This is a genomic window from Pseudonocardia benzenivorans CB1190, from assembly GCF_000196675.2.
Lineage (GTDB): Bacteria > Actinomycetota > Actinomycetes > Mycobacteriales > Pseudonocardiaceae > Pseudonocardia > Pseudonocardia benzenivorans.
Genome location: NC_015312.1, coordinates 3939876 through 4169624, shown reverse-complemented (window position 1 = coordinate 4169624; position 229749 = coordinate 3939876). Strand labels below are relative to the sequence as shown.

Below are 229749 nucleotides of genomic sequence, written 5' to 3'. Positions count from 1 at the left end.
TCGTCGGTGACGTCGAGCTCGACGAAGTGCGCTCCGTCGATGTCGGCCGCGGTCTTCTGGCCGACGTCGGCGAGCACGTCGGCGAGCATCACCGTCGCCCCCGCGGCCGCCAGCGCCCGGGCCATGCCCTCACCGAGGCCGCGGGCCCCGCCCGTCACCAGTGCCCGGCGACCCGTCAGGTCGATCCCACCCATCGAACCTCCTCGTCCGGCCGCGCCGGTCGGGTCCCACGCGGCAAAGGTGATGCGGAGCACAACCCTGGAAGATCCTTGGACGACTGTCAAGATTCGTGGGAGACCGTCGCCCTACCGGTATCGTCGGGGCGGAGGAACGGTCCCGACCAGGGTGGATGCAGCACGTGACCGAGGCGGTCGAGCGGCCCGCGCGCATCTCGCGGCGGAGGGCCGACAAGGTCGAGGAGCGGCGTCGGGAGCTTGCCGACGCCGCTCTGCTGACCCTGTCCGAGCTCGGCTACGCCAGGACGAGCCTGCGCGAGATCGCGCAGAACTCCGAGTTCTCCCACGGCGTCCTGCACTACTACTTCCGCGACAAGGTGGACCTCATCACCTACTGCGTGCGCCGCTACAAGGCGGTGTGCGTGCAGCGCTACGACGACGTCGTCGCCACCGCCACGACCGCGCCCGCGCTGGCCGACGAGTTCGCCGCCGCGATGGCCGCGACGCTCGTGGCCGACGGGCTCATGCACCGCCTCTGGTACGACCTGCGGTCGCAGTCGCTGTTCGAGGCGTCGTTCCGCGACGACGTCGCCGCCATCGACGCGAGCCTCGAGCGGATGATCGAGCGGATCGTCGCGCGGTATGCGCAGCTGTCCGGCCGGCCGCCCGTCTGCGGCACCGGGGCGGCCTACGCGATGTTCGACGGACTGTTCCAGCAGGCGCTGTGGCGCCACCTCGCGGGCGACCCGCAGGCTCCCGACACCCTGCGGGCCGACGTCGTGCAGATGCTGGCGGTCGTCACCGGCACGGCGTGAGGTCGTGAGCGGCGATGGTCGCTCCGGCGACCCCCGCCACTCCCCGATCAACGACGCAGCAGCCGCAGCACGGCGGGCGGGCGGCCGCCGAAGCCCTCGGCCTCCAGCGCGGCGACCAGGATCCGCGGCAGGTCCCGGACGGCGGGGAACGCGACGTAGCGCGGCACCCAGCGCGGGCGGAACTTGTCGTTGAACCGGTAGAGGCTGTCGATCTGCCACCACCGCGACGCGAGCCGCAGCAGCTTCGCCCATGTCCGCGCGATCGGACCCGCGCCGATCCGCTCGCCGCGCTCCAGCGCGGCCCGGAACACCGCGAAGTTCAACGACACCCGCCGCACGCCCAGGCCCTCGGCCGCGGCCATCAGCTCGGCGATCATCAGCTCGTTGAGCCCGTTCTCCGAGGTCGGGTCGCGGCGCATGAGGTCGAGCGACAAGCCGTCGGAGCCCCAGGGGACGAACTGCAGCAGCCCGCGGGTCCGTCCGTCGAGCTCGGCGACGACCAGCACGCCGCGGGGATCGCGGACGTCCGCGACCCGGGACAGCGCCATCGAGTAGCCGCGCTCGACCGCGTCGCCGCGCCACCGCGACGCGTGGGTCCGCAGCGCGGTGCGCTCGTCGTCGTCGAGCTCGTCGAGCCGGCGGACCCGGACGGTGTACCCGGCGCGGGTGAGCCGGGCGGCCGCCTGCCGGATGCCCCGCATCGCGCGGCCCTCCAACGTGAAGCCAGCGACGTCGAGGACGGCCTCGTCGCCGAACTCGAGGACGTCGAGGCCGACGCGGGCCCACGCCGTCGCGCCCAGTTCGGAGCAGCCCAGCACCGCGGGCACCCAGCCGTAGGAGGTGCACTCGCCGAGGAACATCTCGATGGCTCCCGGCCAGGCCTCGTGGTCGCCGACGGGGTCACCCGAGGCCAGCGCCACCCCGGCCAGTACCCGGTAGGAGACCGCCGATTTTCCCGTCGGGGAGAAGACGACGGTCTTGTCCTCGCGCAGCGCGAAGTAGCCGAGCGAGTCGCGGCCGCCCTGCTTGTCGAGCAGTGCCCGCAGCCGGGCCTGGTCGTCGTCGGACAGCTGCGGCTCGGGCTCGGGGGAGCGCAGCAGGTGGTAGCCCGCGACGAGCACCGCGGCCACGCCGAACGACAGTCCCACGGCGCTGGTCAGGTCGTCGAGCCAGCCGGCCCGGAACTGCACCGGCCCCGACACCCCGACCAGCGACAGGGCCGCGTGGCCTGCCAGCTGCCACCACGGCGGCGCCCCGTCGAGGCGCCTGGGGTTGAGCGCCAGCAGCACCCACACGAGCACGAACCCGGCGACCGGGAGCTGCACGAGGACCAGCGCACCCCGGGTGAGCCCACCCGGGTCGGGCCGGGCGACGAACCGGTGGCGGGTGGCCACGAGGGCGACCAGCAGGGCGAGGGTCAGCCCGGCGGCGACGTAGCCGTGTCCGGTGGACAGCCCGTGCAGCACGTTGACGACGGTCAGCACCGCGCTGACGGCGATCGCGAGCGCCCAGGCCCGCCGCTTGCGCCGGCGCAGTCCCGCGGCCAGCAGCCAGAGCCCGACGGCCGCGACCAGCGAGATGACCGTCCCGGCCAGCCCGACGGCGGGCGGGAGGCCGAGCGAGGCGCGCAGCGAGGCCATGATGGCGCGCCGCGGCGCCGGGAACACCGAGGCGACGACCGTCACCAGCGCGACGACGCGCGCCGCCCACACGACGGCCCTGACGGCGGCGGCCTCGGTGAGCCGCAACCGCCTTGCCGCGGGGTCGGGCCGGACCGGCCCACGCCCGCCCGGCCCGCCGTGGGTCCGGGTGGCTCCCGCGAGGCCGTCAGAACGGGACATCGTCGGCTCCTGCCCGGTCCACAAGGGGTCCGGGGAGATGCTCCCCGAGCCAGCCGACGACGGCGCCGGGACCGTCCGCCGCGTCACGCAGAACGTAGTCCGTGACCTGTGCCGCCGGGGCCGGCGACGCGACCCGGTCGATGCCCCCGGTGTCCCCGGCGGCGGTCGTGACGGCGAGGAGCGCGGGCGGGGCGTCCGTCGTGCGCAGCGGGCCGATGTCGCAGGCCGGGCCGGCGGCCGCCGCGTAGGCGCCCGGCCGGGCAAGTGCCATCGCGAGCGGGCAGGCGGGGGAGCCGACCGGCGCGGCCAGCGCCCAGCCCGCCCGGTCGTCGCGGACGGCGAGCCCGGACCCGGACCGGGTGGCCCACGCGCGCAGGTCGGCCGCGTCGGCGACACCGGTGGCGAGCACGACGACCGGCGCGATGCGGTGCTGCGCGATCGCCCGGTCGACCTCGGTGACGAGCGGGTCGCCCGCGGCGAGCGGCCCGAGCCACTCGACGACGGGGAAACGCATCCCCGCCGACCCGGGGGAGGTCGCGGCCGAGGGCAGGTAGACCGTCAGCGGGGTGCCGCCGGGGCCCGCGACGGTGCGTACCGCGCCAGGGGTCAGGACCTCGGTCCGCGCCGCGCCGGGACCGGGAGCCGGCGGCCCGGAGGAGCCGGTCAGCGCGCCGAGGGTGGGGTAGAAGCTGCCGCTGCTGTTGGCGACGGCCGCGCCGGCCAGCACGATCAGCACCGTCGCGGCCAGCACGGAGATCGTCCGGCCGACCCGGAGGTGGCGCCGCCACCGGACGACGACCAGCACCCACGCCACGACGGCGAGGACCCCCGTACCGACGACGAACCACGGCGACGTGAGACGCACCGCCGAGGCATCGAGCGTGAGCACCGGGAGAACATGTCACGGCGCCGCAACCGGGCCGTCACCGGGCCGGATCGGGCGGTTCGCGCGTTTGGTCAGCTCGCGAGCGCCGACATCGACTTCCACGTGTTCCAGTCGATGGCCCAGTCGTAGACGTCGCCGTCGGCGGCCGACAGGTCGACGCCGCTGCCCGTGACCTCGACCGGGTCGCCGTACATCGCCGTGTCGTAGTAGGTCTTGGCGTTGGCCGTGGAGAGGTTGATACAGCCGTGCGTGACGTTGCGGCTGCCCTGGGCGCCGACCGACGCCGGGTTGGCGTGGATGAACTCGCCGTTGTTGGAGATCCGGACGGCCCACTTCTCCGGGACGTTCTGGTAGCCGTAGGCCAGGTTCGTCATCAGCACCTGGGGCGACTTCGTCATGACGATGTGGACGCCGCTGCGGGTGTTGCGGTTCGGGTCGCTGCTCAGCCCGTAGGACGCGGGCAGGTCCATCACCTGCTGCCCGTCCCGGACGACGATCATCCGGTGGCTGTTGACGTCGGCCTTGACGATCTGGCTGCGCCCGATGGTGAACGAGCTGGTCAGGTCGGCCGCGCCGTAGCCCGCGCTGCCCATGTCGACCCCGTAGACCGACGCGGTCATCTGCACCTGGGTGCCCGCGGGCCAGTACTCCTTGGGCCGCCAGTGCACCCGGGAGCCCAGCTGGTCGTCGGGCAGCCAGGCCCAGGCGCCCTCGACGGGCACCGACGTGGTGACCTTCAGGTTCTTCTCGACGGCGGCCTTCGCGGCCGCGTCGAGGTCGCGGTTGAAGTGCACCTCGATGGGCGCACCGACGCCGACGGTCTGCCCGTCGCCGATGTTGGTCGTGGCCTTCACCGTGCGCTTCGGGGTGACAGTGGTGAAGCTGCCGCCCAACGCGGTCGCGGTGCCGTCGGGGGCGACGGCGGTGCCCGACCACGTGTAGGTCCCGCCGTAGCCGAGCGGGGCGCTCGCCGTCCACTGCTTGCCGTCGGGGGAGAGCGTGCCGGCGACGGCGACACCCTTCGCGTTGGTCAGTGCCACGTCGCGCAGGGTCCCGGAGCCGCCGTCGGCCTTGATCTCCGCGGTCGGGTTGACGTCGGTGGCGCCCGCGGTCGGCGACACCGAGGCGGCGACGACCGGCGCGTTCTGCTGTGCCTGCTGCTGGGCGTGCGTGGCCCGCGCGGCGGCGGTCGCGCAGCCGCCGACGAGCGCCGTCGCGAGCACCGCGGCCAGCAGGGCCGTCACCCGTGGCGCCGTCCGACGCAGGCGCCCGCCCCGCGCCTGCGTCGCTCGGTCCCGCGGCCGCGCCGCCGGTCCCACCGCATTCCCCACACGCTCGGCCACGGCCGATCCCCCTCGTCACATCCGTGCTCGCCCGGTCGGGGCGCGGCGCCTCACCCCGCCGCGCGCCGCCGACAGGGCGGTCCGCCGGTCATGATCCCAGGCCGCAGCCGCCGGAACGCCCAGTTCAGGTTGCGTTTCGGTAGCGCTGCGGAGATCACTCCGATGGTCGTATCGATACGTGCCCGAAGCGGCGTTACCGCCGGGTTCGGTGATCACTCGTCCGGGGCCTGTGGTGCTCCGAACGGGTTGTGTGACACCGGCCCCGGACGGTTCCGTGTCACCGGTACGGCCGTCATGATGGGCGCCGCGGGCGTGTCCATCCCGGACGCGCGCCGCCGGACGGCCGGGCCCGGCAGCCGGCGACCGTTCGGACCCGCGACGCCGGCCGGGACGGGAGGTCGCCGTGGGCGAGCGCGTCCGGGCCTCGGCGGTCCGGCTCTGCACACTGCCGCTGCCGGCCCACCTCGCCCGGCTGAGCGTCTTCGACGTCGTGCGCCGACTCGCCCGGCGCGAGCGCGTCACGGCGTGGTCGGGTGCGTGGTCGCGCGGCGCGCTGGTGACCTGCGACCCGGTGCGGACGGGCGAGGGCGACCCGTTCGCGGTGCTCGCCGACGTGCCCGAGGTCGTGGGGCCGGCCGGGCCGCCCGGTGCGGTGGGCGGCGGCTGGTTCGGTCACCTGCCGTTCCCAGCGAGCCGGTCCCGGCTCGCCGCGTCCCTCGCCTGGTACCGCGACGTGCTGCGCCACGACGGCTCCCGCTGGTGGTACGAGGCGCTGCTGGACGTCGCCGGCGACTTCGACGAGGCCGCCGCCCGGGCCCGGCGCGACGCGCTCGCCGCCGACCTCGCCGTGGACCCCGGACGCACCGACGTGCGGCTCGACGTCACCGCCGTCCCCGACCCGGCCGGGCACGTCGCCGCCGTCGAGCACTGCGTGCAGGCCATCCGCCGCGGCGAGATCTACCAGGCCAACATCGCGACCCGCCTCGACCTGCGGCTGTACGGGTCACCCGCCGAGGCGTGGGCGCGCCTCGGCGAGGCGCTCCGGCCGGCGCGGGCCGGCTTCGTCGCCGATCCGCACTGCGCGGCCGTCGGTGCGAGCCCCGAGGTCTTCCTGCACCGTGCGGGTCCGACCGTGCGCACGGAGCCGATCAAGGGCACCCGGCCGCGGACCGGGACCGGCTCCGACGAGCGGGAGCGTGCCGTCCTCGCCGCGTCGGCAAAGGACGCCGCCGAGAACGTCATGATCGTCGACCTGATGCGCAACGACCTCTCGCGCGTGTGCGCGACGGGCACGGTCACGGTGCCGCGGCTGCTCGCGGTCGAGCCGCACCCGGGGGTCTGGCACCTGGTCTCGGAGGTCCGCGGCGCCCTCGCCCCGGGTTCCGACGACGCCGCGCTGCTGGCCGCCACGTTCCCGCCCGGTTCGGTCACCGGCGCGCCGAAGATCCGCGCGGTCGAGGTGATCGAGGCGCTGGAGCCGGTGTCGCGCGGGCTGTTCACCGGCGCAATGGGCTACAGCGGCCCGCTCGCCGGCCTGGAGCTGGCCGTCACGATCCGCACGCTCGAGGTCTTCGCCGACGGCACCGCGCACCTCGGCGTCGGCGGCGGGGTCACGGTGGACTCGAGCCCGATCGAGGAGTGGCGGGAGTGCCTGACCAAGGCCGCACCGCTGCTCGCGGTCCTCGGCGGGCGGCTCCCGTCGGGCCCCGGCGTTCCGTCGGCGGGCGCCGCGCCGGACGCCGACCCGGCGCGTGGGGTCTTCGAGACGTTCCTGGTCGTCGACGGCCGGCCGCGCCGGCTCGCCGACCATCTCCGCAGGCTGCAGCGCTCCTACTGGGAGCTCTACGGCGTCGCGCTGCGCGCCGACGTGCCCGCCGCCGTCCGCGCCGCGGTCGCCGACACCCCCGGCCACCTGCGGGTCCGGGTCGACGCGCGGCCCGACGACCCGGGCCGGGTCGACGTCGTCGTCACGCCGTGGCCTGCGCCCGTGCCGCCCGCCGACCAGCCCGGGGTGACGCTCGTGCCCGTCCGGGACTCCGCGGGCCGCCCGCACAAGCTCGCGGACCGGGACCGGTTCGACGCGCTCGAGGCCGACGTGCCCGCGGGGACGTCGCCGCTGCTCGTCGGGACCGACGGCGCCGTCCTGGAGACGACGCGCGCGTGCGTGGCCGTCGTCCGCGGCGGCCGGCTCGTCACCCCGCCGCTCGACGGCCGGTTGCTCCCCGGCACCGCCCGGCAGGCGCTGCTCGACGCCCTCGACGGGATGCGGCTGCCCTACGACCTGGTGCCCGTCGGGATCGACGAGCTCGCGGCCGCCGACGGCATGCTCGTCTGCAACGCGCTGCGCGGCGTGCAGTGGGTCCGGTCCGTGGCGGGGACGGGGGCGCGCTGGGAGCGACCGGACCCGCTCGTCGTCGCGCTGGGGGAGGCTCTCGCCGCGGACGAGCCCGGTGTCGACGCAGCGCGCCCGGGTGGGCACGGGGTGGCGCCGACGGACCGGGTTCGCCCGCACGGGTAGTTTCGTGACGGACGGGCCGGTCGCGGGAGTGCGCGGGCGGGCGACGAGCGACCGGCGAGGGGACGATGAGCGGCGTGACAAGCGAGCTGGGGGCGGCCCCGCTCGACCGTACGCTCGCCGAGCCGCTGTGGTCGCAGCTGCTGGGTGACCTGCGGCGCCGGTTGCGGGGCGGCGCGTTCGCCGACGCGTTCCCCGGCGAGCTCGCGCTGGTCGCCGAGTACGGGGTCAGCAGGCACACCGTCCGGGAGGCGCTGCGCAGGCTGCGCGACGAGGGCACCGTCGTCGCGGCGCGGGGCCGTGCGCCGCGGCTGGCCGATCCCGTCGAGATCGAGCAGCCCCTCGGCGCGCTCTACAGCCTCTTCGCCTCTGTCGAGGCCACCGGCCTGCGGCAGCGCAGCGTCGTGCGGACCCTCGACGTGCGGGCCGACGGCGTCGTCGCCACCCGGCTCGGGCTGGAGGAGTCGACGCCGCTGGTCTACCTGGAGCGGCTGCGGCTCGCGGGCTCGTCGCCACTGGCCGTCGACCGGGTGTGGCTGCCCGAGTCGCTGGCCGCCCCGCTGCTCGACGTCGACTTCACCCACACCGCGCTCTACGACGAGTACGCCGAGCGCTGCGGGGTGCGCCTCTCGGGCGGCGAGGAGCACATCCGGGCGGTGGTGCCGGTGGAGTCCGAACGCGAGCTGCTCGGCATCCCCACGGGCATCGCCGCGTTCTCGATCGAGCGCCTCGGCAAGGTGGGGCTGCGCGGCGTCGAGTGGCGCCACACCCTCGTGCGCGGCGACCGGTTCGCGGTGACGGCCCAGTTCTCCGCGCGCAGCGGCTACCGGTTCGGCCCGGCCGACGGTTCGTGAGCGGCTCACCGGCCATGCCACGGCCGGCAACGTCATTCCCGACTCAGGTGACCACCGCGCCGCGGAGCCGGTCCCTCGCAAGGCCCCGTGCGAGCTCCTCCAGCAGCGGACCCGCGTCGGCGATGCACCGCGCGACGTCGGGTTCGAGGTCGGTGAGCGCGTAGGCCTGCTCGATCCCGGCCGCGCGCAGCCGGGCCGCGGTCAGCGCGCTGTGCCCGGTCACGGCGACGACGGGCACCCCGGCGGCACGGGCCACGGCGGCCACGCCGGCCGGGGCCTTCCCGGCGAGCGTCTGCTCGTCGAGCGCGCCCTCCCCGGTGACGACGAGATCGGCCCCGGCGAGGTGCTCGTCGAACCGCAGCAGGTCGAGCACGAGGTCGATGCCCGGGCGCAGCGCCGCCCCGAGCACCGCCCGTGCCGCGAAGGCCACCCCGCCCGCCGCGCCGGCGCCCGGGTCGTCGCGGTGGTCGGTGCCCGTCGCGTCGGCGACCAGGCCGGCCCAGTGGCCCAGTGCGGCGTCGAGCGTCGCGACGTCGGCCGGGGTCGCGCCCTTCTGCGGCCCGTACACCGCCGCGGCACCGCGAGGCCCGCACAGCGGGTTGTCGACGTCGCAGGCCACCACGAGGTCCGTCACGGCGAGCCGGGGGTCGAGCCCGGTCAGGTCGAGCGACGTGGCCCCGGCGAGCGCGGCCCCGCCGAGTGGCACCGGGCGGCCCGTCGCGTCGCGCACCACGGCGCCCAGCGCGGTGAGCAGCCCGGCGCCGCCGTCGGTTCCGGCACTGCCGCCGATGGCCACGACGATCTGCCGGCAGCCGGCCGCGAGCGCCGCCCCGATCACCTCACCGAGCCCGATGCTGCTCGCGCCCAACGGGTCCGGCCGTCCGCCGGGGAGCCGGACGAGCCCGCAGACTGCGGCCAGCTCGACGATCGCGACGTCGCCGCGACGCGCCCACCGGGTCTGCACGGGCTCGCCGGTCGGACCCGACGCCGTGGCGGGCACGGCGTGGAAGCCCGCCGCGAGGGCCACGTCGACGGTGCCGTCGCCGCCGTCGGCCACCGGGAGGGCGACGACGTCGACCTCCGGCGCGACCGCCTGCAGCCCTGCCCCGACGCGCTCGGCCACCTGGACGGCGGTCAGCGAGCCCTTGAACTTGTCGGGGGCGACGACGACCCGCATCAGACCGCCCGGGCGAGGATCGACGTCGGCGCGTCGGCCGGGTCCGAGGTGGCACCGCCGAACTCGTTCACGGCGTCGAGCGCCGTGCCCATCGCGATGTCGGTGACCCGCTCGAGGACGACCTCGACGACCACGGGGACCTTGTGCTCGGCCGCGAGCCGGCGTGCCTCGACGAGCGCGGGCGCGATGGCGTCCGGCTCGACGACCCGGATCGCCTTGCAGCCCAGGCCCTCGGCGACCTTGACGTGGTCGACGCCGTAGCCCTTGAGCCCGGGTGCGGCGTCGTCGTCGGCGTTGATGTTGTCGAAGGAGAGCTGGACGCAGAAGTCCATGTCGAAGTTGCGCTGCGCCTGCCGGATCAGGCCCAGGTAGGCGTTGTTCACCAGGACGTGGACGTAGGGCAGGTTGAACTGCGCCCCGACCGCCAGCTCCTCGATCATGAACTGGAAGTCGTAGTCGCCGGAGATCGCGACGACCTCCTGCGTAGGGTCGGCCGCGACGACGCCCAGGGCCGCGGGCACGGTCCACCCCAGCGGGCCGGCCTGGCCGGCGTTGATCCAGTGCCGCGGCCTGTAGACGTGCAGCAGCTGTGCGGCGGCGATCTGGGAGAGGCCGATCGTCGTGACGTAGCGGGTGTCGCGGCCGAAGACCCGGTTCATCTCCTCGTAGACCCGGTGCGGCTTGATCGGCACCTGGTCGTAGTGCGTGGTGCGCAGCATCGTCGCCTTGCGTCCGGCGCACTCGCCCGCCCACCCGGACCGGTCGGGCAGCGTGCCGTCCGACGCACGCTCGCGTGCGGCCTCGACGAGCAGCGCCAGCGCCGCGCGGGCGTCGGACGCGATGCCGAGGTCGGGGGCGAACACACGGCCGATCTGGGTCGGCTCGATGTCGATGTGGGTGAACGTGCGGCCGGCGGTGTAGGTGTCGAGGTCGCCGGTGTGCCGGTTGGCCCACCGGTTGCCGATGCCCAGCACGTGGTCGGACGCCAGCAGGGTCGCGTTGCCGTAGCGGTGCGACGTCTGGATGCCCGCCATGCCGGCCATCAGCGGGTGGTCGTCGGGGATCGCGCCCCAGCCCATCAGCGTCGGGATGACGGGCGTGCCGGTGAGCTCGGCGAACTCGACGAGCAGGTCGGCGGCGTCGGCGTTGAGGACGCCGCCGCCCGCGACGATCACCGGGCGCTGCGCCGTGCACAGCAGGTCCAGCGCCCTGTCGATCTGTGCCCGCGACGCCACCGGCCGGTAGGAGGGCAGCGGTTCGTAGGCGTCGATGTCGAACTCGATCTCGGCGAGCTGGACGTCGATCGGCAGGTCGATGAGGACCGGACCGGGCCGCCCGGAGCGCATCAGGTGGAACGCCTGCGCGAAGGTCCCGGGGACCTGGGCCGGCTCGAGGACCGTCACCGCCATCTTGGTGAGCGGCCGGGCGATCGAGGCGATGTCGACGGCCTGGAAGTCCTCCTTGTGCAGCTTCGCGACCGGTGCCTGCCCGGTGATGCACAGGATCGGGATCGAGTCCGCGGCCGCCGAGTACAGCCCGGTGATCATGTCGGTGCCGGCGGGCCCGGAGGTGCCGACGCAGACGCCGATGTTGCCCGGCGCCGCGCGGGTGTAGCCCTCGGCCATGTGCGCGGCCCCCTCGACGTGGCGGGCCAGGGTGTGCCGCAGCCCCCCGTCGGCACGCACCGCCGAGTAGAACGGGTTGATCGCCGCGCCGGGCAGCCCGAACAGGTCGGTGATGCCTTCGCGGCGCAGGATCGCGACCGCCGCGTCGACCGTCCTCATACGAGGCATGACAGGTCCTCTCGTGGGTCGGGTCAGGAACCGGAGCGGCCGGAGAGCTGCTCGACGGTGGTGAACAGGGCGGAGTGGTCGAGGCCGCCGTGGCCCTGCGCGTTCAGCGCCGCGACCAGCTGGGCGACGTGCGCGCCCAGCGGGATCACCACGCCGGCCGCCCGCGCGGCGTCGGTCACGATCTTCATGTCCTTGTGGTGCAACGCGATCCGGAAGCCGGGCGTGAAGTCCCGGTTCAGCATGTTGCCCGCCTTGCGCTGCAGGACGGTACTGCCGGCCAGGCCCCCACCCAGTACCGTCACGCCCGCCTCGGTGTCGACGCCGTGGGCCTCCAGGAACACGATCGCCTCGGCGAGCAGCTGGATGTTCCCGGCGACGATGAGCTGGTTGGCGGCCTTCACGGTCTGGCCGGCGCCCGCCGGTCCCACGTGCACGATGGTCGCCCCGACGGCGTCGAACACGGGCTGTGCCGCGGCGAACGCCTCGGCGTCGCCGCCGACCATGATCGACAGCACGCCCTCGACCGCGCCCGCCTCGCCGCCGGAGACGGGGGCGTCCAGGACGCGCAGGCCGCGCTCGGCGCCCTGCGCGGCGAGCCGGCGCGAGACGTCGGGAAGGATCGTCGAGAAGTCGATGACGAGCGTGCCCTCGGCGGCGTTGTCGAACACGCCGTCGGGGCCCGCGAGGACCGCCTCGACGTCGGGGGAGTCGGGGACCATGACGGCGACGACGTCGGCGCCCTTGACCGCCTCGGCGATGCTGCCCGCCCCGCGGCCCCCCGCGGCGACGAGCGCCTCGATCGGCGCCGGGGAGCGGTTGTAGCCGACGACGTCGAAGCCGGCCGCGACGAGGTTGGCCGACATCGGGCGGCCCATGATGCCCAGGCCGATGAACGCGACGGTGGTGGTGCTCATTCTGGTGTCACTCCGGAGGTATCGCGGACAGGGAGGTCAGGCGGCGCCGCGCCGGGCGCGCGGCAGCCAGTGCAGGCTCTCGGCGGTGTCGCCGGTCGACGGCTTGTACTCCAGCGCGACCCAGCCGTCGTAGCCCTTGTCCTGCAGGGTCTGCAGCCGGCCCATGAGGTCCAGCTCGCCGGAGCCGGGCTCGCCGCGGCCGGGTACGTCGGCGATCTGCACGTGGGCGATCACGTCGAAGTGCCGGGTGATGGCCTCGTCGAGGTCGTCGCCGTTGGCCCCCAGGTGGAACAGGTCGAACAGGAAGCCGACGTTCGGGGCACCCGCGGCGCGCACCCGGTCGACGACCGCGACGGCGTCGGCGGCGGTGCGCAGCGGGTAGGGTTTGGGCCCGCTGATCGGCTCGACGAGCACGGTGGCGCCCGCGGCCGCGACCGCCTCGGCGGCGAGGACGAGGTTCTCGGTGGCGAGCTCGTCCTGCTCCTGCGGGCTGACGCCGTCGGCACGGTTGCCGTACAGCGCGTTGAGGCCGCGGACGCCGAGGCGCCCGGCGATCGATGCCGCGACGGCGAGGTTCGCCCGGAACTCGGGCGAGCGCGCCGGGAGCGACAGCACGCCGCAGTCCGGGCCCGCGAGGTCGCCCGCGAAGAAGTTGAGCCCGACGAGCGCGACCCCGGCGTCGGAGATCGCGGTGACGAACGCCTCCACCTCGGCGTCGGCGGGCACGGCCTCGGCGAACGGCCACCAGAACTCGACCGCGTCGAACCCGGCGGCCTTCGCGGCGGCCGGCCGCTCGAGCAGCGGGAGCTCGGCGAACAGCAGCGAGCAGTTGGGCAGGTAGCGCATCGCGGGGCGGTTCACGGGGACGCCGCTCCTTCCAATTTCGTATCGTGGAAGTCAACTTCTGTTCTGCGAGAACTGTAAAGTGAGCGGGGACACCTGTCAAACACTCGACCTGCGTGGACGGCGGCCGACCGACGGATGCCGGGCGGGTGACGTCCCGCCTGAGCAGGGCCTGGGCAGCACGGAGCAGCCGGCGGCCGGCGGGCTGCGCCCGGGGTGCGGCGGGTCCGGCCGCGGCGAAGGGGCGCGCTCGGCCTCGCGCGGCGTCCGGGTCGGCCGGACCGGCGGGTAGGATTCCGGATGGCGGAAGACGATGTGCGCTTCCGGCCGGTTCGCGCATCGACACGGGAGCGGCGAGATGCCCAAGCAGTCCCCAGCGGGTCCGGAGCCCGGCGCGGACCCTGCGCCCGAGCGGGGGAGCGGCCGCGTCCAGTCCGTGGAGCGCACCTTCGAGCTGCTGGAGGCGATGAGCGACCTCGGTGGGACGGCAGGCCTGTCCCAGCTCGCGGCCCGTCTCGCGCTCCCGCTGCCGACGATCCACCGGCTCGTCCGCACCCTCGTCGACCTCGGCTACGTGCGCCAGCAGCCGTCGCGGGAGTACGCGCTCGGGCCGCGCCTGATGCGCCTGGGGGAGCACGCCTCGCAGCTGCTGGGCACCTGGGCGATGCCCTACCTGCGCGAACTGGTCGACGAGATCGGCGAGAGCGCCAACCTCGCGATGCTCGACGGCGACCACGTCGTCTACACCGCGCAGGTCCCGGGCGTGCACGCGATGCGGATGTTCACCGAGGTCGGCCGCCGGGCGCAGGTGCACTGCACGGCCGTCGGCAAGGCCATGCTGGCGCTCATGCCGCCCGAGCAGGCCGACATGATCGTCGCCGGGTCGGTGATGCACCCGCAGACGGGGCACACGATCATCACGCCCGACGGGTTCCGCGCCGAGCTCGACCGGGTGCGCGAGGCGGGCTACGCCGTCGACAACGAGGAACAGGAGATCGGCGTCCGGTGCGTCGCGGTCGCCGTCCCGGGCCGCGCGCCCCGGGCGGCCGTCTCGATCTCGGGCCCGTCGCCGCGGATGTCCGACGCCCTGATCCAGCAGGCGGTCCCGCTGCTGCGCAGGGCCGCCGAGGGGGTCGCCGGTGAGCTGGAGCCGTTGCGCCCGGGAACGGCGCAGGCGGGCTGACGGCGGGTCGCGTCCGGCTCGACGGAGCTGACGGGTCGTCGAGCCGCGCCGAACGACGACGGCCCCGGGACCGCGGTCCCGGGGCCGTTCGCTCTTGAGGGTGGTCGTGAGTTCGTCGTGCGGCGCGACGACTGGGGACGACGCTCCACGCCGTGGGTCGTGAGTGGCGATGTACCGCGGTAGCGACCATCGCCACGCACAGGTCAGTCGCCCTGCTGGGCCGCCTGCTCGGCCTGCTGCTGCGCGACGGCCTCGCGCACCTTCTCCATGTCGACGTCGCGGACCTTGCCGATGAGGTCCTCGAACGCCGGACCGGGCAGCGCACCCGGCTGCGCGTAGACGACGACGCCGTCGCGCACCGCCATCACCGTCGGGATCGACGAGATCCCGAAGGCCTGCGCCAGCTCGGTCTGGTCCTCGGTGTCGACCTTCGCGAACGTGATGTCGGTGTGCCGCTCGGAGGCTTCCTCGAAGACCGGTCCGAACTGACGGCACGGCCCGCACCACGACGCCCAGAAGTCGACGAACACGGTTCCGGGTCCGCCGACGACGTCGTCGAAGTTCTCGGTGGTCAGCTCAACGGTCGCCATGGTGGGGTCAACGGGTCGTGGGCGTGGTCTGTTCCCTCGCCGGTCGTCCGGTCCGTTCCGACGGCCCCGGCGTGGGGTGCTGCACGGCCGACCTGATCGCCCGCTCGAGGCGCGCGACGGCGACGCCGTACTCGGGCTCGAGCCAGTAGTCGCTGTGGATGCGCAGGTGCGGGTCGGCGAGGGCGGACGCGTCGACGGCCGGGTCGTGGACCGGCCCGCCGATCGGGTCGGTGTCGCGGTACAGGTTGCGCCAGCGCCGGTCGAGCGTGTCGACCAGCGCCGCCGTCGCTCCCGTGTCGAAGTAGCCGGGGAAGAACTCGCCGTAGAGGTGATGCCACGGCGAGCCGAACGTCAGCAGCGCGACCGGGGTCCGCGGGTTCGCGGCGAGCAGCGCGGTGCCCGCGATCACCGATCCCTGGCTGTGCGCCGCCACGACGAACACCTCGCCGGGCTCGACGTCCTCGATGCGGTCGGTCAGGCCCGTGACGGCGCGGTCGGAGTAGGTGGGCGGCGCGAGCGGATGGAACCACCGCGGCCAGAACGTGCCGACGTCCCACAGCACCCCGACGCCGCGCCGTGCGGCGACGCTGCGCACCGCGGCGTACATCCGCCGCAGCACCAGCGCCGTCGGCAGCAGGATCGCGACGACGAGCGAGAACTCGGCGAAGGTGCTCGGTGGCAGCGGCACCCCGAGGACCTGCCACGATCGGCCGGACCGCAGCGCCCAGACCACCACCGCGGCCACGGCGACGACCGCGACCGCGACGCCGATCGCGACCGGCGTCCGCACGTGGCGGTGCCGCAGCGCCGCGGCGAGCAGGCCGAGCGTGAGCAGGATCAGCGTGCCGACGACCGTCGCCGACACCGCGACCGGGACCGCGCTCACCGGGGGGAGCCCGCCGCGGGCCAGCGCGACGGCGATCCCGGCGACGGTGGCCAGCGAGCCGAGCGCGCCGAGCAGCGCCGTCAGCCACGAGCCGCGGACGGTCAACGAGCGCAACGCGACCGCGGCCGGGGGTCGACGGCCGTCGGCCCGCGGGACGAGCCGCAGCGCGAGCCAGCACAGCGCGACGACCAGACCGACGGCCGCGAGGATCGAGGTGAACACGATGGCCATCCAGCCGACGGTGTCGCCGACGACCACGCACGGGCCCACACTGCACGTCGACCCGGCGAGCCGGGCCACCTGCTCGGCGATGCCCGCCCCCAGCGCGGCCCCGATCGCGGCGGCGAGCAGCAGGATCGACGGGGCGTTGGCCCGCCGCAGGTCCCGGCGCCGCGGCGGGGTTCCCGGCGCCGGGACCACCCTGCCCTGGACCACGCCGACCAGCGCCGCGACGACGAGTACGGCGAGGCTGAGCCACAGCGCGGAACCGCGCAGCGCCGGGAGGAACGGGTGTGCCCCGACCCAGGCCGTGTCGACCCCGCCGGTGGCGACGGCGGCCAGCGCGAGTGCCGCCGCGGCGGGCGGCCACGTGCCGTGCCGCACGAGGGCCGCGGGCGGCAGCCCGTGCCCCCGCAGCGCCCGCGGAGGACCGGCCGGGTCGGCCGAGCCCGGCGCCTCGCCGTCCGCGAGGCTGATCCAGCAGGTCAGGACGGCGACGGCGGCCAGCGTCGCGACCGCGCACCACAGCCCCGCCGTCCGCCACGTCGTCCAGCCACCGGCGCTCGGCCAGCAGCCGGCGAGCGCCACGGCGCCCAGCGCGGCCGACAGGTGCAGCCGGCGCAGCCCGACGTTGATGCCCGGGCTGTTCCACATGGGAGGCTGGTCGTGGTGCAGCGACGCCCGGCCGGCCGGGTCGGTCCACACCGCCCAGGGATCGACGTGCCTGCGCGTCGGCCGGGTCCGGATCCGGCTGAGCCAGACGACCGCGAGCAGCACACCGGCCGTCACCGCGAACCCGGCGCCGACGGTCCAGCCGGGCCATCCGGCGTGCCGGACCAGCCACTGGTAGGTGACGAGATCGGCCACGACCAGCTGGGTCCAGAACGCGAAGATCGTCGTGACCAGCAGCGCCGCGAGCCGCACGAGCAGCACGCACCAGCGGATCCGGACGCCGCGCGCGGGACGTTCGCGGTCCGCGTGGTCGCCGGTGCCGGTCGGCGGGCCGCCGTCCGGGCTCGCCAGCAGCGCCCAGCCGGCGAGGTTCGCCAGCATGAACGGCAGCAGCACCAGATAGAACGCCTGGTACCAGCGGCCCGACGTCAGCGATCCCCACGACCACGCCCGCAGCTGCGGCCGGGCGGGCGGTTGGCGCCACTCGGTGATCGCGCCGTCGTCGTCGTCCGGCGGCTGCTCCGCGCGATCGGTCCGCACGGCGGGGACGAGCTGGAGCATGAGCTCCGGCGGGGTTCCCGCGACGCCGTGGACGCGCAGCTCCACAGGGGGGTCGCGGTCGTCGTGCGCGGCGGCGGGACCGGGCGCGTCGACGGGCGGTTCGGCGTCCACCGGCGCGAGGATTCCACGCACGGTCCACGTCGGACACCGCCGCGCCGGTGGCACGCGGTCGGCGGTGCGCGGGGTGGCGCCGAGTCGGCGGAGCGCGGGGTGGGGCCGAACCGGCGGACCGCGCGGTGGCGCCGGTCGGTCGTGGCGGAGTGGCGTCTGGTCGGCGCTGCGCGCGGTGGCGTCCGGTCGGGGCGGATCGCGCGGGGTAGCGCGCCGGGTCAGCGTTGCGGCGGTGGCGCCGGGGGGCGTCCCGCGCGCCGACGGCTGGCGGCGTAGACCGCGGCCTCGGTCCGGCGGGCGAAGCCGAGCTTGTGCAGCAGCGACGACACGTAGTTCTTGACGGTCTTCTCCGCGAGGAACAGCTCCGCCCCGATCTGCCGGTTGGTCAGGCCCGTCGCGATGAGGTCGAGGATCCGGCGTTCCTGTGGCGAGAGGGACTCGTAGCGCGGGTCCTCGGGCGTCCGCAGCCGTTCGAGCGCCCGGGCCGCGGTCTCCGGGTCGATGAGGCTGCCGCCCGCGGCGGCGGTGCGGACGGCCCCGACGAGGTTGGTCCCGGCCACGTCCTTCAGCAGATAGCCGGCCGCGCCCGCGACGATCGCGCCGAACAGCGCCTGGTCGTCGCTGTAGGAGGTGAGCATCAGGCACGCGGGCGGGGGGTCGAGCATCGACCGGACCTCGCGGCAGACGCTGATGCCCTCGCCGTCGGGCAGCCGCACGTCGAGGATCGCGACGTCCGGGTGCGCCGCGGGGATGCGCGCCAGCGCCTCCGTGGCCGACGCGGCCTCACCGACCACATCCATGTCGGGTTCGGCGTCGAGCAGGTGCGCGACGCCGCGCCGGACAATCTCGTGGTCGTCGACCAGGAACACGGAGATGCCCACCACGACCTCCTCGTCGAGCGGACACTGAACGTACCGAGGAACGGGCCGGACGGCATCGTCCGGCACCGTCCGATTCAGCAGTGTCGGCGGGCGTCGGGTGTCGAGGTGGGTCCGCGGCCGACCGCAGGACCCGCGGGGAGGGGATGTCGTGCGGGTGCTGATCGCCGCGCCGGGGTCGCGAGGGGACGTCGTGGGATTCGTCGGGCTGGGGCGCCGGCTGGCCTCCGCGGGCCACGAGGTCACCGTCGCCGCGAACCCGGAGTTCGAGCAGACCGTGCGTGTGGGCGGTGTCGCGTTCCGCCGCCTGGCGGGCGACGCGCGCACGATCGCGGACCTCGGCACCGGCCCGCGGAGCTCGCTGCGGTTCCTCGCCGAGCAGGCCGAGGCGATGACGACGTACCTCTGCGGCGCGGCCGACGACCTCGTCGAGGCGGCCGCGCACGCCGACGTCCTGCTGGTCACCATGACGGCACAGTTCGGTGTCGACGTCGCCGAGGGCCACGCCATCCCGAGTGCGGGGCTGTTCAGCCGGCCGGTCGAGCCGACCCGGGCGTTCCCGCCGGTCCTGTTCCACACCGCGCGGTCGCTCGGCCCGGCCGGGAACCTGGTGGCGGGCGAGCTCGCGCGGCTGTCGACGACGCCGTTCCACCGGGCGAGTGCGCACGTCCGCGCGGTGATGGGCCTGCCCCGGCGGTCGCCCGTCGCGTCGCTGCGCCGGTTGCGCGTGACCCGGTGGCCGGTGTGGCACGGGTGGAGCCCGCACGTGCTGCCGCGCCCGGTGGACTGGCGGCCCGGGCTCGAGGTCGTCGGCTACTGGTACCCGTACGTCCCCGACTCCTGGGAGCCGCCCGCCGATCTCGCCGCGTTCCTGCAGGCCGGGCCCGCGCCGGTCTACGTCGGGTTCGGGTCCGTGGGCCCGGGACAGGGGGAACGGCTGTCGTCGATCCTCGCGGAGGCGTTGCGGCGCAGCGGAACCCGCGCGGTCGTGGGCCGGGGGTGGGCGCGTCTCGAGGTCGCGGGGGACGACGTCCTCGTCGTCGACGACGTGCCGCATTCCTGGCTCTTCCCGCGGACGGCGGCCGTGGTGCCGAGGCGCTCGCCTGCCGGATCACCACGGCCGTGACCCGGCCCGAGATGCGCCGGGCGGCGGCCAGGCTCGCCGAGCGCATCGCCGGGGACGACGGCGCCGGCGCGGTCGTCGCGGCCCTGGAACGGCTGGGCCGCGGCGACCGCGCGCGGGTCGGGCTCGGCTGAGCGTGCGTCAGCGCTCGAAGACGCCCAGGTCGAACGCGCCGCCCTTGGGTCGGGCGATGCCCGCAGCGTCGACGGCCACCGCGAGGGTGCCCACGCCCGCGTTGATCGCGGGGGAGCCCGCCTGCAGGTGGAAGTCACCGGCCGCGGCGTCGACGAACTTCGGGTCGCCCGTCGTCAGGTTGTGGTCGACGGTGAAGCCGCCGGTGCCGCCACTGATCGGCGAGGGGTTGCCGGTCAGGATGTTGTTGCGGATGACGTTCGTGCCGCTGAACCCGCTGGTGCTGAACACGATCCCGGCCCGCTTGTTGGCGTAGGCCACGTTGTTGGTGATGTGGATGTCCGACATCGTGCCGCCGCCCTCCTTCCACAACCCGATCCCGCCGCCGGCGTTGCCGGTCAGGACGTTGTTGTAGACGTCGACGCGGGCCAACTTCTTCGTCGGCGAGTACGACTCGACGGCGATCAGGATCCCGGGCTTGCTGGAGTTCGTCGCGCCGGTCACGACGTTGTCGAAGATCTTCACGTCGTGCACGGAGTCGGCGTAGATGTTCGGTCCGCGGTTGTTGTAGACGCGGTTGCCGTGCACCTGGGCGTTGCGGGTCTCGTACTTGACGTCGATGCCCTCCTCGCCGTTGTCGTGCACCTGGTTGTTCTTGATGTCGACCGTGTCGTAGTTGACGAGGCTGACGGCCTCGTTCGACGCCGACGTCCCGGCCTGGTTGGTGTGGTGCACGTTGTTGCCGTCGATGACGGCGTTGGCGCCGTTGAGCAGCACGAGCCCGCCGTTGCGAGTGTTGGACACCTCGGTCTGCGAGATCTGGATGTTCGACGCGTTGGTGCCGTAGATGCCGTGCGTCGGGGAGTTCGTGATCGTCAGCCCGGAGATCCGGATGTAGGAGCGCCCGTCGAGGCTGACGAGCCCGTTGCCGCTCTTGAGGCTGTTGCGGCCGTCGACGACGACCTTGGCACCGGCCTTGCTGCGCAACGTGATCCAGCCGGTGGAGGTGCCGCTGGTGGGGAACTTCAACGCCTCGGGGTAGGTCCCGGCCGACACCTCGACGGTGTCGCCGGGCTTGGCGGCGTTGAGCGCCGACTGGATCGTCTTGTACGACGATCCGCCTCCGACGCTGAGCGTCTGCGGCGCCGCGGAGGCGACGCCGTGGATGGCGAAGCCGGCTCCGATCGCGAGCACGGCCGCGGCGACGAACGTCTGCCGGCGACGGGCGCGCGACCATCGTCGGCGCACAGGGGTAGCCACTCGGTGTGAGGTCATTTCCTTCAATCCGCTTTCAGTCGCGTGGGGGAGCGGGACTGCGCGGGTATCTTCGGCCACTCGTGACCATTGCGTTACCGAGCGTCTCGCCGAGATCGTGACGAACGGGGTGCATGTGGGTGGTCGTGGCAGCGAGAGGCCTCGAGGTTGGCCGACGAACGGGTGAAGAACGGCGCGATCCGCGCAGGTCGCCGTTTGTGCCTGCACCACCCGGATGCCGAGGCGGTTCACCGTGACGGTCGCCAACCGAACGGCCCACCGGACGTCGCCGGCCGTCGGCCGCGCTCGGGAACAGCACCGCCGAGCGCCGGCTCCGGCACGGCTCGGCCGCACGGCGGGACCCTCGTCCGGAGGTGCCGAGGGCCGGGGCTCTGCCGCGGGCGCAGCGGTGTCCGTGGTCTGCGCGGCGCCACGGGCCGAGCGCGGCACCGGACCGAGCGGCGCTGCGGGCCGGGCGTTGCGGTGCCGAGGGCCGAGGGCCGGGGGCCGAGGGCCGAGCCTCGGCGGGCCGAGCGGTGCCGCGCTCGTTCCCGCGCCGGGCCGACGAGCGCTCACGGTCGCTGCGGTGCGCGAGCCACCCGGCCGGGCGGACGAGGTGCGGGCGCCGCGGGCAGGGCGGGCCGGACGGCGCGATCTGGTTCGTGGTGCCCCCGGTGCGACTCGAACGCACACTGGGCGGATTTTGAGTCCGCTGCCTCTGCCGATTGGGCTACGGGGGCCTGACCGCACGACCGTCCGCCGGGGCGCCGGCGGGGGTCCGGCGACGTGTCTCCGCCCACGAAACGGAGATCGTCGTCCGGGTCACGAGCTTATCCCGGTAGCCTTGCCCCTTCTCAGTCGCCCCAACCGTTCGAAGGAGAGACCCCGGTGGCTCAGCAGGTTTCCGAGGACGACGCCGCCGAGGCGGCCGGACCCGCCCCGGGCTGGCGAGTGCTCGTGGCCGAGGACGAGGCGCTCATCCGTCTCGATCTCACCGAGATGCTCACCGAGGAGGGCTACCAGATCGCGGGTGAGGCGGGCGACGGCGAGGCGGCGGTCGAGCTGGCCCGCAGCCTCGGGCCCGACCTGGTGATCATGGACATCAAGATGCCCAAGAAGGACGGTATCGAGGCGGCGGGCACCATCGTCGAGGAGCGCATCGCTCCCGTCGTGATGCTCACCGCGTTCAGCCAGCGCGACCTCATCGAGCGGGCGCGCGACGCGGGCGCGATGGCCTACCTGGTCAAGCCGTTCGCCCGGCACGAGCTGGTACCGGCGATCGAGCTGGCCGTCTCCCGGTTCGCCGAGAAGAAGGCGCTGGAGGACGAGGTCGCGACGCTGTCGGACCGGTTGGAGACCCGCAAGGTCGTCGACCGGGCGAAGGGCCTGCTCATGAGCAAGCAGAACATGAGCGAGCCCGAGGCGTTCCGCTGGATCCAGCGCACCGCGATGGACCGGCGCACGACGATGAAGGCGGTCGCCGAGGCAGTGGTCGAGGGCCTCGCCGAAGCGCGCTGACCCGTACCCCGTGGCGACGACGACGCCCCGGCGGCCCACCAGGAGCCGCCGGGGCGTCGTGCGTCACGGCCTCAGGCCACGCCGAGGTAGGCCTCCTTGATCGCCGGGTCGGCGAGCAGCTCCGCGCCCGTCCCGGCCTTCACGATCCGTCCGGTCTCGATCACGTACGCGCGGTCGGCGCGGCTGAGCGCCTGCTGGGCGTTCTGCTCGACGAGCAGGACCGTGGTGCCCTGCTCGTTGATCTCGGTGATGATCCGGAAGATCTGGGCGATGAACTGCGGCGCCAAGCCCATCGACGGCTCGTCGAGCAGCAGCAGCCGGGGCTTGGCCATCAGCGCGCGGCCGATGGCGAGCATCTGCTGCTCACCGCCGGACAGGGTGCCCCCGGCCTGGGTGCGCCGCTCCGCGAGCCGCGGGAACAGCGAGAAGACCCGGTCGAGGTCGGCGCCCAACGACTTGCGGTCCTTGCGCGTGTAGGCGCCCATGTCGAGGTTCTCGAGCACCGTCATGCCCGGGAACACGCCGCGGCCCTCGGGGGACTGGGAGATGCCACGCACGACGCGCAGGTCGGCGCGTAGCGACTTGATGTCGTCGCCGTCGAAGAGCAGCTTGCCCGACGAGACGGGACGGATCCCGGAGATCACGCGCATGGTCGTCGTCTTGCCGGCGCCGTTGGCCCCGATCAGCGTGACGACCTCGCCCTCCTCGACGGTCAGGGTGATGCCGTCGAGGGCCTGGATCCGGCCGTAGTGGGCGCAGACGTCGTTCAGCTCAAGCAGTGGCATCGTCGGGCACCCCCAGGTAGGCGGCGATCACGGCCGGGTTCTCCCGGATCTCGGAGGGCAGCCCCTCGGCGATCTTGCGCCCGAACTCGAGCACGACGATCCGGTCGGTGACGCCCATGACCAGCCGCATGTCGTGCTCGATGAGCAGGACCGTGTAGCCGTCGTCGCGAATCTTGCGGATCAACCCCATGAGGTTGTCCTTCTCGGCGGGGTTGAACCCGGCGGCCGGCTCGTCGAGACACAGCAGCTTGGGCTCGGTCGCCAGCGCCCGCGCGATCTCCAGCCGCCGCTGGTCGCCGTAGGGCAGGTTGCGCGCCTTGTCGGCGGCCCTGTGCGCGATGCCGACGAACTCCAGCAGGGCCATGGCCCGGTCGATCGCCTGCCGCTCCTCGCGGTGGTGGCGGGGGAGCCGCAGCAGCGCACCGACGACGCTCGTGCGGTGCCGGGCGTCCGCCCCGACGACGACGTTCTCCAGCGCGGTCATCTCGCCGAAGAGGCGGATGTTCTGGAACGTGCGCGCGATGCCCAGGCGCGTGATCTGGTGCCGTGACCGGCGCCCGAGGGGCTGGCCCTCGAGCCGGACCTGACCCGACGTGGGCCGGTAGACGCCGGTGAGTGCGTTGAAGCACGTCGTCTTGCCGGCACCGTTGGGCCCGATGAGCCCGAGGATCTCGCCGCGCTTCAGGTCGAAGGACACCGCGTCGAGCGCCACGAGGCCGCCGAAGCGCATCGTGACCGCGTCCATGCTCAGCAGGGTGTCGCCGACCTCGACGGCGATGTCGCGGTCGGGCGCGACCACCTCCGCGACCTCGGCCTCGCGCTCGGCGAGCTCCTCCGCCGTCATGTGGGCGAGCTGCTCGACGATGCTGCCCTCGCCGTCGGGGACGAGGCCCGGGCCCTCGGCGGCGAGGTGCTCGGTGTGCTCGTCGGCCCGCTGGACGGCCTCCTCGCGGGTCTGCTCGTCGAGCTCGACGCCGCCCTCGGTGTGCGCGGCGGTGCCCGCGGGGGTCGCGTCGGCGGCGTGCCTGCCGATCCGCTCCGTGCCGGAGGCCCGCTCGGTGCCGGGATCCGGGGCGGCGGGGTCGCGCCGGTCGTCGCCTGTCGGCTCGGTCATGAGATCCGGTCCCCCTCGCCCTTCAGCGAGCTGTCCGAACTGAGTTGCTCGGGTTTGCCGACGATCCGCAGGTACGCCTGCCGCCCGTAGGCGAGCAGCCGCTGGCGGGCGCCGAGCAGACCCTGCGGCCGGAAGATCATCAGCACGATGAGCGCGACGCCGAAGATCAGGTACTTGTACGCCGCGAGCTCGACGAACCTGTTCGGGATGTAGGACACGACGAACGCACCCAGGATGACGCCGACCTTGTTGCCCGACCCGCCGAGGACGACGGCCGCGAGGAACAGCACCGACGTCGGCACGTCGAACTTCTGGTTGTTGACGAAGCCGATCTGCCCGGCGAACAGCGCGCCGGACAGCCCGCCGATGGCCGCACCGATCACGAATGCCCACAGCTTGAAGCGGATCGTGGCCACGCCCATGATCTCGGCGGCGTCCTCGTCCTCGCGGATGGCGACCCACGCCCGGCCGACGCGGCTGCGCTCCAGGTTTCCGACGAGGAACAGGACGATGATCGTGATCGTGACGCACAGCCAGTACCAGGGTGTGCCGTTGGAGACGGCGAAGATCGCGTTGCCCTCGGAGTTGGTGCCCGGCGGGTGGCCGACGCTCTGGAAGCCGACCTGGCCCTTGAGGGGCTCGACGATCGTCGCGAGGAGCCGGACGATCTCACCGAACCCGAGCGTGACGATCGCCAGGTAGTCCCCGCGTAGCCGCAGCGTGGGCGCGCCGAGGATGAGGCCGAACACCATCGTCACGGCCATCGCCAGCGGCAGCGTCCACAGGTACGGGATGTGCCACAGCACGGAGTCCGGGCTGGTCAGCAGCGCCGCGACGTAGGAGCCGATCGCGAAGAAGCCGACGTAGCCCAGGTCGAGCAGGCCCGCCTGGCCGACGACGACGTTGAGCCCGATCGCGATGAGCGCGAACCGCGCGACGTCGAACAGCGCGAGCGGGAAGTTGGTCCCCGGCTCGGTGGTGAGCAGCGGCGGGTTGAGCAGCGGGAGCGCGTAGATCAGCACGACCACCGGGACGAGCCACGCCCACTGCTGCGGCCGCGGCAGGCTGTTCCACTGGTCGCCCAGCCCGAAGAACCAGCCGCGGCCCGTGGTGGGGGTGGCCTCGCTCGCGGTGCCGGTCTTCGGCGAGGTCGAAGAGGTCGTCATACCCGCGCCCTCCCGAGGGACTCGCCGAGGATGCCCGTCGGGCGGATCATCAGGATGCCCACCAGTACGACGAACGCGACGACGTCGGTCCACTGGGCGTTGCCCAGCAGCGTCTGACCGTAGTTGCCGATGACGCCGAGCAACAGGCCGCCGAGCAGGGCCCCGCGGATGTTCCCGATGCCGCCGAGGACGGCCGCGGCGAAGGCCTTGATGCCGAGGATGAAGCCGCCGTTGAACTGGACGCCCGCGGGCACCTTCATGACGTAGAACAGCGCCGCGGCGCCGGCGAGGATGCCTCCGATGAGGAAGGTCAGCACGATGACCCGTTCCTTGTTGACGCCCATCAGCGTCGCGGTGTCGGGGTCCTGGGCGACGGCGCGCAGGCCGCGCCCGAGCCGGGTCCGGTTCACGAACATGTCCGTGATGATCATCAGCACGATGGCGGCGCCGAAGATGACGAGCTGCTGGCTGTCGATGGTCGCGCCGAAGATCTCGAAGACCGGCTTCGGCCGGAACATGATCACGGCCGGCTCGGGGTTGGCGCCACGCCAGGCGAAGAGCGCGTACTGGATGGCGAACGACGCACCGATCGCGGTGATGAGGAACGCCAGCCGCGGCGCGTTGCGACGGCGCAACGGCCGGTAGGCCACCCGTTCGAGGGCGACCGCCACGAGCCCGGAGACGAGCATGGCGACGAGCATCGCGAGGACGAGGTCGCCGACCAGGGCGGCGACGCTCAGGTTCGGTGCCGACGGGCCGAAGCCCAGCGCGGAGAGCACGAAGAACACCGCGTAGGCGCCGACGATGAAGACCTCGGAGTGCGCGAAGTTGATCAGCTGCAGCACGCCGTAGACCATCGTGTAGCCCATCGCGACCAGCGCGTAGATCGAGCCGTACGCGAGCCCGTCGATGGTGTTGCTCCAGAACTGGCTCACGAAGGCCTCGACATCGAACTGGATCCAGTCGGGGCCTTGGGCGAGCACGATTGTCGAGATCACGGGCACACGTCCCTCATGTGCGACGGGCATGCCCGCCGACGACCCGTGAGGTCATCGGCGGGCATGCCCGAGAGTGTCGTACTGATGTGATGGCCGTGTCAGCCGATCGTTCCGATGTAGACGATCTTGCCGTTGTCGACCTTGTAGCCGTAGACGGCGGTGGTCGCGAGCTCGCCGGTCGAGTCCCACTTGAAGTGCTTGCTGAACCCGTCGGCGTCGTAGTTCTTGACGTAGTCCTTCAGCGCCGCCCGGTCCTTGATGCCGGAGTCGATGCCGCGCAGCAGGATCGTCGTCGAGTCGTAGCCCTCGAGCGAGTACGTGCCGGGGGCGGACCCGCCGCTCACGCCCTGGTAGGCGCTGGCGAAGTCGGGCAGCAGCTCACCCGGGACGCAGGGGCAGGTGAAGAACGCGTTGTTCGACGCGTCGCCCGCCTGCTGGATGAACTTGTCGTCCTTGACGCCGTCGGGGCCGACGAACTTGCCGGTGAAGCCCTTGGTGACCAGCTGCTGGTCGAGCGGGGCGCCCTCGGCGTAGTAGCCGGAGTAGAAGACCGCGTCCGGCTTGGCCGCGATCACCTTGCTGGCGACGGCCGAGAAGTCCTTCTGACCCGTGGTGACCTTGTCCTGGCAGTCGGCCGCGACGGCACCGAGCGCCTGGTTGGTCGCGTTGGCCAGGCCGATGCCGTAGTCGGAGTCGTCCTGGATGACGCAGACCTTCTTGGCGCCGAGCTTGCCGGTGATGAACTTCGCGGCGGCCGGGCCCTGCACGTTGTCGTTGCCCAGGGCGCGGAAGAACGTCGTCCAGCCGTTCTGCGTGAGCGTCGGGTTGGTCGCCGACGGTGTCAGGTGCACCAGGCCGGCCTGCTCGAAGATCGCGCCGGTCGCCTTCGACTCACCCGAGAACGGCAGCCCGACGACGCCGATGATGTCGGAGTCGCTCGTGACCTGGGTGACGATGCCGGGCGCCTTGCCCGGGTCGCCCTCGGTGTCGAACTTCTTCAGGGTCACCTGGCAGTTCGGGTTCGCCTGGTTGTGCTGGTTGATGGCGAGCTGGACGCCGTTGAGGATGTTGATGCCCAGCTGCGCGTTGCCGCCGGACTGCGCACCGGCGAACGCGATGCTCACGCCGCTGCAGGTCGCCTGGCCGTTGCCGGCAGGCTTCTGCGCGTCCGGCGGCACGGGCAGGGTCGTCACCGCCGGGATGTCGGCACTGGCGGACGCGGCGCCGGAGTCGGTGCTCGCCCCCTGGTTGGCAGCACAGCCCGCGAGCACGACGGCAAGAACCGCCCCGCTCGCGACCGCTGCGATGCGCCTTGCTCTAGCCACGTTGACCTCCTCGCACCTGCACCCCCCGGGCGTCAGGCTGGCCTCGGCCCCGCCACGAACGGGCGAGGCATAGGCGCGAAAGCTAGTCCCGCCCCCTGCGAGCTGGACAGTTCGCGCCGGACTGTTGTGTCCAAGTCGTGATCGGGACTCGGGCGACGGCCGTTACCTCCGTCCGGCGGGGATCAAGCGGTCGGACCCGATCGTCCGGAGGGGCCCGGATCGGGCCGGGTGTCGCGGTGCAGACACGTCAGCCGGGCGGTCGCGACACGGCTGCCCGAATCGTCCGTGATCACGATCTCCGAGGTGGAGGTGCTGCGGCCGACGTGCAGCGGTCGCGCGGTGCCGGTGACCCACCCGCTCGTCGCGGACCGGTGGTGGGTGCACGCGAGCTCGAGGCCGACGGGGAAGCGGTCCGGCAGGGCGTGCAGCGCCGACAGTGTCGACCCCAGCGTCTCGGCCAGTACGCCGTTCGCGCCCCCGTGCAGGAGGCCGAACGGCTGTTTGTTGCCGGCGACGGGCATCCGCCCGACGACCTCCTCCAGCGACAGCGACACGAGCTCGATGCCCATCCGGGTGGAGAGCAGCTCGGCGGCGTCGATGCTCGGCAGCGCGGCGAGCTCCGCGGGATCGATCGGCACGGCGGGACCCTACGCGGGGGGTGCCGCCGTCGTGATCACCGCGGTCGCCGCGCCGGTCGCCGCGCCGGGGGAGTCGTGGTCGCGGCCGGCTCGTCGGCGTCGGCGGCGCCGCGACGGAGCCGCCCTCCCCGTCCACCCGGACGTCGACGAGGGCGTCGGCGTTGGCGCGCAGGCCGCCGGGCCGGGGCGGGCACCTGCGCGTGCGATGCCGCCCGGCGTGCGGGCGATCTCCGACGACGTCGGCGGATCCGTTGCCGCACAACAGCTCGCGCCGGGCACGCCAACGCGTGGCCTACCGCCACGTCACGTCGGGCACGTCGGTCATGCCGCCGATCCCGGCAGAGACCCCGACGGGCCCCGCCCGGTCAACCGCCGGGACGGTGCGTCACGAAGATCGCGGTGCCGGGGAAGAGCCTGCCGCGCAACGGGGACCACTGTCCCCACACGCGCTCGTGGCCCTCGGGCCACTCGGGCTCGACGATGTCGTCGAGCACCAGCCCGGCCGCGACGATGTCCCGCACCCGGTCGCCGATCGTGCGGTGGTGCTCGACGTAGGTGGCCGCCCCGGCGTCGTCGACCTCCAGGTAGGGGGTGCGGTCGAAGTACGACTGCCCGACGGTGAGGCCGTCGGGGCCGGGATCGTCGGGGAACACCCAGCGCATCGGGTGGTTGACCGCGAACACCCAGCGCCCTCCCGGCCGCAGCACCCGCGCCACCTCCTGCATCACCCGGCGCGGGTCGGCGACGAACGGGACCGCGCCGTAGGCCGAGCACGCGAGGTCGAACGAGGCGTCGGCGAACGGCAGCCGCTCGGCCCCGGCCTGGACGAGGGGGACCGGGACACCGGTCGCCTCGCCCGCGGCGCGGGCGTGCCGCAGCATCGCGCCGGACAGGTCGAGTGCGACGGGCCGAGCGCCCTGTGTCGCGAGCCACCGCGAGCACGGCGCCGACCCGCACCCGACCTCGAGGACCCGGCGTCCGGCGACGTCGCCGAGCAGCCGGGCGTCGGCCTCCCGCAGCGCCTCCGGGGACCACACGAAGTCGACGTCGCCGATGTCGGCGCGGTGTTCGGCGAGGTAGTCGTCGGCGTCGGCGTCCCACCACGCCCGGCTCGCCCGCTGCGACTCCGCCGAACCGACGCCGCGCCGCGCGATCCCGGCGGTGCCGAGCAGTGCCTCGGCCGAGGCGCCCGGCGCGCGGGGCGTGGCCGCACTCACGTCCTGTTCACCGTCGCTCACGGGGCGTCACCGGCGGATGCCTGGCTCGCGGGTACCGGCAGTAGTGTCCGCACGGGCACATCGTCCCAGCTAGTCAGGCCTCGTCCGGGGGGACCCGCATTGCCCCGATATCCGGGCGCCGCGTAGCATGAACCACACACCGTGGTCAACGCGGCGGACACCGCAGGGCCCTTGCCCGGGTACCGCCCGCCGCGGCGTCAGCACCATCGAGCATGATCTGCGAGACCCATCGACGATCCAAAGGGTGACAGCTACAACGTCACAGCTACACACCGACAACCAGGTCATCAGGACCACGCCGCAATCCAGCACCGGAGCAACCCACTACATGTCCACCGACACCACCGCCGCCCCGACCACGCCGCAGGTCGCCGTCAACGACATCGGGTCGGAGGAGGACTTCCTCGCCGCCATCGACCAGACGATCAAGTACTTCAACGATGGCGACATCGTCGAGGGCACCATCGTCAAGGTCGACCGTGACGAGGTCCTTCTCGACATCGGCTACAAGACCGAGGGCGTCATCCCCTCGCGGGAGCTGTCGATCAAGCACGACGTCGACCCCGCAGAGGTCGTCGAGGTCGGCGAGTTCGTCGAGGCCCTCGTTCTCCAGAAGGAGGACAAGGAGGGCCGTCTGATCCTGTCCAAGAAGCGCGCACAGTACGAGCGCGCCTGGGGCACGATCGAGGCCCTCAAGGAGGCCGACGAGCCGGTCGAGGGCACGGTCATCGAGGTCGTCAAGGGCGGCCTGATCCTGGACATCGGGCTCCGGGGCTTCCTGCCGGCCTCGCTGGTCGAGATGCGCCGCGTGCGCGACCTGCAGCCCTACGTCGGCCGCAAGATCGAGGCCAAGATCATCGAGCTGGACAAGAACCGCAACAACGTGGTCCTGTCCCGCCGGGCGTGGCTCGAGCAGACCCAGTCCGAGGTCCGCAGCGAGTTCCTCAACCAGCTGGCCCGCGGCCAGGTGCGCAAGGGTGTCGTCTCCTCGGTCGTCAACTTCGGTGCGTTCGTCGACCTCGGCGGCGTCGACGGTCTGGTGCACGTCTCCGAGCTGTCCTGGAAGCACATCGACCACCCCTCCGAGGTCGTCGAGGTCGGCCAGGAGGTCACCGTCGAGGTCCTCGACGTCGACCTCGACCGCGAGCGGGTCTCGCTGTCGCTCAAGGCGACGCAGGAGGACCCGTGGCGCCTGTACGCCCGGACCCACGCGATCGGCCAGATCGTCCCGGGCAAGGTCACCAAGCTGGTCCCCTTCGGCGCGTTCGTCCGCGTCGAGGAGGGCATCGAGGGCCTGGTCCACATCTCGGAGCTGGCCGAGCGCCACGTCGAGATCCCGGAGCAGGTCGTCCAGGTCGGCGACGACGCCATGGTCAAGGTCATCGACATCGACCTCGACCGGCGCCGCATCTCGCTGTCGCTCAAGCAGGCCAACGAGGGCATGACGGTCGACACCGAGTTCGACCCGACCCGCTACGGCATGGCCGCCGAGTACGACGACCAGGGCAACTACATCTACCCCGAGGGTTTCGACGTCGACTCCGGCGAGTGGCGCGAGGGCTTCGAGTCGCAGCGTGAGGCCTGGGAGAAGGAGTACGCCGAGGCGCACGCGCGGTACGAGCAGCACATCGCGCAGATCAAGAAGACCGCGGAGGCCGACGCCGAGGCGGCGGCCGACGGCGGCGGCACCAACTACTCCTCGCAGGGTGGGGAGCCGGCCGAGTCCGGCGGCTCGCTGGCCAGCGACGAGCAGCTCGCCGCGCTGCGGGAGAAGCTCTCCGGCGGAGCGTGATCGTCGGTCGCCCGGCGGGTCTCCCGCCCGGTGACCGTCCGACGACCAGCCGAACGGCCCCGGTGACCTCACGGTCGCCGGGGCCGTTCGTCGTCGTGCGTGGCGGTGATCGCGGTGGCCCGTCTGCCGTGCGGCCGTGGGGTAGCGCCCGATCGTCGCAACCTCCTGCGGGACAGAATGTTCGCCAACGAAAGATCCGGTCACGATTGGGCGGCTATCGACGATCGGCCGGGCGCGTCTGGTGCGTTGATCTTGGAATGCTCCTAACGTCACCCGGGTGCGTGACACACAGCGTCGGCAACTGATCACTGCGGGCGCCGTGTTCCTGGGTTCGGTCCTCCTGGTGGGTGTGACGGGCTGCGCACGTGGACCGTCCGGGCCGGACACGTTGCCCGTGCCCACGTTCGCCACGTCCGCCTCGGCGACCGCCGGGACCGACGGCGCGGCGAAGAAGACCGGCCTGCCCGACGACTGCTCCGTCCTCATGTCGCCCGACGACCTCGGCGCGCTCTTCGCGCAGCCCGTCGGGACCGTCGTCGTGAACACGATCCGCGGGGTCCCGGCCCCGTCCGTGGGCCGCACCGAGCGGATCGCCTGCACCTACAGCAACTCCGACGTCCGCACCGGCAACGCGCTGACCAAGCTCGTCGACGTCAACATCGGCCGCTTCACCGACGAGAACGCCGCCCGCAGCCAGTGGCAGCTCAACTCCGACCTGGAGCGGGGCGGTGCCACCTCGTCGGACCTCACGATCGGCGACGCGACCGCGGTGCTCGTCTCCCGCCCCACCGGCACCACGCTGCTGGTGTGCTACCGGCTCGACACCCTCACGTTCGTCCTGCCGCCCGAGCAGGGTGGCGGCCGTCCCCCGCAGGACGTCCTCGTCGATCTGGCCAAGCGCATGATCCCGACGCTCGTCGCGACGATGCCGCCCGTCACGACGGCGCCGCCGGCCGACGTGCCCCAGCCGCCCGCCACCACGGCCTCCGTCGCGCGTGACACCGCCGCGGGAGCCCGCCACCGGTGATCGGTAACGTGGCCGGGTGCTGAGTGTCGGGCTGACCGGCGGGATCGGATCGGGGAAGTCGACGGTCGCGAGCCGGCTCGTCGCGCTGGGCGCCGTGCTGGTCGACGCGGACCGGATCGCGCGCGAGGTCGTCGCCGCCGGGTCGGAGGGCCTGGCGCGCATCGTCGAGGCGTTCGGGCCGGAGGTCGTCGGCGCCGACGGCGAGCTCGACCGACCCCGGATGGCCGCGGTCGTCTTCGCCGACCCGGCCGCCCGCGACCGGCTCAACGCCATCGTGCACCCGCTCGTGCGGGCCGGCTCGGCGGCGCAGGTCGCGGCCGCGCCGTCGGACGCGATCGTCGTCCAGGACGTGCCGCTGCTCGTCGAGGGCGGAATGGGCGCGGGTTTCGCGCTGGTCGTCGTCGTGCACGCCGACGAGGAGGTCCGTGTCGAGCGCCTCGTCGGCAGCCGCGGCATGGCGGAGGACGACGCGCGGGCCCGCATCCGCGCGCAGGCGGGCGACGCGCAGCGTCGGGCTGCGGCGGACGTGCTCCTCGACAACTCCGGTAGCGCCGCGGACCTGCACGCCCGGGTCGACGCGCTCTGGACCGGACGGCTCGTCCCGTTCCGCGACAACCTGGTCGCCGGCCGTCCGGCGGTCGGTGCCGCCGGCGCCGCCGGCGACGAGGACGACGCCGCCGCGGCCGCGCGGCTCCTCGCCCGGGTCCGGGCGGCGGTGGGGGAGAGCGGCGACGTCGAGCCTGCGGTGTCGCCGGCGGGCGACGGCGTCGTCGAGCTGCGGGTCAGGCTCACCGACCCCGCGGCACCCGCCCTCGCCGAGGCGTTCGCGCGTCGCGGGTTCGTGCCCGACGGCGACGGCGGCTGGGCCTCCGCCGATCCCGGACTGCCTGCCCGGGTGCGCACGTCCGGGCGCGCCGGATGACCCGCGCCGGTGGGGGGCGTCGGTCCGGCGGTCGCTCCCCGGATACGATGGCCCGGCTTTCCGGCCGTTGTAACAGGATCGAGACCACGGTCGATGCAGGAGTGTCGGAACGCGCCGGCTCCCCCGTCGTGCGTGCGGTCCGATGCCCAGACGAAAGGGATGACCAAGGTCGTGAGCGCCCTCGTGGAGCATCGCTCTGACCCCGGGGATCCTTCGCGGCGTCCCGCAACGGACCCGGGCGGCCCCGAACCCGACGGCGTCGACGACGCCACCCGATTCACACCCGCGGCGCAGGACCGGGGCGGTGACGCCGGCCCCGGGGCCGACGCCTACGGGGCCGACGGATACGGCTACGGCACCGACGACGCCTACGGGTACGGCACCGACGAGTACGGCGACAACGGGTACGGCTCCGGCGACGGGTACGACCCGGCCGACGCCGAGCAGGAGACGTCGTACGCCCCGGTCGGGCAGCAGCGCGCCGAGTTCGGGCGCCACCTCGAGGCGCACTACCCGCGGTTGGTCGCGCAGCTCTACGCGATCACGCTCGACGCCGGGCAGGCGCACGACCTCGTCCAGGAGGCCTACGCGCGCGCCTGGCGCAAGTGGGGTGAGCTCGTCGGTCGCGGCGACCCCGCCGACTGGGTGCGCCGCGTCGCGGTGTCGACGTCGATGCGCAGCTGGAGCGCGCTGGTCGGGCGGGTGGCCCGCCGCAGGCGGCCGCCGGAGATCGAGACCATGGCGCCCAGGGCCGCGTCGCTCGTCGGTGCGCTGCACCGGATCTCGCCCGCCGAACGGCGCGCCGTGGTGCTGCACCACATGGTCGGCATGCCGGTGCAGGAGATCGCCGAGATCGAACACAGGCCCGCACGCAGGATCGAGGCGCGGCTGACCCGCGCCCGACTGGCCGTCACCGAGGACATGGGCGACGTGTTCCTCGACATCCTCGGTGCACACGCAGGGGAGACGCCGTGACCGACCCGCTCCGCGTCGTCACCGAGGAGTTCCGCCGCCTCGACGACGAGCTCGCCGCCGGGGTGACCCTCCCGTCGGTCGACGACGTCATCCGCCGCGCCGGCCGGCTCAACCGGGCCAGCACCGCCGCCGCGGCCGCCGTCATCACGGTCGGCGCGCTCGGCGGGATCACCGCCGTCGCGCAGGCGTCGCAGCCCGACTCGGTCCCCGCGCCCGGCGGGCCGCTGCCGGCGGGTGCGGTGCTCGCGCCGCCCGGCGCGGCGACCTCGGCCCCGCCGACGACCACGACGACGACCACGAAGGCGCCGACCCGGGTGGCACCGCGGACCACGACCAAGGTCGTGCCCCGGACCGCGACGGTGAAGCCGACGACGGTCGCGCCCCCGGTCACGACGACCGTGGCTCCGCCGGTGACGACCACCGCGGCCCCGCCGACGACCCGCCGATCGACCGCGACCGCGACCCGCCCAGTGACGAATCCCCTCGAGGGCGCTGCCGACTCGCCTACGAGCTAGGGTCCGCGTCAGTCCCAGCTGAGCGTGATGCCCTCCGTCGCGAGCCACGCCCCGAGGTCGTGGCCGTGCGCCGCGAGGGCGGCGACCGTCGTGTAGGCGCGCCGCATCCCGTACTCGGCGAGCGCGGGCGTGAGGACCCCTGTGGCCACGGCGTCGACGAACTCGTCCACGTCGATCACCTCCGACGACCGCCCCGAGCGCACGACGACGTCGAGGTAGAGGTCGGTCATCGTCCAGCGCCCGCCGGCCCGGTCGATGCGCGCGATGTCGAGGTAGAAGTCCTGGTCGCGGACATGGCCCGGGGCCCAGTCCCAGACCGCCACGGCGATCCCCAGGTCGGGCAGCAGCCACTGCCGGATCCAGGTCGCGCTCGGGCGGTTGACGACCGCGCGGCTCATGTACAGCCCGAACGGCTCCTCGCGGTACTTGTGGACCTCCCGCACGATGCCCTTGGTGTCGGTGTTGACGGCGGCGTCGACGTCGAAGGTCTGGGTCTTCGGCGGGTGCACGGGCCGATCCTCCCAGAGCCGCGCGCCGCCGCCGCCCGTCGCGCACGGGAAATCGTCGGTGTGGGCTCGTAGTCTGGATCCGTGGCATTCGCGACAGAGGTCCCCGGCAGCGCCGCCGACAAGCACATCCGGCAGGGCATGCCGGTGGCGCACTCCGAGCACCGCCCGGTCGGCGACATCCCGCGCACCGGCGGGCGCTTCGAGGTGGTCAGCGAGTACGAGCCCGCGGGCGACCAGCCCGCGGCGATCGACGAGCTGGAGCGCCGGCTGCGGGCGGGTGAGCAGGACGTGGTGCTGCTCGGCGCCACCGGCACCGGCAAGTCGGCCACCACGGCATGGCTGATCGAGCGCGTCCAGCGGCCCACGCTGGTGATGGCGCCGAACAAGACGTTGGCCGCGCAGCTGGCCAACGAGCTGCGGGAGATGTTGCCGCACAACGCCGTCGAGTACTTCGTCTCCTACTACGACTACTACCAGCCCGAGGCGTACATCGCGCAGACCGACACCTACATCGAGAAGGACTCGTCGATCAACTCCGACGTGGAGCGGCTGCGGCACTCCGCGACGCAGAACCTGCTGTCGCGCCGTGACGTCGTGGTGGTCGCGTCGGTGTCGTGCATCTACGGCCTGGGCACCCCGCAGTCCTACCTCGACCGCTCGGTGCAGCTCGACGTCGGCTCCGAGGTGGAGCGCGACGCGCTGCTGCGCGCACTGGTCGACGTGCAGTACACGCGCAACGACATGGCGTTCGCCCGCGGCACGTTCCGGGTGCGGGGCGACACGGTCGAGATCATCCCGGCGTACGAGGAGCTCGCGATCCGCATCGAGTTCTTCGGCGACGAGATCGAGGCGCTGTACTACCTGCACCCGTTGACGGGCGACGTCATCCGCCAGGTCGACACGGTCCGCATCTTCCCGGCCACGCACTACGTCGCGGGCCCGGAGCGGATGGAGCGCGCCGTTCGCGACATCGAGGCCGAGCTCGAGGAGCGGCTCGCCGAGCTGGAGCGCCAGGGCAAGATGCTCGAGGCCCAGCGGCTGCGGATGCGCACCCAGTACGACATCGAGATGATCCGGCAGGTCGGCTTCTGCTCGGGCATCGAGAACTACTCCCGGCACATCGACGGCCGGGCCGCGGGGTCGGCACCCGCGACGCTGCTCGACTACTTCCCGGACGACTTCCTGCTCGTGATCGACGAGTCGCACGTGACGGTGCCGCAGATCGGCGGCATGTACGAGGGCGACATGTCCCGCAAGCGCAACCTGGTCGAGTTCGGCTTCCGGCTCCCGTCGGCCGTCGACAACCGGCCGCTGACCTGGGAGGAGTTCGCCGACCGGATCGGCCAGACCGTCTACCTGTCGGCCACCCCGGGCGCCTACGAGCTCTCCCGCACGGGCGGGGAGTTCGTCGAGCAGGTGATCCGGCCGACCGGCCTGGTCGACCCCGAGGTCGTCGTCAAGCCGACCAAGGGTCAGATCGACGACCTGGTCCACGAGATCCGGCTGCGCACCGAGCGCGACGAGCGCGTCCTGGTCACGACGCTGACCAAGAAGATGGCCGAGGACCTCACCGACTACCTGCTGGAGCTGGGCATCCGGGTGCGGTACCTGCACTCGGAGGTCGACACGCTGCGCCGCGTCGAGCTGCTCCGCCAGCTGCGCACCGGCGAGTACGACGTGCTGGTCGGGATCAACCTCCTGCGCGAGGGGCTCGACCTGCCGGAGGTGTCGCTGGTCGCGATCCTCGACGCCGACAAGGAGGGCTTCCTGCGGTCGGGCACGTCGCTGATCCAGACGATCGGGCGTGCGGCCCGCAACGTGTCGGGCCAGGTGCACATGTACGCCGACACGGTCACGGAGTCGATGCAGCACGCCATCGACGAGACCGACCGCCGGCGCGCCAAGCAGATCGCCTACAACACGGAGAAGGGGATCGACCCGCAGCCGCTGCGCAAGAAGATCGCCGACATCCTCGACCAGGTGTACCGCGAGGCCGAGGACGGCGAGGTCCCGGTCGGCGGCTCGGGGCGCAACCAGTCCCGGGGCAAGCGGGCGGCGGGTGAGCCCGGCCGCGCGACGGCGTCGGCGAGCTCGGGGATCGTCGCGGGCCGCGACACCAAGAGCATGCCGCGGGCCGAACTGGCCGACCTCATCCAGCAGATGAGCGACCAGATGCTCGCCGCGGCGCGCGACCTGCAGTTCGAGCTGGCCGCGCGGCTGCGCGACGAGATCGCCGACCTGAAGAAGGAGATGCGGGGGATGGACGCGGCCGGCATCCGCTGACTCCCGCCGCGGGCGGCGTGGCGCGTCGCTCGACGGGTACTCCGGTGACGGGGCGCGGCGCGTTGCTCGCCCCGTGCGACCGGGCGCCGACGCGCTTGGCTACCGTGAGGCGTGACCAGCACTGCGTTACCGGCCGGAGGACCCGTGTGACCGTCTCGAGCATGCCGACGGCCGCGGCTGCCCTCACCAGGGTGCTGCGCACGCGTCTGACGGTTCCGAGGTCGACCTTCGTCGTCACGGTGCCGATGCTCGCGGTGGCGCTGACGGCGCTGCTGCTGCACACGCACGGCTACCACATCGACCTCGAGGTCTACCGGATCGGCGTCGACACCTGGCTGGCCGGCGGGGACATGTACGGGCCGCTGCCGCCCACGGTCAGCGGCCTCGCGCTGCCGTTCATCTACCCGCCGTTCGCGGCGATGGTGCTGACGTCGCTGGCGCTCGTGCCCTGGACCGTCGCGTGGGTGTCGCTGTTCGTCGTGTCGTTCGCGAGCCTGGCGGTGACGCTCTACGTCGTCGCGCTGCGGGCGTGGCCCGCCGGCGGCCGCAGCGGTGCGCTCGCGGCGGCCTCGCTGGCGGTGCCCCTCGCGCTCTGGATCGAACCCGTCCTGCAGACGTTCGAGTTCGGCCAGGTCAACATCGTGCTGATGGCGCTGGTCGCGGTCGACTGCCTCACGGTGCGCACCCGATGGCCCCGGGGGCTGCTCGTCGGCATCGCGGCGGCCATCAAGCTGACCCCCGCGGCGTTCGTGCTGTTCTTCCTGCTGCGCCGCGACTACCGGTCGGCCGCGGTGGCCGCGGTGACCGCGGCCGCCGCGACGGGGCTGGGTTTCCTCGTCGACCCCGCGGCGTCGGCGCGCTACTGGTTCGGCGGCCCGGCCTCCGGCGTGAGCGGGTCGGTCTTCTACACCAACGAGACCATCCAGGCGGTGCTGGCGCGGATGGGCGTCAGCGGGTTCGCGCTCACCGCGATCTGGGCGCTCGCGTCGCTGGTCCTGCTCGTGCTGGTGGTGCCGGTGATCCGGCGGGCCGACCGGCCGCTCGCGCTCGTCGTGACCGGTGCGTTCGCGCTGCTCGTGTCGCCGACGTCGTGGTCGCACCACTGGGTCTGGATCGCGCCGGCGCTCGTCGTGACGATCGCCCACGCCCTGCGTGGTCGCTCCGCGGGCTGGGCCGCGGTGTCGGCGGTCCTGCTGGTGGCCTTCTACGTCGCACCGTTCCGGTTCCTCCCGCACGACGACGGGCGCGAGCTGCACTGGAACGGCTGGGAGCAGCTGGCCGGGGCGTCGTACGTGATCGTCGCGGTGGTGCTGCTGGCCGTCGGCTGGTGGCACTACGGTCCGCGACGCGAGCGCGCGACCGTCGCCGGGCCGGCGGCCGAGGACTGACCGTGGACCATCCCGAGCTCGTCGCCTACGCCCTGGCCAAGCCTGGTGCCAGCGAGGACGAGCCGTGGGAGGGCGACCTCGTCGCCAAGGTCGGCGGGAAGATCTTCGCGTTCCTCGGCGGGGGCGGTCTCGGCGTGAAGTGCGGGCGCGACGCCGACGAGGCCGCCGAGCTGCGCGAGCGCTACCCGGAGGCGGTGACGATCATGGCCTACATCGGGCGCCACGGCTGGAACTCGATCGACCTCGACGCGGCGGCGGGCGCGATCCCCGACGACGAGCTCCGCGAGCTTGTCGACGCCAGCTACGACGCGGTCGTCGCGAAGCTGCCGCGGTCGAAGCGGCCGGTCTGACCGCCGCTGCGCGCCCGGGTCGTCCCGATACGGCCGGATCCTGCCGAGGCTCCGGAACTGTCGGACCCCGGGGCCAGGATGGGCCCATGGCCATCGGAGTGCAGATCACATTCGACGCCCGCGATCCCGCCCGGCTCGCGGAGTTCTGGGCGCTCGCGCTCGGCTACGTCGTGCAGCCGCCACCGCCCGGTTTCGACGACTGGCCGTCGTTCCTGGTGACGATCGGGATCCCGGAGGAGCAGCACGACCGCGCGTCCGCGCTCGTCGACCCCGACGGTGCCGGGCCGCGCCTGTTCTTCCAGAAGGTGCCCGAGGACAAGACGGCGAAGAACCGCGTGCATCTCGACGTGAACGTCGGGGCCGGCGCCGAGGACCGCAAGGCTGCTGCGGCCGCGCACCGCGCGACGCTGGAGCGGGCCGGCGCGACCTTCCTGCGCGAGGTCGACGAGCCCGCCGGCTGGTGCCTGGTGATGCGCGACCCGGAGGGCAACGAGTTCTGCCTGCAGTGAGGCCCGGGCGCTCACGCCGGTTCCGCGAGCCGGGCGTGGGCGTCGGCCGGGTCGATCGGGAGGTCGGCCGCGTCGGTCTCCCAGAACACGAAGCGTGAGTCCGCCATGGCCGCGGCGTGGCGACGCATCACCGAGCGGTGCGGCTCGGCGCGGACGAGCCCGTCGACGGCCTCGCGGCTCGTCCATGCCGAGAGCGTCGCGAACTCGCGACGCAGCGGATGCGCGACGAGCGACATGCCGACCGCTCCCGGTGTGCGCGCGACCTGGGCCCGGACCCGCATCGCGTCGCGCAGGAAGGGGACGACGTGGCGGAACCCGCGCACCCGGAAACGCGACGCCATGACGACGACCGGTCCGGTGTGCGAGGCGGCGGCGGGGTAGCGGGTCCAGCGCAGGGTGGGCACGGTGTCTCTCCTCGGTGTCGAAGGCGGGGGTGACGGGTAGGCCGTGGCAGGCGGGCCCGTGACGGGTCGGCCGGTCGCGGTCGCTCGCCCGCGGTCGTTCGGTCGTGGTCGCGAGTCCCGCGGTGGCAGGTCGGTGCGGTTCAGTGCGTCGCCGGGTCTGGCTGAGGCGGGTCGGGTCGGTCGGGACAGTCGGGTCGGCCAGGACGGGCCGGTCAGGACGCGGCGACGGCCGCGCAGCAGCCGACGTAGAGCACCTGCATCGCGGTGCGCGGCACGAGCGGGGTGACGGATCGGCCGCCGAGCGAGCCGCCGGTGCGTGCGGCGTGGACGTTGGCCGGGAACATCGCGACGAGCAGCACGGCCAGGCAGCCGGCCGCGAGGTGGTGGGTCGCCGGGAGGGCCAGCCCGGCGGCCCCGGCGATCTCCAGGACGCCGGTGACCGTCACCAGCAGGCCGGGGCGCCGAAGCCCCGGCGGGACCATCGCGACGAGCTCGTGGCGGCGCGGGGCCAGGAAGTGCGCGCTCGCGGTGAGCAGGAACATCGCGGCGAGCGCTCCGCGTAGCGCCGGCAGCCATCCGTCGAGCGCGGCGACCCCCAGCAGGCCGAGTACGCGCAGTACCGCGAACGCGCCGACGAGCGTGATCAAGGACGCCATCGGGAACCTCCGTCTGAATGTTGACACTGACAAGATGCGCGTCGACGGCCATCTTGTCAATGCCTAGATTCCCGCTAGGCTGCGCAGGTGACCGATCGCCCGTACCACCACGGCAACCTCCGCCGGGCGCTGCTCGACGCATCCGCCCAGCTCGTCGGGGAGCGCGGACCGGCCGCGTTGAGCCTGCGCGAGGTCGCCCGCCGGGCCGGCGTGTCGCACGCGGCACCAGCACACCACTTCACCGACAGGCGCGGTCTGCTCACCGCCCTCGCCGCCGAGGGCTGGGGGCTGCTCGCCGCTCGCCTCGAGGACACGCGCGCGGCCGGCGCCGAGTTCGCGGAGCTCGGCGTGAGCTACGTCCTGTTCGCGACGGAGCACCCCGCCCACTTCGCGGTCATGCGGACACCCGGTCTCCTCGACGACGCGGATCCCGATCTCCTCGCCGCGCGCGACCGGGCGAACGCCCTGCTCTACGCCGGGGCCGGCGTCCCGGAGAGCGACCGTGGACTCGCGGCGTCGGCGGGTGGCCGGGGTCGGGTGCTCGCGGCGTGGTCGCTCGTCCACGGGCTGGCGGTGCTGATGCAGGAAGGGCTCGTCGTGCCGGGCCCGGGGGAGGACGTCGCCGCGGTGGCGCGTGCGGTCACGGCGCAGCTCCGCGACGCCTGACGCCCGGCCGATCCGCGGGCGCGCCGAGGGGGCCGGGTCGCCGCTCGAACGGCAGTGGTTGCGCGCCGGTCGTCAGCCGCGGGCGACGACCGCGGCGGCCTCGGCGCACAGCGCGTCGAGGACGGTGGCCACGGCAGGGCGGGCGGCCGTCGCCGCGCGGGCGACGGCCTCGACGGTCCGCGCCGCACGCACCCCGCGCAGCGGACGCCGGGCGAGCCTGCGGCCGCCGCGGTCGTCGGTCGAGTACCGCGGCAGCAGGGCGATGCCCAGGCCGGCCGCGACGAGCTCCTCGGTGACGGCGAAGTCGTTGATGCGGTGGACGACGCGCGGCTGCACCCCGGTCCTCAGGGCGATGGTGCGCAGCACGTCGTCCACCGGCCAGCCGACGCTCACGCTGATCCAGTCCTCGCCGGTGAGGTCGGCCAGCCGCAGGCCGCGGCGGCGCGCCAGCCGGTGCCCGGGCGGCAGGACGACGTCGAGCGGTTCGCGCATCAGGGGCACGCTCACCCACCGCCGGGCGTCGCGGGTCGGCGGCGGGTTGAGCTCGTCGTGGTGGCTGACGACGACGTCCACACCCGCGGTGAGGGCGGGCACGTCGCCCGGGGGCGGGTCGGCGACGTCGGCCCGGATCCGGATCGGGCCGTCGGCGAAGCGCCGCAGCAGGCCCGGCAGGAGCATCCGCGCCCCGGACGGGAAGAACGTCAGCGAGACCGCCCCCGCAGGCTCGGAGTGCAGCGCGTCGACCGCCGCCTGTGCCCGCGCCATCGCCGCCAGCACCTCCTCCGCGCGCTCGACGAGCACGAGACCCGCCTCGGTGAGCCGCAACCCCCGGCCCGCCGGCTCGGTCACCGGGCTGCCGATCTCCTCGGCGAGTGCCTTGAGCTGCTGCGATATCGCCGACGGCGTGTAGGACAGGGCGGCGGCGACCGCCGTGACGCTGCCGCGGTCGGCGAGCTCGCGGAGGACACGCAGGCGCTGGACGTCCATGAAGCAATTCTGAACGATCTGTTCAGTTCTTTTCGATCGACTTCCCTGATTCGCCGGGTGACGGTGGACGGGTGACTCCCCGCGACCGTCTGCTCGCCGTGCTCGTCGCCGTCATCTGGGGCGTGAACTTCCTGGCCATCCACATCGGACTGGGGCACTTCCCGCCGCTGCTCCTGGCCTGCCTGCGGTTCGCCGTCATCGCGCTGCCGACGGTGCTCTTCGTGCCGCGCCCGGCCGTGCCGCTGCGCTGGTTGCTGGGCTACGGCATCGGGTTCGGGACGCTGCAGTTCGTGTTCTTGTTCGTCGCGATGGACGTCGGGATGCCGACGGGGCTCGCGTCGCTGGTGCTGCAGGCGTCGGGCCCCTTGACGGTCGTGCTCGCCGTGCTGCTGCTGCGGGAGCGGCCGAGCCGGCGACAGGTGATCGGCATCGTGGCCGCCCTCGTGGGCCTGGTGGCGATCGCGGTGGCGCAGGCGCAGTCCGCCGCGCTGCTGCCCGTCGTGCTGACGTTGCTCGGCGCCTTGGGGTGGGCGTTCGGCAACCTCTCGAGCCGCCTCGCGGCGCCGCCCGAGCCGATGCACCTGACGTTGTGGATGTGCGTCGTCCCGCCGGTGCCGCTCCTGGCGCTGTCGCTGCTCGTGGAGGGCCCGGCTGCCGACCTCGCCGCGCTGCGGACGTCGTTCACACCGTCGGGCTGGGCGGGGATCGGCGCGATCGGCTATCTCGCGCTGGTCGCCACCGTCGTCGGCTCCGGGATCTGGACGGTCCTGCTGCGCCGGTACCCGGCGGGCGTCGTGGCGCCCTACTCGATGCTGGTCCCGGTGGTCGGCATCTCGTCGGCGGCGCTCCTGCTGGGGGAGCGGCCCGGGATCGTGGAGCTCGTCGCGGGGGTGGTCGTCGTCGCCGGGGTGCTGCTCGGCTCGGCGCGCCCGCGCCCGTCGGACGGAACGGTCCCGCAGCCCGCACGCGGGCGGACGGCGCTGTCGCGCAACTGAGCCGCGCGACACGGACGCTCGCGCCGCCGGGACGGGGCCGGGGGCGACGCGACGAGGACGACGGGAGGGCAGGGACGACGGGAGGGCGGGAACGACGGAGGGCGGCGACCCCTGCAGGGTCGCCGCCCTCCGGCCGGGCGCGGGTCGGGTCAGGCGCCGGATGCGTACCGGTCGATCAGCTGGCCGAGGCGGGGCAGGGCCTCCTCGACGTTCTTCTTGCCGTTCGGACGCAGCTTCGCGTAGACCTTCTTGGCCGCGTCGCTGCTCGTGACCTGGGCACGCTCGTCGGTGACACCCAGAAGAGCGTCGGCCGCCGCGTCGGAGCGGGCGGTGAGGAAGGCGCCGAAGTCGTTGCCACCGGTCGCCCGGTACTCGCCGTAGAACGGCTCGAGGGCGTCGGCGAACTCGGGGAGCATGCGGTTCATCGCCGACTCGACGATGCCGGGCTTGATCTTCTTCACCGCGGTGTAACCGGTCTTGATGACCGCGCCGGACACGCCGTTCTTGTCGGAAACCTCGGCGTCGACCAGCAGCTGCAGGTCGTTGATCACCGCGGGACGGCGGGCGGGGTTCAGCAGGATCTCTTCAAGCGTCTGGGCCACGGCCTGACGGTCCTTTCGGTCATTCTCGGGGGTATCGGACCGCGCCGTCGGGGCGTCGCGATCTCGACGCGGGGACGCTACTACAAGATCAACTAGCGCCTGAAACTCGGAGGGTGGTCGCCCGGAGGGATGACCCTCAGCTGGTGATGTCCTTGCGCTGGAAGCGCCACACCGCGAGCGCACCGAACACCGCGGCGAAGCAGAGCGAGGAGAACACCCCGCGCGTCATGTCGCCCCAGTCGACCTGGCCGGCGAGCAGGTCGGACCAGGCGTTGACGTAGTGCGTCGGCAGGTAGTCGCGCAGGTTCTCCAGCGCGGTGATCTGGTCGAGGATCTGCGAGACGATCGATGTCATGACGGCGCCGCCGACGGCGCCCAGCGGCGCGTCGGTGCTCACGGAGAGCAGCAGCGCGAGCGCGGCGACCCAGCTCATGCTGAGCGCCAGGTAGAGCGCGCCCAGCAGGACCCGCCCGACCGCGGTCCAGAACTCGAGCGACTCCCCGGTGGGTGCGACGAGGTCGCCGGTGCCGTAGGCCAGCGCGCCGACGACGAGCGACACGACCGGCAACAGCAGCAGTGCGCCGAGCGAGAGCATCCCGGCGACGATCGCCTTCTGCCGCAACAGCCGGGCCCGGGGGATCGGTGCGGCCAGCAGGTAGCGCAGGCTCGACCAACTGGCCTCCGACGCCACCGTGTCGCCGAAGAACAGCGCCACCACGACGACGAGCAGGAAGCTCGCCGACGCGAACAGCGCGAACACGGCGAAGTTCGCGGCGCCGTCCTTCGCGAGGTCGACGAGGTTGACCGACGCGCCGGGCGGGCCGTCGGCGGCCAGGCTGAACGCGATCCACAGGATGATCGGCAGGAGCACGACGAGCGCGAACGCGACCTGCGTGCGGCGGCGCCGCAGCTGGCGGGTCAGCTCGACGCGGATCGGCATCGTCCGGCGGACGTCGTAGGGCTCGGTCGGCACGGGGGCCTCGAACCCGGCGACGCGGCCGCGGTGCGTGGACGCCTCGGCGGTGTCGACTGCGCCGGCCCGCGTCGGACGTCCGGCGGTGTCGACTGCGCCGGTCCGCGTCGGACGTCCGGCGGTGTCGACTGCGCCGGCCCGCGTCGGGGGGGTGCCGGGACCGGCCGGGTCGGGGGTGTTCACCGGGTCGCTCACGGGGTCGCGTCCTCTCCGACGAGCTGCAGGAAGGCGTCCTCGAGCCGGCGCCGCGGTCCGGCGGACTGCACGCCCACCCCGGCCGTGACCAGCGCCTGCACCGCCTCGGCCCGCGGGGTGCCGTTCAGCTCGGCGTGCACGAGCGTCCCGTCGACGGCGACCTCGCGCACCCCGGCCAGCCCGCCCAGCACCGCGGCGGCCCGGTCGGGCTCGTCGACGGTGAAGCTGGCCGCCCCGCCGCCCGCGATGATGTCGGCGACGGTGCCGTCGGCCACGACGAGTCCCTTGTGCATGACGACGACGTGCGTGCAGGTCTGCTCGACCTCGGCCAGCAGGTGGCTGGACACGAGGACGGTGCGGCCGTCGGCGGCGTACCGGCGCAGGACCTCGCGCATCGCGTGGATCTGGGGCGGGTCGAGCCCGTTGGTGGGCTCGTCGAGCAGCAGCAGCTCCGGCAGCCCGAGCATCGCCTGGGCGATCGCCAGGCGCTGCCGCATGCCCTGGCTGTAGGCGCCGACGCGGCGGTCGACCGACGAGCCGAGCCCGGCGATGGCGAGGGCCTCCTCGACGTGCGCGTCCGCGGGCGGGCGGCCCGTCGCGGCCCAGTAGAGCCGCAGGTTGTCCGCACCCGACAGGTGCGGCAGGAACCCGGGCCCCTCGACGAAGGCGCCGATCCGGGCCAGCACGGGCGCACCCGGGCCGATCGGCTCGCCGAACGCGCGCATCGTGCCCGCCGACGGCCGGATCAGGCCCATCAGCATGCGCAGGACGGTCGTCTTCCCGGCCCCGTTGGGACCCAGCAGCCCGAGCACCATGCCGGGCTTCACGTCGAACGACACGTCGCGGACTGCGGTGAACCCGCCGCGGTAGGTCTTGGCGAGGCCGCGGATCTCCAGCGGCGGTGCGTCGGGGTCCGGGGCGGGCGCGAGCAGCCGGCGCCGCCGCCACCGCGCGACCAGCCATGCTAGCAGTGCGCCGGCGAGGATCACGCCGATGCCGACGAGGTAGCCGAACGGGACGGTGTTCTCGGTGACGGCGCGGCCGGGGACGGACGGCACGCTGACGGTGGGGTCGGCGCCGAGCCCGATCCGCCACACCGCGGGGTCGTTCGCCGGGGCGTAGGCCTGGTCGGTGGTGCTGACGCCGACCACGAGCCGGTCGCCCGCCTGCAGCGGAGCGACGACGGCGGGCAGGGTGAGCGTCACCGTCGCGGGCGAGCCGTCGGCGGGCACGGGGACCCGCATGGGCGCGACCGACGAGCCGAGCAGCACCCGCCTGCCGTCGGGGGACAGCGTCGAGATCCGCCCGAACAGCACCGCCTCGTCCCCCGCAGGCTGCCCCGGTTCCCGCGACACCGTGACCGTGACGCGCGACGACCCGGCGAGGGTCGTGGGCGCGGCGAGCGGGTCGCTGCGGAACTCGGCCGACTGGCCCGGCAGGTTCGCGGTGAACGCCGAGAGCCTGCCGGCGAGGCTGCCGATCGAGCCGCCGAGCCCGGGCAGCGACGTGATCGCCGCCGGGTTGCCCCCGGCCGGGTTCACGACGTCCTGCGGCGACCCGCGCAGCGGCAGGTGCTGCGCGGCCACCGGCGGGTTGCCCGCCAGCCCGGGGTAGGTGTCGGCGACGATCGTGCGGCCGGTGGGCGTCGTGCTGCCTGCGCGGATGCCGCTCTGCACGGCGTAGGCGAAGCCCGAGGTCGGGGCGGGCCCGCTGCGCATCAGGTAGTGGTCGAACCACTGCGCGATGTCGTCGCGCACGGACTGGCCCGGGGCGCCGCCGTCGTGCCCGCCCGCGTACCAGACGACGCGGACCGTGCCGCCCGCCGCGGCGATCTGGCGGGCGTTGGCGTCGGCCTGGTCCAGACCGAAGAGCGTGTCCTGCTCGCCCTGGACGAGCAGCGTCGGGGCGGTGATGCGGTCGGTGACCGAGGCGGGCGAGGAGCGGTACAGCAGCTGGGCCGTCGCGGGGGAGATGCGGCCGGTCGTCGCGGCCTCGGTGTAGGCGGCGCACACCTGCGCGGTGAACCGCCCGCAGGTCAGCGGCGTCCCGTCCGGAGCGGCGGACGCGACGCCGGGCGCGGCCGTGCCCTGGACCGCGCCCGCGCCACCCTGGCCCGGAGCATCCTCACGCGAGGAGCCCTGGCCCCCTGAGCCCTGACTCCCTGAGCCCTGACCCGACGAGCCCTGGTCGCTCGAGCCCGTGTTCCCCCCGCCCAGCACCGACGCCGCCTGCGAGCCCGCGGCCCCGGCCGGGCTCGCGCCCGCGGAGAAGAAGATCCCGGCCCAGCCGCGTTTGAAGACGCCGTCGTCGCCGAACGTGCGCGCCGCGGGCGTGTCGGCAGGCGGCGGGGTCCCGCCCGCGGCGTCGGGGAAGAGTGCTTGACCCAGGTCGTTGTAGGTGATGACGGGCGCGATGGCGTCGATGCGCTTGTCGTAGCCCGCGAGCAGCAGCGACAGGGCGCCGCCGTAGGACCCGCCGGTGACGCCGACGCGGGGGTCTCCCGGCCCGTCGAGCAGCACCTCGGGACGCTGCGCGAGCCAGTCGACGAGCCGCCGGGCGTCGGCGACCTCGTAGTCGGGTGAGTCGAGCGCGATCTGGCCGCCGCTGGCCCCGAACCCCCGCGCCGACCAGGTCAGGACGACATAGCCACGGGCGGCGAGATCACGGGCGTCGGCGTCGACCGACGCCTTGCTGCCGCCGAACCCGTGCGCCACGAGCACCGCGGGGGCGGGCGTGCGCGCGGGCAGGTACAGGGTCGTGTCCAGACCGACGGGCGCCGCGACGCCGGGACCCCCGCTCACCTCGATGCGTTGTTCGACGGTGCGGACGTCCGAGCTGGCCGCGTTGCCACGGCCGGCGGTGACCAGTGCGACGACCGCACCGACCACCACGACGACCACGACGGCAACGAGCGCACGCAGGCGTGCGCTCCGGAGGGGTCGGGACACACGACGACGTTATGCGGTCCGGTGTCGGGTACCGGTGAGTGGTCCTCAGCGCTCTCTCAGTGCCGGCCGGTGCCGGGGGCGCCGGTCAGCGCACGTCCTGGGCGTGCTCGACCTTCGGGTCGCCCGCGAAGAACGGGCCGATGAGCTCTCGCCAGCGCGGGAACCGCTCGGACTCGCGGAAGCCGACGGTGTGCGCCTCGACGCTCTGCCACTCGACCAGCAGCACGAAACGACTGGGCGACTCGATGCTGCGCGTCATCCGCGCGGACACGAACCCCGGTGTTGCCGCGATCAGCTCCCGGGCCTCGAGGTAGGCAGCGGCGAACTGCTCCTCGGTCCCGGGGCGGATGTCGAAGTCGGCGATCTCGAGCACCATGGCGATCATCCTCGCCCATCGGCGGGGCGCCGGTCACGTCCTGTGACGACCCAATCGCCGAACGTCTGTGGGCCCCGTCACGTCCGGGTCGTCCCGGAGGTGCCCTCGAGGTGGTGCAGCACGACGTCGCCGAGCCGCCCGTCGTCGATCGTCGCGGTCATCCAGGTGTGGGTCGGCTGCCGCCTGCGGTCGGTCGGCGAGCCGGGGTTGAGCAGCCGCATCCCGGCGGGCGTCGTCGAGTCCCACGGGATGTGGCTGTGCCCGAAGACGAGCACGTCGGTGTCGGGGAACAGCCGGTCCATCCGCCGTTCGCGGCCGGCCGCCTGGCCCGTCTCGTGGACGACGGCCAGCCGCACGCCGCCGAGCTCGACGCGGGCGACCTCCGGCAGCCGGGCGCGCAGGGCGGGGCCGTCGTTGTTGCCGTGGACGCCGACGAGCCGCGCGGCGCGCGCCGCGAGCTCGTCGAGCACCTCCACGCCGACCCAGTCGCCCGCGTGGATCACGACGTCGGCCTCCCCGACCGCCGCCAGGACCGCGGCGGGCAGCTCCCGCCCGCGGCCCGGGACGTGGGTGTCGCTGACGATCAGCAGCCGGATCGGGCCGTCGACGCTCAGTGCACGCCCAGCAGGTCGACGACGAAGATCAGCGTCTCGCCGCCCTTGATGACGCCACCGGCGCCGGCGTCGCCGTAGCCCATGTGCGGCGGGATCTCGAGCCGCCGGCGACCGCCCACCTTCATCCCCTGCACGCCCTGGTCCCAGCCGGCGATGACGCGGCCCTCGCCCAGCGGGAAGTCCAGCGGCATGCGGCGGTCCCAGGAGGCGTCGAACTGCTCGCCGGTGGAGTGGGCGACCCCGACGTAGTGCACGCTGACGAACGAACCCGCCTTGGCCTCGGCACCGTCGCCGACCGTGATGTCGGTGACCCGCAGGTCGGTGGGGGCGTCGCCGTCGATCGGCTCGACCTCGGGCTTCTGCAGCGTCACGAGGAACTCCTTCTCGGTCACGAGGAGCACCGGCCGGACCGGTGCCGTGCGGCCCACCACCCTGCCAGACGGCGCGGGCGCGCAGCCCTGCGGTCGCGTCACGCGTTCGTGCGGCACAGACTGGGGCCGTGTCGCAGCCCGGTCCCGACAGCGACGGGCAGTCCTACGAACCCGACCCGAAGCGCTGGCGCGCACTGACCGTCACGCTCGTCGCCGGCTTCATGGGTCTGCTCGACGTCAGCATCGTGTCGGTCGCGCTGCCGTCGATGCAGCACGGTCTGGGCACGAGCCCGGCGCAGGTGCAGTGGGTCGTGTCCGGCTACGCCCTCGCGTTCGGCCTCGCGCTCGTCCCCGCGGGCAGGCTGGGCGACGCCTACGGCAGGCGTCGCATGTTCCTGATCGCGCTGACGGGGTTCGTGCTGTGCAGCGCGCTGGCCGGGGCCGCGCCGACACCGCTCCTGCTGGTGGTCGCGCGGCTCGCGCAGGGACTCGCGGCAGGCGCGCTGGCACCGCAGAACTCCGGGCTCATCCAGGACCTGTTCCGGGACGGCGAACGCGGTCGCGCGTTCGGCTTCTTCGGCGCGACGGTCGGCATCTCGACGGCCGTCGGGCCGATCGTCGGCGGGATCATCCTGGCGCTGGCGGGCGAGCAGACCGGCTGGCGCTGGATCTTCTACGTCAACGTGCCCATCGGGATCGTGGCGCTCGTCCTCGCCGCCCGGCTCATCCCGCCGACCCCGTCGCGCGGGCGCCGCCAGCACATCGACCACGTCGGCGTGCTGCTGCTCGGCGGAGCGGTGCTGGCGGTGCTGCTGCCGCTCGTGGAGGCCGGGTCGGGCGGGGTGGCCCGGCTGTGGTGGCTGTTCCCGGTCGGGGCCGCCCTGGGCACCGTGTTCGTGATCTGGGAACGGCGCGAGCTGCGCCGCGAGCGGCCGCCGCTGATCGACCTGCGGCTGCTGTCGGACACCCCGGGCTACGCGTCGGGCGCCGGGCTGGGACTCGTCTACTTCGTGGGGTTCAGCGGGATCTGGCTGGTGTTCGCGCTGTTCTTCCAGACCGGGCTGGGCTACACCCCGCTGCAGTCGGGGCTCGCGGTGACACCCTTCGCCGTCGGCTCCGCGTTCTCCGCCGTGCTCGCGGGGCGGGTCGTGGAGCGCTTCGGCAGGCGGCTCACCGTCGCGGGGCTGCTCACGGTCGCGACGGGGCTCGCGATCACGACCATCCTGCTCACGACGGTGCCGGCGCACGTGGCGGGGTTCGTCATCATCCCGTCGATGCTGCTCGGCGGGATCGGGGGCGGGCTCGTCATCTCCCCGAACGTGACGATGACACTGCGCTGTGTCCCGGTCCGGATGGCCGGCTCGGCGGGCGGCGCGCTGCAGACCGGGCAGCGCATCGGCGCCGCGATCGGCACCGCCGCGCTCACGGGCATCTTCTACGCCGTGCGCGGGCAGGACCCGACCCGGCTGCGGGGCGCGGTCGGGGTCGCGCTCGGGACGGCCGTCGTCATGGTGCTGGTCGCGTTGGCGATCGCGGTCGCCGAGCTGCGGGCGGGGCGACGTGCGGTGTCCGAGGGCCTCCCCGAGGCCGCACACCAGCACCAGTAGCTCACACGGGCGGCGCGGGCACCCCCAGCGCGTCGCGCAGGAACTCCACCTGCAGGAGCAGCAGGTTCTCCGCGACGACCTCCTGCGGCGTCATGTGCGTGACCCCCGACAGCGGCAGCACGCTGTGCGGGCGCCCCGCCGCCAGCAGCGCCGACGACAGCCGCAGCGTGTGCGCGGCGACGACGTTGTCGTCGGCCAGGCCGTGGACCAGCAGCAACGGCCGGTGCGGCGTGCGGGCCGCCGCGGCGTCGGCGAACAGCGACGAGCGGGCGTAGGCGTCCGGGTTGCCGTCGGGCGTGCCGAGGTAGCGCTCGGTGTAGTGGGTGTCGTACAGCGCCCAGTCGGTGACGGGCGCGCCCGCGACGGCGGCGTGGAAGACGTCGGGTCGGCGCAGCACGGCCAGCGCGGCGAGGTACCCGCCGAACGACCATCCCCGGATGCCGACGCGGTCGAGGTCGAGGTCCGGGTGGCGCGTCGCGAGGTCCTGCAGGGCCTCGACCTGGTCGTCGAGGACCGGCTGGGCGAGATCGCCGTGCACGGCCCGCTCGAACGCCGGGCCGCGGCCCGGGGTGCCGCGCCCGTCGACGACGACGACCGCGAACCCCTGCTCGGCGAACCACTGGCTGGTCAGATGCGCGTTGCGCGCCGCGACGACGCGCTGCGCGTGCGGCCCGCCGTAGGGGTCCATCAGCACCGGGAGCGGAGTTCCCGGCTCCCACCACGACGGCAGCAGCAGGGCCGTCGAGAGGCCGCGGGCGCCCGCCGTCGTGATCTCCAGCCGCGGGTCGAGCCCGGCCGGGTCGGCGAACGACGTGATCGTGCGCGTCGCGCCGGTCGGCAGCGTCGCCGTCGTCGTGGTGCCCTCCGAGTCCAGGCTCGCGCGGCTGACCAGCAGGGTGCCGCCGACGAGACGCCCGGTGTGGACGCCGCGCTCCGGCGTCACGGCCCTGACCCCGTCGGCGCGCGACCACGTCCACAACCGGGTCGCGGTCGGGTCCTCGTCGAACGCGCTGAACAGCATCGTGTCGCCGTCGACGTCGAGGAGGGCCCTGACCTGCAGCGACTTCGGAGTGACCGGCTCGCCGCCGACGCACAGCCGGTTCGCGCCGTCGGCGACGCCCGCCGTGACGAGGGCGTCGCCCAGGTACGTCGGGACTCCGGGGACGATGTCGACCCAGTCCTCGTCGTCGATCGCCGCGACCTCCGACGTCGCGCCGGTCCCGGTGTCGACCCGCAGCACCCGCAGCGCGCGCTGGTCGCGCGACTGCACCGTCAGCAGCAGGTCGTGGCTGGTCCACGACACGTCCACGACGTACTCGTAGGTCGCCGCGTCCCAGGTGACGGGCACCCGGAGGCCGTCGAGCGCGACCAGGTGCAGGGTGACCTCGGCGTTCGCGGTGCCCGCGGCCGGGTAGGCGACGGGGACGGGCTCGCGGTCGGGGTTCGCGGGGTCCGCGATGTGCCAGCGCGTGACGGGCGCGTCGTCGACGCGGGCGGCGAGCAGGCGCTCCCCGTCGGGGGCCCACCAGAAGCCGCGCATGCGGCCCATCTCCTCGGCGGCCACGAAGTCGGCGAGGCCCCACGTCGCGTCCTCGTCGTCCGGGCGGACGAGCAGCGACGTGAGTCGGGGCACGAGATCGTGCACGTACAGCGCCCCGCCGGCGACGAACGCCACTCGCCTGCCCTGCGGGTCGGGCCGCGGGTCGACGACGCCCGGCGGGGTGTCGATCAGCCTGGGCGACAGGCCCGACGCGAACTCGGCGACGTAGAGCCTGCCCGACAGCGCGAACGCCGCCATCGTCACCGGCCGGTCGGTGGCGTAGGCGACGATGCCGCCCGCCTGCTCGCGCAGCCGCTCCCGCCGCGCCCGCTCCTGCGGCGGCAGATCCTCCTCGTTGCCCGCGGCCTCGAGTGCGCGGGGGTCGGCGACCAGCCGCTCCTCGCCGCTGTCCAGGTCGAGGCTCCACAGACAGGTGACGGGGTCGGTGCCGCCGCGGCTGCGAAGGAAGGCCACCCGCCCGCCGTCGGGGGACACCACGGCGCCGCGCGGGGCGCCGAGCGTGAACCGCCGGGTGCGGGCCTGCCTGCGGGGGAAGCTGTCGGTCACGGTGGGTCAGTCTGCCGCCCGCTCGCCGACGGCACCGTGCCGCCACCCCCACGCCGCCGACCGTTGGGCGGCCTCCCCCGGGTGGGTGCGTGTCGTGACGGCCGTCACAGCGTTGGCGGGTGTGCAGTGGGTAGCAGGTTCCCGATCGAGGGGAGTGGTCATCGATGATCAACCTGTACCTGTCCGGGCGGTCCCTCGCCGCGGCCCGGTCGGTGGACCCGGAGGTGTCGCCCGCGGCGGTGCACGCCGCCGTGGAGGTGGCGATCGTCGAGCAGCTCCGCGAGGTCGCCGGCTGGTCGGCGGAGGAGATCCGTCGGTGGGCGGACCGCATCGCCTGCGGCGACTGACCCGCGCCGACCGCCCCGGGAGCGACCGGGCCGGCCCCTCAGCTCACGCAGGGCACCGTCGCGCCGGTGATCGGCCGGACGGTCGTGGTGGGTGCGCCCGTGGTGGGGGCCCCGGTGGTCGGGGCCCGGGTCGTCATGGCCGGGCCGGTCGGGGTGGTCGTCCGTGCTGTCGACGGCGTGGCGGTCGACGTGGCGGTCGGCGTGGCGGTCGACGGGGTGGCGCCGGCGGACGTGCCGGTCGTCGGCGGCACGGGCAGGCCGTCGAGGGTGGAGCGGACGAACGAGCGGACCGTCGCGGGATCGATCTGCACGGCGACGCCGTCGCCCGGGGTGTAGAGGTCGGAGCGCACCGTCGGGATCGTGTGGAACTCGACGTTCGACGCCGACACCCGACGCACCTGGTCGACGAGCTGGTCGAGGTCCCAGCCCTGGTCGAGCACGACGTAGCGGCCGACGATGCCCAGCAGCCGCTGCACGGTCGCGGGGTCGGCCAGCCGCCCGCCGCCGAGCAGGGTGTGGGCCAGGCCGGCCATGTAGGCCTGCTGACGGGTGATCCGGTCGAGGTCGCCCGCGGCCAGCCCGTGACGCTGGCGGACGAACGCCAGTGCCTCCGCGCCGTCGAGGGTCTGCGGGCCGGCGGGCAGCACGGCGCCGGAGTAGCGCGCGTCGTCGACGGGTTCGGTGAGACACACCGGGACGCCGCCGATGGCGTCGGTGAGCTCGACGAAGCCGGCCAGGTTGATCTCGGCGTAGTGGTCGACGACGATGCCGGTGAGCTGCGAGACCGTCGCGACGAGCTCCTTGCGACCGGCCTCCTGGGCCTGGCGCTGCAGGGCGGCGCCGGTGACCCCCTGGGCCTCCAGGGTCCGCTTGGCGTCGGTGACCGCCCGGCCGTACGCCGAGTTGATCTTGTGGGTGCCGTAGTCGCCGGCGAGCTTCACGTAGGAGTCGCGCGGGAACGACACCGCGACGACGGGCTTCGCCGGGTCTGCCGGGATGCGCAGCAGCATGATCGTGTCCGTGTTGAGCTGGCCGTCGTCCGGGCCCGCGTGCATCCGGTCGAGGACGTCCTGCGGCAGCGGGCGGCCCTGCGCGTCGGTCCGGCTGTCGACGCCGACGAGCAGGGCCGTGATCGTCCGGGACGGGCTCCCGCTCGCCGTGGTGCCGTCCGAGAGCACGTCGCTGGTGACGATCGAGCCCGCGAGCGCGCGGAACGTCGACCAGCCGTACCCCGCCGCCGTCAGTACGACGACGGAGACCACCGTGACCAGCACCTTGCCGGCCAGTCCCCACCGTCGCCGCGCGCCGCCTGCCCGCCGCACCCGAATCCTGCCCCTCGCCACGTGTCCGAGACCCCGACGTGTCCCGACGCGGCGACGCTGAACGGGGGCGTCGCGCGGTCGATGTGGACACTCTATGGATGCGGCGCCCGGGTCCGCATGTTCGAACGGGCGAGTGGACGTGACGTACGGCACCGTCGATCACGCAGGGTCAACCGTCGATCTCTGCGCGCGAGCATCCGGTGCGGCTGTGCCACCGCGCGCTCTCGGCGGCCGGGGGCTACTCGGCGGCGTGCGCCACACAGTGGACAGGAAGCCCACGCGGAACCGGCGGAACCCGGAACCCGGAACCCGGCCGTCTCGGGACCGCCCCCGTCGGCGTGCGGCCGCCGCGCCACGCCGACCACGGCGTCTTGATCGCCAGCAGTAGCAGGTACGCCGTGGCGACCCGGCGCAGGATGGTGAACAGGGTGTGCGAGCGGGCGGTCAGCGCGGCGCGACGGTCCGGTGGAGGATGCCCAGCGTCGCCTTGAGCGCCGACTCGGAGATCACCGGGAAGATGTCGCGTGCCCGCCAGACCGGGTCGATGCCGGACCAGTCGTAGTAGGAGACGACGCGGGTGCCGCCCTCGGTCGGCTCGAGCCGGTAGCCGTAGACGTGCCCGATCGGCGGGCGCACGACCCCGACGATCGTCCAGGAGATCTCCCGGTCGGGCTCGAACGTGCCGATCGTGACCGTGACGTCGTACTGCCCGAGCGGCACGTCGCCGAGCGCCTCCCGGTCCATGTGGACGACGAACGTGTCGCCCGACGCCGTGACGCGCTCGCCGGACGCGCCCATGAGCATCCCCGAGGAGTCGATCGCGACGTGGCCGCGCGGGTCGGTGAGCACCGCGAAGATCGCCGACGGCTCGGCCGGGATCGTCCGCGCGACCTCGATGCGTTCACGGGTGCCGTCCTGGACATCGCCCTGCGTCATGCGCCCATCGTCGCACCCGGCCGATCTCCGGTCGCGCGCGTCGCGCGGGCCTCCGGTCGACGAGACCTCGTCGCCGCCCGGTTGTCGGGCGCCGCTACCAGCCGCGGGCCTTCCACTCCGGCAGGCTCGGGCGCTCGCGGCCGAGCGTCGAGTCGTCGCCGTGGCCCGGGTAGAACCACGTCTCGTCGGGCAGCGGACCGAAGACCCGGTCCTCCAGGTCGCCCACGAGCGAGCCGAAGTCCTCGGCCGACCACGTCTTGCCCGGGCCACCGGGGAACAGCGAGTCGCCGGTGAACAGGTGGGGTCCGTCGGCGCCGCGGTAGAGCAGCGCGATCGAGCCGGGTGTGTGCCCGCGCAGGTGGATGACCTCGAGCTCGATCTCGCCGAACGCGATCGTGTCGCCGTCCTCGACGACCTCGTCCATCGGGATCGGCAGCGACGGCGCGTCGAGCGGATGGGCGATCTGGCGCGTCTGGAACATGCCCGCGACGGCCCCGAGCGCCTGCCAGTGGTCGTCGTGCCGGTGCGTCGTGACGAGGTGGCGGAGCTCCGGCCGGTCGGGCCCGCTGCCCACGAGATCGGCGATCCGCTCCGGTTCGTTCGCCGCGTCGATCAGCAGCGCCTCGTGCGTGGCCGTGCAGACCAGCAGGTAGGCGTTGTTGTCCATGGGGCCGACCGAGACCTTGGAGATCGTCAGCGGGCCGAGGTCGCGGCGGATGGCCGCGCCGCCGGGGTCGGTGTGACCGGTGTACTCGTCGAGGACGTCCACGGCGGAAACCTTAGCGGCGGTGACCTCGGCGTCGACGTCCGCGGCGGCGACCCGGCAGGCCGACTCGGCGGGTGACCTCGGCCGGGTGGCATCGGCGGGGTGACATCGGCGGGGTGACAGCGACCGGGTGACAGCGACCGGGTGACGACGGCGGGGGTGACAGCGGCGGGGTGACAGCGGCGGGCGCCCCGCCGCGCGGGCCGTCGAACATGTGTGCGACTCTGGTCGGGCTCCCGGTCCGGTGGGACGTCCCACGGATGATCCGCGGCGGCCGGGGCGTTGGACACGACGACACCGCGGCCCGTGTCGGCGGCCCGCGCGCGCACGGCTCGGCGCGCGCCGCGGACCACCCACCGGACGGCCGCCGGGCGAGCGGTTCCTGTCGGACCCCCCGCCTAGCATGGGCGGGGATGTCGACGGGTCCGGTGAACGAGATCCGGGTATCAGGGTCCAGGAGCCGTCGGGAGGGGCACACCGTGGCGGATCGTCTCGTCGTGCGAGGCGCGCGCGAGCACAACCTGCGCGGGGTCGATCTCGACATCCCGCGCGACAGCCTCGTGGTGTTCACGGGCCTGTCCGGCTCGGGGAAGTCGAGCCTGGCGTTCGACACGATCTTCGCCGAGGGCCAGCGGCGCTATGTCGAGTCGCTGTCGGCGTACGCCCGGCAGTTCCTCGGCCAGATGGACAAGCCCGACGTCGACTTCATCGAGGGGCTCTCCCCGGCGGTGTCGATCGACCAGAAGTCGACGAACCGCAACCCCCGCTCGACGGTGGGCACGATCACCGAGGTCTACGACTACCTGCGGCTGCTCTACGCGCGCGCGGGCGTCCCGCACTGCCCGGTGTGCGGGCACGTCATCGAGAAGCAGACGCCGCAGCAGATCGTCGACCAGGTCCTCGCCATGACGGAGGGCACCCGCTTCCAGGTGCTGGCGCCCGTCGTGCGCACCCGCAAGGGCGAGTTCGTCGACCTGTTCACCACCCTGCAGGCGCAGGGCTACTCGCGGGTGCTCGTCGACGGCACGGTGCACCCGTTGTCCGACCCGCCGAAGCTCAAGAAGCAGGAGAAGCACGACATCGCGGTGGTCGTCGACCGGCTGGTCGTGCGGCCGTCGTCGAAGCAGCGGCTCACCGACTCGGTCGAGACGGCGCTGCGCCTGGCCGACGGGCTCGTCGTGCTCGAGTTCGTCGACCTGGAGGCCGGCGACCCGCAGCGGGAGCGCCGCTTCTCCGAACGGATGGCGTGCCCCAACGGCCACCCGCTGGGCCTCGACGAGCTCGAGCCCCGCACGTTCTCCTTCAACTCGCCCTACGGCGCGTGCCCGACCTGCAGCGGCATCGGCACGAGGAAGGAGGTCGACCCCGAGCTCGTCGTCCCCGACCCCGAGAAGAGCCTGGCCGACGGCGCGATCGCGCCCTGGGCGGGCGGGCACACCTCGGAGTACTTCGGGCGGCTGCTGGGCGGGCTCGCCGGCACCATCGGGTTCCGGATGGACACCCCGTGGCGCAAGCTCGACGACGCGGCCCGCAAGGCCGTCCTGCACGGCACCGACGACCAGGTCCACGTCCGCTACCGCAACCGGTACGGCCGGGAGCGCAGCTACTACGCGAACTTCGAGGGCGTCATCCCGTTCCTGGAGCGCCGGCTCGACCAGACGGAGTCGGAGTCGCAGCGCGAGCGCTACGAGGGCTACATGCGCGACGTGCCCTGCCCCGCCTGCAAGGGCGCGCGGCTCAAGCCCGAGGTCCTCGCCGTCACGCTCGAGCACCGCGACCAGGGCGATCGGTCGATCGCCGAGGTCTCGGCGATGTCGGTGGCCGAGTGCTCGGCGTTCCTCGACGGGATGGTCCTCGACGCGCGCCAGGCGATGATCGCCGGCCGGGTCCTCAAGGAGGTGCAGGCGCGGCTCGGCTTCCTGCTCGACGTCGGGCTCGACTACCTCTCGCTCGACCGCGCCGCCGGCACGCTCTCCGGCGGCGAGGCGCAGCGGATCCGGCTCGCGACGCAGATCGGGTCCGGCCTGGTCGGCGTGCTCTACGTGCTCGACGAGCCGTCGATCGGCCTGCACCAGCGCGACAACCGCCGGCTGATCGACACGCTGACCCGGCTGCGCGACCTCGGCAACACCCTGATCGTCGTCGAGCACGACGAGGACACGATCCGCGCGGCCGACTGGGCCGTCGACATCGGACCGGGCGCGGGCGAGCACGGCGGCCACATCGTCCACAGCGGATCGGTCGCAGGCCTCGAGTCGCACGACACGTCGCTGACCGGCGCCTACCTGTCGGGTCGCCGGAGCATCCCGGTGCCGGCCCGGCGCCGCCCGCTCGACCGCAAGCGGACGCTCACGGTCGTCGGCGCCCGGGAGCACAACCTGCGGGGGATCGACGTCGAGATCCCGCTCGGCGGGCTCGTCGCCGTCACCGGTGTCTCCGGGTCGGGCAAGTCCACCCTGGTCAACGACATCCTCGCGACCGTGCTCGCGAACCGGCTCAACGGTGCCCGCCAGGTGCCCGGCCGGCACACCCGGATCAACGGGGTCGAGGAGCTCGACAAGCTCGTCCGGGTCGACCAGTCGCCGATCGGACGCACCCCGCGCTCCAACCCCGCCACCTACACCGGCGTGTGGGACAAGATCCGCACGCTGTTCGCGTCGACGACCGAGGCCAAGGTGCGCGGCTACCAGGCCGGGCGGTTCTCCTTCAACGTCAAGGGCGGCCGCTGCGAGGCGTGCTCCGGCGACGGCACGATCAAGATCGAGATGAACTTCCTGCCCGACGTGTACGTGCCCTGCGAGGTCTGCCACGGCGCCCGGTACAACCGGGAGACCCTCGAGGTCCACTACAAGGGCAAGACGGTCGCCGACGTCCTCGACATGCCGATCGAGGAGGCCGCCGAGTTCTTCGAGCCGATCTCCTCGATCAGCCGTTACCTGAAGACGCTGGTCGACGTGGGTCTCGGCTACGTCCGGCTGGGCCAGCCCGCGCCGACGTTGTCGGGCGGTGAGGCGCAGCGCGTCAAGCTCGCGAGCGAGCTGCAGAAGCGGTCCAACGGCCGGACCATCTACATCCTCGACGAGCCGACGACCGGCCTGCACTTCGAGGACATCCGCAAGCTGCTGCTGGTGATCAACGGACTGGTCGACAAGGGCAACTCGGTCGTCGTCATCGAGCACAACCTCGACGTCATCAAGACCGCGGACTGGGTCGTCGACATGGGCCCCGAGGGCGGCTCGGGCGGTGGCACGGTCGTCGCGGAGGGAACGCCGGAGCAGGTCGCGGCCGTCGAGGGGAGCTACACCGGGCAGTTCCTGCGCGGTCTGGTGACGCCCGAGGTGCCGAAGAAGGTCCGCAGGCCCGCCCGCCGGAAGGCCGCGGCGGCGAGCTGACCGGCCGCCGCACCGGCCGTGACCGATCGGTGCGGCAGGTCGTGCGGACTCGTCGGGGGACGAGCCGGTAGAGGCGGAAGAAGTCGTCGTCGACGTCGAGCACGTCGTCGTCGGCGAATCCGGCCTCGGACGCGTAGCGGCGCAGCGTGTCGGGCCGCATCACGGTTCCGGTGGCCGCGGTCCGTGGATGGCACATGCCGTCGGGCAGTTTCCGGGTGGGGCCCCCGATCGACCGGCTCGTCGACCTCGTGCGGGTCGAGGCCGCGCCGGGCGACCCGGCGGCCGCGGTGCCCACGCTCGTCGCGCGGCTGCGCCGGGCGCTCGCGACTCCACCTCCCGGACCTGCGCCGCGCCCGTCTCGCCGCAGGTGGACGACTCGACGACGCCGCCGCGATCGCGCTCGCCCGTCGTCCGGCCAGGGGTGCGGGGTCGGTGTCGGGGTCGGTGTCGCCCGGGGCCTCGGACCCGGCACCGACCCCGGGTGACCCGGTGGGAGGGGGCGTGTACCCTTCGGAATGCGACCACCCTGTCGCGCGTTGACTTTTTCGCGCTGTTCGCAGCGCGGATCAGCAACACCGTGTCAGGGCGATCAAGTGGAGCCCCGCTCCCACCCGCAGTCACCCCAGGTGGCCGGGTCCAGGTCCGATGCCGAGGCGGCGCATGCCGTCCGCCTCGTCGTCGAATCCCGGGTCTCTCTTGTCGTCGCCGAGCACACGACGTCTATACGAGGAGACCCCATCAGCACAGAGACGCGCATCAACGACCGCATCCGAGTTCCCGAGGTCCGGCTCGTCGGGCCGAACGGCGAACAGGTCGGCATCGTGCGTATCGAGGACGCCCTGCGGCTGGCGCAGGAGGCCGAGCTCGACCTCGTCGAGGTCGCGGCCCAGGCCCGGCCGCCCGTCTGCAAGCTCATGGACTTCGGCAAGTTCAAGTACGAGAGCGCGCAGAAGGCCCGCGAGTCCCGCCGCAACCAGCAGCTCACGGTGATCAAGGAGCAGAAGCTCCGGCCGAAGATCGACACCCACGACTACGAGACCAAGAAGCGCAACGTCGTGCGCTTCCTCGAGGGTGGGAACAAGGTCAAGGTGACGATCATGTTCCGCGGCCGCGAGCAGTCCCGCCCCGAGCTGGGGTTCCGGCTGCTGCAGCGACTGGCCGAGGACGTCGTGGACCTGGGGGTCGTCGAGGCCGCGCCGAAGCAGGACGGCCGCAACATGACGATGGTGATCGCTCCGCTCAAGAAGCCGGCCAAGCGCCCGGCCCACGCCGACAACGCGGCGGCCGACGGCGCGGGTGCCGACGCTGCGGGCGACGCCGCCCCGGCCGACGAGTCGCAGGCCTGACCGGCCCGCTCCGCCGACCACCGCACGCCCCCACCGACGTCCCCGGACGTCACACGTGAACGGATCAGCCATGCCCAAGAACAAGACCCACAGCGGTATCTCGAAGCGGATCAAGGTGACCGGCAGCGGCAAGCTCCGCCGGCAGCAGACGGGTCTGCGCCACCGGCTCGAGGTCAAGTCGAGCAAGGAGACCCGCGACCTGTCGGGCACCGTGCCCGTGGCCAAGGCCGACGTGAAGCGCGTCAAGAAGCTGCTCGGGCGCTGAGCCACCGACCCCGCTGACCCCGGCCGACGCCGGCGACCACGCTCGCCCGGACCGGCCGACCGAGAGACAGGACCACACCCATGGCACGCGTGAAGCGCGCGGTCAACGCCCAGAAGAAGCGCCGCACCACCCTCGAGGCGGCGAGCGGATACCGGGGCCAGCGTTCCCGCCTGTACCGCAAGGCGAAGGAGCAGATGCTCCACTCGCTGAACTACGCCTACCGGGACCGTCGCGCCAAGAAGGGCGAGTTCCGGCAGCTGTGGATCACCCGCATCAACGCGGGCGCCCGCGCCAACGGCATGACCTACAACCGCTTCATCCAGGGCCTCAAGGCCGCGGGTGTCGAGGTCGACCGCAAGAACCTGTCGGAGCTCGCGATCAGCGACCCGGCCGCCTTCACCGCTCTGGTCGAGCTGGCCAGGGCCAACGTCCCGGCCCAGGGCGCGCAGGACGGCAACGCCGCCTGAGCGAGCCCGTGCTCGGAACAGAACGCACCCCGCGCGTCGCGGCAGCCCGGAAGCTGCTGCGGCGCGCGGGTCGTGAACGGGCCGGTCGCTTCCTCGTCGAGGGCGCCCAGGCCGTCCGCGAGGCGCTGGCCGCGCCGCAGGCCGTCCACGAGCTGTTCGTGACCACCGACGCCGCGCAGCGCCATCCCGAGCTCGTCGCCGCCGCCCGTACTGCGGGGGCCCGCGTCGTCGACGTCACCGACGGCGCCGCCGCGAGCCTGTCCGACACCGTCACCCCGCAGGGCCTCGTCGCGGTCTGCGACCTGCTCGACGTTCCGCTCCCGCAGGCGCTGGGTGCTGCGCCGCAGCTGGTGGCCGTGCTCGTCGGTGTCGCCGACCCGGGCAACGTCGGCACCGTGGTCCGGTGCGCCGACGCCGCGGGCGCCGACGCCGTGCTGCTCGCGGGCGACACCGTCGACCCGCACAACGGGAAGGCCGTCCGCGCCTCGACCGGCAGCGTCTTCCATCTGCCGCTCGCCCGTGACCGCGACGCGGGCGCGGTGCTCGCCGCGTGCCGTGCCGCCGGGCTCGTCCTGCTGGCCGCCGACGCGCACGGTGAGCTGGACCTGCACGACCCCGCGGCGGACGCCGTACTGGGCGGCCGGGTCGCCTGGGTGTTCGGCAACGAGGCCCACGGCGTCCCCGACGAGGTGCTCGCCGCCGCCGACCACCGGGTGTCGGTCCCGATCCACGGCCGCGCCGAGAGCCTCAACCTGGCTACCGCCGCCGCGATCTGCCTCTACGGCTCGGTCGCAGCCAGGACCCGGCGGCAGGGTGCGGATCCGGCGGGGATGCGCAGGTCGGGCTGAGGGCCCGACGGCCCCGCGCCTAGGATCGGCGCCACCATGAGTGACAGCACGCAGGAGAAGGCCCCGGCCGGGGACGGCACGGCCGCCGGCCCGCTCGACGCCGCCACCCTCGACGCCGCGGCGGACGCCGCGATCGCCGCCTTCGCCGCGGCCCCCGACCTGGCCGCGCTCGCGGCCGTGCGGCCGGCGCACCTGGGCGACAAGGCGCCGCTGCTGCTGGCCCGTCGCGAGCTGGGTTCGCTGCCGGGACCCCAGCGGGCCGAGGCGGGCAAGCGGGTCAACGCGGCGCGGGTCCGCGTGCAGGAGGCGTTCGACGCCCGGCGCGAGGTCCTGGTCGCCGAGCGCGACGCGCGGGTCCTCGTCGAGGAGTCCGTCGACGTCACGCTGCCGTGGGACCGCACACCGCGGGGCGCCCGGCACCCGATCACCCAGATCGCCGAGCAGATCGGCGACGTGTTCGTCGCGATGGGCTGGGAGATCGCCGAGGGCCCGGAGGTCGAGGCGTCCTGGCTCAACTTCGACGCCCTGAACTTCGGCAAGGACCACCCCGCCCGCACCATGCAGGACACGTTCTACCTGCGTGAGGACCACGAGACCGGGAAGGTCGACACCGCGTCCTCGACGCTGGTGCTGCGCACCCACACCTCCCCGGTGCAGGTCCGCGCGCTGCTGGAGCGGGAGCTGCCCGTCTACGTCGTGTGCCCGGGGCGGACGTTCCGCACCGACGAGCTCGACGCCACCCACACGCCCGTGTTCCACCAGGTCGAGGGCCTCGCCGTCGACAAGGGGATCACGATGGCCCACCTCAAGGGCACGCTCGACGCGTTCGCCCGCGCGATGTTCGGCGCGGACTCGCGGACGCGGCTGCGCCCGTCGTACTTCCCCTTCACCGAGCCGTCGGCCGAGGTCGACGTCTGGTTCCCGGAGAAGAAGGGCGGCGCCGGCTGGGTCGAGTGGGGCGGCTGCGGCATGGTGAACCCCAACGTCCTGCTCTCGGCCGGTGTCGACCCCGAGGTGTACTCCGGGTTCGCGTTCGGCATGGGGCTGGAACGGACGCTGCAGTTCCGCAACGGCCTGCCCGACATGCGTGACATGGTCGAGGGCGACGTCCGTTTCAGCCGGGCCTTCGGGGTCTGACCCCGCCACCCCCGCGAACACCACCGCAGAATCCTGGAGAACTCGTGCGCGTCCCCGTGTCCTGGCTGGCCGACCACGTCGAGGGCGACCTGCCCGCCGACGCCGACGAGATCGGCGAGGCGTTCGTGCGGGTCGGCCTCGAGATCGAGGACGTCCACCGCGCCGAGGAGATCACCGGACCGCTCGTCGTCGGCCGGGTCCTGGAGATCACCGAGCTCACCGAGTTCAAGAAGCCGATCCGCTACTGCCGGGTCGACGTGGGCGACGAGCACAACGACCCGGCGGGCGAGGACCCGGCGGGCGGGACGGGCGGTGGCTCGCGCGGCATCGTGTGCGGCGCCCGCAACTTCGTCGTCGGTGACCTGGTCGTCGTCGCGCTGCCGGGCAGCGTCCTGCCCGGCGGGTTCGCCATCGCCGCGCGCAAGACGTACGGGCACGTCTCCGACGGGATGATCGCCTCGGCCCGCGAGCTGGGCATCGGGTCCGACCACGCCGGCATCCTCGTGCTGCCCGAGGGCACCGCCGTCCCCGGCGACGACGCCCGCCCGGTCCTGGGCATCGACGACCCGGTGATCGAGCTGAACGTGACGCCCGACCGCGGGTACTGCTTCTCGGTCCGCGGCCTGGCCCGCGAGCTGGCCGCGTCGTTGGGGCGCGACTTCACCGATCCGGCCGCGCGCGTCGCGGTGCCCGCCGAGGCGGCCGAGTCCTGGCCGGTGCGGCTCGACGACGCCGAGGGCTGCCCGCGCTTCGTCGCCCGCCGCGTCACCGGGGTCGACCCGAACGCGCCCAGCCCGTGGTGGCTGCGCCGCCGGTTGCTGGCGGCGGGGATGCGCCCGATCTCGCTGACCGTCGACGTCACCAACTACGTGATGATCGAGCTCGGCCAGCCGTTGCACGCCTACGACGCGTCGCGGCTGCAGGGCCCGATCGTGGTGCGCAGGGCCCGGGCCGGGGAGAAGCTGCGCACGCTCGACGACGCCGAGCGCGCGCTCGACCCCGACGACCTGCTCATCACCGACGACTCGGGCCCGATCGGCCTGGCGGGCGTCATGGGCGGCGCGAGCACCGAGATCCCGGAGACGCACGAGCCGGGCGCGACGATCGACGTGCTCATCGAGGCCGCGCACTTCGACCCGGCGACGATCGCGCGCGGCGCGCGCCGGCACAAGCTGCCCAGCGAGGCCTCGCGGCGTTTCGAGCGGGCCGTCGACGCGCAGCTGCCGCCCGTCGCGGCCGAGCGCGCCGCGCAGCTGCTCGTGGAGCACGGCGGCGGCACGATCGTCGCCGGCCGCACCGACGTCGGCGCGGCGCCGGTGCCCGCCCCGGTGCGCATGGCGCTGGACCTGCCCGACCGCACCGCGGGTGTGGCGTACGCCCGCGGCGCGACCGTGCAGCGGCTGACCCAGATCGGCGCGACCGTCGAGCTGGAGACGGGCCCCGACGGCAAGGGCGTCGTCGTCGCCACGCCGCCGTCGTGGCGGCCCGACCTCGCGATGGCGGCCGACCTCGTCGAGGAGGTGCTGCGGCTCGAGGGCCTCGACGTCATCCCGTCGGTGCTCCCGTCGGCCCCCGCGGGCCGCGGCCTGACCGCGGCGCAGCGACGCCGCCGCGCGGTGTCGCGGGCGTTGGCGGAGGCGGGCTACGTCGAGGTGCTGCCGTTCCCGTTCGTCGGCGATGCCGTGTGGGACGCGTTCGGGCTGGCCGCCGACGACGTGCGCCGGCGCACCGTCACGGTCGTCAACCCGCTCGACGCCGAGCGCGGCTCGCTGGCGACGACGCTGCTGCCGGGCCTGCTGGACGCCGTGGTGCGCAACCGGTCCCGTGGCCTCGACGACGTCGCGCTGTTCCACGTCGGGCAGGTCGTGCTGCCGCACGCGCAGCCCGTCGCGATGCCCGAGCCCGGAGTCCGGGTGCGGCCGAGCGCCGCCGAGTACGCCCAGATCGACGCCGCGCTGCCCGCCCAGCCGCAGCACGTCGCCGTCGTCCTCGCCGGTGAGCGCGAGCCGCGCGGCTGGTGGGGCCCGGGCCGCGAGGCCGGCTGGGCCGACGCGGTCGAGGCCGCGCGGCTGGTCGGCCGGGTCGCGGGCGTCGAGCTGCGCGTGACCAAGGGCGAGCTCGCCCCGTTCCATCCGGGGCGCACCGCGGTGCTGCGCGTCGGCGACTTCCCGGTCGGTCACGCCGGCGAGCTGCACCCCAAGGTCGTCGAGGCACTGGGGCTGCCGCCGCGGACGTGCGCGATGGAGCTCGATCTCGACCTGGTCCCGCTGACCGACCCGCGGCCGGTCCCGCGCGTGTCGCCGTACCCGCCGGTCGCCGTCGACGTCGCGCTGGTGACCCCCGACGACGTGCCGGTGGCCGACGTCGCCGACGCGCTGGAGGAGGGTGGCGGCGAGCTGCTCGAGGAGGTCCGGCTCTTCGACGTCTACAGCGGTGCGCAGGTGGGGGAGGGCCGGCGCTCGCTGGCGTTCTCGCTGCGTTTCCGGGCCGACGACCGGACGCTGACCAGCGAGGAGGCCAACGCCGCACGCGACGCGGCGGTGGCGCTCGCCGGCAGCCGCACGGGCGCGGAGCTGCGGGGCTGACGGGGCCGGTCGAGCGGCTCCACCGGGCGCCGTCCTCCTCGGCCTGGCCGCGGAAGGGGACAGGACGCCGCAGTCGCGCGGGACGCGCGGTGCGGCCGTCGGGCCGGTTCGGACGGATGTCAGAGGCGCTTGAGCGCCTCCCGCCGGGACAGCGGCGACAGCTGCGGGTGCGCGTCGACGAACGCGCGCACCCAGCCCGGGTCGGTGCGGGCATGCTGGCGCAGCGCCCAGCCGATGCCCTTGCGCAGGAAGAAGTCCCGGTCGTCGATGCTGGCCTCGATCGCGTCGGTGAGGAGGTCGAGGTCGGTGTCGCCCTTGGCCTGCAGCTGGCAGATGATCGAGGTGCGGCGCAGCCACGGGTCGGGGTCGGTCGACCAGGCCCGCACCACGGGGGTCAGCTCGGCGGGATGGGCGCGCAGGAGCGCTCCCACGCGCCGCGACGCGATCTCGTCGACGTGGTCCCACCACGCCCCGGTGACGATCCAGTGCCGCAGCCGCGGCACCCAGGAGACGTCGACGAGCCGCGCGTAGCGGCGGTGCCCGACCAGCCCCGACGCGAGGTAGCGCTCCTCGCGCCGGGTCGCCCCGTCCCACAGCGCGTCGGCCGCGGCCCCGACCTCCCCACCGCCCGGTCCGCTCCCGTCGAGGGGATGCTCGTCGAGGAGCCGGCGCAGGAGCGTCTCGCGCGCCGGGGCGGGGACGCCGTGGAACGGCATCTCCGATTTCATGTAGCGCTGCATGGCGGCGGCCGCGACGGGATCGCCGAGCTGCGCCAGCCCGGTGCGGACGGCCTCGACCAGCGCGGCCGCGGCAGCGGCGAGCGGGGCCGGGACGGCCGGGGTGGGGGTGGCGGTGACGGGCGCGTCGGTCACGTGGCGCACACTACGGCCGCGCACCGACGAAACGCGTTGCATCTGAATTCGTCGACGTGCATACTCATGCACATGATCAGGGCAGCGGTGGCGGGCGCGAGCGGGTACGCGGGAGGCGAGCTGCTCCGGCTGCTGCTCGCCCATCCCGACGTGGAGATCGGGACGGTGAGCGCGGGCGGGAACGCCGGGACCCGGTTGGGGGAGCTGCAGCCGCACCTGCTCCCGCTGGCCGACCGGGTGCTCGCCGAGACGACCGTCGAGAACCTCGCGGGGCACGACGTCGTCTTCCTCGCGCTGCCGCACGGGCACTCCGCCGAGATCGCCGCCCAGCTGGGCGAGGACGTGCTCGTCGTCGACTGCGGGGCCGACCACCGGCTCGCCGACGCGGACGACTGGGAGAAGTGGTACGGCGGCCCGCACTCCCCGAACTGGCCCTACGGGCTGCCCGAGCTGCCCGGCGGGCGCGACGCGCTGCGCGGCACCAGGCGCGTCGCCGTTCCCGGCTGCTACCCGACGGTCTCCAGCCTCGCGCTGGCCCCGGCGCTGGTGGCGGGTCTCGTCGAGCGCGAGGTCGTCATCACGGCGGTGTCCGGGACGTCGGGCGCGGGCAAGTCGCCCAAGCCGCACCTGCTCGGCTCCGAGGTGATGGGGTCGCTGTCGGTCTACGGCGTCGGCGGCGCGCACCGGCACACCCCCGAGATCGCCCAGAACCTCTCGCATGCGACGGGCGGCCCCGTGGCCGTGAGCTTCACCCCGGTGCTCGCCCCGCTCCCGCGTGGCATCCTCGCCTCCTGCTCGGCCGCGCTCGCCGCCGACGTCGACCCGGCCGGCGCCGCCGACGCCGCCCGCGCGGTCTACGAGAAGGCCTACGCCGACGAGCCGTTCGTGCACCTGCTGCCCGTGGGCCAGTGGCCCACGACGGGCGCCGTGCTGGGGTCGAACGCCGTCACCCTGCAGGTCGCCGTCGACGTCGCGGCGCGGCGGCTGGTCGTCGCCGCCGTGGTCGACAACCTGGCCAAGGGCACCGCGGGCGCGGCCGTGCAGTGCATGAACATCGCGCTCGGCCTGCCCGAGACGGCCGGGCTGCCGCTCACCGGCGTCGCTCCCTGATCAGTACGCTCCCCGAAGGACTTCCGACATGACCGTCACCACCCCGCGCGGGTTCCGGGCCGCGGGCGTCGCCGCCGGGCTCAAGGCCTCCGGCGCGCTCGACCTCGCGCTCGTCGTCAACGACGGGCCCGAGCACCACGCGGCAGGTGTCTTCACCCGCAACAAGGTCAAGGCCGCGCCCGTCCTCTGGTCCCAGCAGGTACTCACCACCGGCACACTCACCGCTGTCGTCCTCAACTCCGGCGGGGCCAACGCCTGCACCGGTCCCGAGGGCTTCCAGGTCGCCCACGCGACGGCCGAGAAGGCCGCCGAGCTGCTGGACTGCGGCGCGATCGACGTCGCCGTCTGCTCGACCGGGCTGATCGGCAAGCAACTGCCGCGCGAGGTCGTCCTCGCCGGCGTGGAGAAGGCCTCGGCAGCGCTCGACACGTCGGGCGACGCGGCGCTCGCGGCCGCCACCGCGATCATGACGACCGACACCGTCGCCAAGCAGGCCGTGCACGTCGACCCCGCGGGGTGGAGCGTCGGCGGCCTCACGAAGGGCGCCGGGATGATCGCGCCGTCGATGGCGACGATGCTCTCGGTCGTCACCACCGACGCCGTCGTCGACCCGGACTCGCTGGAGGAGGTGCTGCGGGCCGCGGTCCGCGTCAGCTTCGACCGGCTCGACGTCGACGGGTCGATGTCGACCAACGACACCGTCCTGCTGCTCGCCTCCGGCGCGTCCGGGGTGCGGGCCGACGCGCAGGCGCTGACCGCGGCCGTCACCGCGGTCTGCCGCGACCTGGCCCGGCAGATGCAGGCCGACGCCGAGGGCGTCACCAAGCGGATCGTCGTGCGGGTCACCGGCGCGCGGACCGAGGACGAGGCCGTCGTCGTCGCCCGGACGGTCGCGCGCGACTCGCTGGTCAAGACCGCGCTGTTCGGGTCCGACGGCAACTGGGGCCGGGTCGCGGCCGCCGTCGGCTACTCCGACGCGCACGTCGACCCCGACCGCATCGACATCACGATCAACGGTGTCCGGCTGTGCACGGGCGGCGTCGCGGCGGGCGGGCGCACCGACGCCGACCTGTCCGGCCCGGACATCGTCGTCGACATCGCCCTGGGACTGGGCGACGGCGCCGGGGAGATCCTCACCACCGACCTCTCGCACGCCTACGTGGAGGAGAACAGTGCCTACCCCTCCTGAACCGGGCGCCGCCGCCGCGCGGCTCAAGCGCGCCGGTGAGAAGGCGGGCGTGCTCGCCGAGGCGCTGCCGTGGCTGCAGCGCTTCCACGACAAGATCGTCGTCGTCAAGTACGGCGGCAACGCGATGATCGACGACGAGCTCAAGCAGGCCTTCGCCCAGGACATGGTGTTCCTGCGGCTGGCCGGCATCCACCCGGTCGTCGTGCACGGCGGCGGCCCGCAGATCAGCGCGATGCTCGACCGCCTCGGGCTGCCGGGGGAGTTCCGCGGCGGCCTGCGGGTCACCACGCCCGAGACCGTGGACGTCGTGCGCATGGTGCTCGTCGGCCAGGTCGGGCGCGAGCTCGTCGGGCTGATCAACCAGCACGGGCCGTACGCCGTCGGGCTGTCCGGCGAGGACGCGGGGATGTTCACCGCGGAGAAGCGCACGGCGCTCGTCGGCGGCGAACCGGTCGACATCGGGCTGGTCGGCGACGTCGTCGCGGTCAACCCCGACGCGGTGCTCGACATCGTCGCCGCCGGGCGCATCCCGGTCGTCGCCGGCGTGGCACCCGACGTCGACGGGCAGGTCTACAACATCAACGCCGACAGCGCCGCCGCGGCGCTCGCCGGCGCCCTCGACGCCGCGAAGCTCGTGGTGCTCACCGACGTCGAGGGGCTCTACGCGAACTACCCCGACCCCGACTCGATCATCAGCGAGCTCACCGCCGACCAGCTGGAGCCGATGCTCCCGACGCTGGAGAGCGGCATGGCGCCGAAGATGGAGGCCTGCCTGCGGGCGGTGCGCGACGGGGTCGGCCAGGCACACGTGATCGACGGGCGGGTACCGCACTCGGTGCTGCTCGAGGTGTTCACGTCCGAGGGAGTCGGAACGATGGTGATCCCATGACCGAGACAGGATCGACGCGGACCTACGCCGACAGGTGGCAGGCCGCGATGATGAACAACTACGGCACCCCGCCGCTCGCGCTGGTGCGCGGCCAGGGCGCCGAGGTCTGGGACGCCGACGGCCGACGCTACCTCGACCTGCTGGGCGGCATCGCCGTCAACGCGCTCGGGCACGCCCACCCGGCCGTCGTGGAGGCGGTCACCCGCCAGGTCTCGACGCTGGGCCACACGTCGAACCTCTACGTCAACGAGCCGGCGCTCGCGCTGGCGGAGAAGCTCCTGGAGCTGCTCGGCGTCCCCGGTGCGCGCGTGCTGTTCGGCAACTCGGGGGCCGAGGCCAACGAGGCCGCGTTCAAGATCGCGCGGCGCACCGGCCGGCCGAACATCATCGCCGCGGAGAACGCGTTCCACGGCCGCACGATGGGCGCGCTCGCACTCACCGGACAGCCGGCGAAGCGGGCGCCGTTCGAGCCGATGCCGGCCGGCGTCTCGCACATCCCGTACGGCGACGTCGACGCGCTCGACCAGGCCGTCGACCCCGACACCGCCGCGGTCGTGCTCGAACCGATCATGGGTGAGGCCGGGGTGATCATCCCGCCGGAGGGCTACCTGCGGGCCGCCCGCGAGATCACGGCCGAGCGGGGGGCGTTGCTGGTCCTCGACGAGGTGCAGACCGGTATCGGCCGCACCGGTGCCTGGTTCGCCCACCAGCCCCTGGGCGTCGTCCCCGACGTCGTGACCCTCGCGAAGGGGCTCGGCGGCGGGCTGCCGATCGGCGCCTGCATCGGCATCGGCGCGGCAGGTGAGCTGCTCGAACCCGGTCACCACGGCACGACGTTCGGCGGCAACCCGATCAGCTGCGCCGCCGCGCTCACGGTGCTGTCGACGATCGAGTCCGACGGCCTGCTCGACCACGTGACGCGCGTCGGCAAGGAGATCGTCACCGGCGTCGAGGGCCTCGGCCACCCGCTGGTCGACCACGTCGACGCCGCCGGCCTGCTCGTGGGCATCGCGCTGACCGCGCCGGTCTCGGCCGATGTGGCCAACGGGGCGCGCGACGCGGGCTTCCTCGTCAACAACGCCGTGCCCGACCGCGTCCGGCTCGCCCCGCCGCTGGTCCTCACCGAGTCCCAGGCGGGCGAGTTCCTGGCGGCACTCCCCGGAATCCTCGACGGAGCGGCACCGTGATCCGCCACCTCCTGCGCGACGACGACCTCACCCCCGACGAACAGCGGGAGGTCCTCGACCTCGCCGACGCCATGAAGGCCGACCGGTTCGCCCACACGCCGCTCGCGGGGCCGCGGTCGGTCGCGGTGATCTTCGACAAGTCCTCGACCCGGACCAGGGTGTCGTTCGAGGTCGGCATCGCCGAGCTCGGTGGCAACCCCCTGATCATGGACGCCGGGTCGAGCCAGCTCGGCCGCGGCGAGACGATCTCCGACACGGCCCGGGTGCTGTCGCGCTACGTCGACGCGATCGTGTGGCGCACCGGCGCGCAGACCCGCGTCGACGAGATGGCCGCCGCGGCGACCGTGCCGGTGGTCAACGCGCTGACCGACGAGTTCCACCCCTGCCAGGTGCTGGCCGACCTGCAGACGATCCGCGAGCGCAAGGGCAGGCTCGCGGGGCTCACGCTGACCTACTTCGGCGACGGCGCCAACAACATGGCCCACTCGCTGCTGCTCGGCGGCGCGACGGCCGGGCTGCACGTGCGCATCTGCGCGCCGCAGGGCTTCGCCCCGCACCCGCAGTTCCTCGCCGACGCCAAGGCCCGCGCGGCCGAGACCGGCGGCGGCGTCGACGTCGTCGCCGACCCGCAGGCCGCGGCCGACGGTGCCGACGTCCTGGTCACCGACACGTGGGTGTCGATGGGCCAGGAGAACGACGGCCTCGACCGGACCGCGCCGTTCCGCGCGATGCAGCTCAACGCGGACCTGGTCGCCCGCGGCGCCGCCGACGCGATCGTGCTGCACTGCCTGCCCGCGCACCGCGGCGACGAGATCACCGACGACGTGATCGACGGTCCGGCGTCGGCCGTGTGGGACGAGGCCGAGAACCGGCTGCACGCGCAGAAGGCCCTGCTCACGTGGCTGTTGCAGCGGTCGGGGTCGGAGCGGTCCCGACGATGACCGTTGCGCGCAGCGGCGCCGCGTCCCGGGCGACGCGGCAGGCGAGGATCGTCGAGCTGATCGCCTCCCGGGCGGTGCGCAGCCAGGGGGAGCTGCTCGCGCTGCTGGCCGATGCCGGGATCGAGACGACCCAGGCCACCCTGTCGCGCGACCTCGACGAGCTCGGTGCGGTCAAGGTGCGCGGCGCCGACGGCGGCACGGCGGCCTACGTCATCCCGGAGGACGGCAGCCCCGTCCGCGGGGTCGAGGGCGGCACCGCCCGGCTGTCGCGATTGCTGGGGGAGCTGCTCGTCTCCGCCGACCACAGTGGCAACCTTGCCGTGCTGCGCACCCCACCCGGCGCGGCGCACTACCTGGCCAGCGCGCTCGACCGGGCCGCCCTGCACGACGTCGTCGGCACCGTCGCCGGCGACGACACCCTGATGGTGGTGGCGCGCGAGCCGCTCACCGGCGCACAGCTCGTCGCCCGCCTGCGCGACCTCTGAACCTCGACCAAGGAGCACCCAACCCGTGAGCAAGGTCCTGACCTCACTCCCCGCGGGCGAGCGCATCGGCATCGCCTTCTCCGGGGGCCTCGACACGTCCGTGGCGGTGGCCTGGATGCGCGACAAGGGCGGGATCCCCTGCACCTACACCGCCGACCTCGGCCAGTACGACGAGCTCGACATTTCCGGCGTGCCGGCCCGCGCGAAGCAGTACGGCGCCGAGATCGCCCGCGCCGTCGACATCAAGCCGCAGCTCGTCGCCGAGGGCCTCGCCGCGCTCGCGTGCGGGGCGTTCCACATCCGCAGCGGCGGCCGCACGTACTTCAACACCACGCCGCTGGGCCGTGCCGTCACCGGGACGCTGCTGGTCCGCGCGATGCAGGCCGACGACGTCAACATCTGGGGCGACGGCTCGACCTTCAAGGGCAACGACATCGAGCGGTTCTACCGCTACGGCCTGCTGGCCAACCCCGAGCTGCGCATCTACAAGCCGTGGCTCGACGCCGACTTCGTCGAGGAGCTCGGCGGGCGCGACGAGATGAGCCGCTGGCTCACCGCCCACGGCCTGCCCTACCGCGACTCCGCCGAGAAGGCCTACTCCACCGACGCCAACATCTGGGGCGCGACGCACGAGGCCAAGACCCTCGAGCACCTCGACGTGTCGCTGGAGACCGTCGAGCCGATCATGGGCGTCAAGTTCTGGGACCCGTCGGTCGAGATCGGCACCGAGGACGTCTCGATCACCTTCGAGGCCGGCTACCCGGTCGCGATCAACGGCAAGCGGTTCGCCGACGACGTCGCGCTCGTCCTGGAGGCCAACGCGATCGGCGGCCGGCACGGCCTGGGCATGTCCGACCAGATCGAGAACCGGATCATCGAGGCCAAGTCGCGCGGCATCTACGAGGCGCCGGGTATGGCGCTGCTGTTCATCGCCTACGAGCGGCTGGTCAACGCGATCCACAACGAGGACACCGTCGCGAACTACCACAACGAGGGCCGCAAGCTGGGCCGGCTGCTCTACGAGGGCCGCTGGCTCGACCCGCAGGCCCTGATGGTCCGCGAGTCGGTGCAGCGCTGGATCGCGTCGCTGGTCACCGGCACCGTCACGCTGCGGCTGCGCCGCGGCGACGACTACTCGATCCTCGACACCCGGGGTGAGGGCTTCTCCTACCACCCGGAGCGGCTGTCGATGGAGCGCGTCGAGAACGCCGCGTTCGGCCCGACCGACCGGATCGGCCAGCTCACCATGCGCAACCTCGACATCGCCGACTCCCGGGCGAAGCTGGAGGCCTACGCAGGCCAGCCGCTGGAGCAGGGGACGGTGCTCGTCGAGCACGGCACGCTGTTCGGGGAGCTGCCCGCGGGCGGTTTCGACTCGATCGCCGCCGCCGACGAGGACGTCGAGCCCGACGCCGAGCGGCCGCTCGACGAGGCCGCGCTCGAAGCCGGGAACGACTGATGGCGCTGTGGGGCGGGCGGTTCGAGGGCGGGCCCGCCGACGCACTGGCCGCGCTGAGCAAGTCCACGCAGTTCGACTGGCGGCTCGCGCCCTACGACCTGCGGGCGTCGATGGCGCACGCGCGGGTGCTGCACGCCGCGGACCTGCTCACCGACGACGAGCTCGCCGGCATGCTCGACGCGCTGGCCAAGCTCGCCTCCGACGTCGAGACCGGGGTGTTCGGCCCCGCCCCCGACGACGAGGACGTGCACTCCGCGCTGGAGCGCGGCCTCATCGAGCGGGCCGGACCCGACCTGGGCGGCAAGCTCCGTGCGGGTCGCTCCCGCAACGACCAGGTCGCGACGCTGTTCCGGATGTGGCTGCGCGACGCCGCCCGCCGCGTCGGCGCGGGCGTGCTCGACGTCGTCGACGCGCTCGTCGAGCAGGCCACGGCGCACGCCGACGCCCCGATGCCCGGGCGCACCCATCTGCAGCACGCCCAGCCCGTGCTGCTCGGCCACCACCTCGCCGCGCACGCCCACGCGCTGCTGCGCGACGTCGACCGGCTGCGCGACTGGGACCGGCGCACCGCGGTGTCGCCCTACGGGTCCGGTGCGCTCGCGGGCTCGTCGCTGGGGCTCGACCCCGAGGCCGTCGCCGAAGAGCTGGGTTTCGACGGGAGTGCCGCGAACTCCATCGACGGCACCGCCGCCCGCGACTTCGCCGCCGAGGCGGCGTTCGTGCTGGCCATGATCGGCGTGGACCTGTCCCGGATCGCCGAGGAGGTCATCGTCTGGGCGACGGCGGAGTTCTCCTACGTCACGCTCGACGACGCGTTCTCCACCGGCAGCTCGATCATGCCGCAGAAGAAGAACCCCGACGTCGCGGAGCTGGCGCGCGGCAAGGCGGGCCGGCTGATCGGGAACCTCTCCGGGCTGCTGGCCACGCTCAAGGGCCTGCCGCTGGCCTACAACCGCGACCTGCAGGAGGACAAGGAACCGCTGTTCGACTCGGTCGAGCAGCTCGACCTGTTGCTGCCCGCGGTCGCCGGCATGGTCTCGACGCTGGTCTTCCACACCGACCGGCTGGCGGAGCTGGCCCCCGCGGGCTTCACGCTGGCGACCGACGTCGCCGAGTGGCTCGTCCGGCAGGGGGTGCCCTTCCGCGTCGCGCACGAGGCGGCCGGGGGCTGCGTCCGCGCCGCCGAGGCCCGCGGCGTCGGGCTCGAGGACCTCACCGACGACGAGCTCGCCGGTGTCCATCCGGCGCTCACCCCGCAGGTCCGCGAGGTCCTGACGGTTGCCGGGTCGATCGCGTCCCGCGACGCCCGCGGCGGCACCGCGGGCCCGCGCGTCGCCGAGCAGCTCGACGGCCTACGCACCGCCGTCGCCGCAGCGCGGGAGTGGCTGTAGCGGCGGGCGGGCAGACCTCGGCCCTGCGCGCACGACACCGCGCCGCGTCAGGGACCGTACCGCTCGTCGGTCCGGGGCGGCGGCCGTCGCCACAGGCACTGGACGAGGGCGAGCACGATCACGGCGGCCACGACCGCGAACACCACGTCCCAGCCCACCACCCCGGTGGCGGCCAGTACGACGAGGACGGCCACCGGCAGCCCGAGCGGGAGGACCGACGTCGCGGCGTTCATCGGCGCGCCGCCCTGGCCTGCTCGACGTAGTCGGCGAGGTCGCGCCACGACGCCGCGACCTCGGCCGGCTGGCCCGACATCGCCGCCGGGTCCTCGCGCCACGCCCGGCGTACCCCACCCCCGCTCGGCGCCCCGCCGCTGCCCGGGGTCGCGCCGCCCGCGGTGTCGTGCGGGCGCTGCCCGTCGCGCCTGCCGCCGACGAGCGCCGACAGCTCGTCGAGACGGGTGGCGATCCGGCGCATCCGTGGGTCGTCGGTCGGGACGCCGTCACGTCGCAGGGCGTCGGCCTCCCGGTAGAGTTGGGGCCACTCGACCTCCAGCAGGTACGGCAACGCCGGTCCGGCCTGCGCGGCGCCCTCGGCGAGCGCGGCGCGTTCCTCGTCGTCGAGATGACGGTCGAGCAGTGCCTGCACGCCCGGCCGGGCGTCGCGCATGAGCGTCAGCAGCTCGCGGGGGTCACCGAGGTGCGTCCCGGCGCCCGCCCGTTCGCGGACGTCCGCGACCCGGGCGCGCAGCCGTCCGAGCTGCTCGATGGTCGCGTCGAGCTGCGCCAGCTGGTCGGTGAGCAGCCGCGGCGCGTCGACGGGCGCCGCGAGACACGTCCGGATCGACTCCAACGGCAGCCCGAGATCGCGCAGTACGAGGATCACGTACAGCCGCGCCAGGTCGTCCGCGGTGTAGGCCCGGTGCCCGCCGTCGCTCCGCAGCGTCGGGCTGAGCAGCCCGATCTCGTCCCAGTGATGGAGCGTGCGCACCGTCAGCCCGCTCGTCTCGGCGACCGCGCCGACCTTCCAGGTCCCGTCCATGACGCGATCATGCGACCTCACGCCGCGTGAGGTGCAAGCCCGACGTAGCATCCGCCGCGTGCCGGACCCGCTCGTGAGTCGTGCCGAGCTCGCCGCCGACGTCCTCCAGGTCGCCCCCCGCCTGCTCGGCACGGTGCTCGAGGCCGACACGCCCGACGGCCCGGTCGCCGTCCGCGTCGTCGAGGTCGAGGCCTACCGCGCCGCCGACGATCCCGCGTCGCACAGCTACCGGGGCCGGACCCCGCGCAACGCCGTGATGTTCGGTCCGGCGGGCCACCTGTACGTCTACTTCGTGTACGGGATGCACTTCTGCGCCAACGTGTCCTGCCTCCCGGACGGCGAGGCGGGCGCGGTGCTGCTGCGCGCGGGTGAGGTGCTCTCCGACCTGGGGGTGGCGCGCCTGCGGCGCCCGACCGCCCGCCGGGACGACGACCTCGCCCGCGGCCCCGCCCGGCTCGCGTCGCTGCTCGGGCTGCGGCGCGAGCACAACGGCATCGACGTCACCGACGCCGCGTCGCCGGTGCGGCTGCGCGTGGGGGAGCGGGTCCCGGACAGCCGGATCGCGACGGGACCCCGCGTCGGCGTCGCGGCCGCGGCGGCGTTGCCGTGGCGGTTCTGGGACGCCGCGTCCCCCGCGGTCAGCGCATACCGGCCGGGCCGGGAGCGGCACCGGATCGCGCCTGGACGCAAGCGATAGGGCAGCCTGCGTGCACGCGCGGTACGCCCGTTCGTCGTCCTCGCCTCCCTGGTCGCGCTGCTGGCCGTCGCTGCTGTGTGGGGGACGTGATCCGTCGACGGGCTCGGCCGCGCCGTCCGGGTCCGCGGGCGGCGCCGCGTTCCCCGCGACCGTCAGCCACACGTTCGATACGACGACCGCTCCGGCCGCTCCGCAGCGTGCCGTGTCGCTCGGCTGCACCGACCAGGACGCGATCCTCGCGCCGGGGGTCGTGCCCGTCGCGATCCGCGAGTTCACCGGCAACCGGCCGCCGGCGACGTGGCCGTGGGCGCAGCCCGGACTCGCCCGCCGGACGCCGACCGTGCCGCCGGTCGGTGACGTGTCCACGGAGTCGGTCGCCGCACCGGGCCGGACCTGATCGCCGGCATCTCGGCGGGCCGCGCCCAGGAGCGGTACGGCATTTACTCCACGATCGCGCCGACGGTCGCCGCCCCGCCCAGGTTCGTCGACCACGGCACGCCGTGGCAGGACGCCACCAGGCTGACCGGACTGGCGCTGGGCAGGTCGACCGAGGCCGAGAAGCCGGTCGCCGACCTCGAGGCGCGGCTCGCGCGGGCCAGGCAGCAGTACCCGGCGCTGCAGGAGCTGCGGGTGTGCTTCCTCGAGGCGCTCGGCCTGACGACCGCCCGCCGGGTTCGACCTGCTCGCCGGCAACCGGTTCTGCGCCCGGATCAGCACCGAACAGCTGGGCACGCTCGACCAGGCCGACCTCCTCGTCCTGATCACGGCGTCCGCGCAGGAGCGGGCGGCGTGCGGGCGCTCCCCGGCTACGCCGACCTGACGGCGGTGAAGCAGAACCGGACCGTCGCGTCGACGACCGGCAGTCCGCCGCGCTGTCGTCCAGCAGCGTGCTGGGCCGCCCGGCGGTGCTCGGCACCCTGCCCGGCCGGCTCGCGAGCACGGTCGGCGGACCGTCCGACGTCCCGCCTGCGCGCCCGGTGTCCACCCGGCCACCGGGCGCGTCGCGTTGTCCGGCACGACGAACCCGTTGTGCCGCAGGGCATGCGGGCACCGAACGGCCGGGCACCGACCCGCGGCGCGTCGCCGTGCCGCCGCACGCCGCTCGCGGCGGCCCGGGCGCACCGGGCGGACGAGGTGCGCGGCGATCACCCGGGGGACCGGACGCGGCGGCCGGGGCACGGGCCGGTCTCCCTCGGCGCCCTCGTGCCGGATTCGAGGCATCGCACACCGCGTGAGCTGGGAGAACAACGAAAAGGGACCCCCCTGCAGAAGGCCTCGTGGGGTCGTGTAACTTTCTCCAGGTCGCCACGGCGGGCAGCACGACAGACCGGGACGGTTCTCCGGACCAGAGTCAGCCCGACAGACGGCGACCACCTCCGGCAGGACGAACACTTCGGTGTAGGCCTGACGGGCGTGGGCCGAGCGGGTTGACTCCGCACTCTGGACCACGTAACATAAGAGAGTTGCTCCGGACCCGGTCCGCATGGCAGCATGACAGACAAGCCCCGGACGTCGCTCGCAAGGCGATCATGGTGTGCGGGTGTCTTTTGAGAACTCAACAGTGTGTCGAGCTTGTTTTTCGGATTGGCGGTTTGTGCCAGTTTGTTTTGCGCTCACTTTCGGGACCCCCGTTTCGGGGTGGGCGTGTGTTTGTTTTGTCAGGGTTTTTGTTGGAGAGTTTGATCCTGGCTCAGGACGAACGCTGGCGGCGTGCTTAACACATGCAAGTCGAGCGGTAAGGCCTTTCGGGGTACACGAGCGGCGAACGGGTGAGTAACACGTGGGTGACCTGCCCTCCACTCTGGGATAAGCCTGGGAAACTGGGTCTAATACCGGATATGACCACGGATCGCATGGTGTGTGGTGGAAAGTTTTTTCGGTGGGGGATGGGCCCGCGGCCTATCAGCTTGTTGGTGGGGTGATGGCCTACCAAGGCGACGACGGGTAGCCGGCCTGAGAGGGCGACCGGCCACACTGGGACTGAGACACGGCCCAGACTCCTACGGGAGGCAGCAGTGGGGAATATTGCGCAATGGGCGGAAGCCTGACGCAGCGACGCCGCGTGGGGGATGACGGCCTTCGGGTTGTAAACCTCTTTCGCCAGGGACGAAGCGTGAGTGACGGTACCTGGATAAGAAGCACCGGCCAACTACGTGCCAGCAGCCGCGGTAACACGTAGGGTGCGAGCGTTGTCCGGAATTATTGGGCGTAAAGAGCTCGTAGGCGGTCTGTCGCGTCGGTCGTGAAAACCTGCAGCTTAACTGTGGGCTTGCGGTCGATACGGGCATGACTGGAGTTCGGCAGGGGAGACTGGAATTCCTGGTGTAGCGGTGAAATGCGCAGATATCAGGAGGAACACCGGTGGCGAAGGCGGGTCTCTGGGCCGATACTGACGCTGAGGAGCGAAAGCGTGGGGAGCGAACAGGATTAGATACCCTGGTAGTCCACGCCGTAAACGTTGGGCGCTAGGTGTGGGGGCCATTCCACGGTCTCTGTGCCGCAGCTAACGCATTAAGCGCCCCGCCTGGGGAGTACGGCCGCAAGGCTAAAACTCAAAGGAATTGACGGGGGCCCGCACAAGCGGCGGAGCATGTGGATTAATTCGATGCAACGCGAAGAACCTTACCTGGGTTTGACATGCACCAGACATCCCTAGAGATAGGGCTTCCCTTGTGGTTGGTGTGCAGGTGGTGCATGGCTGTCGTCAGCTCGTGTCGTGAGATGTTGGGTTAAGTCCCGCAACGAGCGCAACCCTCGTTCCATGTTGCCAGCGGGTTATGCCGGGGACTCATGGGAGACTGCCGGGGTCAACTCGGAGGAAGGTGGGGATGACGTCAAGTCATCATGCCCCTTATGTCCAGGGCTTCACACATGCTACAATGGCAAGTACAGAGGGCTGCGAGACCGTGAGGTGGAGCGAATCCCTTAAAGCTTGTCTCAGTTCGGATCGGGGTCTGCAACTCGACCCCGTGAAGTTGGAGTCGCTAGTAATCGCAGATCAGCAACGCTGCGGTGAATACGTTCCCGGGCCTTGTACACACCGCCCGTCACGTCACGAAAGTTGGTAACACCCGAAGCCGACGGCCTAACCCCTTGTGGGAGGGAGTTGTCGAAGGTGGGACTGGCGATTGGGACGAAGTCGTAACAAGGTAGCCGTACCGGAAGGTGCGGCTGGATCACCTCCTTTCTAAGGAGCTCACCGTGTGGTGAGGTGACCAGGCCGAGTGTGTGGACTGTGTGTCCGCGTGTTGAGGGTTGGTTCTCCTTTCATCTGATTCCGCACCGTGAACAGCGCGCCGGCTCCTGGTTTGGGGGTTGGGTGTGTGGTGTGGCTGGGTGGAACATTTTCTGCTGATTCGATGGCTTTCCCCGGGTTTTCTGGGGGGGTTCGGCACACTGTTGGGTCCTGAGGAGACACTCGGGCCGCCGTTGTGGTGGTTGGGGTTGTTTTTTCTGGTCCGCTCCTGGGCGTGGTTCCCTAACGCATCCCTGGTGCTCGGTGCTGTGGTGCTGGGTGTTGCTCTGACGTGGTCGGGGTGTGGGTGTGGTGGGTTCTTGGTTTCGGGGTGTGGTTGTGTGTTGAGTGTTGCATAGTGGATGCGAGCATCTTGTTGTGGTCAAGTGTGTAAGGGCACACGGTGGATGCCTGGGCATCAGGAGCCGATGAAGGACGTGGGAGGCCGCGATAGTCCTCGGGGAGCTGTCAACCGAGCTGTGATCCGAGGGTGTCCGAATGGGGAAACCCGGCACCCGTCATGGGGTGTCACTTGTATCTGAATTCATAGGGTGCAAGGGGGAACGTGGGGAAGTGAAACATCTCAGTACCCACAGGAAGAGAAAACAATTGTGATTCCGTGAGTAGTGGCGAGCGAAAGCGGATGAGGCTAAACCGTGTTCGTGTGATACCCGGCAGGGGTTGCGGATGCGGTGTTGTGGGATGTGGTCGTCGTGGTTCTGCCGGACTGCGGATCGTGGTGTCTGTGTGTTAGTGGAAGACTTCTGGGAAGGGTCGCCGTAGTGGGTGAGAGCCCCGTACGCGAAAACATGCAGCCTGTGATGGACCGTATTCCCGAGTAGCAGCGAGCTCGTGGAATTTGCTGTGAATCTGGCGGGACCACCCGCTAAGCCTAAATACTCCCTGGTGACCGATAGCGGACTAGTACCGTGAGGGAAAGGTGAAAAGTACCCCGGGAGGGGAGTGAAAGAGTACCTGAAACCGTGTGCCTACAAGCCGTCAGAGCCGTGCTGCGATCTTTGGGTTGTGGTGGTGATGGCGTGCCTTTTGAAGAATGAGCCTGCGAGTTATGCTTCGTGGCGAGGTTAACCCGTGTGGGGTAGCCGTAGCGAAAGCGAGTCTGAATAGGGCGTGTAGTCGCGGGGTGTAGACCCGAAGCGGAGTGATCTACCCATGGCCAGGGTGAAGCTACGGTAAGACGTGGTGGAGGCCCGAACCCACCAGGGTTGAAAACCTGGGGGATGAGCTGTGGGTAGGGGTGAAAGGCCAATCAAACTCCGTGATAGCTGGTTCTCCCCGAAATGCATTTAGGTGCAGCGTCGCGTGGTGGGTACCGGAGGTAGAGCACTGGATGGCCTAGGGGGCCGACAAGCTTACTGAAGTCAACCAAACTCCGAATGCCGGTATTTCTAGCGTGGCAGTGAGACTGCGGGGGATAAGCTTCGTAGTCGAGAGGGAAACAGCCCAGATCACCGGCTAAGGCCCCTAAGCGTGTGCTAAGTGGGAAAGGATGTGGGATCGCCCAGACAACCAGGAGGTTGGCTTAGAAGCAGCCACCCTTGAAAGAGTGCGTAATAGCTCACTGGTCAAGTGGTCCTGCGCCGACAATGTAGCGGGGCTCAAGCGCACCGCCGAAGCCGTGGCATTCCAGCTTTGATCCGCCGGCCTGTCGGGGTTTGTCCCTGGTGGGTGGTGTAGTCGTTGGGATGGGTAGGGGAGCGTCGTGCATCCGGTGAAGCCTCCGAGTGATCGAGGGGTGGAGGGTGTGCGAGTGAGAATGCAGGCATGAGTAGCGAATGCAGAGTGAGAACCTCTGCCGCCGAATGACCAAGGGTTCCTGGGCCAGGTTAATCCGCCCAGGGTGAGCCGGGACCTAAGGCGAGGCCGTCAGGCGTAGTCGATGGACAACGGGTTGATATTCCCGTGCCCGTGATGGTGCGTCCGTGTCGAGGCCGGTGATGCTGACCATCCGAACCTCTTTCTGTCCCTTCGGGGATGGTTGTGGGGGGAGCGTGGGACCCGATCCGGTAGTAGGCAAGCGATGGGGTGACGCAGGAGGGTAGTCCCGCCAGGCGTTGGTTGTCCTGGTGCAAGCCTGTAGCCCGACATCCAGGTAAATCCGGGTGTCTGACTTTGATGTCGTGGGTGAGAGGTGATGCGTAGCCGATTGAGGCGAAGTAGGGTGATCCCATGCTGCCGAGAAAAGCCTCTAGCGAGTGCTGTTGCGGCCCGTACCCTAAACCGACACAGGTGGTCAGGTAGAGAATACCGAGGCGATCGAGTGAACTCTGGTTAAGGAACTCGGCAAAATACCCCCGTAACTTCGGGAGAAGGGGGGCCGGAGGCTCTGAAGCTCCTTGCGGGCTAGGGGCAGCCGGTCGCAGAGACCAGGCCCAAGCGACTGTTTACTAAAAACACAGGTCCGTGCGAAGTCGCAAGACGATGTATACGGACTGACGCCTGCCCGGTGCTGGAACGTTAAGAGGACCTGTTAGTCCCTTCGGGGGCGAAGCGGAGAATTTAAGCGCCAGTAAACGGCGGTGGTAACTATAACCATCCTAAGGTAGCGAAATTCCTTGTCGGGTAAGTTCCGACCTGCACGAATGGCGTAACGACTTGGGCGCTGTCTCGACCAGAGACTCGGCGAAATTGCACTACGAGTAAAGATGCTCGTTACGCGCGGCAGGACGGAAAGACCCCGGGACCTTTACTACAGCTTGGTATTGGTGCTCGGTTCGGCTTGTGTAGGATAGGTGGGAGACTGTGAAGTGGCCACGCCAGTGGTTGTGGAGTCGTTGTTGAAATACCACTCTGGTCGAATTGGGTGTCTTAACCTCGGGCCATGATCTGGTTCAGGGACAGTGCCTGGTGGGTAGTTTAACTGGGGCGGTTGCCTCCTAAAGGGTAACGGAGGCGCCCAAAGGTTCCCTCAGCCTGGTTGGCAATCAGGTGTTGAGTGTAAGTGCACAAGGGAGCTTGACTGTGAGACCGACGGGTCGAGCAGGGACGAAAGTCGGGACTAGTGATCCGGCACCTCCTGGTGGAAGGGGTGTCGCTCAACGGATAAAAGGTACCCCGGGGATAACAGGCTGATCTTGCCCAAGAGTCCATATCGACGGCATGGTTTGGCACCTCGATGTCGGCTCGTCGCATCCTGGGGCTGGAGTAGGTCCCAAGGGTTGGGCTGTTCGCCCATTAAAGCGGTACGCGAGCTGGGTTTAGAACGTCGTGAGACAGTTCGGTCCCTATCCGCCGCGCGCGTAGGAGACTTGAGGAAGGCTGTCCCTAGTACGAGAGGACCGGGACGGACGAACCTCTGGTGTGCCAGTTGTCCCGCCAGGGGCATGGCTGGTTGGCTATGTTCGGAAGGGATAACCGCTGAAGGCATCTAAGCGGGAAGCTCGTTCCAAGATGAGGTCTCCCACCACCTTGCGTGGTTAAGGCCCCCAGCAGACTACTGGGTTGATAGGCCAGAGATGGAAGCCCTGTGAGGGGTGGAGTTGACTGGTACTAATAGGCCGAGGGCTTGCCACAACGTGTTGTTCGCATCCACTGTGTGACCCTGAGCACACAACTCCCCTGATTGTGGGGTGGGTTGGTGTTCTGTCTCGGGTCTCTGCCCTGTTGTTTGGGGGTGGGGGTCGGGTTTTTGTTTGGATAGTGTTGTCGGTGGTCATGGCGGAGGGGAAACGCCCGGTCCCATCCCGAACCCGGAAGCTAAGCCCTCCAGCGCCGATGGTACTGCACTCGCCAGGGTGTGGGAGAGTAGGTCACTGCCGGCATCAAACATGTGGTACGAAGTGGGCCCCAGCCGTCACGGCTGGGGCCCACTTTTGTATTCTGGACCCATGAGTATCGCGGATGGTTCCGACGATAACCGTCCGCGACGCGATCGTCGTGACGGAAATCGTCAGGGTTCGGGTCGGCCCGCCGGAAATGGCGGACGGGCTAGCAGAAATGATCAGGGCGAGCGGCGCGACCGTTCTCGCGACAGCGGCCGTGTCGGTTCCGGCTGGACTGCGCGCGAAGGTGATCGCCGCGGGGACGATCGGCCGCGCCGCCAGGACGGCGACCGGTCCGGGCGCGACGACGCCCGTGGGTCCCGCCCGAACCGCGACGACAGGTCCCGCGGCGGCTACCGGGGGTCCGACCGCCCGCGTGCCGATGGTGACCGACGGTCGCGGGACGACCGGGGCCCTCGCCCTGGCAGCGGCCAGGGCCGGGACGACCGGCGCGGCGGTGGCTACCGGTCCGACCGGCGCAGCGATGACCGGCGCAGCGATGACCGGCGTGGCGATGACCGCGGCGGCCGTCGGGACGACTCCGGCCGCGGCGGGCCGGGCGGCCGGTGGCAGGACAAGCGCGAGAACGGTTTCCGGCAGGTCCGCAGCGGCGGCGGCACGGATCGGCGACCCCACGGCCGTGGCGATGCCCGTGACGACCGGTCGGGCGGCGGCTGGCGCCGTGAGGGTGACGACCGCCGGCGCGACGACCGGGGACGTGACGACCGTGCCGGCTCGTCGCGCTACGGCGACGACCGCGGCAGCTCCCGCGGGTACACCGCCCGGCGCGACGACCGGGGCGGCTCCGCCGGGTACGCCGGGCGGCGCGACGACCGCCGTGGCGCGGACCGCCCCTACGGCAGCAGCGAGCGGCGGTCCCAGGACCGTGGGCGCGACGCGGAGCGCGAGGGCCGGCCTCGCTGGGAGGACCGGCGCCCCACCGGCGACCGCTCCCGCGACGACCGGTCCCGCGGCCGGCGCTGGGACGAGCGGGGCGGGGACGATCGCTCCGGTGGCGCCCGGCGCCACGACCGCCCCGGGACGGACCGCCTCGCTGCCGACCGTGCCCCGTACGACCGCTACCGGGACGACCGCCGCAGTGACGACCGCCGCAGTGACGACCGCCGCAGTGACGACCGCCGCAGTGACGACCGCCGCAGTGACGACCGGGACAGGGACGACCGTCGCGGGGACGGCGGCCGTCGTGAGAACCGGTACGGCGACAACAGGTTCCGCAGCGACCGCAGCCGCGACGACCGGCCGGCCGGCGGCCGCGGGTATCGCCGCGACGACCGGCCGGGTCGTGAGGACCGGCCCCGGCGCGACGACCGGGTGACCCGCGACGACCGCAGCGGCTGGGACGACCGCAGCTCGCGGGACGACCGCAGCTCCCGGGACGACCGCGGGGACCGGGCCGGCGGCTGGCGTCGCGACGACGCCGCCGGCGAGAGCGCCCCTGACACGTCGGGTGGCTGGAGCGACGACCGTCGTGAGGATGCTCCGACGCCGCGGCGGCGCGGGCCACTCGGTGGAGCCGACTTCGCACGCCGTGACGCCGGCTCGGCGCCGTCGGGACCCGACGCCGCCGACGAGGCCGGCCCGGCCGCGCCGACGTCGGGTTCCGGCATCGGCGACGCCGCGGCGGCCCACGACCGCGCTGAGGGCGACGAGCCGTCGGCAGCGGCGGAAGGCGGGGCCGGTGACGACCGTGACCGCGGGCCTGCGCGCCGGCCGGCCGGTCGGCAGTACGCCGACCGTACGCGGTCCGACCGGCGCGAACCGCGCGGCTCCTGGGACCGGGACCGGCCGCGTCGCGACGACGACCGCCGCGGGCCCGGCCGCGGCCGTGACGACCGCAGGGACGACCGTCGGGACGCACGGCGCGACGACCGCGACGATGCCGAGCGGCACGTGCGCGCACCCGTCCTCGACGACGCCATCGCGGCGTCCGACCTGGACTCCGAGGTCCGTCGCGACCTGCGCGGCCTGCAGAAGGAGACGGCCGAGACCGTGGCGCGCCACCTGGTTGCGGCGGGCTCCCTCGTCGACGACGACCCGCAGCTGGCGCTGGAGCACGCGCGGTACGCGCGGCGCCGGGCGTCGCGCATCGCGGTGGTGCGGGAGGCGTCGGGCATCGTCGCCTACCACGCGGGGGAGTGGACCGAGGCGCTCGGTGAGCTGCGCGCGGCCCGTCGGATGGGGGGCGGCCCCGGGCACCTGGCGCTGATGGCCGACATCGAGCGGGCCCTCGGCCGTCCCGAGCGGGCACTCGAGCTGACTCGCGGTCCCGAGGTCGCCGACCTCGCGCCCGCCGACCGCATCGAGCTGCTGATCGTCGCGGCCGGTGCGCGCCGCGACCTCGGTGAGCTCGACGCCGCGATCGTCGGGCTGCAGGTGCCCGATCTCGACCCGGTCCGGCGTGACCCGTGGAGCGCGCGGCTGTTCTACGCCTACGCCGACAACCTGCTCGCCGCGGGCCGTGAGGCCGACGCCGTGCAGTGGTTCGTGCACGCCCACGACGCCGACGTCGAGGGCGAGACCGACGCCGCCGCCCGCATCGCCGAGCTCACCGGCGAGGAGCTCGAGTCCGCCGACGACATCACGTTCGGCGAGGAGGAGTACCCCCTCGACGACCTCTCCGCGGGGGAGGCCGACGTGAGCACCGCCGTCGAGGATGTCGTCGACCCGGGTTCTCCCGACCCGGGCCCTCCCGACCCCGCCGGGTCCGACCCCGATGCGTCGGACCCGGACGCTCTCGACCCGGAACCGGTCGTGGACCAGGGTGGGAGTGACGACGAGACGTCCACCGGCTCCGGGCCCGTCCCGGCCGAGGACGCGGCGACGACAGGAGACACCGACGTGAACGAGGCAGCCACCGGCCCGGACATCGACGCCGAACGCCCCGACGCGCGATGACCGACCAGCGGAGCCTGCTCAAGCTGCACGACGTGCTGCTCGTCGACCTCGACGGCACCCTCTACGCGGGCCACGACGCCATCCCGCACGCCGTCGACGCGGTCGTCGACGCCGCGGCGCGTGGTGTGCGGACGGCGTACGTCACCAACAACGCGTCGCGACGGCCGTCGGAGGTCGCGGCGCACCTCGGCGAGCTGGGCTTCCCGGCCACGACCGACGACGTCATGACCAGCTCCCAGGCGGGTGCGGCGCTGCTGGCCGAGCAGGTCGACCCGGGTGCCGCGGTCCTCGTCCTGGGGACGGACGCGCTGGCCGAGGAGTGCGCGCTCGTCGGACTGAAGCCCGTCCGCGAAGCCCCCGGTGCGGTGGCCGTCATCCAGGGGCACAACCCCGACACGGGCTGGCGGAACCTGGCCGAGGCGTCGGTCGTGCTGCGCGCCGGCGGGATCTGGGTCGCGACGAACACCGACCTCACCCTGCCCACCCCGCGCGGCCCGCTCCCGGGCAACGGTGCGATGGTCACGGCCCTGAAGGTCGCGACGGGTCTGGAACCGCAGGTCGCGGGCAAGCCGGGACTGCGGCTGGTCCGCGAGGCGGTCGAACGCAGCGGCGCGCGCGCCGGGCTCGTCGTCGGCGACCGGCTCGACACCGACATCGAGGGCGGTCACGCGGCCTCGCTGCCGACGCTGCTGGTGCTCACCGGGATCAGCGGGCCGTCCGATGTCCTCGCCGCCGTGCCCCAGCAGCGGCCCGCCTACGTCGCCGCGAACCTCACCGCGCTGCCGCGACCGGCGGTCGAGCTCGCGACGGACGCCGTGCGGCCGGGCTGGTACGTCGAGGCCGCGCCGGACGGCGGCGTGCTGCTCGCGGGCGACGGCGACGGCTCCCCCGAGCCGGGGCTCGACGCACTCCGCTCGCTCTGCGCGGTGCACTGGGCGCGCGGCGGCGGCCCGTACACGCTGCGCACCGACGGCGACGCCGCCGCGGGGGTCGCGACGGAACTCGGCCTCGTCACGCGCGACGCGCAGGACGTCGGCGCCGCGACGGGCGCGTGAGGTCCGCCTCGTCCCGAGCGACCTCGTCGGCGGGCCGGTCCGCCGTCCCGGGCGGACCGGCTACCGTGGCGGCATCCGACGCCGTCCCGGGAGCCAGACCATGACAGACCCGTCACCGGATCGCCCGGCACCCCGAGCGGTGCCGCTGCCCGGTGATCCCCGTCCGGGCCCGCCGCCCTCCGCGCCGGCGGGTGCGCGGCCGGTCGAGGCCGTGCGCGCGTCGGTCGAGCGGGCGGTGGCCGGGCTCGACGCGGTCGCCGGTCGGCCGGTGGCCGAGCACGTCGCGGCTTTCGAGGCCGTGCACGCCGCGCTCGGCGAGGCGCTCGCCGCGGGCGGCCCGTCGGGCGACCAGCCCGACGGGCGGTGACGGACGTGGCCGTCCGGGCCCGGCTCGACGCCGAGCTGGTCCGCCGCGGCCTCGCCCGGTCGCGGGCGCAGGCGGCGGAGATGATCGAGCAGGGCCGCGTCGTCGTGCGCGGCGTTCCGGCCGGCAAGGCCGCGACGCAGATCGACCGGGACACCCCCGTCGTCGTCGCGGAGACCCCCGGGCGCGAGTGGGCCTCCCGGGGCGCGGCGAAGCTGCTCGGCGCCCTCGACGCGTTCGAGGTCGACGTGACGGGCCTGCGCTGTCTCGACGCGGGCGCCTCGACCGGCGGGTTCACCGACGTGCTCCTCGACCGCGGCGCGGCGAGCGTCGTCGCCGTGGACGTCGGCTACGGCCAGCTCGTCTGGCGGCTGCGCAGCGACGAGCGGGTGCAGGTCCACGACCGCACCAACGTCCGCGCGCTCACGCCCGACGACATCGGCGGTCCTGCGGCGTTGACCGTCGCCGACCTGTCGTTCATCTCACTGCGCACCGTGCTGCCGGCGCTCGTCGCGTGCACCGAGCCGGGCGGGACGCTGCTGCCGATGGTCAAGCCGCAGTTCGAGGTGGGCAGGTCCCGGCTGGGGTCGGGCGGGGTCGTGCGCGACCCGGCGCTGCGGCTCGCGGCGCTGACCGAGGTCGCGGGCGCGGCGCGGGAGGCCGGGTTGCGGGTGCTCGGCGCGGTCGCGAGCCCGCTGCCGGGCCCGTCGGGCAACGTCGAGTACTTCCTGCGGCTGGAGTCGGGGCCCGGGGACGCCGACGCGGGCGACGACGTGCTGGCCCGTGCGGTCGCGGAGGGCCCCCGGTGACGCAGCCGCGGGAGATCCTCGTCGTCCTGCACACCGGGCGGCCGAAGACGCGCCGCACGGCGGCGGCGGTCGCGAAGCGGCTCGCGGCCGAGGGCGTGCGCATCCGCATGCTGGAGGCCGAGCGCAAGCGCGTCGACCTCGACCTGCCGCCCGGGTTCGAGCCGGTCGTCGTGCCCGAGGAACCGGGCCGGGCGGTCGGCTCGGAGATGGTGCTGGTGCTGGGCGGCGACGGGACGCTGCTGCGCGGTGCCGCGCTGGCCCGCGCGTGCGGGGTGCCGCTGCTCGGGGTGAACCTCGGCCACGTCGGTTTCCTCGCCGAGGTCGAGGAGGACTCGCTCGACGCGGCGGTGGACGCGATCGTCGCGCGCGAGTACAGCGTCGAGGAACGCATGACGGTCGACGTGGTCGCCCGCGTCAACGGCACCGAGCTGGGCCGCACGTGGGCGCTCAACGAGGCGTGCGTGGAGAAGGCGAGCCGCGAGCGGATCCTCGACGTGACGCTGGAGGTCGACGCCCGCCCGGTGTCGAGCTTCGGCTGCGACGGCGTCATCTGCGCGACGCCGACCGGCTCGACGGCGTACGCGTTCTCCGCGGGCGGGCCCGTCGTGTGGCCGCTGGTCGAGGCCCTGCTGCTGGTGCCCAGCAACGCGCACGCGCTGTTCGCGCGGCCGATGGTGGTCGCGCCGGACTCCCACCTCGCGATCGAGGTCCATCCCGACGGGCCGGCCGCGATCCTCGACTGCGACGGCAGGCGCACGATCCCGCTGCCGCCCGGCGCCCGGGTGGAGATCGGGCGCGGCGCGCAGCCCGTCCGGCTGGTGCGGCTCGACGGGCGGCCGTTCGCCGACCGGCTCGTCCGCAAGTTCGACCTGCCCGTCCGGGGGTGGCGAGGTCAGCGCCGTCCCGACGCGGACGACCGCCCCGACGCGGCGGACGAAGGCTGAGCCGCCGGTCGCCGCAGGCCGGGGGGCCTGTGGATGGCGGCGGGCGCGATGTCGGTCCGGCGCCGTACGCTTCGGCGCATGCTGGCCGAGATGAGGATCCAGGGCCTCGGCGTGATCGACGACGCCACCCTGGAGCTCGACCCGGGGCTGACGGTCCTGACCGGTGAGACCGGCGCGGGCAAGACGATGGTGGTCACGGGGCTGTCGCTGCTGGGCGGCGGCCGGGCCGAGGCCTCGCGGGTGTCGGAGGGGGCCCGGCGGGCGGTCGTGGAGGGCAGGTTCCTCGCCCGGGCGCAGGCCCTCGCCCTGGCCGAGGAGGTCGGCGCGGACGTCGACGACGGTGAGCTGATCGCGGTGCGCACGGTGTCGGCCGACGGCCGGTCCCGTGCCCATCTGGGGGGCCGTTCCGTCCCCGTCGGGGTGCTGGGCCGGCTCGCCGAGGCGTCGCTGGCCGTGCACGGCCAGAACGACCAGCTGCGCCTGCTGCGCCCGGCCGACCAGCGGGCGTTGCTCGACCGCTACGCCGGCGACGCGGTCGCGGCGCCGCTGCAGGCCTACCGCGCGGTGCGCGCGGAGTGGCAGAAGGTGTGCGCGGAGCTCGTCGAGCGCCGCGACGGTGCCCGCAGGCTGGCCCAGGAGGCGGACCTGCTGCGGCACGGGCTGGCGGAGATCGAGGCCGTCGCGCCCCGGCCCGCGGAGGACCGTGAGCTGGTCGAGCAGGCTCGGCGGCTCGCCGCGGCCGACGACCTGCGCGAGGCCGCCACGGGCGCGCGGGTGGCCCTCGCCGGTGCCGACGACGCGGCCGCCGCGATGGACGCGCCCGGCGCCGCCGGGCTCGTCGGGGAGGCGCGCCACCGGCTGGCCGGCTCGGAGGACCCGGAGCTCGCGGCGCTCGACGCCCGCCTCGGCGAGGCGCTCGCCGTGCTCGACGACGTCGCCGCGGAGCTGACCGGTTACCTCGACCGGCTCGACGCCGATCCCGAACGGCTCGCCGCCGTGCTCTCGCGGCAGGCCGAGCTCCGGGCGCTGACCCGCAAGTACGCCGCCGACACCGACGGTGTCCTCGCCTGGGCCGACGAGGCCAGGGCGCGGCTGCAGAACCTCGACACCTCCGACGAGGCGCTGGCCGCACTGGCCGCCCGCCGCGACGAGCTGGCCGTCGAGCTCGCCGGGCACGCCGCCGCGATCACCGCGGCCCGCACCGCGGCCGCCTCCCGGCTCGCGGCCGAGACCACGGCCGAGCTCGCCGGGCTCGCCATGCGCGACGCGGTGCTCGCCGTCGGGGTGGCGCCGCGGACGGCGTCGCCGGAGGCCGTCGAGGCGGGGGAGGCGATCGTCGTCGACGGCACCCCGCTGGTCGCCGGCGGATCGGGCACCGACGAGGTCGAGCTGCGGCTCACCCCGCACGCCGGGTCGGCGCCGCAGCCGCTGCACAAGGGGGCGTCGGGCGGCGAGCTCTCGCGCGTCATGCTCGCGCTGGAGGTCGCGCTCGCCGGCGCCGACCCGGTGCCCACGATGGTGTTCGACGAGGTCGACGCCGGCATCGGCGGGCGCGCGGGCGTGGAGATCGGCCGGCGGCTGGCCCGGCTGGCCACCAGCCACCAGGTGATCGTCGTGACCCACCTGGCCCAGGTCGCCGCGTACGCCGACCGGCACCTGGTGGTGCACAAGGCCGGCGCGGGCGGGGTCACCCGCAGCTCCGTGCGCACCCTCGGCCAGGAGGACCGCGTCGTCGAGCTGGCCCGGATGCTCGCGGGGCTCGACGAGACGTCGTCGGGCCGCGCGCACGCCGAGGAGCTGCTCGCGACGGCGGACGGTGACAAGCGCGCCGCCCGCTCGGCCCCGAAGGGCAGGGGGCGCACGCGCCGCGCGAGCTGACGCTCCCGTCCGCGGACGGCTGCGACCTGCGGCCCGTGCGACGGCGGTGCGCACCGCGCGGCCCCGAACGGGTGGTGATCTCACGGGGCGTCCCCGGCGTGCCTGCACGGGATCGTCCGCCCCGGATGTCACAGTGCGTGCATGAAGCTGTCCGGCCTGCTGAACCGCTCGCGACCCGAGCTGCCAGGGCTCGCCGCGACCGCCCGCGTCGACCGTCGGACCGACGCCCTGCTGCGCCGCCTGCGCCCGGGCGACATCGCGGTGATCGACCAGATCGACATCGACCGGGCCACGGCCGACGCGCTGGTCGCGGCCGAGGTCGCGGCCGTCGTGAACGCGTCGCCGTCGATCTCCGGGCGGTTCCCGAACCTGGGTCCCGAGGTGATCGTCGGGGCCGGGATCGTGCTGGTCGACGGCGTCGGCGAGGACGTCCTGCGCACCGCGAAGGACGGCAGCAGGCTCCGGCTGCACGAGGGCGTCCTCTACTCCGGCGAGACCGAGATCGCCCGCGGTGTCGAGCAGGACGCCGACTCGGTCGCCGACGCGCTCGTCGAGGCCAAGTCGGGGCTGACCCACCAGCTCGAGGCGTTCGCCGCCAACACCACGGAGTTCATGCGCCAGGAGCGCGCCCTGCTGCTCGACGGGCACGGGGTCCCGGAGGTCGAGGTCGAGCTCGCGGGCCGGCAGGTCCTCGTCGTGGGCACCGGGTTCGACCACACGAAGGAGCTGGCCCGGCTCAAGGACTACATCCGCGAGTACCAGCCGGTGCTGCTCGGGGTCGGCGCGGGCGCCGACGCGCTGCTCGCCGCCGGGCACCGCCCGCACCTCATCGTCGGCGATCCCGCCGAGGTGTCGACGGACGCGCTGACCAGCGGCGCCGACGTCGTCGTGCCGGCGTACGCCGACGGGCACGCCCCTGGCCTGCACCGGGTGCAGGACCTCGGCGCGAGCGCGGTGACGTTCCCGAGCACGGCCAACCCCGAGGACCTCGCGCTGCTGCTGGCCCACCACCGCGGCGCGTCGATGGTCGTGACCGTCGGCCTCTCGGCGAGCATGGCCGAGTTCCTCGACCGCGGCCGGTCGGGCAGCAACGCCTCGACGTTCCTGACCCGGCTGCAGCTGGGCGGCACCCTCGTCGACGGCCGGATGATCGCGGCGCTCTACCGCAGCCGCATCTCGGTCGGGGCGATCGTGCTCATGATCGTGGCCGCCGCGGTCGCGGTCGTCGCCGCGCTGCTCGTGTCCCGGGCGGGCGACGCGGTGTTCGACGCGATCGTGCAGGCCTGGCACACCGTCGTCGGATGGTTCAAGGACGTGTTCGGGTGATCTCCCTGCGGTACCACGCGGTGTCCATCGCCGCGGTCTTCCTCGCGCTCGCCGTCGGGGTCTTCCTCGGCTCGAGCGGGCTCTCCGACCGCGTGCTGTCGGCCGTCTCGGCCACCCGCGACGACCTGTCGACGCAGGTCGACCAGCTCACCACCCAGCGCGACGCGTTGCTCGCCGAGCAGGCCTCCGCCGACCAGTTCGCGGCGCGGATCGGGCCGTCGGTCGTCAAGGGGCTGCTCACCGGCCGGTCCGTCGCGGTGGTCACGGTCGGGGCGACGGCTGCCGACCGTGACGCCGTCGCGTCGCTGATCGGCCAGGCGGGCGGCACGACGACGGGGACGCTCGCCCTGACCGACGCCGTCACCGACCCCGGCCGGGCCGACCAGCTGCGTGAGCTGACGGCCCAGCTGCTCCCGACGGGCGCGCAGCTGCCCGCCGCGTCGGACCCGGGGAGCCTCGCGGGCGGACTGCTCGCCGCGGTGCTCGCGCTGCGCGACGGGAAGCCGCAGGCCACGGCGGACCAGGCGCAGGCCGTGGTCTCGGGCCTCACCACTGCCGGGTTCGTCACGGCGGGCCCGGCGCCCGCGCCGGCCGACCTGGTGCTGGTCGTCACCGGGTCGACGTTCCAGGGCCCGGACGCGGGTGACGCCGCCGCGGTCCCGGCCCGGCTGGCGACCGAGCTCGACCGCGACTCGGCGGGCGCGGTGCTCGTCGGACGGCAGGGGTCCGCCGCCGCGACGGGGGCGGTCGGGGTCGCGCGCGCCGACCGCACCGCCACGGCGGGCCTGTCGACCGTCGACGACGTCGACACCGGTTCCGGCCGGATCGCGACGGTGCTCGCGCTGCGCGAGCAGCTCGACGGCAAGGCCGGCAGCTACGGCTCGGGGCCGAAGGCCGACGCGACGGTCCCGGCCTGACCGTCGGAGACCCCGGGTGCCCTCGGACCGCTGTGCCCCCGGGGCGCTGTACCCCGGACGGCCGTGCCGAGAGCGCTGTGCCCCGGACGGGTGACGACCGACCGGCGGGGCGCCCGCAGCGGATCCGGACCTTCCGGGTAGGCTGAAGTTCCGTGCAGCCACGCGCCACACGCCATCTGTTCGTCACCGGAGGGGTCGCTTCCTCGCTCGGGAAGGGGCTCACCGCCTCCAGCCTCGGTCAACTGCTGACCGCCCGCGGACTGCGGGTGACCATGCAGAAGCTCGATCCCTACCTCAACGTCGATCCCGGGACGATGAACCCGTTCCAGCACGGCGAGGTGTTCGTCACCGAGGACGGCGCCGAGACCGACCTCGACATCGGCCACTACGAGCGCTTCCTCGACCGCGACCTGCACGGTCGCGCCAACGTCACGACCGGGCAGGTCTACTCCGAGGTCATCGCCAAGGAGCGGCGTGGCGAGTACCTGGGCGACACGGTCCAGGTCATCCCCCACATCACCAACGAGATCAAGGACCGCATCCTCGCGATGGCGGCGCCGGACGCCGACGGGATCGTGCCCGACGTCGTCATCACCGAGGTGGGCGGCACGATCGGCGACATCGAGTCGCTGCCGTTCGTCGAGGCCGCTCGTCAGGTCCGCCACGAGGTCGGCCGGGACAACTGCTTCTTCCTGCACGTCTCGCTGGTGCCCTACCTGGCGCCGTCGGGCGAGCTGAAGACCAAGCCGACCCAGCACTCGGTCGCGGCGCTGCGCAACATCGGTATCCAGCCCGACGCGCTGGTGCTGCGCGCGGACCGGGAGATCCCGGACGCGATGAAACGCAAGATCTCGCTGATGTGCGACGTCGAGCTCGACGGTGTCGCCGCGGCGCCCGACGCGCCGTCGATCTACGACATCCCCAAGGTGCTGCACCGCGAGGGGCTCGACGCCTACGTCGTGCGGCGGCTGGGACTGCCGTTCCGCGACGTCGACTGGACGGTGTGGGGCGACCTGCTCGACCGCGTCCACCATCCACGGGAGACGGCGCGGATCGCGCTCGTCGGCAAGTACGTCGACCTGCCCGACGCGTACCTGTCGGTGACGGAGGCGCTGCGGGCGGGCGGGTTCGCGCACCGCGCGCGGGTCGAAATCCGGTGGGTGCAGTCGGACCTGTGCGAGACCCCGGCGGGCGCGGCGGCCGCGCTCGAGGGTGTCGACGGGGTGCTCGTGCCCGGCGGCTTCGGCATCCGCGGGATCGAGGGCAAGCTCGGCGCCGTCACCCACGCCCGCACCCGCGGCATCCCGACGCTGGGGCTGTGCCTCGGCCTGCAGTGCATGGTGATCGAGACCGCCCGCAACGTCGCCGGCCTCGAGGGCGCCAGCTCGACGGAGTTCGACCCCGCCACGGCCCACCCGGTCATCTCGACGATGGCCGAGCAGGTCGACGTCGTCGCCGGGGAGCGCGACATGGGCGGCACGATGCGCCTGGGCGCCTACCCGGCGACGCTGGTCGACGGCGGGATCGTCGCGAAGGCGTACGGGACGACGGAGGTCTCCGAGCGCCACCGGCACCGCTTCGAGGTCAACAACGCCTACCGCGACCGGCTCGCCGAGGCGGGCCTGCGGTTCGGTACCTCGCCCGACGGCACGCTGGTGGAGTTCGTCGAGCTGCCGGCCGAGGTGCACCCGTTCTTCGTCGGCACCCAGGCCCACCCCGAGCTCAAGAGCCGCCCGACCCGGCCGCACCCGCTGTTCGCCGCGTTCGTGCGCGCCGCACTGGGCTACCGGGCGGCGGAGCGGCTGCCGGTCGACGTGCACGGCGACGACGCCACGCCGGAGCGCCCGGCCCCGCAGGAGGCCGTCACCGTCGACGCGGACGCCTCGGCGAACGGTTCCGTCGCCGCGGTGCGCCCGTGACCGACCGGCACGAGTTCGCCGTCGAGTCGTCCGCCGACGTCTACGAGGGCCGGGTCATGGCCCTGCGCACCGACCGGGTCGTCATGCCCGGCGGGCGGGTCGCGACCCGGGAGATCATGGAGCACCCGGGCGCGGTCGCGATCGCCGCGCTCGACGACGAGGACCGGATCGTGCTGATCCTGCAGTACCGGCACGCCGTCGGACGGCGGCTGTGGGAGCTGCCGGCCGGGCTGCTCGACGTCGCCGGGGAGGACCCGGCGGTGACGGCGCGCCGCGAGCTCCACGAGGAGGCGGGCCTCGAGGCACGCGAGTGGTCGGTGCTCGTCGACACGGTGCCCTCGCCCGGGTTCTCCGACGAGGCCGTCCGTGTCTACCTGGCCCGCGGGCTCACCGACGTGGGCCGACCCGCGGGGGAGGACGACGAGGAGGCCGACCTGCAGGTGCACCGGGTGCCGCTCGACGAGGCGCTCGCGATGGTGCTCGACGGCACGATCGTCAACGGTGCGACGGTGGCCGGGGTGCTCGCCGTGCACGCGCTGTCGGGACGGGCCGGCAGACCCGTCGACGCGCCGTGGGTCGACCGGCCGCGGCGGTTCGCCGCGCGCCTCGCCGCCCGCGCCGCCGACTGACCGCGCCGCCGACCGACCGACCGCGCCGCCGACCGCGCCGCCGACCGCGCCGCCGACCGAGCACGCGGCGGGGGAAGGCGCCGCTCGACGGCGAAACGCCGCAGGTCGGGCACACTGCGCATCCGATCACGCGGATCCGCACGGAGCGGGGTGTGAGGAACACCCGTCGGCCCGGCCGGGAGCCCGTGCCGGGCATAGGCTCCCGGCCATGGCTGGTATGCGCTTCGGCATGTTCGTTCCCCAGGGCTGGCGGCTCGATCTCGTCGGCATCGAACCCGCCCGGCAGTGGGACGTGATGAAGGGCCTCGCGCAGCACGCGGACGCCGGTCCGTGGGAGTCGGTCTGGGTCTACGACCACTTCCACACCGTCCCCGTTCCCACCGACGAGGCCACCCACGAGGCCTGGACGCTGATGTCGGCGTTCGGCGCGGTCACCGAGCGGGTCCGGCTCGGTCAGATGTGTACGTGCATGGCCTACCGCAACCCGGTGTACCTGGCGAAGGTCGCGGCGACGGTCGACATCGTCTCCGGGGGGCGCGTCGAGATGGGCATCGGCGCGGGCTGGTACGAGCACGAGTGGCGGGCCTACGGCTACGGCTTCCCGGGCGCGGCCGAGCGGCTGCGGATGCTCGACGAGGGCGTGCAGATCTTCCGGCAGGCCTGGACCGACGGCGTGGTGAACTTCGCGGGCCGGCAGTACACCGTCGACGGGGCCCGGGTGTTCCCGACGCCGCTGCAGGACGGCGGGATCCCGCTGTGGATCGCCGGTGGCGGTGAGAAGGTCACGCTCAAGATCGCGGCGCGCTACGCGGCGTACACGAACTTCGACGGCACGCCCGACGGCTTCACCCGCAAGTCCGAGCTGCTCGCGGAGCACTGCCGCGAGGTCGGCACCGACTTCGACGCGATCGTCCGCTCGGCGAACTACAACGTCGCGATCGGCCGTGACGAGGCCGAGGTCGCGGAGCGGCTGCGGCGGATGCACGACCGCGTCAGCCGGATCGCCGGCTCGGAGCAGGCCGACCGGCAGCTCGGTGCGGTCAAGGGGATGCCCGCGTGCGGGACCGTCGAGCAGGTCGTCGAGAACCTGCAGGACCTGCAGAAGCGCGGGCTGGCCTACGGGATCTTCTACTTCCCCGAGGCGGCCTGGGACCGGTCGGGGATCGAGCTGTTCGAGCGCGAGGTCATCCCCGCCCTCTCCTGACGTCCGTCCCGACCGCCGCCCGGCGTGACGGCGGGGCTCGGCGTGGTGCCGCCGCGCCCGGGCCCCCGCACGGCACGATGGACCGTGGGGGTGGCGCCGGTGGCAGTGGCGACGGACCGCGTCGAGCGCGCGGTGGACGCGTTCATGGCGCATCTGGCCGTCGAGCGGGGGAGCTCGCCGAACACGCTGCGCGCGTACGGCAACGACCTGCGCCGCTACGTCGCGCACCTGCGCGAGCGCGGCGTCGACGACCTCGCCGCCGTGCAGGAGGCGGACGTGTCCGGTTTCGTCGCGGCGCTGCGCAGCGGCCCGGCGCCGCTCGCCGCGTCGTCGGCGGCGCGGGCGCTCGCGGCGGTCCGCGGCCTGCACCGTTTCGCGGCCCGCGACGGGCTGGTCGACGACGACGTCTCCCGCGCGGTCACCCCACCCGCGACGGCCCGCAGGCTCCCGCGCACGCTGACCGTCGACGAGGTGGAACAGCTGCTCGCGGGCTGCATCGGCGACGGCCCGACGGGGCTGCGCGACCGGGCGCTGCTGGAGCTGCTCTACTCGACGGGCGCCCGGATCTCCGAGGCCGTGGGGATCGACGTCGACGACCTCGACGCCGAATCGCGGACCGTGCTGCTGCACGGCAAGGGCGGCAAGCAGCGCGTCGTCCCGGTGGGCCGGCCCGCGCTGGCCGCGGTCGACGCCTGGCTGGTCCGCGGCAGACCCGCGCTGGCCTCCCGCGGCCGCGGCTCGCCCGCCCTGCTGCTCAACGCCCGCGGCGCCCGGCTGTCGCGGCAGAGCGCCTGGCACGTGCTGCGCGGCGCGGCCGAGGTCGCCGGCGTGCGGGCCGAGGTCTCCCCGCACACGCTGCGGCACTGCTTCGCGACGCACCTGCTGTCCGGGGGCGCCGACGTCCGCGTGGTGCAGGAGCTGCTCGGGCACGCCTCCGTCGCGACGACGCAGATCTACACCCACGTCACCGTCGACACGCTGCGCGAGGTCTACGCGACGGCGCATCCGCGGGCCCGGGGTTGACCGCGCCCGCTATCGTGCCTCGATGAGCCGCACCCGCGCGCGCGTCCTGGCGGTCCCGTTGCTCGCCGCGCTGGTCGCGGTGGTCGCGGCGTGCGGCGGTGTGCAGGTGACGGGCGTGGGGTCGGCCCAGGACGGCTCGTCGCAGGGCACGGCGGCGACCGCCACCGCGGCCGACGGGACGCGTCAGGAGACCACGAGCCGGCGCCACGACGTCGCGATCGACCGCGTCGAGATCGACTCCGACTCCGGCGACCTCCAGGTGAAGGCGGGCGCGGACGGCTCGGCCACCGTCGACCAGACCCTGCGCTGGACCGGTGACGCGAAGCCGACGGTCACCGAGAGCGTCGACGGCACCGTCCTGCGCATCACCGCCCGGTGTCCGGGCCGCGGCACGGACCGTTGCGAGGCCGCGTTCGTCGTGACGGTGCCGAAGGCGGCTGCGGCGAAGGCCGAGCTGGGGGCGGGCGAGCTGCGGGTGACCGGGCTCGCGGGCGACCAGGACCTCACGGCGAACGCGGGCGGCGTCACGGCGGACGGCCTCACGGCCGGGCAGGTCGGGGCACGGAGCAGGGCCGGTGCGGTCGAGCTCACGTTCGCCGCGCCACCGCGCAGCGTCGACGCGGAGTCGACGGCGGGCGCGGTCACGGTGCGCGTCCCGGGCGGGCCGTACGCCGTCAGCGCGGACACCACGGCGGGCAGCACCGACGTCGACGTCCCCACCGACGCGTCGGCGCCCTCGCGGATCACGGCGTCGAGCACGGCGGGCGACGTGACGGTCACCGGCGCCTGACCCGCGGTGACGACGGGCGACCCCCTGGCAGTTCGACTCGGCCGGACGGCGTAGCGTTGCCGATCGCCTCGCCCGGCTACGGCGAGCCGCGTTGCCGCACGTCGCACGGGTTCCTACCCTGCGGCCAGGACCACCCCCGGTAGGGGCGCCCACGAGGAGACCGGAGCCCGCATGGACACACCGCGGCCCTTCGAACCCCGACGTGACCCCCACGACGACGAGGACTACGACGCCGACGACACGGTCGGCGTCGACGCGGCCGGAGGCGCGACACCCGCGCCGGGTCGCGTCGGAGGGAGACACCGCTTGAGTGCGCCCGTACCGGAGCCGCTGACCGAGCACGGACCCGCCCGGGTGATCGCGGTCGCCAACCAGAAGGGCGGCGTCGGCAAGACGACGTCGACGATCAACCTCGGCGCCGCGCTGGCCGAGTACGGGCGCCGGGTGCTGCTCGTCGACTTCGACCCGCAGGGCGCGCTGTCGGTCGGGCTGGGTGTGCAGCCGCACCAGCTGGAGACGACGATCTACAACCTCCTCATGGACCGCGGGGTCGAGGCCGACGACGTGATCCTGGAGACGGGCGTCGAGGGCATGGACCTGCTGCCCAGCAACATCGACCTGTCGGCGGCGGAGGTCCAGCTCGTCACCGAGGTCGGCCGCGAGCAGGCACTGGGCCGGGCGCTCAAGCGCGTGCTGGACCGCTACGACATCGTCCTGATCGACTGCCAGCCCTCGCTCGGCCTGCTCACGATCAACGCGTTGGCCTGCGCCGACGCGGTGCTCATCCCGCTGGCCTGCGAGTTCTTCAGCCTGCGCGGCGTCGCGCTGCTGATGGACACGATCGAGAAGGTCACCGACCGGCTGAACCCGGACCTGACACTGCTCGGCGTGCTCGCGACGATGTTCGACCCGCGCACCCTGCACACCCGCGAGGTGCACCAGCGCGTGGTGGAGGCGTTCGGGGACAAGGTGTTCGACGCCGTCATCAACCGCACGATCCGGTTCCCGGAGACGACGGTCGCCGGCGAGCCGATCACGACGTGGGCGCCGACGTCGAACGGTGCCGAGGCCTACCGGCTGCTGGCCCGCGAGGTCCTCGCCCGGTGACGCTGGTCGAGAACGACCCGCTGCCGCCACCCGAGCGGCCCGCCCGGTTCCGGGTGCGTCTCGACAACTTCGAGGGCCCGTTCGACCTGCTGCTGCAGCTGATCGGCAAGCACGAGCTCGACATCACCGAGATGGCCCTGCACCGGGTCACCGACGACTTCATCGCGCACCTCAAGGAGATGGGGGAGAGCAAGGGCGGGGTCGACCTCGACGAGACCACCGAGTTCCTCGTCGTCGCGGCCACGCTGCTCGACCTGAAGGCCGCGCGGCTGCTGCCGGGCGGCGACGTCGAGGACGTCGAGGACCTGGCCCTGCTGGAGGCCCGCGACCTGCTCTTCGCGCGGCTGCTGCAGTACCGGGCGTACAAGCAGGTGGCGGCGATGTTCGTCGAGCTGGAGTCGACCGCGCTGCGCCGCTTCCCGCGGTCGGTCGCGCTGGAGGAACGGTTCTCGGCGCTGCTGCCCGAGGTGCTGCTCGGCGTCGACCCCGACGCGTTCGCCGAGCTCGCCGCGTCGGTGTTCCGGCCGAAGCCGCCGCCGACGGTCGGTGTCGACCACCTGCACGCCCCGCAGGTGTCGGTGCCCGAGCACGCCGCGCTGCTGCGGGAGTGGCTGGCGACCATGGGGACGGCGTCGTTCGCCGAGCTCACCGCCGACTGCGTCGGGCCGCTGGAGGTGGTCGCCCGCTTCCTCGCGGTGCTGGAGCTGTACCGTGAACGCAGCGTGTGGCTGGACCAGCCGGAGGCGTTCGGCGAGCTGACCGTCCGCTGGATCGCCGCCGAGTCCGGCGACGAGGCGGGCCCTCCGCCGGACGCACCGTCAGCCGACCCCGAAGACGAGCCGTGAGCCAGTTCGACCAACGCACCACCGCAGGCGACCCGACCGCCGGCGCCGACGTGCACGGCCGCGACGGGCACGGCCCCATCGAGCACGGGGCCGACCCGGTCGATGCCGCGCGCACGGACACCGGCCCGGTCGAACCGGAACCGGTCGACCTCGACGCGGTCGACCCCGGCGCGCAGACGGCGGCCGGCCCCCAGCCGGACCGTCCCGGCGACCTGCCGGTACTCGAGTCCGACGCGGACCTCGACGCCGCGCTCGAGGCGCTGCTGCTCGTCGTCGACGACCCGACCGAGGCCGACGTGCTGGCCGCCGCGGTCGGCGAGCCCGTCGGCCGCGTCCGGGCGGCACTCGAGCGGCTGTCGGGCGTGTACGCCGCCGCCGGACGGGGGATCGACCTGCGCCATGTCGGGGGTGGTTGGCGGTTCTACACCCGCGACCGGCACGCCCCGTTCGTCGAGCGGCTGCTGCTCGACGGCCAGCGCGCCCGGCTGACCAGGGCCGCCCTGGAGACGCTCGCGATCGTCGCCTACCGTCAGCCCGTCACGCGGGCCCGGGTCGCGGCGGTCCGCGGCGTCAACTGCGACGGGGTGCTGCGTACCCTGCTGACCCGCGGCCTCGTCGAGGAGGCGGGCGTCGACCCGCACACCCAGGGCACGCTGTTCCGCACCACCGAGCTCTTCCTGGAGCGGCTCGGCCTCGGCTCGCTGCACGACCTGCCCCCGCTCGCCCCGCTGCTCCCGGACGTCGACAGCATCGACGCGATCGAGGAGCCGTGAGCCAGCCCGACGTCCACCGGCACCTCCGAGACCCCGAAGACGAGATCAACCAGACGTGAGTGTGATGACTACCCAGAATTCCGACGGTGTCCGCCTGCAGAAGGTGCTCGCCCAGGCGGGCGTCGCGTCCCGGCGGGCCGCCGAGGAGCTGATCGCCGCGGGCCGGGTCAGCGTGGACGGCGAGATCGTGCGCGAGATGGGCCGCCGCGTCGACCCGGACACGGCCGTCGTGCACGTCGACGGGTCGCGGATCGTCCTGCGCGACGATCTCGTGTACCTCGCCCTGAACAAGCCGCGCGGCATGCTCTCGACGATGTCCGACGACCGCGGCCGCGAGTGCGTCGGCGACCTCGTCGCCGACCGCGCCGAGCTGCTCAACCAGGCCGGACGGCTGTTCCACGTCGGCCGCCTCGACGCCGACACCGAGGGCCTGCTGCTGCTGACCAACGACGGTGAGCTCGGTCACCGGCTGATGCACCCGTCGTTCGAGGTGCAGAAGACCTATGTCGCCGAGGTCGCCGGCCAGGTCGCGCGCGACGTCGGGAAGCGGCTGCGGACCGGTGTCGAGCTGGAGGACGGCCCGGTCGTCGTGCACTCGTTCCGCCTGGTCGACTCCTCCGGCGGGCGGTCGATGGTGGAGATCGTCCTGCACGAGGGGCGCAAGCACGTCGTCCGGCGGCTGATGGACGAGGTCGGGTACCCCGTGCTGCGGCTGGTGCGCACCGCCATCGGCGACGTCCGGCTCGGCGACCAGCGGCCCGGCAAGCTGCGCCCGCTGAACCAGGCGGAGGTCGGGGCCCTCTACCGCGCGGTGGGTCTCTGACGGGCGTCCCGGCCACGGGGGCATAGGGTGCCGGACATGGCTGTACGTGCGGTGCGGGGCGCCATCCAGGTCGATTCGGACTCCAGGGACGACATCCTCGAGGGCTCGGCGGAGCTGGTGAAGGCGGTTCTCGACCGCAACGGCCTGGCGTCCGACGACATCATCTCGATCGTCTTCACCGCGACGCCGGACCTCACCGCGGAGTTCCCGGCCTATGCCGCCCGGCTGCTCGGGCTGACCGACGTCCCGCTGATGTGCGCGACGGAGATCGCCGTGCCGGGGGCGATGCCGCGGGTGCTGCGGCTGCTGGCACACGTCGAGACCCCGCGCTCACGTGCGGACCTGCGGCACGTCTACCTGCGCGGCGCGGCCGCGCTGCGCACGGACCTGCCGCAGTAGCAGGTCCCGCAGCAGGAGGTCCCCCGGGCGGTCGCGTCCGGCGCACTCGTCCCCGGGGGTGATGCGGGGGCAGGGGCGAAGCGGGCGCACGGCACAATGGTCGGCGGCCCGCGACAGCCGCCGGGCCCGGCCGGTCGAGCGGCGGGTGGGACCGTGCCCCGGTGGGCAGGTCCGGGGAGGAGTCGGTGCGGTGACCGGTCCGGGCACGCTGCGCGGCGTCGTGGCGATGGACGGCCCGTCGGGCACCGGCAAGTCGACGGTGTCGCGCAGGCTGGCGGCGGCGTGCGGCGCGGCCTATCTCGACACGGGCGCGACCTACCGCGCCGCGACGTTGGCGGTCCTGCGCGCAGGGCTCGACGAGTCCGCCCCGGCGGCAGAGCTCGTCGCCGCGGCCACCGCGGCCCGGATCGAGTCGGGCACCGACCCTGCCGGCCCCACGATCCGGCTCGACGGCGACGACGTGGCGGCCGAGATCCGCGGCCCCGCCGTGACGGGCCTGGTGAGCGCGGTGTCGGCGTTGTCGGAGGTCCGGACGCAGCTCGTCAAGGAGCAGCAGGCGGTCATCGCCGCGGCGCTGACGGAGCCGGGCGGGATTGTCGTCGAGGGACGTGACATCGGCACCGTCGTCGCCCCCGACGCCCCGCTCAAGGTCTACCTGACGGCGTCCGACGAGGTCCGGGCGGCGCGCCGCGGGCGCCAGGACGCCCGCGCCGGCCGCGGGGTGGACTCCGCCGTCACGCTCGCCGACGTGCGCCGCCGCGACCGGCTGGACTCGACGCGCGCGGTGTCGCCGCTGCACCGGGCGCCGGACGCGCTGCTCGTCGACACCGACGAGCTGTCCGTCGAGGCCGTGCTCGAGGAACTGCTCCGGCTGGTGTCGGAGCGCGGACTGCTGACGTGAGCGCGTCCGCCCCCGCCCGGCGTGCACCGGATCTCCCCGCGGGCGCGTGGCCGCGCCTGACCGACGTCGCCCGCTGGATCGGCACCTGGTGTTTCCGGCCCGCGTTCCGGGTGCACGTGCACCATCGTGAGCGGGTCCCGGCCACCGGGCCGGTCGTGCTCGTCGCGAACCACAGCTCGATGCTCGACGGTCCGCTGCTGTTCGGACTACTCGGGCGCCGTGCGGTGTTCCTGGTGAAGCAGGAGATGTTCCGCGGCCCGCTCGGCGCGGTCCTGCCGCGGATCGGTCAGCTGGCCGTACGCCGCGGCGAGGCCGACCGGCGGTCGTTGACGGCGGCACTGGGCGTGCTGCGCGGCGGGGGGATGATCGGGGTGTTCCCCGAGGGCACCCGCGGCAGCGGCGAGGTGGCCGCCGCCCAGCAGGGCGCGGCGTGGCTGGCGCGGTCGGCGGGCGCGGTGGTGCTGCCGGTCGTGTGCCGGGGCACCTACCGCCCGCCGGGTGCCGCCCGACGGTGGCGGCCGCGGGTGGACCTGTTGGTCGGTGAGCCGATGGCGCCACCGGCCGGAAAGGGCCGCGCCGAGCTGGCGGCGGCCACCGAGACGATCCGGGCCTCGCTCGCCGCGCTGGTGGCGGAGCTCGACGAGGTACGGAGCACCACGTGAACGAGACAGGGACCGACCGGGGCGACCGCGCCGCGATGGCTGCGCTGGGCATCGACCCCGACGACTTCGTCGCCGCCGACGACGAGCAGTGGGCCGACGCCGGGACCGACGAACCGGGCGGAGCGGCGCCGACGCCGACGCTCGCCGTCGTCGGGCGACCGAACGTCGGCAAGTCGACGCTGGTCAACAGGCTGATCGGGCGGCGCGAGGCGGTCGTGCAGGACGTCCCCGGGGTGACCCGCGACCGCATCTCCTACGACGCGCTGTGGAACGGCCGCCGGTTCACCCTCGTCGACACCGGCGGCTGGGAACCCGACGCCACCGGCCTGCAGGGCGCGGTGGCCGCGCAGGCCGAGCTCGCGATGCGCACGGCCGACGCGGTGATGCTCGTCGTCGACGCGTCCGTCGGCGCGACGGCCACCGACGAGGCCGTCGCGCGTGTGCTGCGCCGCTCCGACCGGCCGGTCATCCTCGTCGCGACGAAGGTCGACGACGACCGGCTGACCTCCGACACCGCCGCGCTGTGGCGGCTCGGGCTGGGGGAGCCGCACCCGGTCTCGGGCCTGCACGGGCGCGGCTCGGGCGACCTGCTCGACGCGGTCCTCGACCTGCTGCCCGAGACCCCGCGCGACGACGTCGGCGCCGGCTCCGGCGGTCCGCGGCGGGTGGCGCTCGTCGGCAAGCCGAACGTCGGCAAGTCGAGCCTGCTCAACAAGGTGTCGGGCGAGCTGCGCTCGGTGGTGCACGACGTCGCCGGCACGACCGTCGACCCCGTCGACTCCCTGGTCGAGCTCGACGGCGAGATCTGGCGCTTCGTCGACACCGCCGGACTGCGCAAGCGAGTCCGGACGGCCAGCGGCACGGAGTTCTACGCGAGCCTGCGCACGCAGTCGGCGATCGAGGCGGCCGAGGTGGCGGTCGTGCTGATCGACGCGAGCGAGCCGATCGCCGAGCAGGACCAGCGCGTCATCGGCATGGTCGAGGAGGCCGGCCGGGCGCTCGTGCTGGTGTTCAACAAGTGGGACCTCGTCGACGAGGACCGGCGGCTGGCCATGAAGCGCGAGCTCGAGCGCGACCTCGTGCGGGTGCGCTGGGCCGAGCGGGTCAACGTGTCGGCGCTGACCGGGCGGTCCGTCGCCAAGATCGCGCCGGCGCTGCGGACGGCGCTCGCGTCGTGGGACCAGCGGATCCCCACGGGCCGGCTCAACGGCTGGCTGGCCGACGTCATCGCCGCGACGCCGCCGCCGGTGCGTGGCGGAAAGCAGCCCAAGGTCCTGTTCGCGACCCAGGCCCAGACCCGGCCGCCGACGTTCGTGCTGTTCACGACGGGCTTCCTGGAGGCGGGCTACCGGCGCTTCCTGGAGCGCAGGCTGCGCGAGGAGTTCGGGTTCACCGGCTCGCCGGTGCGGCTGTCGGTGCGCGTGCGGGAGAAGCGGCAGAACCGCCGCTCGCGCTGAGCGTGCCGCTCAGCCGAGCCGGTCGGCCAGCCGTTGCAGCAGGTCCCGGACGGTGGCGGCCTCCTCGCCCAGCGCGGCGACGACCTCGCGCTCGGTGTCGGCGACCGGGCCGGCCAGCCGCCCGTGGAGGGCGCGGCCGGCGTCGGTCAGCAGGACGAGCACGCGGCGCCGGTCGGCCTCGTCGACGCGCCGGTGCACGAGCGCGGCGTCGACGAGCCGGTCGACGATCTTCGTCAGCGTCGGCGCGGGCACGCCGACGTGCGCGGCGATCACGTTCATCGGATGACCCGCGCCGTCGGCGAGCAGGTCGAGCGCCCGCCACTGGTCGACGGTCACCGCGCCCGCGAGTGCCGCCTCGATCCGTGCCGTCACCGCCCGGTCGAGGCGGTGCAGGAGCCGGCCGAGCGCGAGGGCGTGGTGGGCATCGCGAGCCGCCACGACGTGCTCCCTCCGGTTTCCTGCGCGTTCGGGTCGATCGCCGCGACAGCGCTGTCAGTGTGAACAGTACACGTCGCAACTGTGTCGGGCGAAAGTATCCCTCGCGCCCGGCGATGCCCGCCGCCGCGCTCTGGTGTCCCGGCGTCCGGCACGGAACGCTGGGGGTGCACGCCGCGAACGCGGGCGCACGGGGGAGGTGGTCGGGTGGTGTCGCTGGTCCGCCGGCGTCCGCCGCTCGACGTGGCTCTCGTCGTGCCGCGCAGTGGGCCCGCGGGCATCTTCGGGCCGTCCTGCGAGGCGTGCGGGACGCTGGCCGCCGACGAGCTGAACGACGCCGGCGGAGTGCTCGGGCGCGAGGTGCGGCTGCGCCTCGTCGACGGCGGGCAACGACCGTCGCTGGTGGCCGCGCAGGTCGGGGCCCTGCTCGACGCCGGCGACGTCCAGGCCGTGACGGGCTGGCACATCTCGGCCGTCCGTCAGGAGGTCGCGCCTGTCGTCGCGGGGCGCGCGCCGTACGTCTACACGCCGCTCTACGAGGGCGGGGAGCGCACGCCCGGGCTCTTCCTCACGGGCGAGACGCCCGACCGGCAGGTCCTGCCCGCCCTGCACTGGCTGGTGCGGGAGCTCGGCGTGCGCCGCTGGTGCATCGTCGGCGACGACTACGTGTGGCCGCGGGCGTCGGCCCGGACGACGCGCGCGTACGTGCGCTCGGCACCCGACGTCGAGATCGTCGACGAGATGTACGTGCCGCTCGGGACCGAGGACTTCGCGCCCGTGCTCGACCGCGTCGACCGCAGCGGCGCGACCGGCGTACTGATGTTCCTGGTCGGGGCCGACGCCGTCCGGTTCAACCGGGCCTTCGCGGCCACCGGGCTCGACGCGCACTGCGTGCGGCTCTCCCCGTTGATGGAGGAGAACATGCTGCTCGGCACGGGCCCCGAGGGCACCGCGGGCCTGTACGCCGCCGCCGGGTTCTTCGAGGCGCTGCCGAGCGCGGCCGGGCTCGACTTCTCGCGCCGCTACGCGGCGCGGTTCGGCGTCGCGGCGCCCATGCTGAACGCGCCGGGGGAGTCCTGCTACGAGGGGCTCGTCCTGCTTGCCCGGCTCGCGGCGGCGGCGGGCGAGCTGTCGACGCCCGCGCTCGAGGCAGCCGGTCGCTCGCTGGTGTACGAGAGTCCGCGGGGGGTGGTGGCGCTGGCGGACAACCATCTGCTGCAGAGTGTCCACCTCGCTCGGGCCGACGGCCTCGATTTCGACGTTCTCGCCCGGCTGGCCGACGCACCGGCTTGACCGACAGTTGCTGTTGGAATAGTTTCTCAGGACATTATTCTGAGGAGCCGGCCTTCGGGGAGGTCCCGTGCCCACCTACTCCTACCGCTGCCCGGTGTGCGGCCCGTTCGACCTGGTCCGGTCGATGGCCGAGGTCACCGCCGCCGAACCCTGCCCGGACTGCGGCCGCGACGGCGGCCGGATCTGGGGAGCCCCGGCGTTGCGCGGCATGGACTCCGGGCTGCGACGGGCCCTCGACGACGGGGAGCGCAGTGCCGACCGGCCCGACGTGGTCAGCGCGGTGCCCGGCCGCTCCCGGCGGGCGACCCCCGTCACCCGCGACCCCCGGCACGCCATGCTGCCGCGGCCCTGAGCGGTGCGGTTTCGCCGCACCGTGTCCTGCACGACCCTCCCGCTCGTCCAGAACAGCCCGTCCGAGATCGAGTGAGGTGTGCTCATGCCCGATGTGGTGTTCACCGTCGACCAGGCACGATCCATGCGCGACCAGGCCGTACCCGGCCACAACCGCTGGCATCCCGACATCCCGCCCGCCGTCACCGTCCGGCCCGGCTCCTCGATCCGCGTCGAGTGCCGCGAATGGACCGACGGCCAGATCGGCAACAACGACTCCGCCAACGACGTCCGCGACGTCGACCTGTCCGGCGCGCACATGCTCTCCGGGCCGATCGCGATCGAGGGCGCCGAACCCGGCGACCTGCTCGTCGTCGACATCCTCGACCTCGGCCCGGTCCCCCAGGAGATCGGCGACGCCCCCGGCCAGGGCTGGGGCTACACCGGCATCTTCTCCAAGGCCAACGGCGGCGGGTTCCTCACCGACCACTTCCCCGACGCCTACAAGGCCATCTGGGACTTCTCCGGCCAGGCCGCCACCTCCCGCCACATCCCCGGGGTGAAGTTCACCGGCATCACCCACCCCGGCCTGTTCGGCACCGCCCCCTCACCGGAGCTGCTGGCCCGCTGGAACGCCCGCGAACGCGCCCTGATCGCCACCGACCCCGACCGCGTCCCCCCGCTCGCGCTGCCGCCACTGGAGGAATCCGTCCTCGGCGGCACCGCCACCGGCGACGCGCTCGCCGCGATCGGCCGCGACGGCGCCCGCACCGTCCCGCCCCGGGAGAACGGCGGCAACCACGACATCAAGAACTTCACCCGCGGCAGCCGGGTGTTCTACCCCGTGCACGTGCCCGGCGCCCTGTTCTCCGGCGGTGACCTGCACTTCTCCCAGGGCGACGGGGAGATCACCTTCTGCGGCGCGATCGAGATGGGCGGCTTCATCGACTTCCACGTCGACCTGATCAAGGGCGGGATGGCGACCTACGGGGTCACGACCAACCCGATCCTGATGCCGGGCAACGTCGAGCCCCGCTACTCGGAGTTCCTCACCTTCATCGGGATCAGCGTCGACCACGGCAGCGACACCAACCACTACAACGACGCCACCCTGGCCTACGAGAACGCCTGCATGAACGCGATCCGCTACCTGGAGAAGTTCGGCTACAGCGGCCCCCAGGCCTACCTGCTGCTCGGCGCCGCCCCGATCGAGGGCCGCGTCTCCGGCGTGGTCGACATCCCCAACGCCTGCTGCTCGCTCTACCTGCCCACCGCGATCTTCGACCACGACATCCGCCCGTCCGCGTCCGGACCGGTCCGGGCCGACCGCGGCTCCTGCGCGGTCTCGTCATGACCGCCGACCGCGGACCCGACGCGCCGTACGAGATCTTCGAGATCCCCGACTTCACGCTCGTCTGCGGCCAGACGCTGCGGCCCGCCCGCATCGCCTACCGCACCTACGGCACGCTCAACGCCGACAAGAGCAACGCCGTCGTCTACCCGACGTGGTACTCGGGGCGGCACTGGGACAACGAGTGGCTCATCGGCAACGGCGCCGACGGCATGGCGCTGGACCCGTCGAAGTGGTTCATCATCGTGCCGAACATGCTCGGCAACGGGCTGTCGTCCTCGCCGTCGAACACGCCACCGCCCTTCGACCGGGCGCGGTTCCCGCGGATCACCGTGCGCGACAACGTCGAGTCGCAGTACCGCCTCGTCACCGAGAAGTTCGGCATCGAGAAGGTGGCGCTCGTCCTCGGCTGGTCGATGGGCGCGGGCCAGACCTACCAGTGGGCCGTGGAGCACCCGGAGATGGTGCAGCGCATGCTGCCGTTCTGCGGCTCGCCGCGCACCGCCCCGCACAACAAGGTCTTCCTCGACTCGCTGCGCGCCGCGATGACAGCCTCGGTCGGCTTCGACGGCGGCTGGTACCCGCCGGACCGCTGGCCCGTGGGCGGGCTGCGCGCCTTCGCCCGGATCTACGCCGGCTGGGGGTTCTCCCAGGCCTTCTACTGGGACGAGGTGTGGCGCGAGCTGGGCCACACCTCGCTGGAGGACTTCGTCGTCGGCTTCTGGGAGGGCTTCTTCCTCGACGGCCGCGACCCCAACAACCTCCTGACGATGCTCGACACCTGGTGGAGCGGCGACGTCGGCCTGACGCCGGGGTTCGCCTCGACCGAGGAGGCGCTGGCCTCGATCAAGGCCCGCGCGATCGTCATGCCCGCGGAGAAGGACCTCTACTTCCCGCCGGAGGACGAGGCGTGGGCGGTGTCGCAGATGACCGGCTGCACCGTGGAGCACCGCGTCATCCCGGGCGTGTGGGGGCACTTCGCCGGCGGCGGAGCGAACCCGGTCGACACGAAGTTCATCGACCGCGCCGTCGCCGAGCTCCTGGCAGCGGACCCGGGCATCTGAGTCGCTCGTCGGCGCGCGGGTTCTGCGGTCGTCGCGACGTCCGCAGCCCGCGCGACGGCCCGGACCAGCGCGTCCTGACCGGGAAGTCCGCGCGGTGGCGTCGGGGACCCGGGGCGGTGGCGGGGGCCGGAAGGCCTGTGCGCTAAGCTCATCGAGCCCTCAACGGGGCGGCTCGGGACGTGGCGCAGCTTGGTAGCGCACTTGACTGGGGGTCAAGGGGTCGCAGGTTCAAATCCTGTCGTCCCGACGGGTCGCAAAGGCCGGTGTCCATCCGTGGATGCCGGCCTTTTGTCATTCCGACCTGCGCGGGCGCCCAGCAGTGGTGCTCCTGCCGGGGTCCGCGGCGCATCCACCGCAACGCCGGTCTCAGGGCCGCGCCACCGCGACCAACGCGGGGGCGGGAAAGGTGACGCGCCCGGACGCGTCGGCGAACTCGCGCAGGCGGACACGTGCGTGCGCACTGAGCTCGGCGAACTGGTCGTCGTCGATCATGTCCCGCAAGGTCCAGGCGTGGACGTCGGTGGCGACCCACGCATCGATGGACGGGAACTGCGCCCGACCCTCGAGCCGACGCACGGCGACGTGCTCGAAGCCGGTCGACATGATGTCGTGCAGGGCCGCAGGCGTTCCGATGCCGAACGGCGCGGCGAGCGCTCGGGCGATCTCCGTGCCGAACAGGTCGTCGACCAACTGGACCATCGCCGCGTACCCGGAGGTCTCCGAGAGCCCGGCCCAGGTCACGACGCAGACGCTGCCGCCGGAACGGGCCACCCGCGCCATCTCGCCGACGGCGGCCTGCCGGTCGGAGAAGAACATCAGCCCGAACCGGCAGCACACCCGGTCGACGCCGTCGTCGGGCAACGGCAGTGACTCGGCGCGGCCCGGGACCCACGAGACCCCGGGCTCCGCACGCGACGCGACCGAGAGCATGCCCTCGTTCATGTCGACGCCGCAGACGGACCCGGTCGGGCCGACGCGCCGCTTCGCCGCACGGGCCAGCACGCCCGTCCCGCAGGCGAGGTCGAGGACGTCGTCGCCGTCGGCGACCTCGGCGAGGTCGAGGACCTGGCTCGGCCACTGGTCGAACAGCGCCGGCACGAAGAACCGCTCGTAGAGCTCCGCCGCCTCGGCCGACACCTGACCTGTCATCGCCCTGCTCATGGCCTCAGCGTCGGGCATCGTGGCCGGCCGCCGAAGGCCTGAAATCGAACTCGACACGCCTCCCGGCCCCGCGCACCATTGGTCGGTGCGCACGTACGGCCAGTACTGCCCACTGGCGCGGGCATCGGAGATCCTGGCGTCACGCTGGACACCGCTGGTGATCCGCAACCTCATGTTCGGAGCGGACACGTTCTCCGCCATCGCCTCCGGCGTCCCGCAGATGTCGCGGTCGATGCTGGTGACGCGCCTGGACGAGCTGGAACGCGCCGGGGTGATCAGCGCCGTCCCGAAACCCCGCGGTCGAGGTCGTCGCTACCTGCTCACGGAAGCCGGTCGAGACCTCGCCACCGTCGTCACGGCGTTGTCGGAATGGGGGGAGCGTTGGGTCGAGATCGGCCCCGCGCACACCGACCCCGGGTTCGCGCTCTGGGCCTGGTGCCGGGTGCAGCTCGACCGCGCCGCGCTGCCCACCGGGCGCGTCGTCGTCGCGTTCGTCTTCCGCGATCAGCCACGCGGCAACCAACACTTCTGGCTGCTCGTCGAGAACCACTCCGCCGAGGTCTGCTACACCGACCCCGGCGGCGAGCCGGCCCTGTTCGTCGATGCGGAGTCCGCAGCGTTCGTCGACTGGCACCGCGGCCGGCTGTCGTGGGACCAGGCACGTCGTTCGGGGCGGATCGAGGTCCACGGCGACCGCAGGATCGCCGCGCAGCTGCCCACCTGGAACCGCTACGAGCCGGAGGTCATGACCCACACTCAGCCCACGACCGGCAGGCGGTGCGGGTCCTCCACGGAAGGCGCCTCGCACCCGCCGCCGGGTGTGCGCTCACGGCGTCCTCGTGTAGCGCAGGTACACGGTGCCGCACGCGAAGACCCGCTGCTCGACCAGCTGTAGCCGCAGGTCGGCGCCGAGCGGGAAGTACGGTGTGCCGCCGCCGGTGACGACGGGCAGCACCCGCACGCGGAACTCGTCGATCAGCTCCAGCATCGACCCGGCCAGCCCGGCGCCGCCGATCCCCAGGTCGCCGTCGGTCTCCTTCTTGAGCCGCACCACCTCGTCGACGGCGTCGGCGCGGCGCACCAGCCGGCACCCGGGCGCGACCGACTGCAGCGTGTCCGAGAAGACGATCCGCGGCGTCGCGGCGTACAGGCGGGCGAACTCGGCCTCCACCTCGCCGCCGTCGGCCCGCTCCGGCGCCGTCCAGAACTCCTCCATGACGTCGTAGAGGCCGCGCCCGAACAGGAACGCGGCCGTCTCGCGGGTCTGCTCGTTGGCGAACCGGTGCACCTCCTCGGTCGGGTTGGTGAACGCGATGCTGCCGTTCGGGTCCTCGACGTAGCCGTCGAGGGAGACGCTCATCGTGTAGCTGAGGGTGCCCATGGCGAGGTAGACCGTCCGGCCCGGCCGAACTCATCTGCTCCGTCGTCTCTGTCCTGTCGTCTCTGTCCCGTCGTCGGTGCACCGGACCGGGTCAGGCCCGGGCGACCCCGGCGATCTGGGTGTTGAACGGCACGAAGGGCGAGTGGATCCGGTACGGCTCGACGTCGACGTGAACGAACCCGGCGGCGCGCACCGTCGCCGCCAGGTCCCGTTCGCACGAGCACCCCTCGAACGTCCAGGCCCAGGGCCGGCGCAGGACGCGCTGCAGCCACCGGGTGGTGGTCCCGGGCCGCGCCACCACGTGCTCGACGAACCGGAAGGTGCCGCCGGGGCGCAGGACGCGCCGGACCTCGGCGAGGACCCGGGCGGGGTCGGCGACGCTGCAGAGCACGAGCGAGGAGATCACGCAGTCGGCGCTCCCGTCGGGCAGGCCGGTGTCCTCGGCCACCCGTTCCCGCAGGTCGAGGTCCACCCCGTGGCGTGCGGCGGCGGCCCGCAGCCGCGGGTGCATCGGGACGTTGGGCTCGACGGCGACGAGCGTCGTGCCCGGCGCGAGGTGGCGGAGGTTGGCGCCCACCCCGGGGCCGAGCTCGACGACCGTCCGCGGGAGGTCGGCGAACACCCGCCGCTTGTGGTCGCGCAGTTTCCGTTCGATGTAGGGGCCCATGACGGCGAAGAAGGCCGCGTTGAAGGCCCCGCGGGCGGGGTGCACCACGAAGCCGCCGGCCGGCCGGGCCGGCGCCGGACTGCCCGGACGCGAGGTCGGCAGCGGGGCCTGGGTCGGGCTCGTCGCCCGGTCGTCGCTGGTCACGGGTTCACTGTGCGGCCCCCGCGGCGCGCCGTCAGGCGTGGAAGTACCCCACTTTCAGTCGAGGTCGCGCCGCGCGCCGTACCAGGCGGCGATCTGGGCGCGGGACCGGAACCCCAGGCGCAGCCGGATCCGTTCGACGTGGCCCTCGGCCGAGCGTTCGTCGATCCCGAGGTGGGCGGCGATCTCACGGTTGGTGCAGCCCCGGCTCACCAGCTCGGCCACCTCGCGCTGGCGCCTCGTCAGCCCGTCGGCGCCGCGGCGGGCGACGGGCAGCCCGAGGAACCGGCGGACGACCGCCACCAGCTCGTGGCGGTCACCGACGTAGGGCAGGTGCGACCGGCCGGGCAGCAGCACCAGCCGGGCACCGTCGACGGCCGCGGCCAGCGCCTCGGCCTGGGCGACGGGTGCGGCGCGGTCGCCGGTGCGGTGCACCACCAGGGTCGGCGTCCGGACGCGTCCGGCGAGGTCGGTGACGTCGAGGTCGTAGCTGAGCGCGAGGAGCGCCCGCGCGGTCGCCGCCGTCGAGCAGGCGCGCTGGTACCGGGCGGTCCCAGCCCTGGTCACGGGGTCGGCGTCGGGGGCGAAGATGTCGGTCAGCACGTCGGAGCCCAGCCCCCAGTGCGACTCGACGAGCCCGAGTACGTGGTCGCGCACCGCGGGCGGGGACAGGTCGTGGCCGCGCAGCCAGCCCCCGTAGAGCACCAGCCGCCGGACGGTCCCGGGATGCGTCGCCGCCCACGCGACGGCCACCGGCGCCCCCATCGACGTGCCGATCAGGTCGAACGGTCCGTCGAGCGTCGCGGTGACCGCAGCCAGCTGTTCGAGCTCGAACTCCAGTGACGCCGGCCGGTCCACGGCCGCGGTCAGGCCACATCCGGCGCGGTCGTAGCGCACGAGCCGGCAGCCCTGCGCCAGCGCCTCGTAGAAGGCCCGTTCGGCCGGGTGCTCCCAGGCGAGCTCCAGGTGGGTGAGCCAGCCCATGACGTAGACGACGGGCGGCCCGGCGCCGACGGTGGCGTAGGCCACGGCGGTGCCGTCGGACGACACCGCCCGGCCGAGCCGCTGCTGCACGCCTCGATTGTCGCCCACGGCGGGCGTCGGCTCAGCCGCCCGACGTGGCGCTCCCGTCGTCGCCTCCCTCGCCGGGAGGTGGGGCGAGCCGGAGCCGGACGAGGCGGTAGCCGATGCCGACGGCGAACACCGCCACCCCGCCGACGACGGCCTGCCAGGGCAGCGTCACGACGAGCACGGCGCAGCCGAGCGCGCCCGCGAGCTGCAGTGGCCGGCCGTAGCGGCGGTGCTCACCGGTCTGGGTGCGCGCGGCGAGGTTCGCGACCAGGTAGTAGACGAGCACCCCGAACGAGGAGAAGCCGATCACGCCGCGCAGGTCGACCGTGCAGACCAACACGACGACGGCACCGGCCACCGCGAGCTCCGCGCGGTGCGGCACCTGGTGGCGGGCCGACACGGCGGCCAGCGGCCGGGGCAGGTCACCCTCGCGGGCCATCGCCAGCGACGTGCGCCCGAGGCCCGCGATCAACGCCAGCAGCGCCCCGAGTGCCGCGGCGGCACCACCGGCGGCGACGACGGGCACCGCCCGGTCCCAGCCGGCGGCCCGCACGACGTCGGCGAGCGGGGCCGCCGACGACGCGAGCCGGGCCGGCCCCAGCGCGAGCAGCGCCGCGCTGCCGACGACGAGGTACAGCGCGACGGCCAGGCCCAGCGCGAGCAGGACCGCGCGCGGGATCGTCGTGCGCGGGTGGCGGACCTCCTCGCCGAGGGTGGCGATGCGGGCGTAGCCGGCGAAGGCGAAGAACAGCAGCCCGGCCGACTGCAGCACGCCGTAGGCCCCGACGGCGACACCGGGGCCGTAGGCCCCGACGGCGACACCGGGGCCGGGTCCCGGCGCGGGGTGCCGGGTCGCGGCCAGGAACCCGGCGGCGACGACGAGCCCGAGGACGGCGACCGCGACGATGACGAGGACGCGGGTCAGCGCGGCGGTACGGGTGATGCCGAGCAGGTTGACGGCGGCCAGCGCGAGCACGGCCGCGACCGCGACGGGGCGCTGCCAGAACGGCGGTACGAGGTAGGCCGCGAACGTCAGCGCCATCGCGGCGCAGCTCGCGGTCTTGCCGACGACGAACCCCCAGCCGGCGAGGAAACCCCACCACGGGCCGAGCCGCGCCCGCCCGTAGGCGTAGGTGCCGCCCGAGGTCGGGTACTGGGCGGCGAGCTGTGCCGACGCGGTGGCGTTGCAGTAGGCGACCAGGCCGGCGATGCCGAGGCCCAGCAGCAGCCACGGCCCGGCCACGGCGGCGGCCGGGGCGAAGACGGCGAACACCCCGGCGCCGATCATCGAGCCGAGGCCGATCACGACGGCGTCGGTCGTCGTGAGCCGGCGGGCCAGCGGCGAGGCGGTCACGCCCGCGGCGCCCGTCGCCTCAGCCGGCGGGGCCCGGCCCGGCGGCGTGGCCGCCGCCCGCCAGGATCGCGGTGGCGCCGCCCTTGTCCGTCAACGGGTCGGCGTGCCGGTGCACCAGGCCCCACACCCCGTCCACCCGCTCGTAGACCTGCGTGACCCGTAGGACGACGGGCGCGTCCGTGTCGCGTCCGGCGACCTGCTGGCGGCCGCGCTCGAGGCACACCGTGAAGCCGAGGTCGCCGCTGCACCCGGCCGACAGCACCTCCTCCTCGACGTAGCCCGTCACGAACCCGGCGGCCACCCACTCCAGGCGCGGACCGACCTCGTCCCAGCCCGCCTCGTACGCGCCGAGCCCGCCGAAGATGCTGACCCGGTCCTGGTGGTGCCAGCAGGCCTTGTACGGCTCGGGATCACCGTTCACGAAGTCGTTGACGGCGCGGCGGACCCGCTCCAGGGCCGCACGGAAGTCCTCGTCGAGCTCCACCGTGTTCCTCCCGCCACTCGCGCCGGGGATCATCGTGACCACGCGGGGACGCGTTGTCCAGCAACGTCTCACCACGGGGGGACCGGCCGGTCGGGCGGCTACCCGGGCGGGCCGCCGAGCTGCGCGACGACCGGGGCCCAGCGCGCGACGTCGTCGGGCCCGGCGAGGTCGGGTGGGGCGACGAAGACCGTGCACACCCCGGCCTCGGCGAGCGCGCGGTAGCGCGCCACGTGCCGGGCGGCCGTCCCGGCGTGGTGGCGGCCGGCGAACGTCACGGCGTCCGTGCGGCCGCGCAGGCGCTCGACGAGCGTCGCGACGTGCTCGCGGTCCTCGCCGAGGACGGGCACGTCGAGGACCGTGACGTGTTTCTGCGGCCCCGCCGCGGCGACCTCGTCGACGCGCGCGACCGGCACGTTGCAGGCGTCCCCGACCGTCGCGGCCAGCCGCAGCATCCGGCGCCCCGTCCCGCCGACGACGATCGGCAGCGGCCCCACGGCACGCGGGTAGCAGGTCGTCTCCGGCAGCCCGGCGGCCGGCCGGGTGCCCGACGCCCACAGCGCGCGCATCGTCGCGACCGCGTGCTCCAGCGCGTCGACGCGGTCGCGCGGCGGGGGGAACGAGAGCCCGAAACCCGCGTGCTCCCGGCCCCACCACCCCGCGCCGAGCCCGCAGAACGCGCGGCCGCCGCTGAGCGTGTCGAGCGTCGCGAAGGCCTTGGCGAGGATGCCGGGGGCGCGGAACGTCACCGGTGACACGAGCGTCCCGAGGTGCAGGGACGTCGTCGCGCCCGCGAGCAGGCCCAGCGTCACCAGCGGCTCGGGGATCGCCTCGAACGGCCGTCCGACCTGCGGGATCTGGATGAGGTGGTCCATGAGTGCGAGCCCGGCGAACCCGGCGTCCTCGGCCGCGGCGGCGACGGACGTCAGCCACGACGCGGGGTCGTCGCCCCAGGGGAAGCGCGAGACCTGCAGGACGAACGACAGCCGTCCCGGCTCGGCGAACAGCGGTGTCCCGGCGGCGTGCTCGGCGACGGGCGCCTGCGGCCCGTCGGGCGCCGGACCGCCGTCGTCCCGGACGACGAGGTCCCAGCCCTCACCCGCGATCTCCGCCGACACCCCCGGCATCCGGCGCAGCTGCGACGTCAGCGCGGGCGCGGGTACGGGCCGGTCGCGCCCGCGGTTGCGGGCGCGGCACACCGCGGCCGGGGTGTCGAAGACCGCCGCCACGCACGGCAGCCCGACGGCGCGACCGGCCGCGAGCCAGGCCCGGCGGCGGCGCGCGTCGAGCCCGAGGGTGTCGACGACCGTCGTCAGCCCGCGGCGCAGCCGGGCCGCCACGACGGCCTCCAGGACGGTGAACGCGTCGTCGGTGGCGTCGAGGTCGGCCGGGCCGGAGCCGACGCGGCCGCGCAGCGCGTCGGAGGAGACGATCTCCGCGTCGCGGTAGCGGGCCGCGGCCCACGCCGACTTCCCGGCACCGGCCGGCCCGACGAGCACCACCAGCGCCGGATCGGGCAGCTCCACGCGGGGAGTATGCCGGTGGCCGCGCGGATCGGGGCGTCCGTGCGCACGGGCCTGAGCGACCGCTGAGAGCCGGGTGCGCGCCGCTGGCATGCTGAGGAGGTGCGCGCCCGGCCCCCGGGCCGGGGGAGGACACAAGTGGTGACCACGGCCGGCGAGACGAACGCGACGGACGAACCGGCGGCCCGCCCCCGCCGCGGTGGCCCACCCGGCGGGCTGCTGGTGCCGCTGGTCGTCGTGCCGCTGTTGCTGTTCGGCGTCCCGCCGTGGACGGTCGTGCTCGGCGGGCAGAGCTGGCCGGCCTGGGTCGTCGTCGCGGGGGTCGTGCTGGCCGTCCTCGCCCTCGCGGGGCTGCCCGTGCTGATGGCGGTCGGCCACGGTCGCCGGCACGTCGACGCCGCGGCGCGGGTCGGTGACACGCTGCTCGGCGTCGCCTGGCTGCTGTTCACCTGCAGTGTGCTGGGGTTGCTGCTGGAGCTCGTGCTCCTGGTCATCGGTGTCCCGGACCCGCTGCGCTCACGGGTCGTGGCGGGCGTCGTCGTGGGCGGCTGGCTGCTGCTCGTCGCGTACGGGCTGACCGAGGCGCTGCGGGTGCCCCGGGTCCGCACGCGGGAGGTGGCGCTCGAACGCCTCGGCCCGGGCCTGGACGGCATGCGTGTCGTCGTGCTGGCCGACACCCACTTCGGGCCGCTCGACCGCACCCGCTGGTCGACCCGGGTGGCGGCCGTCGTCGCGGGGCTGGCGCCCGACCTGCTGGTCCACGCCGGGGACATCGCCGACGGCGACGTCGCCGATCGCGGCGGCCAGGTGCGGCCCGTAGGGGAGCTGCAGGCCAGGCTGGGCCGGTTCTCCATCGTCGGCAACCACGAGCACTTCTCCGGTGCCGCGCAATGGGTCGAGCACATGCGCGGGCTCGGCTGGCAGCCGCTGGTCAACGAGCACCGGCTCGTCGAGCGGGGTGGTGACCGGCTCGTCGTCGCCGGCATCGACGACCCGACCGGCACCGGCCGCGAGCTCTCCGGTGGCCCCGACCTCGCCGGCGCCCTCGCGGGCGCGGACCCGGACCTGCCCGTCCTGCTGCTCGCCCACCAGCCCCGCCAGGTCCGCGACGCCGTCGCCGCGGGCGTCGACCTGCAGATCTCCGGGCACACCCACGGCGGCCAGATCTGGCCCTTCCACCTGATCGTCCGGCTGGAGCAGGGCGCGCTGGCCGGGCTCAGCAGCCACGGCCCGCGCACCCGGCTCTACACCAGCCGCGGCTCCGGGTTCTGGGGCCCGCCGCTGCGGGTCTTCGCGCCCAGCGAGATCACCGTCCTGGTGCTGCGGGCCACCGGCTGAGCCGGACGCGTCCGGGACCGGCTCAGAACCGGACGGGCAGCCGGTGCAGGCCGTGGATCAGGGAGCTCTCCCGCCAGGCCAGCGACGCCGGCTCGGCCGCGAGCTCGATGTCGGGGAACCGGTCGAGCAGCGTTCGGAAGGCGATCTCGCCCTCCAGCCGCGCCAGCGGCGCGCCCAGGCAGTGGTGGATGCCGTAGCCGAAGGCGACGTGGCCCGAGGTGTCGCGCGTGACGTCGAGCTCGTCCGGGCGCTCGAACCGGCCGGGGTCGCGGTTGGCACCGATCAGCGAGACGAGGACGAGCTCGCCCTCCGGGATGGTCACCCCGCCGATCTCGACCGGCGCGCTGGTGTGGCGCATCGTCGCGAGGTTGACCGGGCCGTCGAAGCGCAGGAACTCCTCGACCGCGTTGGGCACGAGCGACGGGTCGGCGCGCAGCGCGGCGAGCTGGTCGGGACGGCGCAGCAGCGCGAGCATCCCGTTGCCGATGAGGTTGACGGTGGTCTCGTGGCCGGCCACCAGCAGCAGGAACGCCATCGAGATGACCTCGATGTGCGAGAGCCGGTCGCCGTCCTCGGAGGCGGCGACGATCGCGGAAAGCATGTCCTCGCCCGGCTGGGCCGTCTTCTGCGCGACGAGCTCCGCGAGGAACTGCGCCATCGCCTGCGCGGCGGCGGACCGCTCCTCGGGCTCGCCCGCGGACAGCAGCGTGTTCGACCAGGTGCGGAACTCGTCGCGACGGTCCTGCGGGACGCCCAGCAGCTCGCAGATGACGGTCATCGGCAGCGGGAACGCGAACTCGTCGAGCAGGTCGACCTCGGGCCCGTGCGCGGTCATGGAGTCGGCCAGCTCGGTGGCGATCTCGGTGATCCGGGGCCGCATCTGCGCGATGGCCCGCACCGTGAACGCCCGGTTCACCAGCTTGCGCAGGCGCGTGTGGTCGGGCGGGTCGCTGTTGAGCATGTGCTCGACGAGCGAGTTCGCGAACTCGGCCATCCGCACCGTCGGCGCCGTGTGCCGTCCGATCAGGTCCTGGAAGCGACGGCCGTTCTTGGCCAGCCGGGCGTCGTTGAGCGCGGGGCGGACGTCGGCGTAGCGCGTCACCAGCCAGACGACCAGCCCGGGCGGAGCGACGATCCTGGTCACCGGCGCTTCCACGCGCAGCCGCCGGTAGAGCGCGTCCGGGTCGGCGAAGAAGTCGTCGTCCAGCGGAATCGGGTCGGTGTTCCCCACGGTTCGGGTCATGGCTCGGTCCCCCTCCCGGCGGCCCCCCGCCGCCGTCGGCCCTTCCGACGCTAGCGCCGTCCCGGCCGGGGACGCTGAGCGTTCGCTGAAGATCGTCCACGGTGCGTCCCGGCTGTCCGGTTCGTCGCGGCCGGCGTGGCACGGCTCACGTGCCCGACGGTGATCGGCTGGTGGGCTCGGGCGCCCTCGACCATCATCGGCGCGTGACGTCACCGGTGATCGTCGAACTCGCCCTCAACGGCCCCACGCCGCGCAGCGTGAACCGGCACGTGCCGCGCTCGCCCGCGGAGATCACGGCCGTGGCGCTGGAGGGCATCGAGCTGGGCGCGTCGATCGTCCACAACCACAACGACGACCCCATGTTCACCGCCGACGGCGTGCACGCCGTCGAGCCCTACGTCCGGGCGTGGACCCCGATCCTCGACCGGTACCCCGACGTGCTGCTCTACCCGACGATGGGCGCCGCGGCCCGGGGCATCCCCGTCGAGCGGCGCTGGGCGCACGTCGAGGAGCTGGCCCGGCGGCGGATGGGGATGACGCTGGTCGACCCCGGGTCGGTGAACCTGGGCCTGACCTCCGACGGCGTGCTCGACCCCGTCGCCGCCGCCGAGCCCTACGCCAACCCGCACGCCGACACCGACCACATGATCACCCGGACCGCCGCGTTGGGGGCGGCACCGAGCATCTCGATCTTCGAGCCCGGCTACCTGCGGACGGTGCTGACCTGGCACCGCACCGGTCGGTTGCCCGCGGGCGCGATCGTCAAGCTGTACTTCGGGGGGCGGCTTGAGTTCGGGCTGCCCCCGACGCCCACGGCGCTGGAGGCCTACCTGGAACTGCTGGCGCCGTCGGGGTTGCCGTGGTCGGTGGCGGTACTGGGTGGCGACGTCGTCGGGTGCGGGTTGGCCGAGCTGGCCGTGCGCCGCGGTGGGCACGTCCGGGTGGGCCTGGAGGACCACGCGGGGCCGGGCGAGCCGAGCAACGCCGACCTGCTGCGGGCGCTCGGGGAGCTGTTGGCCGACATGGGCCGGGTACCCGCGTCGATCGCCGAGACGCGCGCGATCCTCGGCGTCCCCGCGACCGCCTGAGCGACGCGCCGCCGCGGGGCCCGAGGTCCGAAGCCTCACCCCGCCGCGCCGGAGACGGCCCGTCCGGAGCAACGATCACCGGGGCCCCGGCCACTACCGTGGACGGATGGTCCTGCGCGCCAGGGAGATCATGACCAGCCGCGTCGTCACGGTCCGGGCCGACGCGCCCGTGACGCTCGCCGAGCAGCGGCTCGCGGAGTTCAGGTTCAGCGCCCTGCCGGTCGTCGACGAGCGCAACCGGCTGGTGGGGATGGTCAGCGTCGTCGACCTGCTGCGCCACCGGGAACAGAACCCCGGCGACGCGCGGACGCCCGTCGAGTCGGTCATGACCCGCGACATCGTCCACATGTCGCCGAACGCGGGCGTCGGCATCGTCGCCCACCGCATGCGCACCTACGGCGAGCTGCGGGTCATCCCCATCGTCGACCGCGGCGTCCTGGTCGGCGTCGTCACGCGCAGCGACCTGATCCGGCCCCGTCCCACGGGCGGACCGATCCGCCGCGCGGTCCGCCGGTTCCTGGAACGTCGGTCCGAGGAGAACCGCCCGTCGCACACCTACCGGGCGCCCGCCCGGCCGCCGCGCTCCCTCCCGGACGACGCCCCCGTCCGCGCCGCCATGACCACGGGCGACCTGGTCACCATCACCGAGGACCGGCCGACGGAGGAGGCCGCGGCGCTGCTCACCGGGCGGCGGCTGACCTCGATCCCGGTCGTGACGGCGGGGGACCGGCTCGTCGGGGTCATCAGCGAGGCCGACCTGCTGCGCGACCCGCTCGACGGGCGCCGCACCGGCTCGCCGCGCACGGTCGGCGGTGCGATGACCCGCGACCCCGTCGTGGTCGGTCCCGACGACGAGCTCGCCCGCGCCCGCGCGCTGATGGCCGAGCGGGGCTTCCGGATCCTGCCGGTCGTCCAGGCGGGACGGCTGGTCGGCGTCCTGAGCAGGCGCGACCTGCTCTGACCGTGGGAGGGGCGACTACGCGACCACCTGCGGCAGGTGCCAGCCGAACGCGGCGCTGACCAGCCGCAACGCCAGGCAGGCGGCGGCGCCCACCACCATCGCCGCCGCTCGCGGCATCCCGGACCGCCGCGCGACGACGACCACGAACGCGCCGAGGGCCGCGGCGAGCGCGTAGATGTCGGTGCGCAGCACGGTGGGGACCTCGCGCAGCAGCAGGTCGCGCAGCACGCCGCCGCCGACCCCGGTGATCGTCCCCAGCAGCACGGCCAGTACGCCGCCGACCCGGCGGTCGAGCGCCTTCGTGGCCCCCACGACGCAGAACAGCGCGAGGCCGGCGGCGTCGAGCGCGACGAGCACCGGCGCGGGGACGGCCCGCACGCCCGCGTACAGGACGACCACGATCGTCGCGCCGGTGGCGATGACCGCCGGATAGGCGACCGAGCGCAGCGCGGCGGGCGGGACGTCGCCGAGCAGCAGGTCGCGCAGGATGCCGCCGCCGACGGCCGTCGCGAAGGCGACGACGAGCACCCCGAACAGGTCGAGCCCCGCGGCGGCGGCCTGCGCGCCGCCCTCGACGGCGAACAGCATGGTCGCGGCGAGATCGGCCGTGGTCAGCATGCCGGCGGGGCGGACGCGCACACGCCACCCTAGAACCGCACGTCACCCTGGAACCGCTCGGACACACCGCTGCGGCACACTCCAGGCAACGCGTCCGGACCCGGGCGCGCCCCGTCGCGAGGAAGGTCACCGCAGCCGGCCATGGACTTCTACTCCGCGTACCGGCACGGCTTCCTGCGCGTCGCCGCCTGCACCCTGCGCACCGTCATCGCCGATCCGGCCGCGAACGCCGCGAGCGTCCTGGAGACGGCCCGGGCGCTGCACGACGACGGCGTCGGCATGGCGCTCTTCCCCGAGCTGACGTTGTCGGGGTACTCGATCGAGGACGTCCTGCTGCAGGACACCCTGCTCGACGCGGTCGAACGGGCGCTGGCCGACATCGTCGCCGGCTCGGCCGACCTGCTGCCGGTCCTCGTCGTCGGGGCACCGCTGCGGTACCGCCACCGCATCCACAACTGCGCGGTCGTCATCCACCGCGGGCGGGTGCTGGGGGTGGCGCCGAAGTCCTACCTGCCGACGTATCGGGAGTTCTACGAGCGCCGCCAGGTCGCGCCGGGCGACGACATCGCAGGGACGCTCCGCCTCGCCGGTGCCGACGTCCCGTTCGGGCCCGATCTCCTGTTCGCCGCGGCCGACGTGCCCGGGTTCGTCCTGCACGTCGAGATCTGCGAGGACATGTGGGTGCCCGTGCCGCCCAGCGCCGAGGCGGCCCTCGCCGGTGCGACGGTGCTCGCGAACCTCTCCGGCAGCCCCATCACCGTCGGTCGCGCCGACGACCGGGCGTTGCTGTGCCGCTCGGCGTCGTCGCGGTGCCTCGCCGCGTACGTCTACGCGGCGGCGGGTGAGGGGGAGTCGAGCACCGACCTCGCCTGGGACGGCCAGACGATGATCTTCGAGAACGGCGTGCTGCTCGCGGAGAGCCCGCGGTTCCCGAGGGGGCCGCGCCAGGCCGTCGCCGACGTCGACCTCGACCTGCTGCGCGCCGAGCGGCTGCGCATGGGCACGTTCGACGACAACCGCCGCCACCACGCCGCACGGCTGGACTCGTTCCGGCGCATCGAGTTCCGGCTCGAGCCGCCGGGCCACGACATCGGCCTGCGCCGGGAGGTCGAGCGCTTCCCGTTCGTGCCCGCCGACCCCGCGCGGCTGGAACAGGATTGCTACGAGGCCTACAACATCCAGGTGTCCGGGCTGGAGCAGCGGCTGCGGGCGATCGGCCAGCCTAAGGTCGTCATCGGCGTCTCCGGCGGGCTCGACTCCACGCACGCGCTGATCGTCGCCGCCCGGGCGATGGACCGGGAGGACCGGCCGCGCAGCGACATCCTGGCGTTCACGCTGCCCGGCTTCGCCACCGGCGAGCGCACGAAGAACAACGCGACCCGGCTGGCAGAGGCGCTCGGCGTCACGTTCGAGACGATCGACATCACCGAGACGGCCCGGCTCATGCTGCGCAACCTCGCGCACCCGTTCTCGTCGGGCGAGCCGGTCTACGACGTCACGTTCGAGAACGTCCAGGCGGGACTGCGCACCGACTACCTGTTCCGGGCCGCCAACCAGCGCAACGGGATCGTCCTCGGCACCGGCGACCTGTCCGAGCTGGCGCTCGGCTGGTCGACCTACGGGGTCGGCGACCAGATGTCGCACTACAACGTCAACGGCGGCGTGCCGAAGACGCTGATCCAGCACCTCATCCGCTGGGTGGTGTCGTCGAAGCAGTTCGACGACGAGGTCGGCGCCGTCCTCACCGACGTCCTCGACACCGAGATCACCCCCGAGCTCGTCCCGGTCGACGACGAGCGTCCGGTGCAGAGCAGCGAGGCGACCGTCGGGCCGTACTCGTTGCAGGACTTCACCCTCTTCCACGTGCTGCGCTGGGGGATGCGCCCGTCGAAGATCGCGTTCCTGGCCTGGCACGCGTGGCACGACGTCGAGGCCGGCGACTGGCCAGCCGGCTTCCCCGAGGCGGACCGGGTCGCGTTCGCCATGTCCGACGTCCGGCGCTGGCTCGAGGTCTTCGCCCAGCGCTACTTCGGGTTCGCGCAGTTCAAGCGGTCGGCGCTGCCCAACGGGCCCAAGGTGTCCGCGGGCGGGTCGCTGTCGCCGCGGGGGGACTGGCGCGCGCCGTCGGACATGTCGGCGCGGATCTGGCTCGACGAGATCCGCCGCGAGGTACCGCCGGCCTGAACCGGGCGCAGGGGCCGCGTGTCCACCGATCGACGGACACGCGGGTCCTCCGGTGCGTCCTCCCGTCGGCCGACGGTGCGGGCGGGTGTTCGGCGGGAGTCTCGATCGGTCGAGGGAGACACCCCGCCGCCGGATCCGAGGAGGTGCCGCCGCCATGACCGCGCCGACCCCTGCGCCGAGCCCCCCGGACCGAGAGCCGCCGTCCGCCACCGGCCGCGCCCGGACACTCGTCGCCGCGGCCGCCGCCGCGCTGGCCGCGGTCGCCGTCACGACCGGCGTCGTCGTCGGCCTCACCGCGGGGGCGCCCGCGACGCAGCCGGCGGCGGCCGCCGCGGCGACCGCGAGCCGTCCCGTCGCACCGGGCGGACACCACGCGGGGCCCGCCGCCCCCGCGACGTCGTCGGCCGCGATCACACTGTGCGGCAGGAGCTCGGCCGGCTGAGTGCTGCGGGGACCTCGACGCCCGAGGCACATGCCGGCACCGCATCCGCCACAGTGGACGGCTCGCCTGTGTGCCCGCCCCGGACCCACCGCACCCTGCCCGGGCCCACCCGCCCTCCCGAGCGCAACCTCACCGTCCGCCGCGGCGCGGATCCGAGCGCTGGGGTTGCGCGCGAAGAGCCCGGGCGCAACCTCACCGTCCGCCGCGGCGCGAATCCGAGCGCCGGGGTTGCGCGCGGAGGGTCGGGCGCAACCTCACCGTCGTCTCGCGGCGGCGAGGCAGCAGTGAGGTTGCGGCCGGGGTCGGGTCGGGTCGGCGGGACATGACGTGGGCACAACGACGAGGCTGCCGCGTTGCGATTGTCAACAATCTCGTTGGCAATATTGATGAGCAAAGCTATGCTGCTCGGCGGTCACGGGATGCTCCGACACAGCTGATCACAGCGCCGGAATCGTGCGCTGTCACACGGTTTGCGACGCGCGGTGCACTCCGCGGTATCGACACTCGATGAGGAGTTGAGCGTGGTGCGGCTGCGATCCCGACTGTCCCGACGTGGCGGAGTGCTGGTTCTCGCACTGTGCGCAGCGCTCGCGGCCGCGTGCGGCGCGGCGGACAACGGCGGGGTCGGCGGCAACAAGCCGATCGTCGCGGTGAACCCCTATGGCGCGAACCTCGCCGCGGAGGGGGTGCCCAAGCGCGGCGGCACCCTCACCATCGGTGAGGACCGCGAGATCGTCTCCTTCGACCCGACGGTGCAGAACGCCAACCCCGCCGCCGCGGCGGTCTACGACTCGCTGATGAAGGTCGAGCCCGACGGCACCGTCGCGCCCTTCCTCGCCGAGTCCATGACCACCGCGGACGGCGGGCGGACGTGGACGCTGAAACTCCGGCCGAACGTCGCGTTCTCCGACGGCACCCCGCTCGACGCGCAGGCCGTCGTCGTCAACGTCCAGCGCCACATCGACAAGGTCAGCTCGCCCGCCCACCAGGCCGCGGCGCAGATCGCGTCGATGACGACGCCCGACCCGCTGACGGTCGTGTTCGGCCTGAAGACGGCCCTCGGCGACTTCTCGACGAACTTCGGGGGCGCGTTCTTCGGCGGCACGCTCGGCATGATCGTCTCGCCCGCGGCGCTGAAGCAGTACGGCGACCAGATCGGGTCGCACCCCGTCGGGGCCGGCCCGTTCATGCTGGTCAGCTGGGTGCGCGACGCGAAGCTCGACGTCACGCGCAACCCGCACTACTGGCAGCCGAACATGCCCTACCTCGACAACATCGAGTTCCGGCCGATCCCCGACACCGACAGCCGTTCGGCGTCGATCCAGAACGGTGACGTCGACATGATCTTCGGCGGCTACAACCAGGAACTGGTGCGCGGCCTCGCGAACCCGAACCTGAACGTCTACTACGGACCCGGCAACGCCGGCGAGTTCCTGTACTTCAACCTGCACAACGCGCCGTTCGACAACCGCGACATGCGCGAGGCGATCGTCCGGGGGATCGACCTGAACGCCCTGTCCGCGAGCCAGTACAACAACCAGATGGTGAAGGCGGACAGCCTGTTCGACGCCAGTAGCCCGTACCACACGGCGGCGGCGTCGGCGGAGTGGCCGACCTTCGACCAGGCCAAGGCCACACAGCTGGTCGACGCCTACCGGGCAGGCGGCGGCAACCCGGACTTCGTCTTCAAGACCACGACGACGAGGCAGGCCTTCGCGGAGTTCCTGCAGGCGCAGATGGCCGCGATCGGCATCCACGTCACGGTGCAGACCTACGACCTCGCGCAGTTCTCCTCGTCCGTGCTGCAGGGCGGCGACTTCCAGCTGACGACATGGGTCGGCCCGTTCGACAACCCCGACCCGGGGGCGTCGCGGCTACTGCACTCGGGCGGCAACGGCAACTACGGCAAGTACGCGAACCCGCAGGTCGACCAGTGGCTCGACGACGCGGCCGCGACGCAGGACCCGGCGCAGCGGACGAAGGACTACCAGCAGGTCGAGCTGCAGGTGAACAAGGACCTCGTCGTCGACTTCTTCAGCCGCTCCTACCTCTCGACGATCACGAAGAAGGACGTCAAGGGCATGGACCGGTTCCTCTCACGCGACATGTGGTTCGCCGGGACGTGGCTGGACCGGTGACCGGGACGCCGTCGGCCTGAACCGACGCGCCGCCGGCCGGGACCGAGGCCCCGGCCGGCGGCGCGGGAGTGTCCGATCTTCGGTGTAACTGGTCTGTAGCTCCGGGCGTGTCCCGGGGGAAGGACCACCAATGACCGACACGATCGAGCCCATGCCGCGGGCTCGGATTGATCACCAGCAGTTCGCTCAGCAGTTGGTGGAGGCCGCCAAGGCCGACGGGGTGGAGCTCGTCGGCCCGGACGGGCTGCTCACCGGGCTGACCAAAACAGTGCTCGAGACCGCCCTGGAAGCCGAGCTCAGCGAGCACCTGGGCTATGACCGCCACGACCCGGCCGGGCGCGACGGCGGGAACTCCCGCAACGGCACCCGCACCAAGACCGTGCTCACCGAGATCGGCCCGGTCGAGATCGAGGTGCCGCGCGACCGCGACGCCAGCTTCGAGCCTCAGATCGTGCGCAAGCGCCAACGCCGCCTGGACGGGATCGACGAGATCGTGCTGTCGCTGACCGCCCGCGGCCTGACCACCGGGGAGGTGGCCGCGCACTTCGCCGAGGTCTACGGGGCCAAGGTCTCCAAGGACACCATCTCGAGGATCACCGACAAGGTCCTCGACGAGCTGGGCGAGTGGCAGAACCGCCCGCTCGACGCCGTCTATCCGGTGCTGTTCATCGACGCTCTCTACGTCAAAGTCCGCGACGGGCAGGTCACCAACCGGCCCTTCTACGTGGTCATCGGGGTGACCGTGGACGGGCAGCGCGACATCCTCGGGATCTGGGCCGGCGAGGGCGGCACCGGTGGGGAGGGCGCGAAGTTCTGGCTGCAGGTTCTGACCGAGATCAAAAACCGCGGGGTCGGCGATGTGTGCATCGCCGTCTGCGACGGCCTGAAGGGCCTGCCCGAGGCGATCACCACCGCCTGGCCGCAGGCGGTGGTGCAGACGTGTGTGTTGCACCTGATCCGCAACACCTTCCGCTACGCCTCCCGGCGCTACTGGGAGCAGCTGGCCAAGGACCTGCGCCCGGTCTACACCGCCCCGACCGAGGCCGCGGCCCAGGCCCGGTTCGCCGAGTTCGCCGAGACCTGGGGCGGGCAGTATCCGGCGATCATCGCGCTGTGGCGGGCGGCGTGGTCGGAGTTCGTGCCGTTCCTGGACTACGACGTGGAGATCCGCAAGGTCATCTGCTCCACGAATGCGATCGAGTCGCTCAACGCCCGCTACCGGCGGGCGATCAAGGCCCGGGGGCACTTCCCGACCGAGCAGGCCGCGCTGAAGTGCCTCTACCTGGTCACCCGCTCACTCGACCCCACCGGGAAGGGCCGAACCCGCTGGGCGATGCGCTGGAAGCCGGCCCTGAACGCCTTCGCGATCACCTTCGCCGGCCGTATCGTCCCCAGCAACGGAAACTAGCCGCCACCCCGGCCAGTTACACCGTTCCTCTGACACTCCCGGCGGCGCGGTGGAGTGCGCGGGCCGGTCAGCCGTTATGTCCGCCGTAGCCGCCGGAGTGGTCCCAGCTGCTGTCGTCGCGGTGCTCGTGGCAGCTCTTGTCGTGCTCGTAGGACTTGTCCTCCCAGTGGTGGTGCTGGGACTTGTCCTCCCAGCTGTCGTTGCAGCTGGTGTCGCGCCAGTCGTCGGACTTGTGGTGGCTGCCGTACTGCTCCTCGTACCGGTGCTTCTCGTGCTCGGAGTGGTTGTGGTGCTTGTCGTTGTCGTGATGCTTGCTCTTGAACATGACGACCTCGTCTCCTGAGGGTGCTGCGGCGGGTCGTGCGCGGAGCAGGCTGTTCCGTAAGGAGAGGTTCGTCGGTTCGATGTGCCGCGTTACGCCTGATCAGGTCGGGTGTCCGTACCGTCCGGTACGTCCGGTCCGTCCAGCAGATCACGACGCTTGCGTAGGCCCGCGAGGTCGCCCGCGGCGAGCGCCCGCCAGAACCGCAGCGTCGCGTACTCGACCTCCAGGCCCAGTTCGAGCGTGATGAGCCGGGGGTTGTCCGCCGGGTCGGGCCCGAACCGTTCGACCATTCCCTCGTAGAGCGCGATGCGCTCCTCGTGCCGGGCGATCTGCTGGCCCGCGAGACGCGTGACGTCGTCGGGGTTGCCGACCTCGTTGAAGAACAGCTTGAGCTCTGCCGGGTCGCGTATCTGGAAGTGGCTGTCGCTGGGCTCGGCGATCCACGCCTCCAGCGCCGCGCGGCCTTCGGGGGTGATCGAGTACGTCTTGCGTCGTCGCCCGGAGGTCTCGGACTCGCAGGTCAGCAGGCCCGCGTCGGTCAGCCGCTCGGGCTCGGAGTACAGCTGGGCGTGCGGGAAGTGCCAGAAGTAGCCGACGGAGTGGCCGACCGCGCGCTTGAGGTCGTACGGCGTCGACGGTCCGCGCAGCGCGATCATGCCCAGAACGACGTAGGACGTGGGCGACAACCGGACATCGGGCACGCTCGGCATGCTATCCGGCTCGGACCGTCCGAGCGGGACGGTGCGTCCGGCACCACAATCGCGGATCACGGGTCGTCGAGGACCGGCATGTGGATCCCGGGGTCGCGGCCCAGTCGCGCGGCGCGGGTGACCGCCTCGCCGCCGAAGCGGTCGCGCAGCTCGTCGAGCGTCGCGTCGAGCTCCGGGCCGGCGTCGCGCTCGAACGGCAGCACGAGCTGGACGGCCCCGTCGTCGTCCAGGTTGGCCAGCGACAGCCCGACGAGGGTGATCCCGCGGTCGAGGATCATCGGCATCGCGGCGTGCAGCAACTGCCGGGCGGCGCGCAGGATGGTCGGCGTGTGCGCGGTGGCGCCCGCGAGGGTGTGCGAGCGCGTCGCCCGGGTGAAGTCGCCGAACCGCAGCCGCAGCACGACGGTCCGGCACACGCGGTGCCCGCCGCGCAGCCGCTTGCCCAGCCGGTCGACGATGCCCGCGACGATCGCGTCGAGCTCCTCTGGCGGGCGCTCGCGGCGGCCCAGTGCGCGCTGGGAGCCGATCGAGCGGCGGCGCACGCCCGTCTCGACCCGGCGCGGGTCGAGGCCGTGGGACAGCGCGTGCAGGTGCCGGCCCGCGGCCCGGCCGAGGAACGAGACGAGTGCAGGCTCGCCGAGGCCCGCGACCTCCGCGACCGTCCGCACCCCGATCGCGTGCAGCTTCGCCGACGTCACCTTCCCGACCCCCCACAGGCGCTCGACCGGCAGCGGGTGCAGGAACTCGAGCTCGGCCTCGGGCGGGACCCGCAGCAGCCCGTCGGGCTTCGCCACCCCGCTCGCGACCTTGGCCAGGAACTTCGTGCGCGCGACGCCGACGGTGATCGGCAGCCCGACCTGCTCGGCGACGTCGCGCCGCAACCGGGCCGCGATGTCCATCGGCGCGCCCGCGATCCGCCGGAGGCCGCCGACCTCGAGGAACGCCTCGTCGATCGAGATCCCCTCGACCAGCGGCGTCGTCGACTCGAACACCCGGAACACCGCCTTCGACGCCTCCGAGTACGCCGACATCCGGGGGCGGACGACGACCGCGGCCGGGCACAGGGCCAGCGCCTGCCGCCCGCCCATCGCGGTGCGCACACCCGCGGCCTTCGCCTCGTAGCTGCAGGCCAGCACGACCCCGCCGCCGACGATCACCGGACGGCCCCGCAACGCGGGATCGTCGCGCTGCTCGACCGACGCGAAGAACGCGTCGAGGTCGGCGTGCAGGATCGTCGCGTCGCGGGACACGAACACATGTTCGCATCGGCCACCGACGGTCCGCGTCCGCCGACGGGGCGGCTACCCGGTGCCCTGGTCCTGGATCACCGAGAGGACGTTGCCCGCCGGGTCGGTGAACCACGCGATGGGCGGCCCGTACCGGCGCTGGACGCCGCGCTCGTCGGTCCAGTCGCTGACCTGGAACGTCACGCCCTTCGCGACGAGCGCGTCGACAGCGGCGTCGACGTCGCCGACCCGGAAGTTGAGGATCGTGAACGACGCCGGGACGTGGTCGGGCTTGGGGTAGACGAGGGTGTCGCGGGTGCTGCCGGCGTCGCCCGCGAGGTGCAGGACGAGCATGCCGTCGCGCTCGGAGAGCCGGACCCCGAGGACGTCGCCGTAGAACGCCTTGGCGGCGGGGATGTCGTCGACCGAGAACCCGCTGAACGCGGGCGTCTTCTCGAACATGTCGGTCCCTTCCGTTCGATGGGGGTGATGGTGCCGTGTCCCGGGTCAGGGCTGCAGGTCGGTCGCGGCCCGGAAGGAGCCGTCCATGTGGAACGGCGTGGACGTGTGCTCGTGCACGACGCGCCAGCGGCCCTGCACCCGGCGCAGGCACGTCGTCGCGCGGTACCAGAACGAGAAGCCCTCCGCGGCCCCGGCGGGGACCGCCGACATCCGGCGCAGGCCGTGCGCGAAGGCCAGGTCGCCGCCGACGGTCACCTCCAGCTCGGTGGTCTCGATGGTCACGGGTCCGTCGAACCCGGCGAGCCAGGCCCGCACGCCCGCGGCGGCGTGGCCGCGCCGGCCCAACGGCGGGGCGAGGTCGAAGATCATCGCGTCGGTCGCGTAGCGGGCGACGGCGAGCTCGGCGTCGCGCGTGCGCATCGCCTCGGCCTCCTCGGCGAGCAGGGCTCGCACAGCGGCCTCCTCGGCGAACAGGGCTCGCACGGCGGCCTCCTCGGCGAGCACGGCTCGCACGGCGGCCTCGTCGGCGCGGGTGTCGGCCTGGTCGGTGGCGGGGGAGGTGGTCATCGGTGTCTCCTTGGTCGGGGACGCGCCCGGATCGGGCGCATCTCGTCGGGGACGTCGAAGCCGCGGCACCGGTCTCGACATCCTGGGTGCACGACCTGTGCAGGAGCTCGTCCACCGACCCGGAGGCCGCCGTGAAGTACCTGATCATGATCATGATGAATCCCGAGGCCGGAGCGATGTGGGCGCAGATGTCGCCCGAGCGGCAGCGCCAGGGCTACGAGGCGCACGACCGGGTCCGCGAGGCCATCGCCGCCGCGGGCGAGCTGGTGACGGCCGAGGCGCTGCAGGGACCGGAGGCGGCGCGACGGGTCCGGCTGCGCGGCGGCCAGGTCGTCACGACCGACGTCCCGTTCGCGGAGGCGAAGGAGCACCTCGCGGGCTACTACCTCGTCGACTGCCCGAGCGTCGAGAAGGCGGTCGAGTGGGCGGCGGCGATGCCGGAGGCCGAGTTCGTCGACATCGAGGTCCGGCCGGTCCTCGACCTGCACCCCCTGGCCGGGGCGCAGCCCGGTACGTGAGTGCCGTCCCGTCCGGCGAGCTGCTGCGCGCGCTCACGCCGGAGGTCGTCGCGGCGCTCGCCCGGCGCTACGGCGACTTCGAGACGTGCGAGGACGCCGTGCAGGAGGCGCTGCTGGCCGCCGCGACGCAGTGGCCGTCGGACGGCGTGCCGGAGAACCCGAAGGCCTGGCTCATCACCGTCGCGGCGCGGCGGCGCATCGAGCTATGGCGGTCCGACGACGCGCGTCGCCGCCGCGAGGAGACCGTCGCCGCGCTGGAGCCGCCGGACCCGGCCCCCGCCCCGCAGTCCGACGACACGCTGACCCTGATGCTGTTGTGCTGCCACCCCGCGCTGACCCGGCCGTCGCAGGTGGCGCTCACCCTGCGCGCCGTCGGCGGGCTGACGACGACCGAGATCGCCCGGGCCTTCCTGGTGCCCGAGCCGACGGTCGGGCAGCGGATCAGCCGGGCGAAGCAGCGCATCGCCGCGGCGGGCGGGCGGTTCCGGATGCCGCCGCCCGCCGAGCTCGACGACCGGGTCGCCGCCGTCTGCGCCGTCCTCTACCTGGTCTTCAACGAGGGGCACACCGCGAGCGAGGGCCCGGACCTGCAGCGCGTCGAGCTCAGCGGCGAGGCCGTGCGGCTCGCCCGGCTGCTGCGGGCGGCGCGCCCCGCCGACGACGAGGTGGCCGGGCTGCTCGCGCTGATGCTGTTGACCGACGCCCGCCGGGATGCCCGCGTCGGCCCCGACGGCGGGCTCGTGCCGCTGGCGGAGCAGGACCGGTCGCGCTGGGACGCGGGCGCGATCGACGAGGGCCTCGCCCTGGTGGCGCAGGTGCTGCCGGCCGGCCCGGTCGGGCCGTACCAGCTGCAGGCGGCCATCGCCGCCGTGCACGCGGAGGCGGCGTCGGCGTCCGACACGGACTGGCCGCAGATCCTCGGCCTGTACCGCCTGCTCGAGACGGTCGCGCCGGGCCCGATGGTCGCGCTGAACCGCGTCGTCGCCGTCGCGATGGTGCACGGGCCGGCCGCCGGCCTCGCCGGGCTCGACGAGCTCGCCGCCGATGCCGCGCTGGCTGGTCACCATCGCCTCCACGCGGTGCGGGCCCACCTGCTCGAGCGCGCCGGCCGGGTGGCCGCGGCGCGCCGCGAGTACACCGCCGCGGCGGACCTCACGCGCAGCGCGCCGGAACGGCGTTACCTCGCGGGGAGGGCCGCGGCGCTGCGCGGGTGATCCCGGGGGTCCGCCCCCGGCCGGCGTCGGGTCCGCACCCTCGTTGCGGCCCGCCGTGCTCGCCACCCTGGTCGACGGGGTCCGGACGAGCCGGGCGGGACCAGGGGGAGCGGGATGGACCTGACGACGGGTCACGCGGTCGGGATGGTGCTGGGGATCGGGGCGGGCCTGGTCGCGGGGCTGCTGCGCGGCCGGTTGCTCCCCGTGACGGCGACCCGCACCGGGACCGCCGCCGTCCTTGCGGTCGCCTTCGGGATCGCCGCGGCCTCGCTGGCCACCGGCCGGCCCGCCGCCGGGCTGCTCGCGGCGGCGGCCGGCGTGCTCGGCCTGCTCGTCGCCGAGCGGCTCCGCCGCGGGCCGGACGCGCCCGCCCCGCCCAGGGTGCGGGGCCGGGTCGGCTCCGACGGCGGTCCGTCGCTCCTGCTGCTCTTGATAGGTGACCTGTAGGTCACCTATTCTCCTGCGGGATGGACGACGACCGCGTGTTCAAGGCGCTCGCCGACCCGACCCGCCGCGCGCTGCTGGACCGCCTGTTCGCGCGGGACGGGCGGACGCTCGGCGAGCTGGAGGAGGGCGTCGCGATGACGCGGTTCGGGGTCATGAAGCACCTGCGGGTGCTCGAGGACGCGGGTCTGGTGGTCACCCGCCGGTCCGGCAGGGAAAAGCTCCACTTCCTCAACCCGGTGCCCATCCGACGCATCCACGACCGCTGGATCGACAAGTACACCGAGGGCCCGGCGTCGTTCCTGGCCGGCCTGCAACGCTCGTTCGAGGAGGAGGACCGGAGTGAGTGACCTCTCCACGCAGCTCTACCAGGTGCTGCTGCGCGCCACCCCCGAGCAGGTCTGGGAGGCGATCACCTCTCCCGACCGGACCCGGCTGTACTTCCACGGCGCCCGCGTCGAGAACACCGCCGAGTGGCACACCTCCCGCGGCCCCGACGGCGCCGACTGGGGCGACGGACCGGTCCTGGAGTTCGACCCGCCGCGCCGGCTCGTCCACGAGTGGCGTTCGGCCTACGACCCCGAGCTCGCGAAGGAACCGCCCAGCCGCGTGACCTGGGAGATCGAGGACACCGGCGACGGATCGTGCCGGCTGACCGTCGTCCACGACCGGCTCGACGACTCGCCCCGCACCGCCCGCAGCGTGTCCGGACCCGGCTGGGGCACCGTCCTCGACGGCCTCAAGACCCTGCTGGAGACGGGCGCGCCGTCGGTGAGCGCGCCGTGAACCCGCCGCTGTTCGTCATGACCTACGAGCCGTCCGAGGGGTTCGGCCCGCTCGCCGCCGAGCACGGGCCCGCCCACGTCGCGCGGCTGCACGAGTTCCACGACCGCGGCGTGCTCGTGCACGCCGGGCCGCTGTCGGACCCGTTCGACGGCACCGCGATCGGCGTCTTCACCTCCCGCGAGGCCGCCGAGGAGTTCATCGCGGGCGACCCGTTCGTGCTCGGTGGTGTCGTCGCCCGGTGGACGGTCCGCGGCTGGGGCGACCTGTTCGCCCCGGCGGGACGCCCCGGATGACCGCAGCCCGGGCCGAGTCCCGGGCCGACGCACGCACCCTGCTCGTCTCGGTGTGGGCGTCGGCCGTGTTCGCGGTGGTCTCGCTGGTGTGGGGGCTGGTCGTCGACTCGCGGCTGATCCTCTTCGACGGGCTGTACTCGTTCGCGAGCGTGGGGCTCTCGCTGCTGGGGGTGTGGGCGCTGCGGGCCGCCCGCCGTGGTCCCGACGACCGCTACCCGTGGGGCCGGGAGATCTACGAGCCGCTGGCGATCGTCGTGAAGGCGGCGGCACTGGGCGGGCTGTGCCTCTACGCGCTCGCCGGCGCCGTCGGCGACCTGCTCGTCGGGGGCCGCGACGTCGACACGGGCTGGGCGCTGGTCTACGCCGTCGTCGCGACCACGGGCGGGGTCGCGGTGTCGTTGTACATGCGGCGCAAGGCCCGCGCCGGGTCCGACCTGGTGCGCGCCGAGGCCGCCGAGTGGTGGGGCGACGCCCTGCTCAGCGTCGGCGTGCTCGTCGGCTTCGCGATCGCGTGGGGGTTCACCCTCGGTGGGCGCGACGATCTCGCGCGCTACGTCGATCCCGCGATGGTCGCGCTGATCTCGGCGGCCTTCCTCGTCGTGCCCGCGCGGCTGCTGGCGCAGGCGTTCCGCGAGGTGCTGACGATGTCCCCGCCCGCGGTCCGTGAGCAGCTGCTGGTGTGCGTCCGCGAGATCGAGGAGGAGTACGGGTTCGCGGAGTCGTTCCTGCGGGTGGCCAAGGTCGGCAGCAGGCTCGACGTCGAGGCCGACTACGTCGTCGTCGCGTCGTCGACGGCGCAGACCGTCACCGAGTTCGACGCGGTGCGCGCCGCGCTGCTGGCCCGGATCCGGGCGACGGGTCAGGACCCCTCGATCTCCGTCGGGTTCACCGCGGACCGCTCCTGGGTGGCCTGAGCGGCCGGTGGGGCGGGCGGCTCGGCGGCGGCCGGGGCGGGGAACGTCGGCGCCGCGGGGTCGGACAGCAGCCGGGTGAGGCGGTCGAGGTCGTCGACGACCGTGGTCAGCCAGGCCCAGGCGTCGAGCACACGCAGGCCGGCCTCGACGTCGTCGGCGAGGTTGCTGGGGGCGTGGACCGTCACCGCCTCGTGGCACGCCCTCATGGTCGCGGCGGGCACGGCCTCCCCGGCGTCGAGCGCGTCGGCCGCCCCGCGCACCGAGAGCGCGACCTCGGCGGCGGCCGCCTCGATGCGCGTCGCCGTCTCCGGCCACGGCAGCGGACCCGACGGGGGATGGCGCTGGCGCAGGGTCGCCGAGTACGTCGAGAGCCGGTGCACCACCCCGATGAGCGTGAGCCAGTCGGGCTGGGGGCCGGGCCGCGGCGGTTCGCCGCGGTACTGGACGAAGGAGTGGTTGAGCAGGCCGGCGAGCCTGCGCAGCTGCGAGAACCCGGTCGGGACCGGGGTGCCCTCGGCCAGCAGCCGGACGGTGTCGCGCAGCTCGTCGGCCCCGGCCCGCAGCGAGTCCGCGGCGAGCCTGCGCAATTCCCCGCCGCCACCGCGCGGCCACATCACGGCGCCGATCAGCGCGCCGATCACGCCGCCGGTGACCACGTCCTGGAGCCGGACCGCGGCGAGCTGCCACGTCGCCGGGTCGAGCTGGGCGAACAGCACCGAGACGACGAGTGTGAACCCCGCCTGGCCCGCCGCGACACCGAAGGCCGGCCCGGCCGCGAACGCCGCGATCATCAGGAACGGCAGCAACCACGCGTACAGCGACGTGTGCACCCAGGTCAGCACCGCCGCTGCGGCGGCGGCCCCGATCAGTGTCCCGACGAACGCCTTGACCAGGATCGACCGGCTCGCCACGGCCGAGGTGCGCATCAGGCTCAGCGTCGCGAGCAGCACCCAGAAGCCGTGCGACAGGTCGAACACGCCCGCGACCAGCCGTGCGACGCCCAGGCCGATCGCGACCCGCAGCGCGTTCTGCAGGTACACCGACCGCGGTGTGACATTGTTCGCCAGCCGCAGCCGGACCAGCTCGAACCGGGACATGCGCAGGAACCGCAGCTCGTCGGGGAGCGGGCCGGGCGGCACGGGCAGCCGGGCGATGCCGTGTGCGGCGAGCCCGGTGTTCCGTGCGGTCTGCGCGACGGCCGCGGCGGCCAGCCCGGCGCGCAGGTCGGGTGTCGGCCCGTCGGGCAGCGGGAGGTGCCGCACCCGCATCCCGAGGTAGGCGCCGAGTGCGGTGTCCAGCGCGTCGAGCGGGGGCGGCGCGCCGCCCTGCAACGTCCGGGCGGACCCCTCCAGCACGGCGGCCGACGCGTCGAGCAGGTCCGCGGTGAGCGGGTGGCGCGGGTGCGGTCCGTCGGTGACGAGCAGGTCGGTGAGGGTGCCGAGGCGTGCGGTGACCAGCCGCGTCTCCGCCGCCAGGGTGAACAGGGAACGGTCGCGCAGCCCGCAGCCGAGCGGACGCTCCGGCAACGGCATGTCGGCCAGCCGCAGCGCGTCGGCCGCGGCCTGCGCGTCGCGCCGGACGGCCGCCACCACGGCGGTGCCGCCCGTCGCCGCCGCGGGGGTGCCGCCGGTCGAGCGCAGGTCCGAGGCGACCGCCGTCGCGAAGCCGGCCGCGGTCCTCAGGCCCACCCCGATGCGCCGTGCCGGGTCGGGCGGAGCCGGGGCGGGCAGCAGGGTGCGGTCGGCGATCGCGAGCAGCACGACGCCGATCGCCAGGCCCGCGAGCCGCTCCCCGAGCTGCTCGGGGGCGAACGGCGGGAAGCAGGCCAGCACGTAGAACAGCTGCAGGCCGTTCGCGACGCCGCCGATACGCGGTCCGGCGACGCTCGAGTACGAGATCGCGAACCCGAACACCAGCATCCCGGCCACGGCCGCGGCGGTGCTCCCCGCGACGAGGGTTCCGGCCGTGACCAGCACGGCGCCGACGACGAGCACGATCCCGTAGCCGCGCGTCCGTGTGGCCGGAGCGCCGGTCACCTCGGAGAGCGCGCCGAGGGCGACCGCCGCGAAGAGCGCGTAGATCGCCATCGTGTCGTCGTCGATGACCAGGTGGCAGACGTAGAAGCCGACGCAGGCGGCGACCGTGACGCGCACGGCGCGGCGTAGCGCGGTGTAGCCGGGATCGTGCCGGGCCATGACGGCCGACGGCGCGTGCCAGAGCCGGGCCGCGGCGGGCGTGACGACGGAACCGTTCGCCACCGTCGCACCCCCTCGGCCGCTGCGGACGCCGCGTCACGCTAGCGACGGTGGTGCCCGCACGACTACCGCGCTTCGGGTCGAACCGGGTCGTCGGCGCCCGCCCGTAGGCTCCCGGATCGGTTGGCCCACGACGACGCGGCGCCGGGTGCGCCGGGACGGAGGCAGGTATGAAGGTGGTCGTCACGGGAGGGGCGGGGTTCCTCGGCAGCAGGCTCGCCCGGGCCCTGCTCGACCGCGGTGAGCTCGACGGCCGCGAGATCCGCGAGCTCGTCCTGCTCGACGTCACCGCGGCCGCCGTGGGGGCGGACGACCCGCGGGTGCGCGCCGTGGTCGGCGACGTGGCCGATCCCGCGCTGCTCGCGGAGCTGGTCGACGCGGACACCGACGTCGTGTTCCATCTCGCGGCCGTGGTGAGCGGGCAGGCGGAGGCCGAGTTCGACCTGGGGATGCGGATCAACCTCGACGGGTCGCGCCGGCTGCTCGACGCCTGTCGCGCGGCGGGCCGCGTCCCCCGGGTGGTGTTCACGAGCTCGGTCGCGGTCTACGGCGGCGACGTGCCCGCTGTCGTGACCGACTCGACGCCGCTGACCCCGCAGACGTCCTACGGCACCCAGAAGGCGTGCGCGGAGCTGCTGCTCGCCGACCACACGCGCAAGGGTCACGTCGACGGCCGGGTGCTGCGGCTGCCGACGGTGACGGTGCGTCCGGGCCGCCCGAACGCGGCCGCGTCGGGCTTCGCCAGCGGTATCGTCCGCGAGCCGCTCGCCGGCGTGGAGTCGGTGGTCCCGGTCCCGCCGGAGGTCCGGATGTGGGTGCTCTCGCCGCGCTACGCCGTCGAGTGCCTCGTGGCGGGCGCGGAGCTCACCGACGCGCAGCTGGGGTCCTCGCGTGCGGTCAACCTGCCCGGTGTCTCGGTGACGGTGGGGGAGATGGCCGCGGCGCTCGGGCGCGTCGCCGGTCCCGAGGTCGCGGCCCGGGTGCGGTGGCAGCGCGACCCGGCGGTGGAGGCCATCGCCGCGACCTGGCCGGGAGCCTGGGACACGACCCGGGCGCGGGCGTTGGGGCTGCGCGGCGACGCGGACTTCGACGCGATCGTCCGCGCCTACATCGAGGACGAGATGCGGTGAGGACGCCTTGACGCCGGCCGCTCCCGGGCAGAGAGTGTTCCCGGACATCAGACGTCTGATGTGAAGGGGGCGACGTGGCGACGTTGGCGGAGACCGTGGCCGACGCGCTGCTCGACGCCGTCGTCGCCGGTCGGTACCCGGCCGGCACCGCGCTGCCGCCCGAGGGCGAGCTCGCCGCCGCCCACGGCGCGAGCCGGCTCACCGTCCGGGAGGCGGTGCGCATCCTTCGGGCGACGAACGTGCTGGAGGTCCGGCGCGGCCTCGGCACGTTCGTCACCGCACCGGAGCGCTGGCGCTCCCTCGACCTGCTCGTCCGCGCGCACCACGCGGGCGAGCACGGCTCGGCGGTGCCGGAGCTGCTGCTCGAGGCCCGGCGGATGGTCGAGGTCGGCGCCGCCCAGCTCGCCGCCGTGCGGCGCACCGACGAGCACCTGGCCCAGCTGCGGGCCGGTGTCGAGGAGATGCGCGCGGCAGCGGCCGCCGGCGACGTCGACGTGTTCGTCGACGCCGACATCGCCTTCCACGACACCGTCATGCGCGCCACCGGCAACGTCTTCGTCCCGTTCCTGCTCGAACCCTTCGGCGAGCTGCTGGTCGCGGCCCGCCGCCAGACCTCGGCCGTGCCCCGGATCCGGGACAACGCCGTCACCGAGCACGCGCGCATCGTCGACGCGCTCGAGGCGGCCGACCCCGACCGGGCCCGCGAGGCGATGGAGTCGCACATGAGCCAGACCCAGTCCGACCTGCGCGCACACGTCCTCGGAGTGAACCCGTGATCCCGTTGCCGGCCGTCACCGGCCCCGTCGACCCCGACGACCTCGTCCGCGACTACCCCCGGCCGTGGCGGATCGACCCCACCGACCTCGCCGGCCGGGTCGCGACCGGGCGGCGCGTCGTCGTGCTCGACGACGACCCGACCGGCACCCAGTCCGTCGCCGACGTGCCGGTGCTGACCCGGTGGGAGGCCGACGACCTCGCCTGGGCGTTCGCGCAGGACACGCCGGGGTTCTTCGTGCTGACCAACAGCCGCAGCCTCGCCGAGGCCGACGCCGTCGCCCGCGGCGAGGAGGTCGCGACGGCGGTCGCGCGAGCCGCGGCGGCGGCGGGGGTCGACCACGTCCTCGTCAGCCGCAGCGATTCCACGCTGCGCGGCCACTTCCCGGCCGAGGTCGACGTCCTCGTGCGGGCGGGAGCCGACGCGGGCCGCCCGGTCGACGGGATCGTCGTGGTCCCGGCGATGATCGAGCCGGGCAGGCTGACCGTCGGCTCGGTGCACTGGATGCGCACGCCCGACGGGATGATCCCGGTGTCGCACAGCGAGTTCGCCCGGGACGCGACGTTCGGCTACCGCAACGCCGACCTGCGCGACTGGGTCGCCGAGAAGACCGGTGGGCGGATCCCCCGTGGGTCCGTCGCGACCGTGACGCTGGCCGACCTGCGCGGTGGCGGCCCCGACCGGGTCGCGGAGATCCTCTCGGGGCTCACGCAGGCGCAGCCCGTCGTCGTCGACGCGGCGACCGACGACGACCTGCGGGTGCTCGTCGACGCGCTGCTCGTCGCCGAGGCCGCCGGCAGGCGCTTCGTCTACCGCTCCGGTCCGTCGTTCGTGCGGGCGCGGCTCGGCCAGTCCGCCCGCGCGCCGCTCACCGCGCCCGACCTGCGGACGGGTCCGTCCGACGGCGCCGACGTCCGGACGCCGGTGCCGCACGGGCTGGTCGTCGTCGGCTCGCACGTCGGGCTGACCACGCGTCAGCTCGACCGGCTGCGTGCCGCGGGCGGCGTCACCGAGGCCGAGCTGGACGTGCCGACGCTGCTCGATCCCGCGCGTCGCGAGACGCACGTCCGCGACACCGCGGCGGAGGTGGCCGACCTGCTCGGCGGCGCCGCCGACGTCGTGCTGCGCACCAGCCGCACCCTCGTGACCGGGGCCGACGCCGACGAGAGCCTCGCGATCGCCCGGACCGTGAGCGCCGCGATGGTCGACGTCGTCGCCGAGGTCGCGGCGCGGGTCCGGCCGGCGTGGGTCGTCGCCAAGGGCGGGATCACGTCCTCGGACACCGCGACGGGCGCGCTGGGCATCGCCAGGGCGTGGGCGCGCGGGACGCTGCTGCCGGGGATCGTCTCGGTGTGGGAACCCGTCGCCGGGCCCGCGCGCGGGGTGCCGTACGTGGTGTTCGCGGGCAACGTCGGTGACGACGACGGGCTCGTCGCCGCGGTCTCGACGCTGCGGGGCACCCGATGACCGCGGTGGCCGTGCTGGGTCTGGGCGCCATGGGGCTGCCGACCGCGACGCGGCTCGCCGGGGAGTTCACGGTGAGCGCGTTCGACGTCAGCGCGGCGCGCCGGGAGCTGGCCGCCGCCGCGGGTGTCCGTCCGGCCGGCGACCCGGCCGCGGCGGTCACGGCCGGCGGGATCGTGCTGCTCGCCGTGCGGGACGAGGCCCAGGTCCGGGAGGCCCTGTTCGGCACCGACGGGGCCGCGGCCGCCCTCGGGGAGCGCGGGCTCGTCGTCCTGACCAGCACGATCGGCCCCGACGCCGCCCGCACGCTGGCCGCGGAGCTGGCCGGGTCCGGGATCGCGCTCGTCGACGCCCCGGTGAGCGGCGGCCCGGCCCGCGCGGGGGCGGGCGACCTGCTGATCGTCGTGGGTGCGGCCGCCGAGCCCCTCGCCCGCGCCCGCCCGGTCCTCGACCGGCTGGCCTCGACCTTGGCCGTCGTGGGGGAGCGTCCCGGCGACGGCCAGGCGATGAAGACGGTCAACCAGCTGCTCGCGGGCGTGCACATCGCGGCGGCCGCGGAGGCCGTCGCGCTGGCCCGCGCGTTCGGCCTCGACGCGGAGACGGTCGTCGCGACGCTGTCGGCGGGTGCGGCCGGGTCGTTCATGCTCGCCGACCGCGGTCCCCGAATGGCCCAGGCCTACGGCGAGCACGCCGACGAGGTCGAGGTCCGGTCGCGGCTGGACATCTTCGTCAAGGACATGGGCATCGTCACCGACGCGGGCCGCGCCGCCCGCGTCCCGCTGCCGCTCGCCGCCGCGGCGCAACAGCTCTACCTGCTCGGGCACATCGCGGGGATGGACGCCCGCGACGACTCCAGCGTCGTCACGCTGCTGTCCCCGCCCGGCTCCGCTCCCACCGACCCCACAGAAGGGTGATCATGGCCGACGATCGCAAGGTCTGGTTCGTCACCGGCACGAGCACCGGCTTCGGCCGGCTCATCGCCGAGGAGGCGCTCGCCGCGGGCGACCTCGTCGTCGCGACCGCACGCGACCCGAGGTCGGTCGACGACCTGGCCGCCGCGGCCCCCGACCGGGTCCGCGCGCTCGCGCTCGACGTGACCGACGGGGCCGCCGTCACCAAGGCCGTCGCCGAGGCCGTCGAGGCGTTCGGTCGCATCGACGTCCTGGTCAACAACGCCGGTTACGGGCTGCGCGGCGCGATCGAGGAGTTCACCGACGCCGAGCTGCGGCAGGTCTTCGAGACGAACGTGTTCGGGCTGCTCGCCGTCACCCGCGCAGTGCTCCCGACGATGCGCGCGCAGGGCAGCGGGCTGATCGTGCAGATGTCGTCGGTCGGGGGCGTGACGTCGCGGCTCGGCGGGACGGCGTACGCGGGCACGAAGTTCGCCGTCGAGGGGCTCTCGGAGGGGCTGGCGGCGGAGGTCGCGCACCTCGGGATCAAGGTCGTGATCTGCGAGCCCGGCCCGTTCCGCACGGACTTCGCCGGCCGCTCGATCCGCTGGTCACAGCCCATGGAGGCCTACGCGCCGGTGCTCGGTCCGGAGCGTGAGCGGTTCGCCGCCGAGGACGGCAACCAGCCCGGCGACCCGCTCGCGGCGGCGAAGGTGATCGTCGGGCTGGCGCGAGCGGAGAACCCGCCGCTGCGACTGCCGATGGGGCACGCGGCGTTCCGCCGGATCCGGGAGACACTGACGACGCGCCTCGCCGACCTCGACGTCGTCGCCCCGCTCGGGCTCGAGCTCGACCACAGCTGAACCGGGACCGCCGCGGGCGCCGGCGCGACGGGCTCGCGCCGGCGTCGCCGCGTCGGGGTGGGCGGTCGCGGCCCGGTCGGCACCGACTCACAGATGAGTTTCGGCGGGCGCCTCGGTCTGGGTGGACAGGAACGTGCGGCCGCCGCATCGCCGGGATGATGCGCAACGACGGCGCCTCCGGGACGCCCGACGCCGGGACCGTGCACCTCGCCGTCGACGACGCCGAGGCGGCGCGAGGAGCCCGTCGACACCCCGTTCGGACGCCTCGCCGAGATCGCCGACCCGACGGGCGCGGTGATCAAGCTGTCGTCGGTGCGCCGACCGTCCGCCTGGGCACCGCGCGCCCTCCCGACCGGGCCGCGCCCCCCGGCGGGAGGCGCGGCCGGCCCCGTTGCGGCTACGTCGCCGTCGGGAAGTGGAAGCCGGCCGCACCGGCGGCGGCGACCTGCGGCCAGCGGGTCGTCACGACCTTGGCGCGGGTGTAGAACGTGACGCCCTCGGGCCCGTGGATGTGCGACTGCCCGAACAGCGAGTCCTTCCAGCCACCGAAGGAGTAGTAGGCCATCGGGACCGGGATCGGCACGTTGACGCCGATCATGCCGACCCGTACGCCGCGCTGGAACCGCCGCGCGGCCTCGCCGGAGGACGTGAAGATCGCGGTGCCGTTGCCGTACGGGTTGGCGTTGATCAGCGCGATCGCCTCGTCGACGTCGGACGCGCGCACGACCGACAGCACCGGGCCGAAGATCTCCTCGCGGTAGACGTCCATGTCGGTCGTGACGCCGTCGATCACGGTCGGGCCGACGAAGAAGCCGTCCTCGTGGCCGGGCACGGTCAGCCCGCGGCCGTCGACGGTGAGCGTCGCGCCCTGGGCCTCACCGGTGCCGATGAGCCCGACGATGCGGTCCCGGGCCGCCGCGGTGACCACCGGCCCCATCTCGCTGGTCGCGTCGCGGCCCGGGCCGACCTTGACCGCCCGGGCCTTCTCGGCCACGGCCGCGACGAGCTCGTCGCCCGGCCCGCCGACGGCGACCGCCGCGGAGATCGCCATGCAGCGCTCGCCCGCGGAACCGAACGCGGCGGCCACGAGGTGCTCCGCGGCGAAGTCCAGCGGGGCGTCGGGCAGGACGACCGCGTGGTTCTTGGCCCCGCCCAGTGCCTGCACGCGCTTGCCCGTGGCCGTCGCGCGCTCGTGGATGTACCGGGCGATCGGGGTCGAGCCGACGAACGACACCGCGGCGACGTCGTCGTGGTCGAGCAACGCGTCGACGGCGGTCCGGTCGCCCTGCACGACGGTGAACACACCGTCGGGCAGCCCGGCATCGGCCCACATCTGCGCGACGAGCAGCGACGCCGACGGGTCGCGCTCCGACGGCTTGAGGACGAACGTGTTGCCGCAGGCGATGGCGACCGGGTGCATCCACATCGGGACCATCACCGGGAAGTTGAACGGCGTGATACCCACGCAGACGCCGAGGGGCTCGCGGAAGGAGTGCACGTCGACCCCGGCGGAGACCTGGTCGGAGAAGTCGCCCTTGAGCAGGCTCGGGATGCCGCAGGCGAACTCGACGACCTCGAGGCCGCGCTGGACCTCGCCGCGGGCGTCGGCGACGACCTTGCCGTGCTCGTCGGAGACCACCTCGGCCAGCTCGCCGATGCGCGCGTTGACGATCTCCCGGAACGCGAACAGCACCTTCGTCCGCGCCGAGAGCGAGGACCGGGACCACTCGTCGAACGCGGCGGCCGCCGAGCGGACGGCGGTGTCGACGTCGGCGGCGTCGGCCAGCGCCACCTCGGCCTGCTGGACCCCGGTCGCGGGGTTCCACACGGGCGCGGTGCCCCCGGACGTCCCGTTCTCGGGCTTGCCGCCGATCCAGTGGGTGATCGTCCTCAACGTCGGGTCCTCTCCTGTGTCTGCGCGGTGCGGTGGGCGCCCCGCGCGCGTACGACGGGTTCGACCCTAGGTGTAGCCGCGGGACACGACCCCGAAGTGCGCCTTGTCGCGCCCGAAGTGGTCGGCGCTCGCGAGGTTCCAGTCGCCCGCCCAGCCGGGTGGCGGTTCGGCGAGCAGCTCACCGGGCTCGAGCCAGTCGAACAGCTCCGCGTACGAGCGGGTGTCCATATGCCCGATGCGCCTGCGCAGCTGGTAGGGCGCCAGCTCGTCGGGGCCCCGCGAGCCCATCGACGCCATCAGCCGGCGTGCCTCGGCCACCGTCGCGGCCTGGAAGCGCCGCACCCGTTCGCTCTTGTCGGCGACGTCGAGCGCCGCGGCCCGGCGCGGGTCCTGGGTGGCGACACCGACCGGGCAGGTGTTGGTGTGGCACCGTTGGGCCTGGATGCAGCCCACGGCCATCATCATCGCCCGCGCGGAGTTGGTGTAGTCGGCACCCTGGATGATCCGTTTGACGACGTCGGAGCCGTTGGCGATCTTGCCCGACGCCCCGATCCGGACCCGGTCGCGCAGCCCGGTGCCCACGAGCGCGTTGTGCACCGTCATCAGGCCCTCGGTGAGCGGCGCGCCGACGTGGTCCTCGTACTCCAGCGGCGCCGCGCCGGTCCCGCCCTCCGACCCGTCGACGACGACGAAGTCCGGTGCGGTGCCCTCGGCCAGCATGGCCTTGCAGAGCGCGAGGACGTCGACGCGCGAGCCGACGCAGAGCTTGATCCCCGCCGGCTTCCCGCCGGCGAGCTCACGCATCCGCGCGACGAACCGCACCAGCTCCCGCGGCGTCGTGAAGACCCGGTGCGCCGCCGGGCTCTCGCAGGTCACCCCGGGCGGGACGCCGCGCGCCTCGGCGATCTCCGCGCTCACCTTCGGGCCCGGCAGAACGCCGCCGATGCCGGGCTTCGCGCCCTGGCTGAGCTTGAGCGAGACGCACCGCACGGCGGGGTGGGCGGCCTTGTCGGCGAACGCCGCCGGGTCGAAGTCGCCGTCGGGGGTGCGGGCGCCGAAGTAGCCGCTGCCCAGCTCCCAGATCAGGTCGCCGCCGTGTTCGAGGTGGTAGCGCGAGATGCCGCCCTCGCCCGTGTCGTGGGCGAACCCGCCCAGCGCCGCGCCCCTGTTGAGCGCCCGCAACGCGTTGGCCGACAGGGCGCCGAAGCTCATCGCCGAGACGTTGAGCAGGGCCATCTCGTAGGGCCGGGTGCAGTCGGGTCCGCCGACGCGCACCCGGTGCGGCTCGGTCGGCACGGGCACCGGGACGGTGGCGTGCAGCAGGTACTCGTAGCCGACCTCGTTGACGTCGCGCTCGGTGCCGAACGCCTTCTCCCCGGCGATGCCCTTGGCCCGCTCGTAGATCAGCGTGCGGGTGTCGCGGTCGAACGGGCGGCCGTCGACGTTGCGCTCGACGAAGTACTGCTGGATCTCGGGCCGGATCCGCTCGAGCAGGTAGCGCAGGTGCCCGACGACGGGGTAGTTGCGCAGCACCGAGTGCCTGCGCTGCACGACGTCGGCGACCCCGACGGCGAGCAGCGCCAGCAGGATCGCCGCCGCCACCCACCAGCCGGGCCGCACGAGGAGCGCGGCGGCGACGGCCGCCCCGGACAGGACGGTCAGCGAGCCGAGCAGCGCGATCCGCAACACGTCGCCACGCTAGACGGTCGCCGCACGGTCCATCCGCCGTGGCTCACCTGCTCCGGCTCACTCGACGGCCTGGATCTCGCGGCCCGTGCGGTCCGGTGCGAACAGCGAGACGACCGCACCGACGACCGGTCCGACGACCCCGAGCGCGAGCGCCATCGGGACCGAACCCGCGATCCCGAGCGCCACCAGCGGGAACAGGCCCGCTCCGATGCCGCGGCCGGCGTAGTAGCCGGTGTTCGAGCCCGACGACCGGATGCGCGTCGGGAAGAACTCCGCCATCCACACCCCCAGTACCCCGAAGCCGCCGCTCCCGCCGGCGCACAGCATGAGCGCCCAGAACGCGGGGGATGCCCAGTAGTCGTGGCCGATGTGGGCGTGACCGGTGGCGACCAGGGTCAGGAACCAGCCGAAACCGACGATTCCGACCAGACATGACACGAAGAACGCCCATTTGCGGCGAATCACGTCCGACAGCCAGCCGGTGGCCGGGTAGCTGACCGCGGTGACCACGAGGCCGAACAGGACGATGAGGCTGGCGGTGCCGAGCGGGAGCTTCTGCACCGAGACGAGGAACGTCGTCAGGTAGGCGATCATCGAGTTCGTCGTCAGGAACATCGCGCTGGCCAGCACGATGAACAGGACCGTCCCCGCCGCGTAGCCGCCGCGGAACAGGTCCACGAGGGGCACCTTCGCCGCGCGCATGCCCTCCGGCACGCGGCCCGCGGCCAGCTCGCGCCGGTAGGCGAGCCACTGCTCGGACTCGGGCAGCAGGAGCGCCGCCAGCCCACCGATCACCAGGGTCACGACACCGATGACGACGTAGCCGGCACGCCAGCCGTCGTGCAGCCCGAACTGGAGGGTGCACCAGTAGACGACGCCCTCGGTGAGGATCTCACCGGTGAAGTACATGGCCTGGATCGAGCCGCCCATCGCGCCGCGGCGGGCGGTCTTCCAGCTCTCGGCGAACATCGAGAACGCGAGCCCGAACAGCCCGCCCATGCCGACGCCGGCGAGGATGCGGGTGAGCATGAACGTCAGGTAGGTCGGGGCGAGGCCGCCGAGGATCGCGGCGATGCCGAAGATCAGCACCGACGCCGTGTAGGTCCACCGCCTGCCGATCCGGTCGCCGAGCCAGCCGCACACCAGGCCGCCCACGATGGAGGCGAAGCCCTGCAGCGTCGAGATCTGCACGATCTGGATCGTGCTGACGTGCAGGGTCTCGGCGATGTACGCCATCGGGTAGCCGACGAGGTTGAGCTCGGCCCCGTCGAACAGGGTCCCGAGGAAGGCGAAGACCAGGATCCGGCGGAGGTAGACCGGCCGGGCGAGGCCGGACACCACCCCCGGGCCGGCCTCGGGGGTGCGCAGGAGCGACATCGGGGTCCCTTCTCGTCGTGCGGGTCGAACGATGGGTGTCGCCGGGACGGCGGGTCCGCGGGCGTGCCGGGACGGGCGCCGAGGATCGGCGCCCGGGGCGGCGCCTGGGAGCGGCGCGGGCGGGTCGGGGCTGGGGGCGGCGCCTGAGGAGCGGCTGGGGGAGGGGCGCTGGGGGTCGGCGCTGGGGGATCGGCGCTGGGGGATCGGCGCCGGGGGATCGGCGCCGGGCCTCGACGCGGGAAGATCGGCGCGGCCGGATCGGTGCCGGGGAGCCGACGCCGGAGCGAGCGCCGCGAGGCCCGCGGGAGCGGTTCCCGGTCTCCCCGGGCGCGCCGGGGCCGGCGCGCCCGAGGAGGAGGGCCGGAGACCGGGTCACTCGGGGAGCGGACGGCCTCGGGTCTCCGGGCAGAAGGGCGCGACGATGATGCCCAGCACGTAGATGCAGCCGACGACGGTCGCGGCGATCCCGTAGCCACCGAGCTGGGAGATGATCCAGCCGGACAGCAGTGGCCCGAGGAACGCGATGAACCGCGCGGCGTTGAAGACGAACGCGGCGCCGGTGGCGCGCAGGTGGGTCGGGTAGAACTCGGGCAGCCACACCGGCATCCAGGTGTACTGGCCCAGCGTGAAGAAGCCGTTGACGATCAGCACGACGACGACCAGGCCGATGCTGTGGGTCCACAGGAACAGTACGGGCGTGAGGACCAGCGAGGCGGCGAAGTAGAGCAGCACCGTCGGCTTGCGACCGAACCGGTCGGCGAGGAAGCCGAAGGCGACGTAGCCGAGGATCGCGCCGGCGTTGTAGATCATTCCCGCGCCGCTCGCCCAGGCCGACGCGGAGTGCCCCTGGCCTGCGGCGACACCGGAGACGTAGAGCGGTACCCACGTCGAGATGCCCCACCACGCGAGCGTCGTCACCAGCGACATGAGCGACCCGAGGATCGTCAGCTTGCGCAGCCGCGGGTCGGCCATGATCTGCCGCAGGGTCAGCCGCGTGAACGAGCGCTCGCTCTCGGTGAGATCGGTGGCGGCGCGGGCCTTGAGGGCCTTGCGCCGCGCGGCCGCGCTGCTCCAGTTCTGCGACTCGGGGACCTTGCGGCGCAGCCAGAGCGCGAAGAGGGCGGGCAGCACGCCGATCGCGAACATGATCCGCCAGGAGTCCGGGCCGATGGGCGCGACGAAGTACCAGACCGCCGAGGCGATGAAGAACCCGAGGCCGAGGCCGCACTGCATGAACCCGGCCGCCTTGGCGCGTGCCTTCGCGGGCCACATCTCGGCGACGAGCGACGTGCCGGTGCCCCACTCCGAGCCGAGCGCGAAGCCGGTGACGAAGCGCAGCACGAGGAACGCCGTCCAGGACCAGGACAGCGCGGACAGCCCGGTGAACGCGGCGTAGAGGACCATCGAGGTCAGCAGCGCGCGGCGGCGGCCGAAGTAGTCGGCGAAGACCCCGCCCAGGATGCCGCCCATGCCCCAGCCCAGGAGCGTGACGGCGATGGTCCCGCCGGTGAGGAACGCGATCTGGCTCGGCGGCGCGGCGGGGTCGAGCCGGCGCAGCACCACCCCCGCCGTGAGGATGAGCGCGTAGGTCTCGAAGCCGTCGAAGAGCCAGCCGAGGTTCGCCGCGGCGAGCGATCGCCACTGGGACCGGTCGAGGTCCTGGTACCAGCGACGGGACCCGTCGGTCTCCGGTGGTGCGCCGGCGGCCGGGGCGGCCGTCCGGGGGGTGGCGGCCGCGTCGCCGGCCGCTGTCGTGGTGGTGTCGTCCTGCACCGGTGCTCCTCTTCCGGGCGCCCGGGGGCGCGGCGGTCGGCACTAGCCGGCCGGGGATGGTGACCGCCGCTGGGCCACTCTGCCTATAGGACTCGATGTCCTGTCCACAGGACATCATGTGCAGCGCGAAACGCTAGGGCGGACGACGGGAGGCGTCAAGCGGTGTGCCGCGGATCCGCTCAGATTCGGATCCGTGTGGGGAGAGCCGCCGAATCAGCGGACCGGGAGTGTCCCGCCGGTGCGTTCGGTGATGCGGACGCCGCACGCGCGGACGAGCTCGCCGGTGTTGCCGACGTTGCGCTCGTCGAGCTCGGAGGAGAAGGCGAGCGAGCACAGCGCCATCGAGACCCGGCCCGCCGCGTCGAAGACCGGCGCGGAGACCCCCGCCTGGCCCGGCTCGTACTCCCGCAGGCTCACCGCGTAGCCGCGCTCGCGGGTGGCGGCGAGCTCGGCGCGCAGGGCGGCGCGCTCGACCTTCGTCTCGGCGGTGAACGCCGTCAGACCGTGCTTGTCGATCAGCCGGTCGACCTCGTCGGGGTCGGACCACGCGTGGAAGGCGCGCATGATCGCCGGTGCGGAGAACGGGAACGTGTCGCCGACGCCGACGGTCATCCGCACGCCCTGGCCGCGGTCGGCCTTCGCGACGACGGCGTAGTCCGACGGGCCGTGCCTGCGCAGGGCGAACACGAGGAAGCCCAGGCGGCGGCTGAGGTCGTCGAGCTCCTGGCCGACGATCTCGCCCACCCAGTCCGGCGTCGACGCGGCGACGGCGAGCAGCCGCGGGCCCAGCCACCAGCCCGCCCGGTCGCCACGGGTCGCCGCCCAGCCGGCGCGCTGGAGCGTGCCGAGGATGTTGTAGCAGGTACTGCGGTTGAGGCCGAGCTCCTCGATCAGCGTCCCGGTCGGGACCGGGTCGGGCCATTCCCGCGCGATCCGCTCCAGGAGCCGGACCGCGTTCAGCACCGCCGGTACGTCGCTGGCCATGTGCTCCCCCTTGCCTGCAGCGCCGGTGTGCGGGGCCGCCGTTTCGCCGCACACGGTAGCGCCGCCGCGGATCACGGTGTCCGCCGTCGGTTGACGGCGCACTCCTGAGTGTTAGTGTCCTCTCTGCGAGATAACTAGTCCTCTCTGGTGGTCATATGAAGCTCACCTCGTCGTTCCGGATACCCGCACCGCCCGCTCAGGTGTTCGCGCACTTCCTCGACCCGGACTCCATGCGGGTCTGCGTCCCGGGGTGCGAGGAGCTCGAACGGCCCGATCCCGCCCACTACCGCGGCCGACTGGTCAACGAGATCGCGCACGTCCGGTTCAGCGCCGGGTTCACCGCCGACGTCACCGAGGCCGCCGAGGCCACCGACGGCGCGCCCGCGCAGGTGCGGGCGGTCCTGCGCGGCGAGGACCGCCGGCTCGGCAGCTCGATCAAGGTCGACGCCCGGCTGGGTGTGCGGCCCGACGCGGCCGACGCCGCGGCGTCCGAGGTCGACTGGGACCTCGACATCGCGTTGTGGGGCAAGCTCGGCAGGCTCGGCGAGTCGATCGTCGGGCGGCGCAGCCGGGAGGTGGAGCGCCAGTTCGTCGAACGCTTCACCGCGGTCTGCGCGGCCGGGCCACCCGGCCCGGACAACCCGGAGGTCCGCGTCAGGGGCGCCGGCAGCGGCGCCGCCGCAGGGGCGGTGCCCCTCCGGACGCCCCTGCCGACGCCCCTGACGCCCCCCGCTGCGGTCCCCGTCCGGCCTGCGGCGCCGGTGCTGCCACGGCCCGCGGCCGCGGTCGTGGGCGGCGCGGCCGGAGCGGTCACCGTCCTCGCCTCGCGGAACCGCCCGGTGACGCCGGTCCCCGAGATCGTCCCGATGCCCTCGGGCCCGGCCGGGCGGACGGCGCGTCGCGCCGGCGTCGGGGCCGCCGTCCGTGATCGTGCCGCCGAGGTCGCGGCGCGCGGCCGAGCGGTGGTGGCCGAGATCGCCGGTCGCGTCGCCGAGCGTGCCGCGAGCCGGCTCGTCGCCCGTGGCACCCGGTTCCTCGACCACCGCCGCGCGGCCCGCGAAGGAGCTGCCCGATGACCGCCGCCCTGCACCGGCCCCGCGACCTCGGTGCCGTGCTCGACCTGCTCGCCGGCACGGACGACCCGATGGTCTTCGGCGGCGGGACGGCCGTGCAGATCCTGCTGAAGCAGGGTGTGCTCGCCGCCACCGACCTCGTCGACATCGCCGCCGTGCCCGGGCTCGCCGACCTCGTCGCGACGCCGGGCGGGCTGCGCGCGGGAACCATGGTCACGTTGCGGCGCATGGAGACCGATCCGCTGGTGCACGACCGCGCGCCGCTGCTGGCCCAGGTCTACGGCCGCGTCGCCAACCCGCGGGTGCGCAACACCGCGAGCGTCGGCGGCAACATCGCCCACGGCGACTACCGACTCGACCCGCCGACGGCGCTGCTCGTGCTCGACGCGCGGGTGGAGCTGTCGTCGGCGGCGGGGGTGCGCCACGTCCCGATCCGGGAGTTCTTCACCGGGTTCCAGGAGACCGCGGTGGGCCGCGGTGAGCTGGTCACCGCGCTGGACGTCCCGACGCAGCCGCGGGGCGGCGCGGCGTTCAGCAAGCTGTCGAGCCTCGCGGCCAACGACTGGCCGGTCGCCTCGGCGGCCGTGCTCGTGACCGCCGCCGACGACGTGACCCGTGAGATCCGGATCGGCCTCGGCGCGCTCGCCCCGACCCCGGTGTACGTGGCGGTCACCGTCGCGGCGACCGGGTCCGACGACGACGCCGTCGACGCCGCGCTGGCGGCCGTCGAACCGCTGATCGACCCGCTGCCCGACGTGCGCGGCGGTGTCGGGCACAAGCGCAGGCTCGGCCGGGTCGCGGTCGCCGACGCCGTGCGCGCCGCCTGGACCGACACCCCGCGCGACATCCCGCGAGAGCCACGAGAGGAGGCCTCCGATGACCATCGACTCCCGTTCCGCCGTCTCCGCCGGCGTCGCTGACCGCGGATCCGCCGCGTTCGAAGGACGCGCCGTCGGGGAGAGCTGGGGCCGGGTCGCCGCCCGGTCCAAGGTCCGCGGCGAGCTGCAGCACGCCGCCGACGAGGCGCTGCGCCCGTGCCTGGACGTCGTCGTGACCCGCAGCACCCGCCCGCACGCCGAGATCCTCGGCGTCGACGCCGCGCGCGCGAAGGCCGTCGACGGCGTCGTCGACGTCGTCACCGGCGCCGACCTGCACGCCCTGCTCGGCGACGCGATCTTCACCGGGCCCGCGTTCGCCGACCAGCCGTGCCTGGCCGTCGGCAAGGTCCGCTACGTCGGCGAGCCGGTCGCGGCCGTGATCGCCCGCGGCCGCGCCGCCGCGCGCGCCGGTGCGGAGGAGGTCGCGGTCGACTACCGCGAGCTCGACCCGGTGCACGACGTGGACGCCGCGGTCCGCGGGGCGCCGTTCGTGCACGACGAGCTGCGGCCCTCGGTCGTCTTCGGCGACCTGGCGCACCTGCGCGGCATCCGCGACACGAACGTCAACTACGAGTACGTGCTGCGCCACGGCGACCCGGTCGAGCCGCCGCCGGGCTCGGTCACCGTCTCCGACGAGTTCTGGTGCCCGCCGACCCACCACGTCCCGATCGAGCTCCCCTTCACCGCGGCGTGGCGCGACGGGGACCGGCTGGAGATCCTCTCGACGACGCAGACGCCGTCGTACGTGCGGCAGTCGGTGGCCGACCTGCTCGGCCTGCCGCTGGCGTCGGTGCGGGTGCGTACCGCGCCGCTGGGCGGGAGCTTCGGCGCGAAGATGTACGACCGGCTCGAGCCGCTCGCCGCGGCGCTCGCGTGGACCCGGCGCACCGCCGTGCGGATCGCGGTGTCGCGCGAGGAGGCCTTCCTGCTCACGACGCGCCACGGCGCCGCCGTCACCGGCTCGATGACCGCCGACGCCGACGGCAACATCGTCGCCGCCGACGCCGACGTCCGCTACGACACCGGCGCCTACGCCGACGTCGGGCCGCGGATCACCGCGAAGTCCGGCATGGTCGCCTCGGGGCCGTACCGGATCGCGCAGGCCCACGTGCGGTCGCGCTGCGTCTACACCAACAAGCCGTCGGCAGGCCCGTTCCGCGGGTTCGGCGTCCCGCAGGTGACGTGGTCGCACGAGTCGCTGGTCGACGAGCTGGCCCGCGCCCGCGGCGAGGACCCGGCCGCGTTCCGGCGCCGGAACCTGCTGCGCGAGGGCGACGTGTCGGTCGTCGGCACCCCGATGCACTCGGCGGACTTCGTCGGCTGTCTCGACGCGGTGACCGCGGCCCTCGACTGGGAGTCGCCGCTGGAGCGCCCGACCGGGCGGTACCGGCGCGGGCGCGGTGTGGCCGTCGGGATCAAGGCGGTGCTCACCCCCACCATCTCCAACGCCGTGCTGCAGCTCAACCAGGACGGCTCGGCGACGCTGCTGATCAGCACCGTCGACATGGGTCAGGGCAGCGACACGATCATGGCCCAGATCGCGGCCGAGCCGCTGTGCCTGCCCGAGGGGGCGGTCCGCGTCGTCGCCGCCGACACCGACGTGACGCCCTACGACACGATCACCGCGGGCAGCCGCTCGACCTACCACTCCGGCAACGCCGTGCGGCGCGCCGCGGAGGCCATGCGCGACAAGCTGATCGAGATCGCGGCGGCGCGCTTCGGGGTCGCCGCGACCGACGTCAAGATCACCGGCGACGGTCTGGTCAGCACCCAGACCCAGCAGAAGGCGTCGATCCCCGAGCTGCTGCACGCGCACTTCGGGGCCCGGGGCACGACGCTGACCACCGAGGCCGACTTTCGGACGACCTGGCAGCCGTACGACAAACGGACCGGGCGCTCGCCGCAGGTCACCGAGCACTGGTTCGCCGGTGCCGCGGCCGCGCAGCTCACCGTCGACACCGCGACGGGCCGGGTGCACGTCGAGCACCTCGCGATCGCGGGCGACGTCGGCCGCGCGATCAACCCGGCGCTGGTGGAGCAGCAGCTCACCGGGGCGGCGATCATGGGCGTCGGGCACGCGCTGTTCGACCAGCTCGTGTTCGACGAGGGCCAGATCGTCAACGGGACACTGCTCGACTACCAGCTGCCGTCGATCCACGACGTCCCCGACCGGATCACCCCGATCGTCGTCGAGAACCCGCACCGCACCGGCCCGTACGGCGCCAAGGGCGTCGGCGAGACGACGATCATCCCGCTCGCCCCGGCCATCGCCAACGCCGTGCGCGACGCGATCGGCATCCGGTTCACCCGGTTGCCGCTGACGTCCGAGCGCATTCTCGACGCGCTCGCCGCCCAGGAGGAGCCATCGTGAGTACCGAGATCACCCTGCTGGTCAACGGCGAGCGCCGCGCGGTGCCCGTCGACGACGACGACCTGCTGCTCGACGTGCTGCGCGGCCTCGGGCACACCAGCGTCCGCGAGGGCTGCGGCGTCGGCGCCTGCGGGGCGTGCACCGTCCTCGCGGACGGCCACAGCGTGTCGAGCTGCCTCGCGCGCGCCGTCCGCTACGACGGCGCCGCGCTCACCACGGCCGACGGCCTGCCGGCCGACGACGACGTCGTCGAGGAGTTCGTCGCCGCCCGCGCGATGCAGTGCGGCTACTGCATCCCGGGGTTCGTACTGATGACCCACGAGCTGCTCGCCGAGAACCCCGACGCGGGCGAGGCCGAGATCGACGCCCACCTCGAGGGCAACATCTGCCGATGCGGCACCTACCTCGAGATCCGCACCGCGTGCGTGAACGCCGCCCGGCGCCGTCGGGAGGCGGCCCACACCGAGAAGGAGTCCGCGTGAAGGTCACCACCGCCCGGGGCACGATCGAGGTCGGGGACGTCGGCGAGGGCCGGCCCGTCGTCCTGCTGCACGCGCTCGCGCTGTCGGGCAGGCTGTTCGACCCCCTCGCCGCCGACTGGGCCGCGCGCCGGCGCGTCCTCACCCCCGACGCGCGCGGGCACGGCGGGTCGGACTGGGACGGCAGGCCGTTCACCGGCGAGGACCTGGCCGACGACGTCGCCGCCCTGATCGAGACCGTCGTCGGCGGCCCGGCCGATGTCATCGGGATGTCGATGGGCGGCAGCACCGCCGTGCTGCTCGCCGAGCGCAGGCCCGATCTCGTGTCGCGGCTCGTGCTCGCCGACGCCACCGCCGACTACGGCCCCGACCGCGTCGCCTCCTGGGCCGAACGGGCCGAGAAGGCCGTGAACGTCCCGCGCGAGAAGCAGGTCGACTTCCAGATCGACCGCTGGTTCAGCCCGTCGTTCGTGCAGTCGCGGCCCGACGAGGTCCGACGGGTCTGCGACATCTTCGTCGCGACCGACTCGGCGGCGCATGCCGCGGCGTGCCACGCCCTCGGCACGGTCGACGCCGCCGGGGGCCTGGGGACGATCACCGCGCCGACACTCGTGCTGGTCGGCGACGAGGACTACGCCACCCCGCCCACGATGGCCGAGCAGCTCGCCACGGGCATCCCGGACGCCCACCTGGAGGTGCTCACCGCCACCCGGCACCTGAGCCTCATCCAGCGACCCGACGTCTGGCCGTCGATCGAGAAGCACCTGGACTCCTGATGTCCGAGCCGCTGCTCAGCCTGCGCACCCACATCGAGGAGATCGAGAAGCTGGGGGAGCTGCGGCACGTCCGTGGCGCCCACTGGGACCTGGAGCTCGGCGCCATCGCCGAGGTCAGCTACGGGATGGCACACCCGCCCGCCGTGCTGTTCGACGAGATCACCGGCTACCGGGCCGGTCTGCGGGTCCTGACCGGCTCGACGGGCTCGGCCGCGCGGCTGGCCCGGACCCTGCGGTTGGGCACGCGTCCCGACGGCGCGCCGCTCGACGACGAGGGCGTCGTGGACGCGTTGCGCGCCAAGCCGTCGCAGTGGGCCGCCCGCGCGCGCGACTTCCCCGTGCTGCCGGTCGGCGACGCCCCGCTGCTCGCGAACGAACGGACCGGCGACGACGTCGACCTGCTCGCGTTCCCGGTGCCGCGCTGGCACTCCCACGACGGCGGCCGCTTCGTCGGGACGGGGTGCTTCGTCGTCACCAGCGATCCGGAGACCGGCACGCACAACGGCGGCTGCTACCGGATGGAGGTCCAGGACGAGGGCCGCTCGACGACGATCGCGGCGGTGCCCGGCAAGCATGGCGCCCAGAACATCGCGTCGTGGCTGGCGAAGGAGGGACGGGCGCCCGTCGCGGTCTCGTTCGGGCACGACCCGCTGCTGCTCGTCCTGGGCGGCACCGAGGTGCCGCGCGGGGTCTCGGAGCTGGAGTACGCGGGGGCCGTCGCGGGCGAGCGGGCGCCGGTCGTGACGATGCCCGACACCGGGCTGCCGGTACCGGCGGGCGCCGAGATCGCGGTCGAGGGCTGGCTGACCGCCGACGACCTGCGCGACGAGGGACCCTTCGGGGAGTGGACCGGCTACTACTCCGGGCGCCGGCGGCCGTGCCTGAACCTGCGGATCACGCGGCTCTACCACCGTGACGACCCGATCCTGCTCGGCGCCCCGCCCGGGAAGCCGCCGCACGACTACTCCTACATGCGCACCGTCATGAAGTCCGCGATGATCCACGACGAGCTGGTCTCGATGGGCGTCGCGGGCGTCACCAAGGCGTGGGCGCACGAGTCCGGTGGCGGCCGGCTGTTCGTCGCGGTGTCGATCTCGCAGCGCCATCCCGGGCACGCCCGCCAGGTCGCGCACCTCGCCGCGCAGTGCCCGGCGGCCGCGTACATGAACCGCTACGTCGTGGTCGTCGACGACGACATCGACGTCGCCGATCTCGACCAGGTCATCTGGGCGATGTCGACGCGCAGCGACCCGGCCCGCGACATCGAGGTCATGCGGCAGGGCTGGGGGAGCAAGCTCGACCCGATGCTCCCCGAGGGCGAGACGGCCTACAACAGCCGCGCGATCATCGACGCGACGATCCCCTGGGAGCGCCGGGAGGACTTCCCGCGCGTCGCGCAGAGTGATCCCGCCGAGCTCGCCGCGGTGCGGCGGCGCTGGGCGTCGGCACTCGTCTGAGGCGCCGCCCCCGCCGGCGTCGTCCCGGTCGGTGGCCCCGGCGTGGTTGTTCCGGGGCACCAACCGGGCTCCGGAGGCGTTGGGCCGCGACACATGTCGGTCGGGGCCACCGCGTCGATAGCGTGACCGGACGGTCGCCGAGGGAGAGGTGTCGACGTGGACGGAACCCTGCGCCCGCTGGTCGACGAACTGTCGCGCATCACGGGCGAGGTCGAGACCGAGCGCGCCGCCGCCGATCGTGCCGTGATCGAGCACCTGCAGCACGAGGTGGCCGCGCTGCGCCGCGCGGTCGCCCACCTGCGGATCTCGCACCAGCCGGTGCCGGAGTCCCTGCGCCCGGTGGTCGCGCGGGCGATGGTCGAGGCGGCGGGGCTCGCCGAGGCCGGCTGACCCGACGCAACCTCACCGTCGCCGCGGGGCACGCGCGCGACCGTGAGGTTGCGCCCCAGGGGTCGGCCGCAACCTCACCGTCGCCGTGGCGCCGCCGGGCGACCCTGGGGTTGCGCCCGGGGTGAGGCGGTCGGGTCCGGGGGCCAGTAGTACTCCGCGGCGGGCTCGTCGTCGGGGAACAGCGGGCCGTAGTGGTCGGGGTCCTTCGCGAGCAGCGCCCGCCGGTGGCTGCGGTGCACCCGCTCGTCGCCGAGCCACGGCGGCAGCAGGCCCAGCGCGGCGAGCTCGGCCTGCGTGCGCGGTGGGGCCTCGCCCGCGGCGGCCAGGTCGAGCGCGATCGTGGCCGCGCACGTGTCGGCCCGGCCGCGGGCGGTCCACTCCGTGCAGATCGCGAGGCCGTATGCCGCCACGGCCTGCGCATGCCCCCGCCACATCCGCACCGCCGGATGGTGCCGCCAGCCGTAGCCGCTGCGGGTCAACGCGCGCAGCACCTGCAGCGCCTCGACGCGCTGCTTGCCCAGCCGGCGCGGGTCGAGGACCGCGGCCGTGGCGGCGAAGTCGGCACAGGGCAGGAACGTCTGCATGACGAGGCAGACCTACCCCGTCGGCCTGGCCTCGACACCCCGTGAGTGGCGATGGTCGCCATGGCGACCTGCTGTGGCGACCATCGCCACTCACGACTCAGCTGCTGCAGTGGTCCGACACCGTCGGCGGGACGTCGAGTGCCGGGTTGCGGTCGAAGAACCCCGCGGGCTTGAGCACGAACCCGGTGTAGTCGACCGGCATGACCGGCCAGTCCTCCGGGCGCGGGAAGTGCGTGAGCCCGAAGGTGTGCCACACGACGATGTCCTCGCCGTCGACCGGGCGGTCGGCCTGCACCCAGGCCGGCAGGCCCGCGCCGCCGGGGTTCTGGTTGACGAAGTCGCCCGCGGAGTAGCGCTCGGCCGGGTCGTACGCGGTGACCCACAGCGCCTTCGTCGAGAACGCGGCCCGCGAGGCGATCGACGACGCGTCGTCGGCGAGCAGGGTGGGCTGACCGGTCGGGTGCAGCACGTACCCGACCGGCTGGCCCAGCGCGTTGTGCTTCTCCGGGTTGACGATGTGCCACACCCGCGCCGACGCGGCGTCGGCATCGCGCTGGGCGTCGGACTCGCGGGACAGCCGGGTCACCTTGCGGCGGAACGCGTTGCCGTACGGGTTGCCCTCGCCCATCGGCACCCGCGCCGCCTCGACCTCGTCGACGGCGTTGCGCTCGCCGTCGACGGTCATGTCCAGCCGCGCGGAGAACAGGTGCTGGTGGAACGGGGCGCCGAGGCCGGGCGCGATCTCCGTCGCGTACTCCCCCGGGGTACCGGAGGTGAACACGATCCCGGTCGCCTTGCACTCGAGCTCGATGGTGCCGTCGAGGTAGAGGTACCAGTAGAAGCCGTAGTCGTAGTTGCCGATCGGGGTGAAGAACGAGATGACGAGCCGGCGCTGGCGGCGGGTCTCGCGGGACCCGGTGAACATGTCCGTGTGCTTCCAGAGGACGCCGTAGTCCTCCTCGTGCATGCAGATCGCGTTGCTGATCGTGCGCGGGTTGCCGAGGTCGTCGGCGACGACGACGTCGGTGTAGAGGATGTCGCCGAGGCAGTCGCAGCCAAGCTGCAGCGAGTCGGCGTAGCGGGCGAACATGTACTCGCCGCAGTCGAAGTAGTTCTGCCAGAAGCGGACCGGTGCGGGGTCGGCGTAGGGCACGACCATCTCCGCGACGGACGCGCGGTAGCAGATCGGCCGGTCGTCGAACGCGATCTGGTGCAGCGTGAGGCCCTCGCGCTCGTTGAACCCGATCCGCAGGTCCCACTTGCCCCAGCGGACGTGCCCGTCCTCCACGGTGAAGGAGCGGCCGTGCGGCTGGGTGATCTCGATCGGCTTGAGCGAGTCCAGCGGCGGGCCCTGGACCTGCGGGTCGTCGAAGTTGCCCGACGTCGCGGGCACCGGGTGCGGCGCCTCGTCGACGATCCGGTCGACGGTGCGGCGGGTGAGGTCGACGTAGGCGACGAGCCCGTCGATCGGGTGCGCCCACGGGTGGTCGCGCTCGTGGTCCTGACGGAAGCCGAACGCGCGCACGATGCGCCGCCCGACCTCGTCGGGATAGTCGTAGACCCCGGCCGAGAGCGGCACGGCGCGCACCGACGCGGGCTCGATGCCGCGTTCGCGCAGCGCGCCGAGCCAGCCGGCGTCGGCGTTGAGGATGTCCTCGATCATCTCGAACTCGGTGTCGATGATCGGGGGCTGGCCGTCGCGGGGCGGGTCCAGCTCGCGCTGCGAGACGACGCTGCGGGTCTGCGTCGAGACGACGGTGTCCCAGGAGCGGCCGGTGGCGAGGTCGAGCAGGACGGCCCGGAACCGGCGGTCGCACTCGTCACCGGCGAGCACCTCGGACTTGGGCGGCTCCTCCGGGGCGAAGAACGCGTAGCGGACGTGCTCGGTCAGCAGCCCGGCCTCGGTGAGCACCTCGCGCACCGTGTCCACCTCGGCGGCCGAGGTCATGGCCAGCGGGTGGGCGGTGGCGGAGCTCGTGCGGGACTCGGCGAGGGTCATGGCGGATCCTTCCCTGGCGAGAATCGGTGTCAGGCGGCGTCGGCGGCCGGCGCGGGCGCGGTCGGTTCGGGCAGTGTGGCGGGTCGGCGGCGGGACCAGAACAGCCCGAACACGAACGCCAGCACGAGGATCGCGCCGATGCCCGCGGCGAGCCCCGCGGAGCCGCCGATGAGGGTGGGGAAGTTCGAGACGGTGAGCCACAGGCACACCAGCAGCCCGGCGAGCCCGAGCACCGGCGCGACCACGGTCTGCCACAGCCGGGTGTCGAGGCGCTCGCGGCGGAAGAAGACGATGACGGCGGCGCAGGTCAGCGCCATCAGCGCCAGCACACCCAGCGTCGCGGTACCGGCCATCCAGGCGAAGACCTGCGTCACCGGGTCCATCCCGGCGATCGCGAAGACCACGACGAAGACCAGCGCCGTCAGCGTCTGGGTCAGCGACGCGACGTGCGGCGACGCGTGCCGGGGATGGCTGCGCCCGCAGGCCGCGGGCAGCGCGCCGGACCCGCCGAGGGAGAACAGGTAGCGGGCCAGCACGTTGTGGAAGGAGAGCAGTGCGGCGAACAGGCTCGTGCACAGCAGCACCTGGGCGACGTCGCCGCCGACCGGGCCGAGCACGTTCGTGATCGTCGTGATGATCATGTTCCCCGGGTCGGCGGTGGCCTGCTCGACGGCTGCCGTGTCGCCCCACGCCGAGACGACCGACCAGCTCGAGAGCGTGTAGAACACGCCGATCACGACGAGGGCGAGGTAGGTCGCACGCGGGATGGTGCGGTTCGGGTCGCGGGCCTCGTCGCGGAAGACGGCGGTCGCCTCGAACCCGATGAACGACGCGATCGCGAACATGATCGCGATGCCGAGCGACCCGGACACCACCTGCGACGGCTGGACCAGCGCCGTCGAGAGCCCTTCGGCGGAGCCGCCGCCACGGCCGATGACGACGAGATCGAGCACCAGCACGATCGCCACCTCGGCGACGAGGAGCGTGCCGAGCACCCGGCTGGACAGCTCGATGTGCCGGTAGCCCAGGACCGCGACGACGCCGAGCGCGACGATCGACCACAGCCACCACGGCGGCGCGGGTCCGCCGTAGTGCTGCACGAGCCCGTCGACGACCGCCCCGATGTAGCCGTACACGGCGAGCTGGACGGCGGTGTAGGTGACGAGGGCGAGGAACGCCGCACCGGTGCCCGTCGCGCGGCCGAGCCCACGGGCGATGTAGGCGTAGAACGCGCCCGCGTTGGGGATGTGCCTGCTCATCGCGCAGAACCCGACCGCGAACAGCAGCAGGATCACACAGCACAGCGCGAAGGTCGTCGGGAAGGCGGGGCCGTTGCCCGCCGCGATGCCGAGCGGGACGGTGCCCGCGATGACGGTCAGCGGCGCGGCCGCGGCCACGACCATGAACACGATCGACCCGACCCCGAGGGAACCGGTGAGCCCGCGTGGGTCGTCGGTGGTGGGCTGGGTGGCGGGCCGGTCCGTCGTGCTCATCGCACCGCCTCGCGGACGCTGGGTCGGTGGGGCGGGTGCAGGCCGTGTCGTCGGCTGGGTCGTTGCCGCTCTCGCATGGGGGACTCCCGGGGACGGCGGGGAACGAGCTGGACGGGAGACGACCGTCACGTCCCGCGCGGACGGCGTCAAAGCCCGGTCCCGGGCAGCGCGAAACGGGTCGTCCGTGGTTCTCATTCCACGGGAATCGACGGACGGGAATTCTCGTTCGACCCGTCACCGCAGGTCGGACGGTGGATTCGGTGGGGGAGCAGTCGTACGCTCCGCTTCGGTCCGCACCCCGGCACCCCGGCGGCCGGCGGCGGACCCGTCCGTCGTTGAGGAGGTCCCGTGCGCGACCGTCCCGTCGTGCCCCGGCTGCGGCAGCGTTCGCCGGTGCACGGGCTGCGGCGGCGCGGGCTCGGTCCGCTGGAGGTGCTGGCGCAGTCGGTGTCGGGGGCGGCGCCGTCGGCGGCGATGGCGGCCACGCCTGCGATCGTCGCGGTGTCGGCGGGCGGGGCGACGGTGTGGTCGTTCGTCGCGGCGACGGTGCTCGCGCTGCTGATCGCCGGCTGCATCGCACGGTTCACGCGCCGGATGGCCGCGCCGGGCGGGCTCTACACGCTGACGGCGAAGGGGCTCAGCCCGGGCGCGGCGTTCGCGTGCGGGGTGGCGCTGCTCGTCGGGTACGGGATGCTCGCGGCCGCCGCGCTCGTCGGCGGCGCGACCTACCTGCAGGCGCTCGTGCTGCGTCTGGGCGGCACCGGCTCGGTCGTGCTGCCGGTCGTGGCGGTCGTCGTCGTCGGGCTCGCCGCCGGGGGGCTGGCGCTGCGGGGGGTGCGGCTGTCGGCGCGGGTGGTGCTGCTCGCCGAGCTGGTGTCGATCACCCTGATGCTGGCGATCTTCGTGCTGCTGCTCGCCGCGCCGCTGCCGGGCCCGGACGCCGCGCAGCCCGGACTGGGCCTCGGCGGGGTGGCCGCGGGCGTGCTCCCGGCGCTCGCCGCGTTCATCGGCTTCGAGGTGGCGACGTCGCTGGGGGCGGAGGCCCGGCGCCCGTTCCGCAGCGTGCCGCGCGCCGTGACGGCCACCGCGGTGGTGTCCGGTCTGCTGTGCGTGTTCGCGGCGCAGACACAGGTCGTCGGGTTCGCCGCGGCCCCGGGTGGGCTCGCGGGACAGAACGCGCCGGTCGCCGTACTCGCCACCGCCCGCGGCTGGCCGTGGGTGGCACCGCTGCTCGACCTCGGCCTGACGATGTCGTTCTTCGCCTGCGTGCTCGCGACCGTCAACGGCATCGCCCGGGTCCTGTTCTCGCTGGGCCGTGACGGGGTGGCGCTTCGGGGCTTCGGGCGCACGCACCCGCGGTTCGCCACCCCGCACGTGGCGATCGGTGTCGTGGCGCCGGTGCTGGTCGTCGTGCTCGCCGTCGCGCTGCTGGCCGGTGCCCCGCTGGGCGGGACGCTGACGTTCCTGCTCACCGTCGGCACCGGCGGCTTCCTCGTCGCGTACCTGCTGGTCTGCCTGGCCGCACCGGTGTTCCTGCGCCGCATCGGCGAGCTGACCTGGCCCGCCGTGGCCGCGACGGCCGTCATCGCGCCGATCCTGGTGGCCGTGCTCGTCGCGTTCGTCGCCCGGTCGGGCGGCACGCCCGTCGTCGTGGTGCTGGCCGCGCTCGCGGTCGCGGGGGCCTGCTGGTTCGGGTGGCTGCGGCTGCGCCGGCCCGACCGGATCGCGGGCATCGGCGTCTACGACGAGACCGTCGCCGACGACGTCCTCGGCGCCGACGTCGTCGGTGCCGGTGTCCCCGGTGGTGGCGACGGGCCCGGTACCGGCGGGCCCGGTACCGACGGGCCCGGGACCGGCGGCTCGCGGGGTCCCGACGCCCGGCCGGACCGGGCCGCGTGACGAGCCCGCGGGACCCGCTGCCCCTCTCGGGGCGGCAGCCGCGCGCGGTGCGCAGCGCCCTGGCGGTGCTGGAGGAGGTGGTGGCCGCGGGCCCCGGCGTCACGGCCAAGGAGATCTCGGCGGCGCTGCGGCTCCCGCAGGCCACCACCTACCGGCTGCTCAACCTGCTCGTCGGCGAGGAGTACCTGGTCCGGCTGCCCGACCTGAAGGGGTTCGCGCTGGGCAGGCGCGCGGCCCGGCTCGCGCTGCCGGTGACCGTCGCCCCGCCGACCGCGGCGCGGGCCGTCGTCGACCATCTGCGCGGGCTGGTCCGCTGGGGGGTGCACCTGGCCTGGCTGGGCGCGGGGCAGGTGACGCTCGTCGACCCGGACCCGGACCATCCGCCGTCGGACGCCGCGCTGCTCGCGCGCTATCCGCAGGCGTCCGCGCTCGGCCGGCTGCTGCTCGCCGAGCAGCCCGACTGGCGTGCTCTCGTCCGCGACCTGCGCGTGTTCACCGAGTACACGGTCTCGACGCCCGCCGCGCTGACCGCCGCGCTCGACCGGGTCGCCGCCGACGGGCTCGCCCGCCAGTGCGGCGAGCTGCGCGCCGACCGGGGCTGCATCGCCGTCGGCGTTCGCGCCCCCGGTGACGGCAGGCTCGTCGCGGGGCTGGCGCTGTCGGGGCCCGCGCAGCGGGTGGCGGAGCCGAACCCGGAGCTGGTGGCACTGCTGCGTGAGCACGCCGACCGGCTGGCACCGCTGCTCGCCTGAGCGCGACGCGGTGTGACCCCGCTCTCCTCCCGCCTCGTTGATCGGCCCCTGATTGTCGGACAGTCTTACATTCATCAGGCTCCGACGACGGAGGGACGACGATGGAGATCGTCAGAGGACGCGCGGCCGGGGGCATCCCGACGCAGCTGCGCGGCGACACGTTCACCGGCACGGTCTGGGGCGACCCGGTCCTGCCGGCGACCGACGGCACGACGATCGGCTCGGTGACCTTCACCCCGGGCGCCCGGACCTTCTGGCACGCGCACACCGACGGCCAGATCCTCGTCGTGACCTCCGGTCTCGGCTGGGTGTGCACCAAGGGCGGCGAGCCGGAGACGATCCGCGCCGGCGACGTCGTGTGGGTGCCGCCGGGCGAGGAGCACTGGCACGGCGGCACCGCCGACACCGTGCTGACCCATCTCGCCGTCTCGCTCGGGCCGACCCGCTGGACGGACGAGGTCGCCGCGGCCGACTACCCGGGAGCCTCGTCGTGAGCGGTGAGTTCGGGCCGGGCAGTGCCCACTGGGACGCGGGACTGGACATCCGCCGCGATGTCGTCGGACCGGCACACGTCGAGCGCTCGATGGCCGCGGTGAGCGAGTTCTCCCGGCCGATCCAGGAGTTCGTGACCGGCGCGCTGTGGGGTGGGGTGTGGACCCGCGAGGGGCTGGACCGGCGCACCCGCAGTCTGCTGACGATCGTCATGCTGACCGCGCTGAACCGCAACCACGAGCTGTCGGTGCACGTGCGCGGTGCAGTCCGCAACGGCTGCACCGAGGAGGAGATCCGCGAGGCGTTGCTGCAGACGGTCGCCTACTGCGGCGCCCCCGCGGCCCTGGAGGCGTTCCGCGTCGCCGAGAAGACGCTCGGGGAGATCAGCGACGAGGACCGCGAGGCCGGCGCCGCCGCGACGACGGCGGCCGGTGACTGACCCCGCCCTGCCCGCGGTGGTGGGGTTCGTCGGGCTCGGCCGCATGGGTACCCCGATGGCCGGGCGGCTGGCCGCCGGGGGCGTCGTCGTCCGTGCCTTCGACAGCTCGGCCGCGGCACTCGCGGGGCTGGGTGACACCGTGACGGCCGTCGGTTCCGCCGCGGAGGTCGCCGAGGGGGCGTCGGTCGTCATCCTGATGCTGCCGGACTCGGGGGTCGTCGAGTCGGTGGTCGACGGCGGGCTGCTCGCCGCGCTCGAACCCGGGACGCTCCTGGTGGACATGAGCTCCTCGGAGCCGCTGCGCACCCGGGCGCTCGCGGCACGGGTCGCCGACGCCGGCGCGACGCTGGTCGACGCGCCCGTGTCCGGCGGGGTCGCCGGGGCCCGCGCCGCCACGATGTCGATCATGATCGGCGCCGACGCGGCGACGGCCGGCCGGCTGGAGCCGCTGTTCGCGCTGATGGGCAGGCCGCGGCGGGTCGGTGACGTCGGGGCCGGGCACGCGCTCAAGGCCCTCAACAACCTGATGTCGGCCGCGCACCTGCTCGCCAGCTCCGAGGCCCTGCTCGCGGGCACGCGGTTCGGCCTCGACCCCGAGGTGATGCTCGAGGTCGTCAACGGTTCCAGCGGACGCAGCAACTCGACCGAGACGAAGTGGCCCCAGCACGTCGTGACCGGGACCTTCGGGTCCGGGTTCACCGCCGGACTGATGGCCAAGGACGTCCGCATCGCGCTCGGCCTCCTCGACGCGACGGGCGTCGAGGGCGGCGTCGCGCGCGAGGTGTCCGAGCGGTGGGAGGCGGCGGTCGCCCTGCTGGGGCCGGACGCCGACCACACCGAGATCGTCCGCTACCTGGAGCGGACCGGGCCGGAGGAGCGGCGGTGAGCGGCCCGCTGGCCGGGGTGCGGGTCGTCGAGCTGGCCGGGGTCGGGCCCACGCCGTACTGCGGCATGCTGCTCGCCGACCTCGGCGCCGACGTCGTCCGCGTCGACCGGGTGCCCGCCGGACCGCCGCGGACCGGCCCGGCCGAGGGCCTGGACGCGCTGGTCGACGGCATCCTCGGCCGCGGGCGCCGCTCGGTCGCGCTCGACCTGAAACACCCCGACGGCCTCGCCGCGGCCCGCGACCTCGTCGCCCGCGCCGACGCGCTGGTCGAGGGGTTCCGGCCGGGGGTCACCGAGCGGCTCGGGCTCGGACCCCGCGAGTGCCTGGCGCGCAACCCGAGGCTCGTCTACGGCCGGCTCACCGGGTGGGGCCAGGACGGGCCGCTGGCCGCGACGGCCGGGCACGACCTCGACTACATCGCCGTCGCCGGCGTGCTCGCCCACGTCGGCAACCGCGGCGGGCGCCCGGTCCCGCCGCTGAACCTGGTGGGGGACTTCGCCGGCGGCGGGCTGCTGATGGCGTTCGGGATCGCGACGGCGCTGGTCGAGACGTCCCGGTCGGGGCGTGGGCAGGTGGTCGACGCCGCGATGGTCGACGGCGCCGCGTCGCTGATGACGATGATGTTCGAGATGCACGGCCGCGGAGGCTGGGACGAGCGCCGCGGTACCAACGCCAACGACAGCGGCTCGCACTTCTACGACACCTACGAGACCGCCGACGGCGGCCACGTCGCGGTCGCGGCGATGGAGCCGAGGTTCCACGCCGAGCTGCTCGACCGGCTCGGCCTCACCGGCGACCCCGCCTTCGCCGACCAGTGGAACCCGGCGACGTGGGATGCGGCGTCGGCGCGGCTCGCCGCGGTGTTCCGCACCCGCACCCGGGCCGAGTGGGCGGACGTCTTCGCGGGCTCCGACGCCTGCGTCGCCCCGGTGCTGACGATGAGCGAGGCGCCGCGGCACCCGCACAACGTCGCGCGCGCGACGTTCGTCGAGGTCGCCGGGGTGTCGCAACCCGGCCCGGTGCCGCGGTTCGACCGGACGCCGGGGGCCGTCGCCCGCGCCGCGCCGACGGTCGGCGAGCACACCGAAGAGGTACTGGCCGAGCTCGGCCGCACGCCCGAGCGGATCGCTGAGCTGGTCGCCTCCGGAGCGGCCGCCGCTCCCGGGCGCCTGAACTAGAGGACCGCCAGCGGGGTCACGGGGCTCGCCGTCGATCCCGCGAGCGGCAGCGGCGCGACGACGAGCTGGAACGTCGCCCGCCCCGTCCGGGCCAGCTCGAGCAGCGACAGGTTCTCCAGCAGCGGTATCCCGTTGCGGTGCAACAGCTCCAGGTGCACCGGGAACATCGACGGGGTGCCGGCGGGCTGCACCTCGACCGCGTAGTTGTCCGCGCCGACGAGCGCGACGTCGAGTTCCGCCAGCCAGCGGGCCGCCTCGGGCGTCGGGCCCGGTTCGGTCTCGTAGTAGGCGGGTTCGTCCGCCTGCACCTCCCACCATCCGGTCCGCAGCAGCAGCGCGTCGCCGGGCATCGGTGTGACCCCCGCCCGCGCGTAGGCGGCCTCCAGGTCCGACGGGCCGACCGGGGTCCCGGGTGGCAGCGGCCCGCCGTAGCCCTCGACGAGATCGAGCAGCACCCCGCGGGTGGCCACCGGGCGGAGCTTGTCGGCGCCGCAGCGCTGGGCGCCGCGGGTGGAGCGCAGCGACGCCGCCGGGTGCCCGTTGTACAGGGTGTCGCCGCTCCACGTGTGGGACAGCGCGTCGATGTGGGTGCCGCTGTGGGTCGAGAGGACGACGGTGTCCTCGGCGAACTTGAAGCCACCGGGTGCGCGGGCGCCCGCGGCGTAGTCGCCGCCGTCGCGGTCCATGAACCGGCGCGGCGCGCTGCGGTGCGGCGGCATCGGGCTGGCCGGGCCGAGGGGCTGGGCCAGCGAGATCGTGCGGCCCTCGGTGACCAGCGCGGCGCCGGCGAGGATCGCCTCGGGACCGATCAGGTTCAGCGCGCCGGTCTCGTCGTCGGCACCCCAGCGACCCCAGTTCCCGTCGCCCTGGCCCGGGTCCGCCCGGCCCCCGTCGGCTCGGCTCTCGTTCCCGTTCACCCCGGGGCTCCCTCCCGCTCGCGGCTGCGCACCCGCTCGGCCGCCTGCTCGACCAGCGCCCTGCGCGTCACCTTGCCCGTTCCGGTGCGCGGCAGCGCCTCCAGGACCACGACCTCCCAGGGCACCTTGTACCCCGCGATCGCGTTCCGGCAGAAGCGTCGCAGGTCCTCGCCGGTCGCGGCAGCCCCGTCGACGAGCGTGGCGAAGGCGACGACGACCTCGCCGCGGCTGCGGTGCGGCGCGCCGACGACCGCGACCTCGGCGACGTCCGGGTGCGCCGACAGGAAGCCCTCGACCTCCGCGGGGGCCACGTTGATGCCGTTGGTCTTGATCATGTCGGTGAGCCGCGCGCCGAACTCGACGAACCCGTCCTCGGCGCGCACCCGCAGCCGGTCACCGGTGCGGTACCACCCGTCGGCGGTGAGCGCCGCGGCGTTGGTCGCCGCGGTCTCGTCGTCGTCGCCGAGGTAGCCGGGCATGACGCGGCCCCGGACCTGCAGCTCCCCGAACTCACCGGGCGGCAGCTCGGTCCCGTCGACGTCGACGACGCGCAGCTCGACGCCGGGCAGCGGCGGACCCTGCGTGGTGAGCCGGACCTCCAGCGGTGCGTCGTGCGGGGTGACGCAGCAGTTCCCGTAGGTCTCGGTCGAGCCGTAGATGTTGCAGATGTCGGGCACGTCGAGCTCGTCGACGATGCGGCGCACCTCGTCGGGTCGCCCGATCGTCAGGCCGGTGCGCAGCGAGGTCACCGCGCGGACCCGGTCGGCGACCGTCGCGAGCCCGTCGGCGAGGCTCGGCAGCAGGTAGGCGGCGGTGCAGCGGTGCGCGGCGAGGGTGTCGGCGGCGGTCGCGGGGTCGAAGTGGTCCTGCACGACGAGGCACGCGCCGTGGGTGAGGGTGGCGGGCAGCGCGTTGGCCGCGCCGAAGCTCCAGAACAGCGGCGACCCGAGCCAGACCCGGTCGGCGGCGGTGAGGCCCATCCGCTCGCCGATGTGGAAACCGTTGACCAGCAGGTCGTGCTGCCGCAGCGGGACGGCCTTCGGGTGGCGCGTCGACCCGGAGGTGTAGAGCACGAAGGCGACGTCGTCGGGTCCGGCGGCGCAGGTGTCCGCACCCGGACCGCCGGTCAGCCCGGACCAGCGGCGGGCCCCCGCCGGGAGGTCCGCGGCGAGGCAGTGGTCGACGGAGTGGTCGAGGACGACGACCTCGCGCAGGACGGGGAACTCCGCGCTGCGCCACTCGCCGGGCCCGGCGTCCCAGAGCTCGGGCACGAGCTCGCGCAGCTCGGCGAGCAGGTCGCTCGACCGGACCGCGGCGTCCATGACGAGCACCGGCGCCGCGCACGTCGCGAGCAGGTGCCGCAGGTCCCAGGCCTTGACCCAGGTGTTGAACGCGTCGACGCGGGCGCCCGCGCGCATCGCGCCGAGGGTCGCGGCGAGCCACTGCGCGGAGTTGGCGCCGAGCAGCGCGACCGTCCCGCCCGGGCCGACGCCCAGCCCGCGCAGGGCGGCGGCGGCGCGGCGGGCGGCGTCGTCGAGCTCGCGGTAGGTCCACTCGACCGCACCCGCGACGAGGGCGGCCGCGTCGGGCGTCGCGCCCGCGATGTCGGAGACGAGGGCCGGCAACGTCGGGGCGGCCGGCGGTGCGGTGACGGTCACGGCAGCAGCACCGTCCGTCCGGTGACGGCGCGCGCCTCGAGGTCGGCGTGCGCGGCGGCGGCCTCGGCGAGCGGCCGGCGGACCGTCGCGACCGGTGCGACCGCTCCGGCGGCGACGAGGTCGACGACGGCGGCGAGGTCGTCGCGGTCGGCGTGGGCGGATCCGTGCACGCGCAGCTCCTTCACGATCGTCAGACCCGGGTCGAGTGGCAGCGTCGCGGGCTCGGTGTTGCCGACGAGTGCGAGCCGTCCCCGCGGCGCGAGCGCCCGCAGCGCCGTCGTGAACGTCGGGCCGCCGGTGATCTCGACGGCCGCGTCGGCCCCGCGCGGCCGCCCCAGCTCGGCCAGCGCGGCGCGGACCTCGCGGACGTCCGCGCGGGCGAGCACCCGGTCGGCGCCGAGGGCGCGTAGCGCGTCGACCTTGCCGGGGCTGCCGGTCAGCGCGACGACCACCGCCCCGAGGTGGTGTGCGAGCGCGACGGTGTGCACCCCGACGCCGCCCCCGGCGCCGGTCACGACGACGACGTCGCCCGCGCCGACCTCGGCGGCCCGCAACGCCCGCCGGCCCGTGCCGACGGCGCAGGAGAGGATCGCGCCCGTCGCGAGGTCGACGTGGTCGGGCAGCGGCACGGCGTTGAGCGGCGAGGCGACGACGTACTGCGCGTACCCGCCCGGCAGGTCCTCGCCGTAGAAGCCGGGGCCGCTGCGGCACGACGTGGTGCGCCCGTCGGCGCACCACTCGCAGGTCCCGCACGGGATGCGCTGCATGAGCGCGACCCGCCGGCCCGCCCATCCGGGCGGCGTACCGTCGCCCAGCCCGACGACCTCGCCCGCGATCTCGTGGCCGAGGACCGACCCGGGCCGGGCGGCGAGCAGCCCGCGGCGGGCCAGCAGGTCGTGCCCGCACACCCCGACGGCGCCGACCCGGACGAGCAGCTGCCCGGGCGCGGGCTCGGGCACCGGCCGGGTCGCGGCCACCAGCACCTCCGGACCGCCGCAGGCCGCCATTTCGACGACCCGCATCCGTTCGGGAGCCACCGCGCTCAGGCCGGCTCGAACCAGTAGTCCGCGGCCGTCCCGGTCGGTGTGTCGCTGAACGCGACCCGGACCCGGTTGCCGACGGCCAGCGACGCGACCGCCGAGGGCAGGTCGGTGAGGTCGAGCCCGCGGACGTAGCCGACGAGCGCGGTGTCGGCCCCGTCGAGCGTGGCGTAGGCCAGCGCGTACGGCGGGTCGGGCAGCCCGCGGAACGCCTCGTGGACGATCGTGAACATCTCGACGACGCCGGCGGTGGCCACCTCGACCCAGTCCGAGGTGGCCGTGTGGTCGCGGTCGCAGAACGAGCGGGCCGGCACGATCACCCGCTCGCACGACGGGCAGCGCCTGCCCAGGATCCGCTGCTCGGCGAGGCCGGCGAGGAAGCGCGACGTGGTGTCGCCCAACGCGTGCCGGTAGCTGAGGTCCCAGGTCTGGGTGTAGAACCGGGGTTCGACGGCGCTGGTCACGGGGGTTCCTTCCGTTCGCGTGCTCACGCGATGTCCTCGAGGTCGGCGCTGAGCACGAGGCTCGCGTAGAACTGGTGGTCGCCGCCGATCGCGCTGGCCACGGCGGTGCGGGCGCCCTCGACCTGCCGGTCACCCGCGCGGCCCTGCACCTGCAGCGTGGCCTCGGCCAGCCGGGCGACGCCGGTGACGGCGATCGGGTTGGAGCACAGCACCCCACCCGACGGGTTGACGATCGTGCCCTTCGCCCCGAGCGCGAAGTCGCCCTGCGCGAGCCGGGCCGGGGCCTCGCCCTTGCCGCACAGCCCCGCCGCCTCGATGACGTGCAGCTCCACGCTGGAGAAGGGCGCATAGATCTCGGCGACGTCGAGCTGGCCGGCGGGGTCGGTGACGCCCGCCATCGCGTAGGCCCGTTCGAACGCGACGGCCAGCGCGTCGGCGTCGCCGTGGTCGGCGAGCATCCGCGGGCCGACCCGGTCGCCCATCCAGAACGTCTCGGTGTTCTGCCCGATCCCGCGGATCCACGCGGGCCGCAGCCCGTGCGCCCGCGCGTACCGCTCGGAGACCAGCACCGCACCCGCCGCGCCGGTCGACGACGGGCAGGCGTCACCGAGCTTGATCGGCCACGCCAGCACCCGGCTCGCCAGGACGTCCTCGACGGTGACCGGCTCGCGCAGGTGGGCCAGCGGGTTGAGCGCGGCGTGCCGGCGGTTCTTCACCGTCACCCGGGCGAAGTCGGCCTCGTCCGCGCCGTGGGCGTGCATGTAGCGCACCGCGGACAGGGCCAACATCGTGATGGTGTTCAGCGGGATCGGCCGTTCGTAGCCGACGTCCCACATCTTGTTGAGCACCGACTGCGCCGACCCCGATTCGGAGACGCGTTCGCCACCGGCGACGAGCACGACGTCGAACATCCCCGACGCGACGTGGGTCCACGCGGCGATGACCGCGCTCATCCCGGTGGCGCCGCCGTTGTTGACGCGCATGAACGGCTTGCCCGCCGCGCCCAGCGCCTCGACGCACCACCGTTCGCCGTTGCCGACGCCGATGAGCGCGTCCGGGGCCAGCGGGAACACGACGGCGTCGACGTCGTCCATGGTGATGCCGGCGTCGTCGAGGGCGAGCAGCGCGCCCTCCCGGACAAGTTCGGGGAACGTCACGTCGGCCCGCCGCGTGACGTAGGGCGTCTGCCCGACCCCGAGCACCCCGACCGCACTCATGCCGCGTCCCTTCCGGCGACCGTGTCCCTGCCGGAGACCGCGTCCCCGCCGGAGACCGCGTCCCTGCCGAAGACCATGACCGTCGCGCCCTGCCCCGCGAACCCGTTGAACCCGATCCCCGCGGCCACGCCGGCCCGGCCTTCCGAGACCGTCGTCGCGGCGGCGAGCAGCCTGGCCAGCCCGGCGACGTGCGCGGGGGCGGGCGCGTCGCGCAGCGAGCCGGACGCGTTCACCGGCGTGCCCGCCGGGAGGCCCAGCGCCGAGGCGGCGTGCGCGACGGCGGGCTCGCTCGGCGCGGCGATCTCCACGGCCTCCCAGCTCGCGGCCGGGACGGGGTCGTCGCCGCGGTCGAGGTGGGCGAGCGCGGCGTGCAGCGCGGCCTGGGCGGCGGGGTCGCGGGCCCCCGGCTCGTAGCGGTCGGTCGACCACCCCGCCCCGCGGATCCACGCAGGTCCCGTGGAGGCTCCGGCGGGCACCGCCGACTCGACGGCCAGGACCGCGGCGTACACGCAGTCCGCCCGGGCGGGCAGGTCGGCTGCGGTCAGCGGCCAGGCCACGACGTCGTCGGCCGCGGGCGGCGCGCCGGGGGCGGCCCAGCGCGACGCCTGCAGCGCGGCGGCGATCGTGTCGTTCATGCCGACGGCCCGCAGCACGTAGGGCTCGGCGCTGACGAGCTCGGCGTGCTCGGGGGAGACCGACTCGCTCGGCTTGCCCCAGCCGACGACGAGCACCGTCTCGCCCTGCCCCGACCGCAGCCGCAGCCAGCTGTAGACCAGGGCGTGCTCGCCGGACGAGGCGATCATCGTGACGTCACGCCCGACCCCGCCCGCGGGGCCGGCCGAGGTCATGCACGAGATGACGCGGCCGTCGGTCTGGTCGTTGCCGCTGAGCACGACACCGCCGACGTCGGCCGCGGTCAGGCCCGCGGCCGCCAGTGCGCGGTGCGAGGTCTCGAAGATCATCTCCTCGAGGCTGCGGCCCTCCTCGCGGGCGACGACGTCGCGGACGCAGGAGACGACGGCGACCCGCGGGGGCGCGGGTTCGGATCGGGTCACGAAGGGGTCCTTCCGGATGGGGCGGACGACGGGGTCAGCCGGCGTGGGCGTCCGCGGCCGCGGTCGGGTCGACCAGTTCGGCCTCCACGGCGGCGGCGGTCTCGTGCATGGCGGTGGTCAGGGCGCCCAGCTCGCGGGCGGGCAGTGCGGTGCGCAGCGCGGACACGTGCACGGCCGCGACGACGACGCCCGACTGGTCGCGCACCGGCGTCGCCAGCCCGAGGACGCCGCGCAGGCTCTCGCCGCGGCTGACGCTGACGCCGCGCTTGCGGATGGCGGCGAGGTCGCGTTCGAGCTCGGCGGGGGAGGTGCGGGTCTGCGGGGTCAGCGCGGGCCGTGGCTTGCGCAGCATCGCGTCGGCGATCTCCGGCCGGTACGCCGCGAACAGCTTGCCGACGGCCGTCGAGTGCAGGAACAGGCTGCGTCCGAGCGGGATGTCGAGGTTGACGTGCTGGCTGCCCGGATGCCGTGACACGTAGACGACGCGGGTGCCGGCCGCGACGGCGAGGTAGACGTCGTACCCGGTGGTCTCGGCGAGCAGGTCGAGGTGACGCGCCGCGACCCGGCGGACGGCGACGCTGTCGAGCACGTTGATGGCCGTCCGGATCGTGCGCGGGCCCAGCCCGTACAGCCGGCCCGAGAGGTGCAGTGCCTTCGCCTCCACCATCGCGCGCAGCAGGTCGTGGGTGCTCGACAGCGGCAGTCCCAGCCGCTTGCTGAGCTGCGAGACCGACGTCGGGCCGTGTTCGGCGAGATGGTCGACGACGTCGAACAGACGACCGAGGCGCTGACTGTCCACGGTGGGCTCCCGTGTCCGGGGCGGCACCGGTGCCGCCCGCCTGTGCCTCCGGGTCCCCGGAGGACCGATCCGGGAACGCGGAGGGCTGGACCGGCCGAAACGTAGGTCGCGCCGGCGCGCGCCGACAAGGTCCTTTCGCGTTCACGGAGGAACGTGACGAGGTCGCCCGGTGCCGCCACACTGCGCGCGCCCGGCACCCGCGCGACCGGTCGGGTGCGGCCGGACGGTGCTTGACGTCACCAGGAGCCGCCGCTAACTTCCTTTCACATCTTCACACTGATGTTCAGTATGTGAAAGACCCGATCGTGACATCCCAGCACCGAAGGCCGGTACCACCCGGTCCCGGCCTTTCACCCTGCACAGACGGTTCCGGTCCAACGGCGGAGCGTGATTCCTGGTGACGACACTCGTGCAGACGCTGGTGAGCGGGATCCTCGTCGGCGGCCTCTACGGACTGTTCTCCAGCGGCCTGACGCTGATCTTCGGTATCACCCGTGTCATCAACTTCGCCCACGGCGACTTCGTGACCCTCGGCATGTACGGCGCGGTGCTCCTGTTCGCGAGCCTGGGCCTGAGCCCGCTGATCGGGATCATCCCGGTCGCGATCCTCTCGTTCCTGATCGGGGCGATCGTCTACCGCGTCATCGTGCGCCGGACGCTCTCGGTCAAGGGCATATCGGCCATCGACGCCCAACACGGACAACTCGTCCTCACGTTGGCGGTGTCGATCCTCATCTCGAACCTGCTCCTGATGTTCTTCGGCCCGTCGCCGAGGGCGGTGCAGGGCGTGCTGCCGGCGGTCTACGAGGTCTTCGGCGTCTACATCCAGCAGGCGCGACTGGTGTCGTTCCTCATCGCGCTGGTCGTGTTCCTGCTGCTCTACATCGCACTGCAGCGGACCCTGTACGGAAAGGCGATCCGCGCGACGGTCGACGACCGGGACATGGCGTCGATGGTCGGGATCGACCCGAACAAGGTCTACGCGGTGAGCTTCAGCGTCGGCATCATGCTCACCGGGATCGCGGGCTGCGTCCTCGCGACCTACTACCCGGTGACCCCGACGACCGGCGCGGGCTTCCTGATCATCGCGTTCGTCACCGTCGTCATGGGCGGGCTCGGCAACATCGTCGGTGCGTTCGTCGCGGGTCTGCTCGTCGGCATCATCCAGCAGGTCACCGCGATCTACGTGGCCGTCGACCTGCAGGACGTCGGGTTGTTCCTCGCGTTCGTGCTGGTCCTCGTGCTGCGCCCGCAGGGCATCCTGTCCGGACGGAAGGCCTCGGCATGACCGCGCTCGGAAAGCTCCTGCGCTCCACCGGCGGACTGGGGACCGTCGTGCTCGTCCTGGTCGCGAGCCTGCCGCTGTGGTTCATCCAGTCCAGCTTCGTGCTCAGCGTCGCGACCCTGACGCTGATCTTCATGGCCGCATCGCTGGGCTGGAACGTCATCAGCGGCTTCGGCGGCCAGATCTCGTTCGGGCACAGCATCTTCTTCGGCCTCGGTGCCTACACGACCGCGCTGCTGCAGGTGCGCTACCACCTCAACGCCTACGTCGGTGTGGTGCTGGGCGTGGTCGTCGCGGTGGTGCTGGCGGTCCTGCTCGGCGCGGTGACGCTGCGCCTGCGCGGCATCTACTTCTCGCTGGCGACGTTCGCGCTGACGCTGGTGTTCGCCATCCTGACCGGGCACTACGAGGGCTTCACCGGCGGCGAGGTGGGGCTGACGCTCCCGCTGCTCGGCGACGCCCCGGGTCAGTTCTCCTTCGACAACAAGGTCGTCTTCTACTGGATCGCGACGCTGCTCGCCGCGCTCGCGTTCGTCGCGACGTGGCTGGTGCTGCGCTCGCGGCTCGGGCTGCAGCTGCGCGCGATCCAGGCCGACCAGGAGGCGGCCCAGGCGTCCGGTGTGCTGGCGTTCCGCGTCAAGCTGGTCGGCCTGGCGATCAGTGCCGTCCCCGCGGCGCTGGCCGGCTCGGTCTACATGCAGTACGTCGCCTTCATCGACCCCGACAGCGCCTTCGGCGCGACCGTCGCGACGCAGATCGCGGTGATCGCGTTCGTCGGTGGCGCGGGCAAGCTGTGGGGCCCGGTCATCGGCGCGGTGATCCTGGTGCCGCTGCAGCAGCTGCTCAACTCGTCGCTGTCGGCCTACCCGGCCGGGTTCAACCTCGTCGTCTACGCGCTCGTCGTGCTCGTCATCCTCTGGATCGAGCCGCGCGGCATCATGTCGATGCGCATCCGCAGGCGGACGCCGCGACCACCGGCCCGCGACGCCGCGCCGCCGGGCGACTCCGTACCCGACCCGCGCCCGGTCGACGCCGTGTCCGCCACGCCGTCCGTCCCGACCAGCCGGAACGGGAGCTGAGCCATGGCCGCATCGACCGAACCGCTGCTGCGCGTCGAGGGCCTGACGGTCCGTTTCGGCGGCCTCGTCGCGGTCAACGACGTCAACTTCACCGTCGCCGAGGGCGAGCTGCTGGGCATCATCGGTCCCAACGGCGCGGGCAAGACCACCACGTTCAACGCCGTCGCCGGGGCCGTGCGTCCGACGTCGGGCACCATCCGGATCGGCGACGCGCTCGTCAGCGGCCGGCCGCCCGAACGCGTCGCGCGGCTCGGGATCGCGCGCACGTTCCAGTCGGTCCGGCTGTTCAAGGCGATGTCGGTCGCGGAGAACGTGACGCTCTCGGCCAGCACCGTCTGCCCGTCGATGGGGGCCTCGCGCGAACGCGCGGCCGAGGTCGCCGAGCTGCTGGGGATGCAGGCGCTGCAGGACAGCAGGGTCGACGAGCTCCCGCTGGCCGACCAGAAGCGCGTCGAGATCGCGCGGGCGCTGGCGCTGCGGCCCCGCCTGCTGCTGCTCGACGAGATGATGAGCGGGCTCAACCAGGCCGAGACCCGCGACCTCATCGGCGTGATCACCACGCTCAACTCCGACGGACTGACCACGATCGTCATCGAGCACGTGCTGCGGGTGATCATGGAACTGAGCCATCGCGTCCTCGTCCTCGACCACGGCGTGATGATCGCCGAGGGACCACCGCGGGAGGTCATGAGCGACCCGCGGGTCGTCGAGGCCTACCTGGGCCGGTCGGCCGCGGCGAACCTGGGGGAGCCGGCATGAGGGCACCGTGGCGGACGCGCACGGCCGACGGGGAGCGCGCCTCCACCGCGGCGTCGCTGCGCGTGCAGAACCTGTCGGTGGACTACGGCAACATCCGAGCGCTCGTCGACGTCTCCTTCGAGCTGCGGCCCGGCGAGTTCATGGGCGTCCTCGGCGCGAACGGCGCCGGCAAGTCGACGCTGCTGAAGTCGATCTCCGGGCTGGTCCGCCCGGCGGCGGGCTCGATCAGGCTGGGGGACGGCGAGCTCGTCGGCATCCCGGCGCACCGGATCCCCGCCACGGGGCTCGCGCACGTGCCCGAGCGTCGCCGGGTCTTCCCGTCGCTGAGCGTGCAGGACAACCTGGCGCTCGGTGCCTACGCCACGCCGCCGGACCGGTCGCGCGCCGAGCTGCTCGACGAGGTGCTCACGCTCTTCCCGCGGCTGAAGGAGCGGGCGACGCAGCTCGCGGGGTCGCTCTCGGGTGGGGAGCAGCAGATGCTCGCCGTCGGCCGGGCGCTGATGCTCGCGCCCCGGCTGCTGATGCTCGACGAGCCCTCCCTCGGGCTCGCGCCGGTCATCGTCGAGGAGATGTTCGACCGGCTCGCCGCGATCCACCGCGAGCTCGGCGTGTCGATCCTGCTCATCGAGCAGAACGCCACGCAGGCGCTGGAGGTCATCGAGCGCGCGATCGTCCTGACGACGGGCGAGGTGACCTTCACGGGTACCCGTGAGGAGCTCGGCGACAGCGAGTACCTCAAACGGGCCTACCTGGGGCTGTGAACGGGGCCGGGGCCCGCGCCCGGCGGGTGCCGCGTGTCCGCCCGCGACACCGGCCCGCGCCCGTACCCGGGCGCGGGCCGGGGTGGCGCTCAGGCCAGCGGCGTCCCGGGCAGCGGGAACTGCTCGAGGTAGCCGGCGTACTCGGGCTCGACGTCGATGCGCAGCGTCCCGAGGATGCGGATGACCGCGTTGTAGAACGACGCGATGATCACCAGGTCGACCGCCCGGGCCCGGCCGAGCGCCTTCTCCAGCGATGCCCACGTCTCGTCGCTGACGCGCCGGTCGGCGGTGATCTCCCTGGCCGCGGTGAGCACGAGGGTCTCGAGGTCGCCGAGGCCGTGCGACTCGTCGTTGCTCGCCTTGACGAGGTCCGCGATGTCGGCGTCGGTCACACCGAAGTCGTGGCCGATCTTGACGTGGTGGCTCCACTCGTAGGGGCTCGCGGTCAGGTACCCGACCTGCAGGATGGCCAGCTCGCGCAGCCGTGGGTCGAGCTCGCAGCCGTGCCGGATCCACTGCCCGAGCACGTGGAAGTGCCGCAGGCCGTCGGGACTGTTGGCGAGGCCGCGGAACAGGTTGATCGGCCTCTCGAGCAGCTCGCGGTCGCTCTCGGCGAGATCCGACTCGGACAGATAGGGCACCAGTGCCATCGTCGCTCCGTGGGGAGTCCGGGGTGTCCGCGGGGGTGCCACGGCCGTCGGCCCGCCGGGTCGGCGCCGGGTCCCGCAGGTGCCCCGGCGGAGTTGACGGGGCGACGACCCATGATTACCGTCGTTCACGAAATGCCGCAAGTATTCATCATTTGAAATTCTGCACGACGCACCGCAGCGAGCCGCGATGTGTGCGGGACCGTGACGAAGGGGTCGAGGATGGCGCAGCCGGGGACCGGCAGGGTGGCGGGGAAGACGGCGCTCGTGATGGGCGCCGGCCAGACGCCGGGGCAGACCACCGGCAACGGCCGGGCGACGGCCGTGCTGCTCGCCCGGGAGGGCGCCAAGGTCCTGTGCGCCGACCGCGACCTCGCCGCCGCGGAGGACACCGTCAAGCAGATCGCCGCCGAGGGCGGCGAGGCCGTCGCGATCACGGCCGACGTCACGGTCGAGGACGAGGTGGCCGCCGCCGTCGCCGGGTGCGTCGAGCAGTGGGGCCGGCTGGACATCCTGCACAACAACGTCGGCATCAGCATCGCGGGCGGCGACGCCCCGATCGCCGACATCGAGGCCGACGCGTTCGCCCGCGTCACCGCCGTCAACCTGCAGGGCATGGTGATGACCTGCAAGCACGCGATCCGCGTCATGCGCGAGCAGGACGGCGGCGTCATCACCAACATCTCCTCGATCGCCGCGTGCATCAACTACCCGTACGTCACGTACCGCACGTCCAAGGCCGGTGTGGTGACGATGACCGAGCACATCGCGATCACCAACGCGCAGTACGGGATCCGGGCCAACGCGATCCTGCCGGGGCTGATGGACACCCCGATGGCGATCGAGAACCGGGTCGGCCTCGACGGGCGGACCCGCGAGGACGTCTACGCCGAGCGCAACTCCCACGTCCCGCTGCGCAACAGGATGGGCACCGCCTGGGACGTCGCCAATGCCGCGCTGTTCCTCGCCTCGGACGAGGCGAGCTTCATCACCGGTGTCGCGCTCGCCGTCGACGGCGGGCAGCGGCTGGCCGCGGGCTGACCGACACAGGGCTGACCGACACAGGGCCGACCGACACAGGGCCGACCGACACAGGGCCGACCGACACAGGGCCGACCGTGAGGGCCGGCCAGGGCCGAGCATCCAGGACCCCGGGGCGCGCCCCGATCCGCACGACAGGTCGCGGGAACACCACCCGGCGGCCCCTCTCGCGAGGAGACGCACATGAACTCCCAGAACGGCAGACGGCCGTGACCGCCACCGATGCCGCGCCCGGCAGCGCCACCGCCGGCACCTCACTGACCGACCTGCGCATGGTGTGGCGGATGCGCGCGTTCGAGGAGAAGGTGCGCGAGCTGCGGCTGGCGGGCGACGCCGTCGGCTCGATCCACCTGGGCATCGGCCAGGAGGGCGTGGCCACCGGCGCATCCGGGCTCGCCGGTCCGCAGGACGCCGTCTTCGCCACCTATCGCGGACATTCGTGGGCGATCTCCTGCGGGGTGCCCGTCGAGGCGCTGTTCGGCGAGATCCTCGGCCGCGACACCGGGATCAACGGTGGTCGCGGAGGGTCGGCGCACCTGACGGCACCGGCGTACCGGTTCTTCGGCGAGAACAGCATCGTCGGCGCCGGCGCGCCGATCGCCTGCGGCGCCGCGCTGGCCGGCCGCCACGACGGTTCGGACCGCGTGGCGCTCACCGTCTTCGGCGACGGCGCGATGAACCAGGGCGCGGTCCACGAGGCGATGAACTTCGCCTCGGCGTTCTCGCTGCCGGTGGTCTTCCTGTGCGAGAACAACTCGTGGTCCGAGCTCACCCCGATCGACGAGATGGTCCGCGACCCCGAGCTCTTCCGCCGTGCGGCCGCCTACGGGATGCCGGGCGAGCGGATCGACGGCAACGACCCGCAGGAGGTGCGCGAGCGGCTCGGCGACGCGTTCGAGGTCGCCCGCGAGGGCGGGGGCCCGACGCTCGTCGAGGCCATGACGCAGCGCCTCGTCGGCCACTACATCGGCGACGCCGACCAGTACCGGCGCCCCGGCGAGCGCGAGCGCGACGCCGAGCGCGAGCCGGTCGCCCTGCTCACGCGCCGGCTGCGCGAGAGCGGCGTGAGCGACGACGAGATCGCCGCCGCCGAGTCCGACGCCCGTGCCGAGATGGAGGCCGCCGCCGCGGCGGCGCTGGCCGCCCCGCTCGCCGACCCCGCGACCGCGAAGGAGCACCTCTATGCCTGACACGGCCGTCTCGGGTCCCGCCACGACGGGTGCCCCGTCCGCGACGCAGGACGTCAAGGAGCTGACCTACGGCGGTGCTGTCAACGCCGCGCTGCGCCGCTGCCTCGAGGAGATCCCGGAGACGCTGCTCTACGGCGAGGACATCGCCAAGCCCGGCGGTGTCTTCGGCGTCACCCGCGGGTTACGCCGCGACTTCGGCGACCGGGTCTTCGACACCCCGATCAGCGAGTCCGCGATCCTCGGCTCGGCGGTCGGGGCCGCGATGCTGGGCAGGCGGCCGATCGTCGAGATCATGTGGGTCGACTTCTCGCTCGTCGCCTTCGACCAGGTGGTCAACCAGCTGGTCAACGTGCGCTACGTCAGCCGCGGCGAGCTCGTCGCGCCGGTCACGATCCGCACCCAGCAGGGCAGCGCGCCCGGGGCGTGCGCCCAGCACAGCCAGAGCCTCGAGGCACTGTTCCTGCACGTCCCGGGCCTGCGGGTGTGCATGCCCTGGACCGCGCAGGACGCCTACGACCTGCTCGTCGCCGCCGTGCACTCCGACGACCCGGTGCTCGTGATCGAGAACCGGACGCTCTATCCGGCGGGCACCGGTCCGGTGCGGCTCGGCGGGCCCGTGCAGCAACCGGGCGGGCTGCGGGTCCGTCGCGAGGGGACCGACGCCACCGTCGTGACCTGGGGGGCGATGACGGCCCGGGTGCTGGAGGCGGCCGCGACCCTGGCGGGCGAGGGCATCTCGGTCGAGGTGCTGGAGACGCCGTGGCTCAACCCGTTCCCCACCGACGAGGTCGCGGCGAGTGCCCGGCGCACCGGTGCGCTGGCCGTCGTGCACGAGGCGAACACCACCGGCGGGTTCGGGGCCGAGGTGGTCGCGCGCGTCGCCGGCGAGGGCGTCGCACTCCGGGTCCCGCCGCTGCGGGTCGGGTTGCCCGATACCCGGGTGCCCGCCGCGCCGAGTCTCGCCGCCGGTCTGGTGCCGGGTCCCGACGCGATCGCTGCAACGATCCGCGAGTGGTTGGGCTGAAACGGACGTAACTGCTGGTCACAGCCAGGATTCGGGTCCACGGAAGCTCTTGACCGGGTCACCGGTGGATCGCTAGGTTTTCACGACAGTGAGTTGAGATTCATAATCTGAACTCTTTCGGACCGTACGCACAGCCGCGGCGGTGGCCGTCACCACGGCCGTCCCGCGGCACGTGGCCCCCGTGTGAGGGGCTCGTCGAGGGAAGGATGGGACCCCGGATGGACATCGTCCTGGGCGTCGACACGCTCTCCTACCACTGCCGGCTCGCGACCGGGGAGATCTCCCTCGAGGACGTCCTGCGGGAGATCGCGGAACTCGGTTACTCGTTCGTCCAGTTCAACGCGGTGCACGTGCGCGACCGCGACGAGGCCGGGCTGGAGGCGCTGCGTGGGCTCGCGGCCGAGCTCGGCCTGGACATCACGCTGTCCGGCGACGTCGTCGGGCGCGTCGGCAACGGCGACACGGTCGAGCGCGGCGTCGAGCGCATCCGCGGCTGGGTCGCGCTCGCCGAGACCATCGGCAGCCCGTTCGCGCGGGTGTCGTCGGGCTTCTACCGGGCGGAGCTGTTCTCCCAGCCGGGGCTGATCGCGGCCGAGCAGCGCTACGTCACCGAGACGCTGCGCCGGGCGGCCGACGAGGTGCCCGGGGACGTGCAGATCCTCCTGGAGAACCACTCCGACTTCACCGCCGACGAGTACGCCGAGATCATCGACGGCGTCGGCTCCGACCGGATCGGCGTGTTCCTCGACCTGATCAACCCGATCTCGTCGTTGCAGGACCCGCTGCCGGTCATCACCCGGCTGGCGCCGCTGGCGCCGTCGGGGCACGTGAAGGACTTCAGGCTCGTCTCGCGCTACGTGGAGGACCGCTTCCACCGACGCGGGTTCGACGTGCAGTGGTGCTACCCGGGCGAAGGGGTCGCCGACCTCGCCTCGCTCGTCGGCGTGCTGGTGGGATCCGCCGGTCGTGCCGAACCGTACCGGCTCTCGGTCGAGGGCCTCGACAACCACCCCGGCGTCGCCGACCAGCGCGAACGGCTCGCGGCATCGCTGGCGTTCCTCCAGAAGCTCATCACCGACGCCCCCGCGGCGGCGGCCCCGTCGAAGGAGACGCGATGAGGACCAGGATCGCCAGGGCGGCGGCAGCCGCCGCCCTGCTCACACTCGCCACCGCATGCGGTGGCATCGCCACCCAGAGCCAGTCCGGCAATGCGGTGAACTGCGGTGACACCGTCAGCATCGGTGCGCCCTACCCGCTGTCGGGGGTCTGGGCCGAGAACGGCCAGAACTCCCTCAACGGCATGCAGCTCGCCGCCGACCAGATCAACGACGCCGGCGGGATCAAGGGCCTCGACGGCGCCAAGATCAAGATCGTCAGCGGCGACACCAGCTCGGACAACCCGGGCCAGGCCAAGACGGTCACGGAGAACCTGCTCCAGCAGGGCAACATGTCGGCGGTCGTCGGCTCGTACCTGTCGAGCATGACGCTGACGACGGTCGTCGCGACCGAGACCAAGAAGGTCCCGCTGATCACGCAGTCGTTCGTCGACGACCTGACGGCGAAGGGCTACAAGTACCTCTTCCAGATCCCGCCGAAGGCCTCGGCGTTCGGCTCGGAGACGGTCACCGACGCCAAGGGCGTCTTCGAGGCGCAGAACCGGCCGCTGCGCACGCTCGCCGTCGCAGGCTCCGACGACGCGTCGACCAAGGCGCAGACCGCCGGTGTCGTCGCGGGGGCGGGCAAGGAGGGTGTGCAGGTCCTGCAGCAGGTCATCTTCCCCAACGGCCTGTCCGACGCGACCGCCATCGTCAACAAGATCTCCGACGCCAAGGCCGACCTGATCGTGCTGGGCGGCAACGTGTCCGACCTGTCGCTGATCATCAAGGGCATCCGGGCCCGCGGGGTCACCACGCCGATCGCGACGTCCGGCGGCGGTGGGGCGCTCACCCCGCAGTTCGCCAAGGCGCTCGGTGACGCGGCCGACGGCATCATGGCCTCCGCGGCGTGGAACTCCGACGTGACGTTGCCCGGTGTCTCCGACGCCGCGACCCAGTACCAGCAGAAGTACAACGCGTTCATGCCGCAGGAGGCGGGCGAGTCCTGGGCCGCCGTCTACGAGCTCGCCCAGGTCATGGACCAGGGCAAGACGTGCGACCCGCAGAAGATCCGCGACGCGCTGGCCAGCACCGACTTCACGACCGGTCCGGCCTCGGCCGTCCCGCCGGGCAAGGTCGGCTTCGACCCGACCGGCGCGAACAAGTACATCAAGCCGATCCTGGTGCAGTGGCAGAACGGGACCCTGAAGACGGTCTTCCCCAAGGAGGTCGCCTCGACGGCCTCGCTGCCGCTGGGCGCGGGCCCGACCCCCTGATGATCCGAATCCCGGCGATCCCGATCCCCTGATCGTCGGGAGCCCCGACCGTCCGGCCGCCGCGGTGCCGTTGACCCCACCGCGGCGGCCCGGACTCCCACCTCCGCAGTTGCAGGAAGGGACCTGGATGGACCTCGGCCTCACCGGCGCCCGAGCCCTCGTCACCGCGGCGAGCTCGGGCCTCGGCCGTGCCTGTGCGGCGTCACTGACGGCCGAGGGCGCCCGGGTGGTGGTCTCCTCCCGGGACCCGGACCGGCTCGCCGCCGCGGCGCGCGACGTCGGGGCGGCCGGCCACGTCGCCGCCGACCTCGGCGACGCCGACGCCGTCCGGGCGCTCGTCGAGCGGACCGTTGCGCTGCTCGGCGGTCTGGACGTGCTCGTCGTCAACTGCGGCCCGCCGCCGGCGGTCACGTTCGCCGAGTCGGTCGACGACGACTGGGACACCGGTCACCAGCAGGTGCTCATGAGCGCGGTCCGGCTGCTGCGGGCCGCGCTGCCCCATCTGGTCGCCTCCGGCCGGGGCCGCGTCGTCGCGCTCACCGGCTACGGGGTCCGCGAGCCCAAGCCCGGTCTCGTCGTCTCCGAGGCGACGCGCGCGGGGGTGACGATCCTGGCCAAGGTCGTGGCCGACACCCACGCGGCGGACGGTGTCACCGTCAACACGATCGCACCGGGCCCGATCCTCACCGACCGGCTCCGCGAGCTGCAGGGCAAGCTCGCCGCGGCCGCGGGCATCGACCTCGACGAACAGCTGCGCCGTGCCGCCGCGGACATCCCCGCCCGGCGCATCGGGCGGCCGGAGGAGGTCGGCGACCTCTGCGCGTTCCTCTGCTCGGAGCGCGCCGGCTACCTCACCGGGCAGACGATCGTCGTCGACGGCGGCGTCAACAGGGCGATCTGATGGGGCGCATGCGGATCGCGGTCACCGGCGCCGCGCACTGGCACCTGGACCTGTTCCTGCCGGCGCTGCTCGAGGAGGGCGACGTCGTCGCCGTGCACGATCCCGACCCGGCTGCGGCGCGGCGCATCGCCGAGGGCCTGGGAGCCCGCGCGGCCACCGACGTGGGCACGCTGCTCGACGACGCCGCCCCCGACTTCGTGCTCGCCCTCGGCGCGCACGACGAGATGGCCGCCACGGCACGGACGTTGATCGAGCACGGCACCCCGTTCGCGATGGAGAAACCCTGCGGGCTCGACGCCGCGCAGGTGCACGACATCGCCGACCGCGCCCGCGACGCCGGCGTCTTCGCGGCGGTGCCGTTCGTGTGGCGGCAGAGCGAGCTGCTCGCCGTCATGCGCGAGCGGTTCGCCGACGCCGATCCGTCGTACCTGTCCTTCCGCTGGATCGCCGGGCCCCCGACGCGCTACCGGGACTCCGGCTGCGACTGGATGCTCGACCCGGCCCGGGCCGGCGGGGGCTGCACGATCAACCTCGGGGTGCACTTCATCGACCTCGCCCGCGTCCTGTTCGGCGACGACGTGCAGGTCTCGTCGGCGACGATGTCCAACGCGGCCTACGGCCTCCCGATCGAGGACTACTCGCTGGTCACGCTGCGGTCGTGCGGACGGGTGTTCGTCGGCGAGGTCGGCTACCTCATGCCCGGCCCGCACTCGAACTTCGACATGCGCTTCAGCATCAAGGCCCGCGACCACTACGTCATCGCGACCTCGCCGACCGACGTGGAGATCGTCGCGCCCGACGGTTCCCGCGAGCACGTCAGGGCGCACACGACGAACGTCGCCCACTACCCGGTGTTCGTCCGCGACGCGCTGCGCCGCGTCCGCGCCGGCGAGCCGCCGCTCGCCTCGCTCACCGACATGGCCGCGGTCATGGACCTGACCCGCGACGCCTACGCACTCGCCGGGCCGCTCCCGGTCCGGCCGCGCACACCCCAGGAGGGCACCCGATGACGGAGCCGACGGACCGGGCCAAGGGCCTGCTGCTCGTCATGATCGACATCGATCCGGCGTACGAGGAGGAGTTCAACCGCTGGTACACCGAGGAGCACTTCCCGGAGCGTCAGCAGTGCCCGGGCTTCCTGTCCGCGCGGAGGTTCGTCTCGGTCGAGGGTGAGCCGAAGTACCTGGCCCTCTACGACCTCGACGACCCCGAGGTCCTCGAGACCGAGGAGTACCGGCGCATCCGGCCGCCGAGCGAGTGGACCAGGAAGCTGCAGCCGCACTTCACCACGTTGGTACGCAACGTCTATCGCGAGATCACCCCCACGGTCCCCGACGGCTACGTGGTGCACGCGGTCCGGGAGCAGGAGGCGTGACGCCGTGACCGTGCTCTTCCTGCACCCCGTCGGCCTCGACCGCGAGGCCGCGCGGTTCCTCGACCTGCCCGACGTGCACGCGGTGACCTTCCCCGGGCACGGCGACCGCAGGCGCGCCCGGCCCGGGCTCACCCTTGCCGACATGGCCGACGAGATCGCCGGCCACGCCACCGGGCCCTTCGACGTCGTCGGCGCCTCGCTCGGCGGCATGGTCGCCATGCATCTGGCGCTGGACCACCCCGGGCTCGTGCGCTCGCTCGTCCTCGCCTGCACCACACCCGACGGGGCCACCGACGTGATGGAGGCCAGGGCGGCCGCCACCGAGGAGCGCGGCTCGGCCGGCATGCTCGACGACACGATGACGCGCTGGTTCACCGCGGACGGGCTGCGTTCCGGCGCGCCGTACCTCGACCACGCCCGCGACCGGCTGCTCGCCATGGACCCCGGCGCGCTGGCCGACACCTGGCGCGCCATCGGGTCCCATCACGTCCTCGACCGGCTCGCGCAGATCACCGTCCCGACGACGTGCATCGCCGGCCGGGTCGACGCGTCCACGCCGCTCGAGGTCATGCGCGACCTGGCGGAGCGGCTGCCGAAGTCCCGCCTCGTCGAGCTGGACGCCCCGCACATGGCGTTCCTGGAGAACGCCGACGAGTTCGCCGCCGCCGTCCGCGCCCACCTCGCGTGGGTGGGGGAGGAGCCCGCCCGATCATGACCCACCCGTCGAAGACGACACCGCCGTTGGTCATCGACCTGCACCGTCACCTCTGGTCGATCTTCGAGCGCTACGCCGTCGTCCGTGAGATCGCCGCCCGCGGGACGGCCGTGGGGCACGCCCACGGCGACGGCACCGTGCAGGACGTCGACGTGCGCGCCGCCGAGATCCGCTCCGAGATGGACAAGGCCGGCGTCGACCGCTCCTGCCTGCTTCTCGGCGACTACGGGCTGCGCCTGGGCGAGGGCGACCGGTCGATCGCCGAGGAGAACCGGCTGGCCACCGACCTCGCCCGCGCCGATCCCGACCACTTCATCGCGTTCTTCGGCGTCGACCCCCGCCGACCCGACGCGGCCGAGCTGTTCCGCGACGCGCTCGACGCCGGTGCCAAGGGCCTCAAGCTGCACCCGTGCTCCGGGTTCTCCCCGGCCGACCCGGTGTGCCGCCCGCTCTACGAGCTCGCCCGCGAGTACTCGGTGCCCGTCGTGTCGCACACGGGCCCGCTGGCCGCCCCGCTGGTGAGCACGTACTGCAGCCCGCTGCACCTCGACGAGCCGGCCGCCGACTTCCCCGACGTGAACTTCGTGATCCTGCACGCCGGGCAGCGCGCCTACTTCGACCTCGCGCTCGACATGGCCCGCTGGAAGCCGAACCTCTATCTCGAGCTGTCGCTGTGGCAGGGGCTGTTCCTGGAGGACGAGGCCCGCTTCATCGCCCGCGTCGCCGAGATCCGCCACGGCATCGGCCTCGAGCGGGTCGTCTTCGGCAGCGACTGCCCCGGCGTCTCGACGGTCATGCCGCTCGACGGATGGGTCGACACCTTCCGCAACCTCCCGGAGATCGCGGCCCGTCACGGCGCCACGGTCACCGACGACGAGGTCACCGCGATGCTGGGCGGTACGGCGTCGAGGCTGCTGGGGCTGGGCTCGTGAGCGCGCCCGTGGGCCGGCCGGCCGGGACGGGGGAGTGGGTCGACCTCGCCCAGCCCATGTACGAGCAGATGCCGCGGGCGCTGCCGGAGAGCCAGGTCTGCTTCACCCCGCAGTACATCGAGACCGGCCCGCCCGGGTCGGCCGTGCGGATCACCCACCTGACCCTGTCGACGCACGTCGGCACGCACGTCGACGCGGCGCTGCACTTCCTGCCCGGCGGGAGGTCGATCGAGCAGTACCCGGTGGACGCGTTCGTCGGGCCGGGGATCGTCGTCGACGCCCGCCGCGAGGGCGTCGTCCCCGTGACCCGGGCCGAGATCGAGGCGATGGACCTCGACGTGCGCGCGGGCGACATCGTCCTCTTCTGCTTCGGCTACGGCCGGCACTTCGGCACCCCGGCCTACCGCGACCATCCCTACCTGGGCGACGACACCGCCGACTGGCTCGTCGAACGCGGCGTGAAGCTGGTCGGCGTCGACACGACGACGCCCGACCTCGGCGGCGCGCACCGCCCGCCGGACTACGCCTATCCCGTGCACATGACGTTGCTGCCCCGCGACATCCTCATCATCGAGCACCTCGGGCCGCGCCTGGAGGAGCTCGTCGGGCGTCGCGTCGAGGTCAACGCCGTGCCCCTGCCCATCCGTAGCGGCGACGGCGCCCCGGCGCCGGTGATCGCCCGCCCCGTACCCGACGAGGAGATTCGATGACCGCCCCAGGGCTCGACGCCGCCCTGCCCAACTCCGAACCCAACCCGCGCCGGCTCGACGGGAAGATCGCGATCGTCACCGGTGGCGGCTCGCGCGGCGAGGGCATCGGCACCGGCCGGGCCGCCGCGATCCTGTTCGCGCGCCACGGCGCGAAGGTGCTCGTCGTCGACCGCGACCCGGCGGCCGCCAAGGACACGGTCGACGCGATCCTCGCCGACGGTGGTGAGGCCGCCGCGTTCGAGGCCGACCTCACCTCGGCCGCCGACTGCGACGCGATGGCCGCGGCGGCCGTCGAGCGCTGGGGCCGGATCGACATCCTCGACAACAACGTCGGCACCGAGGGCGCGGGCACGATCCTGCAGACCACCGACGAGGACTGGGACCGGGTCATCACGGTCAACCTGCGGACCGTCGTGTCGGCGAGCCGCGCGGTCATCCCCGTCATGGCCGACGGCGGGGGCGGCGCGATCGTCAACCTGTCGTCGATCTCCGCGATCCGCCCGCGCGGCCTCACCCCCTACACGACGGCCAAGGGCGGCGTCATCGCGCTCACGAAGGCGATGGCCATCGACCATGCGGCGCAAGGGATCCGGGTCAACGCGATCCTGCCCGGGCCGATCTACACGCCGATGGTGGCCGCCGAGGGCATGGACCCGTCGCTGCGCGACAAACGCCGCGGCGCCTCCCCGCTGGGCATCGAGGGTACTGGCTGGGACGTCGGCTACACGGCGCTGTTCCTGGTGTCGGACGAAGCCCGCTACATCACAGGGACGACACTGCCTGTCGACGGCGGGGTGTCGGTCCGCAGCCCGGACCGCTGACCGGCCGCCCGTAATCCCCACGAGACGCAGGACGAGGCAATGCCGGACGAGGCCAGAACGGGTACCAGGATCCAGTCGGTGTCGCGCGCGGCGCAGCTGCTGATGCTCATCGCGTCGCTGCCCGAGGCGGAACGCTCGGTCACACGGATGGCGGCCGAGCTCGGCACGTCCGTGCCGACGGTGTACCACCTCCTCAACACGCTCGTCGACGCGAAGCTGCTGACCCGCGACGAACGCAAGCAGTACCGCTTCGGGCTGGCCATGGAGGTGCTCTCGGTCGCCTACGCGCAGCAGAGCGTGCCGCCGCCCGAGCTCGTCGCGCCGCTGCGCCGGATCATCGAGGAGACCGGGGAGAGCGCCTACCTGACGGCGTGGCGCACGGGGAACCCGGTCGTACTCGCGCACCTGTCCGGTACCCACGCGGTGCAGGTCACCAACCTGCGACCCGGCTACCGCGGCGTCGCGAACGCGCGCGCGTCGGGCAAGGTGCTGCTCGCGTTCGCCGAACCGGAGGAGCGCGAGCGCTACCTCGCGATGAACCCCCTGACGGCGGTCACCGAGAAGACGATCACCGACCCCGACGTCTTCGAGAAGGAGCTGCGGCAGGTCGCGCGCAACGGCTACGCCACCGAGGTCGAGGAGTTCTCCGCCGGTGTCGCGTGCGTGGCGGTCCCGGTGTGGCGCAACGGGATGCTGATGGGCTGCTACACGATCTCGGCACCCGTCGAGCGCTACCGCAAGCAGCGCAGCCACTATCTCGCCGTCCTGCGCGCGGCGGTGGCGATGCTCGACGAGGAGGAGGTCGCCGCCGAGGACGGCGGGGGCGACGCCACGCCGGCGGCGTCCGGCACCGGCGGGGGCAGGTGAACCCGCGACCGACGTCGGCACCCGTCCGCCGCGGGCTGCGCGGCCGGGGGCTGCTGGTCGTGTGGGGCGCGGGCGACACGACGCGTGAGGCGACCGTCGACGCCGGGTTCAACGACTGGTACACCCACGAGCACCTGCCCGAACGCGTCGCGACGCCCGGGTTCCGCCGGGCCCGGCGCTGGACGACCGTCGACCGGCGCACGCCGCCGGTGTACCTCGCCGCGTACGAGACCGACGACGTCGACGTCCTGCGCTCGCCCGCGTACCTCTCGGCGCTCGACGACCCGACACCCGGCACCGCCGCCCACGTCCCGCTGATGTCGGGGATGAGCCGCACCGCCTGCCGCGTCGTCGCGTCGTCCGCCCGTGGCGAGGGCGGGGACCTCGCGTTCGTCGAGTTCGGTCCCGGACCCGGCGACGGCGCGGACGCGGACCCGCTGCGCGCGTTCGTCGTCGACGACCTCGTCCCCGAGTTGCTCGGCCGGCCGGGGACGCTCGCCGTGCACGTCGCCGAGGTCGACCTCGCCGTGACGACCGCGCGCGACGTGACCCCGACCTACCGCGACGTGCCGACCGGCGTCGGCAGGCGGTTCCTGCTCGTCGAGGGCGCGTGGCCCGATCCCGCCGCCACCCCGGCCCTGCTGGACGACCTCGCCGACCGGCTCGCCGGGCGCGGTGCCGACGTCGGCGCGGCCGTGGGGATGCGGCTGCTCGCCCGGATCACCCACGACCAGGTCGTCTCCCGGAAGGACGCATCATGACGGTTCCGCGCTGCGCCGTGCTCGACGACTACCAGGGCGTCGCGCTGACATCCGCCGACTGGTCGGTGCTCGACGGCAAGGTCGACGTCGAGGTGTTCCGCGAGCACATCGCCGACCCCGACGAGCTCGTCGCCGGGCTGGCCGGGCGCGAGATCGTCGTGCTCATGCGCGAGCGGACCCCGTTCCCGCGCGAGATCCTCGAGAGGCTGCCCGACCTGCGGCTGCTCGTCACCACCGGCATGCGCAACGCGTCGGTCGACATGGCCGCGGCGGCCGAGCGCGGTGTCGTCGTGTGCGGCACCGGCGGGCTCTCGACGTCGACGGCCGAGCTGACGTGGGCGCTGATCACCGGGCTGGCGCGCGGGATCGTCGTCGAGAACACCGCGCTGCGCGGCAACGGCCCGTGGCAGCAGACCGTCGGGGCCGACCTCGCCGGCGCCACCCTCGGGGTGCTGGGTCTGGGCCGGATCGGCTCGCTCGTCGCGAAGGTCGGGCTGGCGTTCGGGATGGACGTCCTCGCCTGGAGCACGAACCTCACCGCCGACGCCGCCGCGGCCGCCGGGGTGCGGCTCGCCGAGTCGAAGGCGCAGCTGTGCGCCACGGCCGACTTCCTGACGATCCACCTCGTGCTCTCCGACCGCACCCGCGGGCTCGTCGACGCCGACGACCTGGCCCTGATGAAGCCGACGGCATACCTGGTCAACACGTCGCGGGGGCCGATCGTCGACCAGGACGCGCTGGTCGCGGCCCTGCGCGCGGGCCGGATCGCCGGTGCCGGGCTCGACGTCTACGACGTCGAGCCGCTGCCCGCCGACCACCCCTACCGGTCCCTGCCCACCGTGCTCGCCACCCCGCACCTGGGCTACGTCACCCGCGGCGGCTACGAGATCTTCTGGCGGGAGGTCGTCGAGGACATCGCCGCCCACGTCGCGGGCTCACCGGTCCGGGTGATCACGTGACCGTGGCCGGGCGCGCCGGGTCAGCTCGTCGTGACGAGCACCTTGACCGAGGCCCGGGCGTCGAGCTGGGCCTCGAAGGCCTCCTGCACCCGCTCCAGCGGCATCCGGTGGCTGATCAGCGGCGCGGTCGCCACGGCCCCGGACCCGACGAGCTCCAGCGAGTCGCGGAAGTCCTCGGGGGTGACGTTGGCGCTGCCGCGCAGCACGACCTCGCGCTGCACGGCCCGCATCGGCTCGATCGTCGCGGGGGAGTGGTACAGCGCGACGAGCACCACCGTGCCGCGCGGGCGGACGATCTCGATCGCGCCGGCCACGAGCGCGCCGACGCCGCTGGCCTCCACGACGATGTCGGCCTCGGCCTCGCCGGTGAGCGCGCTCAACGTCCCGGCGAGCGCCTCCTCGCCGACGGTCGGGTCGACGGTGACGATCCCCAGACCCTCGGCCACGGACCGGCGCAGCGGCGAGGGGTCCACCCCGATGACGGGAGTGCATCCCTTGGCGCGCAGGGTTTGTGCCGCCTGCAGGCCGATCGTCCCCAGGCCGGTGACGACGGCACTGCGGCCCGGCCCCGCGTCGGCGAGCCGGACCGCGTGCACGGCCACCGACAACGGCTCCACCAGCGTCCCCGCCTCCAGCGCGGCCCCGGCGCCGCCGGGCAGGTCGGGCAGCCGGTGCACGTTGTGGCCGAGGCGGGCCGCGGGGATGTGCAGCCGCTCGGCGAAACCGCCGGGCAGGCCGAACGCGATGCTGCGGGTCGTCCAGCGCTCGCACAGGTGCGCGAGTCCGGCCCTGCAGCGCCGGCAGTCGCCGCACGGCTGGATCGGCAGGCCGGTGAGCCGGTCGCCCTCGACGATGCCCTGGACCCGGCTGCCGACCTCGACGACCGTGCCCGCGAACTCGTGCCCCATGACCTGGCCGGCCCGCGCGGTGCCCGAGCGGAACTGTCCGATGTCGGACCCGCACACCCCACAGCCGTACAGGTCGAGGACCACATCGTCGGGGCCGGCCACGGGATCGGGCACGTCCTCGACCTCGATGCGGCCCTTGCCGCGGAACACCCCGGCGCGCATGTGGCCTCCTCGCCGGCCGGCGCCCGATGCGGTGCCGGCCCGACCGGACGCTACCCACGCGACGACGCCGCGGACGCTGCTCCGGCACGGATCCGCAGGGAACCGTGCGCGCGTCGTCAACACCGGCGGCGAGGTCGGCGGCGTGGGTTGATCGAGGGTGCCCCCGTGGGTCAGGCTGGCGGGGTGGACCCGGACGACGGCCGGGTGACCACGACGGAAGGGACGGGGCGATGACTGCCCTCACGACGAAGCTGTCCGTGAGCACGTCCGGGGTCTCGAGTCTCGCGGGGCCCTGCCCCCCGGACGAGGACCGGTCCGGACCCGGGAGCAGCGGACCTGCCGACGCCGAACGCTGGCGTGTCGACCCCGCATCGGCGAGCCCGGTGCCCGAGTGGGAAGGCGTCCTCGCGGCGACGCACGTGTCGTTCGACGTGAAGCTGCCCGACTCCGGCCGGTTCGCCGGCCACGTCGAGCGGCGGCACCTCGGTGCGCTCGACCTGGTGGAGTGCACCTGCGCGCCGTTCGCCGGCCGCCGCACGTCGGCGGTGATGGGCGACCCGGGCGAGGACCACATCGGGCTGCAGATGGTGCTGCACGGCTCGGAGAAGGTCATCCGCTCGCGCACCGAGGAACACGTGCTGCAGGCGGGGTCCGTCGGTCTGTGGGACGGGTCGCGCGCGGTCGGCGTCGAGGTCGTGGAGCCGTTCAGCAAGCGCACGCTGATCTTCCCGCGCGAGCTGGTGCACTCGGTGAGCCCGCGACTGGCCGACGTCGGGTCGGTGTCGGCGCTGGAGACGCGCCCCGGCGCCCGCCTGCTGGTCCGCTACGTCGACGCGCTGGCCGACGAGCTGCCGGCCCTCGACGAGCGCACCGGCGCCGCCGCGGCCGACGTCGTGCTGGAGCTGCTGCGGGCCGTCGTCGAGCCGGGGATGCCGGAGACGCGGGAGGCGCGCCGGGAGGCGTTGCGGGCGCGCGTGCGCCGCTTCGTGCGGGTCAACCTCCCCGATCCGGGGCTGGGCCCGGAGTCGATCGCGCGGGCGCTGGCGGTGTCGGTGCGCACCCTGCACTCGGCGTTCGAGGACTCCGGCGAGTCGGTCGCCGCGCTGGTGCGCCGGACCCGCCTCGCGCGGTGCCGCGAGGACCTCGAGGAGCCGACGGCCGGCTCGGTCACCGAGATCGCGTTCCGCTGGGGCTTCTCCGACGCCACACACTTCTCGCACGTGTTCAAGCGCGAGTACGGGATGTCCCCGCGCGACGTCCGGCGTGCCGCGCGCGAGGCCGTCCCGACGCGCTGACCTGCGCCTTCTGTCGTCTTCTGACGATGCGTGCGCGGCCGGGGTGCACGTATCGACAGGTAATCGGGCGCGCAGCGCATGGCCGCACGATCCCCCTCCCGGCGACGCTTTCCCTACCCCGTGGCGCGGTGCGCAACCGTCGACGCCCACCGCGCCGCGGGGCCGGACCGGACCCGGTCCGGGCCGAGAGCGTCGAGGAGAGCCGTGCAGCGCGAGGCCGTGGGGTCGAGAACCGGGACCCGCCGATGACCGACACCACCGGTGCGGTCGAGGTGCGGATGCCGCGGTTGTCGGAGTCGATGGCCGAGGGCACGATCGTGCGCTGGCTGCACGAGTCCGGCGCCGAGGTCGCGCGCGGCGACGAGCTCGCCGAGATCGAGACCGACAAGGCAACGGTGGCCTTCGAGGCCGACGCGGCGGGCGTCCTGCACATCCTCGCGGGTGAGGGCGAGACCGTCCCGGTCGGCGCGGTGATCGCGCACGTCGGCGGGACGGTCGCCCCCGGGGCGACCCAGGCGGGTGTGGCGGACCAGGCCGTACCGGCGTCGGTGGACGCCGCAGAAGCTCCGGCGGTGGCCGAGCCGTCGTCCGCGGAGACCCCGCGGGCGAACGGCGAGGGTCCGGTCGCCGTCCGGGACCGCGGTGCGACGGGAGCGGGCGAGGGGCCTGCGACCGTCGCACCCGGGACGGCCGCACCCGGTGCGGTGTCCGGGGCGGAGCCCGGCACCGCCCGGGTGCGTGTCCCCTCGTCGCCGCTGGCGCGACGGCGGGCCCGCGAGCTCGGGGTGGACCTGGCGACGGTCACCGGCACCGGCCCGAACGGGCGCGTCGTGCGGGCGGACATCGAGGCCGCGGCGCGGGCCGCGCACGCCGACGTCACGTCGTCCAACGGGGTCGCACCACGCCTCGCCGCCGCTCCGGGGGCCGAGGCCCCCGCTCCCGCCGGGGTCGGGACCGCCGCCGGCGCCCGCGGCCGCGGGACCGTGCTGGCGCGCACCAGGACCCAGCGGCTCACCGCGGAACGGATGACCCGGTCGGCGCGGGAGATCCCCGTCTTCACCCTCACCGCCGACGCCGACATGACCGCTGCGCTCGACCTGCGCGCGGCGCTCGCGGCCGTCGCCGACGACGTTCCCGGTGCCGCGGTGCCGACCGTCACCGACGTCGTCGTCACCGCCGCGGGCCGTGCCCTGGCCCGCCACCCCGGTGTCAACGCCGGGATCGCCGAGGGTGGCGACGCGGCAGCCGATCCGGTCGGCTGGTCGCGGGTCAACATCGGCGTCGCCGTCGAAACCCCGGCCGGGCTCGTCGTCCCCGTCGTCACCGACGTCGCGACGCGCTCGCTCGGCGCCCTCGCCGCGGCGGCCCGCGGGCTCGTCGCGCGGGCCCGCGACGGCAGGCTCGCCCCGGCCGAGCTCGACGGCGCCACGTTCACCGTCTCCAACCTCGGCATGTTCGGGGTCCGCGAGTTCGAGGCCGTCGTCGTGCCCGGCCAGGCGGCGATCCTCGCCGTCGGCGCGGTGCGCGCCGAGCCCGGGACCGGCCGGACCGTCATGACGCTCACCCTCAGCTGCGACCACCGCGTCCTCGACGGCGCCGCGGGCGCGCGCTTCCTGCGCGACCTGGTCGGGCTGCTCGAACGACCGCACGCCCTGCTGCTCGACCGCGGCGACGACGCCGCCCCTGGGAAGGACGACACGTGACTTCTTCGGACGTCCTCGGCTCCTACTGGACCGTCGCCGGTCCGGTGGAGATCGGGACCGGCCGCGAGTGGAGCCTGTTCGACTGGCCGGAGCGCTGCGCCCAGGCGGCCCGCGTCGGCATGACCGGGCTCGGCCTGTGGCACACCGACCTCGAGCACCTCCTCGAGAGCCGCACGATGGGCGAGCTCCGGACGATCTTCGTCGACGCCGGGCTGCGCGACCTGGAGATCGAGTTCCTCAACGACTGGTTCGTCGAGGAGGGCGACGACCGGCGCACCGCGTCGGACGCCCAGCGCGACCTGCTGTTCACCGCGGCGGTCGAGCTGGGTGCCCACCACGTCAAGCTCGGGAACCTGCGCCGCACACCGGCCTCGACGGCCCAGCTGACCGACGGGTTCGCCGCGCTGTGCGCCGACGCCGCCGGCCGCGGGGTGCCGCCGATGGCCTACGAGCTGATGCCGTTCGACGTCAACGCGCCCTCGCTGGCGGGGGTGCTGGAGATCGTGTCGGCGTCCGACCCGGCCCACGGCGGCATCGCCATCGACACGTGGCACCTGGGCAAGCTCGGGATCACCGCGGAGGACCTGCGCGTGATCCCGCCGGAGCGGCTCGTCCACGTCGAGCTCTCCGACGGCACGGTCGCGAACATGCCCGACCACAGCCACGAGACGACGCGGCACCGCCGGCTGCCCGGCGAGGGCGAGTTCGACATCCCCGGCTACGTCGCCGTGCTCCGCGAGCTCGGGTACGACGGTCCGTGGGGTGTCGAGGTGCTCTCGGACGCGTTGCGCGCGTTGCCGATCGACGAGATCTTCCAGCGAACCACGGACACGACGTCGGCTGCACTCGGCGCCGGCGTCGCGGCGGGGCAGGAGCGACCGTGAGCACGAACAGTCAGGACCGCGTCGAGATGTTCCGCACGATGGTGCGTATCCGGGAGTTCGAGGAGCGCGTCAAGCGGACGTTCGCCGAGCACCCGGGCGTCATCCGCGGGCACACGCATCTCGCCGACGGCGCCGAGGCGTCGATCGTCGGGTCGATCGCGGCGATCCGGCCCGGCGACCAGGTCATGGCCACCTACCGCTGCCACGGCTACCCCATCGCGCTCGGCACCGACACCACGGCGATGCTCGCCGAGATCTACGGCCGGTCGAACGGGCTGTGCGGCGGCTACGGCGGCTCGATGCACCTGGCCGACCCGGAGCGCGGCTTCCTCGGCACGTCGGGCATCGTCGGACAGTCGATCCCGCAGGCCACCGGCGCCGCCTACGCCGCGCAGATCCGGCGGGCGGGCGACGTGGTGCTGTGCTTCTTCGGCGACGGGGCGAGCAAGCAGGGCGCGTTCCACGAGTCGCTGAACATCGCGTCGCTGTGGAAGCTGCCGATCGTGTTCGTCATGGAGAACAACAGCTACAGCGTGTCGGTGCGCGTCGAGCAGGAGGACGCCAACGCCGCCGCGGGCGAGCCGTTGGCCACCAAGGCCAAGGCGTACAGCATGCCCGGCGTGACGATCGACGGCGGCGACCCCGACGTCGTGTACGAGACCGTCGCCGAGGCCGTGTCGCGGGCCCGCGCGGGCGAGGGCCCGACACTCGTCGAGTCGCTGGTCTACCGGCTCTCGGCGCACGGCAACTCCATCGCTCCGCCCGGGGTGCCCCTGCACTACCCCGAGCACGAGGCCGTCACGGTGTTCGGCGACGTCGCCGAGTACGAGGCCGCCAAGCGCGGCGACCCGGTGCCGCGGTTCCGCGGCGCGCTCGTCACCGGCGGGGTCCTCGACGCCGCCCGGGCCGACGCCATCGTCGCCGAGGCCGCCGACGAGATGCAGCGGGCCGTCGACGGCGCGCTCGCGGGTCCCGAGCCCGAGCCCGCCGACGCGCTGCGCTTCGTCCACGCCTGACCACCCACCACTGCGAGCAGCACGAGGCCCCCTCCGAGCTGCACGAGCCCAGGAGCACCAGATGGCCCGCGAGATCACCTACATCGCCGCGATCATGGAGGGCATCCATCAGGAGATGTCCCGCGACGAGGACGTCCTGCTGATCGGGCAGAGCGTCGGCGGCAGCCCGGAGGACCCGTTCGTCGCCGCCTTCGGACCCGACCGGGTGCGCGTCACCCCGATCTCGGAGACCGCGGAGATCGGAATGGCCGCCGGGGCGGCGCTCGCGGGCAAGCGGCCCGTCGTCGACTGCACGATGGCCGAGTTCCTGCTCGTCGCCATGGACCAGGTCGTCAACGAGGCCAACCGGTTCCACTACATGTCCGGCGGCCGGGTGACCGCGCCGCTGGTCCTCAAGGCCGGCTACGGCTTCACCGCGGGCTGGGCCGGCCAGCACACCGGGTCGATCTACGGGATGTTCATGGGCGTCCCGGGGCTCAAGGTCGCGCTGCCGTCCACGCCCGCGGACGCCAAGGGCCTCATGGCCACCGCCATCCGCGACGACAACCCGGTGCTGTTCCTGCACCACTACCTGCTGACACTCGAGACCGGCGACGTGCCCGAGGGCGAGCACCTGGTGCCCTTCGGCCAGGCCGCGATCGTGCGGCCCGGTACCGACGTGACGCTCGTCGCGACGGGCTGGACGGTGCACCGCGCGCTGGAGGCCGCCGAGGAGCTCGCGGCCGACGGCGTGTCGGTCGAGGTCATCGACCCGCGCACGATCGCGCCGCTCGACGTCGACACCGTGCTGGCGTCGGTGGAGCGGACCGGGCGGTTGGTCCTGGTCGACCAGGCGACCCGGCACGCGTCGGTGTCGGCGATCATCGCCGCCGAGGTGGCCGAGGCGGGCTTCGCCTCGCTGCGTGCCCCGATCGTGCAGGTCACGGCCCTGGACGCGCCGATCGCGTACAGCAAGCCGATGGAGGACTTCGTGCTGCCCGACGTCGCCAAGATCGTCGCCGGGGTGCGCCGGGCCGTCGACGTGACGCTCCCGCACGACGCCGCTACGGCCGTGCGGTGACCGCGTCGGTCCACCGGGACGTGTCGACGGCGGCGCCGACGCCCGACGTGCTGCGCGACCTCCTCACGACGATGTGGCGCATCCGGGCGTTCGAGGAACGCGTGGGCGCCCTCAAGCGCGCCGACGAGGTGCACGGACTCATCCACCTCTCGATCGGCGGCGAGGGCGTGGCCGCGGCGGTGTGCCGGCAGCTGCGCGACGGCGACGCCGTCTACAGCGGACACCGCGCGCACGGGCACGCCGTCGCCAAGGGGACGCCGCTAGACCGCACGATGGCCGAGCTGATGGGCCGCGAGGGCGGCCTGTGCTCGGGCATGGGCGGCTCGATGCACCTGGTCGACGTCGCGCACGGCTTCCTCGGTGCGACGGGCGTCGTCGGTGGCAACATCCCGCTCGCGCTGGGCTCGGCTCTCGCCGCGAAGCAGCGCGGGACCGACGCGGTGGCCGTCGTCTTCTTCGGCGACGGCGCGGTGCAGGCCGGGTTGTTCACCGAGTCGGTCAACCTGGCGACACTGTGGCGGCTGCCGGTGCTGCTGGTGTGCGAGAACAACGGGTTCGCCGAGTTCACCCCGCGCTCGGCACACACGACCGTCGAGCGGGTCAGCGACGTCGTCGCGCCCTATCCGCTGCCGCGCACGACCGTCGACGGCAACGAGGTCGGCGAGGTCTGGTCGGCGTTCTCCGAGCTGCTCGCGCGGGCCAGGGCGGGGGAGGGTCCGGCACTGCTGGAGTGCCTCACCCACCGGCTGCGCGGGCACTACGAGGGCGATCCCGACCGCTACCGCGAGGCCGTCTCCACCGAGGACTGGCAGCGCAAGGACCCCATCCTGCGGCTCCAGCGAGCAGGTCACGACGCGGGCTGGCTGGCCGCCGACGAGCCCGCCGCCCTCGAGGCCGCCGCCCGCGCCGAGGTCGACGAGGCCGTCGCCTGGGCCCGGTCGAGCCCGTTCCCCGCCGTCGCGCGTGCGGCGGCGCTCGTCGAGTCCGGTGGTGCGCGATGACCCGTGAGCTGACCTACGCCAAGGCGATCTCCACGACGATCGCGCAGGCCATGCGGGCCGACCCCGACGTGTTCGTCCTCGGCGAGGACGTCAGCGCGGGCGGGCCGTTCACGACGACTGCCGGCCTGGTCGAGGAGTTCGGCGCGGCCCGCGTGATCGACACCCCGATCAGCGAGGCCGCGATCTGCGGCGTCGCCGTGGGTGCCGCCCAGTCGGGGCTGCGGCCCGTCCTCGAGATCATGTACGTCGACTTCATCACGCTCGCGCTCGACCAGCTGGTGAACCAGGCGGCCAAGGCGCACTTCATGTCCGGCGGCCAGCTGACGGTGCCGATGGTGCTGCGCACGCAGGGCGGCGCCGGGCAGCGGGCCGCGGCACAGCACTCGCAGAGCCTGGAGGCGTGGCTGACCCACGTGCCGGGACTGACCGTCGTCATGCCGTCGGGGGCCGCCGACGCGGCGGGCCTGCTCGCCGCCGCGATGACCGCGCCCGGGCCGGTCGTCGTCGTCGAGAACAAGGTGCTGTACTTCCGCCGCGAGCCCGTGCCCGACCCCGTCGAGCCCATCCCGCTCGGCCGCGCCGCGGTGCGCCGCCGCGGCCGCGACGTCACCGTCGTCGCGTTGTCCCGCATGGTCGGCGAGGCACTCGCGGCGGCCGAGGAGCTCGCGGCCGAGGGCATCGAGGTCGAGGTCATCGACCCGCGCACGCTCGTCCCGCTCGACCTGGACACCGTCGTGGAGTCGGTGCGGCGCACCAACCGGCTCGTCGTCGCCCACGAGGCGGTGCGGCACGGCGGGTTCGGCGCGGAGGTCGCGGCCGCGGTGCAGCACGCCGCGTTCGACGACCTCGACGCCCCGGTCGAGCGCGTCGGCGCGCCGTTCCAGCCGATCCCGCTGAGCCCGCCGCTCGAGGACGCCTACCTGCCCGGTGCCGCCGAGATCCGGTCGGCCGTCATGACCACCCTGGGGCGCGTCCCGGTGTAGAGCCCGTGAGCGAGGTCAGGAACGACGCGATCGCCACGCCCAGCGCGTCGGAGCGGTTCGCCGCGCTGATGTGGTCGCCCTTCACCGTCGCGAACGTGCTGTGCGGCAGGACGTCGGCGAGCGCGCGGGCGTCGTCGGGGTCGTCGCGGTCGCCGCACACCACCAGGGTGGGCGCGACGACACCCGCGAGCTCGACCTCCGGGGTGTCGACGGCCGTGCCCAGCGCCAGCCGCAGCGCCGTCCGGTCCGCCCCGATGCGCTCGACGAAGTCGGCGATGCGCCGCTGCGGGCTCGCGGGCGCGAACGTGCCGGCGGGCGGGGCGGCGTCGTCGAGGACCTGGGTGAACACGTCGGCGAACGAGTGGCCACGGATGTGGACCACTCCGGCGAGACCCATGCCGGCGACGACGAGCCGGCCCGGCCGGGCTCCGCGCACCACCGCGCGCAGCGAGGTGCGCGCCCCCAGCGAGTAGCCGCCGAGATCGTAGTCGCCGTCGGCGAGGCCGAGGTGGTCGAGCAGCGCGAAGACGTCGTCGGTGAGGACGTCGGCGGGGTACGCGCGGGGATCGTGGCTGCGGTCGCTGTCGCCGTGCCCGCGCAGGTCGGGGAGGATCACCCGGCGCCCGGTCGCCGCGACCGCCGCCGCGTGCCCGGGCGTCACCCAGTTGATCAGGGCTGTCGAGGAGAACCCGTGCAGCAGCACGGTCGGCCGGCCCGCGCCGAGCTCGCGGTAGGCGAGCCGCACGCCGTCGGCGGTGGTGAGGAACGAGGGGACCGGGAGCGGGGGCGCGACGTGCACGACCCCATCCAACAGCCGTCGTGCGTGGCGATGGTCGCGATAGCGACCATCGCCACGCACGGTCAGGTGCAGGCGACGTCGACCAGCGCCTGACGGCCTTCCTCACGCACCACGCGCAGCGCGTTCCGCAGCGCCGGGACCAGTTCCGACCGCTCGGTGACGCGGACGCCGTGGCCCCCGGAGGCCTCGGCGTACGCGGCGAACGCGGGCACCGGGTCGAGCCGGGCCAGCGGTGAGAGGTCCGCCGACGCGGCCGCGTGGCCGTCGGGGTGGACCTTGAGCGCCGAGGCCTGCACCGCGCCCCAGTGGTCGTTGCTGCAGACGACGGTCAGCACGGGCAGCCCGTGCATCGCCATCGCCTGGTGGCAGGCCGCGGGGTTGGCGAACAGGTACGCGCCGTCGCCGACGGTGGCGACGACCGTCGCACCCGGCCGGGCGAGCTTGACCCCGATCGCCGCCGGCAGCCCCCAGCCGAGGCCGCCCGCGGGCGGGGTGCCCAGGTAGGAGCCGGGGACGGTCGGCGCCAGCACCTCGGCCTGCGCCCAGTACTCGTTGACGACGACGGTGTCGGACCCGTCGTCGAGCACCGTCGCCAGCGCCGCGTTCATCGCGGCCTTGGTGATCTGGCCGTCGGTCGCGGCGGCCTCCTGGTCGAGCAGGGCCTGCCGGCGCGCGCGCCAGCGTCCGCCCAGCTCGGTGAGCCGCGCCGCCCGGCCCGGGTCGATGCGCTCGGCCCGGCTCGCGAGCGCCGGACCCAGTGCCGCGAGCAGCGGCCCGCACCCGGCGGTGATCGTCAGGTCGGAGCGGTGCGAGCGGATCGGGTAGCGCGCGAAGTGCGGGTCGGGCCCCACCTGGACGACGACGGCGTCGTCGGCGGGGGAGACCGCCGAGGGCAGCCAGGGCACGTCGAGGTCGAGGGTGACGACGACGTCGGCGTCGGCGAGTACCTCAGCGGGCCGGTAGCCCAGGTGCATCGGGTGGTCGGCCGGCATGCTGACGTGCCGGGGGCCGCTCTCGACGACCCCGATGCCGTGCCGCCCGGCCAGCTCGGCCAGCAGCGCGACGCAGCCGTGGTCGGCGCCGGAGTCGCCGGTGACGATCAGCGGGAACCGCGCCGTCGCCAGGTGCTCGGCGAGCGTCTCGACGGCCGCCGGATCGGGATGGGCCGACGTCGGGACGGGCGGTGCCGGGGTCGCGGGGATGCCGAACGTCGGCGCGGCCAGCACCTCGCGCGGCAGCGACAGGTACACCGGGCCGGGCGGCTCGGTGCGGGCCCGGTCGAGCGCCCGGTCGACGACCTGGCGGACCTGGCCCCCGTCGTGCAGCTCGTAGTCCCACTTCACGAGCTCGCGCAGCATCCCGGCCTGGTCGAACATCTCCTGGGCCCAGTGGATGCCGTAGTCGCGGGCGCCGAGCACGCCGTCCTCGAACAGCGGGGTGCGGCCGGCGGACAGCAGCACCGGCACCCGGGCGCTGGCGGCGTTGGACACCGCGCAGACCGCGTTGGCCGAGCCGACGCTGGTGTGCAGCATGACCGCCTGCACCCGGCCGTCGCCCAGGTAGGAGCCGTGCGCCATCGACACCGCGAGGTTCTCGTGCGCGCAGACGATCACCTGCGGCAGGTCGAGACCGGACTCCTTCTGCCGGGCGTAGGCCTCGACGATCGTCGCGAAGTCGGTGCCCGCGTTGACGAACAGCCGGTCGACACCGCGCTCGCGCAGCGCGACCAGGTAGGCCTCCGCAACCGTCTCGGCGTTCTGCACGCTCACTGCTCCTGCGGGTGGGTGGCGACCGCCTCGACGCTGATGTCCATCCACGGGAACATCGGCAGCGACGCGAGGACGTCGTGCAGCTCGGTGGCGTCGCCGACCTCGTACAGGCCGATCGTCGCGTTGCGGCCGGGCACCCGCCAGAGCCGCTTGAGGATGCCCGCGGCGCGCAGCTCGTCGGCGCGCGCCCGTTCACCCTTCTTCAGCCGGTTGCGCTCCTCGTCGGGGGTCTCCACCGGCAGCCGGTTCTCGGCACGGACCAGGAACTCCATCGTTCGTTCGCCTCCAGAAAAGCGCCGCGCGCAGACAGGAGCGCGCGGCGTCGCGGTCGTACGGCCGTCAGCCCTTGTCCACGCCGAGGGCCGCGGCCATCAGTGCCTTGGCCAGCGCCTCGGGTGCGGTGACCATCGCCTCGTGCCCGGTCGGGATCGTCGACACCGGCCACCCGCCCGCCTCGGCACGCGCGGCATGACCGGCGAAGGCACGCATCCAGTCCGTGCACTCGATGTAGTGCGCGGGCACGTCGGAGTGGTCGCCCCGCAGGTCGAGCCGCTGGGTGTAGGTGCGCCAGGGGTGCGGGGTGAGCCGGGGCGTGAGCCAGGCCAGGTCCGCCTCGTCGGTGACGCCCAGCACCTGCAGCGACCGCGGCGGGATCAGCCAGCCGAACCCGGCCGTGGCCACGGACTCGCGGTAGTGCCCGGCGACCTCCTCGGGCAGCAGGTCGATCGCGGCGTCCCCGTCGCCGCCGACGAAGGCGTCGAGGTAGACCCGCAGGGCGAGCCGGTCGGGGCGCTGGTCCGCGACCCCGGTGACGACCTGCCCCGCATAGCTGTGGCCCACCAGGACGGCGTCGCGGCAGTCCTCGGCGTCGAGGAGCGCGACGACGTCCTGGATGTGGGTGTCGAGCCCCACGGCCGGGCTCAGCAGGTGGGCCCGGTCGCCGAGCCCGGTCAGCGTCGGCGTGAGCACGTCGTGCCCCGCCTCGCGCAGACAGGGCTCGACGCGCCGCCAGGCCCACCCACCGTGCCAGGCCCCGTGCAGAAGAACGAACGTGCTCACGCGTTGATCACCAGAGTTTCTCGGTCGCGATCTCGGCTCCCCTGACGAGGGAGCGCATCTTCTCCCACGCGAGCTCGGGGACGACCCCGCCCCAGCCCGCGAACGTGCCGAAACCGCAGTCGGTCCCGGCCATCACCCGTTCCCGGCCGACGATGTCGGCGTAGCGCAGGATGCGCTCCGCGACCAGGCCCGGGTGCTCGACGAAGTTCGTCGTCGTGTCGATGACCCCGGGACAGAAGATCTTGTCGTCGGGGATCTTCGCCGCCGCCCAGCCGGCCCAGTCGTGGCCGTGGCGGGGGTTGGCGGCCTCGCACAGCAGGGTCGAGGGCTTCGCGCCCAGCACGACGTCGGCGATCTTCTCGACCTCGACGTCGAACGTGTGCGGGCCCTCGTAGTTGCCCCAGCACAGGTGCATCCGGACCTGGTCGGCCGGGACGTCGCGCAGGGCGTGGTTGAGGACCTCGACCTGGACCTCGGCGCGCTTGAGGAAGTCGGCGTCGGAGAGGTCCTTGAACTTGTTGTGCCGGCCCATGCCGAGGTCCGGCGCGTCGATCTGCAGGGCGAAGCCGGCGGCGACGATCGCGTCGTACTCGGTCTTCATGGTCTCGGCGATCGCGGTGAGGTAGGAGTCCTCGTCGGGATAGAACTCGTTGGGCTGGAACAGCGCGACGATCCCGGGCGACGGCGCGTTCATGAACCCGCCCGTCACCTGTACCTCACCGAGCGCGGCGGTCAGGTTCTCCAGGTCGGTCTGCAGCGGGCCGCGGTCGACGTAGGCGAGCTCGGCGCGGCAGATCGGGCGCAGGTAGGCGACGGTGTCGCCGGAGGCGTGCAGGCGGTCGCGGTACTCGGGGTACTTGTCGAGATCGGCCGGGGTCGCCCGGGGCGCATCGCCGATCTCGAAGCCGGAGATTCGGTGCCGCAGGTAGGTGGCGTAGCCGATCTTGCTCATCTCGCCGTCGCTCACGACGTCGATCCCGACCTCTGCCTGCTGGCGCACCTGGTCGCGAACCGCGTCGCGGACCGTGTCGGCGAGCAGCTGCTGGTCGACGTCCTCACCGCGGTCGTCGGCGTTGAGCAGGTCGAGCAGCTGCTCGGGCCGCGGGAGGCTGCCGACGTGCGTGGTCAGGATCCGATCGGTCTGGGGCATCCTTGCTCCTGTCCTCGATCTGGTCGTTCGACACCGGCTGTGTCGGATGCGGCGCGGGTCGTCCCCGCGGGGCTCACCACTGGTGCAGGTTGGCGTCGAGCTGCTGGAGGGCGTCGACGACGCTCAGCAGGTGCGCGCGCATGGTCTGCTCGGCCCGGTCGGCGTCACCGGAGCAGACGCTCTCGATGACCTCGACGTGCTCGCGCATGCCCACGGCGGGCCGTCCGGGCAGCAGCGCGACCGTGTAGTGGTAGCGCACGCTCTGGGTCCGCAGCCGGTCGAGCATCACGCCCGCCGTCTCGTGCCGGGAGATGTCGCGCACCGCGCGGTGCACCTCCTGGTTGACGCGCGTGTAGGCCATGACGTCGCCCTCGTCGACCGCGACACGCAGCTCGTCGCCGAGCGCGCGCAGGCTCTTCTTCTCCTCGGCCGTGATGCGCTGGGCGGCCTTCGCGGCGCACAGTCCCTCGACGACGGCGCGCGCCTCGGTGATCTCGACGGCCTCGTCGAGGGAGATCGGGCGGACGCGGGCGCCGCGGTTGCGTTCGCGCAGCACGATACCCTCGCTCTCGAGCTGGGCCAGCGCCGTGCGCACCGCGCCGCGGGACGCCTGGTACAGCGACACGAGGTCGGCTTCGGGCAGGCGTTGCCCCGGTGCGTAACGGCCCTGCATGATGCCGTCGCGGACGGCCGTGACAACGCCGTCGACCGTCGCGGTCGACGGCTCGTCGGGAGCCATCTCGTTGCTCACGGCCATGCGGTTCCCCCTGTCGGACCCGAGTGCGGGCTGCGGTTCTGGGCGGTTCTGGGCACACGCTACTCGTAACCAAGATTGTTAACAATCTGGTTGCCACTCTCGCGCACACGGGGTTATGGTCCCAGCCACACCGGGCTGCGCAGACGCACCCGGTGCCGCGAATCGGCGAGGCGGGACCGGACCGGAGATCGGAAGCCGGGACCCGACGCCGGGAGAGGATGTCGATGAGGACCTCCGTCGAGGACGCACCACGGGTCGTGGTCGTCAGCGCCCACGCCGCGGACTTCGTGTGGCGGGCCGGCGGTGCCATCGCCCGCTGTGTCGAGGACGGCGGTCAGGTCACCGTCCTGTGCCTGAGCTACGGAGAGCGCGGCGAGTCCGCCGCGCTGTGGCGTGAGCCGGGCGCGACGCTGGAGACCGTCAAGGCTGCGCGCCACCAGGAGGCGACCAACGCCGCCGAGGCCCTCGGGGCCGAGATCGAGTTCCTCGATGCGGGTGACTACCCGCTGAAGGTCACCGACGAGGTGCTCGATGCCGTCGTCGCGCTGTTCCGCCGGGTCCAGCCCGGCGTCATCCTCACGCACGCCGCGCGCGACCCGTACAACCTCGACCACGCACTGGCCCACGAGCTGGTGCTGCGGGCGCGGATGGTGGCGCAGGCCCACGGTCTGCCCGACCGGGAGACGAAACCGCTCGGCGCGGCGCAGGTGCTGGCGTTCGAGCCGCACCAGCCCGAGCAGTGCGACTTCAAGCCCGACCACCTGCTCGACATCACCTCGGTCTTCGAGAAGAAGCACGCGGCGATGAAGTGCATGGGCGGCGCGCAGGGTCACCTCGTCGACTACTACGTCGACCTGGCGACGCGCCGGGGCGTGCAGGCCGTGCGCAACGGCGCACCCAGGTCGGTCGTGCACGCGGAGGCCTACATGCGGACGTTCCCGACGGTCGGGGACGCGCTGTGGTGAGTCGCCACGTGGTCGTGCGTTCCGCGGCCGCGCCGGACCCGGCCGCGGTGAAGGAGCTGCGCGCACAAGGGGTGGCGACCGTGCACGAGGCGCAGGGGCGTCGTGGGCTGCTCGACCCCCGGATCGCGCCGCGGCAGGAGGGCGCCGCGATCGCGGGGCGCGCCGTCACGGTGCTCTCGCACCCGGGCGACAACCTCATGATCCACGCGGCCGTCGAGCAGTGCGAGCCCGGCGACGTCCTGGTCGTGACGACGACGTCGGACTCCACCGACGGCATGTTCGGTGAGCTGCTGGCCGTGTCGCTGGCCGCGCGCGGCGTCCTCGGTCTGGTCACCGGCGCCGGCGTGCGCGACACCGCGGAGCTGCGGCGGATGGGCTTCCCCGTCTGGTCGCGCGCCGTCAGCGCGCAGGGCACGGTGAAGGCCAGCCCGGGCTCGGTGAACGTGCCGATCGTCGTCGCAGGTGCCCACGTGGCGCCGGGAGACGTGATCGTGGCCGACGACGACGGGGTCGTCGTCGTGGCGCGTGAGGAGGCGGCCGAGGTCGCCGCAGCGGGCGCAGCACGGCTGCGCTCGGAGGAGGAGAAGCGGGCCCGGTTCGCCGCGGGCGAGCTGGGCCTGGACATGTACGGCCTGCGGGCCGAGCTGGAGCGGCTCGGCGTCACCTACGTCGACGCCGCACCGGGTTCCTGACGACCGGCCGGCCCGCACCGGGGACCACGGCGGGCCGGCTTCCACCACAGGCCGACAACACATCCGGAAAGAAGGACGACGATGCTGTCAGCAGAGGACAACGACCTCATGTGCCGGGTCGGCCCCGGTACGCCGATGGGTGACCTGCTGCGCCGCTACTGGACCCCGGCGCTGCTGGCCAGCGAGGCGCCGACGCCCGACGGAGAACCCGTGCGGGTGCGGCTGCTGGGCGAGGACCTGGTCGCCTTCCGCGACACCGACGGCAAGGTCGGGCTGGTCCAGGAGAACTGCCCGCACCGCGGGGCGTCGCTGTGGTTCGGCCGCAACGAGGAGTGCGGGCTGCGCTGCCCGTACCACGGCTGGAAGTTCGACCGCGAGGGCAACTGCGTCGACATGCCCAGCGAGCCGCCGCAGAGCGTCTTCAAGGACAAGGTCAAGATCAAGGCGTACCCGACGCACGAGTCCGGTGGCGTGATCTGGACCTACATGGGCCCGCCGGAGAAGATGACGCCGTTCCGCGACTTCGGCACCGAGACCCTGCGGCCCGAGCACATCTCGGCCACGAAGCTGCACACCACCTGCAACTGGGTGCAGGCGATGGAGGGCAACCTCGACACCTCGCACATCTCGTGGCTGCACCAGTTCCACTCCGTCCCGGACATCCCCGACGACGGCAGCGACAAGCCCGGCTACCCGTCGAACCCGCAGTCGTGGAAGTTCTGGCTGCACGACCGGGCGCCGCGGCTGGAGATCGAGGACACCTGGTACGGGTTCAAGTACGTCGGGGTCCGGACCACGCCCAACGGGCACAAGCACGTCCGGATGAGCGCGTTCTGCTACCCGTACATCACCGTGATCGCCACGGTCCCGTGGGGCTGCCGCCTCGGCATCTTCGTCCCCATCGACGACGAGAACTGCTGGCGCTACAGCATCACCACCCGTGAGTTCGAGAACCCGCGCAACATCGGCGGCCCGAACCTGTTCTCGGTGAGCCCCTTCAAGTTCGGCCGCGCCGAGGTCAACGGCAACGGGATCATCCCGCGCGAGTACACCGCCGAGAACGACTACGGCATCGACCGCGACCACCAGCGCGACTTCAGCTTCTCCGGCGTCGCCGAGTTCGTCAGCCAGGACCTGATGGTCACCGAGTCCATGGGCCCGATCTACGACCGCTCGCAGGAGCGGCTGGGCACGTCGGACAAGGCGATCATCCGGATGCGGCGGCAGCTGATCGCGGCGGCGAAGAAGGTCCGCGAGGGCGGCGAGCCGCCGGCCGTCGAGGCCGACCTCGACTACCGCAGCATCCGGTCCGCCGAGAAGATCCTCGAGGCCGACGAGGACTGGCGCATCCTGGGCACGAACGAGGACCCGACCGTCATCGAGATGGACGTCGACGGGCTGCCCGACCGCAGCCCGCTGCCCTCGGCCGGTAACTGACCGCGGACGGGGCCGCCGGTGCAGCCGCGCCGGCGGTGCCCGCTGCCGCATGCGGACCGGACGGCCCCGTCGGGGGCGGGGCCGCCCGGCCGGAAGACCGAAATCCGCGCGCGCGGAGCGCGCGGCGAATAGTGGAGAGTGAGAATGCGGATCCGTCCAGTACGGACCCGGTCCGCCGGGCGCGTCGTCACGATCGTCGCGGCGCTGCTCGGCCTGCTCGTCGTCGCCGCCTGTGGTGCGGCCGGCGGCGGCAAGCCCAACAACAGCGGCCCCATCGCCGCCATCGACCCCTACGGCGCCGACCTCGCGACACAGGGGACGCCGAAGGACGGCGGCACCCTGACCCTCGGCATGGACCGGGAGATCGTCAGCTACGACCCGACGGTCCAGAACTCGAACATGGCCGCGATGGCCGTCTACGACTCGCTGATGAAGCTGACGCCGGACGGCGGCGCCGAGCCGTACATGGCGAAGTCGATGACCTCGCCCGACAACGGCAAGACGTGGAACCTCGCGCTGCGGCCCGAGGTCAAGTTCTCCGACGGCACCCCGCTCGACGCGCAGGCCGTCATGATCAACGTGCAGCGGCACATCGACAAGGTGTCCTCGCCCGCGCACGGCTACGCCGCGCAGATCGCCTCGATGCGCGCGACCGACCCGTACACGGTCCAGTTCGTCATGAAGGCCCCGCTCGGCGTGTTCCCGATGGTGTTCGCGCAGCCGATCACCTACGGCAGCCTCGGCCTGATCGTCTCGCCCGCGGCGCTGCAGCAGTACGGCAACGACATCGGCCGCCACCCCGTCGGCGCGGGCCCCTTCACCTTCGTCGAGTGGGTCCCGGACTCGCACGTGACGTTCCAGAAGAACCCGAACTACTGGCAGCAGGGCCTGCCGCACCTCGACAAGCTCGAGTTCCGGCCGATCCCCGACACCGACTCGCGGCTCGCCTCGATCCAGAACGGCGACGTCGACGTGGCGTTCGGCGGGTACAGCCAGGAGCTCGTCCCGGCGCTGGCCAACCCCAACCTGAAGGTCTACTACGGACCGGGCAACGCGGGGGAGTACCTCTACTTCAACTTCAACAAGGCGCCCTTCGACGACCGCCGCATGCGTGAGGCGATCATCCGCTCGCTGGACCTGAACGCACTCGGCGCGAGCCAGTACAACAACCGGCTGGTCAAGGCCGACAGCCTCTACGACGCCTCGAGCCCGTTCCACACGCCGGCGGCGTCGCAGGAGTGGCCGACCTACGACCCGGCCAAGGCCAAACAGCTGATCGAGGACTACAAGGCCTCGGGCGGCAACCCGACCTTCACGTTCAAGACCACGACGGCGCGCCGCGCGTTCGGCGAGTTCATCCAGGCCCAGATGGCCGCCGTCGGCATCAACGTCGACGTGCAGTACTTCGACCTGGCGCAGTTCTCGTCGAAGGTCGTGCAGAGCAACGACTTCCAGCTCACCACGTGGGTCGGTGGGTTCGACTCGGCCTACCCCGGCACCGCGCGGCTGCTGCGCAGCGACGGCAACACCAACTACGGCAAGTACTCCAACCCGCAGGTCGACCAGCTGCTCGACCAGGCGGCGAGCACGACCGACGACGCGGCACGCACGAAGGCGTACCAGCAGGTCGAGATGATCGCCGGCAAGGACCTGCCGGTGGCCTTCTTCAGCCGGAGCTACCTGTCCACGATCACGAAACCGCAGGTCAAGGGCGTCGACCGGTACACGTCGCGTGACATGTTCTACGCGAACCTCTGGCTGGACCGATGACCCGGCCCACACCGCACCCGATCAAGGGGAGGGAGTGACGAGATGACCTACATCATCGCCGAACCGTGTGTCGACCTCATGGACCGCAGCTGCGTCGACGTCTGCCCGGTCGACTGCATCTACCAGGGTGGGCGCAAGCTCTACATCAACCCGGGCGAGTGCATCGAGTGCGGCGCCTGCGAGCCGGAGTGCCCGGTCGACGCCATCGTGCTCGAGCAGGAGCTCACCGACGAGGAGCGTCCACACCTGGCCGACAACGCAGCCTTCTTCTACGAGACCCTGCCCGGCCGCGACGCGCCGCTCGGCGAGCCCGGCGGTGCGGGGGCGTTCGGACCCGTCGACATCGACACCCCGCTGGTCGCAGCGTTGCCGCCGCGGGAGAGCTGAGGCCGCCATGGCAGAGATGACCATCTCGACACCACCGACCACGGCTGCGCCGCCGGGCGAGGCGCCAGGCAAGGCCCCGCGCGGGGCCCGGCGGAACGCGGCCGTGCGACGGGTCCGGCGCCGGCTGGTCCATCTGCTCATCGTTCTGATCGCGGTGACGTTCCTGTCGTTCGTCGTGATCGACCTGCTCCCCGGCGACGCGGCCGTCGTCGTCGCCGGTGACAACGCCACCCCGGCCCAGGTCGCGCAGGTGCGCCTCGACCTGGGCCTGGACCGGCCGATGATCGTGCGATACATCGACTGGCTCGGCGGCGTCGTCACCGGTGACCTCGGCAAGTCCTTCCGCACCGGCCAGCCCGTCACCGAGGCGCTGGCACAGCGCATCCCGGTGACGTTCGAGCTGACCATCGTCGCCGAGGTGCTCGCACTGCTGATCGCCGTGCCGCTGGCGATCTACTCGGCCTACCGCCCGGGCCGGTTCGTCGACCGCGCGTCGATGACCCTCGGGTTCGGTGCCGCGGCCATGCCGCAGTTCGTGTTCGGCATGGTGCTCATCGTCCTGTTCGCGGGCGGCCTGACGAGCATCCTGCCGGCGACCGGGTACGAGAGTTTCTTCACCGACCCGTTGGGCAACATCAGGACGATCATCCTGCCCTGTCTGACGCTGATGATCGGCGAGGCGGCGGTCTACCGACAACTCCTGAGATCGGACATGATCTCGACGCTGCAGGAGGACTACATCCTGATGGCCCGGTCCAAGGGCCTCGGCCCGCGGACCATCCTGCTGCGCCACGCGCTGCGGCCCTCGTCGTTCTCGCTGATCACCCTCTCCGGGGTGAACATCGGGCGGCTCCTGGGCGGGACGGTGATCGTCGAGACGCTCTTCGCGATCCCCGGGCTCGGCCAGATGATCGTGCAGGCGGTGTTCAACCGCGACTACATGCTGCTGCAGGGCGGACTGCTGTTCGTCGCGGTGGCCTACGTCGTGATCAACATGATCATCGACCTGCTCTACCTCGTCCTCGACCCACGGGTGCGCCGAGATGCCTGACATCCGGAAGACCAGCACACAGAGCCTCGAGAAGGTGTCGGCCACCGACACCGACGCCCTCGACTCGGAGGTCACCTCCGTCGACCTCGACCTCGTCGAGCCCATCACCGGGAACACGGCCACCGAGCCGGTCAAGGCGCGCCGCACGCGCACGCCGATCGGCTGGTACCTCGCCTGGTTCTGGATCGCCGCCGTCGTGATCTCGGCGATCTTCGCCCCGCTGCTGCCGCTGTGGGACCCGGCCGTGCCGGACTACAACAACGTGTTCGGCGGCATCACGCCCGAGCACTGGCTCGGCGGCGACACGCTCGGCCGTGACAACCTCTCGCGCATCATCTACGGCGCGCGGGCGTCGTTGCTGGTCGGCATCTGCGCCGTCCTGCTCGGCGCGGTCGTCGGTGGCATCCTCGGCATGATGGCGGGCTACTTCCGCGGTCGCACCGAGCGCGTGCTCTCGCTCGTCACCGACGTCGTGCTCGCGTTCCCCGGCCTCGTGCTGATCATCGCGATCGTCGCGATCCTGGGGGCGAGCCTGACGAACCTGATCGTGGGCCTGGCGATCCTGTCGGTGCCGACGTTCATCCGGCTCGCCAGGGCGACGACGCTCGTCGTCACGCAGCGGGAGTTCGTGCACGCCGCGCGGGCCTACGGGGCGAAACCCATGCGGATCATCCTGCGGGAGATCGCCCCCAACGTCGTCATGCCGATCGCGGCGTACGGCTTCATCATGGTCGGCGTCTTCATCGTCGTGGAAGGCTCGTTGAGCTTCCTCGGCCTGGGTATCCCGCCACCCACCCCCTCGTGGGGCGGCATGATCGCCGGCGGGCGCACCCAGCTGATCGAGTACCCGCACATCTCGCTGATCCCCGCCGCGGTCATGTTCCTCACCGTGCTGGCGATCAACTACGTCGGTGAGCGGAGCCGGAAGTTGTTCGAGGTCAGGGAGAGCAACCTGTGACGCGCCCGACTGACACCGCACCCACGACCGTCGCCGCCGAGGCGGCCGGCCGGCACCGCGCCGCGAACGCCGCGGGCGACGCCCGGCCCGCCAAGGGCGACCTGCTGACCGTCGACGACGTCCACGTCCGCTTCCACACCCGCAATGGTGTGGTGCACGCGGTCGAGGGCGTCTCGTTGACGCTGCGCGAGGGCGAGGTGCTCGCCGTCGTCGGCGAGTCCGGGTCGGGCAAGACCGTCTTCACCAGGCGGGTCATGGGCCTGATCTCGGGGAGCCGCGAGACCGACGTCGAGGGCACCGTGACCTTCGACGGGATCACGCTCTCCGACCTCGACGCCAAGGGGCTCGCCGGCGTGTGGGGCAAGGAGATCGCCCTCGTCCTGCAGGACCCGATGACCTCACTCAACCCGGTCAAGCGCATCGGGGCGCAGATCACCGAGACGCTCGTCCTGCACCACAAGCTCTCCAAGCAGGACGCGAACGCCCGGGCGGTCGAGCTGCTGCGGTCGGTCGGGCTCTCGGAGCCGGAGCGGCGCGTGCGGCAGTACCCGCACGAGCTCTCCGGCGGCATGCGCCAGCGCGTGACCATCGCGATCGCGCTGTCGTGCAGCCCGCGGCTGCTGCTGGCCGACGAGCCCACCACGGCCCTCGACGTCACCGTCCAGGCCCAAATCCTCGACCTGCTGGGCGACCTGCAGTCGCGGCTGGGCATGGCGATGCTGCTGGTCACCCACGACCTGCGGGTCGTGCGCAGCCGGTCGGACCGGATCGCGGTCATGTACGCGGGCCGGATCGTCGAGACCGCGCCGACGAAGGACCTCTTCGACGCGCCCCGGATGCCCTACACCGAGGCGCTGATGAACGCGGTCCCGCCGATCACCGGGCCGAACCACGTGCGGCTGGCCGTCATCCCCGGCCGTCCGCCGAACCTGTTGTCCCCGCCCAGCGGTTGCCGCTTCAGCCCGCGCTGCCCGTACGCGCAGGACCGCTGCCTGACCGAGGAGCCGCCGCTGCGCCCCGCCTCGGAGCTGCCCGGCGGGGGCATCGAGGGCCACTCCTACCGGTGCTGGTATCCGGTGGGGACGCCCGAGAACGCCGAGGCGCGCAGACGGAACGTCGAACGCGGGGAGACCGCGGCCGGGACACCGGTGACGGGGGAGATGGTGCCGGCATGAGCAGCACGACGGACATGAGCACGGACACTGGTTCGGTCCTGGAGAAGACGCGTGACGACCGGTCGGCCGACGACGTCGTGCTGCGGCTGGAGGACCTCGTCGTCGAGTTCCCGGCCGGCGCGGGGCAGGTCGTGCACGCGGTGTCGGGCATCAACCTCGAGGTCCGGCGCGGCGAGACGCTGGGGCTCGTCGGGGAGTCCGGGTGCGGCAAGTCGACCACCGGCCGCGCGATCATGCAGCTGCCGCGGCCGACGGGCGGGTCGGTGCACTTCGACGGCCGCGACCTCGCGGCGCTCTCGCCCGAGGAGGTCCGCAAGCTGCGGCCGAAGCTGCAGATGATCTTCCAGGACCCCATCTCCTCGCTGAACCCGCGGCGGCGGATCCCCGACATCGTCGGCGACCCGCTGGTGGTGTGGGGCCGGGGCGCCGACAAGGACAAGGTCGTTCCCGACGTGCTGCGCGCCGTCGGTCTCGACCCCGACCAGGTGGCCGACCGCCGTCCCCACCAGTTCTCCGGCGGCCAGTGCCAGCGCGTCTCCATCGCGCGGGCGCTGGTGCTCGAGCCGGAGGTGCTGATCTGCGACGAGCCCGTCTCGGCGCTCGACGTGTCGGTGCAGGCGCAGATCCTCAACCTGCTCGAGGACATGAAGGCCCGCTACGGCCTCACGCTGGTGTTCATCGCCCACGACCTCGGCGTCGTGCGCAACATCAGCGACCGGGTCGCCGTGATGTACCTGGGCCGGATCTGCGAGCTGGGCCCGACCGAGGCGCTGTTCGACGCCCCCGTGCACCCGTACACGCGGCTGCTGGTGTCGTCGATCCCGTCGATGGAGGGCGCGCAGCGGGGCGAGGTCGGCACGGGCGAGATGCCCTCGCCGGTGTCGCCGCCCAGCGGGTGCCGGTTCCGCACCCGCTGCCCGCTCGCCACCGACCGGTGCGCCGATGAGGTCCCGCAGATGCGGGAGGTCGCTCCCGGCCGCTTCACCGCGTGCCACCACCCGGTGCTCGACACGGCGGTGGGCGAGCCGATCGCACCCGCGGTCACAGCCGTCCCCACGACGCCGCTGACGGCGTCGAACGGGGCGGGGTCGAACGGGGCGGGGTCGAACGGGGCGGCGTCGAGCCGCACCGAGAGCTGAGCGTGCCGTCCACGGCCCGGTCCGCCCGTGGCGGACCGGGCCGTACCCGCGTACGTGCCCGGGGCTGGGGCGTCGTCGTCGCCGGGGCGGCGCTGCTGACGCTGCAGACCGGCTTCGTCGTCAGTGCCTTCGGCGCCTACCTCGTCGCGATCACGGCCGAGACCGGCTGGAACCCCGGCGTCGTCGCGGTGGCGTTCGCGGTCGTCCAGCTCGGCAACGGGACGCTGTCGCCCGTGACCGGGTGGTGCTGCGACCGGTTCGGCACCCGTGCGGTCGCGGGCGTGGGCACGATCCTCACCGCGGCGGGCTGCGCGCTCGCGGCGCAGGCCGGCAGCGGCGGCGGGTTCGTCGCCGCGATCGTCGTCGTCGCGCTCGGTGTGTCGGCGGCGGGCATCACGCCGCTGACCGTCGCCGTCGTGCAGGCGCTCACCGAGCGGCGCACGCTCGCGCTCGGCCTGCTGCCCAGCGGGATCGCGCTCGGCGGGCTGCTCGTACCCGCCGTCGTCTGGCTGCTCGGCGCGACCGGCTGGCGCACCACGTTCCTCGTCGTCGCCGTGATCACGCTCGTCCTCGGCCTCGCGGCGGTGCTGCCGCTGCCCGGGCCGATCGAGCGCCGCCCCACCCGCTCCCGGCGCCGGAGCCTGCGGCGGCGCTCCGAGGTGCCCGTCCCCGCCGCGGTCCCCGACGGCGTCGTCGTGGCGGCCGGGGCCCCGGACATGGACCTGCGCGCCGCGATCCGCACGTCGGCGTTCTGGCTGCTGATCGTCGGGCACGGCTGCGCGCTCGTCGCCGTCGGCGCGATGAACCTGCACCTCATCCCGCTGATGACGCACGGGCGCGGGTTCGACATCCAGGTCGCCGGGCTGGCCGTGGCGGGGATGTCGGTGACGCAGCTGGTCGGCCAGATCGTCACCGGGATCATCGGGGACCGCTTCGACAAGCGCCGGCTCGCGGTGGGCTGCATGGTCGTGCAGACGGCGGTGCTCGTCACGCTCGCCGTGGCGACGACCCTGCCGGTGGTGATCGGTGCGGCGCTCGTGCACGGGCTGGCCTGGGGACTGCGCGGGCCCGCGATGAACGCGATCCGCGCGGACTACTTCGGGGTCCGCTCGTTCGGCACGATCATGGGCTGGTCCATGGGCTTCGTGTCGCTCGGCATGCTCGCCGGCCCGCTCGTCGTCACCGCCTTCGCCGCGGGCGCCGGGGGCTACCCGCTCGGGTTCGCGGCGATCACCGTCCTGACGGTCGTCGGGATGGTCGCGTTCCTCGTCGTGCGACCGCCGCGACGGCCGGCGCTCGCCGCCGCGGCGCCGGGCGCGACGCGGTACGGGTGCGCGGCGTCACCGGACACCGCGGCCTGAGCCCCGGGGCGCCGCCGCGCGGCCCGAGGGCCCTGGGGTCCGTGCTCGGAGTCCGTGCTCGGAGTCCGGGCTGGGGGTCGGGGGCTCGGAGGCCGGGCCCGGAGTCGGGGACGGAGTCCTCGGGGACGGAGTCCGGGCCCGGGAGTCAGACCGCGCGGGGGTCCGACCGGCTCCGCTGCGGTCGCGAGCGGGCTCAGCGGTCGGCGGCGGTCCGGTCGAAGCCGTCGGCCAGGTCCTCGAGCGCGGGCAGTGCCGCGAGCAGCGTCGCCGTCGTGGTCGGGGGGAGGTCGGCGAGGATCGCCGTGACGGTCGCCGACCGCTTCTCCCGGATGCGCTGTGTCCGCGCCCGCCCGGCGTCGGTGGCCTCGAGCAGGGCGGCGCGCTGGTCGGTCGGGTGCGGGGTGCGGCGGATCAGGCCCGCGGAGTCGAGCTTGGTGACGATGCGCGAGAGCATCGTCGGGTTGATGCCCTCGATCCGGGCGACCTCCGTGGGCCCGATCGGGCCGCGGAACCCGATGATCGCGAGCACCGACGCCTGGCTCGGCGTGAGATCCTCGCTCATCGCCGACGCGTTGAGGACGCGGGCGAGCCTGCCGATGGCGCGCCGGAGCCGCGCCACCGCCTCCGGGTCGAACGTCACGGGGTCGGGCACGCCTGGTCTCCTCGCCGGGAAAGCTGCGACGCTGCTGGTGTCGCGCCCTATGCCTACCAGGACGCACCCGCCGCGGCGGCGCCCGGGCCGATGGTTCTGCTCATCCGGGCGAGAGGTATCCGGACACCGGTGGACGTGTCGTCGAGCTCCTCGTCGACGCGGTATCCCGCCGCCTCGTAGAGCGGCCGGCCCGCGACCGTCGCCATCAGCTCGGCGCGGGTGAACCCCTCGGCGGCCGCGGCCGCCTCGCAGCGCCGCAGGACCAGCATCCCGACCCCGCGCCGCGCGAAGCCGGGGTCGGTGTACATGGCGCGGATCCGGGCCGGCTGCGTCGCCGGGTCGAGCAGCGCGTCGTCGCGACCCGGGGTGTGGTCGCCGCCGTAGAGCGTGGTCCGCCTGCTCCAGCCCCCGCAGCCCGCAGGCCTGCCGTCGATCTCGACGACGACGTAGGTCCCGTCCTCGATCAGCCGGGTGTCCAGGCCCATGATCCGACGGCTCGCCCGGATCTGCTCGGCGTCGAGCCAGGGGGTGAGCAGCCGTTCGATCGCGGCGTCGACCAGCGGGAGGAGGGCGGGGAGGTCGGCGACCGTCGCGAGCCTGCTGGTCATCGCCATGGGGCCGATGATGCCACCCGCGCCCGGCCCGCTGATCACGTACGGGAGGATCGGCGCGTGACCGCGACCGTCTTCGTGCTCAACGGCCCGAACCTCAACCTGCTCGGCACCCGCCGGCCCGAGGTCTACGGCTCGACGACGCTGGCCGACGTCGAGGAGCTGTGCCGGGCCGAGGCCGCGGCCGCCGGATGGGCGTGCGAGTTCCGGCAGACCAACCACGAGGGCGAGCTCGTCGACTGGCTGCACGAGGCCGGCCGCACACCCGACTGCCCGGGCGTCGTGCTCAACGCGGGCGCCTACACCCACACCTCCGTCGCCCTCCACGACGCGATCGAGGCCGTCGACGTGCCCGTCGTCGAGGTGCACATCTCCAACGTGCACCGGCGGGAGTCGTTCCGGCACCACTCCTACCTCTCGCCGGTGGCCGCGGGGATCGTGGTCGGGTTCGGGGTGCCGGGCTACGCGCTCGCCCTGCGGGGGCTCGCGACCCGCGGCTGACCTGCCGACCTGCCGCCCCGAGCGTCGCCGGTGCAACCTGGCGGTCGTCGTGGCGCGTCGGGGGAGCGGTGAGGTTGCGCGCGTGCTGTCGGGCGCAACCACACGGTCGTCCTGGCGGCCGGCGGCAGCAGTGAGGTTGCGGGCGGGGTGGTTCGTCGGCCGGACGGGGCACGGCGCGGCGGGCCGGACGGGGCCGGGCGGGGTGCGTCGTCGGCCGGACGGAGGGCCTCCGTGCGGTCAGCGTGCGGTCAGCGTGCGGGCGGGTCGAACCGGCGGGAGAGCCGGGCGAAGGTCGCCGGGACGGCGCCGTGCACCCGTGCACCCAGGGTGAGCCAGCGCGGGACGAAGACCTCGGCCCGGTCGCGCCCCACCGAGTCCACGACCGCGGCCGCGACCCGATCGGCGCTCACCGGGCGCGGAAACCTCCGGTGGTACGGGGTCCCGCGGCGCGCGAAGTACGGCGTGTCGACGGCGCCGGGCAGCACGGTCGTCACGCGGACGCCGGACTCGAGGCGCACCGCGTCGGCGAAGCCGCGCAGGCCCGCCTTCGTCGCGGAGTAGACGGCCTCACCCGCCACCCCGATCGCGGCGACCGAGGCGACGAACACGACGTGCCCGTCCTGGTCGCGCAGCGTGGGAAGGAGGGCGTTCGTGAGCCGGATCGGGGCGTCGAGGTTCACCGCGAGCATGGCGGAGACGGCGTCGGGCGGGGTGTCGGCGACCGGCCCCGCCCACCCGAGCCCGGCGCCGTGCACGAGCAGCCGCACCCGCCCCTCGGCTGCGGACCGGACGGCCTCGACGCCGTCGGGCCGCGCGAGGTCGGCCTCGACGGCGGTCCCGCCGCAGGCCGCGGCGACCGCGGCGAGGCGGGTCCGGTCCCGACCGCTCACGACGACGTCCCAGCCCGCGGCGGCCAGCCGCAGCGCGACGGCCGCACCGATCCCCGACGACCCGCCCGTGACGACGGCCGTTCCTCCGGCAGGCGTGCTCACCCCGGCGCGGGTCCGACGTGACGCGCCCCGACGGCCTCCATCGCCTCCATGCGGTGCAGGAGATGGGTGCCGCGCGCGGTGATCAGCACGATCCCGGCGACGACGGTGAGGGCGGCGAGGCACTCCCCGGCCAGCATGCCGGGGCTGGTGTCGAGCTGCTCGCCCAACCACCCGACACCGATCAGCACACCCACCACCGGGTCGACGCTGGTGATGACGGCGACGGCGGGCGACATGAGCTTGCCCTGCTGGAAGGTGTTCTGGCTGAGCAGGAACCCGAGCGGCCCGATGACGCACACCACGTAGAGGGCCATGTGGCCGAACGGCTCGGTCCAGCCGACCCGCAGCTGGCCGGTGACGACCTTCATGAGCCCGGCCGTCACGCCGTAGAGGACGCCCGTCGCGGTCGCCAGCGCGAGCACCCGCGAGGGGTGCGAGACCGCGGCCGCGTAGACGAGGCAGCCGACGACGAGCGCGGCCAGCGCGATGGCCAGCGGGAGACCGTCGGCGAGATCGAGGCTCTCGTCGGCCCCCCCGGGAACGGGCCGGGCCAGGAGCAGGAACGCCGACAGCCCGGCGGCGCAACACAGCGCACCGAGCAGGATGAGGATGTCCGGGCGGCGCCGGGCCATCAGGGCGGAGAACCCCGCCGCGAACGCCACGCCGGTGACGAGCAGCGGCTGCACGACCGCGATCGGCCCGAACGCCAGTGCGACGAGCTGCAGCAGCAGCGCGGCGACCGTCGCGACCAGGCCGAGCATCCACATCGGCCGCCCGAACAGCTCGACGAGCAGCCGCGGGCTCAGCGTCGGGGCGAGCTCGACCTCCTTGGTCGCGCGCTGCTGCGCGGCGGTCGCCAGGCCGAAGCCGGCGGCACCCAGCACTGCCGCCGGGACGGCGATGAGCATGCCGGTCCCGGAGTCCATCGCCACCCCCTGTGGTCCTACCGGTGTGCGGTCACCCCCGGCCGCACACGTCACTCATATCGCGCAACGACGCCCGCAGACAATCAGGTATTCCCCCGAGAGCAGGCACGATACCGGCGTCGGCCGTCACACCCAGGGTGGTCCAGGGTCCCCAGTTGAGCGCACCGACGGCCAGACCGACGCCCTCGGCGAGTGGCAGCACGGGGTAGACCTCGCGGATCCGGGCGCCCTGCACGTGCAGCGGCCGGCGCGCGCCGGGCATGACCGAGGCGAGCAGATGGAAGAAGCGCCGCCCGTACACGCCCCCGACCAGCACCTCCTGGGCCCGTCCCGGCAGCGCGCCGAGGAGCTGCAGGACCGCGGCGGCGCCCTCGGGCTGGCCGCTCGCGGTACCGCGCTCCAGCAGCGCGGCCACCCGGGTGACGCGTTCGGCGGGGGTCATGGGTCCGGTCGGCAGGTCGACCGACACCGCGGCGGTCCGGTTCCCGCTCGACCGGCTGCCCACGCCGCGGGTCGTCCGTGTGGTGAGCGGCACCATCGTCCGGACGTGGTCGGGCGCGCCGCCGGCGTGCGCGGCCAGGTGGCGGTGCAGGAACTCGGCGACGACGGCGAGCACGAGCACCGTCGTCCCGACGCCGTGCGCCCGGGCCGCGTCGCGGACCTGCTTGCCGTCCAGCCGGACCCCGATTCGCCGCGGCCCCGGCGAGGACACCCCGCCCGACAGCGGGGAGCGCCCGGCCGTGCCCGCGAGCGCGAGGCCCGCGATCCCGCGTGCGACGCGGGCGCCCGCCCGGATCCGGTCGCGTCGCGTCCGGGGGGCGGCGGTCTCGCCGGGGCCGCGCGCGGGCAGGGCGGCCTCCTCGTCGGTGAGGAGCCGGATCAGCGCGTCGGTGACGGCCAGCCCGTCGCCGAGGGCGTGGTGGACCTTGGCGAGCACGCCGATGCCGTCGCCGCCGGTGTGCCGGGCGATCAGCAGCTCCCAGCCGGTCGCGACGGGGTCGACGGGCTCGGCGAAGAACGCCGTGAGCGCGTCGTCCCAGGTCTCGTGGTCGGCCCCGGGCCCGACGTGCACCGCCCGGGCCCGGACGTGCCGGGCCGGATCCGGGGCGGTGTCGACGACCCAGCGCCGCGCCCGGCCGGGCCGGGAGGGCGCGAGCCGGCGGGTGAGCAGTTCGATGTGGGCCGCGCGCTCGGTCACCAGCGACGCGACGTGCGCGCGCCAGCCCTCCGCGAGCGCCGGGTCGGTACCGGGACCGTCCGGGTCGTCGATGAGCAGCCGGGCGCCGACCTGCTGGGGTACCGCCGGGGTGGCGGCGTAGAGGAACAGCGCGTCCTGGCCGCGCACGCGCTCACCGGGCCGGGTCGTCGCGGCAGGGGCCGCGGCGGTGCTCGCGGCATCCGCGGCCGTGCCGCCGGTGGGGGACCCTGCGGCGGGGGACCCTACGGCCGGGACCAGCGCCGCCACGTCGGCGGCGAGGTCGGTGCCGTCGAGGCGGGCGCGCAGCCGGGCGGTGACGTCCGCGCGGGCCGCGGGGTCGGCGAGCGCCTCGACGGCGGCCCGGAGGTCGGCGGGGCCGGGGCACACCGTCGCCAGTCCCGCACCGGCCAGCAGCTCGGCGTTGGCCCGCCCGTGGCCGGGGATCGGGGCGAACAGCAGGAGGGGACGCGCGCACGCGATCGCCTCCAGCGCGGTCGCCCCACCGGCGTTGGTGACGACGGCGTCGCAGTCGCGGGTCGTCGCCGCCGGGTCGGAGACCCAGTCGACGACGTGCATCCGCACCCCGCGGGGATGCGCCCGCGCGACCTGTTCGAGCCGGGTCCGCACCGACGGCACCCGGCCCGCGCTGACCAGCACGTCCCCGCCGCCGTCGAGGACGGCCGTGCAGGCGCCCGCGACGTCGCCGAACGCCAGCGACCCGCACGAGACGTAGACCAGCGGCCGGGCGCGCACGGGCGCGTCGGACCCGGGCGGGGTGAACGCGCCGACGACGGGCAGCGCCGCGACGCGGACCGCCGCACCGGGGACCGCCCTGCGCAGCATCCGGGCGCCGTCCTCGGTGCTGACGAGGTGCACGTCGAGTGCCGCGTCGCCCCACAGCGGGTGCGGCGCAGGGTCGGCGACCAGCGCGACGGCCGGCATCGGCAGCCGCCCGGCGCGCCGCAGCCGGCCCAGGCCCAGCACGGCCTCGGGGAACGTCGCGACGACGAGGTCGGGCCGGTGGGCGTCGACCGCGGCGGCGATCCCGCGCGCGCTCCACCGCGACACGACCGCCCGCGTCCCCGCGCGGAACGGCGCGGCGTGCCACAGGAGCCGGAAGTACAGCTCGTAGAGCCACGGCAGCCGGCGCACGCAGCCGGCGTAGATCGCCGGGAAGAGCCGCCCCGCGCCCTGGCCCATCGCGTCGAGGGTCTCGGTCCAGGTCACCTCGACGCCGGGCCACAGTGCCCTGGCCCGCTCCTCGACGGCGCGCGCCGCGGCGTGGTGGCCCTCGCCGAGGCTGCCGGTGACGAGCAGGACGCGCCGCGGCGCACGGCCCGCGGGGCCCGCGGCCGCGGTGGCGGGGCGGCCCCCGGCGACGGTGCGCACGTCGCCTGCCGGGGTCTCGGCACCGGTGGTCGTCCCGCTGGTCATCCCGCCATCCGTTCTGGTCGTGTCCGCGCTAGCGTGCGGTCGTGGAGCTGAGCGGCCCGGCCCCGGACGGACCTCCCGAGGGCCCGGGACACGTGCTGGTGCTGTCGGCGCCGGTGGGGGAGGGCCACGTCGCCGCGGCCCGGGCCCTCGCGACGCGGATGCGCGCGCTGTGGCCCCGCGCGGTCGTGCGCGAGGTGGAGAGCACCGGGAGCACCGCCCGCGACGCGGCGCTGGCGCGCAGCTACGCCGCGACGATGCGCTACGTCCCCGGCCTCTACGGCGTCGCCTACGACGCGCTGCTGCACGCCCCGCGCGCGGCGGCGCCGTTCAAGGCGGTGAGCGCGGCCCGGGTGGGTCACGACCTCGCCCCGCTCGTCGAGGCGGAGCGGCCCGACCTCGTCGTGTCGACCTACCCGATGACGACGGGCGGGCTGGCGTGGCTGCGCCGCCGCGGGCGGCTGCCGGCGCGCAGCGTCGCCGTCGTCACCGACATGGCCGTGCACCCGTACTGGGCGTGGCGCGACGTCGACGAGACCTGGACGCTGCTGGAGTCCTCGCGCGAGCAGGCACTGACCGTCGTCCCGGGCGCCGACGTGCGGGTCGCCCCCGCGGCCGTCGACGTCCGCTTCGCCCCGCGGGACCGGCACGCCGCCCGGGTCGACCTCGGGCTGCCGGTCGTCGGCTTCACGGTGCTGGTCTCGGGCGGGTCGCTGGGCTTCGGCGACGTCGACACCGTGGTCGACGCCGTGCTGGCCGCCGCGACGGCGGACAGGCCGGTGCGGGTGGTCGTGCTGTGCGGGCGCAACGAGCGGCTCAGGCGCGACCTGGAGGCGCGGGGGCTGCCGGAGACGACGCTGCGCGCCGTCGGCTGGACCGACCGGGTACCCGACCTCATCGCGGCCGGGGACGTCGTGCTCACCACGGCGGGCGGGGTCATCGCGACCGAGGCGCTCGCCGTCGGACGGCCCGTGGTGTTCGCCACGCCGGTCGCAGGGCACGGCCGGGCCGGCGCCCGGCTCGCCGAGCAGGCGGGGCTCGCGCTCGCGTGCCCGCGTCCGGTCGACGTCACCGCCACGATCGCGCGGCTGGCCGCCGACCCGGACGCCGTGGCGCCGCTCGAGGCACGGGCCGCGGAGTTCGGCGTCCGCGACCTCGACGCTGCGCTGCGCGAGCTGGCCGGCCGGGTGCGGACACCCGCGGGCCGGCCCTGAGCCGACGGGTCGGGGGCTCAGCCCACGCGCACCGGCGACGGCAGGCCGATCCGCAGCCGGATGCCCTGCCCGCGCATCGACCGGTGGAACCACCACAGCGACGCGACGATCCCGAGGCCGACCAGCGAGTACGACCCGGCCGTGGACACCATCAGGTAGTTGCCGACGGTCTGGGTCGCCAGCACCGCGAGCGTCGTCGCCCCGTTGACGAGGAAGACGATCGCCCACAGCAGCGACACCCGCTTGAAGAACCGCTTCATGTGCGGGTGGTCGGTCA

The 229749-nt window shown here is 73.6% G+C and carries 216 protein-coding genes, 2 tRNA genes and 3 rRNA genes (2 of these 221 running past the window's edge); 138 read left to right on the top strand and 83 right to left on the bottom strand.

The genetic code is table 11. The annotated features are described in order from the left end of the window. A protein-coding gene (locus PSED_RS19600; RefSeq protein WP_013675984.1) for an SDR family NAD(P)-dependent oxidoreductase crosses the window boundary here: on the bottom strand, positions 1-194 show its 5' portion. The gene continues 598 nt to the left of window position 1, outside the view; the window shows 194 of its 792 coding nt (coding positions 1-194); the start codon lies at positions 192-194; its stop codon lies off the left edge, out of view. A gap of 155 nt (positions 195-349) precedes the next feature. Here PSED_RS19600 and PSED_RS19595 point away from each other — a divergent pair, with 155 nt between their 5' ends. Beyond that, positions 350-991: a TetR/AcrR family transcriptional regulator gene (locus tag PSED_RS19595; protein WP_013675983.1), complete on the top strand. Its 642-nt coding sequence runs from the start codon at positions 350-352 to the stop codon at positions 989-991. A 47-nt stretch (positions 992-1038) separates the two neighbouring features. Here the strand turns inward: PSED_RS19595 and PSED_RS19590 are convergent, their stop codons facing one another. The 3 genes from PSED_RS19590 to PSED_RS19580 form a co-directional block, all read right to left on the bottom strand. Then, complete coding sequence (locus tag PSED_RS19590) at positions 1039-2832, bottom strand: phosphatidylglycerol lysyltransferase domain-containing protein (RefSeq protein WP_013675982.1); 1794 nt, start codon at positions 2830-2832, stop codon at positions 1039-1041. After that, a complete protein-coding gene (locus tag PSED_RS19585; protein ID WP_013675981.1) occupies positions 2819-3721 on the bottom strand; it encodes a hypothetical protein in 903 nt (300 codons plus the stop codon). The genes PSED_RS19590 and PSED_RS19585 overlap by 14 nt, the downstream gene beginning before the upstream one ends. Positions 3722-3789: 68 nt before the next feature. Beyond that, positions 3790-4962: a L,D-transpeptidase gene (locus tag PSED_RS19580; RefSeq protein ID WP_233899083.1), complete on the bottom strand. Its 1173-nt coding sequence runs from the start codon at positions 4960-4962 to the stop codon at positions 3790-3792. Positions 4963-5464: 502 nt separating this feature from the next. Here PSED_RS19580 and PSED_RS19575 point away from each other — a divergent pair. After that, the gene (locus PSED_RS19575; protein WP_013675979.1) at positions 5465-7579 is read left to right on the top strand and encodes a bifunctional chorismate-binding protein/class IV aminotransferase; all 2115 of its coding nucleotides are present in this window, start codon (positions 5465-5467) and stop codon (positions 7577-7579) included. Between the two features lie 65 nt (positions 7580-7644). Beyond that, positions 7645-8430, top strand: a complete 786-nt coding sequence (locus PSED_RS19570) for a GntR family transcriptional regulator (protein ID WP_013675978.1) — start codon at positions 7645-7647, stop codon at positions 8428-8430. A 43-nt stretch (positions 8431-8473) separates the two neighbouring features. On the opposite strand, the gene PSED_RS19565 is transcribed toward PSED_RS19570, so the two are convergent. Genes PSED_RS19565 through PSED_RS19550 form a run of 4 tightly spaced genes read right to left on the bottom strand, consistent with a single transcriptional unit; the run spans position 8474 to position 13175 of the window. Continuing rightward, positions 8474-9607 carry a glycerate kinase gene (locus PSED_RS19565; protein ID WP_013675977.1) on the bottom strand — a complete coding sequence of 378 codons (1134 nt, stop codon included), beginning with the start codon at positions 9605-9607 and terminating at the stop codon, positions 8474-8476. Then, on the bottom strand, positions 9607-11400 hold the full coding sequence (gene gcl, locus PSED_RS19560) for a glyoxylate carboligase (RefSeq protein ID WP_013675976.1): 1794 nt from the start codon (positions 11398-11400) through the stop codon (positions 9607-9609). The genes PSED_RS19565 and gcl overlap by 1 nt, the downstream gene beginning before the upstream one ends. A 23-nt stretch (positions 11401-11423) precedes the next feature. Further along, positions 11424-12314, bottom strand: a complete 891-nt coding sequence (locus PSED_RS19555; protein ID WP_013675975.1) for a 2-hydroxy-3-oxopropionate reductase — start codon at positions 12312-12314, stop codon at positions 11424-11426. Positions 12315-12350: 36 nt separating this feature from the next. Next, a complete protein-coding gene (locus tag PSED_RS19550; protein WP_013675974.1) occupies positions 12351-13175 on the bottom strand; it encodes a hydroxypyruvate isomerase family protein in 825 nt (274 codons plus the stop codon). Between the two features lie 340 nt (positions 13176-13515). On the opposite strand from PSED_RS19550, the gene PSED_RS19545 reads away from it, so the two are divergent. After that, positions 13516-14340 (top strand): IclR family transcriptional regulator, encoded by an 825-nt coding sequence (locus PSED_RS19545; protein WP_013675973.1) that lies wholly within the window; start codon positions 13516-13518, stop codon positions 14338-14340. Positions 14341-14543: 203 nt separating this feature from the next. Here the strand turns inward: PSED_RS19545 and trxA are convergent, their stop codons facing one another. From trxA to PSED_RS19530, 3 genes are all read right to left on the bottom strand, one after another. After that, positions 14544-14930: a thioredoxin gene (gene trxA, locus PSED_RS19540; protein WP_013675972.1), complete on the bottom strand. Its 387-nt coding sequence runs from the start codon at positions 14928-14930 to the stop codon at positions 14544-14546. A 7-nt stretch (positions 14931-14937) separates the two neighbouring features. Beyond that, on the bottom strand, positions 14938-17379 hold the full coding sequence (locus tag PSED_RS19535; RefSeq protein WP_041759884.1) for a hypothetical protein: 2442 nt from the start codon (positions 17377-17379) through the stop codon (positions 14938-14940). Between the two features lie 218 nt (positions 17380-17597). Continuing rightward, positions 17598-18260, bottom strand: a complete 663-nt coding sequence (locus PSED_RS19530) for a response regulator (protein ID WP_013675970.1) — start codon at positions 18258-18260, stop codon at positions 17598-17600. A gap of 148 nt (positions 18261-18408) precedes the next feature. Between PSED_RS19530 and PSED_RS19525 the strand changes: the two genes are divergently transcribed. After that, a complete protein-coding gene (locus PSED_RS19525; protein ID WP_013675969.1) occupies positions 18409-19383 on the top strand; it encodes a glycosyltransferase in 975 nt (324 codons plus the stop codon). Then, entirely contained in the window at positions 19380-19514 is a 135-nt protein-coding gene (locus tag PSED_RS35345) for a hypothetical protein (protein ID WP_013675968.1), read from the top strand. Before PSED_RS19525 ends, PSED_RS35345 begins: the two co-directional genes overlap by 4 nt. 7 nt (positions 19515-19521) lie before the next feature. Here the strand turns inward: PSED_RS35345 and PSED_RS19520 are convergent, their stop codons facing one another. Both PSED_RS19520 and PSED_RS19515 read right to left on the bottom strand, forming a co-directional pair. Then, complete coding sequence (locus PSED_RS19520; RefSeq protein WP_158511330.1) at positions 19522-20772, bottom strand: right-handed parallel beta-helix repeat-containing protein; 1251 nt, start codon at positions 20770-20772, stop codon at positions 19522-19524. Positions 20773-21429: 657 nt separating this feature from the next. Further along, positions 21430-21506: transfer RNA gene (locus PSED_RS19515), tRNA-Leu, on the bottom strand. 148 nt (positions 21507-21654) lie between these two features. On the opposite strand from PSED_RS19515, the gene PSED_RS19510 reads away from it, so the two are divergent. Continuing rightward, positions 21655-22284 carry an ANTAR domain-containing response regulator gene (locus tag PSED_RS19510; protein WP_013675966.1) on the top strand — a complete coding sequence of 210 codons (630 nt, stop codon included), beginning with the start codon at positions 21655-21657 and terminating at the stop codon, positions 22282-22284. Positions 22285-22355: 71 nt separating this feature from the next. On the opposite strand, the gene PSED_RS19505 is transcribed toward PSED_RS19510, so the two are convergent. From PSED_RS19505 to PSED_RS19475, 7 genes are all read right to left on the bottom strand, one after another. Next, complete coding sequence (locus PSED_RS19505; RefSeq protein WP_013675965.1) at positions 22356-23069, bottom strand: ABC transporter ATP-binding protein; 714 nt, start codon at positions 23067-23069, stop codon at positions 22356-22358. Then, the gene (locus PSED_RS19500; protein ID WP_143770947.1) at positions 23056-23913 is read right to left on the bottom strand and encodes an ABC transporter ATP-binding protein; all 858 of its coding nucleotides are present in this window, start codon (positions 23911-23913) and stop codon (positions 23056-23058) included. The genes PSED_RS19505 and PSED_RS19500 overlap by 14 nt, the downstream gene beginning before the upstream one ends. 266 nt (positions 23914-24179) lie before the next feature. After that, entirely contained in the window at positions 24180-25349 is a 1170-nt protein-coding gene (locus PSED_RS19495; RefSeq protein ID WP_013675963.1) for a branched-chain amino acid ABC transporter permease, read from the bottom strand. Further along, positions 25346-26353 carry a branched-chain amino acid ABC transporter permease gene (locus PSED_RS19490; RefSeq protein WP_013675962.1) on the bottom strand — a complete coding sequence of 336 codons (1008 nt, stop codon included), beginning with the start codon at positions 26351-26353 and terminating at the stop codon, positions 25346-25348. The genes PSED_RS19495 and PSED_RS19490 overlap by 4 nt, the downstream gene beginning before the upstream one ends. Before the next feature lie 92 nt (positions 26354-26445). Next, on the bottom strand, positions 26446-27672 hold the full coding sequence (locus PSED_RS19485) for a branched-chain amino acid ABC transporter substrate-binding protein (RefSeq protein WP_013675961.1): 1227 nt from the start codon (positions 27670-27672) through the stop codon (positions 26446-26448). 182 nt (positions 27673-27854) lie between these two features. Continuing rightward, positions 27855-28310, bottom strand: coding sequence for a PaaI family thioesterase (locus PSED_RS19480; protein WP_013675960.1), 456 nt, complete (start codon positions 28308-28310; stop codon positions 27855-27857). Between the two features lie 365 nt (positions 28311-28675). After that, entirely contained in the window at positions 28676-29548 is an 873-nt protein-coding gene (locus PSED_RS19475; protein ID WP_013675959.1) for a class I SAM-dependent methyltransferase, read from the bottom strand. 328 nt (positions 29549-29876) lie between these two features. Between PSED_RS19475 and rpsA the strand changes: the two genes are divergently transcribed. The 5 genes from rpsA to PSED_RS19450 all read left to right on the top strand — a co-directional run bounded on the left by rpsA (position 29877) and on the right by PSED_RS19450 (position 34779). Further along, a complete protein-coding gene (gene rpsA, locus PSED_RS19470; RefSeq protein ID WP_013675958.1) occupies positions 29877-31340 on the top strand; it encodes a 30S ribosomal protein S1 in 1464 nt (487 codons plus the stop codon). A gap of 277 nt (positions 31341-31617) precedes the next feature. Next, positions 31618-32367 (top strand): hypothetical protein, encoded by a 750-nt coding sequence (locus PSED_RS19465; protein ID WP_041759875.1) that lies wholly within the window; start codon positions 31618-31620, stop codon positions 32365-32367. A 16-nt stretch (positions 32368-32383) separates the two neighbouring features. After that, a complete protein-coding gene (gene coaE, locus PSED_RS19460; RefSeq protein WP_013675956.1) occupies positions 32384-33289 on the top strand; it encodes a dephospho-CoA kinase in 906 nt (301 codons plus the stop codon). A 159-nt stretch (positions 33290-33448) separates the two neighbouring features. Beyond that, positions 33449-34264, top strand: coding sequence for an RNA polymerase sigma factor (locus PSED_RS19455; RefSeq protein ID WP_049803450.1), 816 nt, complete (start codon positions 33449-33451; stop codon positions 34262-34264). Then, the gene (locus tag PSED_RS19450; RefSeq protein WP_013675954.1) at positions 34261-34779 is read left to right on the top strand and encodes a hypothetical protein; all 519 of its coding nucleotides are present in this window, start codon (positions 34261-34263) and stop codon (positions 34777-34779) included. Before PSED_RS19455 ends, PSED_RS19450 begins: the two co-directional genes overlap by 4 nt. Before the next feature lie 8 nt (positions 34780-34787). Here PSED_RS19450 and PSED_RS19445 read toward each other — a convergent pair whose 3' ends face one another. Next, on the bottom strand, positions 34788-35288 hold the full coding sequence (locus tag PSED_RS19445) for a ribonuclease FAU-1 family protein (protein WP_013675953.1): 501 nt from the start codon (positions 35286-35288) through the stop codon (positions 34788-34790). 81 nt (positions 35289-35369) lie between these two features. Between PSED_RS19445 and uvrB the strand changes: the two genes are divergently transcribed. The 4 genes from uvrB (at position 35370) to PSED_RS19425 (ending at position 39818) form a co-directional block, all read left to right on the top strand. Next, entirely contained in the window at positions 35370-37571 is a 2202-nt protein-coding gene (gene uvrB / locus PSED_RS19440; RefSeq protein WP_013675952.1) for an excinuclease ABC subunit UvrB, read from the top strand. A 146-nt stretch (positions 37572-37717) separates the two neighbouring features. Continuing rightward, on the top strand, positions 37718-38959 hold the full coding sequence (locus tag PSED_RS19435) for a glycosyltransferase 87 family protein (RefSeq protein WP_013675951.1): 1242 nt from the start codon (positions 37718-37720) through the stop codon (positions 38957-38959). 2 nt (positions 38960-38961) lie between these two features. Beyond that, complete coding sequence (locus PSED_RS19430; RefSeq protein ID WP_013675950.1) at positions 38962-39309, top strand: MmcQ/YjbR family DNA-binding protein; 348 nt, start codon at positions 38962-38964, stop codon at positions 39307-39309. 86 nt (positions 39310-39395) lie between these two features. Then, positions 39396-39818 (top strand): VOC family protein, encoded by a 423-nt coding sequence (locus PSED_RS19425; RefSeq protein ID WP_013675949.1) that lies wholly within the window; start codon positions 39396-39398, stop codon positions 39816-39818. An 11-nt stretch (positions 39819-39829) separates the two neighbouring features. Here PSED_RS19425 and PSED_RS19420 read toward each other — a convergent pair whose 3' ends face one another. Both PSED_RS19420 and PSED_RS19415 read right to left on the bottom strand, forming a co-directional pair. Then, complete coding sequence (locus tag PSED_RS19420; RefSeq protein ID WP_013675948.1) at positions 39830-40222, bottom strand: hypothetical protein; 393 nt, start codon at positions 40220-40222, stop codon at positions 39830-39832. A 212-nt stretch (positions 40223-40434) separates the two neighbouring features. Then, positions 40435-40878, bottom strand: a complete 444-nt coding sequence (locus PSED_RS19415; protein WP_013675947.1) for a DoxX family protein — start codon at positions 40876-40878, stop codon at positions 40435-40437. Between the two features lie 87 nt (positions 40879-40965). Between PSED_RS19415 and PSED_RS19410 the strand changes: the two genes are divergently transcribed. Further along, positions 40966-41544, top strand: coding sequence for a TetR/AcrR family transcriptional regulator (locus PSED_RS19410; RefSeq protein WP_013675946.1), 579 nt, complete (start codon positions 40966-40968; stop codon positions 41542-41544). Between the two features lie 72 nt (positions 41545-41616). Here PSED_RS19410 and PSED_RS19405 read toward each other — a convergent pair whose 3' ends face one another. Next, positions 41617-42531: a LysR family transcriptional regulator gene (locus PSED_RS19405; protein ID WP_013675945.1), complete on the bottom strand. Its 915-nt coding sequence runs from the start codon at positions 42529-42531 to the stop codon at positions 41617-41619. A gap of 71 nt (positions 42532-42602) precedes the next feature. Between PSED_RS19405 and PSED_RS19400 the strand changes: the two genes are divergently transcribed. Next, positions 42603-43526 (top strand): EamA family transporter, encoded by a 924-nt coding sequence (locus PSED_RS19400; RefSeq protein ID WP_013675944.1) that lies wholly within the window; start codon positions 42603-42605, stop codon positions 43524-43526. Between the two features lie 149 nt (positions 43527-43675). Here PSED_RS19400 and PSED_RS19395 read toward each other — a convergent pair whose 3' ends face one another. The 6 genes from PSED_RS19395 to PSED_RS19370 form a co-directional block, all read right to left on the bottom strand. Further along, a complete protein-coding gene (locus tag PSED_RS19395; RefSeq protein WP_013675943.1) occupies positions 43676-44128 on the bottom strand; it encodes a DUF6918 family protein in 453 nt (150 codons plus the stop codon). 136 nt (positions 44129-44264) lie between these two features. Next, positions 44265-45296 carry an ABC transporter permease gene (locus PSED_RS19390; protein WP_013675942.1) on the bottom strand — a complete coding sequence of 344 codons (1032 nt, stop codon included), beginning with the start codon at positions 45294-45296 and terminating at the stop codon, positions 44265-44267. Further along, positions 45293-48244, bottom strand: a complete 2952-nt coding sequence (locus PSED_RS19385) for an alpha/beta fold hydrolase (RefSeq protein ID WP_049803449.1) — start codon at positions 48242-48244, stop codon at positions 45293-45295. Before PSED_RS19385 ends, PSED_RS19390 begins: the two co-directional genes overlap by 4 nt. A gap of 85 nt (positions 48245-48329) precedes the next feature. Further along, positions 48330-48620: an antibiotic biosynthesis monooxygenase family protein gene (locus PSED_RS19380; RefSeq protein ID WP_013675940.1), complete on the bottom strand. Its 291-nt coding sequence runs from the start codon at positions 48618-48620 to the stop codon at positions 48330-48332. Positions 48621-48697: 77 nt separating this feature from the next. Beyond that, entirely contained in the window at positions 48698-49216 is a 519-nt protein-coding gene (locus PSED_RS19375; RefSeq protein WP_013675939.1) for a metallophosphoesterase family protein, read from the bottom strand. 14 nt (positions 49217-49230) lie between these two features. Continuing rightward, positions 49231-49605 (bottom strand): FKBP-type peptidyl-prolyl cis-trans isomerase, encoded by a 375-nt coding sequence (locus tag PSED_RS19370; RefSeq protein WP_041761686.1) that lies wholly within the window; start codon positions 49603-49605, stop codon positions 49231-49233. A gap of 128 nt (positions 49606-49733) precedes the next feature. On the opposite strand from PSED_RS19370, the gene PSED_RS19365 reads away from it, so the two are divergent. Further along, positions 49734-51212: an MFS transporter gene (locus tag PSED_RS19365; RefSeq protein ID WP_013675937.1), complete on the top strand. Its 1479-nt coding sequence runs from the start codon at positions 49734-49736 to the stop codon at positions 51210-51212. 1 nt (position 51213) lies between these two features. On the opposite strand, the gene PSED_RS19360 is transcribed toward PSED_RS19365, so the two are convergent. Beyond that, positions 51214-53319, bottom strand: a complete 2106-nt coding sequence (locus PSED_RS19360; RefSeq protein ID WP_013675936.1) for a S9 family peptidase — start codon at positions 53317-53319, stop codon at positions 51214-51216. Positions 53320-53483: 164 nt separating this feature from the next. On the opposite strand from PSED_RS19360, the gene PSED_RS19355 reads away from it, so the two are divergent. Further along, complete coding sequence (locus PSED_RS19355; RefSeq protein ID WP_013675935.1) at positions 53484-53666, top strand: hypothetical protein; 183 nt, start codon at positions 53484-53486, stop codon at positions 53664-53666. 38 nt (positions 53667-53704) lie between these two features. Here PSED_RS19355 and PSED_RS19350 read toward each other — a convergent pair whose 3' ends face one another. The 3 genes from PSED_RS19350 to PSED_RS19340 form a co-directional block, all read right to left on the bottom strand. Beyond that, positions 53705-54988, bottom strand: a complete 1284-nt coding sequence (locus PSED_RS19350; protein ID WP_013675934.1) for an LCP family protein — start codon at positions 54986-54988, stop codon at positions 53705-53707. Between the two features lie 444 nt (positions 54989-55432). Then, positions 55433-55924: an SRPBCC family protein gene (locus tag PSED_RS19345; RefSeq protein ID WP_013675933.1), complete on the bottom strand. Its 492-nt coding sequence runs from the start codon at positions 55922-55924 to the stop codon at positions 55433-55435. Between the two features lie 94 nt (positions 55925-56018). Beyond that, positions 56019-56693, bottom strand: coding sequence for an MBL fold metallo-hydrolase (locus PSED_RS19340; RefSeq protein WP_013675932.1), 675 nt, complete (start codon positions 56691-56693; stop codon positions 56019-56021). Positions 56694-57169: 476 nt separating this feature from the next. Between PSED_RS19340 and uvrA the strand changes: the two genes are divergently transcribed. The 7 genes from uvrA to pheT all read left to right on the top strand — a co-directional run bounded on the left by uvrA (position 57170) and on the right by pheT (position 66730). Continuing rightward, positions 57170-60082 carry an excinuclease ABC subunit UvrA gene (gene uvrA, locus PSED_RS19335; protein ID WP_013675931.1) on the top strand — a complete coding sequence of 971 codons (2913 nt, stop codon included), beginning with the start codon at positions 57170-57172 and terminating at the stop codon, positions 60080-60082. A 722-nt stretch (positions 60083-60804) separates the two neighbouring features. Beyond that, a complete protein-coding gene (gene infC, locus PSED_RS19330) occupies positions 60805-61428 on the top strand; it encodes a translation initiation factor IF-3 (RefSeq protein WP_041761682.1) in 624 nt (207 codons plus the stop codon). Between the two features lie 70 nt (positions 61429-61498). Then, entirely contained in the window at positions 61499-61693 is a 195-nt protein-coding gene (rpmI, locus tag PSED_RS19325; protein WP_013675929.1) for a 50S ribosomal protein L35, read from the top strand. Positions 61694-61773: 80 nt separating this feature from the next. Continuing rightward, on the top strand, positions 61774-62160 hold the full coding sequence (gene rplT, locus PSED_RS19320; protein WP_013675928.1) for a 50S ribosomal protein L20: 387 nt from the start codon (positions 61774-61776) through the stop codon (positions 62158-62160). An 8-nt stretch (positions 62161-62168) separates the two neighbouring features. After that, positions 62169-63008, top strand: a complete 840-nt coding sequence (locus PSED_RS19315; RefSeq protein WP_013675927.1) for a TrmH family RNA methyltransferase — start codon at positions 62169-62171, stop codon at positions 63006-63008. Positions 63009-63044: 36 nt separating this feature from the next. Then, positions 63045-64145: a phenylalanine--tRNA ligase subunit alpha gene (pheS, locus tag PSED_RS19310; RefSeq protein ID WP_013675926.1), complete on the top strand. Its 1101-nt coding sequence runs from the start codon at positions 63045-63047 to the stop codon at positions 64143-64145. Between the two features lie 44 nt (positions 64146-64189). Then, positions 64190-66730, top strand: coding sequence for a phenylalanine--tRNA ligase subunit beta (gene pheT / locus PSED_RS19305; protein ID WP_013675925.1), 2541 nt, complete (start codon positions 64190-64192; stop codon positions 66728-66730). A 119-nt stretch (positions 66731-66849) separates the two neighbouring features. On the opposite strand, the gene PSED_RS19300 is transcribed toward pheT, so the two are convergent. Continuing rightward, positions 66850-67644 carry a DNA alkylation repair protein gene (locus PSED_RS19300; protein ID WP_013675924.1) on the bottom strand — a complete coding sequence of 265 codons (795 nt, stop codon included), beginning with the start codon at positions 67642-67644 and terminating at the stop codon, positions 66850-66852. Positions 67645-67668: 24 nt separating this feature from the next. On the opposite strand from PSED_RS19300, the gene argC reads away from it, so the two are divergent. The 8 genes from argC to argH are packed head-to-tail and all read left to right on the top strand — an operon-like array spanning position 67669 to position 76253. Then, the gene (gene argC, locus PSED_RS19295; protein ID WP_013675923.1) at positions 67669-68712 is read left to right on the top strand and encodes an N-acetyl-gamma-glutamyl-phosphate reductase; all 1044 of its coding nucleotides are present in this window, start codon (positions 67669-67671) and stop codon (positions 68710-68712) included. A gap of 28 nt (positions 68713-68740) precedes the next feature. After that, positions 68741-69901, top strand: a complete 1161-nt coding sequence (argJ, locus tag PSED_RS19290) for a bifunctional glutamate N-acetyltransferase/amino-acid acetyltransferase ArgJ (RefSeq protein ID WP_013675922.1) — start codon at positions 68741-68743, stop codon at positions 69899-69901. Further along, a complete protein-coding gene (gene argB, locus PSED_RS19285) occupies positions 69885-70790 on the top strand; it encodes an acetylglutamate kinase (RefSeq protein WP_013675921.1) in 906 nt (301 codons plus the stop codon). The genes argJ and argB overlap by 17 nt, the downstream gene beginning before the upstream one ends. Beyond that, positions 70787-71977 (top strand): acetylornithine transaminase, encoded by a 1191-nt coding sequence (locus PSED_RS19280; protein WP_013675920.1) that lies wholly within the window; start codon positions 70787-70789, stop codon positions 71975-71977. Before argB ends, PSED_RS19280 begins: the two co-directional genes overlap by 4 nt. Beyond that, on the top strand, positions 71974-72918 hold the full coding sequence (argF, locus tag PSED_RS19275; RefSeq protein WP_013675919.1) for an ornithine carbamoyltransferase: 945 nt from the start codon (positions 71974-71976) through the stop codon (positions 72916-72918). The genes PSED_RS19280 and argF overlap by 4 nt, the downstream gene beginning before the upstream one ends. After that, complete coding sequence (locus PSED_RS19270) at positions 72915-73403, top strand: arginine repressor (RefSeq protein WP_013675918.1); 489 nt, start codon at positions 72915-72917, stop codon at positions 73401-73403. The genes argF and PSED_RS19270 overlap by 4 nt, the downstream gene beginning before the upstream one ends. A 25-nt stretch (positions 73404-73428) precedes the next feature. Next, positions 73429-74862: an argininosuccinate synthase gene (gene argG, locus PSED_RS19265; RefSeq protein WP_013675917.1), complete on the top strand. Its 1434-nt coding sequence runs from the start codon at positions 73429-73431 to the stop codon at positions 74860-74862. Next, a complete protein-coding gene (gene argH, locus PSED_RS19260) occupies positions 74862-76253 on the top strand; it encodes an argininosuccinate lyase (protein WP_013675916.1) in 1392 nt (463 codons plus the stop codon). The genes argG and argH overlap by 1 nt, the downstream gene beginning before the upstream one ends. 47 nt (positions 76254-76300) lie before the next feature. Here the strand turns inward: argH and PSED_RS19255 are convergent, their stop codons facing one another. Then, positions 76301-76486 (bottom strand): hypothetical protein, encoded by a 186-nt coding sequence (locus tag PSED_RS19255; RefSeq protein ID WP_013675915.1) that lies wholly within the window; start codon positions 76484-76486, stop codon positions 76301-76303. Then, entirely contained in the window at positions 76483-77292 is an 810-nt protein-coding gene (locus PSED_RS19250) for a MerR family transcriptional regulator (protein WP_013675914.1), read from the bottom strand. The genes PSED_RS19255 and PSED_RS19250 overlap by 4 nt, the downstream gene beginning before the upstream one ends. 58 nt (positions 77293-77350) lie before the next feature. On the opposite strand from PSED_RS19250, the gene PSED_RS19245 reads away from it, so the two are divergent. From PSED_RS19245 to rrf, 6 genes are all read left to right on the top strand, one after another. Continuing rightward, complete coding sequence (locus PSED_RS19245) at positions 77351-77989, top strand: DNA-3-methyladenine glycosylase (protein ID WP_233899081.1); 639 nt, start codon at positions 77351-77353, stop codon at positions 77987-77989. A 202-nt stretch (positions 77990-78191) separates the two neighbouring features. Beyond that, on the top strand, positions 78192-78386 hold the full coding sequence (locus tag PSED_RS19240) for a hypothetical protein (RefSeq protein ID WP_143770546.1): 195 nt from the start codon (positions 78192-78194) through the stop codon (positions 78384-78386). Then, complete coding sequence (locus PSED_RS35865; RefSeq protein WP_202946443.1) at positions 78383-79420, top strand: hypothetical protein; 1038 nt, start codon at positions 78383-78385, stop codon at positions 79418-79420. The genes PSED_RS19240 and PSED_RS35865 overlap by 4 nt, the downstream gene beginning before the upstream one ends. A gap of 236 nt (positions 79421-79656) precedes the next feature. Continuing rightward, a 16S ribosomal RNA gene (locus PSED_RS19235) occupies positions 79657-81176 on the top strand. Between the two features lie 428 nt (positions 81177-81604). Next, a 23S ribosomal RNA gene (locus PSED_RS19230) occupies positions 81605-84758 on the top strand. Positions 84759-84889: 131 nt separating this feature from the next. Continuing rightward, positions 84890-85006: ribosomal RNA gene (gene rrf, locus PSED_RS19225) — 5S ribosomal RNA — on the top strand. Together the 16S, 23S and 5S rRNA genes form the textbook arrangement of a ribosomal RNA operon. Here rrf and PSED_RS19220 read toward each other — a convergent pair. Continuing rightward, the gene (locus tag PSED_RS19220) at positions 85007-86917 is read right to left on the bottom strand and encodes a hypothetical protein (protein ID WP_193788425.1); all 1911 of its coding nucleotides are present in this window, start codon (positions 86915-86917) and stop codon (positions 85007-85009) included. Here PSED_RS19220 and PSED_RS19215 point away from each other — a divergent pair, their 5' ends adjacent. The 21 genes from PSED_RS19215 (at position 86918) to der (ending at position 107747) form a co-directional block, all read left to right on the top strand. Continuing rightward, positions 86918-87922 (top strand): tetratricopeptide repeat protein, encoded by a 1005-nt coding sequence (locus PSED_RS19215; protein ID WP_013675911.1) that lies wholly within the window; start codon positions 86918-86920, stop codon positions 87920-87922. It begins immediately after the preceding gene. Beyond that, complete coding sequence (locus PSED_RS19210; protein ID WP_013675910.1) at positions 87919-88977, top strand: HAD hydrolase-like protein; 1059 nt, start codon at positions 87919-87921, stop codon at positions 88975-88977. The genes PSED_RS19215 and PSED_RS19210 overlap by 4 nt, the downstream gene beginning before the upstream one ends. A 100-nt stretch (positions 88978-89077) precedes the next feature. Then, on the top strand, positions 89078-89344 hold the full coding sequence (locus PSED_RS19205) for a hypothetical protein (protein WP_013675909.1): 267 nt from the start codon (positions 89078-89080) through the stop codon (positions 89342-89344). A 5-nt stretch (positions 89345-89349) separates the two neighbouring features. After that, positions 89350-90150: a TlyA family RNA methyltransferase gene (locus PSED_RS19200; RefSeq protein ID WP_013675908.1), complete on the top strand. Its 801-nt coding sequence runs from the start codon at positions 89350-89352 to the stop codon at positions 90148-90150. After that, complete coding sequence (locus PSED_RS19195; RefSeq protein WP_013675907.1) at positions 90147-91094, top strand: NAD kinase; 948 nt, start codon at positions 90147-90149, stop codon at positions 91092-91094. The genes PSED_RS19200 and PSED_RS19195 overlap by 4 nt, the downstream gene beginning before the upstream one ends. Positions 91095-91172: 78 nt before the next feature. After that, positions 91173-92972, top strand: coding sequence for a DNA repair protein RecN (recN, locus tag PSED_RS19190; protein WP_041761666.1), 1800 nt, complete (start codon positions 91173-91175; stop codon positions 92970-92972). A 141-nt stretch (positions 92973-93113) separates the two neighbouring features. Next, complete coding sequence (gene steA / locus PSED_RS19185; RefSeq protein WP_013675905.1) at positions 93114-94298, top strand: putative cytokinetic ring protein SteA; 1185 nt, start codon at positions 93114-93116, stop codon at positions 94296-94298. Next, on the top strand, positions 94295-95215 hold the full coding sequence (locus PSED_RS19180; protein ID WP_013675904.1) for a copper transporter: 921 nt from the start codon (positions 94295-94297) through the stop codon (positions 95213-95215). The genes steA and PSED_RS19180 overlap by 4 nt, the downstream gene beginning before the upstream one ends. A gap of 152 nt (positions 95216-95367) precedes the next feature. Then, complete coding sequence (pyrG, locus tag PSED_RS19175; protein WP_013675903.1) at positions 95368-97134, top strand: CTP synthase; 1767 nt, start codon at positions 95368-95370, stop codon at positions 97132-97134. Continuing rightward, positions 97131-97763 carry an NUDIX domain-containing protein gene (locus tag PSED_RS19170; RefSeq protein ID WP_013675902.1) on the top strand — a complete coding sequence of 211 codons (633 nt, stop codon included), beginning with the start codon at positions 97131-97133 and terminating at the stop codon, positions 97761-97763. The genes pyrG and PSED_RS19170 overlap by 4 nt, the downstream gene beginning before the upstream one ends. A 217-nt stretch (positions 97764-97980) precedes the next feature. Then, positions 97981-98967, top strand: coding sequence for an LLM class F420-dependent oxidoreductase (locus PSED_RS19165; protein WP_041759867.1), 987 nt, complete (start codon positions 97981-97983; stop codon positions 98965-98967). Between the two features lie 99 nt (positions 98968-99066). Next, the gene (gene xerD / locus PSED_RS19160) at positions 99067-99990 is read left to right on the top strand and encodes a site-specific tyrosine recombinase XerD (protein ID WP_013675900.1); all 924 of its coding nucleotides are present in this window, start codon (positions 99067-99069) and stop codon (positions 99988-99990) included. A gap of 22 nt (positions 99991-100012) precedes the next feature. Next, positions 100013-100780: a DUF4097 family beta strand repeat-containing protein gene (locus PSED_RS19155; RefSeq protein WP_013675899.1), complete on the top strand. Its 768-nt coding sequence runs from the start codon at positions 100013-100015 to the stop codon at positions 100778-100780. A 171-nt stretch (positions 100781-100951) separates the two neighbouring features. Next, positions 100952-101887 (top strand): ParA family protein, encoded by a 936-nt coding sequence (locus PSED_RS19150; RefSeq protein WP_013675898.1) that lies wholly within the window; start codon positions 100952-100954, stop codon positions 101885-101887. Continuing rightward, positions 101884-102732 (top strand): segregation and condensation protein A, encoded by an 849-nt coding sequence (locus tag PSED_RS19145; RefSeq protein ID WP_013675897.1) that lies wholly within the window; start codon positions 101884-101886, stop codon positions 102730-102732. The genes PSED_RS19150 and PSED_RS19145 overlap by 4 nt, the downstream gene beginning before the upstream one ends. Beyond that, a complete protein-coding gene (gene scpB / locus PSED_RS19140; protein WP_013675896.1) occupies positions 102729-103505 on the top strand; it encodes an SMC-Scp complex subunit ScpB in 777 nt (258 codons plus the stop codon). Before PSED_RS19145 ends, scpB begins: the two co-directional genes overlap by 4 nt. Before the next feature lie 64 nt (positions 103506-103569). Then, positions 103570-104328 (top strand): pseudouridine synthase, encoded by a 759-nt coding sequence (locus PSED_RS19135; RefSeq protein WP_013675895.1) that lies wholly within the window; start codon positions 103570-103572, stop codon positions 104326-104328. Positions 104329-104364: 36 nt separating this feature from the next. Further along, positions 104365-104727 (top strand): chorismate mutase, encoded by a 363-nt coding sequence (aroH, locus tag PSED_RS19130; protein ID WP_013675894.1) that lies wholly within the window; start codon positions 104365-104367, stop codon positions 104725-104727. Between the two features lie 190 nt (positions 104728-104917). Continuing rightward, a complete protein-coding gene (gene cmk / locus PSED_RS19125) occupies positions 104918-105628 on the top strand; it encodes a (d)CMP kinase (protein ID WP_013675893.1) in 711 nt (236 codons plus the stop codon). Further along, positions 105625-106290, top strand: coding sequence for a lysophospholipid acyltransferase family protein (locus PSED_RS19120; protein ID WP_013675892.1), 666 nt, complete (start codon positions 105625-105627; stop codon positions 106288-106290). The genes cmk and PSED_RS19120 overlap by 4 nt, the downstream gene beginning before the upstream one ends. A gap of 35 nt (positions 106291-106325) precedes the next feature. Next, positions 106326-107747, top strand: a complete 1422-nt coding sequence (gene der, locus PSED_RS19115) for a ribosome biogenesis GTPase Der (protein WP_041761661.1) — start codon at positions 106326-106328, stop codon at positions 107745-107747. A 9-nt stretch (positions 107748-107756) separates the two neighbouring features. Here der and PSED_RS19110 read toward each other — a convergent pair whose 3' ends face one another. Then, entirely contained in the window at positions 107757-108185 is a 429-nt protein-coding gene (locus PSED_RS19110; protein ID WP_013675890.1) for a MarR family winged helix-turn-helix transcriptional regulator, read from the bottom strand. A gap of 204 nt (positions 108186-108389) precedes the next feature. On the opposite strand from PSED_RS19110, the gene PSED_RS19105 reads away from it, so the two are divergent. The 5 genes from PSED_RS19105 to PSED_RS19085 all read left to right on the top strand — a co-directional run bounded on the left by PSED_RS19105 (position 108390) and on the right by PSED_RS19085 (position 112467). Then, positions 108390-109475, top strand: a complete 1086-nt coding sequence (locus tag PSED_RS19105; protein ID WP_013675889.1) for a substrate-binding domain-containing protein — start codon at positions 108390-108392, stop codon at positions 109473-109475. 67 nt (positions 109476-109542) lie between these two features. Continuing rightward, on the top strand, positions 109543-109827 hold the full coding sequence (locus tag PSED_RS19100) for an FmdB family zinc ribbon protein (RefSeq protein ID WP_013675888.1): 285 nt from the start codon (positions 109543-109545) through the stop codon (positions 109825-109827). A gap of 84 nt (positions 109828-109911) precedes the next feature. Next, positions 109912-111159 (top strand): formamidase, encoded by a 1248-nt coding sequence (fmdA, locus tag PSED_RS19095; RefSeq protein WP_013675887.1) that lies wholly within the window; start codon positions 109912-109914, stop codon positions 111157-111159. Then, positions 111156-112220 (top strand): alpha/beta fold hydrolase, encoded by a 1065-nt coding sequence (locus PSED_RS19090; RefSeq protein ID WP_013675886.1) that lies wholly within the window; start codon positions 111156-111158, stop codon positions 112218-112220. The genes fmdA and PSED_RS19090 overlap by 4 nt, the downstream gene beginning before the upstream one ends. Before the next feature lie 173 nt (positions 112221-112393). Then, positions 112394-112467 (top strand) — tRNA-Pro (locus PSED_RS19085). Positions 112468-112586: 119 nt separating this feature from the next. On the opposite strand, the gene PSED_RS19080 is transcribed toward PSED_RS19085, so the two are convergent. Beyond that, a complete protein-coding gene (locus PSED_RS19080) occupies positions 112587-113381 on the bottom strand; it encodes a class I SAM-dependent methyltransferase (RefSeq protein WP_202946297.1) in 795 nt (264 codons plus the stop codon). Between the two features lie 85 nt (positions 113382-113466). Here PSED_RS19080 and PSED_RS19075 point away from each other — a divergent pair, with 85 nt between their 5' ends. Continuing rightward, positions 113467-114276, top strand: a complete 810-nt coding sequence (locus tag PSED_RS19075) for a winged helix-turn-helix transcriptional regulator (protein WP_013675884.1) — start codon at positions 113467-113469, stop codon at positions 114274-114276. Here PSED_RS19075 and PSED_RS19070 read toward each other — a convergent pair. The 6 genes from PSED_RS19070 to PSED_RS19045 form a co-directional block, all read right to left on the bottom strand. Further along, the gene (locus tag PSED_RS19070; protein WP_013675883.1) at positions 114208-114762 is read right to left on the bottom strand and encodes a dihydrofolate reductase family protein; all 555 of its coding nucleotides are present in this window, start codon (positions 114760-114762) and stop codon (positions 114208-114210) included. The two genes, PSED_RS19075 and PSED_RS19070, sit on opposite strands and share 69 nt — an antisense overlap. 91 nt (positions 114763-114853) lie before the next feature. After that, a complete protein-coding gene (locus tag PSED_RS19065; protein ID WP_233899079.1) occupies positions 114854-115573 on the bottom strand; it encodes a class I SAM-dependent methyltransferase in 720 nt (239 codons plus the stop codon). A 54-nt stretch (positions 115574-115627) separates the two neighbouring features. Then, complete coding sequence (locus PSED_RS19060) at positions 115628-116644, bottom strand: alpha/beta fold hydrolase (protein WP_049803447.1); 1017 nt, start codon at positions 116642-116644, stop codon at positions 115628-115630. Between the two features lie 31 nt (positions 116645-116675). Next, complete coding sequence (locus PSED_RS19055; protein ID WP_013675880.1) at positions 116676-117995, bottom strand: APC family permease; 1320 nt, start codon at positions 117993-117995, stop codon at positions 116676-116678. Between the two features lie 19 nt (positions 117996-118014). Beyond that, on the bottom strand, positions 118015-118479 hold the full coding sequence (locus PSED_RS19050) for a YybH family protein (RefSeq protein ID WP_013675879.1): 465 nt from the start codon (positions 118477-118479) through the stop codon (positions 118015-118017). A gap of 98 nt (positions 118480-118577) precedes the next feature. Then, a complete protein-coding gene (locus PSED_RS19045; RefSeq protein WP_013675878.1) occupies positions 118578-120002 on the bottom strand; it encodes an LLM class flavin-dependent oxidoreductase in 1425 nt (474 codons plus the stop codon). Between the two features lie 138 nt (positions 120003-120140). On the opposite strand from PSED_RS19045, the gene PSED_RS19040 reads away from it, so the two are divergent. Further along, entirely contained in the window at positions 120141-121337 is a 1197-nt protein-coding gene (locus PSED_RS19040; RefSeq protein ID WP_013675877.1) for a metallophosphoesterase, read from the top strand. Positions 121338-121359: 22 nt separating this feature from the next. On the opposite strand, the gene PSED_RS19035 is transcribed toward PSED_RS19040, so the two are convergent. Continuing rightward, a complete protein-coding gene (locus PSED_RS19035) occupies positions 121360-122580 on the bottom strand; it encodes a cytochrome P450 family protein (protein WP_013675876.1) in 1221 nt (406 codons plus the stop codon). Positions 122581-122783: 203 nt separating this feature from the next. Here PSED_RS19035 and PSED_RS19030 point away from each other — a divergent pair, with 203 nt between their 5' ends. Both PSED_RS19030 and PSED_RS19025 read left to right on the top strand, forming a co-directional pair. Continuing rightward, positions 122784-123668 (top strand): beta-keto acid cleavage family enzyme, encoded by an 885-nt coding sequence (locus tag PSED_RS19030; RefSeq protein WP_063821982.1) that lies wholly within the window; start codon positions 122784-122786, stop codon positions 123666-123668. A 106-nt stretch (positions 123669-123774) separates the two neighbouring features. Further along, complete coding sequence (locus PSED_RS19025; RefSeq protein ID WP_013675874.1) at positions 123775-124629, top strand: CBS domain-containing protein; 855 nt, start codon at positions 123775-123777, stop codon at positions 124627-124629. A gap of 15 nt (positions 124630-124644) precedes the next feature. Here PSED_RS19025 and PSED_RS19020 read toward each other — a convergent pair whose 3' ends face one another. Then, positions 124645-125268 carry a trimeric intracellular cation channel family protein gene (locus PSED_RS19020; RefSeq protein ID WP_013675873.1) on the bottom strand — a complete coding sequence of 208 codons (624 nt, stop codon included), beginning with the start codon at positions 125266-125268 and terminating at the stop codon, positions 124645-124647. 120 nt (positions 125269-125388) lie between these two features. Between PSED_RS19020 and PSED_RS19015 the strand changes: the two genes are divergently transcribed. The 4 genes from PSED_RS19015 to PSED_RS19000 all read left to right on the top strand — a co-directional run bounded on the left by PSED_RS19015 (position 125389) and on the right by PSED_RS19000 (position 131419). After that, a complete protein-coding gene (locus PSED_RS19015) occupies positions 125389-127431 on the top strand; it encodes an NAD(+) synthase (protein WP_013675872.1) in 2043 nt (680 codons plus the stop codon). Positions 127432-127585: 154 nt separating this feature from the next. Next, on the top strand, positions 127586-127873 hold the full coding sequence (locus PSED_RS19010; RefSeq protein WP_013675871.1) for a hypothetical protein: 288 nt from the start codon (positions 127586-127588) through the stop codon (positions 127871-127873). Positions 127874-128433: 560 nt separating this feature from the next. After that, positions 128434-130011, top strand: a complete 1578-nt coding sequence (locus PSED_RS19005; RefSeq protein WP_041759859.1) for an ABC transporter substrate-binding protein — start codon at positions 128434-128436, stop codon at positions 130009-130011. Positions 130012-130141: 130 nt separating this feature from the next. After that, the gene (locus tag PSED_RS19000; RefSeq protein ID WP_013672244.1) at positions 130142-131419 is read left to right on the top strand and encodes an IS256 family transposase; all 1278 of its coding nucleotides are present in this window, start codon (positions 130142-130144) and stop codon (positions 131417-131419) included. 67 nt (positions 131420-131486) lie between these two features. On the opposite strand, the gene PSED_RS18995 is transcribed toward PSED_RS19000, so the two are convergent. The 5 genes from PSED_RS18995 to PSED_RS18975 form a co-directional block, all read right to left on the bottom strand. Then, positions 131487-131744, bottom strand: coding sequence for a hypothetical protein (locus PSED_RS18995; RefSeq protein ID WP_013675869.1), 258 nt, complete (start codon positions 131742-131744; stop codon positions 131487-131489). Between the two features lie 89 nt (positions 131745-131833). Continuing rightward, complete coding sequence (locus PSED_RS18990; protein WP_013675868.1) at positions 131834-132454, bottom strand: PadR family transcriptional regulator; 621 nt, start codon at positions 132452-132454, stop codon at positions 131834-131836. 56 nt (positions 132455-132510) lie between these two features. Next, positions 132511-133710, bottom strand: a complete 1200-nt coding sequence (gene dinB / locus PSED_RS18985) for a DNA polymerase IV (RefSeq protein ID WP_013675867.1) — start codon at positions 133708-133710, stop codon at positions 132511-132513. A 45-nt stretch (positions 133711-133755) separates the two neighbouring features. Further along, positions 133756-134142, bottom strand: coding sequence for a VOC family protein (locus tag PSED_RS18980; RefSeq protein ID WP_013675866.1), 387 nt, complete (start codon positions 134140-134142; stop codon positions 133756-133758). Positions 134143-134187: 45 nt separating this feature from the next. Then, complete coding sequence (locus tag PSED_RS18975; protein WP_013675865.1) at positions 134188-134709, bottom strand: YybH family protein; 522 nt, start codon at positions 134707-134709, stop codon at positions 134188-134190. Between the two features lie 131 nt (positions 134710-134840). On the opposite strand from PSED_RS18975, the gene PSED_RS18970 reads away from it, so the two are divergent. The 7 genes from PSED_RS18970 (at position 134841) to PSED_RS18940 (ending at position 138878) form a co-directional block, all read left to right on the top strand. Further along, positions 134841-135227 carry a YciI family protein gene (locus PSED_RS18970; RefSeq protein WP_013675864.1) on the top strand — a complete coding sequence of 129 codons (387 nt, stop codon included), beginning with the start codon at positions 134841-134843 and terminating at the stop codon, positions 135225-135227. After that, a complete protein-coding gene (locus PSED_RS18965) occupies positions 135224-136441 on the top strand; it encodes an RNA polymerase sigma factor (RefSeq protein ID WP_013675863.1) in 1218 nt (405 codons plus the stop codon). The genes PSED_RS18970 and PSED_RS18965 overlap by 4 nt, the downstream gene beginning before the upstream one ends. 114 nt (positions 136442-136555) lie before the next feature. After that, positions 136556-136888 carry a hypothetical protein gene (locus tag PSED_RS18960; RefSeq protein WP_013675862.1) on the top strand — a complete coding sequence of 111 codons (333 nt, stop codon included), beginning with the start codon at positions 136556-136558 and terminating at the stop codon, positions 136886-136888. A gap of 20 nt (positions 136889-136908) precedes the next feature. Beyond that, on the top strand, positions 136909-137235 hold the full coding sequence (locus tag PSED_RS18955) for an ArsR/SmtB family transcription factor (protein ID WP_013675861.1): 327 nt from the start codon (positions 136909-136911) through the stop codon (positions 137233-137235). Further along, positions 137228-137671, top strand: a complete 444-nt coding sequence (locus tag PSED_RS18950) for an SRPBCC family protein (RefSeq protein WP_013675860.1) — start codon at positions 137228-137230, stop codon at positions 137669-137671. The genes PSED_RS18955 and PSED_RS18950 overlap by 8 nt, the downstream gene beginning before the upstream one ends. Further along, positions 137668-137964, top strand: coding sequence for a YciI family protein (locus PSED_RS18945; RefSeq protein ID WP_013675859.1), 297 nt, complete (start codon positions 137668-137670; stop codon positions 137962-137964). The genes PSED_RS18950 and PSED_RS18945 overlap by 4 nt, the downstream gene beginning before the upstream one ends. After that, positions 137961-138878, top strand: coding sequence for a cation diffusion facilitator family transporter (locus PSED_RS18940; protein ID WP_013675858.1), 918 nt, complete (start codon positions 137961-137963; stop codon positions 138876-138878). The genes PSED_RS18945 and PSED_RS18940 overlap by 4 nt, the downstream gene beginning before the upstream one ends. Here PSED_RS18940 and PSED_RS18935 read toward each other — a convergent pair. Then, the gene (locus PSED_RS18935) at positions 138824-141136 is read right to left on the bottom strand and encodes an FUSC family protein (RefSeq protein ID WP_013675857.1); all 2313 of its coding nucleotides are present in this window, start codon (positions 141134-141136) and stop codon (positions 138824-138826) included. The two genes, PSED_RS18940 and PSED_RS18935, sit on opposite strands and share 55 nt — an antisense overlap. Positions 141137-141303: 167 nt before the next feature. Here PSED_RS18935 and denD point away from each other — a divergent pair, with 167 nt between their 5' ends. From denD to PSED_RS18910, 5 genes are all read left to right on the top strand, one after another. Further along, positions 141304-142263, top strand: a complete 960-nt coding sequence (denD, locus tag PSED_RS18930) for a D-erythronate dehydrogenase (protein ID WP_013675856.1) — start codon at positions 141304-141306, stop codon at positions 142261-142263. A gap of 74 nt (positions 142264-142337) precedes the next feature. Then, positions 142338-143039 carry a FadR/GntR family transcriptional regulator gene (locus PSED_RS18925; protein ID WP_013675855.1) on the top strand — a complete coding sequence of 234 codons (702 nt, stop codon included), beginning with the start codon at positions 142338-142340 and terminating at the stop codon, positions 143037-143039. Beyond that, complete coding sequence (locus tag PSED_RS18920; RefSeq protein ID WP_013675854.1) at positions 143036-144505, top strand: four-carbon acid sugar kinase family protein; 1470 nt, start codon at positions 143036-143038, stop codon at positions 144503-144505. Before PSED_RS18925 ends, PSED_RS18920 begins: the two co-directional genes overlap by 4 nt. Further along, on the top strand, positions 144502-145416 hold the full coding sequence (locus PSED_RS18915) for an NAD(P)-dependent oxidoreductase (protein ID WP_013675853.1): 915 nt from the start codon (positions 144502-144504) through the stop codon (positions 145414-145416). Before PSED_RS18920 ends, PSED_RS18915 begins: the two co-directional genes overlap by 4 nt. A 2-nt stretch (positions 145417-145418) precedes the next feature. After that, positions 145419-146255, top strand: a complete 837-nt coding sequence (locus tag PSED_RS18910) for an oxidoreductase (protein WP_013675852.1) — start codon at positions 145419-145421, stop codon at positions 146253-146255. 397 nt (positions 146256-146652) lie between these two features. Here the strand turns inward: PSED_RS18910 and PSED_RS18905 are convergent, their stop codons facing one another. The 5 genes from PSED_RS18905 to PSED_RS18885 form a co-directional block, all read right to left on the bottom strand. Then, a complete protein-coding gene (locus tag PSED_RS18905) occupies positions 146653-148149 on the bottom strand; it encodes a CoA-acylating methylmalonate-semialdehyde dehydrogenase (protein ID WP_013675851.1) in 1497 nt (498 codons plus the stop codon). A 66-nt stretch (positions 148150-148215) separates the two neighbouring features. Continuing rightward, positions 148216-149838, bottom strand: coding sequence for an FMN-binding glutamate synthase family protein (locus PSED_RS18900; RefSeq protein ID WP_013675850.1), 1623 nt, complete (start codon positions 149836-149838; stop codon positions 148216-148218). Positions 149839-149895: 57 nt separating this feature from the next. Beyond that, positions 149896-151215, bottom strand: a complete 1320-nt coding sequence (locus tag PSED_RS18895) for an MFS transporter (RefSeq protein ID WP_013675849.1) — start codon at positions 151213-151215, stop codon at positions 149896-149898. 372 nt (positions 151216-151587) lie between these two features. Beyond that, positions 151588-152988, bottom strand: coding sequence for an MFS transporter (locus PSED_RS18890; RefSeq protein ID WP_013675848.1), 1401 nt, complete (start codon positions 152986-152988; stop codon positions 151588-151590). A 213-nt stretch (positions 152989-153201) separates the two neighbouring features. Beyond that, complete coding sequence (locus PSED_RS18885) at positions 153202-153972, bottom strand: IclR family transcriptional regulator (RefSeq protein ID WP_013675847.1); 771 nt, start codon at positions 153970-153972, stop codon at positions 153202-153204. 155 nt (positions 153973-154127) lie between these two features. On the opposite strand from PSED_RS18885, the gene PSED_RS18880 reads away from it, so the two are divergent. The 7 genes from PSED_RS18880 (at position 154128) to PSED_RS18850 (ending at position 161396) form a co-directional block, all read left to right on the top strand. Continuing rightward, positions 154128-155048 (top strand): SRPBCC family protein, encoded by a 921-nt coding sequence (locus tag PSED_RS18880; protein WP_013675846.1) that lies wholly within the window; start codon positions 154128-154130, stop codon positions 155046-155048. Beyond that, a complete protein-coding gene (locus tag PSED_RS18875) occupies positions 155045-155965 on the top strand; it encodes an FAD binding domain-containing protein (protein ID WP_013675845.1) in 921 nt (306 codons plus the stop codon). The genes PSED_RS18880 and PSED_RS18875 overlap by 4 nt, the downstream gene beginning before the upstream one ends. Beyond that, on the top strand, positions 155922-158294 hold the full coding sequence (locus PSED_RS18870; protein ID WP_013675844.1) for a xanthine dehydrogenase family protein molybdopterin-binding subunit: 2373 nt from the start codon (positions 155922-155924) through the stop codon (positions 158292-158294). The genes PSED_RS18875 and PSED_RS18870 overlap by 44 nt, the downstream gene beginning before the upstream one ends. After that, on the top strand, positions 158291-158776 hold the full coding sequence (locus tag PSED_RS18865; protein WP_013675843.1) for a (2Fe-2S)-binding protein: 486 nt from the start codon (positions 158291-158293) through the stop codon (positions 158774-158776). Before PSED_RS18870 ends, PSED_RS18865 begins: the two co-directional genes overlap by 4 nt. Then, on the top strand, positions 158773-159549 hold the full coding sequence (locus tag PSED_RS18860) for an alpha/beta fold hydrolase (RefSeq protein WP_013675842.1): 777 nt from the start codon (positions 158773-158775) through the stop codon (positions 159547-159549). Before PSED_RS18865 ends, PSED_RS18860 begins: the two co-directional genes overlap by 4 nt. After that, the gene (locus tag PSED_RS18855; RefSeq protein WP_013675841.1) at positions 159549-161006 is read left to right on the top strand and encodes a UbiD family decarboxylase; all 1458 of its coding nucleotides are present in this window, start codon (positions 159549-159551) and stop codon (positions 161004-161006) included. The genes PSED_RS18860 and PSED_RS18855 overlap by 1 nt, the downstream gene beginning before the upstream one ends. A gap of 156 nt (positions 161007-161162) precedes the next feature. Beyond that, complete coding sequence (locus PSED_RS18850) at positions 161163-161396, top strand: hypothetical protein (protein ID WP_013675840.1); 234 nt, start codon at positions 161163-161165, stop codon at positions 161394-161396. Positions 161397-161470: 74 nt separating this feature from the next. Here the strand turns inward: PSED_RS18850 and PSED_RS18845 are convergent, their stop codons facing one another. The 3 genes from PSED_RS18845 to PSED_RS18835 all read right to left on the bottom strand — a co-directional run bounded on the left by PSED_RS18845 (position 161471) and on the right by PSED_RS18835 (position 165472). Continuing rightward, complete coding sequence (locus tag PSED_RS18845) at positions 161471-161980, bottom strand: MSMEG_6728 family protein (protein ID WP_013675839.1); 510 nt, start codon at positions 161978-161980, stop codon at positions 161471-161473. A 97-nt stretch (positions 161981-162077) separates the two neighbouring features. Then, positions 162078-163979, bottom strand: a complete 1902-nt coding sequence (locus PSED_RS18840; protein WP_013675838.1) for a primary-amine oxidase — start codon at positions 163977-163979, stop codon at positions 162078-162080. 29 nt (positions 163980-164008) lie between these two features. After that, positions 164009-165472, bottom strand: a complete 1464-nt coding sequence (locus tag PSED_RS18835) for an APC family permease (RefSeq protein ID WP_013675837.1) — start codon at positions 165470-165472, stop codon at positions 164009-164011. Between the two features lie 348 nt (positions 165473-165820). On the opposite strand from PSED_RS18835, the gene PSED_RS18830 reads away from it, so the two are divergent. From PSED_RS18830 to PSED_RS18805, 6 genes are all read left to right on the top strand, one after another. Beyond that, positions 165821-167371 (top strand): APC family permease, encoded by a 1551-nt coding sequence (locus tag PSED_RS18830; RefSeq protein ID WP_013675836.1) that lies wholly within the window; start codon positions 165821-165823, stop codon positions 167369-167371. Further along, positions 167368-168123 (top strand): IclR family transcriptional regulator, encoded by a 756-nt coding sequence (locus PSED_RS18825; RefSeq protein ID WP_013675835.1) that lies wholly within the window; start codon positions 167368-167370, stop codon positions 168121-168123. Before PSED_RS18830 ends, PSED_RS18825 begins: the two co-directional genes overlap by 4 nt. A 101-nt stretch (positions 168124-168224) precedes the next feature. Then, positions 168225-168617 carry a cupin domain-containing protein gene (locus tag PSED_RS18820; protein ID WP_013675834.1) on the top strand — a complete coding sequence of 131 codons (393 nt, stop codon included), beginning with the start codon at positions 168225-168227 and terminating at the stop codon, positions 168615-168617. Then, the gene (locus tag PSED_RS18815) at positions 168614-169054 is read left to right on the top strand and encodes a carboxymuconolactone decarboxylase family protein (RefSeq protein ID WP_013675833.1); all 441 of its coding nucleotides are present in this window, start codon (positions 168614-168616) and stop codon (positions 169052-169054) included. Before PSED_RS18820 ends, PSED_RS18815 begins: the two co-directional genes overlap by 4 nt. Then, on the top strand, positions 169047-169940 hold the full coding sequence (locus PSED_RS18810) for an NAD(P)-dependent oxidoreductase (RefSeq protein WP_013675832.1): 894 nt from the start codon (positions 169047-169049) through the stop codon (positions 169938-169940). The genes PSED_RS18815 and PSED_RS18810 overlap by 8 nt, the downstream gene beginning before the upstream one ends. Continuing rightward, positions 169937-171118 carry a CaiB/BaiF CoA transferase family protein gene (locus PSED_RS18805; protein ID WP_013675831.1) on the top strand — a complete coding sequence of 394 codons (1182 nt, stop codon included), beginning with the start codon at positions 169937-169939 and terminating at the stop codon, positions 171116-171118. The genes PSED_RS18810 and PSED_RS18805 overlap by 4 nt, the downstream gene beginning before the upstream one ends. Here the strand turns inward: PSED_RS18805 and PSED_RS18800 are convergent. Genes PSED_RS18800 through PSED_RS18770 form a run of 7 tightly spaced genes read right to left on the bottom strand, consistent with a single transcriptional unit; the run spans position 171115 to position 178268 of the window. After that, entirely contained in the window at positions 171115-172035 is a 921-nt protein-coding gene (locus PSED_RS18800) for a cyclase family protein (RefSeq protein ID WP_013675830.1), read from the bottom strand. The genes PSED_RS18805 and PSED_RS18800 overlap by 4 nt on opposite strands. Beyond that, on the bottom strand, positions 172032-173693 hold the full coding sequence (locus PSED_RS18795; protein ID WP_013675829.1) for a class I adenylate-forming enzyme family protein: 1662 nt from the start codon (positions 173691-173693) through the stop codon (positions 172032-172034). Before PSED_RS18795 ends, PSED_RS18800 begins: the two co-directional genes overlap by 4 nt. Continuing rightward, a complete protein-coding gene (locus PSED_RS18790) occupies positions 173690-174715 on the bottom strand; it encodes an alcohol dehydrogenase catalytic domain-containing protein (RefSeq protein WP_013675828.1) in 1026 nt (341 codons plus the stop codon). The genes PSED_RS18795 and PSED_RS18790 overlap by 4 nt, the downstream gene beginning before the upstream one ends. Before the next feature lie 20 nt (positions 174716-174735). Further along, a complete protein-coding gene (locus PSED_RS18785) occupies positions 174736-175197 on the bottom strand; it encodes a Zn-ribbon domain-containing OB-fold protein (RefSeq protein WP_013675827.1) in 462 nt (153 codons plus the stop codon). Between the two features lie 23 nt (positions 175198-175220). Continuing rightward, complete coding sequence (locus PSED_RS18780) at positions 175221-176414, bottom strand: thiolase family protein (protein ID WP_013675826.1); 1194 nt, start codon at positions 176412-176414, stop codon at positions 175221-175223. Beyond that, on the bottom strand, positions 176411-177469 hold the full coding sequence (locus PSED_RS18775; protein ID WP_013675825.1) for a hypothetical protein: 1059 nt from the start codon (positions 177467-177469) through the stop codon (positions 176411-176413). Before PSED_RS18775 ends, PSED_RS18780 begins: the two co-directional genes overlap by 4 nt. Positions 177470-177503: 34 nt before the next feature. Next, entirely contained in the window at positions 177504-178268 is a 765-nt protein-coding gene (locus PSED_RS18770) for an IclR family transcriptional regulator (protein ID WP_013675824.1), read from the bottom strand. Between the two features lie 397 nt (positions 178269-178665). On the opposite strand from PSED_RS18770, the gene PSED_RS18765 reads away from it, so the two are divergent. From PSED_RS18765 to PSED_RS18750, 4 genes are read left to right on the top strand one after another with little or no spacing between them, the layout of a single operon-like run. Then, complete coding sequence (locus tag PSED_RS18765) at positions 178666-179556, top strand: branched-chain amino acid ABC transporter permease (protein WP_013675823.1); 891 nt, start codon at positions 178666-178668, stop codon at positions 179554-179556. Then, entirely contained in the window at positions 179553-180632 is a 1080-nt protein-coding gene (locus PSED_RS18760; RefSeq protein WP_013675822.1) for a branched-chain amino acid ABC transporter permease, read from the top strand. The genes PSED_RS18765 and PSED_RS18760 overlap by 4 nt, the downstream gene beginning before the upstream one ends. 3 nt (positions 180633-180635) lie before the next feature. After that, complete coding sequence (locus PSED_RS18755) at positions 180636-181391, top strand: ABC transporter ATP-binding protein (protein ID WP_013675821.1); 756 nt, start codon at positions 180636-180638, stop codon at positions 181389-181391. Beyond that, positions 181388-182152 carry an ABC transporter ATP-binding protein gene (locus PSED_RS18750; RefSeq protein WP_013675820.1) on the top strand — a complete coding sequence of 255 codons (765 nt, stop codon included), beginning with the start codon at positions 181388-181390 and terminating at the stop codon, positions 182150-182152. Before PSED_RS18755 ends, PSED_RS18750 begins: the two co-directional genes overlap by 4 nt. A gap of 89 nt (positions 182153-182241) precedes the next feature. On the opposite strand, the gene PSED_RS18745 is transcribed toward PSED_RS18750, so the two are convergent. After that, positions 182242-182802 carry a carboxymuconolactone decarboxylase family protein gene (locus PSED_RS18745; RefSeq protein ID WP_013675819.1) on the bottom strand — a complete coding sequence of 187 codons (561 nt, stop codon included), beginning with the start codon at positions 182800-182802 and terminating at the stop codon, positions 182242-182244. A 219-nt stretch (positions 182803-183021) separates the two neighbouring features. Here PSED_RS18745 and PSED_RS18740 point away from each other — a divergent pair, with 219 nt between their 5' ends. The 15 genes from PSED_RS18740 to PSED_RS18670 all read left to right on the top strand — a co-directional run bounded on the left by PSED_RS18740 (position 183022) and on the right by PSED_RS18670 (position 196466). Next, positions 183022-183840, top strand: coding sequence for an SDR family NAD(P)-dependent oxidoreductase (locus PSED_RS18740; RefSeq protein ID WP_013675818.1), 819 nt, complete (start codon positions 183022-183024; stop codon positions 183838-183840). A 209-nt stretch (positions 183841-184049) separates the two neighbouring features. Beyond that, a complete protein-coding gene (locus PSED_RS18735; RefSeq protein ID WP_013675817.1) occupies positions 184050-185030 on the top strand; it encodes a thiamine pyrophosphate-dependent dehydrogenase E1 component subunit alpha in 981 nt (326 codons plus the stop codon). Continuing rightward, a complete protein-coding gene (locus PSED_RS18730; protein WP_013675816.1) occupies positions 185023-186054 on the top strand; it encodes an alpha-ketoacid dehydrogenase subunit beta in 1032 nt (343 codons plus the stop codon). Before PSED_RS18735 ends, PSED_RS18730 begins: the two co-directional genes overlap by 8 nt. A gap of 218 nt (positions 186055-186272) precedes the next feature. Further along, positions 186273-187172, top strand: coding sequence for a sugar phosphate isomerase/epimerase family protein (locus PSED_RS18725; protein WP_041759852.1), 900 nt, complete (start codon positions 186273-186275; stop codon positions 187170-187172). Beyond that, positions 187169-188425, top strand: coding sequence for an ABC transporter substrate-binding protein (locus PSED_RS18720; RefSeq protein ID WP_013675814.1), 1257 nt, complete (start codon positions 187169-187171; stop codon positions 188423-188425). The genes PSED_RS18725 and PSED_RS18720 overlap by 4 nt, the downstream gene beginning before the upstream one ends. Positions 188426-188552: 127 nt before the next feature. Beyond that, the gene (locus tag PSED_RS18715) at positions 188553-189326 is read left to right on the top strand and encodes an SDR family oxidoreductase (RefSeq protein WP_013675813.1); all 774 of its coding nucleotides are present in this window, start codon (positions 188553-188555) and stop codon (positions 189324-189326) included. 8 nt (positions 189327-189334) lie between these two features. Further along, positions 189335-190336: a Gfo/Idh/MocA family protein gene (locus PSED_RS18710; protein ID WP_158511328.1), complete on the top strand. Its 1002-nt coding sequence runs from the start codon at positions 189335-189337 to the stop codon at positions 190334-190336. Further along, positions 190333-190701, top strand: a complete 369-nt coding sequence (locus PSED_RS18705; RefSeq protein ID WP_013675811.1) for a DUF4286 family protein — start codon at positions 190333-190335, stop codon at positions 190699-190701. Before PSED_RS18710 ends, PSED_RS18705 begins: the two co-directional genes overlap by 4 nt. Before the next feature lie 4 nt (positions 190702-190705). After that, complete coding sequence (locus PSED_RS18700) at positions 190706-191416, top strand: alpha/beta fold hydrolase (RefSeq protein ID WP_013675810.1); 711 nt, start codon at positions 190706-190708, stop codon at positions 191414-191416. After that, the gene (locus tag PSED_RS18695; protein ID WP_013675809.1) at positions 191413-192348 is read left to right on the top strand and encodes an amidohydrolase family protein; all 936 of its coding nucleotides are present in this window, start codon (positions 191413-191415) and stop codon (positions 192346-192348) included. Before PSED_RS18700 ends, PSED_RS18695 begins: the two co-directional genes overlap by 4 nt. Next, a complete protein-coding gene (locus PSED_RS18690) occupies positions 192345-193058 on the top strand; it encodes a cyclase family protein (protein ID WP_013675808.1) in 714 nt (237 codons plus the stop codon). The genes PSED_RS18695 and PSED_RS18690 overlap by 4 nt, the downstream gene beginning before the upstream one ends. Continuing rightward, complete coding sequence (locus PSED_RS18685) at positions 193055-193879, top strand: SDR family NAD(P)-dependent oxidoreductase (RefSeq protein WP_013675807.1); 825 nt, start codon at positions 193055-193057, stop codon at positions 193877-193879. Before PSED_RS18690 ends, PSED_RS18685 begins: the two co-directional genes overlap by 4 nt. A 78-nt stretch (positions 193880-193957) precedes the next feature. Continuing rightward, entirely contained in the window at positions 193958-194746 is a 789-nt protein-coding gene (locus tag PSED_RS18680) for an IclR family transcriptional regulator (RefSeq protein WP_049803445.1), read from the top strand. Further along, positions 194743-195507 (top strand): DUF4286 family protein, encoded by a 765-nt coding sequence (locus PSED_RS18675; protein WP_013675805.1) that lies wholly within the window; start codon positions 194743-194745, stop codon positions 195505-195507. Before PSED_RS18680 ends, PSED_RS18675 begins: the two co-directional genes overlap by 4 nt. Beyond that, positions 195504-196466: a D-2-hydroxyacid dehydrogenase family protein gene (locus PSED_RS18670; RefSeq protein ID WP_013675804.1), complete on the top strand. Its 963-nt coding sequence runs from the start codon at positions 195504-195506 to the stop codon at positions 196464-196466. The genes PSED_RS18675 and PSED_RS18670 overlap by 4 nt, the downstream gene beginning before the upstream one ends. A 20-nt stretch (positions 196467-196486) precedes the next feature. Here PSED_RS18670 and PSED_RS18665 read toward each other — a convergent pair whose 3' ends face one another. Further along, positions 196487-197536 carry a zinc-dependent alcohol dehydrogenase gene (locus tag PSED_RS18665; protein ID WP_013675803.1) on the bottom strand — a complete coding sequence of 350 codons (1050 nt, stop codon included), beginning with the start codon at positions 197534-197536 and terminating at the stop codon, positions 196487-196489. A 230-nt stretch (positions 197537-197766) separates the two neighbouring features. On the opposite strand from PSED_RS18665, the gene PSED_RS18660 reads away from it, so the two are divergent. The 7 genes from PSED_RS18660 to PSED_RS18630 all read left to right on the top strand — a co-directional run bounded on the left by PSED_RS18660 (position 197767) and on the right by PSED_RS18630 (position 205478). Next, positions 197767-198831: a helix-turn-helix domain-containing protein gene (locus PSED_RS18660; protein ID WP_013675802.1), complete on the top strand. Its 1065-nt coding sequence runs from the start codon at positions 197767-197769 to the stop codon at positions 198829-198831. Between the two features lie 245 nt (positions 198832-199076). Next, on the top strand, positions 199077-200534 hold the full coding sequence (locus tag PSED_RS18655; RefSeq protein ID WP_013675801.1) for a dihydrolipoamide acetyltransferase family protein: 1458 nt from the start codon (positions 199077-199079) through the stop codon (positions 200532-200534). Beyond that, complete coding sequence (locus tag PSED_RS18650; RefSeq protein WP_013675800.1) at positions 200531-201418, top strand: sugar phosphate isomerase/epimerase family protein; 888 nt, start codon at positions 200531-200533, stop codon at positions 201416-201418. Before PSED_RS18655 ends, PSED_RS18650 begins: the two co-directional genes overlap by 4 nt. After that, positions 201415-202434 carry a thiamine pyrophosphate-dependent dehydrogenase E1 component subunit alpha gene (locus PSED_RS18645; protein WP_013675799.1) on the top strand — a complete coding sequence of 340 codons (1020 nt, stop codon included), beginning with the start codon at positions 201415-201417 and terminating at the stop codon, positions 202432-202434. Before PSED_RS18650 ends, PSED_RS18645 begins: the two co-directional genes overlap by 4 nt. Before the next feature lie 61 nt (positions 202435-202495). Then, positions 202496-203494 carry an alpha-ketoacid dehydrogenase subunit beta gene (locus PSED_RS18640; RefSeq protein WP_013675798.1) on the top strand — a complete coding sequence of 333 codons (999 nt, stop codon included), beginning with the start codon at positions 202496-202498 and terminating at the stop codon, positions 203492-203494. Further along, positions 203491-204495, top strand: a complete 1005-nt coding sequence (locus tag PSED_RS18635; protein ID WP_013675797.1) for a thiamine pyrophosphate-dependent dehydrogenase E1 component subunit alpha — start codon at positions 203491-203493, stop codon at positions 204493-204495. The genes PSED_RS18640 and PSED_RS18635 overlap by 4 nt, the downstream gene beginning before the upstream one ends. Further along, positions 204492-205478, top strand: a complete 987-nt coding sequence (locus tag PSED_RS18630) for an alpha-ketoacid dehydrogenase subunit beta (RefSeq protein WP_013675796.1) — start codon at positions 204492-204494, stop codon at positions 205476-205478. Before PSED_RS18635 ends, PSED_RS18630 begins: the two co-directional genes overlap by 4 nt. Here the strand turns inward: PSED_RS18630 and PSED_RS18625 are convergent. The 6 genes from PSED_RS18625 to PSED_RS18600 form a co-directional block, all read right to left on the bottom strand. Continuing rightward, positions 205447-206277 carry an alpha/beta fold hydrolase gene (locus PSED_RS18625; RefSeq protein ID WP_013675795.1) on the bottom strand — a complete coding sequence of 277 codons (831 nt, stop codon included), beginning with the start codon at positions 206275-206277 and terminating at the stop codon, positions 205447-205449. The two genes, PSED_RS18630 and PSED_RS18625, sit on opposite strands and share 32 nt — an antisense overlap. Positions 206278-206339: 62 nt before the next feature. Then, positions 206340-208046, bottom strand: a complete 1707-nt coding sequence (locus PSED_RS18620) for a thiamine pyrophosphate-requiring protein (protein WP_158511327.1) — start codon at positions 208044-208046, stop codon at positions 206340-206342. Then, the gene (locus PSED_RS18615; protein ID WP_013675793.1) at positions 208043-208318 is read right to left on the bottom strand and encodes a muconolactone Delta-isomerase family protein; all 276 of its coding nucleotides are present in this window, start codon (positions 208316-208318) and stop codon (positions 208043-208045) included. The genes PSED_RS18620 and PSED_RS18615 overlap by 4 nt, the downstream gene beginning before the upstream one ends. Positions 208319-208385: 67 nt before the next feature. Then, positions 208386-209105, bottom strand: coding sequence for an alpha/beta hydrolase (locus PSED_RS18610; RefSeq protein WP_013675792.1), 720 nt, complete (start codon positions 209103-209105; stop codon positions 208386-208388). A gap of 7 nt (positions 209106-209112) precedes the next feature. Beyond that, entirely contained in the window at positions 209113-210255 is a 1143-nt protein-coding gene (locus PSED_RS18605) for a cobalamin-independent methionine synthase II family protein (protein WP_013675791.1), read from the bottom strand. Between the two features lie 73 nt (positions 210256-210328). Continuing rightward, the gene (locus PSED_RS18600) at positions 210329-211012 is read right to left on the bottom strand and encodes a GntR family transcriptional regulator (RefSeq protein WP_013675790.1); all 684 of its coding nucleotides are present in this window, start codon (positions 211010-211012) and stop codon (positions 210329-210331) included. Positions 211013-211236: 224 nt separating this feature from the next. Between PSED_RS18600 and PSED_RS18595 the strand changes: the two genes are divergently transcribed. From PSED_RS18595 to PSED_RS18550, 10 genes are all read left to right on the top strand, one after another. Further along, positions 211237-211977 carry a PIG-L deacetylase family protein gene (locus PSED_RS18595; protein WP_013675789.1) on the top strand — a complete coding sequence of 247 codons (741 nt, stop codon included), beginning with the start codon at positions 211237-211239 and terminating at the stop codon, positions 211975-211977. Further along, entirely contained in the window at positions 211971-212669 is a 699-nt protein-coding gene (locus PSED_RS18590) for a 4-carboxy-4-hydroxy-2-oxoadipate aldolase/oxaloacetate decarboxylase (RefSeq protein ID WP_041759849.1), read from the top strand. Before PSED_RS18595 ends, PSED_RS18590 begins: the two co-directional genes overlap by 7 nt. A gap of 81 nt (positions 212670-212750) precedes the next feature. After that, positions 212751-214106: a Rieske 2Fe-2S domain-containing protein gene (locus PSED_RS18585; protein ID WP_013675787.1), complete on the top strand. Its 1356-nt coding sequence runs from the start codon at positions 212751-212753 to the stop codon at positions 214104-214106. Positions 214107-214250: 144 nt separating this feature from the next. Continuing rightward, positions 214251-215876 carry an ABC transporter substrate-binding protein gene (locus tag PSED_RS18580; protein ID WP_013675786.1) on the top strand — a complete coding sequence of 542 codons (1626 nt, stop codon included), beginning with the start codon at positions 214251-214253 and terminating at the stop codon, positions 215874-215876. A 42-nt stretch (positions 215877-215918) separates the two neighbouring features. Further along, positions 215919-216263, top strand: a complete 345-nt coding sequence (gene fdxA, locus PSED_RS18575; RefSeq protein WP_013675785.1) for a ferredoxin — start codon at positions 215919-215921, stop codon at positions 216261-216263. A 7-nt stretch (positions 216264-216270) separates the two neighbouring features. After that, positions 216271-217314: an ABC transporter permease gene (locus PSED_RS18570; RefSeq protein ID WP_013675784.1), complete on the top strand. Its 1044-nt coding sequence runs from the start codon at positions 216271-216273 to the stop codon at positions 217312-217314. Further along, complete coding sequence (locus PSED_RS18565) at positions 217307-218272, top strand: ABC transporter permease (RefSeq protein WP_013675783.1); 966 nt, start codon at positions 217307-217309, stop codon at positions 218270-218272. The genes PSED_RS18570 and PSED_RS18565 overlap by 8 nt, the downstream gene beginning before the upstream one ends. Continuing rightward, positions 218269-219447, top strand: coding sequence for an ABC transporter ATP-binding protein (locus PSED_RS18560; RefSeq protein ID WP_013675782.1), 1179 nt, complete (start codon positions 218269-218271; stop codon positions 219445-219447). Before PSED_RS18565 ends, PSED_RS18560 begins: the two co-directional genes overlap by 4 nt. Then, complete coding sequence (locus tag PSED_RS18555) at positions 219444-220586, top strand: ABC transporter ATP-binding protein (RefSeq protein ID WP_013675781.1); 1143 nt, start codon at positions 219444-219446, stop codon at positions 220584-220586. Before PSED_RS18560 ends, PSED_RS18555 begins: the two co-directional genes overlap by 4 nt. Positions 220587-220588: 2 nt before the next feature. Beyond that, positions 220589-221947, top strand: coding sequence for an MFS transporter (locus PSED_RS18550; RefSeq protein WP_013675780.1), 1359 nt, complete (start codon positions 220589-220591; stop codon positions 221945-221947). A gap of 193 nt (positions 221948-222140) precedes the next feature. Here PSED_RS18550 and PSED_RS18545 read toward each other — a convergent pair whose 3' ends face one another. Further along, complete coding sequence (locus PSED_RS18545) at positions 222141-222599, bottom strand: MarR family winged helix-turn-helix transcriptional regulator (RefSeq protein ID WP_013675779.1); 459 nt, start codon at positions 222597-222599, stop codon at positions 222141-222143. A gap of 53 nt (positions 222600-222652) precedes the next feature. Beyond that, positions 222653-223252, bottom strand: a complete 600-nt coding sequence (locus PSED_RS18540; RefSeq protein ID WP_013675778.1) for a GNAT family N-acetyltransferase — start codon at positions 223250-223252, stop codon at positions 222653-222655. A gap of 18 nt (positions 223253-223270) precedes the next feature. Here PSED_RS18540 and aroQ point away from each other — a divergent pair, with 18 nt between their 5' ends. Further along, entirely contained in the window at positions 223271-223711 is a 441-nt protein-coding gene (gene aroQ, locus PSED_RS18535; protein ID WP_013675777.1) for a type II 3-dehydroquinate dehydratase, read from the top strand. A gap of 248 nt (positions 223712-223959) precedes the next feature. On the opposite strand, the gene PSED_RS18530 is transcribed toward aroQ, so the two are convergent. From PSED_RS18530 to PSED_RS18520, 3 genes are read right to left on the bottom strand one after another with little or no spacing between them, the layout of a single operon-like run. Then, positions 223960-224703, bottom strand: coding sequence for an SDR family NAD(P)-dependent oxidoreductase (locus tag PSED_RS18530; protein ID WP_013675776.1), 744 nt, complete (start codon positions 224701-224703; stop codon positions 223960-223962). Then, a complete protein-coding gene (locus PSED_RS18525; protein WP_013675775.1) occupies positions 224700-225629 on the bottom strand; it encodes a DMT family transporter in 930 nt (309 codons plus the stop codon). Before PSED_RS18525 ends, PSED_RS18530 begins: the two co-directional genes overlap by 4 nt. A 31-nt stretch (positions 225630-225660) precedes the next feature. Further along, positions 225661-228261 (bottom strand): WS/DGAT domain-containing protein, encoded by a 2601-nt coding sequence (locus tag PSED_RS18520; RefSeq protein WP_013675774.1) that lies wholly within the window; start codon positions 228259-228261, stop codon positions 225661-225663. Positions 228262-228302: 41 nt separating this feature from the next. Here PSED_RS18520 and PSED_RS18515 point away from each other — a divergent pair, with 41 nt between their 5' ends. Beyond that, positions 228303-229472, top strand: a complete 1170-nt coding sequence (locus PSED_RS18515; RefSeq protein WP_233899075.1) for an MGDG synthase family glycosyltransferase — start codon at positions 228303-228305, stop codon at positions 229470-229472. 17 nt (positions 229473-229489) lie between these two features. Here the strand turns inward: PSED_RS18515 and PSED_RS18510 are convergent, their stop codons facing one another. After that, positions 229490-229749: the end of a VC0807 family protein gene (locus tag PSED_RS18510; protein ID WP_103380232.1), read on the bottom strand. The gene runs 397 nt beyond the window's last position; 260 of the gene's 657 nt are visible here — the last part of the coding sequence; its start codon lies off the right edge, out of view; it ends in the stop codon at positions 229490-229492.

Excerpts from the sequence above, each read along its gene's own strand:
- PSED_RS19595 (WP_013675983.1), top strand. The coding sequence starts at position 350 with ATGCAGCACGTGACCGAGGCGGTCGAGCGGCCCGCGCGCATCTCGCGG.
- PSED_RS19590 (WP_013675982.1), bottom strand. The coding sequence starts at position 2,832 with ATGTCCCGTTCTGACGGCCTCGCGGGAGCCACCCGGACCCACGGCGGG.
- PSED_RS19570 (WP_013675978.1), top strand. The coding sequence starts at position 7,645 with ATGAGCGGCGTGACAAGCGAGCTGGGGGCGGCCCCGCTCGACCGTACG.
- PSED_RS19565 (WP_013675977.1), bottom strand. The coding sequence starts at position 9,607 with ATGCGGGTCGTCGTCGCCCCCGACAAGTTCAAGGGCTCGCTGACCGCC.
- gcl (WP_013675976.1), bottom strand. The coding sequence starts at position 11,400 with ATGCCTCGTATGAGGACGGTCGACGCGGCGGTCGCGATCCTGCGCCGC.
- PSED_RS19555 (WP_013675975.1), bottom strand. The coding sequence starts at position 12,314 with ATGAGCACCACCACCGTCGCGTTCATCGGCCTGGGCATCATGGGCCGC.
- PSED_RS19545 (WP_013675973.1), top strand. The coding sequence starts at position 13,516 with ATGCCCAAGCAGTCCCCAGCGGGTCCGGAGCCCGGCGCGGACCCTGCG.
- trxA (WP_013675972.1), bottom strand. The coding sequence starts at position 14,930 with ATGGCGACCGTTGAGCTGACCACCGAGAACTTCGACGACGTCGTCGGC.
- PSED_RS19505 (WP_013675965.1), bottom strand. The coding sequence starts at position 23,069 with ATGCCACTGCTTGAGCTGAACGACGTCTGCGCCCACTACGGCCGGATC.
- PSED_RS19500 (WP_143770947.1), bottom strand. The coding sequence starts at position 23,913 with ATGACGGCGGAGGAGCTCGCCGAGCGCGAGGCCGAGGTCGCGGAGGTG.
- PSED_RS19495 (WP_013675963.1), bottom strand. The coding sequence starts at position 25,349 with ATGACGACCTCTTCGACCTCGCCGAAGACCGGCACCGCGAGCGAGGCC.
- rpsA (WP_013675958.1), top strand. The coding sequence starts at position 29,877 with ATGTCCACCGACACCACCGCCGCCCCGACCACGCCGCAGGTCGCCGTC.
- PSED_RS19455 (WP_049803450.1), top strand. The coding sequence starts at position 33,449 with ATGACCAAGGTCGTGAGCGCCCTCGTGGAGCATCGCTCTGACCCCGGG.
- PSED_RS19425 (WP_013675949.1), top strand. The coding sequence starts at position 39,396 with ATGGCCATCGGAGTGCAGATCACATTCGACGCCCGCGATCCCGCCCGG.
- PSED_RS19415 (WP_013675947.1), bottom strand. The coding sequence starts at position 40,878 with ATGGCGTCCTTGATCACGCTCGTCGGCGCGTTCGCGGTACTGCGCGTA.
- PSED_RS19405 (WP_013675945.1), bottom strand. The coding sequence starts at position 42,531 with ATGGACGTCCAGCGCCTGCGTGTCCTCCGCGAGCTCGCCGACCGCGGC.
- PSED_RS19380 (WP_013675940.1), bottom strand. The coding sequence starts at position 48,620 with ATGGTGCTCGAGATCGCCGACTTCGACATCCGCCCCGGGACCGAGGAG.
- PSED_RS19355 (WP_013675935.1), top strand. The coding sequence starts at position 53,484 with ATGATCAACCTGTACCTGTCCGGGCGGTCCCTCGCCGCGGCCCGGTCG.
- PSED_RS19345 (WP_013675933.1), bottom strand. The coding sequence starts at position 55,924 with ATGACGCAGGGCGATGTCCAGGACGGCACCCGTGAACGCATCGAGGTC.
- rpmI (WP_013675929.1), top strand. The coding sequence starts at position 61,499 with ATGCCCAAGAACAAGACCCACAGCGGTATCTCGAAGCGGATCAAGGTG.
- rplT (WP_013675928.1), top strand. The coding sequence starts at position 61,774 with ATGGCACGCGTGAAGCGCGCGGTCAACGCCCAGAAGAAGCGCCGCACC.
- pheS (WP_013675926.1), top strand. The coding sequence starts at position 63,045 with ATGAGTGACAGCACGCAGGAGAAGGCCCCGGCCGGGGACGGCACGGCC.
- PSED_RS19300 (WP_013675924.1), bottom strand. The coding sequence starts at position 67,644 with ATGCAACGCGTTTCGTCGGTGCGCGGCCGTAGTGTGCGCCACGTGACC.
- argC (WP_013675923.1), top strand. The coding sequence starts at position 67,669 with ATGCACATGATCAGGGCAGCGGTGGCGGGCGCGAGCGGGTACGCGGGA.
- argJ (WP_013675922.1), top strand. The coding sequence starts at position 68,741 with ATGACCGTCACCACCCCGCGCGGGTTCCGGGCCGCGGGCGTCGCCGCC.
- PSED_RS19280 (WP_013675920.1), top strand. The coding sequence starts at position 70,787 with ATGACCGAGACAGGATCGACGCGGACCTACGCCGACAGGTGGCAGGCC.
- PSED_RS19270 (WP_013675918.1), top strand. The coding sequence starts at position 72,915 with ATGACCGTTGCGCGCAGCGGCGCCGCGTCCCGGGCGACGCGGCAGGCG.
- argH (WP_013675916.1), top strand. The coding sequence starts at position 74,862 with ATGGCGCTGTGGGGCGGGCGGTTCGAGGGCGGGCCCGCCGACGCACTG.
- PSED_RS19255 (WP_013675915.1), bottom strand. The coding sequence starts at position 76,486 with ATGAACGCCGCGACGTCGGTCCTCCCGCTCGGGCTGCCGGTGGCCGTC.
- PSED_RS19250 (WP_013675914.1), bottom strand. The coding sequence starts at position 77,292 with ATGGACGGGACCTGGAAGGTCGGCGCGGTCGCCGAGACGAGCGGGCTG.
- PSED_RS19210 (WP_013675910.1), top strand. The coding sequence starts at position 87,919 with ATGACCGACCAGCGGAGCCTGCTCAAGCTGCACGACGTGCTGCTCGTC.
- PSED_RS19205 (WP_013675909.1), top strand. The coding sequence starts at position 89,078 with ATGACAGACCCGTCACCGGATCGCCCGGCACCCCGAGCGGTGCCGCTG.
- recN (WP_041761666.1), top strand. The coding sequence starts at position 91,173 with ATGCTGGCCGAGATGAGGATCCAGGGCCTCGGCGTGATCGACGACGCC.
- steA (WP_013675905.1), top strand. The coding sequence starts at position 93,114 with ATGAAGCTGTCCGGCCTGCTGAACCGCTCGCGACCCGAGCTGCCAGGG.
- PSED_RS19165 (WP_041759867.1), top strand. The coding sequence starts at position 97,981 with ATGCGCTTCGGCATGTTCGTTCCCCAGGGCTGGCGGCTCGATCTCGTC.
- PSED_RS19155 (WP_013675899.1), top strand. The coding sequence starts at position 100,013 with ATGAGCCGCACCCGCGCGCGCGTCCTGGCGGTCCCGTTGCTCGCCGCG.
- PSED_RS19150 (WP_013675898.1), top strand. The coding sequence starts at position 100,952 with ATGGACACACCGCGGCCCTTCGAACCCCGACGTGACCCCCACGACGAC.
- PSED_RS19135 (WP_013675895.1), top strand. The coding sequence starts at position 103,570 with ATGACTACCCAGAATTCCGACGGTGTCCGCCTGCAGAAGGTGCTCGCC.
- aroH (WP_013675894.1), top strand. The coding sequence starts at position 104,365 with ATGGCTGTACGTGCGGTGCGGGGCGCCATCCAGGTCGATTCGGACTCC.
- der (WP_041761661.1), top strand. The coding sequence starts at position 106,326 with ATGGCTGCGCTGGGCATCGACCCCGACGACTTCGTCGCCGCCGACGAC.
- fmdA (WP_013675887.1), top strand. The coding sequence starts at position 109,912 with ATGCCCGATGTGGTGTTCACCGTCGACCAGGCACGATCCATGCGCGAC.
- PSED_RS19090 (WP_013675886.1), top strand. The coding sequence starts at position 111,156 with ATGACCGCCGACCGCGGACCCGACGCGCCGTACGAGATCTTCGAGATC.
- PSED_RS19080 (WP_202946297.1), bottom strand. The coding sequence starts at position 113,381 with ATGAGCAGGGCGATGACAGGTCAGGTGTCGGCCGAGGCGGCGGAGCTC.
- PSED_RS19070 (WP_013675883.1), bottom strand. The coding sequence starts at position 114,762 with ATGGGCACCCTCAGCTACACGATGAGCGTCTCCCTCGACGGCTACGTC.
- PSED_RS19035 (WP_013675876.1), bottom strand. The coding sequence starts at position 122,580 with ATGACCCGAACCGTGGGGAACACCGACCCGATTCCGCTGGACGACGAC.
- PSED_RS19025 (WP_013675874.1), top strand. The coding sequence starts at position 123,775 with ATGGTCCTGCGCGCCAGGGAGATCATGACCAGCCGCGTCGTCACGGTC.
- PSED_RS19015 (WP_013675872.1), top strand. The coding sequence starts at position 125,389 with ATGGACTTCTACTCCGCGTACCGGCACGGCTTCCTGCGCGTCGCCGCC.
- PSED_RS19010 (WP_013675871.1), top strand. The coding sequence starts at position 127,586 with ATGACCGCGCCGACCCCTGCGCCGAGCCCCCCGGACCGAGAGCCGCCG.
- PSED_RS19000 (WP_013672244.1), top strand. The coding sequence starts at position 130,142 with ATGACCGACACGATCGAGCCCATGCCGCGGGCTCGGATTGATCACCAG.
- PSED_RS18995 (WP_013675869.1), bottom strand. The coding sequence starts at position 131,744 with ATGTTCAAGAGCAAGCATCACGACAACGACAAGCACCACAACCACTCC.
- PSED_RS18990 (WP_013675868.1), bottom strand. The coding sequence starts at position 132,454 with ATGCCGAGCGTGCCCGATGTCCGGTTGTCGCCCACGTCCTACGTCGTT.
- PSED_RS18980 (WP_013675866.1), bottom strand. The coding sequence starts at position 134,142 with ATGTTCGAGAAGACGCCCGCGTTCAGCGGGTTCTCGGTCGACGACATC.
- PSED_RS18975 (WP_013675865.1), bottom strand. The coding sequence starts at position 134,709 with ATGACCACCTCCCCCGCCACCGACCAGGCCGACACCCGCGCCGACGAG.
- PSED_RS18960 (WP_013675862.1), top strand. The coding sequence starts at position 136,556 with ATGGACCTGACGACGGGTCACGCGGTCGGGATGGTGCTGGGGATCGGG.
- PSED_RS18955 (WP_013675861.1), top strand. The coding sequence starts at position 136,909 with ATGGACGACGACCGCGTGTTCAAGGCGCTCGCCGACCCGACCCGCCGC.
- PSED_RS18940 (WP_013675858.1), top strand. The coding sequence starts at position 137,961 with ATGACCGCAGCCCGGGCCGAGTCCCGGGCCGACGCACGCACCCTGCTC.
- denD (WP_013675856.1), top strand. The coding sequence starts at position 141,304 with ATGAAGGTGGTCGTCACGGGAGGGGCGGGGTTCCTCGGCAGCAGGCTC.
- PSED_RS18915 (WP_013675853.1), top strand. The coding sequence starts at position 144,502 with ATGACCGCGGTGGCCGTGCTGGGTCTGGGCGCCATGGGGCTGCCGACC.
- PSED_RS18910 (WP_013675852.1), top strand. The coding sequence starts at position 145,419 with ATGGCCGACGATCGCAAGGTCTGGTTCGTCACCGGCACGAGCACCGGC.
- PSED_RS18895 (WP_013675849.1), bottom strand. The coding sequence starts at position 151,215 with ATGTCGCTCCTGCGCACCCCCGAGGCCGGCCCGGGGGTGGTGTCCGGC.
- PSED_RS18885 (WP_013675847.1), bottom strand. The coding sequence starts at position 153,972 with ATGGCCAGCGACGTACCGGCGGTGCTGAACGCGGTCCGGCTCCTGGAG.
- PSED_RS18880 (WP_013675846.1), top strand. The coding sequence starts at position 154,128 with ATGAAGCTCACCTCGTCGTTCCGGATACCCGCACCGCCCGCTCAGGTG.
- PSED_RS18875 (WP_013675845.1), top strand. The coding sequence starts at position 155,045 with ATGACCGCCGCCCTGCACCGGCCCCGCGACCTCGGTGCCGTGCTCGAC.
- PSED_RS18870 (WP_013675844.1), top strand. The coding sequence starts at position 155,922 with ATGACCATCGACTCCCGTTCCGCCGTCTCCGCCGGCGTCGCTGACCGC.
- PSED_RS18855 (WP_013675841.1), top strand. The coding sequence starts at position 159,549 with ATGTCCGAGCCGCTGCTCAGCCTGCGCACCCACATCGAGGAGATCGAG.
- PSED_RS18845 (WP_013675839.1), bottom strand. The coding sequence starts at position 161,980 with ATGCAGACGTTCCTGCCCTGTGCCGACTTCGCCGCCACGGCCGCGGTC.
- PSED_RS18840 (WP_013675838.1), bottom strand. The coding sequence starts at position 163,979 with ATGACCCTCGCCGAGTCCCGCACGAGCTCCGCCACCGCCCACCCGCTG.
- PSED_RS18835 (WP_013675837.1), bottom strand. The coding sequence starts at position 165,472 with ATGAGCACGACGGACCGGCCCGCCACCCAGCCCACCACCGACGACCCA.
- PSED_RS18820 (WP_013675834.1), top strand. The coding sequence starts at position 168,225 with ATGGAGATCGTCAGAGGACGCGCGGCCGGGGGCATCCCGACGCAGCTG.
- PSED_RS18790 (WP_013675828.1), bottom strand. The coding sequence starts at position 174,715 with ATGCGGGTCGTCGAAATGGCGGCCTGCGGCGGTCCGGAGGTGCTGGTG.
- PSED_RS18780 (WP_013675826.1), bottom strand. The coding sequence starts at position 176,414 with ATGAGTGCGGTCGGGGTGCTCGGGGTCGGGCAGACGCCCTACGTCACG.
- PSED_RS18760 (WP_013675822.1), top strand. The coding sequence starts at position 179,553 with ATGACCGCGCTCGGAAAGCTCCTGCGCTCCACCGGCGGACTGGGGACC.
- PSED_RS18755 (WP_013675821.1), top strand. The coding sequence starts at position 180,636 with ATGGCCGCATCGACCGAACCGCTGCTGCGCGTCGAGGGCCTGACGGTC.
- PSED_RS18750 (WP_013675820.1), top strand. The coding sequence starts at position 181,388 with ATGAGGGCACCGTGGCGGACGCGCACGGCCGACGGGGAGCGCGCCTCC.
- PSED_RS18745 (WP_013675819.1), bottom strand. The coding sequence starts at position 182,802 with ATGGCACTGGTGCCCTATCTGTCCGAGTCGGATCTCGCCGAGAGCGAC.
- PSED_RS18740 (WP_013675818.1), top strand. The coding sequence starts at position 183,022 with ATGGCGCAGCCGGGGACCGGCAGGGTGGCGGGGAAGACGGCGCTCGTG.
- PSED_RS18730 (WP_013675816.1), top strand. The coding sequence starts at position 185,023 with ATGCCTGACACGGCCGTCTCGGGTCCCGCCACGACGGGTGCCCCGTCC.
- PSED_RS18725 (WP_041759852.1), top strand. The coding sequence starts at position 186,273 with ATGGACATCGTCCTGGGCGTCGACACGCTCTCCTACCACTGCCGGCTC.
- PSED_RS18720 (WP_013675814.1), top strand. The coding sequence starts at position 187,169 with ATGAGGACCAGGATCGCCAGGGCGGCGGCAGCCGCCGCCCTGCTCACA.
- PSED_RS18715 (WP_013675813.1), top strand. The coding sequence starts at position 188,553 with ATGGACCTCGGCCTCACCGGCGCCCGAGCCCTCGTCACCGCGGCGAGC.
- PSED_RS18710 (WP_158511328.1), top strand. The coding sequence starts at position 189,335 with ATGCGGATCGCGGTCACCGGCGCCGCGCACTGGCACCTGGACCTGTTC.
- PSED_RS18705 (WP_013675811.1), top strand. The coding sequence starts at position 190,333 with ATGACGGAGCCGACGGACCGGGCCAAGGGCCTGCTGCTCGTCATGATC.
- PSED_RS18695 (WP_013675809.1), top strand. The coding sequence starts at position 191,413 with ATGACCCACCCGTCGAAGACGACACCGCCGTTGGTCATCGACCTGCAC.
- PSED_RS18685 (WP_013675807.1), top strand. The coding sequence starts at position 193,055 with ATGACCGCCCCAGGGCTCGACGCCGCCCTGCCCAACTCCGAACCCAAC.
- PSED_RS18670 (WP_013675804.1), top strand. The coding sequence starts at position 195,504 with ATGACGGTTCCGCGCTGCGCCGTGCTCGACGACTACCAGGGCGTCGCG.
- PSED_RS18665 (WP_013675803.1), bottom strand. The coding sequence starts at position 197,536 with ATGCGCGCCGGGGTGTTCCGCGGCAAGGGCCGCATCGAGGTCGAGGAC.
- PSED_RS18660 (WP_013675802.1), top strand. The coding sequence starts at position 197,767 with ATGACTGCCCTCACGACGAAGCTGTCCGTGAGCACGTCCGGGGTCTCG.
- PSED_RS18655 (WP_013675801.1), top strand. The coding sequence starts at position 199,077 with ATGACCGACACCACCGGTGCGGTCGAGGTGCGGATGCCGCGGTTGTCG.
- PSED_RS18640 (WP_013675798.1), top strand. The coding sequence starts at position 202,496 with ATGGCCCGCGAGATCACCTACATCGCCGCGATCATGGAGGGCATCCAT.
- PSED_RS18630 (WP_013675796.1), top strand. The coding sequence starts at position 204,492 with ATGACCCGTGAGCTGACCTACGCCAAGGCGATCTCCACGACGATCGCG.
- PSED_RS18615 (WP_013675793.1), bottom strand. The coding sequence starts at position 208,318 with ATGGAGTTCCTGGTCCGTGCCGAGAACCGGCTGCCGGTGGAGACCCCC.
- PSED_RS18605 (WP_013675791.1), bottom strand. The coding sequence starts at position 210,255 with ATGCCCCAGACCGATCGGATCCTGACCACGCACGTCGGCAGCCTCCCG.
- PSED_RS18600 (WP_013675790.1), bottom strand. The coding sequence starts at position 211,012 with ATGGCCGTGAGCAACGAGATGGCTCCCGACGAGCCGTCGACCGCGACG.
- PSED_RS18595 (WP_013675789.1), top strand. The coding sequence starts at position 211,237 with ATGAGGACCTCCGTCGAGGACGCACCACGGGTCGTGGTCGTCAGCGCC.
- PSED_RS18585 (WP_013675787.1), top strand. The coding sequence starts at position 212,751 with ATGCTGTCAGCAGAGGACAACGACCTCATGTGCCGGGTCGGCCCCGGT.
- PSED_RS18580 (WP_013675786.1), top strand. The coding sequence starts at position 214,251 with ATGCGGATCCGTCCAGTACGGACCCGGTCCGCCGGGCGCGTCGTCACG.
- fdxA (WP_013675785.1), top strand. The coding sequence starts at position 215,919 with ATGACCTACATCATCGCCGAACCGTGTGTCGACCTCATGGACCGCAGC.
- PSED_RS18570 (WP_013675784.1), top strand. The coding sequence starts at position 216,271 with ATGGCAGAGATGACCATCTCGACACCACCGACCACGGCTGCGCCGCCG.
- PSED_RS18565 (WP_013675783.1), top strand. The coding sequence starts at position 217,307 with ATGCCTGACATCCGGAAGACCAGCACACAGAGCCTCGAGAAGGTGTCG.
- PSED_RS18555 (WP_013675781.1), top strand. The coding sequence starts at position 219,444 with ATGAGCAGCACGACGGACATGAGCACGGACACTGGTTCGGTCCTGGAG.
- PSED_RS18525 (WP_013675775.1), bottom strand. The coding sequence starts at position 225,629 with ATGGACTCCGGGACCGGCATGCTCATCGCCGTCCCGGCGGCAGTGCTG.
- PSED_RS18520 (WP_013675774.1), bottom strand. The coding sequence starts at position 228,261 with ATGACCAGCGGGACGACCACCGGTGCCGAGACCCCGGCAGGCGACGTG.